The organism is Bradyrhizobium sp. USDA 4461 (assembly GCF_054055655.1).
Genome location: NZ_JBSRXM010000001.1, coordinates 5,959,910 through 6,181,677, shown reverse-complemented (window position 1 = coordinate 6,181,677; position 221,768 = coordinate 5,959,910). Strand labels below are relative to the sequence as shown.

Sequence of the window (221,768 nt, the reverse complement as noted above, 5' to 3'; positions counted from 1 at the left end):
CGGCGGCGATCTCGGGATCGGCCTCGGCAAGAGGCGCCGTGAAGAAGGAATCGGGCGCGGAAGCAGTCTTGGGGGATGAGGTCATCGGCGAAATATCTCCACCGCCGCAAGCCCTTAGGCAGGATGCGGACGGTCACGAGTGGCGGTCGAAGCTGGTTTCAGAGCGTTACCACATCGCCCCAAAATGGCCAAGCGGTTGCGGTCGGTGGCGGTCAATTATGCCAGATATGGTGGGGATGGCGGGGATTGCGAGGGGACCGGACCATCTGGTGTGCTTCCGGGGCCGAACCTCCAGCTTCCGTTGGCCTCAGAACTCCGTTGGCCTCAGAACAACGTGGTCAGATCTCTTCGGCCGTCCACGATGCGCACGATCTCGACAGAACGGATTGGTCCGTCGTCGGCATCAGGCTGAGTGCGGGACAACAGGAGGTAAGGTGCCTCGACAAGCATCCGGACTTCATCTCGAATATCCGGGCGTCTCACACCCATTCGTGGCTGCAATGCCAGTGCATTGGCCTTGGCTTCTATTCGGTCGAAATAGCGTTCAGCTGCAGGTGGCTGCTCCAACCCGATCAGAACGTAGATTTCCAGCAAATCCTCGCGCGCTTGGTTTGACCAGATAATCTCCGCCGGCATCTCCTACGCTTTCTTCGCCGACCTGCGTGACAGTCTCGCCCGGGCTTCCTTGCGCAACGCCTTCGTGTCGAGCACGCCCGCCATCCCACTTGCCACGCCTTCGTCCCACAGCTGCCGCAGCCGTCTGACGTCTCCCTGGCGGAGTTCCCGCTTCAGCTGCCAGTCTCGGACAGCCTCCCGTACGATCTCACTCGTGGTCGCATATTCCCCGGCATCGACGGCGGCCCTGAGCGCAGCAGCCTGCTCGCCGGTCAGCGCCACGCTGAGCTTCTCAACATTGCTTGCCATCCGCACACCTCCGTGGAGTAAGAATTACTACTTTATCCTACCATTGCCAAGCGTCGCCGCCCCCTCTCACAAGGCACGGACCTGCGCGATCAGAGAGGCGCTCATACCGATTTGAATCGTTCAAGACTGGATCGATTCAAAGCTCTCTCGCAACACGTGCAATTGCGCTTCGTACTCCGTTGTCTCGCGGTCACACACGCGAGCTTAGCGCACAGCTTCGAGAGCTTCTAACTGCGCGCAGGCTGTCAACGAACATCAGCGTGATAACGACGCCGAAGAAAATTCTCTTCGGGGGCGTTGAATGACGGACGGATGGATTCGGCCGCAGCGGTTGGCTGCTTCGGCCTTGGTGGTGTTCTCGGTCGCGAGTGCGGACGATGTGTTCGCGCAGACGCAACTGCCGTCTGTGACGATCGACGCGCCGCAGCAGCGGCAAGCGGCGCGCTCACAGCAGCCTTCGCAACGGACCACGCGCGCACGCAGCGCCGCACGCCGCGCGACAAGCGCTCCGGTGAGCGCACAGCCACAGGCCGCGCAGCAGGCCGCCGGCTCAGGCGGCGGGCACGAGCGCGCCAACGGCCCGGTCACCGGCTACCTGGCGCGACAGAGTTCGAGCGGCACCAAGACCAGCACGCCGATCATCGAGACGCCGCAATCGGTGAGCGTGATCAGCGCCGAGCAGATCCGCGACCAGAAGGTCGTCAGCAAGTTCGACGAGGTGCTGCGCTACACGCCGGGCGTGATCGGCGGCACCTACGGCGCCGATTTCCGCAACGACTGGTTCATGATCCGCGGCTTCCCGGCACAGAACGAGTCGCTGTTCCTCGACGGATTGCAGCTGTTCTACACCTCCTATGCGAGCTGGAAGCTGCAGCCCTTCAACCTCGAGCGCGTCGAGGTGCTACGCGGCCCGTCCGGCATCCTGTATGGCGGCTCGGCGCCCGGCGGCCTCGTCAATGCGGTGAGCAAGCTGCCGTCCGCCGAGCCGATTCGCTACATCGAGACCGGCATCAACAATTTCGGCAACGCCTACACCCAGTTCGACATCGGCGGCGCGATGGCGCAGCCGGCGGGCGGCCAGGTGCAGTATCGTCTGGTCGGCCAGGCCCAGGGCGGCGGCACCCAGACCGACTATGTCTACGACAACAACTTCTTCTTCGCTCCGTCGGTGACCTGGCGGCCGGACGCCGACACCAGCCTCACGGTGTTCGGCATGGCCTCGCACGCCAACACCCGCGCGCTGAACTTCCTGCCCTATGAAGGCACCGTCACCAACGCGCCGTTCGGCCGGATTCCGACCAGCCTGTTCGTCGGCGATCCCGGCGTCGACCAGTTCCGCCGCGATCAGGAGATGGTCGGCTATCAGTTCCAGAAGAGCATCACCGACAACGTCGACTTCCGGCAGAACGCGCGCATGGCGCATGTCGATGTCTACTATGCCGGCCTCTACGGGCTCGGCTACGCGACGACGCCGGCGGCCGCCGACATCAGCCGCGGCAATTTCTATACCCGCGGCATCGCCACCCAGCTCAACCTCGACAATCAGGTCGAATACCGCTTCGCCACCGGCGCGCTGCAACACACCGCGCTGGTCGGCGTCGATCTGAAATATTACGGGATCGACGACCGCCAGGGCTTTGGCATGGGCACCAACCTCAAGGTGCTCAATCCGGTCTACGGCAACAATCTGCCCTACAGCGGTGCGCTGTATCAGGACGCCTATCTCACCCAGGGCATGGCCGGGCTCTATCTGCAGGATCAGGTCAAGCTCGACCGCCTGACCGTCGTGCTGTCCGGACGCCAGGACTGGGTCGATCTCACCAACAACAACCGGATCGGCGCCGATCAGAGCCGCCAGGACAGCAAGTTCTCCGGCCGCGTCGGCGCGATCTACAATTTCGACGTGGGCGTTGCGCCCTACGTGTCCTACATGACCGGCTACAATCCGGTTGTCGGCACCAATGCCGCCGGCCAATTGCTGCTGCCGGAGACCTCCGAGCAGACCGAGATCGGCGTCAAGTACGAGCCGGTCGGGCTCAACGCGCGGTTCGGCGTCGCGCTGTTCGACCTGAAGCGCAAGAACGCGCTGACGACAGACCCGAACAACCCCTTATTCCAGACCCAGAACGGCGAGGTCACCTCGCGCGGCGTCGAGCTCGAGGCGGTCGCCAACATCACGCGCGATTTCAAGCTGGTGGCGAGCTACACCAATTACGAACTGTTCGTCAGCAAGGACCTCAATCCCGCGCTGATCGGCACCGTGCCGACCAACACGCCGCGCGAGCTCGCCTCGGTCTGGACCGACTACACCTTCCGCGATGGTCCGCTCACTGGCTTCGGCCTCGGCGGCGGCGTGCGCTATGTCGGTTCGTCCTTTGCCGACACCGCGAATACCGCGCGCGTTCCGGGCGTCGTGCTCGGCGACTTTGCTTTGCACTACGAATGGGACAACCACTGGCGCGCGGCGCTCAATGTGGTGAACATCACGGACAAGATCTACGTCGCGAGCTGCGCGACCATCAGTTCCTGCTACTACGGCGATCGCCGCCGCATCACGGCAAGCCTCGGCTACAAATGGTGAGCATGCCGCGAGGCATTCTGGTCACAAACATTGCGACAGCGAGGGGCGGTATTCGACCGCCTCTTTTTTTGACCGTCGTCAGGGTGGTGTCAGCATGTCGCGCTAGGTTTCGCGCCGCGGTGATATTTGCCGCGCCCAGACTGGCCCGCTCCGAAATGCGAGCCCCGGAGCGGGCCTTTTACGTCGCCAAGGGGTTTCCCGAGGCGGCCGGGACGATTCTTCCTCAGCGTGCCGGCCGCCGCGGCCGTTCGTGATGGCCGTCGGGCCTTTTGCACCACATCGAGACCGCAACCCCGCATCAACAGCCCCTGCCCGTTCCCGGCGCGGCCGCGATGGACATCGAACGATGATTACCCGACATTGCCGCGTTGAGGGCAAGCGATGATGTTCTGGATTGCAGGTCTGGTTGGATTGGCAGGCGCGTATCTGCTCGGTTCGATTCCCGTGGGCTATCTGGCCGGGAAATTGCTGCGGGGCATCGACATCAGGGAGCACGGTTCCAGATCCACGGGAGCAACGAACGTGTTGCGGACCCTGGGCAAGTGGCCAGCGTTGGTCGTCCTCCTGCTGGATGTGCTGAAAGGCGCGGCTGCGATTGCATTTGCCCGCTGGTTCTATCCCTGGCTGTCCACATGGCCATCGGTCACGCCACCGACGGCGCTTGATCTCCCTATCGTGGTGCCCTGGGCGGTCTGCCTGGCCGGCCTCGCCGTGTTGCTGGGACACGGCCGTTCGATCTGGTTGAATTTCAGCGGCGGCAAATCCGCGGCCACCGGACTCGGCGTGCTACTGGCGATCTCGTGGCCCGTAGGCTTGGGTGCCGCGATCGCCTTTGGCGTCGTGGTGGCGCTCTCCCGGATTGTCTCGCTCGCCTCAATGCTGGCGGCGCTCACCGCGGTCGCGCTGGTCTGCGGCCTAGAGCAATCATTGCCCTATCGGCTCCTGGTCATTGCGGGCAGCCTCTACGTCATCATGCGCCATCGCGCCAACATTCAACGGCTGCTGGCCGGGACAGAGCCACGTCTCGGACAGCCGTCGAATGCGACATCGCAAAGCTAGCGCTGAGTCCGCAAACGAATCCTCGTTGGCCACAACCGGCCGAGCAGAGGCCGCAGATTCTAGGAACCTTTGCCAATTTTTCCCGTTCCACCTCCGCCGATTGATACGGCTATTGGAGGAGACAACATGAACTTTAAGACCATTGTCGCGGCATCCTTGCTTGCCGCTTTCGTCGCGCCGGCCTTTGCCGCGGACGAATACTACGTCGTGCAGGACGTCAAGACGAAGAAATGCACGATCGTCGACCAGAAGCCGGTCGACACGACGACCACCGTCGTCAGCCCGTCAGGCACCGTTTACAAGACTCGCTCCGAGGCCGAGGCCGGCATGAAGACCGTCAAGGTCTGCAGCTCCAACTAATCGGCGCTCAGCCAAGGAGTTCTCTGATGAAGAAATTTGCCATCGGCTGCATCCTGGCCGCAACGCTCGCGACCGCCGCGCATGCGGCGACCACCATGTCTTCCGCCCCGACGGAGAGCTGGACCATCACCAACTACTACAAGCAGAACGTCTACGACCCGAAGGAATCCAAGATCGGGACGATTGACGACGTGCTTGTCGACAAGACCGGCAAGGTGACCGGCCTCGTCGTTGGCGTCGGCGGCTTTCTCGGTGCCGGCGAGAAGGATGTGATCGTGCCATACACGGCGATCAAATCTCAGAAGAAAGACGACAAGTGGTGGCTCACTCTCGATGAAACCAAGGACAGCCTGAAGGCTGCGCCGGGCTTCAAGTATGATCGGGCCAGCACGACCTGGAAGCCGGACAACAAGTAAGCACTGACGTCCCGTCTGCTCCTGTGTGCAGACGGGACGCGCTCCTGCGCGGACCGGAGGAGACTGCGCACAGGCTGTGGCTTGTTGAATTCCGATCTCGCCTGCGTTTCGATGTCTGAGCGATCTGCGCCGCTCCGCTCGCGCGCTACTGCTTCCGGAATACGGGATCACCCGCAGACGCATGCGCATACGCGGGCGATGACACTGAGCAGGCTGCTTGACAGGCGAACCGGCAACACGGAACGAGAGCCCCTACAGCCCCGTATAGCCGGCCTTCACATGATCGGTGCTGCCGTCGAGCTGCCGGAGATAGGTCAGTCCGCACACGGTCAGCCGATGCGGATCGCGCTCGCCGGCGTCGAACAGCGTTTGCACGTACTCCGTCACCTTCGCCCGCGCCTCGTCGCTGGCAGCGGACGTGCGGTTGAGCAGCAGATCATACGTCTGCATGATCCGATCGATAGCGGCTTCCATTGAAGTCTCCGGGTTGACGCTCAGGCGACCACCAACGTCTCGGCCTCGAATTTCGCGATCGCCTTGTTGGCGAGGCGGAGCCGGTTCAGTTCACCGCGCTGGAACAGCTTGACGATGATGCCGAGCAAACGCTCGTTGGTGGCGAAAGTGTCGGGAATGGCGCCGGATTTGCGCAGATAGTTGGAGGCGATCGCGTAGGCGTCACCGACGACCTCGACGTTCAGCACCTCGATCCCGCGCTCGACAAGCATATCCGGCCTCTCCATCAGAGCGTTTGCAAGCGAAGGCACCACTTCGCATGAAGAAAACGCGTCCAAAGCATCCAACGTGACGAGATCCGACCGGATCACGTCACGTCGGGAAACGAGATAAAGCGCAGGGAATGTCTTGGTTCCTCACCGAGCCCCATTTATTTTCGCAACTGCAGCATGAACCAGGCGCAGCATGAAAAACGCATCGGCCGGGCATGACCGATGCGCTGACTGCAGCAAGGCTGGACTGGAGCAAGGCTGGACTGAAGCAAGGCTGCCGGTCTTCTCACACGGCCGGCTTGGCCATCAGGCGAACAACAGGAAGGCTCAGAGGCGATACAGGATCTGGTCGGTCCAGAACCGCTCGAGGCGATGCAGCGACTTGTTGAGACTCGCGAACTCCTCGTTCGAGATGCCGCCGACCTGCTCCACCGTCTTGACGTGCTTCTGATAGAGCGCGTCGACGATCTTGCGCACTTCCTGGCCCTGCGGGGTCAGGCGGATGCGGACCGAGCGGCGGTCAACGCGCGAGCGCTGATGATCGAGGAAGCCGAGCTCGACGAGCTTCTTCAGATTGTAGGAGACGTTGGAGCCGAGATAGTAGCCGCGGGTGCGCAGCTCGCCGGCGGTCAGCTCCTTGTCTCCGATATTGTACAGCAGCAGCGCCTGCACCGAGTTGATATCGGCGCGGCCGCGACGATCGAATTCGTCCTTGATGACGTCGAGGAGCCGGCGATGCAGCCGCTCCACCAAAGTCAGGGCTTCGAGATAGAGCGGCTGCACCGGAGCTTGGCCGGCAGCGCGATCGGCGGCATCCGCCGCCGTTGTCGCAACGGCTTTCATCATGACACTTCCCCTGTTTGTCGATTTTATCGACTTTATTCGACGAAACTTGTGTCCCGCCTGATAGGTCCAACGTAAGGGGCCCGTTTGAATATCCGCTTAAATAAGAGAATAAAGAGATCATGAATTTAAGACAGTGAATCGTGGATTAAGCCCATGGATCAAGGGCTTTTCGCAACTTTTCATTGACGGTGGCAGCCCCCTGTTCACGCTTCGTCTGCCTGCCCTGTCACATTCGGAAACAGCATCGTTCGAATTCGAAACGGCGGCGTAAGGTGTGTGAGGGAACCCTTTACGGTGACCGATCGGTTACCGGAAAATTCTTTGAAAATTTTATCGGGATGCATCGGAGCGGACGCGTGCGATGCGCAGGCGGTCATCATTCGTTGCCGCGGCCAGATCGGTTCCGCCGTCAGCCCGCGCAAAGCCGGCCGGCACACGCGCCGAGATCCGGTGAAATGGGTCCCGACGGCAGGTCCCGCAGAGACGCCTTGGGAATGGGGCGCCTCGAAAGGGTGCGATCTGTCGGCAGACACCTAGCAGAACCAGCTGACCTGTCTTCTCGTTGGGCGCACGGCTGCCAAAAATCGCCAGCCGCCGCCGGGTATTCGCAGCGCTGTCGCAGCCAGGCAACACTGCATCGGTCCAGCGCGGCACGCGGGCCTTATCGATGACAGGATCTATGGCGGGCGTTCGCGCGCCGACATCCAGGCCAGCGCCAGATAGGCCGCGAGCATCAGGGCCTCGAGCCCGACCACGGTGAGGCTGCCGCCATAGATGCCGGGAAACATCAGCTCGATGACCGCCATCGACACGACGGTGGTCAGCCAGACCACGGCGCCCCACGGGGTCGCGAGCCAGAGCCCGACCGCGGCGACGAGCTCGATGACGGCGAAATAGATCGTGGCGGTCTGCCAGGCCATCGACTGGTTCTCGAAGGCCTCCTCCTCGCCGCCGACGAAGCCGGTCACCTGGGCCCAGTGGTAGAGGCCCTTGGCGACCGAGACGACCGCCATGATGCGCAGGAAGATGACGAGACGCCGCGTCCAGGCATTGTCGTCCGGCTCGATCCGGTCGGACGAGATCGCGCTGACCGAGATGGCATTGTCGCGCGCCTGATCGCGTGCAGAGGTGTCAGACATCCGAATCGCCGAACAACGGCCGCAAAATGGGGTTCATGGCGCAGTCTTGGCCCGCCGGGGAGGCAAAATCAATTGCCGTTGCGGCAATTCAAGGGCGCCCGGGATGCAATGGCGGCGCCATGACGGCGCCCCTGCGAGGTGCTAGAACGCGACTTATATCAGGTCCAGACCAGTATCAGGTCCAGACAAGGCTGCCGTCGAGGAGAAGACAACATGGCGATCAAATTCGGGCGCCCGATCGAATTGCGCGACACGCCGCGGCGCCAGACCGATGCCCTCGCCTCGCCCTCGCTCGACCTCACGATCCGGATGCGCCGCAACCGCAAGACCGAATGGGCCCGCCGCCTGGTGCGCGAGAACGTGCTGACCACCGACGACCTGATCTGGCCGATGTTCGTGGTCGACGGCCACAACGCCCGCACCCCGGTGGCCTCGATGCCCGGCGTCGAGCGGCTCACCGTCGACCAGATCGTGCGCGACGCCGAGCGCGCCGCCAGGCTCGACATCCCCTGCATCGCGCTGTTCCCGTTCACCGAGCCGTCGCTGCGCGACGAGCAAGGCTCGGAGGCGCTCAACCCCGACAACCTGGTCTGCCAGGCGGTGCGCGCGATCAAGCAGGAATTTCCTGATATCGGCGTGCTCTGCGACGTCGCGCTCGATCCCTTCACCAGCCACGGCCATGACGGGCTGATCGAAGGCGGCAAGATCCTCAACGACGAGACGGTTGCGGTGCTGGTCAAGCAGGCGCTGACCCAGGCCGAGGCCGGCTGCGACGTGATCGCGCCGTCCGACATGATGGACGGGCGGATCGGCGCGATCCGCGCCGCACTCGACGACAACGGTTTCGGCGACGTCCAGATCATGTCCTACGCGGCGAAATACGCCTCCGCCTTCTACGGCCCGTTCCGCGACGCGATCGGCTCGGCCAAGACGCTGACCGGCGACAAGCGCACCTATCAGATGGACAGTGCCAATTCCGACGAGGCATTGCGCGAGGTCGAGCTCGACATCGCCGAAGGCGCCGACATGGTGATGGTGAAGCCCGGCATGCCCTATCTCGACATCGTCCGCCGCGTGAAGGACAATTTCGCGATGCCGACCTTCGTCTATCAGGTGTCCGGCGAATACGCGATGATCGCAGGCGCCGCCGCCAATGGCTGGATCGACGGCGAGCGCGCGATGATGGAGAGCCTGGTCGGCTTCAAGCGCGCCGGCGCCGACGGCATCCTGACCTATTTCGCGCCGCAGGCCGCCGCGAAGATCCGGGCGGAACGCTGACAATTCCTTCGCCGTCATTTGCGAGCGAAGCGAAGCAATCGATGCCGCCGCGAGCTGAGAAATGGATCGCTTCGCTTCGCTCGCAATGACGGCGTGGGGTAAGAACCGCTCAATTCAGCCGCCGAATCGCCGGATTATTTCAGCTAGTTAATGTTCGCGTGGACTTGGCAGGCGGGCCTCCTGATCCCATGTCCTGCGCGGGAGTTTCATCGGAGGTTGGTCATGTCTTACGGCAATGACGGCAGCACTCGGCGCAGCGAGGCTTGGCGTAGCGAGGCCTGGCGCAACGACGGCGGCGTGCCTCCGCATGCGTTCGATCCGTCGATAGAGCCGGATCTGTTCCGCGGCGTGCTGACGCGGCGCGTGTTCGCGTTCCTGATCGACCTCTTCGTGCTGTCGGTGCCGGTGATCCTGGCCGTGATCTTCATTGCGGTGTTCGGCCTTGTCACGCTCGGCCTCGGCTGGGCGCTGTTCTGGCTGGTGTCGCCGGCCTCGATCGTCTGGGCCATCGTCTATTACGGCGCCTCGATCGGCGGCCAGCATTCGGCCACGATCGGCATGCGCATGATGGATCTGGAACTGCGCACCTGGTACGGCGCCCGCGGCTATTTCGTGCTCGGCGCCACCCATGCGGTGCTGTTCTGGGTGACGATCTCGTTCCTGTCGCCGCTGGTGCTGCTGGTCGGCCTGCTCAACGGCCGCCGCCGGCTGCTGCACGACATCATCCTCGGAACCGTTGTTATCAACAGCTCGGTCCGGACCCAGGTCAGTCCGGCCGCGCGGGCCTCCTATTAGGGCCACCTAAACCAATTGACCGTTAGCCTCCGGGGGGCGATGCTAACGCGGCTGCCTTTACTGTTTGTGGAGCCCGACGATCTGACGTGACCCAGCACTCGCGTGATACCCCGCAGTTTTATCTGACGGCGCCCTCGCCCTGCCCGTATCTCCCGGGCCGCCACGAGCGGAAGGTTTTCACGCACCTGGTCGGCGACAAAGCGGGCGATCTCAACGACTTGCTGACCCATGGCGGCTTCCGCCGCAGCCAGTCGATCGCCTATCGCCCGGCCTGCGACCAGTGCCGGGCCTGCGTCTCGGTCCGCGTCGTCGCCAACGAATTCCGCCCCTCCCGCAACTTCCGCAAGGTTCTGGCCCGCAACGCCGACATCATCGGCGAGCAGCGCACCGCGGTGCCGACCTCGGAGCAATATTCGGTGTTCCGGGCCTATCTCGACCGCCGCCACCGCAACGGCGGCATGGCCGACATGACGGTGCTGGACTACGCGATGATGGTCGAGGACAGCCATGTCGAGACCCGGATCATCGAATACCGCAAGCGCAACGCCGACAGCGCCATCACCGGCCGCGGCGACGAGCTGATGGCGGTGGCGCTGACCGACGTGCTCAGCGACGGGCTGTCGATGGTCTATTCGTTCTTCGAGCCGGGGCTTGAGGCGCGTTCGCTCGGCACCTTCATGATCCTCGACCATATCGCCCGCGCCCGCCGGCAGGGCCTTCCTTACGTCTATCTCGGCTACTGGATCGAGGGCTCCAAGAAGATGGACTACAAGGGCCGCTTCCTGCCGCAGCAGCGGCTCGCGCCGTCGGGCTGGCTGCGCGTCGACGCGACCGGCGAGGTGCCTGCGGAGCCGCAGGACTGAACGCGCGAATAGCGACTGGCCAATAGCGAATAGCCGTTGGCCCTCAATTCGCTGACCCTATTCGCTATTCGCCTGCTCACCCGAAGATCGTATCGAACAACAGCTTCACGTTCAGGATCACGATCAGCCCGGCGATGATCCACGCCACGGCCGCGACCGGCGCTGAGATCGCAAGCTTGCCCATCTTGCGCTTGTCGGACACGAAGCGCACCAGCGGGATCACCGCGAACGGCAGCTGCATCGACAGCACGACTTGGCTGAACACCAGGAGCTGCGCGGTGCCGCTCTCGCCATAGAGCGCGGCGACCACGATGACCGGGACGATCGCGATGCCGCGGGTCACCAGCCGTTGCAGCCAGTCCGGCAGCCGCAAATCGAGAAAGCCCTGCATCACGATCTGGCCGGCCAAGGTCGCCGTCACCGTCGAGTTGAGACCGGAGGCGAGCAGCGCCACCGCAAACAGCGTCGAGGCGATGCCGAGCCCGAGCAGCGGCGACAGCAATTCGAACGCCTGATCGATCTCGGCGACATCGGAATGGCCGCTCTTGTGGAAGGTCGCGGCCGCCAGCACCAGGATCGCGGCATTGACGAACAGCGCCAGCATCAGCGCGATGGTGGAATCGGCGGTCGCCCACTTGATCGCATCGCGCCGCCCCTCGTCGGTGCGCGGATAGGCGCGGGTCTGCACGATCGAGGAGTGCAGATAGAGGTTATGCGGCATCACGGTCGCGCCGATGATGCCGATCGCGATGTAGAGCATCTCCGGATTGGTGACGATCTCGCGCGACGGCATGAAGCCGCCGAGCACGCCGGCGATCGGCGGCGCCGCGGCGGCGATCTGCACCACGAAGCAGACCGCGATGACGATCAACAGCGCGATCACGAAGGCCTCGAGGAAGCGGAAGCCGCGGTTCATCAGCAGCAGCAGCAGGAACGCATCGAGCGCGGCGAGCAGCGCGCCGCCGATCAGGGGAATGCCAAACAACAGCTTCAGCGCGATCGCGGTGCCGATCACCTCGGCCAGATCGCAGGCGATGATCGCGGCCTCGCAGGCGAGCCAGAGCAAGAGATTCACCGGCCGCGAATAGGTCGCGCGACAGGCCTGCGCGAGGTCGCGGTCGGTGGCGATGCCGAGCCGCGCCGACAGCGCCTGCAGCAGGATCGCCATCAAATTGGAGAGCAGGATGACCGACAGCAGCGTGTAACCGAACTTCGATCCGCCGGCGAGGTCGGTCGCCCAATTGCCGGGGTCCATGTAGCCGACCGAGACCAGATAGCCGGGTCCTGCGAAGGCCAGCAGCCGGCGCCACCACACGCCCGTGCTCGGCACCCGAACGGTCGCGTTCACCTCGGGAAGGCTGCGCGCATGGCCGGCGTCATTGCGCCAGCCGCCCGGCCCGGCGCTGGGAGCGGAAACGGAAGGCATTTCAGGGGTCCTGGCATCCATCGCGTCAGGATGGCCGATCTCTCCCGTTATTGCAACTCATTTGCAACTGCATCTAGGCTCACGAAGCCGCCACTGCCCCGTCGGCGGCAATTCTGCGGTCCGCAGCCCTTCAGTTTTCCACAGTTGCGAAGTGGGGTGCGTTGCCGAATAACCTACCAGTTGATAGTATAATAATTGAGGATGTTGCGAGGCTGGCCCTCCGCCAAGCATGCCTCGGAGTCGCGTTCAATCCATGAAACCTTGAGAGGATACTATGGCTAAGAAAGCGAAGAAGGCGAAGAAAGCGAAGGACGACCAATGTGCACAGTGAGACGGACTCCTTGCACACCCGCACCCTCGGCTTAGTCCAGGTTGCGATCATGAACGTGATTATTAACCGACCCGATCGTGCGTACGGGACCGCAATATCCGCTGAAGTTTCTCGTATCGTTGGTCGCGAGCTCGCAGATGCGCAAATTTACATCGCTCTGGGACGGCTCGAAGAGCACGGGTTGATTAATTCTCGCGTTGATGAAGTTTCGACGCCCTCCAAGAAATCGAGAGGGCGCCCGCGGAAGTATTATGCCTCAACTGCTAAGGGGCGGAGGGCGCTGAAAGACGCGGGCGCATACACCCTTTCGACTAGCCCCTTCATGAAATCTGTTGCCGCCACTTTTGGAGGTGATCATGAAGGCACGCAGAATGGCCCGATGCCGCCCCCCGTGGTGGTGTAAAGCCGCTCTGTACGCGGCTCTGTGGCCGCGTGCAGAGTTCTACGACTACCGTATTGGACTACAGCGTAAATACTTGAGGCTTGTTCGCGATAAGGGCTTGAACGAAGCAAAAAGATATGCGCGGCGACAGGCTTTGGGTTGGTGTTGGGCGTTCGGTTGGCGTGTTGCTAGGAGTACGGTCGTCTTGTTTCACATTGCAAGATGACGCGAGCAGAATGCGGATAAAGGCGGAGCATAGTGCTCCGCCTTTTGCGTGGTCTCCGTGATCGCGCTTCACCTCACGCTCGACGCCAACGAGCGCACTTGCCCTTCCTTGCTGATGTCCCGCCTGCCTCGGCGCCTTCGCGGATTCTCGGACCGCGGCTTTTGGCGTTGTCAGGAAACGGGTGGGATCGGACGTCGTCCAACCACACACTATGGCGAGATCGAATTTGCCCAGGGATTCTGCCATGTCCGCCGATACGCCGCCTCGCCTGCCAAGCACCTTCAATCGCCTGGCCTGGTCCAACCTCGCCGCGCAATCGGCCGAGCAGATCGCGCTTGCCGCCGCGCCGATCGTCGCCGTGCTGGTGCTCGGCGTCGGCGAAGGCCAGACCGGCCTGTTGCAGACCGCGCTGACGCTGCCCTTCATCCTGTTTGCGATTCCGGCCGGCCTGTTGGCCGACCGTGTGTCGCGGCGCTGGGTGATGGCGGGCTCCGAGGCGCTGCGTGCGGCGGCGCTGGCCGCGATCCTGCTGTTGCTCTGGCTCGGCCTGATGACCTTGCCGCTGCTTGCCGTGCTCGGCTTCATCGCCGTCTGCGGCACGGTCGCCTACAGCGTCGCGGCGCCGGCGCTGGTCCCGTCGCTGGTGACGTCACAGCAATTGCCCGCCGCCAATGCCCGCATCGAGCTCGCACGCACCGTCGCCTTCGCCAGCGGCCCCGCGCTCGGCGGCGTGCTGGTCGGCTGGGTCGGCGCCGCGCCCGCCTTCGGCTTCGCCGCGGCACTGTCGGCGATCGCGGTCGTGCTGCTCGCCGGCCTCTACGAGCCGGCGCGCCAGCCCGCCCCGCGGCGTCATCCGATGCAGGACATCAAGGAAGGCGCTGTTTTCGTGATGCACCACGCCCTGCTGCGGCCGGTGTTCATCACCCAGTTCATCTTCAACACCGCGTCGTTCCTGCTGCTCGCCGTGTTCGTGCCCTATGCGGTGCGCCATCTCGGGCTCAGCGCCACCGGCGTCGGCACCACGCTTGCGATGTACGGCGTCGGCATGGTGGTCGGCGCGCTGTTCGCAACCCGGGTGATGAAGCGGCTGGCGTTCGGCACCGTGATCGGGCTCGGCCCGGTCACCGGCCTGGTCGCCTCGCTGGTGATGGCGCTGACCACCTGGATCGCGACGCCGCTGCTCGCGGGCCTCGGCTTCTTCCTGCTCGGCGTCGGCCCGATCCTCTGGGTGATCTCGACCACCACGCTGCGGCAATCGGTGACGCCGCCCTCGCTGCTCGGCCGCGTCTCGGCGATCAACATCATGAGCTACGGCGCCCGCCCGCTCGGCTCCGCGCTCGGCGCCGTCGTCGGTGGCCTCTACGGTGCCGAAGCCTGCCTCTACCTCGCGGCCGCGATCTTCGCCGCCCAGGCGCTGGTGATCCTGATGTCGCCCGCAGTGTCGCTGACGCGGCAGCCCGACATGGTCGGAGAGCCGGCACGGTGTTGAACAGCCCCTGCCCCCGCGTCATTGCGAGGAGCGAAGCGACGAAGCAATCCATTGCTCCACAAGCGGTGAAATGGATTGCTTCGCTTCGCTCGCAATGACGGGAAACGAGTCCGGCTAGCTCGCCAGGTACCGCTCATACTTGCCGCCGACCACCTCGTCGGCTGCAACGGCCGGATCCAGCGTGTAGAGATCCTGCGCGTGGCTGATGCCGCGCAGCACGAAGCGGCCGGTGGAGACCAGGTAGTTGCGGCCGGCGGCGTCGAGCCCGGTGCGGAAATCGCTCGAGGTCAGCAATTCCCGGTCGACCGACGCGCACATCGAGGCGATCCGGCTGACCTCGTTGACGGCGGGCCCGACCACGGTGAAATCCAGCCGGTCCTCGCTGCCGATATTGCCGTAAAACACCTGGCCGACGTGGAGCCCGACATAGGCTGTCGTGGTCGGACGTCCCTCGTTCTCGCGGCGATCGTTCAGCACGCGGATGTTGTGGCGGAATCTGTGCTCGGCCCGCAGCGCTGCGCGCTTGGCGCTCGCCAGGTTCTCGCTGGTGAACATCGCCAGCACGCCGTCGCCGATCAGCTTCAAGACCTCGCCGCCGGCGTCATGGATCGCGTCGATCGAGGCCTGCGCGTAGTCGTTGAGGAACGGGATGATCTCGTCGGGCCCGATGCGCTCGCTGATCGCGGTCGAGCCGCGCACGTCGGAATACCACAGCACGGCCTTGATCTTCTCGGTGATGCCGCGCTGCATGCGCCCGCGCAGCACCTGCTCCGCCGTCTCGCGTCCGAGATAGACCCGGCCGAGCGTGCGGGCGATCTCGACCTGAGCAGCCGACTTGATCGCGAGTCCGAGCACCGGCACCAGATCGCGCAGCGCCGCCATGTGATCGTCGCTGAACCCGTCCGAATGGCGCGTGGTGTAGTAGGAATAGAAGCAGTCCATCTCGCCGATCGTGCCGGCCTCGCCGAACCGGTGGACGAACGCCGCGAAATGCTTGTGGCCCTTCTCGGCCAGCTCGCCGATCATCGAGAAATCATGGTTCTCGGCGAGATCGATCACCATCTCGTCATGGCCGTTTTCGAGCATGTGATGGAACGCCGACCGCCGCCAGGTCTGACTGGCCTCGCCGCTGCTGGTCGAGCCGTATTCGAAGATGTCGGCCTCGTTGCTCTCGCCGTCGTTCCAGCGGAAGCCGCGCCCCTCGAAGATCGGATGCAGGGTGTCGATGAAGACGATCGCCCGCGACAGCGGCATGCCGGCCGCCCGGCAGCGCTCGCAGAAGCCGCGCAACAGGTCGTTTTCCGGCAGGCCGGTGAGGCCCTGGCGGACCAGCCAATTCATCAGGCGCAAGCGGGGCGTCAGTTCCATCAGTGGATTATGCCGGGCAATCGGTGCGGGAGGAAGGGCTCGTCGTCGCGTGACAGATGCGAACGCCCATGCGGCATTGCAGGGCCGCCTCGCCTCGCCATTTCACAGGGAACAGCGCGCCGATTCGGCTTTCCTTTGCCCCGCCCTTCGCGCACAAGGGCGCATGGACAACGACCGCGACGAGCCCAATCCGATCCGACGCCTCGTGCATTGGGCGATCACCCCGCCGCAATCCTATGGCGTGTATCTGGCCGGCATCATCCTGGTGTACGCCCTGTCGTTCTACGCCGGCACGATGAAGCCGAAGCACGTCCCCGCCGCGCCGGTGAGCGCGCCGTCCGCTCCGCACAGCTGATCGGGCGGTAACAAGGCCGCTCAGTCATAAAACTCCGGCGACAGCTTCAGCCCGTCGCGCTGCACCTTGTCGTGGTTGATCCAGAGCTGCGCTTTCTCTTTCGTCAGCGTGTCCGCGATCTTCTGCATCGAGGCCAGCGTCTGCTCCTTGCTGGCATTCAGGCTCGGCACCCGTCGATTGTCCCAATTATCCCTGAAGTGAACGGCATCGCCGGTCAGCACGACCGCGCCGGTGTGCGGCAGCTTGACCAGCAGCGACTGGTGGCCGGGCGTGTGGCCCGGCGTCGACAGGATCGTCACGCTGCCGTCGCCGAACACGTCGCGGTCGCCCTCGAGCCTGGTGACGGGATGCTCGGGCTTGAGGCGCGGCGCATTGTTGGCGCCGGGCCATTCGTACTCGGCCTTCTGCACATACAGCATCGCGGCCGGAAACATTTCGACATTGCCGATGTGATCGGGATGGGTGTGCGAGACCGCCATCGCCTTGATGTCCGACGGCTTGACCCCGAGCTGGTCGAGCTGCGCGGCGAGCGTCTTCGGCCGCCGCCAGGTGACGGCCTTGGGGTCGGCGGGCGCAAGGCCGTTCGGCATCGCCGCGACCGCGTCGGGAATGCCGGTGTCCCACAGGAACCAGCCCTGCGCGTGCTTGATCAAGTAGCAATTGTCGACGAAGTCCATCGACTTGCCTTCGTTCACGCCGGGCGACCAGCGCGAAATGTCGCCGGCAACGCCTTCACCGCAGTTGAGGATGTAGAGCCGCTCGACGCCGGATTTCTCCGGCTGGGCGCCTGCGTGCGGCACAGCGCCCACCGCCCAGAGCAGCATCGCAAGACCGATTGCCTTCTTCACGTCGCCCTCCGCTGATCGCGCCGGTTGTCTGCATGCGCGGCCGCAATGTGCCGCCTCGTCGGCGGCCGTGGAAGACGCGGAGATGGGCCGGTCGATCAATTGAATGCGAGTGGATGGTGACGGCTAGACCATTTCCGCCGGTGCCAGCCGGCAGGTCTCGCTGCTGATCTCGACCTGCAACGTCGCGTGGTGAATGCTGAACCGCTCCGACAGCTCGGCGCAGACGCGATGCAGGAAGACGTCATCATGGCCGCCGGGCCGCACCAGGTGCGCGGTCAACGCGGTCTCGCTGGTGCTCATCGCCCAGATGTGCAGGTCGTGCACCTCGGTGACGCCCTCGAGCGCGGCGAGATAGTCCCGCACCCGCTTGAGATCGATCCCCCTCGGCACCGCGTCGAGCGCGAGATTGACGCTGTCGCGGGCAAGCTCCCAGCCGCTCAGCAGCACGACGGCGGCGATCACCAGGCTGATCGCCGGATCGAGCCACTGCCAGCCGGTCGCCATGATCAAGAGCGCGGCGACCACGACGCCGAGCGAGACGCCGGCATCTGCCGCCATGTGCAGATAGGCGCCGCGGACGTTGAGGTCGCTGTCGCGGCCGCGCATGAACAGCAGCGCGGTGCCGCCATTGATCAGGATGCCGAGCGCCGCGACCCAGACCACGGTCCAGCTCGCGACCTCCGCCGGCTCGCGGAAGCGGTTGATCGCCTCGACCGCGATGCCGCCGACCGCGATCAAGAGCAGCCCGGCATTGAACAGCGCCGCCAGGATCGAGGCGCGGCGATAGCCATAGGTGTGGGTGTCGGTCGGACGCCGGCCGGCGAGCCACGCCCCGGCCCAGGCCAACAGCAGCGCGATGACGTCGGAGAGATTGTGGACGGCATCCGAGACCAGCGCCAGCGAGTTGGCGGAGTAGCCGAAGATCAGCTCCGCAATGACGAAGGCGGTGTTGAGCGACGCGCCGATCGCGAACGCCGTGCCGAAGCTGTCGGGCGCGTGGCTGTGCCCGGCGTGAGAGTGCCCTGCATGGGAATGGTCGTGAGAATGACCGCTGTGGTCGTGACTGTGATTGTGCGCCATGGCAACCGTCGCCCGAGATCGTCGGCGACGGTTATAGCGCGGTGAAATGTGGATACTATCACACCGCGGCAGGGCCGTAGCCCGGATGGAGCGCAGCGCAATCCGGGATCATTGCCACGTGTGACAGCGGCCCCGGATTTCACTTCGCTCCATCCGGGCTACCAAACGTTTACTCCACGCCGCGATTGAACTTGTTCGACTTCGGCAGGCCATGGGCAAGCCGGCCGGCATCGGCGCGGTTGCCGCGCCAGTCGGCCAGTTCCTTCATGGTCATGCTATGCTCGCGGCCGGCGGAGTCCTTCCAGGTCAGGCCGGTCTTGGAGTCGAACACCGCGACGTCGGACAGCGAGGCGCTGGTGTATTTCTGCAAGCGCACGCCGCGGCCGCGCGCCATCTCCGGCACCTGGTCGAGACCGAACAGCACCATTTTGTGGTTGGTGCCGATCACCGCGACGGTGTCGCCGTTGACGGTCGTGATCGCGCGGGCCTCGTTCGGCATCTCGACATTGAGCACCTGCTTGCCCTTGCGGGTGTTGCCGACGCAGTCCTCTTCCTTGACGACGAAGCCCTGGCCCTCGCTGCTCGCGATCAGGAACTTGCGCTCGCCCTTGTTGACGAACAGCGAGATGATCGCGGCGTCCTGCTCGAGGTCGATGAACATGCGGATCGGCTCGCCATGGCCGCGGCCGCCCGGCAGCTTGGCCACGTCGAGCGAGTAGAACTTGCCGTTGGTGGCGAACAGCAGCAGCTTCGAGGTGGTCTCGGCGAAGAACGAGTGCTCGAGCTTGTCGTCGGTCTTGAAGGCGAGCCCCGAGAGGTCCTCGACATGGCCCTTCAGCGTCCGCACCCAGCCCTTCTCCGAGATCACGACGGTGCACGGCTCGCGCTCGACGAGAGCTTCCTCGATCGCCGCAAGATCGTGCTCGGGCGCATCGGCGAAGGTAGTGCGGCGCTTGCCGAGCGGCGTCTTCGGTCCGAAGATGTCGCGGACCTTGCGCACCTGATCGCCGACCTTGGCCCACTGCTCGGGCTCGGAGGCGAGCAGGCCCTCGATCCCCTTCAGCTCCTTCCGCAACTCCTTGTCCTCGGTGCGGATCTCCATCTCCTCCAGGCGGCGCAAATTGCGCAGGCGCATGTTGAGGATGGCTTCGGCCTGGATCTCCGACAGCTTGAAGGTCTTGATCAGGACCGGCTTCGGCTCGTCCTCGGTGCGGATGATCTTGATCACCTTGTCGAGGTTCAGATAGGCGACGAGATGGCCGCCCAGGATTTCGAGCCGGTGCTCGATCTGGCCCTTGCGGAAGTTGGAGCGGCGCACCAGCACGTCGCGCAGATGGTCGAGCCATTCGCGCAGGCACTCGGCCAAGCCGACCACCTTCGGGATGCGGCCCTTGATCAGCACGTTGAGGTTCAGCGAGATCTTGCTTTCCAGCTCGGTCAGCCGGAACAGCGACTCCATCATCAGCGCCGGATCGACGGTGCGCGATTTCGGCTCGAGCACGATCCGGACGTCTTCGGCCGACTCGTCGCGGATGTCGGCGACCAGCGGCAGCTTCTTCTCATTGATGAGCTCGGCGACCTTCTCGACGATCCGCGACTTCTGCACCAGCCACGGGATCTCGGTGACGATGACCACCCAGCTGCCGCGGGCGCCCTCTTCCACGCTCCAGCGCGAACGGGTGCGGAACGAGCCGCGCCCCGTGGTGTAGGCCTCGATGATCGATTCCTTGGAATCGACCACGATGCCGCCGGTCGGGAAGTCCGGACCTTTGACCCATTTCAAAAGCGCCTTCGACTTGGCGTCGGGCTTCTCGATCAGGTGCAGCGCGGCGTCGCAGAGCTCGGCCGCGTTGTGCGGCGGGATCGAGGTCGCCATGCCGACCGCAATGCCCTGCGCGCCGTTGGCGAGCAGGTTCGGGAAGCCGCCCGGCAGCACCACCGGCTCCTTCGACTGGCCGTCGTAGTTGAGGCGGAATTCAACGCCGTCCTCGTCGATGCCGTCGAGCAAGAGCCGCGCAACCTCGGTCATGCGGGCTTCGGTGTAGCGGTAGGCCGCCGGATTATCGCCGTCGATGTTGCCGAAATTGCCCTGGCCGTCGACCAGCGGATAGCGCGAGGAGAAATCCTGCGCCAGCCGCACCATGGCGTCGTAGATCGCCTGGTCGCCGTGCGGATGGAACGAGCCCATCACGTCGCCGACGATCTTGGCCGACTTCTTGAATGCGGCGCGCGGGTCGAGCCCGAGCAGGTCCATGCCGTAAAGGATGCGCCGGTGCACCGGCTTCAGCCCGTCGCGGGCGTCCGGCAGCGCGCGATGCATGATGGTCGAGAGCGCATAGGCGAGATAGCGCTCCTCGAGCGCATCACGCAGCGGCACCTCGTGAATTTCGGCCGGCTTTTCCGGCGGTATCTGTCGTTTTCCCATGGGGAGGCGTTAAACCTTGGCGGTGAATCGGGCAAGCCGCGAATCGGCGGGAATTTAGGACCCGAATCGGCCTTACGGAACCGGCGTCCGGCTCCGCCGCCTGGTGACAGCGTTGATAAATCCGTCACGGGCATCGGAATGGCCCTGGCCGCGTGGCTCCAGCACATGGCGGAGCAGGAACAGGCCGGTGATCTGGAAGCCGTCGCGCAGGTCCTGGTCCGACCAGCTGTTGGCGCCGCCCTCGCCTTCGCGCAGGAACGCCGGCAACGGCAACAGCCGGTCGCGCCACGGCTCGCCGGCGCTGCGCGACACCGCGCCACCGGATTTCGGCGATACATAGATCAGGTCGGTGGTCTCGCCGGTGGCCGCGCAATTGTCGAGGTCGAGCCCGAAGCCGAGCTCGGTCAGCATCGCGAGCTCGAACCGGATCACGTGCACGGCGGCGACGCCAGTGTCGTCGAAGTCGTCGAGCGTCCCCTGCAGCATCTCGTAGATGTCTTCATGCGGATCGCGCTCCGGCAGCAGCCGGGCCAGCGCCGCCAGGTGCGTGACGCCATAGACCGCGTGCGATGACGCCAGCAGCGTCGCCGCCCGCAGTCGCGTGCCCTCCAGCGCGTACATGCCGAGATGCTCGTCGAGCCGCGCCCGCCATACCGCGGTGACGCTGTTGCCGGGTTGCAGCAGCGGCCGCATCCGCGAGCCGGCGCCGCCGCGCACCAGGCCGAGATGGCGGCCGTGCTCGCGCGTCAACAGCTCGACGATGGCGGAGGATTCGCCATGCCGCCGCACGCCCAGCACGATGCCTTCGTCGGTCCATTCCATGGTCGGAAGTCTATCAGGATTCCGAGGGTGGACGCAGCGATCTCGACACGTCATTCCGGGGCGATGCGAAGCATCGAACCCTCAGGTGCGCAACTGCGCACCGAGAATCTCGAGATTCCGGGTTCGGTCCTGCGGACCGCCCCGGAATGACAGCGGAACCCCTACGCGTTGAACCAGCCCTGCGCGTCGCCGGTGAAGGAGTAATACAGCCCGGCCGCGGTGAGGATGCAGGACACGATCTCGATCGCGCTGTCAATCTCCAGGCCCTTGTCGCCGATCACCTGCACCAGCGAGATCGCCGACAGCACCAGCATCGCGGCCAGCGCCCAGCGCGGCCAGTTCTTGCGATGTCGCGCGGCGAGCCGGACGAAATACATCAGGAGCAGGATCATGCAGCCGGCGGTCAGCGTCTCGCCCATGATCATCTGATCGGTTCTGACATCGGTCGGCGTGCGGTCCTGGAACGCCACCGACAACGCGTCGAGCGTCAGCGACAGATAGAGCAGCACTTCGAACCACAGCACGTTCCTGGGCACGTTCATCGCTTGGGGCACGTCCATTAGCAAACGCCGGCTCTATTCCTTGGGGAAGTCCAGTCCCATTTCCTTGTAGCGATCGGGATCGTCGCCCCAGTTCTCGCGCACCTTGACGAACAGGAACAGATGCACCGGCACGCCCATGATCTCGGCGATCTCGGCGCGGGCCTGCGCGCCGATCGACTTGATGGTGGCGCCCCCCTTGCCGAGCACGATCTTGCGCTGGCTTTCGCGCTCGACGAAGATCGTCTGCTCGATGCGGATCGACTTGTCCTTGCGGTCGGTCCAGCTGTCGGTCTCGACCGTCGACTGATACGGCAGTTCCTGATGCAGATGGCTGTAGATCTTCTCGCGGGTGATCTCGGCCGCGAGATGGCGCATCGGCGCATCCGACATCTGGTCCTCGGGATAAAGGAACGGCCCGGCGGGCACCATCCTGGCCAGCGTCCGGCGCAGATCGTCGACGCCGTCGCCCGACAGCGCCGAGATCATGAAGGTGTGCTCGAAGCGCATCCGCTCGTTGGCGGCCTGCGCCAGCGCCAAGAGCTTCTCGCGCTGCACGAGATCGACCTTGTTCAGCACCAGGATCTTCGGATGCGCGACGCTCTCGAGCTTGGCCAGGATCGCATTGGCCTCCTCGTCGATGCCCGACTTGGCGTCGAGCAGCACGCAGACGAGGTCGGCGTCGTGGGCGCCGCTCCAGGCGGTCGACACCATGGCGCGGTCGAGCCGGCGGCGCGGCGCGAAGATGCCGGGCGTGTCGACCAGGATGATCTGTGCGTTGTCCTCGATCACGATGCCGCGGATCAGCGCCCGGGTGGTCTGCACCTTGCGCGAGACGATGGTGACCTTGGAGCCCACCAGCGCGTTGACCAGCGTCGACTTGCCGACATTGGGCGCGCCGATCAGCGCGACGAAGCCGCAGCGCGTCGTATCGCCCTGTGCCTCCGCCTGTTCTTTGGCTTCGTCAGTCATTGGTGCCGACGCCTTCGCGCTCGATCATCGCGGATGCTGCTGCCTTCTCGGCCGCGCGCTTGTTGCCGCCGAGGCCCTCGGCGGAAGCCAGGCCCGGCAGGTCGACCGCAACGCGGAATTGCGGATCGTGGTGCGGGCCGGTGCGTTCGACCTCGCGATAGACCGGCGTCGGCAATCCCTTGCCCTGCGCCCATTCCTGCAACACGGTCTTGGGATCGCGCAGCGGCCGGCGCAGCTTGTGCATCCGTTCGGTCCAGTTGCGCTCGACGAACTGGCGCGCCGCCTCGTAGCCGCCGTCGAGGAAGATCGCCCCGATCACCGCCTCGCAGATATCGCCGAGCACGGATTTGCGCAGCCGCGCGCCCTCGACCGCCTTCACCATGCCGAGCTTGATGTCCTCGAGCAGCCCGAGCGACTTGGCGACGTCGGCGCAGCTCTCCTTGCGCACGAGGTCGGCGAGCCGCTTCGACAATTCGCCCTCGTCGGCCTTCGGGAACGCCCGGAACAGCATGTCGGAGACGATCAGCCCGAGCACGTGGTCGCCGAGGAATTCCAGCCGCTGGTAGCTGTCGGCGCGGTTGCGGGTGGCGGGCTTCAGCGCCGAGACGTGGGTGAACGCGGTGGTCAGCAGCACGGGATCCGCGAACGTGTAGCCGATGCGCGCCTCGGTGCCCGCGATCGCGGCCTTGGCCTCGGCGGCCTTGACCGCCTTGCTGCGCCGCTTCTTCGGCGCGGCTGTGCTGTCGGCGGCAGGCGTCTGGCTCGGCTCGCCGGGCGGCGCTTGATCGTTGATGGCTGCGGTATCGTCGTTCATCGCACGATGGAGAATAGGCGATTCCACCGCACCGCGAACGGCCAGCGCCAGATCATCCAGGCCTGCTCACCCTCGGCGATCGAGAAGAAGATCATCTGGGCCCGCCCGATGATGTTCTCGAACGGCACGTAGCCGACCTGCGACAGGAAGCGGCTGTCGGTGGAGTTGTCGCGGTTGTCGCCCATCATGAAGAAATGCCCGGGCGGAACGGTGTAGACGATGGTGTTGTCCATGTAGCTGTTGTCTTGGCAGTCCAGCGCCTCATAGCTGACGCCGTTCGGCAGCGTCTCCTTCCAGCGTTTGACGTGGGTCGCGGCATCGCCGGAGCCGCAGGGGTCCTCGCCGACGTAATCGCTCAGCCGCTCCCGCTTGACCGGCTCGTCGTTGATGTAGAGCAGCCCGTTCTTGACCTCGATGCGGTCGCCCGGCAGGCCGATGACGCGCTTGATGTAGTCGGTGGAGTCATCGCGCGGCAGGCGGAACACCACGATGTCGCCGCGGTTCGGCTCCGAGCCGAAGATGCGGCCGGAGAAGATGTTCGGCGAGAACGGGATCGAATAGTGGCTGTAGCCGTAGGAATATTTCGAGACGAACAGATAGTCGCCGACCAAGAGCGTCGCCTTCATCGACCCCGAGGGGATGTTGAACGGCTGGAACAGGAAGGTGCGGATCACGAGCGCGATCAGAAGGGCATGGATGACGACGCGGATGGTTTCGCCCAAGCCGCTTTCAGATTTGGTCCCGGTGGTCACGCTCATTGCTTTCCCAATTCCCGTGGGCCTTGATGTCCACGCGGTGGCAGAACGTTCTCTTCGCGCGAAGCGCTCGGCCCTCGCGTGAGGAAAATGGCCTTGATTCTGATCTTGAGGGCAAATTCCGGCCTGAGCCCGGAATCCGCGTCTCGCTCGATATACCCTGCGGCGTTTTAGACGGTTGTTCGCAGGGGCGCAATCAATCGCCGCGTCAAAACTTCGCAATTCATTGAAATGTCAATGATTTCAGGGTTTGCTGAAGTTTTCCGGCAAAATTCCGGCGCCGCCGGTTCATCTGGCCGCGGCAACCGCCGAAATTATGACGAAGGCCTGCGCCAGCGGCCAATCGTCCGTGATCGACAGGTCGATCTGGGCCTGCATACCTTCGGGCGTCAGTTCCTGGAGCCGGGCCAGCGCCCCGCCGGTCAGCCGCATCGACGGCCGCCCACCCGGCAGGTTCACCACGCCCATGTCCTTCCACCACACCCCGCGCCGGATACCGGTGCCGAGCGCCTTGGAGCAAGCCTCCTTGGCGGCGAAGCGCTTGGCGTAGGTCGCGACCACCATCTTCTCGTTGTTGACGCGGCGCATCGCCTTGGCGCGCTCGGCGTCGGTGAAGATGCGATCGAGGAAGCGTTCGCCGTGGCGCTCGATCACCTTCGCGACCCGGGTGATGTCGATCAGATCGGAGCCGATGCCGATGATCATGCGCCGACCGCACCCGCCTTGGCGCGGCCGCGGTCCATCGCCGCCCGCATCTCGCGCACTGTCTCGGCGATGCCGACGAACAACGCCTCGCCCATCATGAAATAGCCGATGTTCAGCTCACGGATCTCGGGCAGCGCGGAGATCGTCTGCGCGGTCTCGTAGTCGAGCCCGTGCCCGGCATGGACCTCGAGCCCGGCCGCCTGCGCGAGCCGTGCGCCGGCCACGATCCGGGTCCACTCGGCCTCCGCCTTGTCCTTGTGGCCGTCGACCACGGCGTCGCACCAGCCGCCGGTGTGGATCTCGATGACCGGCGCCTTCAGCTTCGCGGCCATCTCGATCTGCCTGGGATCGGCGGCAATGAACAGCGAGACCCGGATGCCGGCGTCATTGAGCCGTGCGATGAACGGCGCCAGCGCGTTGTGCTGGCCAACCACGTCGAGGCCGCCTTCGGTGGTGAGTTCCTGGCGCCGTTCCGGCACCAGGCAAACCGCGTGCGGCTTGGTGGCGAGCGAAATCCGCATCATGTCGTCGGTCGCCGCCATCTCGAAATTCAGCGGCTTGGAGATCTCGGCCTTGAGCCGCGCCATGTCCTCGTCGCGGATGTGGCGGCGATCCTCGCGCAGATGCGCGGTGATTCCGTCGGCGCCGGCTGTGATCGCGGCAAGCGCCAGCCGCACCGGATCGGGCCGCGCCCCGCCGCGCGCGTTGCGCAGGGTCGCGACGTGATCGACATTGATACCAAGACGGAGCGGAGGAGCGTTCGACATTTTCTGACCTGCAAATCTAGTCGTGTCATGCGCGCGCGGGAGCCGCGCACCCATCTTCAGCCATTGACGCGCTCGACCCGTGCGACGACGGCCTTGGCGCGCAGCTGCGCGATGATAGCGCTGAGATGCTTGAGGTCATAGACCTCAAGATCGATGGTCAGCTCGGTGAAATCAGGCGATTGCCGCGACATGTGGATGTTGTCGATATTGCCGTCATGCTCGGCGATTACGGTCGCGATCTGGGCGAGGCTGCCTGGCTCGTTGACGTTATGGACCAGGATGCGCGCCGGGAAGCGCTGCGGCATGGTCTCGTCGATGTCCCAGCGCACGTCGAGCCAGCGCTCCGGCTCCTCCTCGAAATCCTTCAACGCCGGCGACTGGATCGGATAGATCGTGATCCCCTCGCCCGGCGTGACGATGCCGACGATCCGGTCGCCCGGCACCGCGCCGCCGTTCGGCGCGAACTTCACCGGCAGGTCGGAATTGATGCCGCGCACCGGGATCACCGAGGTGGCGCGCGCCGGATGCGGCGGATTCTGCGTCTTCAGCTTGGCGGCGAGCCCCTTCTTGGCGCCGTAGCGCACCAGCCGCTCTTCCTTGTAGTCGGGATACATCGCGCGCGCGACGTCGGACGCCTTGATCTCGCCGCGGCCGACCGAGGCCATCACCTCCTCGATCGAGCTGCGCGCGAGCCGCGGCAACGCGCCCTTCAGCTTGTCGTCGGCATATTCGATCTTGGCGCGGGCAAACAGGCGGTCGACGATGCGGCGGCCGAGACCGGCATACTGGTCGCGCACCGCATCGCGGGTGGCACGGCGGATCGCGGCGCGCGCCTTGCCGGTGCGGGCGAGCGCCTCCCAGGCCGACGGCGGCGCCGACTGCGCCTTCGAGGTCAAGACCTCGACCTCGTCGCCGTTCTGCAGCTCGGAGGACAGCGGCGCGAACTTGCCGTTGATCTTGCAGCCGACCGCGCTGTTGCCGACACCAGTGTGCACCGCATAGGCGAAATCGATCACGTTGGCGTTGCGCGGCAGCGCGATCAGCTTGCCCTTCGGGGTGAAGCAGAACACCTGGTCGTGGAACAGCTCGAGCTTGGTGTGCTCCAGGAACTCCTCCGGATTGGAGCTCTCGGAGAGGATGCCGATGGTGTGGCGCAGCCAGGCGAAGGCGTTGGACTCATGTTTCAGCCGCTCATGCGGCGAGCCTGCCCCCTCCTTGTAGAAGGCATGCGCGGCGATGCCGAACTCGGCGATCTGGTTCATCTCCTCGGTGCGGATCTGCAATTCGACGCGCTGCTTGCCCGGCCCGATCACCGTGGTGTGGATCGACCGGTAGTCGTTCTGCTTCGGGGTCGAGATGTAGTCCTTGAAGCGGCCCGGCACCACCGGCCAGGTGGTGTGGACGATGCCGAGCGCGCGGTAGCAGGCGCCGACGTCGTCGAGGATGATGCGGAAGCCGTAGATGTCGGACAGCTGCTCGAACCCGACCGACTTGCGCTCCATCTTGGTCCAGATCGAAAACGGCTGCTTGCGGCGGCCGAACACCCGCGCGGTGATGCCGTTGTTCTGCAGGTTCTTGGAGAGCTGGGTTTCGATCTCGCCGATCAGATTGCGGTTGCGCTCGGCCAGTGAATCGAGCCGCTGCTTGACCACCGCATAGGCCTCGGGGTCGAGCACGAAGAACGACAGGTCCTCGAGCTCCTCGCGCATCTCCTGCATACCCATGCGGCCGGCCAGCGGCGCATAGATATCCAGCGTCTCCTCGGCGATGCGGCGGCGCGAGGCCGGCGGCATGAATTCCATGGTCCGCATGTTGTGCAGGCGATCGGCGAGCTTGATCAGCAGCACGCGGACGTCGTCGGCGATCGCCAGCAGCAGCTTGCGCAGATTCTCGGCCTGCTTGGCCTCGCGCGACACCAGTTCCAGCCGCTTCAGCTTGGTGAGGCCTTCGACCAGTGCGCCGATCTCGTGGCCGAACACATGGTCGATCTCGGCCCGCGTCGCTTCGGTGTCCTCGATCGTGTCATGCAGCAGCGCCGCCACGATCGTGGCGTCATCGAGCTTGAGGTTGGTGAGGATCGCGGCGACTTCGAGCGGATGCGAGAAATAGGGATCGCCGGAGGCACGCGTCTGGGTGCCGTGCGCCTTCATGGCGTAGACATAGGCGCGGTTGAGCAGGTCTTCGTTGGTGTCGGGGTTGTAGGAACGGACGCGCTCGACGAGGTCATATTGTCGCATCATGCGCGTTCGCGGCTTGGCCGGCCGCTCCGCCGCGGACGACGCCGGCGCCACCGCGACCGTTTCGGTTGCAGCCTGCATCTGGATGGAACTGCGGCGTCGATACGCCATGAACTCGCTGCCTCTCGCGCGGGACCGGATGTCCCCTGTTCCTCAATCTAGTGCGCTTTTGAATGAAGCTGCACCCCGCGCGGGCCCCGGAACCATTCAAATTCCCGCGCCCGCATAGGACGCACCGTAACAGCGAAATTGTCAACAAAAGCAAAGGCCCGGAGCAATGTCCGGGCCTTTTTCAAATCCGTTCGAAACGAAGAGCTGAACGACGCGCCTACTCGTCTTCCTCGGGCTGCTCTTCCGGGGGCGCGAGCCCCTCGAGGCCCTTCAGCAGCTCTTCCTCGGTCATCCGCTCGACCGCGACCTCGGTGTCGTCGGCATCGACGCTGGCCCCGGCGGAGCCGATCAGCGGCACCGTGTCCGGCTCGGGCTCGTCGACCTCGACGAACTTCTGCAGGGAGTGCACCAGTTCCTCCTTGAGGTCTTCCGGCGAGATCGTCGAATCGGCAATCTCCCGCAACGAAACGACCGGGTTCTTGTCATTATCGCGATCAACCGTGAGTTGCGACCCCGACGAGATCATCCGGGCGCGATGCGCAGCCAACAGGACGAGGTCGAAACGATTGTCGACCTTATCAATGCAATCTTCGACGGTGACGCGAGCCATCTCGAGGCGCTCCGTGGTAAAAGGGATCGAACATGTAGGTTATGAGGGTTAGTTATAGGGCTGGTCCCGGTTTCGCAAGGTAAAATTTGTGATTTGCCTTCCCAACTGGCTCTGATAACCCGGTCTGCCGGGGCCAGAAGGGCCGGAGCGTCTGACGACATGGCTTGGTTGCTGTCCCGGACAAGTAAATCTCTCGATTGCAATGTCAAAGGTCTAGGCTTTTTGCCCTCGCCTCACCATAATTGCGGTGGTGACTGTCGTGGGGAAAGATTCACAGAACTTTAGGCAGCAGCGCCGGAAATTGCGCGCGGTTGATCACCGCCGCGCTAAGAACACTAACAACCACGCGAGAACACTTTGATGTCGTCACCTGTTTCCAACAAGATCGCGCTCTTCATCGACGGAGCCAATCTTTACGCCACCGCAAAGACGCTGGGCTTCGACATCGACTACAAGCGCCTTCTCAAGGAATTCCAGAGTCGCGGCACGCTGCTTCGCGCGTTCTACTACACGGCGATCATCGAGGATCAGGAGTACTCCTCGATTCGTCCGCTGATCGACTGGCTCGACTACAACGGCTACACCGTCGTCACCAAGGCGACCAAGGAATTCATCGACGCCAGCGGCCGCCGCAAGGTAAAGGGCAACATGGACATCGAGCTCGCGGTCGATGCCATGGAACTCGCCGAGCATATCGACCAGATGATCCTGTTTTCCGGCGATGGCGACTTCCGCTCGCTGGTCGAGGCCGTGCAGCGCCGCGGCGTTCGCGTCACCGTCATCTCGACGATTGCCAGCCAGCCGCCGATGATCGCCGACGAGCTGCGCCGCCAGGCCGACGTCTTCACCGATCTCGTCGAGCTGCAATCCAAGCTCGGCCGCGATCCGTCCGAACGTCCGGCCCCCCGCGAGCCCCGCGAACCGCGTCACCACTCCCCGCAATTCCTGCAGCGTGCGACCACCATGGCCCCACGGGGAGCCGATGACGATTTCGACGAGTAATCTCGTCACTGCTGCGACGCGACCCGACAGCAACTGTCAGCTCTGCCCAAGGCTGGCCGACTTCCGCGCAGAAGCCCGCACGCGCAACCCGGACTGGTTCAACTCGCCGGTGGACTCGTTCGGCGATCCGAATGCGCGGCTGCTGATCGTTGGCCTGGCGCCCGGCATGCAGGGCGCCAACCGCACCGGCCGTCCGTTCACCGGCGACTACGCCGGTGACCTGCTCTACGCGACCTTGCTCGAATACGGCTTCGCCAGCGGAGTCTATCAGGCGCGCCCGGACGACGGCATGAAGCTGGTCGACGCGCGGATCAGCAACGCGGTGCGCTGCGTGCCGCCGCAGAACAAGCCGCTGCCGGCCGAGATCAACACCTGCCGGCAATTCCTCCGCGCCACCATCGCGACGATGCCGAAGCTGCGCGCGATCGTGCTGCTTGGCCGAATCGCGCACGAATCAACATTGCGGGCGTTGGACATTCGCCTGGCCGCAGCGCCCTTTGTGCACGGCGCAGTGCATAGCAGAGGCAAATTCAAGCTCTACGACAGCTACCACTGCTCGCGCTACAACACGAACACCGGCGTGCTGACGACCGCTATGTTCCGGAAGGTGTTCGCGACCGTGCGCGAGGAACTCGGCTAGCGCGCTTTCCGGTATCCGCTTTGCGAAACGCAATCCGCAAATGTCGGGGACACCCTGCGCTATTTCGGAATAATAGAAGAATATCCCTGAGTTGCCCGACGTGTCAAGCTGCCTGGTCGAGCGCCGGCCGCGGCCGGCTCCTTTGCATGGGGTTGTTCCTCGGTATTTTGGCAACGCCCCGTGCGACGGCCCCCAGACTTCGTATCGCGCTAGTCCTTTCGCGGGTTGGCCTGCAGCCATTCCAGCACGTCGCCGGCGTTCCGGTCGGGCGGAAACACCGGATAGAACACGTGGCTGATGCGCGCGTCGTCGATCACAAGGGCGAGCCGCCTGATCAGGGTCAGGCCCGCGACCGCCATCGTCGGCAATCTCAGCGCGTGCGTCAGCTCCAGCGCTTCGTCCGACAGCACCGGAAACGGCAGATGCAGGCGCGAGGCCATCTCGGTCTGGTAGGCATTGCTTTGCGTCGACAGCCCGAACACCTGCGCGGCGCCGGCCGCCTTGAGCTCGGCGAACAGGTCGCGGAACGCGCAGGTCTGCGGCGTGCAGCCGCGCGCACCCGGGATCATGTCCCAATCATCGACCAGCCCGATCTTGCCGGGCTCGCCGGTTCGCGGATAGGCGAACACCACGGTGCGGCCCGTAAGCGTCGATAACGTCACCGACATGTCGTTGGTGGCCCGCAGGGTCACCGGCGGGATCGTCATGCCGACAAGATGCGCCGCGCCGCCATCGTCGGTCGGCGGGGGGATCTTGCTCCAGTCGACGTCGGTCAGGCTCGATTGCGTCATGTCCGGCTCCAAGAAGTGGCGAATGGCGAGTGGCGAATACGAATTGAAAAAGGATGTCCTTCCTGCCCTATTCGCCACTCGCCATTCGCTACTCGCTCTACCCGCGCGCCCGCATCAGGCGGCCCTTCTCGCGGCTCCAGTCGCGCTTTTTCTCGCTCTCGCGCTTGTCGTGCAGCTTCTTGCCCTTGGCGACCGCGAGCAGCAGTTTGGCACGGCCGCGCTCGTTGAAGTACAGCTTGAGCGGAATGAGCGTCATGCCCTCGCGGTCGACCGCGCCGAGCAGCTTGTTGATCTGCTTGCGGTGCAGCAGCAGTTTTCGCGGCCGCTTCGGCTCGTGGTTGAAGCGGTTGGCCTGCAGATATTCCGGGATATTGGCGTTGATCAGCCAGATCTCGCCGTCCTTGGAATCCGCATAGGATTCCGCGATCGTGCTCTTGCCGCTGCGGATTGACTTCACCTCGGTGCCGGTCAGCGAAATGCCGGCCTCGATGGTGTCCTCGATGGCGTAGTTGAAGCGGGCCTTTCGGTTCTCGGCGACAACCTTGATCGGGCGTTCGTTCTTCTCGGCCACTTTAGCTCTTCTTGAGGAGGTCGCGGATTTCCGTCAGCAGCACGACCTCGTCGGACGGCTTCGGCGGCTCGGCGGGCGCAGCCGCCTCCTTGCGCTTGAATTGGCTCATCAGGCGGATCACGATGAACAGCACGAAGGCGACGATCACGAAATTCACGATCAGCGTGATGAAATTGCCGTAAGCCAGCACCGCGCCCTGCTTCTTGGCATCGGCCAAATTGGTGGCGGTCACGTTCTTGGCGAGCGGGATGAAGTAGTTCGAGAAGTCGAGACCGCCGATCATGCCGACGATCGGCATGATGATGTCGCCGACCAGCGAGTTGACGATGGCGCCGAAGGCCGCGCCGATGATGACCGCAACGGCGAGGTCGACGACGTTACCCTTCATGGCGAAATCGCGGAATTCCTTCAGCATCCCGATCCCCTTCTGTTCGACGTTGCGCACGGTAGTGTTCACGGCGGTATGGTCCCGGTTCAGTTGATCAGGCCGGCATGCACCATGGCGCTGCGGACCGCCTGGCGGGTGGATTCGCTGACCGGCACCATCGGCAGGCGCAGCTTCTCGTCGAGCTTGCCGAGCAGCGACATCGCATATTTCACCGGCGCCGGGTTGCTCTCGATGAAGAGGTTGGTGTGCAGCGGCATCAGCTTGTCGTGGATCTTGAGCGCCGTGGTGACATCGCCCTTCTGCCAGGCGGTCTGGAATTCCGCGCACAGCCGCGGCGCGACGTTCGAGGTCACCGAGATGCAGCCATGGCCGCCATGGGCCATGTAGCCGATGATGGTGGCGTCCTCGCCGGACAGCTGGTTGAAGTCCTCGCCCATCGCGGCGCGCTGCTGCGAGACCCGCACCATGCTCGCGGTCGCGTCCTTGACGCCGGCGATGTTCTTCAGCTCGAACAGCCGCTTCATGGTGTCGACCGACATGTCGATCACCGAGCGCGGCGGAATGTTGTAGATGATGATCGGAATGCCGATCGCATCGTTGATCGCCTTGAAGTGCTGATACAGGCCTTCCTGGGTCGGCTTGTTGTAGTACGGCGTCACCACCAGCACGGCGTTGGCGCCGGCCTTCTCGGCATGCTCGGCGAGCTCGATCGCCTCCTTGGTCGAATTGGAGCCGGCGCCGGCGATCACGGGCACCCGGCCCTTGGCCTCCGCGATGCACCACTCGACCACCCGCTTGTGCTCGTCATGGCTCAGCGTCGGGCTCTCGCCGGTGGTGCCGACCGGCACCAGACCGTGGGTGCCTTCCGCGATCTGCCAGTTCACGAGACCGCGGAACGCCGCCTCATCGACCGCGCCGTTTTTGAAGGGCGTCACCAAGGCAGTGAATGATCCCCGGAATTTTGTCTTGGCTGCCATGGACTTCCTCCAAACGCTTCAGGCTAAAGGCTAGGTCGACGGACCCTTGTTGTTGTCGTGCTTCACGTCCGTGCAACCGGCACCCGGTTGTTGCGAAACGCCATGTAAGGCAATTCATATCGGGTCTGGCCGACAGGCGAAAGGGCCGCACCGTACCTATTCCCAGCCGGTTCCAGCCGCGATTTTGCCGTTGTGCTGGCGCAAACAGCCGCACCGGCAGGCTTCTTAGTATTTTGTCTACGTTTTCAATCAAATAAGAACCCATGGCCCGAACGATCCGATGATTCGGGGCCGCAGAGGACTTCTGTGATCCGATCCGCCCGCGCAGGCACATTGCGATCGACGGCGCTGGCGACGAGCCTGGCGCTCGTCGTCGGCCTTGCCGCCGTCACGGCCAGTGCATGGGCCGCCGAAGACGCGCCCGCAGCCAAGCCGGCTGCCCAGGACACGACTGCCAAATCCAGCGCTGCGAAGCCGGCCGCGCCGAAGAGTGCGGCTCCCAAGAGCACCACTCCCAAGAGCTCGACCGGGAAGCCGGTGCATTCCAAGCCGGCCGCGAGCAAGAGCGGCGAAACCAAACACAGCGCAGCCAAGACCGACGCTGCCAAGACGACCGCGTCCAAGTCCGGCACGGCCAAGACGGACGGCGCCAAGACAGACGGCGCCAAGGCCGCTCCCAAGGCCGAGGCCCACAAGACCACGACTCCTAAGTCCACCGAATCCAAGACCACCGCTTCCGCGACATCAAAGCACACTGCGCCGGCCGCAACAGGAACGATCTCGACCAGGTCGGTGCCCGCGCCCGCGCTGGTTCCGGCGACCCGCCAGCATGCCGCGCCGATCGCGCGCAAGCCGGTGCTGCCTGCGGCGATCGCCGCGACATCGTCGACGTCGCAGTCGGACAAGGAAGCGCTCGCCGGCGTCGTCGAGCTGCTGCGCAAGCGCAAGCCGTCGGATGCCACCGAGGCCGAGGCCTCGATCTCCGATCCGGTCGCGCGCAAGCTTGCCGAATGGCTGATCCTGCGCAGCGAGGACAATGGCGCCTCGGTCGAACGCTACCGCGCCTTCCTCGACGCCAATCCGAGCTGGCCGTCGCAGACGTTCCTGCGCCGCCGCATCGAAGCCTCGCTGTGGGACGACCGTCGCGACGACTCCGTTGTCTGGGGCTGGTTCCAGAATGAATCGCCGGTCTCGGCCAAGGGCAGGCTCGCGCTCGCCAAGGTGATGCTCGGGCGCGGCGACCGCGGCAATGCCGAGCGCCTGGTGCGCGAGGCCTGGCGCAACGATCCGATGAGCGAGGACACCGAATCCGCCGCGCTCGAGATGTTCGGCTCGTTCCTGACCGCCGGCGATCACAAGGCGCGCATGGACACCATGCTCTACGGCACCGACAACGAGGCCGCCGGCATCCGCGCGGCCAAGCGCCTCGGCTCCGGCTATCTGGCGCTGGCCAAAGCGCGGATCGCGGCCAACCGCAAGGGCTCGAACCTGCGCGCGCTGCTCGAAGAGGTGCCGCGCGAATTGTCCGGCGACACCGGCTATCTGTTCGCCAAGATCCAGCTGCTCCGCCGCGAGGAGAAATTCGCCGAAGCCGCGCAGCTGATGCTGAGCGCGCCGAGGGACGCTGCGCGCCTCTACAACGTCGACGAATGGTGGGTCGAGCGCCGGCTGCTGGCGCGCAAGATGATCGACGTCAACGAGTTTCGCACCGCCTATCTGATCGCGCGCGACGCGGCGCTGCCGGCGCGCGACATCTACAAGACCGAGCAGGAATTCACCGCGGGCTGGATCGCGCTGCGCTTCCTCAACGATCCCGCCCTCGCCGCCCAGCATTTCGCGCGGATCGGCGTCGGCAGTGCCAACCCGACGGCGCTGGCGCGCGCCGGCTATTGGCAGGGCCGTGCCGCGGAGGCTGCCGGCCGCAGCCAGGAGGCGCGCGCCGCCTATGGGCGCGCGGCCGAACAATCCACCAGCTATTACGGCCAGCTCGCGCGCGCAAAACTCGGCCTGCCGCAGATCGAGCTCAACAGCGCGCCGCGCGGCCGCGGCGCCGACCGGCTCGAGATCGTGCGCGCGGTCGCCCTGCTCTACGAAATCGACGCCCGCGAGCTCGCGATCCCGATCTTCGGCGACATGGGCGACAACGGCGATCCGGAAGCGCTGGCCGGCCTCGGCGAGCTCACCGCGCGCCACGGCGATGCCCGCGGCATGCTGCTGATGGGCAAGGCCGCACTCAACCGCGGCCTGCCGTTCGACCACTACGCCTATCCGGTCAACGGCATCCCCTCGTTCCGCCAGGTCGGGCCCGAGGTCGAGCAGAGCGTGGTCTACGCGATTGCGCGGCAGGAGAGCGCGTTCAATCCGGCGGTGGTGTCGCCGGCGCAGGCCTACGGCTTGATGCAGGTGACGCCGGACGCCGGACGCTACGTCGCCAAGCGCGCCGGCATCGGCTTCGACCTCAACCGGATGAAGACCGACCCGGTCTACAACGCGATGCTCGGCGCCGCCGAGCTCGGCGGCCTGCTCGAAGACTATCGCGGCTCCTACATCCTGACCTTCGCCGCCTACAATGCCGGCCGCGGCAGCGTGCGGAAGTGGATCGAGCGTTATGGCGACCCGCGCGACCCCAAGGTCGACGCGGTCGACTGGGTCGAGCTGATTCCGTTCTCGGAGACGCGGAACTACGTCCAGCGGATCATGGAGAACCTGCAGGTCTATCGCGCCCGGTTCGGCGGCGGCACCCGATTGCAGATCGAGGCCGACCTGCATCGCGGCACCGGGGTTGAATGAGCCGTTGCGGCCGGTTTTCAACAGCCGTGCGGCGACGCGCCTCCGGCCCCGCCCCATCTTCAGCCTAAACCATTGTTACGGCTTATATTTCCGTCCGTGATCCGAGCCGGCGCCGGCTAGCCGATGCGCGATGTAAGGGCTCGGTGCCCGCCCGCGGGCCGCCGGAGACCGCGCTGCCACCAAATCACCTTGTCGCAATCTGAATCTGCCGCTTGCGGCTCAGCGCCCACTCGGGCATATCGGCGCCACCGGAGAGGTGGCCGAGTGGCTGAAGGCAACGCTTTGCTAAAGCGTCATACGGTCTCAAGCTGTATCGAGGGTTCGAATCCCTCCCTCTCCGCCAGCCCGTTGAAATCGCCACAGAATTTCGGCACTTTTGATTGAGCCCGCTCGCCTGATACAAGCGGGCTTTCTTTTCCTATTCCGCCGGATCGGGCTTCCGCAGCGAGTCGCGGCTTCCTTGGTGCATCCAACGGACCGCAGCAGCTAAGACACAATGTTGAAATTGGACGCGCTAACGGTGCTCGAGGTCGCGCCGTTCAGCCACACCGACGTGTCGCTGTCGACCTGAACGACGAAGTAGGCGCCGTTCTGGTAGGAGTGCGACAGCACGTCCGCAAACGAACTGAAGCCTGTGCCGTTCAGTTGCACCGTGTCGGTGGCGGCATTGAAATCCTGAATCACCTGGACGCTCGGCACATCGTTGGAGACAAAAGTGTTGTTGCCGCCACCGCCGAAATAATAGTTCACGCCGGTGCCGCCATCGAAATAGTCGTTGCCTGCACCGCCCAACAGCACATCGGTGCCGTCGCCGCCAAACATCACGTCGTTGCCGGCTCCCCCGTAGAGGTAGTCGTTACCTCCGTATCCGTAGGCGGTATCGTCGCCGGCATCGCCAATCAGCACGTCATTGGCGCCAGAGCCAACAGCGACATCGTTGCCGTCGCCTCCATAGGCCGTGCCTCCGCCGGACGGCATGTACAGGTAATCATCGCCCGCGTTGCCTTCGAGCAGGTCGACACCTTGATCGCCGATAAGGGTGTCCGCGCCCTGGCCGCCGTAAATGCTGTCGTTGCCCTGTCCTCCGTAGGCCATCAGCCGGTCGGTGACTGATCCGGAGCTACTGATGATAATACTGTCGTTTCCATCGCCGCCCTGGAGCACAGTCAGGGTGTTACCCAAGCCGATGGTGCCGCCATAGATCGTGTCATCGCCGGCGCCGCCGTCGATCGCAGACCCCGGTCCAGTGATGACGTCGTTACCGAGGCCACCATAGGCGTTCCCCAGACGGAAAGACCCGTCCCAGCCCGTGGTGATCGTATCATTGCCTTCGCCGCCATAAAGGAAACTGCCTTGGCCCTGGATGGAATCGTCGCCTCCATCTCCTGACAAGGTCGAATCGAAGGCTGACAGAGTGTCATTGCCTTCGCCGCCGTAGATTATGGCTGAATCCTCGTGAGAGATGCTCGAACTGAGGCTATCGTTGCCATTGCCGCCATAGATGACGCTACCGGTCGTCGTCGCAACGAGCGTATCGTTGCCGTCTAGTCCATAAAATACGTCCTCACCTGCAGTTGCGGCGTGGTCGTCGTCGCTCAGCGTTCCAACGTACGTTGTCATGGCGTCCTCCGCATATCCCGGTCACAGAGTATAGTAAGGGAGTATAGCAAGCTCGCAGCACTACCAAAGGTAGACGATGGTGCGAGCGTGGTGTCGGGAACCGCAGTCCGGGAACCGGTGTCTATGCACCTCCGGCCGCAATTCGAACTCATTGCAGCTTGCTGGAGGGTTGCCGTCTCACCCTCATGGTGCCGATCGACCTGCTTTCCGGAGCTTATGGCCAGCCCCGGACGGTTGACCTCACAGAACTTTATTTACCTTTTCGGCACCACAAATCGGACGAGATAAAGCTTCGGAAGCGAAGCATCGCGATATTGGCTTCCGGTGAGACGCAACAGGCAGCAAGCTCCATGGCCGACTACAACTTGGAAGGACCCGTCTGGTCATCGAAGACCATCACGTGGAGTTTTGCCACGGCCAATTTCTCGGGGCAGCCCGAGACATACTCGGCGTTTTTTCAGCCCGGTGAATATGAGCAGGAAATCATCGATGCCTTGAGGCGATGGTCTGCCGTGGCCGATGTGACGTTCGTCGAGGTGGCGGATTCTGCCAGCGCCGACATCCGTTTTGGACTCGGCACTTTTGACGGCCCTTACGGGATCCTGGCAGAGACCTCGTACTACTACTCCAACGGCGACTTTCTGCCCGATGTCACGATCAGCTTTGACCAGGCCGAGACTTACTCGTCTACGTCCAGCGGCTTGGAGCTTTCGGGAGGAATAAGTTTCGAGGCCGTCGCGACCCACGAAATCGGCCATGCGCTGGGCCTGGCTCATTACGACGGCGGCCCGGCCATCATGAACACCTACGCTACCGCCGGCGTGACCAATCTGACGCAGTCGGACATCGACGGCATTCAGGCACTTTATGGACCGGCCTCCGGCCAACCGGATGTCCCAGCCGGCACCGTCGTCACCAACGGCTCGGCGGCGAATGATGTTCTGCTGGGAAGCAATGCGGCCGATGCCATCTACGCCTTCGGCGGCAACGACTACATCTATGCCTACGGAGGCGACGACTTTCTGTTCGGCGGCGACGGCACTGATGTCCTGCTTGGCGGCAGCGGAAATGACGCGCTTTATGGCGGCACGGGCTTCAACTACCTGTATGGCGGCGACGGCAACGATGCGCTGTTCGGCTCGGGGGGAACGTCGGCGTCCGATGTCAACGTGATGTTCGGCGAAGCCGGGAGCGACCTGCTCTATGGCGGAGCCGGCACGAACTATTTTTACGGCGGCGCTGGCGTCGACACCATGTTCGGCGGTTCCGGGCTGAACATCTTCATCTCGTCAGGCGAGAGCGACGGCAACGTCATCTATGGCGGTTCGGGCCAGAACTACGTCTACGGCTCCAACGGAGGCGACACAGTCACGGGCGGCAGCGGCGTCGACGTGTTTCTGATGGGCTCCGGTAACGACCTGATCAGCGGCGATGGCGGGGTTGACTACGCGTGGGGCGGCGGCGGGAGGGATACATTCCTGATCAGCGATGCCTCATCTGGAGTCATGGTGATCGAGGACTTCAACACGGGCGGTGTGAATGACCTCCTGAGCTTCGCAGCTACGTCGCTCCATTCGTTTGCCGATGTTCAGGCAGCCGAGTTCTATTCGCCCGGCATCAACACCACGATCATCACGGACGCGGCCGGCAACGCCGCCTGGCTGATCGGCATCGCGCCCGGACAGCTCAGCGCAAGCATGTTCAGCTTCGCTTGAGACGGTCGTTCCGCGCGCCCCCTTTCAGGGTGGTGGTCGCCAACAGCGCCACCGGGCTGTTCGCCTGAAAAGGCGCCGCACCACTTCCGGACCGTTGGGGGGCACACGGTTGGACACGGTTTGATAGAGGCGATCGCCGACAGCAAGCCTCGCCTGGACACCGGCATTCACCTCCGCGTGAATGAAACATCATTTCCACCGCCGCGAAGCGAGCGCGCAACAAACCGCGCTCAGCATCCCCGCATTGTTTTCATTCACCTGAATATTTTCCGGAGTAGAACCATGCAGCAAGACAGTGGCGTTCAATTCCAGGATCTCGACCGGGTTTTGCACAATGCCCAGCTTCGTCGCTCCGCCGACCTCGGTCCCTGGCTACGGCAGTGCTTTTCGCCCAAGGTAACCAGGCTCGTCTTCGCAACGTCGCTGGCTTGCATGGTCGTCGTGCTGGCGATCATCGCCGCCCCGCGGCCCGTCTCGAGCGCTGCACTTGGCAGCCAATGGCAATGCAGCAAGGCGGCGTTCGTCCTAACGACCTGTCGCCAAGCCGGCCCTGCGCACTCATAGCGAGCAGCCGCATTGCCTGCAGGAACGGTCAAGGAAGCAAAGGTGATCTGACCCAACCGCGCGAAAGGGATCGCACGACCGCGACCTTGCTTGGCCGGTGAAACCATTTGGCGGGCGATACCGTAGCTGGAGCGCCGGCCGCTTTCTTCCATTTTGGTGCTACCGGCCGGCTGGGGCCGTTCGGTCTTTCCCAGTCACGGACGGCCCCACTTTGCGCCCATCCATGCTGGGTGTCAGCTTTCCCTCGGCCGGATTATCTGGCATCAAATCGTCATGAACGATCCTCCGCCTGGTCGGGATCGGGCTGTACGCGACGACATAAGAGACGACATAAGAAGAATTGGGATGAACGGCCCAAGCCGCGGTCTCAGGATAGCGATCTGCTTCGCGCTGGCTCTCGTTCTGCCGGCTGCGCAGCCGCCGCCAAGGGTACATGCCCGCGATGCGTGGGGTGTGGTTGACAGGGAATGTCGCGATGTCGTGCCGCCGCAGGCCAAGATTCGGGCATGCCTCAACCTGCTCAGGGATCGACGGCTCTCGACCGCCTATCTTGCGCCGATCAACGGGGAAATATCGAGCACGTTCGAGAGCTTGCGGGATTACGCCAACGCCATCAAATACAAGAAGATCGAAATTGAGCGCGCGAACACTGCGGTGACGCAACCTTCTCCGTCGCGCGAAGCTCTTCCTGCGAGTTTTGGCGCGATGTCTCTCCGTTACATGGAGCTCGGGACATTGCAGTCGCTCAATCGCCTCGCCAACTTCAACAGCCAGTCCGATGAAGCGCGCCGAGGCGCCGCCGAGGAGCAAGGCAACTACAATCTGGCGCTGTCATACAACCCGATGAACTACAGGGCCTATCGCTACCGGGCCGACATTCACAGCCTGTTCTGCGACAGCGCGTCCGCCGCTCAGGACATGGAGGCCGCAGTCAGGTTTGCCGAACAGACCGGAGACCAGGATGCCGCGCGCGACTACAAGCGCGCCGCGCTCAGCGCCTGCATTCCGGCCTGGCGCCGCGACTAGCCGGCGAGACCAAGGCTGCGCCCGCCGGTGGCCTCTTCCGCGCCAGACCGCCCCGACCGTAGTCCTGCGGACCCGCAACTGGCAGGCAATTTGCGATGTCTCCGTGAACGGTTCGGCGCCAGCTGTTCCCTGTGCCGAACTCAGACATTCGGAGCCCGCAAATGAACATGCATCATCGTTTTGAGACAGCCCGCGGACGCGCCGGACGCGAGTCGACGATCAGCAAGATGCTGTCCGACCTGGCCCGCGCCTGCCAGCAGATCGAAGCCGACATCGCGACCGAAGAAGCGCGCACGGGAATTTACGACCGATCGGACGCAAGGTATCCAATCCTGGCAAGGTCGCTCAACGAGCGGTGCGCCAATCTCAAGGGCACCATCGCCACACTCGAGCAGCGTATCACCGAGGGATCTCGGCGCTAACGGCGTCAGCCGCTGCCGCGGGTCGACGGATCGAGATTCCGGTTCTCGCCCGGCGGGATCGGCCCAAAGCCTGGATATCTGTACCAGCCCGAAGGGACAGGCTGTTCGCTTGGAGCAATGATGAGGTGCTGTCGCACCCGCCGGTGATGTGCCGTTGCCGCGTCGGCAGCCGCGTTCACGAGGGCCAACGTCAAGGCCAAGGACATACGCAAGGACATCCGCAAGGACACACGCAAGGCGACACGCATCGCGATCACTCCGTTTCAATGAACAAGTGATCGCCGACCGTAACGCTCCATTCCGCCCCGGCCCCTCACCCCTGATCAAAACGGCGAGATCGCCGATCTCCGTGACCTATCGCGCATCGCGCGCGGTCCTCCGCGGCCGCGGGAAGGCCTGCGCGCAGGCGACGCCGAGCAGCGCGAGGCCGCCGCCGATGACGTGGAAGGGCCTGACCGGCTCGCCCAGCATCACGATCGCGGCGACGCCGGTCAGCACCGGCAGCAGGTTCATGAAGATCGCGCAGCGGTTCGGGCCGAGTTGCGCGACACCACGGATCCAGAGGAACGGCAGCACCACCGAGGCCAGCGCGCCGGCATAGAGGATCAGCGGCAGCGTTGCGCCATTGATCTGCCGCAGCGGTGCCGGGGTCGCGAGGAATGCGGGAAACATCACGGCCAGCGCGCACAGCGCCTGCATGAAGGTCGATTGCCATCCGGTGATCGGCAGATTCCAGCGCTTCAACAGCACGCCATACAACGCATAGACCATCGCGGCGAGCAGCATCAGCGCGTCGCCCGCGTGCACGCCGCTCTGCAACAGCGACGGCAAGTCGCCGCCGCTGACGAGATAGACCAGCCCCGCAAACGACAGAGGCGCGCCCCAGAGCATGCCAAGCGTCGGCTGCTCGCCGAGCAGCGCGGCACTGAGCGCGACCGTCAACAGCGGTGTCAGCGCAGTGAACACGGCCATGTTGGTCGCGGTGGTGGTCTCGGCGGCCAGATACGACAGGCTCTGGAACAGGCACATCGCGAGGAAGCCGAGGATCGCGAGCGGACCGAGATGCGGCCAGATCGCGCGCCGATTGCGCCAGGCGGCGCGCGCCACGAACGGCGACATCAAGAGCACCGCGACCAGCAGGCGATAGAAGGTGATCGCCTGCGGACCGATCGTGTGCGCCGAGAGGCGCGAGACGATGACGTTGCCGGCCCACAGCACGATGGCAACGAAGGGATACAGGAGTGCAACATTCTTCTTGAACATGATCCGGCAGCGCGTTGGTGAAGGACCCACCAGCAACTAGCTGTCGCGCCAAAGTCCGTCTCACGCTAGAATGACCTCGCCTAGCGAGATTGGGACATACGATTGGGACTTGCGATTGGGACTTGCGAGACGAACGTGTTGGACGAGCTGATCACACGGCACCTCGACTATCACGCCACGGCACGGCCGATGGCGGCGATGGAGATCGACTATCCGAGCGGCGCGTCGACCGGCCAGCATGCGCATCCGCGCGGGCAATTGCTCTACGCGATCGAAGGCGTGATGATCGTGCGCTGCGCCGAGGGCACCTGGGTGGTGCCGCCCAACCGCGCGGTATGGCTGGTCGCCAATCTCGCACACGAGGTCCGGATGTGCGGCGCGGTCAAGATCCGCACGGTGTTCGTTGATAGCACCGCGGCACCCGATCTGCCGCAGACCAGCTGCGTCTTCACGGTCTCGCCGCTGCTGCGCGAATTGTTCGTCGCGGCGATGCGGGTGCCGCTGGACTACACCCCCGGCACCAGCGACGAGCGGCTGATGCGGGTGCTGCTCGACCAGCTCAGCGAAATCGATGTGCTGCCGCTGCATTTGCCGATGCCGCGCGACATCAGGCTGGCGCGGATCTGCAAGGCGCTGGTGAACCGCCCGGACGATGCCTCGACCGCCGGGCAATGGGCGCGAAGGCTGAAGCTGACGTCGAAGACGATCCATCGCCTGTTCGCGAAGGAAACCGGCATGACCTTCGGCGAATGGCGTCAGCAGGCCCGCCTGCTGTTCGCGCTCGAACGCCTCGCGCAGGGCGCGCGCGTGGTCGACGTCGCGCTCGATGCCGGCTATGCCAGCCAGAGCGCCTTCACCGCGATGTTCCGCAGGCATTTTGGCGTGCCGCCCAACGCGTTTTATCGATAGCGCGTGGCGGCGGGATAGCTAGCGCTCCGCAGGCGCGGACTGCGCCGCCGGTCCCAAAATCCATTCCCTGAACGCTGCGATCTTCGGAAGCCCCTGCCGGTTGTCGGGGCAGACGAGATAGTAGGCGAACTCCTCCAGATGCGCGGTATCGAGCAACTGGATCAGTTCGCCGCTCTCGATCTCGCTTGCGACCATCGCCGCCGGCAGCAGGCCCGCGCCCTGCCCGGTCAGCACGGCCTTCAGCAGCAGGCTGCTGTCGTCGAACGAGGGACCGCGCGGCGCGCAGACCTCTTCGATGCCGTTGGCCTGAAACCACAGGCTCCAGCCCTTGCGATCGGCGTCGTGGACCTGCGGCCAGCCCGCGAGATCAGCGGGAGAGGCCGGCCGCCCGAGCCGCGCAACCAGCGAGGGCGCCGCCACCACCACCATCGCGACCGTGACGACGCGGTCGCTGCGTAGCCCCGGATAGCGGCCAAGGCCGTGGCGCACCGCGACGTCGATGCCGCTGCGCGAGAAATCGACCAGCGTGTTGCTGGTGACGATCTGAAGATCGATCTCGGGATGCGTGTGCTGGAACGACGCCATCCGCGGCACCAGCCAGGCCGACGCGAAGAACGGCGTGACGCTCACCGTCAGTGTGCCGACGTCGACAGATGCAGCGACGCGGCGCGAAGCTTCCGCGATCTGGCGAAACGCATTGCGGATCGACGGCAGATAGTCGCGCCCGGCGTCGGTGAGGTAGATGCCGCGCGGCACCCGCTCGAACAGTTTTGTGCCGAGATGCGCTTCCAGCGTCTTGAGCATCTGGCTGACCGCGCCCGGCGTCACGCACAGCTCCTCGGCCGCGAGCTTCACCGAAAGATGGCGGGCGGCGGACTCGAACGCCTTGAGCGCGTTCAGGGGTGGAAGCCGGCTTTCCATGATTTAGATTTTCTAATCTCAATCCCGCAGCAAATCTGGTTTGCCAATTCAGCTATTCAGCGTTGGATTAGCCTATCTCAACGCTGAAAGCCGCGTCAACGCAGAGAAATCAGAGCCAATAAAGTTAGATTATCTAATCATCAAATGGAGCTCTGACGGCGGCTTTCGGTTTCCTGATGGAGACAAGACATGACTGATATCCCCAACAAGCTCGCTTTGCGCGAGATCGGCGCGCGCGGCCAAACCGGCCAACTCGTCGATCGCATCAACGCATCGCAAGCAGGCAGCCTGCCCGGCCTGCTCGACTTTCAATGGCTCGACGCCGGACGTGGCCACATCCGCGGCCGCTTCGAGATCGCCGCGAAGCACTTCTCGCCGCACGGGCTGTTGCACGGTGCAAGCCTCGTCGCGTTGGCGGATACCGCGTGCGGGTTCGGCTGCCTCGCCTCCTTGCCGGACGGCGCGATCGGCTTCGCCACCTCAGAGCTGAAGACCAACTTCATCGGTGCCGCGCGCGACGGCAGCGTGAGCTGCGAAGCCCACCTCGTTCACGCCGGCCGCACCACCCAGGTGTGGGACGCGGAGATCAAGAGCGAGGCGACCGGCAGGACCATCGCGCTGTTCCGCTGCACGCAGATGCTGCGCTATCCGCCGGCCAAGCCAGCAGATCGCGCAGCTTAGGGAGAACGAACATGAGGAACGCGGTCATGCACGCCGGTTATCAGAGAGCAAAACCGTTCTACGGCTGGGCGGTCGTCGCGGCCGCCTTCGTCGTGACCATGATCGGCTTCGGCAGCGCCTACACGTTCTCGTCCTTTGTCGAGTCGTTGCAGCGGGAGTTCGGCGCCTCGCGCGGCTCGGTCTCGCTGGTGTTCTCCTTCGCGGGCTTCCTGTATTTCGGCCTCGGAATCGTCTCCGGCCCGCTTGCCGATCGCTGGGGCGCGCGCCGGCTCGCTTGCCTTGGAATGGCACTGGTCGGTCTCGGCATGGTGCTGGCGGGACAGGCGCAGACCATCCTTCAGGTCTATGCCGCCTACAGCATCGGGATCGGCGCCGGCGTCGGCTGCGCCTATGTCCCGACACTGGGCGCCGTGCAACGCTGGTTCGTCCGGCGGCGCGGTTTTGCGTCGGGCCTCGCCGTCAGCGGGATCGGCGTCGGCACGCTGGTGATGCCGCCGCTCGCGACCTGGCTGATCACGAGCCTCGGCTGGCGCGACGCCTATGTCGTGCTCGGCGTCGTCGCAGTCGTTGCCGGGATCGGCGCGTCGCTCTTGATCGCGGACGATCCCCGGCGCTACGGCACCGGCCCGGACGGCGATCCGCTTGAGGCAGGCTCGAGCGCGCCGCTCCAGCAGGGCGTCTCGATCCGCGGTGCGATCAAGACCGCCCGCTTCGCCGGGCTCTATGCGGCCTGCCTGATCAGCGCGTTCGGGGTGTTCGTGCCGTTCGTGCATCTGGTGCCGTTTGCGGTCGATCATCAGGTGGCACCGGCGCTTGCCGTGCTGCTGCTCGGGATGATCGGCGTCGGCAGCACCGCCGGCCGCTTCTTCCTCGGCGGCATCGCCGACCGGGTCGGCCGCGATGCGTTCCTGGTCGCGATGTATCTCGGCATGGCGGTGTCGCTGGCGATCTGGGCGATCGCCGGCAGCTTCTGGTCGCTGACGGTGTTCGCGCTGCTGTTCGGCGTGTTCTATGGCGGCTGGGTCGCGATCCTGCCCGCCGTGGTGACCGATCATTTCGGCGGCCGCATTGTCGGCGGCATCATCGGCATCCTCTACACCAGCGTCGCCTTTGGCACGCTGCTGGGTCCGAGCGCCGCCGGCTTCGCCTACGACATCGGCCACAGCTACTTCATCCCGGTGGCGATCAGCGCCGCCGCCAACCTCGTCGCCGCCGTCATCGCGATGGCGACGATGCGGACGGCCTCACCGATCGTATCGGTCGCGCGGTGACGCCTCATGACGGTCGGGGATGTCAGTGCTAGGTTTGGAAAGCACCACTTCCATCGGCTCGATACCTGCATGACCATCCCGTTCGCCATGACCAATGCCTGGACATACCGGCGAGCCGACCGGGCCGGCATCGTCGAGCTGGCATCTTGGCGCGGTGCCGGCTCGCTCGGCCTCCGGCCGCACTTCCATGACGAAAGCCAGATTGTGCTGGTGCTGTCGGGGTCGCGCGCCTTTCGCATCGATGACGCGACCGTCACGGTGCCTGCCGGCCATGCCGCGCTGATCCCGGCGGGACTGCTGCATGCACCGATGCCGACGGCGGACGCGGAGACGGTCTGCCTGAACGCCTATCTACCGGCGAGCCGCGCCTGCTCGACGCTGCGGGTCGTTCGGATCGGAAAGCGCTGGCGGAGCGTCGACGAGATATCGCCCGAGGACATCCTCGAGATCGCCGACGCTAGCCTGTCGCACAAGCCGTCCCCGGCCGGGCCCACCGACCGGGCGAAGCTCGGCGGCACCCTGACCGAGAGTGCGGAGTCGATCCGCGCTATTGCCGCGAGCCTGGGACGAAGCCGCGAAGGGTTCAGCCGCTTGGTGAGGCGCGAGCTCGGCGTCGCACCGCATGCCTTCCGACAGCTCGCCCGGCTCAATGTTGCCCGGCAGTTGCTGCGCGCCGGTGAGCCGATCGCCGCAGCAGCGGCCGATGCGGGTTTCGCCGACCAGAGCCACCTCACCCGCCTGTTCCGCCGCACCTTTGGCACCACGCCGGGCGTCTACTGGCGCGATTGACGACGTCACAGACGTTCCAGACGGAGCGCGGCTCCGCCCGCTAGCCTGCTCACCCTCGAATGGGTGAAGCATGGACGTTCAGACCGGTCTCTTGCTGCTCGCCGCCGGCGTCGCGGGCGGCATCATCAACGCACTGGCGGGCGGCGCGACGCTGATCACGTTTCCGGCGATGCTCGCGGCAGGCCTGCCGGCCGTGATCGCCAACGCGTCGAATGCGGTGGCGATCTCGCCGGGGCATCTGATCGCGGCGCTCGCCGATCGCGGCAAGCTGCCACGGCCGAGCCGGCGCACGATCAGCTTCGTCGCCGTCTCCACCCTGGGCGGCGCGATCGGCGCCGGCGTGTTGCTGCTGCTTCCCGAGCGGCTGTTCGTGCTGCCGGTGCCGGGGCTGATCGCATTCGCCACGCTGCTGTTCGCGTTCGCGCCGCCGATCCAGCGATGGAGCATCGGGCACCAGACGGAGGCAGCTCTGCCCTCGACCGGTGCGAGCAGTACCGTCCTTGGATTGGCGTGCGTCTATGGAGGGTTCTTCGGCGCCGGGCTCGGCGTCATACTGACCGCGGTGCTCTCGATCACCGAGCCCAACGACATCAGGGCGATCAAGGCGTTGAAGAACCTGCTCGCGACCTGCGTGTCGCTCGCCGCCACAGTGATCTTCATCGGCGAGGGAGCGGTGCGATGGCCGGAGACGCTGGCGATGCTGCTCGGCGCCATGATCGGCGGTTACGCCGGAGGCTACCTGATCCGGATCCTTCCCGCGCCCATCGTCCGGCACTTCGTCATCGTCGCCGGAGCTGTCATGACCTTGATCTACGCGGCGCGATACTGGTTCTAGATGGAGCGAGGGAGCCGAGGCTCCCAGCTCGATAGCAGAGCGTTTTCGAGCGAAGTGGACGACCGGTTCGCGTGAAGAAAACGCGTCAAAACGACAGATTAGTGCGTCGTCATCCAGGCGCGGGCTTCGCGCTGGGCAGCCGCGATCTCGACGTCGGACATCTGCTCGGCGACTTCGCGACGGTGCGCGATCGCATCGGTACGTCCCTTGAGCGCCGCCAGGTTGAACCATTTGTGCGCCGCGACGAGATTGACCACGCCGGAGCGGCCGCTCGCCCAATACATGCCACGCTCGAACAGCACGTCCTGGATTGCCGTCGCAGCAACCGGGACCGCGCTTTCCTGATCGATGACCCCCTGAAACATTGTCGTCATTCCCCTTTTTGTTGTTGGCCGCCCTCCCCCGAGCGCGGCCCCCGTCCACTGTTGAACTACCCTGATATCCCCGGGCTGATCTCTTGATCATGCCCGCGCTGGTCCCGGAGGATCATGCGCTTGCCGTTTGCCGGCTTGTTGGGATGATCATGGCCCATCAAATTTGAAGAGCGGTTTAAGTATCGCGATGAACGGGATGTAAATCGGCGCCGCCCGGGCCGTTTGCAGGAATCGCAAAAGTGCCTGTGCCGCAGGCACATCTGTGCATTCGTGAACGCCGGTTTACCCTGCTGTTTCGGACAACGATAACCATCGCGGACAATGGCCCGCGGGCGCTGCCGCCCGGGCGGTCGGCAGTCAGTCCTGAGATTGACGAAGGGATGGCAGAACCGGCGAACGGTCCGCGGAATGACGCACCACCGGGTGCACAGGCACATGCAACGCGAGGCCGTGAAGCCTGACGTCAGTCCAGAGCTGGAATGGGGAAAATGGTTGCCGGGGCGCGGACTGCGCAGGCCGCCGGAACGAGGGGGTCGGCGAACACGTCAGGACCAGATTTCAGTCGGCATTCTCGCCGGTGAAATTGCGGAACCGAGCGGGCTCCGCACCGAACGAAGAAATCTCTGTTTCTTCTGCCGGACCGGTTTGGGAAGGTTGCCCTCTCCGAAATTCGATCCAGCCGTTTGACCTGATGTCTCGCCGACACCCTCTTTCGTCAGCCAGAGCCTTGGGTGGGATGTGCCTCTCAGCAGTCCGTCCGCCGGCTCTTGCGACGTGCCGGCGTCAAAGCCGCCGGCAATCCTCTCAAGGCGAGAGGCTTACTTCTTCTTGGCGACCTTGCGGGTCTTCTTCGCAGTCTTCTTCACTGCGCTCTTCGCCTTCTTAACCTTCTTCGCCTTCTTTGCCTTCTTAGCCATGTTGCCCTCCAGTATGTGAGATGGCTCTACTTCGCTGCGTGCACTCGGGAATCGATATGCACTACTTCCCGAATACACCAACAGACCGAAAAAAACAGTGTCCCGCTTAAGGAAGTGTTGACGCAGCGATGGCAGTGCGCACAGCGCGCGCCGCCGTTCAAATCGACGATGCATTCGCGCGACGATGCGAGAAGTGCAACAGCGGCCGACATCGGCATTTGTCAACGTCGCAGGAAATGCCTTGTATTGCAGGCTTTCGTTGAATTCGCATCGAAGCGATCGACGCGCGATCGACGTTGCGCTGAGTCGCGAGCGGCGACGAAAAGCGGCGCGGCGCGGACGCCGAGTCGTAATTTTTGGCAACGAAAAAATTTTCGTGGGAAAGACGGCTTTTGCCTCGTTTGAGGTCGTCCGAGCCGGTTTCGCGAACGAATCGCAGCTGCGCCGATTCGGCGCCGAGGGCGGCGGTGCGACCGTCGCAAGAGGCTGTGAGGCAGGATCACGCCGCGTTCACGCGCGCGCGACGAGGCGAGAGGCGATCGCGCGAGAGCATGATCCGGTCGGATCATGCGCCAAGGACAACATCATTGTCCTGTCGGTTCAGATGCCGAGCTTCGACTTCAAGAGGTCGTTGACCGCCTGCGGGTTCGCCTTGCCGCCCGACGACTTCATCACCTGACCGACGAACCAGCCGACCAGTTGCGGCTTCGCCTTGGCCTGCTCGACCTTGTCGGGATTGGCCGCGATGATGTCGTCGACCACCTTCTCGATCGCGCCGAGATCGGTGACCTGCTTCATGCCGCGCGTCTCGACGAGCGTGCGCGGATCGCCGCCCTCCTGCCAGACGATCTCGAACAAGTCCTTGGCGATCTTGCCGGAAATCGTTCCCTCGCCGATCAGGGCGACGATCGCGGAGAGTTGCTCGGCCGACACCGGCGACGCTGCGATGTCGACGCCTTCCTTGTTGAGACGGCCGAACAGCTCGTTGATCACCCAGTTGGCGGCGAGCTTGCCGTCGCGCGCCTTGTCGGCAAGGCCTGCAAGAACCGTCTCGTAGAACTCCGCGCTCTCGCGCTCGGCGACCAGCACGCTCGCATCATAGGGCGACAGGCCGAAGCCCGTAATAAAACGGGACTTCTTCTGGTCCGGCAGCTCCGGCAACTGCGCCTTGAGATCGTCGACGAAGGCCTGGCTGAACTCGAGCGGCAACAGATCGGGGTCCGGGAAGTAGCGATAGTCGTGCGCCTCTTCCTTGGAGCGCATCGAGCGCGTCTCGCCCTTGTTCGGATCGAACAGCCGGGTTTCCTGGTCGATCGAGCCGCCGTCCTCGATGATCTCGATCTGGCGCCGCGCCTCGTACTCGATCGCCTGGCCGATGAAGTTGATCGAGTTCATGTTCTTGATTTCGCAGCGGGTGCCGAACGCGGTCTCGCCGTAACGGCGCACCGAGACGTTGACGTCGGCGCGCAGGCTGCCCTTCTCCATGTCGCCATCGCAGGTGCCGAGGTAGCGCAGTATCGAGCGCAGCTTGGTGACGTAGGCCTTGGCCTGCTCGGCGTCGCGGATGTCGGGCTTGGAGACGATCTCCATCAGCGCGACGCCGGAACGGTTGAGGTCGACATAGGACATCGTCGGCGACTGGTCGTGCAGCAGCTTGCCGGCGTCCTGCTCCAGATGCAGCCGCTCGATCCCGATCGTGGTGCTGCGGCCGCCGTCGAGCTCGAGCGACACCTCGCCCTCGCCCACGATCGGCGACTTGTATTGGCTGATCTGGTAGCCCTGCGGCAGGTCGGGATAGAAATAGTTCTTGCGGTCGAACACCGAGCGCAGATTGATCTTCGCATTCAGCCCGAGACCGGTGCGCACCGCCTGGCGGACGCACTCCTCGTTGATCACGGGCAGCATGCCCGGCATCGCGGCATCGACCAACGAGACATGAGAGTTGGGCTCGCCGCCGAATGCGGTCGATGCGCCCGAGAACAGCTTTGCGTTCGAGGTGACCTGGGCATGGATCTCCATGCCGATCACGACCTCCCAATCGCCGGTGGCGCTCTTGATCAGTTTATGCGGGGCGGCAGCTGCGGTCATGGATCTCGGTTTCCGGACAAAGTGATATCTGGGATGGATTGGGCTTCGCGCAACCGACCGCGCCAGTCAAGCCGCCTTGCTGTCCCCTTGCTGCCCCTTCGCGGCCCGCAGCGGCGCGTCAGGCGCGGATCAGAGCCCGCGCCGGAACTGCTGATAGGCCTTGCTCGAGCGCAGCGCGTCCGCGCCGCCCATGATCAGCTGGTCGACCTGCTCCGGCGGCAGCGACAACCGCGTCGGGATGGCGTTCAGGATGCCGGCCCGCTCCGGTCCGAGCCGGTCGAAGCCGAGCCGCTCGACATAGATCGCGACGTCGCCGCATTTCCAGCCGGCGCCGACCCCGAGCCTCGAGCGATCCGCCGCCGACAGGCCGCAGCGCCAGCGCTTCAGCTTGCCCGACCAGTCGTCGGCGAGCGCGGTGAAGGCCGCATAGCTCGAGCGCACGCTGGCATCGATTGCGGTGTCGGCGGCCGCCGACACCAGCTCGACACCGCTCGGCCCTTCCAGCGTCTGCACGAAATCGCCTGAGATGCCGCGGCCGGCATCGACCACCAGGAACAGGATGCGCTTCAGCCTGGCCGCCTGGCGTTCGCTCAGCGGTTCATAGGGATGCTGCGCGGCGAGCAGACCGATGCTCAGTCCCGACAGGCCGTAATTGTCGACCAGGCCGCCGTCGAGCAGCTTGACGTAGCGCATCGAGCCGTCGCGGTAGCGCGCCTGGGCCTCGGCGTAGGAACGCAGCAACGGCTGCGCGTTCGGATCGTTGCGTACCCGGTCGTACCAGGGCGGCAGCGGCGCGGCGCAGCCGCCGGGATAGGTTTGTAGCACGATCGGCGCGAACGCCAGCGGCACCGCGGCCGATGCCGCCACCGCTTCGGCGACGCGATAGGCGCGGATGTCGCTGCACAGCGCGTCGAACGACGTCTTGCCGAACACGAACGGCGTGCGGTTGTAGATGTCGGAGGCATTGATCCACACCCGCGGCCGACGGTCGTCGGGCAATGCCTCGAACCGTGCGCCGTCGAACAGGTTCTGATCGAGCCAGTCGGTGAACTGGCTGTCGTTGACGCCGCCCCCCAGCGCGCGCCCGATATTGCCGAGCGAGATCCTGGTCTTCAGCCCTTCCTCGGCATTGCGCAGCAGGAAACGTTCGCGGAAATCGGCGAGCGCCGCGCGCCGCTTCAATCCGAAGTAGGCGGCGGTGATCGATCCGCCGGAGACGCCGGACACGAAGTCAACGCGGTCGAGCAGTGTCTTGGTGCCCGCCACACTCGAATGCGTATGATCGAGCTCCTCCAGCACGCCAAAGGAGAACGCCGCCGCACGGGTGCCGCCGCCGGAGAACGACAGCGCAAGCAGCAAATCATCTTCGTAGGTCGGGAAATCGCGGGCGCTGTTGTTGTCGGCAAGCGCGGCACCGAGCGGCACGTTGCCCGGGAGATTGTAGACGGACGCGCAGCCGGCAAGGCCCGCCGCCACCCCGGCCACCAGCAACGCCGACAGCCATCCCCCTATCCCCAACCCACGCACGACTACTCTCTATTGCCGCTGGTCCCCGCCCGGTTCCATTAGCCTATCACGGCCAATCTGGGCGGCGGCATGGCGGCCGAAACACGGTTAATGATCGCGGTGCCAAGACACCGGCATCTGGCTGCGGCATCCGGCACCGATCGTTCAGGCCAGCAGCGCGGAGACGATCCGCTCCCACTCGGCCTCGACCGTGTCCGTTGCGACGGGTTGGCCGGCCTGGCGATACCAGTAGCCGGCATTGGAAAGATCGCCCTCGACGCGATGCAGATGTGCGTGCACCCAGGCCGAATTGGCGTCGCTCTCGTTCATCACGATGCGGTGCGCCTGGTCCCAATCGCCCTTCCTCGCCCACCACAATGCGGCGAGCGGCGGCGACAGCGCCGGATCCGGCGCGGCGTCATTCAGGCTGGCACGGAAACCCGTCATCGCTCACCACCATTTCGGCGCCGTGAAACGTCCAGCCGCCTGCTCGATCACTTCACCGAGCGAGAACAGCGTCTCCTCGTCGAACGGACGGCCGATCAGTTGCAGGCCGAGCGGCAGGCCCTGCGTGTCCTTGCCCGCGGGCACGGCAATGCCCGGCAGGCCCGCCATGTTCACGGTCACGGTGAAGATGTCGTTGAGATACATCTCGACCGGATCGGCGCCGCCCTTCTCGCCGATACCGAACGCCGCCGACGGCGTCGCCGGCGTCAGGATCGCGTTCACGCCCTTGGCGAAGCAGTCCTCGAAATCCTTCTTGATCAGCGTCCGCACCTTCTGCGCCCGCAGATAATAGGCATCGTAGTAGCCGGCCGAAAGCACATAGGTGCCGATCAGCACGCGCCGCCGCACCTCGTCGCCGAAGCCGTCGGCGCGGGTGTTCTCGTACATCTCGATGATGTTCTTGGCCGGCTCGCGCAGCCCGTAGCGCACGCCGTCATAGCGCGCGAGGTTCGACGAGGCTTCCGCCGGCGCCACGATGTAATAGGCCGGCAGCGCGTATTTGGTGTGCGGCAGCGACACCTCGACGAGCTCGGCGCCTGCGGCCTTCAGCCACTGCGCGCCCGCTTCCCAAAGCTTTTCGATCTCGGCCGGCATGCCGTCGAGGCGATACTCCTTGGGGATGCCGATCTTCATGTCCTTCACGGATTTGCCGATCGCGGCCTCGTAATCCGGCACCGCGATGTCGACCGACGTGGTGTCCTTGGGATCGTGTCCCGCCATCGAGCGCATCAGGATCGCAGCGTCGCGCGTGGTGCGCGCGATCGGGCCGGCCTGGTCGAGCGAGGATGCAAACGCCACGATGCCCCAGCGCGAGCAGCGGCCATAGGTCGGCTTGATGCCGACGGTCGCGGTGAACGCGGCGGGCTGGCGGATCGAGCCGCCGGTGTCGGTCGCGGTCGCACCCATGCAGAGCAGCGCCGCGACTGCCGAGGCCGAGCCGCCGGACGAGCCGCCCGGCACCAGCGTGGTGTTGGAGCCTTCGCGCCGCCACGGGTTGGTGACCGGACCGAAGCACGAGGTCTCGTTCGACGAGCCCATCGCGAACTCGTCATTGTTGAGCTTGCCGAGCAGCACCGCGCCGTCGCGCCAGAGCTGCGAGGTCACCGTCGACTCGTAGGGCGGAATGAAATTGCCGAGGATCTTCGAGCACGCCGTGGTCCTGATGTCGCGGGTCGCGAACAGGTCCTTGATGCCGAGCGGGATGCCGGCCAGCGGTCCGCCCTCGCCCTTGGCGATCTTCGCGTCAGCCACCTTCGCCATCTCGCGTGCGCGGTCGGGTGTCTCGAGCACATAGGCATTGAGCACGCGCGCGGCTTCGATGGCGGCGAGATGTGCGTCGGTCAGTTCGCTCGCGGTGAAAGACTTGCTCGCCAGGCCCTCGCGGGCCTCGGCGATCGTCAGCGATGTCAAATCGGTCATTTATTGATCGGGCTGCAGAAGAACGGAGACAGGGTCTTGTCGTTGGCGGGGTCGTCCTGGCGCGCTTTATTCTCTTTGGCGCGCTCGGCGTCGAGCGCCTCGAGATGGTCGAGCACGGCGTCCATCGCCGCATTGGGATCGGCGACCTTCCCTTTGCGCTCCATTGCATCGAGGAAGTCCATATAGGCCTTGTAGGCCTTCTCATCGTCGCAGAGCAGACACATCGGGATCGTCCCAGAACAGAGAGCTACTCGACCACCTTCGGCACCAGGAAGAAGTCGTTCACGGTGTCGGGCGCGTTGCGGACGATGATATCGGCGATCTCGCCGTCATTGACCACATCGGCGCGCTTCTTCATCTCCATCGGCGTCACCGAGGTCATCGGCTCGACGCCCTCGATATTCACTTCCGAGAGCTGCTCGACAAAGGCCAGCATCGCGTTCAGCTCGCCCTGAAGGTGGGGAACTTCGGCGTCGCTGACCGCGATCCGCGCCAGATGCGCGATGCGGCGGACGGTCGTGGCGTCGACGGACATTATATAGGGCCCCAAGTCTGAAAGGTCAGGCTGAAGATCAGCCTGCCGTATAGCAGAGGCCGGTTTTGCGCCGCAACAGCGCCGGCCAAGGCCCAGCCCGAAGACCCTCGCCGGACGGGCCGCGGGCCTGGGCCGCCGACGATTCGGCGGCAAAACCGGGCGATGAAACCACTTTGCCGGCCCGGCGCAGTCGTCCGGAAACATTCGCGGCGCCTACTGCCCGCAAAGAGAAGACTACGGGAGTCCGTCATGTCCATGCCCGAAACCACCCCCCAGCCGGGAGGCTGGGACCCTGCGCTGTGGTCGATCGGTACCGTGATCGGCGTCGCGATCCTTTACGTGGCCTGCCTGGTCTGAGCGAGGCCGTCGCCATGTCGTCCCAGGCAAAAATCCTGCAGGAAAAGGCCGAGATGTTCGAGCGCCGCGCTGAAAGCGCCACCGACCCGATCTCCCGGCAACATTACCGGGAAATGGCCGCGCATTACCGCAGGCTCGCGACCGAGCATCTGGAGATCAACCAGAGCGAGCCCGCGCGTCAGGCTTGAGATCGCGTCAAGCCTGAGAGAGCGCCCCCATCCGCGCCAGCGCGGCGCCTGCCAGTGCCCGGGTCAGTTCGGCCGCGGGCATCTCCTTGCCCATGCGCACCGCCTGCCCGGCCCACAGATTGGTGAAATCGACCTTGCCCTGCTGTTCGGCCGCGGCCTTCAGCGGACCGAGCGCGGTCGCGGCATGCGGAAACGCCGGCGCGTCCGGCGAGATCGGGCCGACCTCGCGCATCACACGGTTGGCGACGCCGCGCGCCGGACGCCCGGTCATCACATTGGTGATGACGGTCGATTCATCGTTCGCCTGCGCCAGCGCGATACGGCCCTGCGCGGTCACCCTGGACTCCCGGCAGCGCAGATAGGCGGTGCCGATCTGCACGGCTGAGGCGCCGAGCGCCAATGCCGCCGCGATGCCGCGTCCGTCGGCGATGCCGCCGGCCGCGACGACCGGCACCTTCACCGCATCCACCACCTGCGGCAACAGGGAGAACGTGCCGGGCTGCTCGGAGATATTGTCGGTCAGGAACATGGCGCGATGGCCGCCGGCGTCGGCGCCCTGCGCGATGACGACATCGGCGCCGTTCTCTTCCAGCCAGATCGCCTCCCTCACCGTGGTCGCCGACGACATCACGATGGCGCCCGCTGCCTTCACCCGCTGCAACAGCTTTGGCTCCGGCAGGCCGAAATGGAAGCTGACAACCTCGGGCTTCAGCTCCTCGACCACGGCGCAGAACGCCGCATCGAACGGCGCGCGGTTCGCGGCGTTGATGTGCGCATCGGGATCGAGGCCGTGCTCGCGATAGTAAGGCGCCAGCCGCTGCCGCCATTGCGCCTCGCGCGCCGGATCGGCGTCGATCGCCTTGTGGCAGAAGAAGTTGAGATTGACCGGCGCCGACACGCGCTGGCGGATGATGTTGACCTGCTCGCGCGCCTTCTCGGCCGACAGCATCGCGCACGGCAGCGAGCCGAGCCCGCCGCCCTGCGCCACCGCAATCACCAGTTCCGCATCCATCACGCCGGCCATCGGCGCCAGCACGATCGGGAATTCGGTGTTGAAACGATCGATCAATCGACGGTCCGGCCACATGGTGTGTCTCGCGCTTGTTCAGGACAAAGATGAAAGAGAATTGCGCCGGCCCTGCAGCGACTGCTCGGCTTCGGCGACGATACGGCCGACGATCTCGGCCGCGGGAACGATATCATGGATCAAGCCGACGGACTCGCCGGCGAACACCGCAGCGATGTCGAAATTGCCCGCCTCCCTCGCGGCGGCATACTCCACCGCGATCTCGTCCGCGCGCTGCATCAGCTCGATCTCGTTTCCGCTCCAGCGCCGCAGATGATCGTTGGCAAGCGAACGCGCGGTGAACGGCGCCGGCCAGATCAATTTGCGCGACCAATCCATCACCACACCGCGCACCGTCTCGCCGCTCTTCGCCGCACGGATCAGTTGCTTCGCCTCCTCGGGCGCAGCCGCCTCGACACTGGCATAGAACCGCGTTCCCATCAGCACGCCGGAGGCGCCGAGCATCATCATCGCCGCCAAGCCCCGTCCATCCGCGATGCCGCCGGCCGCCACCACCGGCGCACGCCCCGCCGCGAAATCGATGATCGCCGGCACGATATCGAGCGTGGTGCGCGATGCGCCATGACCCCCCGCCTCGGTGCCCTGCGCGATCAGGATGTCGGCGCCGCAGGCGAGCGCGGCTTGCGCCATCTGCTCGCTCTGCACCTGGCAGATCAGGAGCGCACCCGCGGCCTTGATCCTGGGCGCGAACGGCGCGGGATCGCCGAATGACAGCATCACCGCGCGCGGCTTTGCATCCAGCGCGATGTCGATCAGTTCGGGCTGCCTGGCGAGACTCCAGGTGATGAAGCCGATGCCGAACGGCTTTGCGAAATTCTTCAGCTTTGCGGTTTCAGCCCTGAGCCAGGCCGCATCTCCGTAGCCGCCGCCCAGAATGCCGAAGCCGCCTGCCTCGCTCACCGCCGTGACCAGCCGGCTCCCCGCGATCATGGCCATCGGCGCTGCCAGGATCGGATGCTGGATGCCCATACGCGCCGTCAATTCGGTGCTGATCGGCATGCGCTCGCTCCCTGTCTTGAACTTGCTGTTCTGGACTCGCAGCCTAACCCGGCCTAACATTCTGTGAAAATGAATACTATAGAACGCTCCCATCTCTAAAATGAAACGGTGGTCTCAGATGGAATTGACCGACCTGCTCACCTTTTCCACCGTCGCCCGGCTCGGCGGCATCACCCGCGCCGCCGACGAGCTCAACACCGTGCAGTCCAACGTCACCCAGCGCATCAAGGCGTTGGAGGCCGAGATCGGCACCGCTTTGTTCGAGCGCCACAGCCGCGGCATGTCGCTGACCGGCGCCGGCCGCCGGCTGTTGCCGTATGCGCAGCGGATGGCGGCGCTGACGCGCGAAGCCGTGCTCGCCGCACGCGACGACGGCGAGCCGAGAGGTCCGCTGTCGATCGGCTCGATGGAGACGACTGCTGCGGTCCGGCTGCCGACGCTGCTCGCCGAGTTTCACCGCCGCTATCCCGCCGTGCGGCTGACCTTGCGCACCGCGCCGACCGCCGATCTCGTTGCTGCGGTGCTCGACGGTTCGCTCGACGGCGCCTTTGTCGCCGGCCCGATCGAGCACGCCGAACTGGTGGCGACATCGGCCTTCACCGAGGAACTGGTGCTGGTCACCGCACAGCGCTGGACATCGCTATCCGCGTTGCGCGCCGGCACGCCGGAGTCGGGCCCGACAGCGCTGGTGTTCCGCACCGGCTGCACCTACCGCCAGCGCCTCGAACAGGTGTTCACCGAATTCGGCTGGCCGTCGGCCGCGCGCTTCGAGCTCGGCACGCTCGACGGCATGGTCGGCTGCGTCGCCGCCGACATGGGCGTGACGCTGCTGCCGCGCGCCGTGGTCGAGCGCGACCACGTCCAGCGCGACATCAAGATCCACAAGCTCAGTCCGCAGCACGCTCGCGTCGAGACGCTGTTCATCCAGCGCCGCACCGCACATCAGTCCAGCGCGTTGCAGGGACTGGCCGCATGCCTTGGCGGCGCCGACCGGGTGATCGCCGCCTGATCGGCGTTTTCGCATGGACGCCCGCCCGCCGCCGGGCTTTGCCTCGGCGCGCGGGTGCGTGCTAAGCGCAAGGCCATGCCCGCCCCCATCCTTCCCTTGATCGAAGCTGCGCCGCATTGGCCCGAGCGCGGCGCGCTGGTCGGCCTCGACCTCGGCACCAAGACCATCGGCGTTGCCGTGTCGGACCCGGACCGGCGGCTCGCGACCGGTGTCGAGACCATCCAGCGCAAGCAGTTCAAGGTCGACGCGGCGCGGCTGCTCGCGATCGCAGCCGAGCGCAATGCGGTCGGCTTCGTGCTCGGCCTGCCGATCAACATGGACGGCAGCGAAGGCCCGCGCGCGCAATCGACCCGCGCCTTCGCCCGCAATCTCGCAAACCTGACCACGCTTGCGATCGGACTGTGGGACGAGCGGCTGTCGACCGCAGCCGTCGAGCGCGAGCTGATCGGGATGGACGTCAGCCGCAGCAGGCGCGCCGAGGTGATCGACGAGCACGCCGCGATCTTCATCCTGCAGGGCGCGCTCGACCGGCTGGCGAAGCTGCGGGGGGAGCGCTGACCATGGCCGTGGTGATCGCGGCGCTGCTGCCGGTGTTCCTCTTGATCGTGCTCGGCGTCGTCCTCAAGCGCAGCCTGATGCGGCTGGAGACCCAATGGCACGGGCTGGAGCAGCTGACCTATTACGTGCTGTTCCCGGTGCTGCTGGTGCAGACGCTGGTGAAAGCCGACCTGTCCACGGTCCCGGTCGCAGGCGCCGGCGGCGCGCTGCTGCTCGCGGCGCTCCTAATGTGCCTGCTCTGTCTCGCGCTGCGTGCGCCCCTCGCCCGCGCCAGGGTCGATGGTCCCGCCTTCAGCTCGATCTTCCAGGGCGCGACGCGCTGGCAGACCTATGTCGCGTTGTCGGTGTCGGGCAATCTGTACGGCAAGGTCGGCCTTGCGCTCGCATCGGTCGCGATGGTTGCGATCATCCCGCTGGTCAACGTCTTCAGCGTCGCCGTGCTGGCGAAATATGCCTCATCCGGAAAGCGGTCGGCGGGCGCGATCGTGATGACTGTGGTGAAGAACCCGCTGATCTGGGCCTGCGTGATCGGCCTTGCCATCAATGTCGCGCACATCCCGCTGCCGAAAATCTGGCACGATGTCGCCGATGCGCTGGGCGGCTCGTCGCTGGCGATCGGCCTGCTGGTCACCGGCGCCGGCCTGCATCTGGAAGGCATCTTCCGCCCCAGCCTCGCCGCCAGCGTCGCGCTGGCGTTGAAGCTCGTCCTGATGCCGGTGCTGACGGTCGCGCTCGCGGTGTGGTTCGGCGTCACCGGCGCCAATCTCGCCATCGTCGCCGCCTGCGCCGCGGTGCCGACCTCGCCATCAGCCTATGTGCTGGCGCGCCAGATGGGCGGCGACGCGCCGCTGCTCGCCCAGATCATCACGCTGCAGACGATCTTGGCGGCGATCACGATGCCGATCGTGATCGCGGCGGTCGGGCTGTAGCAGTCGGCAGCCTGCGCTGATCGTCGCTATTTCCCGCTCGAACCGGTGAACGCCGTATCGAGCACCTCACCGATCGGCTGCCAGCTGCGGCCGTCAAACTGCAGCAACCGCAATTGCTCGACCGGCCGGAAGCCACTGCTGTTGATCTTGATGCCCGGGAGCAAGGCCGACGCCTGGTAGTCCCTCAGCGCCGCGGCATGCTTCATGACGTCCTCGCGCGACAGATCGTTGCCGCATTACCTCGGCACCATGCGCCGGTGCGCTGCTACGTTCCGGATCGTCAAGATGCAGACGATCCGGGGCGATCACGTTGGGTCGAAGGGCTGTTCCAGCGGGGATCTTCGCGGATGTCCCGCTCAGCTGATGATCTTGAAGTCGCCTGCCACCACACTGGTGGCGGTTGCCCCGTTCAGCCACACTGCGGTGTCGGAATTGAGCTGGACCACGAAGTAGGCGCCATTCTGATAGGAATGCGCGAGCACATCGGCAAAGGACTGGAAGCCCGAACCATTGAGCTGCACCGTGTCCTTGCCCTCGGTCCAGTCCTGCACCACATCGATGCCGCCCTGGCTGACATTGAAGGTATCGGTGCCGATGCCCGTGCCCGGACCGCCGCCGTTGCCGCCATAATAGTAATTCACGCCGGTGCCGCCGTCGAAATAGTCGTTGCCGGCGCCGCCGATCAGAACGTCGGTGCCCGCGCCGCCGTACATCACGTCGTTGCCGGTCCCGCCGTACTGATAGTCGTTGCCCGGCCCGCCGTACAGGGTGTCGTTGCCGTCATCGCCGATCTCGGTGACGTTGCCGGTTGCGCCTGCGATCTCGACGTCATTGCCGGCGCCGCCATAGGCCACGTTGCGTCCCACGAGGCCGGTGGAGAGATAGAGCCAGTCATCGCCGCCGCCGCCTTCGAGCAGATCGCGGCCATCGCCGCCGACCAGCGTATCGTTCAGGGATCCGCCATACAGGCTGTCGTCGCCGGACCCGCCATACAGGCGCGCCGCGCCGACCGCCACCATCAGATCATTGCCGTCGCCGCCGAACGCGACGTTCGGGATCGAATAGATGACATCGTCACCGGCGCCGCCGTAGATGGTGCCAGCGTCGCCGCTGTAAACGCTTCCCGGCACCACCAATCCGCCTGGAAGCGTGACAAAATCGCCATCATGCGTGTAGCCGGACGATCCGAAGATCGTGTCGTTGCCATCGCCGCCGTATATCATATTTTGCTGGTAATCGATGTAGTTGGGCGAGTAAGGATATCGAATATTCGGAAACTCGACGGTGTCCGAACTTGCGAATATGACGTCGTTCCCCGCACCGCCGTAGAGATACTTGGTATCGAGCGCATTTGACGGGACGCCATAATTGTACAACCAACCTTGCGGTTGACTGCTGTCCCCATAAACAACATCGTTTCCGTCGCCGCCATAGATGGAATCGCCGCCGTTGCCGCCCGCCAGCGTGTCGTCGCCGCCATAGCCGTTGATGACATCGTTGTCGCTTCCGCCGACGAGACTGTCGTTGCCGGAGCCACCATCATAGATCGCCATCGCATTCTCCCTGAAAATGACTTTGAAACCTTCAAGCCGCGATATTCGCTGAGGATACTACAGCACTCCCCCGGAGGTTGTATGACAATCCTTGTCATATGACGGTGCCCGAAGCGCCGTGGACGGGCGATCCGGGACTCCCGACCAGCCGTCGCGGCGCCGGCCTCGCCGCCAAGCGATGTCATGGCGCGCCAAGTGGGCGACGCTCCCTGCTCGCTTGGATCGATGGTTGCCGGCGAAGCTAGGTGTAAGGGCCCCGCACAAGAAAACAAACCATGTTCATGGCGGAATGAACGATCACTGTCAGCCAAGTCGAATTGCTGCGCCAGCGAAAATAGCCAAGAGCAAGACCTGAGACGAAAATCCAGAAACGCCAAAACCAATCGTACTGAGTATGCATCATCGCCCACACGACTGACGTCAGCACGATGGCGCCAGTCGGACCGAGGAACGACTGCGACCAGCCGCGAAACATGAATCCGCGGACAACGAGTTCCTCCATGATCGGTACGGCAATGCAGACTGCCACAAGGAGTGTCAACAGCCCGCCGGGTCCTTTGACGATCAGGAATGAATCGGGTGTGCCGTCCTCCGAACCGATGAGGAATCCGCTCCAGCTCTCGGCAACCATTATGATGGCCATGAACACCAGAGCGCGAACCAACTCATTTCTGCTCGGCCAGTTGAGCGCAAGATATTCGGCGAACCCGCGGCCGGCCATTCGGATCGCGATCCAAAGCACGCCGATCGCCAACGGGCTCGCGATGATGATGGCTGGACCTTGCCATCGCCCCTGGGCTGCGAAGTCCTGGAATTGAGCCGGTGACATCGTAGCTACGCCATCTTGCAGCGCGACGATGAACGCCACGGCGAAACCTCCCGCCAGCACATAAATGGCGTAGGCGATCAGGACGACGAATGCGGTCCCCGCGAAGTCCCAGGTTCGCGGCGGTGCCGAAGCAGGTGTCTGCGCGCCGGCATTTTCAAAGTTCGACATGCTGGATTCTTCTGCAACAATTTGGCAGCGAAGGTAGGCCCGAACTCAACCTAGCATATCGGACGATCAGCCCGCCAGCCACCAGGTCTGGATCGTCGCGGCAAAATTGTTCAGGCCGTGCAGCAGGATGGTCAGCCAGGTCGAGCCGGTGCGGAAGCGCAGATAGCCGAACAGGAGCCCGATCGTCAGCACCTGACAGAGGAAGAACCAGTCGTATTGCAGGTGCATCACCGTCCACACGATCGACGACAGCAGGATCGCGCCGTAGGGACCGAGCCGGGATTCCGACCAGCCGCGATAGAGCCAGCCGCGCGCGAACAGCTCCTCCCAGAGCGGCGCGGCGACGGCGAAGGCGATCACCAAGAGCCAGAGCGCGCTGTGCTCCTGCGCCGATTTCAGCACGTCGCCCATGAAGCCCGGCGCCACTTCGCGGCCGGCGGCGCGGGACACCATGTCCCAGGCGCCGACCAGCACGATCAGCGCGACGATGCCGATGATGACGTTCTTCCACGACGTCGAGCGCAGCCCGAGATAATCGGCAAACGAGAGTCCGGTCCGGCGGATCGCGAACCACAGCACCAGCAGCACCATCGGCAGCCCGGCGAGGACCGAGAGCGAGATCGTCAGGCCGTCGGCGACCACATGAGTGATGCCTCCTGTCGACATCTCGCCACCTTGCGCGATGATCCGCCAGATGATGACCGCGAGCTGGCCGAGGAACATCGCGGCGAAGATCAAGAGACCCCACAGCGCGGTGCCCCAGAACTTCCAGACCCGCGGCGGGCGCGGCGGCGGTTCGATCGCGGCCGGCGACGTATCGGGATTGAGTGCGTCCATCAGCAAACCTTCATGGTAGCGCCCGCGCCAGCAGCGCGCGTTGATCGGCTTCGGAAAGATCCACCGCGCCGTACATGCCGGCGTGGCGTTCGGCAAGCCGTGTCGCGGCGAACAGCTCGGCGCTTTTCGGCGAGACCTGGTTGAGCGCCGCGGTGGCCGCCAGCAGCGCCAGCTGTTCGACCGCAAGCCGCGCGACGCCCTCGCTGTCGGGACGGCGGAACGACTGCCCGATCGATGCGACGGCCTCGGCGGCGCCCGGCAGGCCCTTAGCCTGATCGGCGAGCGCACGCAGCACGGCGAGCGCGGCATCGGCCTCGCGGCCGAGCGCGCGCAGCACGTCGAGGCACATCACGTTGCCGGAGCCCTCCCAGATCGCGTTGACCGGCGCCTCCCGGTAATGGCGCGCCAGAATGCCCTCCTCGACATAGCCGTTGCCGCCGAGGCACTCCATCGCCTCATAGAGGAAGCCGGGTGCGCTCTTGCAGGTCCAGTATTTGATCGCCGGCGTCAGCAGACGCATATAGGCGGCCTCGCCCGCGTCGCTGGGCGCGCGATCGAAGGCGCGGCACAGCCGCATCACCAGCGCGATGGATGCCTCGACATGCAGCGCCATGTCCGACAGCACCGCCTGCATCAGCGGCTGATCGGCGAGATGCTTCTGGAACACGCTGCGATGCCGCGCATGATTGAGCGCATGCGCGAGCCCGGAGCGCATCAGGCCGGCGGATGCGATCGCGCAATCCTGCCGCGTCAGCTGCACCATCTGGATGATGGTGCGGATGCCCTTGCCCTGCTCGCCGATCAGTTCGGCATGAGCGCCGTGGAATTCGACCTCCGAGGAGGCATTGGAGCGGTTGCCGAGCTTGTCCTTCAGGCGCTGGAAGTGGATCGCGTTGACGGTGCCGTCAGGCGCAAAGCGCGGCATGAAGAAACAGCTCAAGCCGTCCTTGGTCTGCGCCAGCACCAGGAATGCGTCGCACATCGGCGCCGACATGAACCATTTGTGCCCGGTGATGCGATAGCCATCGCCGTCGCGCTCGGCGCGCGTCATGTTGGCGCGCACATCGGTGCCGCCCTGCTTCTCGGTCATGCCCATGCCGAGCGTCATGCCGCGCTTGGTCCACCACGGCGCAAAGCCCGGGTCGTAGGCGCGCGTTCCGATCACCGGCATCGTCTTCGCCAGGATGTCCGGCTGCGAGGCCAGCGCCGCGACCGAGGCGCGGGTCATCGTGATCGGACAGAGATGACCGGTCTCGACCTGCGCGGCGATGTAGAACCTCGCCGCGCGCACCACCTCGGCGGCGCCGCCGGCCGGCTTGCCGTCCATGGTCCAGGTCGAATTGTGCACGCCGGCATGCGCCGAGTGCGCCATCAGCTCGTGATAGGCCGGATGAAACTCGACCTCGTCGCGGCGATTGCCCCTGGCATCGAAGCTGCGCAGTTTCGGCGTGTTCTCGTTGGCGATGCGGCCGCGCTCCGCCATGGCGGCGGATCCCCAATGCCTGCCGAAATCGATCAGCTCGGCCGTGGCTGCGGCGGCGCCATTGGCCGCGACGGCCGCGACCAGCGGCGCATCCGTCGTGAACAGGTCGACGTTCCAGAACGGCGGCGACTGGTTGAGCACGTCGTGGGTGGCAAACGGAGCCTGCTTCATGGTCTCCTCGGCATTCGTCGCGCATTGGAATCGGGGGATCATAGCCCGCGCGCAGGCGCCGGGCAGCGAAAAATGCGGCTTTCGCTGCGCCCCCTATTCATGAATTGGGCTGATTTGCCCCGCGCGGCTGATGCCCCGCGCCAATGGCGGCGCAATGCCGGCGTCGCCAGGGGCGCGGAAGGCTGCGAGCGCCCCTTTGACCTCGACTGACCGCCCGTCCTTGCAGTTGGAACCTGCACTCCGGTTGGAGACCGCTTCTCTCGTGATCCACCGCTCTTGCTGCAATCCTAATCGCCGCATTTTTGGCAGCAACCAAACGCGGTCAGCATTGTTGCAGTCGCTAGCCTGCGCCGGGAAAAACAGTCAGCCAACCAAAAGAAGCGCGCATCCAGGGCCCTCCCAACCGAAAGAGAACTGATGATTGATAGATCCGAAACCGGCGGCACTGTGCGGAAACATCATGCAATACTGAGAATATCCGCGGTCGGCGTCGCGGGATTGCTGTCTATCCTGATGCTGACAGCGGTAGCGCCCCCGATCGTTGCAGATCAATCGGATCGCGCCGTGGTCAACGCACCCGTTACGCTTCTGACGGCGCCAATCAGCGGCGAAATCGAGCTGTTGACGGCGCTTCCGGGCCACGACGTCCGCGATGGCGACACGCTAGCGCAAATCAGCAATCCCAGGGTTGATCGCGGGACACTCATCTCGTTGCAGGAAAAGGCGTCCGACGCACGGCAGAAGCTCGATGCGACGCGCTCAAAATACGACTCGGACGTCAACTATGTTTCGTCTCTCGACGGCGAGCTCGCTGACCAGACAAACCAGCTCAAGGGCCAGTTCCAGTCGCAGATCGAGGAGCTTCGCGCCCGCGTCGCTCAATCCAACGCTGCGAGCAGTGAAAAGAAAGCCCTGGTCGACCGACAGAGCAATATGGTGACACGCAATGCCGCGAGCATGGATATGCTCAGGCCGACGACCCAGCAATATGCTGCGGCGATGCATGGCGCGGACGCAGAAATGGCCAAGCTGAATCAAAAGACGGCACAGCTCAACGCCCTAAGCAAGGGCATCTATATCGGCGACGAATTGGTTGCGCTCAATAATCTCGCTCAGAAACGCAGGGACATCGACTTGGACGCCATGCGGATGAAAATCGAGGAAAAGCAGCAAACCGCAGTGCTTGCCGACCTGGAGCACCTGATCGACGCCGAACAAAAACGGCTGGCGACGTTGGCCGATGCCAAAGTCCTTGCGCGCGGCCAGGGCAAGGTCTTGACCGTCGGCGCCGCGATGGGGCGACACGTGAGCGCCGGTGATACGATCAGCTCCGTCATCAACTGTGACAAGCGCTTTGTTGTCGCCATCTTCTCCTACCGGCAGGGCCAGAGCATGACGCCCGGCACGCGCGTCCGCATCGACGGCAGCTCGTTGCGATCCGGCCTCGTCACTGCGGTCGTGCCGAAGACCAGCGACAAGGCCGACGAACGCTTTGCGGTTCCGTTCCCGCAAACCGAGCGCCGCGAACTCTACGCTATCATCACCCCGGATCCGGCGAACGACGGCGGACCGGCACAGCAGGCAGCCACGGCGGAGGAGTCCGCCTGTCCGGTCGGCCAATGGGTGACGGTGACCCGCGAGAACGGCGTCGTCCCCTCGATGTCGGTCACGTGGCGACGGCTCGGCCATTTCGTCGCGGCGTGGATGCGGAACGACGCAAGCACCGTCAACGCCGCGCAGAACACGTCATCGGACGCGGATGCGCGGCGCGCTGGCATGGCTCATCTGCACGATGCATTCCGGGCCTCGCAACCGCAGCAGCCAACGGCCGATGAGAATGGGTCGCCCGGAACTCGTACCCTCGTATCGCGATGAAGTCTGCCATCGTGATGACGCTATGCGCGGCCGTCCTGGGCGCGCCCGCAGCGGGCCACACAACCCCAACCGCAAACGCATTCTGCGCCGGGTTGAAAAGGGCGGTCGCCCCGCGCGCAAGCGCGGCCGACGCGGTTTTCATCCGGAGTTACGACCCCGGCACGGATGAACCGGCGCTTCCGGCGGGTCTCGCCACGACGGCGTTCGTCTACGACAACGCGCTCGCCGCCATTGCGCTGATTGCCTGCGGCAATGTGTCGGATGCAAGGCCGATCGGCAACGCGCTGAGCCGCGCCGTTGGCAAGGACCGCAGCTTCGATGATGGCCGCGTGCGCAACGCCTATCGTGCGGGCGCGGTGAACAAGCTCGCTCCCGATCTGCCGGGCTGGTGGGATGGACATGCCAATATCTGGGCGGAGGACGCGGCGCAGGACGGCAGCTCGACCGGAAACGTCGCCTGGGCCGCATTGGCATTGCTGACCCTGCATCAGGCAACCGGGGACCCTCAATATCTCGCCGACGCAAGGCGCTTGATCGACTGGGTGATCGACACAACCGCTTCTCAAGACGGCTTTTACGGCGGCTTTCACGGCTATGATCCGAAGCAGGTCAAGCTCACCTGGATGTCGACGGAGCACAACGCCGACGTTCACGCCGCCGCGCGCTGGCTGTTTCGCCTGACCGGCGACCGGAAATACGACGGCGCGGCCGGACAGGCCAAGCGTTTGCTCGATCGCGCCTTTCGTGGCGATCACTTCCTGCTTGGGACCAAGCCTGACGGCAGCCTTGCCAACGAAGGCTTGCTCGCGCTCGACGCTCAGCTTTGGCCCTGGATGGCAATCCCTGAATCGCCCGCGGCGTGGAAGAGCACGCTCGGTTTCGCGAAAGCTCACCTCGGGGTCGATGGCGGCTTCGATTTCAACGGCGATCGCGACGGCCTCTGGGTCGAGGGCACGGCGCAGGCCGCCTTGGCCTACCGGATCGTCGGCGACACCCACGAAAGCGATCGCCTGCTGGGCAACCTGAAGGCCGACCAGACGTCATCCGGCCTGCTCAACGCCGCACGACCGGCGCGACTGACGACGGGATTGTCGATCGATCCAACCGGCGGCGATCCCGACTTTTTCTATTATCGCCGCCCGCATCTCGGCGCGACGGCGTGGGCCGCGCTGGCTGAAACAGGCTGGAATCCGTTCACCGGGAAGAGGATACGCTGATGTTTCCGACTGCCGCCGACAATTCAACGATCCTGACCATCGACATCGGAATTTGCTCGGGCTTCTGGTCATGGCGCGACTGCTGGAGCCGCTGCGCGCCGGCCATCGTATCCTGTTCGGAGCGACGACGATGGCCCTTCTGGTCGTTTACACGCTGTGGCGATGGAACGATACGCTGCCGCCGTTTGAGTGGTCGGCGCAGAGTCTCTGGCCGCGGCTCTTCATTGCGTTCGAATCGCTTGCGATCCTGTACACGCTGATCTCGATCGTCATCCTGTTCCGCAGTACCGACCGCATCGCGCAGGCCGACGCCTCACAACAGCTTTTGGCTTCGGACGATCGCAATCCGGCTGTCGACATCTTCATCTGCACCTATGACGAACCGCTCGAAATCCTCGAGCGATCGATCCTGAGCGCGCTGGCGCTCGACTATGCCAATGCGACGGTCTGGGTCCTCGACGATACGAGACGCGACTGGCTGCGGGACTATTGCGATCGGGTCGGCGCGCGTCACCTGACGCGGCCGGATAACAAGGGCGCCAAGGCCGGCAACCTCAATAACGGATTGATCGCAACCGCTCGCGCCACCAATGCGCCGGTCATTCTGGTGCTCGATGCGGATTTCGCGCCACGGCGAGACTTCCTGAAGCGCACGATCGGCCTGCTGCTGTCCGATCCGGGGATTGCGATCGTGCAGACCCCGCAATTCTACTACAACGCCGATCCGATCCAGCATAATCTGCTGGCCGAAAAGAGCTGGGTCGACGATCAACGCTTCTTTTTCGACATCTTTCAACCGGCCAAGGATGCGTGGGGCTGCGCATTCTGCGTCGGCACCTCCTTTGTCGTTCGCCGCGACCGTCTGGATGAGATCGGCGGCTTTCCCGAGCAGGCCGTCTCGGAGGATATCAATCTCACCTACACCATGCTGGCGCACGGCTATCGCACGGCCTGGCTCAACGAGCCGCTCAGTTTCGGACTTTCAGCCGAAGGCATTCCGGAATACGTCACCCAGCGAGCTCGCTGGTGCCTCGGGACCATCCAGGTCGCCCTGCTGCGCAACGGACCGCTATTTGGCCGCGGCTTCCGCTTCACCGAGCGCTGGCACTACCTGCACGGCGTGCTGAACTGGCTCTCCAAACCGTTCGTGGTGCTGCTGTTGATCGCGCCGACAATCTATTGGTTCGGCGGGCTGCCCGCGTTCGAGGCCGACTATCAGTCCTTCCTGCGCTACGGCATGCCGGCGCTGCTCGGGCAAATCGTCTACATGAGCTGGATATCGCGCGCGCGGACGCTGCCTTTGTTCATGGAGGCGACCCACGCAGTCACCTGCTTTGCGGTGACCGCAACCCTGTTCACCGCTATCGTCAAGCCATTCGGACGCCCCTTCAAGATCACCGACAAGGGAGGCGATCGATCGGCGCCGCGCGTTCACTGGAAGCTTGCCGCCATCTTTGGGTTGATCGCGGCCAGCTCCGCAGCCAGCATCACATGGGAGTTCATCTCCCCGTATGCCGCCGACGAAATCTCCTCTCTCGATTTCTTCAACCTGTTGTGGGCGGCGATCGCGATGTTGATCGCCTTCATCGCGTTTCTGGTCTGCTTCGAAGTGCCGCGTTCCGGTCACATGTTCGAAACGAACGAGCTTGTCTGGCTCGCCGGCGAAGGAAAAATCCTTTCGTGCCGCCTGCTCGCAATATCGCCGTCCTCGGTGCGGCTCGCGGGCGCGGCTGGCGAGCCGCTCGAGCTTGCCGGCTGCCGCTATAAAATTCACCTGGAAGGGTCGGGATGGACCGACATGTCCATGGCCTCGCGATCCGGCCGCACGGTGCTGGCGCGTCTTGAGCCGAGCGCCGAACAATATGAGCGTCTGGTGGTACGGCTGTTCAGCGCATCCCAGGACAACATTGCCGGCGTCGCCAGTCTTCGCGGGGCTCTGGCGGGGCTGCTGCGCCGCGGGTTTATTGGCGCTTAGCTGAGCTCGAACCGGTCGGATCGTTGGCGCATTGATCAGTCCCTGCCCTAGATGCTGCCGTGGCTCGGCGCATCGCGACCGAGCCGCCGGTCCAGCCAATCGTTGGCCCGGGTCCTGTTGGCCTCTTTCCGGGACGCCTGGAGCGGAAAGATGTCGCCGGCGTGCAGCGGCCGGTTATCGGGATAGGACGCCAGTTGCAGGCTCGATTCATGCGCGGCGCCGTCCACCGGGGAGATGTAGGCAAACCGGATCTCGATCTTGTGCTTGATGTCGTAGCCCTGCCATTTCGGATGGTTGCGCGCCAGAAGCTCGGTCAGTTCGCACGGCAGGAGATCGGACGTCGAGCTCCGATTGCCCTCGGTCTTCTCCATATAGCATTGCTCCTTGACGCTGCTGACGCGCGCGTCGATCGGACGGAAGTTCACCCGCTTGTCGAGCTCGATGTAGGCATAGAGGCCCGCGACGCCGATAGCGATCAGTCCGTAGAGGCCCAGGCGCATGGTTGAACTCCGATCCTTTTCGAACCGCCGCGACGGTCAGATCGTGCGGGTCTTGTCCGCCTTGGTCTTGGAGGCCAGCACCGGAAACATGTCGCCGGCGCGCAGCGGCTTGCCGTTGGGGAAGGAGGACATTTGCAGGCTCGACTGGTGCGAGACGCCATCGACCGGCGAGACGTAGACCACGCGCACCTCGATCTTGTGCCTCAGGTCATAGCCTTGCCACTTCGGATGCTCCTTGCGCAGCAGCTCGGCGACCTCGCAGCGGGTCAGGTCGGAGGTCCACGTCGTCTTGGTGATGACGCCGCGCTCGACCTTTTCCAGATAGCATTGCTCGTTGACGGCGCTGATGCGCGCATCGACACGCTGATAATTCGCGCCCTTGTCGTACTGATCGTAAATCGCGATGCCGGCGGCGCCGACGGCAATAAGTGCAAAGACTGCTAGACGCATGCTTCGTGCTCCCGCAATGCCCGCACCTCATACGGACACAATTAAGGAGTGTTGAAAGCGCATTCAGCCACTTTTGCGATGGCAAGCTTTGGCTTGCCGAAACGCTTCAGATTTGAGGAAATTCCGCGCTATCGCGCCCGCCCGATCGGGAAATCATAGGCGCCGCCGCCGGCCCCCGGCAGCGAGAAGTGCCACCATTCCTTCGAGTAGTTCACGAACCCCTGCCCGGCCATCGCCGCGACCAGCCTGGCCCGCCAGCGCCTCTGTGCCGGCGTGATCGAGCCGGCGGCGGTATGGGCCTTGACGTCGGAGCAGTCATAGCCGGTGCCCATGTCGACGCTGCCCTCCGGGGCGCGCGCGGCGGCGGGCGCCGTGCAGTCGGCATAGTCCGTGGCGGAATCGAACTTGCGCGAATTGTCGGCAGCCAGATCGACCAGCGTGAGATCGACTGCCGCGCCGGTCGAATGTCCCGAATGGGTGGCGATATAGCCGAGGCGGAACAGATCCGCCTTCGAGAACGCCGGGTTGTAGCGCCGCTCGGCGGCGGTCTCGGTGCCGTTCCTCGACCACGCCACCATGTCCGCGACCGCGCGGGCCGGCCGGTAGCAATCGAACATCTTCAGCGACAGTTTTTGCCGCGCCAGTTCCTGCTGCACGACCTTCAGGCGCAGCCCCACCTCCCGCTTCACCACACATTCCGCCGCACCGTAGCCCGCGATCGGCCGTCCCATGAAGTTGTTGGACGTCGCGTAGCGGATGTCCTGGAGGATGGTCGGATCGATGTTGCGCAGGAACACGAAGCCGCCGGGCAAGTTCTGAGCGAAGACAGGCGAGGTCGATCCCGAGATCAACGCGAAGGCCAGCAATGCGATCACGGCAATTCTCACCAGTCCCTGCTCCCCGGCGCTCGGTCCCGACCGTCCAATGGGCCATACGGCTCGGCGCCATCCGCGGCCGGCCATCATGTCTTGTTCCGGAAAAACCAGCAAAAGCAAGGTGCCAATGCCCGGCGCCAAGCCCGGGCAAGACGGCCGAGACGACTGTCGCATCTTACTCGGGGAAAACTCCACCTAGCCCTCTTCGCGCTTGCCCCACCGGCCATCCGCGCCTATAGCTCTGGCTTTAATGACCCCATCATTGAAATCGACTTTTGTCCTCGGTCACCGGCATCTGCTGGGCATCGAGGGCCTTTCCGCTGACGACATCACGGGCCTGCTCGACCTCTCCGAGGAGTATGTCGAGCTCAACCGCCAGGTCGACAAGAAACGCGCCAGCCTGCGCGGCCGCACCCAGGTCAATCTGTTCTTCGAGGCCTCGACCCGGACCCAGTCCTCGTTCGAGATCGCCGGAAAGCGCCTGGGCGCCGACGTCATGAACATGTCGGTGTCATCGATGTCGACCCGCAAGGGCGAGACCCTGATGGACACCGCGGTGACGCTGAACGCGATGCACCCGGACATCCTGGTGGTGCGCCACCACGCCTCCGGCGCGGTCGAACTCTTGGCGCGCAAGGTTGACGGTTCCGTGATCAATGCCGGCGACGGCGCCCACGAGCACCCGACTCAGGCGCTGCTGGATGCGCTGACGATCCGCCGCAACAAGGGCCGGCTCGAGGGGCTCGTGATCGCGATCTGCGGCGACGTGCTGCATTCGCGCGTGGCGCGCTCCAACATCTTCCTGCTCAACACCATGGGTGCCCGCGTCCGCGTGGTGGCGCCCTCCACCTTGCTGCCGCCGGGCATCGAGCGGATGGGCGTCGAGGTCGCGCGCGACATGCGCGAGGGGCTGAACGGCGCCGACATCGTGATGATGCTGCGGCTGCAGCGCGAGCGCATGAACGGCTCCTTCGTGCCGTCGTCAGGCGAATATTTCCACTATTTCGGCCTCGACCAGAAGAAGCTCGGCTACGCCAAGCCCGACGCGCTGGTGATGCATCCGGGCCCGATGAACCGCGGTGTCGAGATCGACACCTTCGTCGCCGACGGCGCGCAGTCGCTGATCCGTGAACAAGTCGAAATGGGTGTGGCAGTGCGCATGGCGGTGCTCGAAGCGCTCGCCCGCAACCTGCCGAACGCGTGACGCCATGCTGATTGACCGCCGCCCCATCCTGCTCGCCAATGCCCGCGTCATCGATCCCTCCCGCGATTTCGACGGTCCGGGCGATGTCCTGATCGCCGACGGCGTGATCCGCGACACCAAGCGCGGCATCGGCGCGGCCGGCGTCCCCGAAGGCACCGACATCGTCAACTGCGCCGGCAAGATCGTGGCCCCCGGCCTGATCGACATGCGCGCCTTCGTCGGCGAACCCGGCGCCAGCCATCGCGAGACCTTTGCCTCCGCGAGCCAGGCCGCGGCCGCCGGCGGCATCACCACCATCGTCTGCCAGCCCGACACCTCGCCTGTGATCGACAATTCCGCCACCGTCGACTTCGTGCTGCGCCGCGCCCGCGACACGGCGATCGTCAACATCCATCCGATGGCGGCGCTGACCAAGGGCATGCAAGGCCAGGAGATGACCGAGATCGGCCTCTTGAAGGCCGCCGGCGCGGTCGCCTTCACCGATGGCGACCGCAGCGTCACCAACGCCCAGGTGATGCGGCGCGCGCTGACCTATGCCCGCGATTTCGACGCGCTGATCGTGCATCACACCGAGGACCCGCATCTGGTCGGCGAAGGCGTGATGAACGAGGGCGAATTCGCCACGCGGCTCGGCCTCGCCGGGATCCCGACCGCCGCCGAGTCGATCATGCTCGAGCGCGACATGCGGCTCGCGGGCCTGACCGGCGGCCGCTATCACGCGGCCTCGCTGACCTCGACCGAGTCGCTGGAGATCCTCAAGCGCGCCCGCGACGCCGGCTACAACGTCTCGGCCTCGGTCTCGATCAACCACGTGACGCTGAACGAGAACGACATCGGCCCCTACCGCACCTTCCTGAAGCTCGCGCCGCCGCTGCGCACCGAGGACGACCGCCGCGCGCTGGTCGCCGCGCTCGCCTCCGGGCTGATCGATGTCGTGATGAGCGATCACAATCCGCAGGACGTCGAGGTCAAGCGGCTGCCGTTCGCGGAAGCGGCGAGCGGCGCGGTCGGGCTGCAGACCATGCTGCCGGCGGCGCTCAGGCTGATCCACAATGGCGAGATGGAGTTCAAGACGCTGATCCGGGCGATGTCGACCCGGCCGGCGGAGTTGCTCGGCCTGCCCGGCGGCACGCTGCGCGCCGGCGCCCCGGCCGACGTGATCGTGATCGACGCCGACACACCCTGGGTGCTCGACCGCGACGATCTCAAATCGCTGTGCAAGAATACGCCGTTCGACGACGCCCGGTTCTCCGGCCGCGTGACGCGGACCATTGTCGGCGGCCGCACCGTGTACGAGCACGTTTGAGTTTGGGTCGAATAAGTTTGGGCTCGAACTCAGCGCGCCGCGAGTTGCGACATCGCTTCCATCGTCGTTCCGACGACGATGGCCGCGACGTAAACGACAAAGAAAAGCTGCTCCAGCCGCCTGCGAACAGAAGCCATGACAAGCTCCCTCATTTCCAAGGCCATGGTGCGGATTTATGGTTAATATTTCATTGACGGGATGGTCCGACATCGGCCCGACCGACCGTCCGGGGGACCATTGCGATGTCTGCTGACGCGTTCCTGCTGGTCGCCTTCCTGATCGGCTATCTGCTCGGCTCGATCCCGTTCGGCATGATCCTCACCAGGCTCGCCGGCACGCAGGATCTGCGCACGATCGGCTCGGGCAATATCGGCGCCACCAACGTGCTGCGCACCGGCCACAAGGGCCTCGCCGCGGCGACGCTGCTCGGCGACATGCTGAAGGGCACGGTCGCCGTGATCATCGCAGGCACCATCGACGGCCCGAACGCCGCGATGCTGGCGGCGCTCGGCGCCTTCCTCGGCCACCTCTTCCCGGTCTGGCTCGGATTTCGCGGCGGCAAGGGCGTCGCGACCTATATCGGCGTGCTGCTCGGGCTGTTCTGGCCGGCAGCACTGATCTTCGCCGTGATCTGGCTCGGCACCGCCTACACGACGCGCTATTCGTCGTTGTCAGCACTGATCGCCGCGTTCGTGACGCCGCTGTTCCTGTGGTTCTTCGGCCACAACGCGCTCGCCTCGCTGTTCGCCATGCTGACGCTGTTGCTGTTCTACATGCACCGCGAGAACATCAAGCGGCTGCAGGCCGGCACCGAAGGCAAGATCGGCGGGACGAAATAACCCTTTACGTCCTTCCGGGACGCGCCGCTTGGCGCGGGCCCGGAATCCATTGGGCCGCATCAGTAGTGGAGGAATGGATTCCGGGCTCTCGCTCCGCGAGCGCCGGAATGACGAGAGACTACTTCCTCAGCGCGTCCTCGACGAAACTCGCCGCTGCGAGCGCCTTCGCATCATCGCCAAAGCCCGCGATCACGGTGACGCCGACCGGCAAGCCGCCTTCGGCGGTCAGCGTCGGCACGTTGACGCAGGGCACGCCCATCAGGGTCCAGAGCCGGTTGTAGCGGGGATCCCCGGTCGAGCTCAAGCCGTGCGGCGCGGCGCCCGGCGCCGACAGCGTCAGCAGCACGTCGACCTCGGCAAAGAGCGCGGCCAGCGCCTGCCGCGCGCGCAGCGCGACGTCCATCGCCGCGTCGTATTCGGCCGGCGTGCCGCCCTTGCTCTCGTCGAGCCGGCCGCGCAGCAGCGGCGGCATCGCATCGTAGTTCTGGCCGTATTCCCAGGCGAAGGATTGATGCGCCTCGAATTCCTGTACCACGGGATGGATCCGCCAGGCCTCGGCGATGATCTCGGGCAGCGCGAGCTCGCGCACGACGGCGCCGGCCTGCTCCGCGGCACGCGCGGCTGTCTGCACCGCCTCCGCACCTGACGCATCAGGCGCCCCGGCGAAGGCCTGCGTCACCACGCCGATGCGCGGCGCAACGAGCTTCGACGGCACGGCCAGCTCGAGCCGCCTGGTCATCGCGGCCAGCCCCAACGCGACATCGCGCACGCCGGCGCCGAACAGCCCGACGGTGTCGAGCGTCCAGGAGAAGCATTTCACCCCGACGGCCGGCAGCAGCCGGTAGCTCGGCTTGATCGCGGCGACGCCGCAGAACGAGGCCGGCCGGATCACCGAGCCGCCGGTCTGGGTGCCGAGCGCCAGCGGGACCATGCCGGCGGCGACCGCGGCCGCCGAGCCCGATGACGATCCGCCCGGCGTATGCGCGTGATTGTGCGGGTTGAGCGTTGCGGTCGGGTCGTTCGCCGCGAAGGCGGTCGTCGTGGTCTTGCCGACGATGGTCGCGCCGGCCTGCTTCAGCGCCATCACGACGGGCGCATCGGCGCGCGGCCGATGGCCGCGATAGATCGCAGCCCCCATCTCGGTCGGGAAGTCGGCGGTATCGATGATGTCCTTGATCCCGACCGCGATCCCGCGCAACGGCCCGGACGTTTGCGCACGGGCTTCCTGGTCGTAGCGGACGAAGGCGCCGATCGCATTGTCCTGCGCCCGGATCGCCGCCAGCGATTGGCCGATGGCCGCATCGGGCGACAGCGCGCCCTGCTCGATACGCGCTTGAAGGTCGGCAAGTGAGATCATGGGGACTTCCTGATGTTGGCGGCTGCTTTTAGCGCGTCGCGCGCGGTAGCGCCAATGTCGCAGTTGATCACAATCTCAGGTTGGGCGAAGCTGCGGCCCGCATGCATGACCGCTCGCCCAGCCCGATAAAACTCACCGACACCGAACGGCTCAACCGTTTGCGGCTGATCCGCTCCGACAATGTCGGCCCGCGCACCTTTGCATCGCTGCTCCGCCATTTCGGCGATGCCGCGCAGGCACTGGAGCGGCTGCCGGACCTGGCGCGCCGCGGCGGCGCATCGGGACCGCAGCGGATCTGCAGCGAGGCCGACGCCACCGCCGAGCTCGCGGCCTGCCGCAGGTTCGGCATCGATCTCGTCGCGCCGGAAGAGGCGCATTATCCGCCGCGGCTTGCCACCATCGACGACGCGCCGCCGCTGCTGGCCGTGCGCGGCGCGCGCGACACGCTGATGCGGCCGATGATTGCGATCGTCGGCTCCCGCAATGCCTCCGGCGCCGGGTTGAAATTTGCTGGCACCCTGGCACGCGATCTCGGCGATGCCGGCTTTGTCGTGATCTCGGGCCTCGCCCGCGGCATCGACCAGGCCGCGCATCGCGCCACCGTTGCCAGCGGCACGGTCGCCGTGCTCGCCGGTGGCCACGACAGGATCTACCCGCCGGAGCACGAGGATCTGCTGGCCGCCCTGCTCGAACAGGGCGCTGCGATCTCGGAGATGCCGCTCGGCCATGTGCCGCGGGCGCGCGACTTCCCCCGCCGCAACCGGCTGATCTCGGGCGCATCGCTCGGCGTCGTGGTGGTGGAGGCCGCGCACCGCTCGGGCTCGCTGATCACGGCGCGGATGGCCGCCGAACAGGGCCGCGAGGTGTTCGCGGTGCCGGGCTCGCCGATCGATCCGCGCTCAGCCGGCGCCAACGATTTGATCAAGCAAGGCGCCACCTTGGTCACGGAGGCGGCCGACGTCATCAACGCGGTGACGCCGATCATGGAGCGGCCGGTGATGCTGTCGGCGCACGAAGACGACGAGCCGCTGGATTTTGCGACCGACGGCGGCGATCGCGCCCGCATCATCAATCTGCTCGGGCCGAGCCCGATCAGCCTAGACGATCTGATTCGGATGGCCGACGTCTCGCCCGCCGTCGTCCGCGCGGTGCTGTTGGAGCTCGAGCTCGCCGGCAAGCTCGAGCGCCACGGCGGCGGGCTGGTGTCGATGATCTAATCTGTCGCTCCGCCACCGCGAATGCTTCCCCGTCAGCCTGAGGAGCGCGTAGCGCGTCTCGAAGGATCGACGGCCACCAGCCGGGCCGTGCATCCTTCGAGACGCCTGCTACGCAGGCTCCTCAGGATGACGGTTCAACAATGCGCTGGTGACGGATAACTATCACTCCGCATTCCGCGTATCAAAATCCTGTCGTGCGCCTTCGATCTCCGGCAGATGGGTGAACGCCCACTGGCCGAGCGCCTTGACCGGCTCCGCCAGCCCGCGGCCGAGGTCGGTCAGCTCATAGTCGACCCGCGGCGGAATGGTCGGAAACACCGTGCGCGTCACCAGCCCGTCGCGCTCCAGGCCGCGCAGCGTGAGCGTCAGCATCCGCTGCGAGATGCCGTTGATCATGCGCTTCAATTCGTTGAAGCGCTTCGCTCCGTCGATCAGCATCATGATCACGAACACGCTCCATTTGTCGCCGACCCGCGACAACACGGAGGCGACCGCGCGGCAATCGCTGTGGTCGGGACTGGGCCGCGGCGCCGGGCCGGTTACATCAATGTTCTCGGGTCTCATCGGTGTGCTCGGGTTTCAAAAATGTGCGTTCTTGCGGAGATTTAGGGCGGTCACTCATATAGCGCCAGTTACAAACCTATACCAAAGGTGACCTCTGCCATGAAACTTCTGCACATCGATTCCTCGGTCCTCGGCCCCCACTCCGTCAGCCGCCAGGTCTCGGCCGCCGCCGTCGAGCGGCTGCGCCAAGCCAATCCCGGCCTCGTCGTGAGCTACCGCGACCTCACCCAGACCCCGCTCGCCCACCTCTCCGGCCTGCACCTCGCAGCCGGCCAGGGCGCGGCTCCGGACCCGTCGGTGCGCGACGACGTCGCCGCCGGCCAGGCGGTGCTGGACGAGTTCCTCGCCGCCGACATCGTGGTGATCGGCGCTCCCATGTACAATTTCACCATTCCCTCCCAGCTCAAGGCCTGGATCGATCGCATCCTGGTCGCGGGCAAGACCTTCAAATACGGCGCTGGTGGCGTCGAGGGACTGGCCGGCAACAAGCGCGTCGTCATCGCCATCTCGCGCGGCGGCTATTACGGCGCCGATACGCCGATGGCCGCGCTCGAACATCTCGAGTCCTATCTGCGCGGCGTGTTCGGCTTCATCGGCGTCAGGAACGTTGAGTTCATCCCGGCCGACGGCATCCAGGTCGGTCCCGAGCATCGCGAAAAGGCGGTTGCAGGCGCGCTGCAGGCCGCCGGCAGCCTGAACGCGGCCTAGTTCCGGAAACCGCTGTCGTCCTCCGCGAAGGCGGAGGACTCAGTATTCCAGAGACGGCGGTCGTTGAGCGGAGAGGCCGCAGCGTACTGGATACCCCGCATGCGCGGGGCATGACAGTTGTGGGCGGGACAAGTCGGGTTGCCTCAGTACCAGACGCCTTGAATGCCGCAGATGACGGCGACGAGCGAAATCAGCAAACCGATGCCGGAAAACAGCGCGACGGTCACAAGCTGCGTCGAGTCTGAACTGTCTGAACTCTGGGACGCGGACGAAACAGGGATCGACGTCGAAATGCGGGCTGCTGCTTTCGGCATGAAGGAACTCCAAAATGATTCCGTGGTGAAAAATTTCCCCGCCCATTCAGGAGTCCGGGCAGTACGACAAAGGTTCAATACCCACGATGATAGTCGCAGACGAAAACGGCCGGTGTGATCGGCTTCACACCGGCCGCTTCTTACAATGAGAAACAAATTATCCGCGATAGATCGGCGCGCCGGCGGGCGATGCCGTTGCGCCGCCATCGATGAACAGTTCCTGCCCCTGCACATGGGCTGCATCGTCGGACGCCAGGAACAGCACCGTCTTTGAGATATGATCGGGCTCGCCGATGCGGCCGAGCGGCGTGGTCTTGCCGATCCGCGCCTCGAAGACCTTCTCGGCCTCCGGCGTTGCGATCGCAGCCCCCCAGATCGGCGTCCGCACCGCGCCCGGCGCCACCACGTTGACGCGGATGTTGCGCGGCGACAGTTCTGACGCCATCACGCGCGCCATCGCGCGCACGCCGGCCTTGCTCGCCGCATAGGCCGAGTAGCCGGGATTGCCAAGCACCGAAATCACCGAGCCGTTGAGGATGATCGAGGCGCCGTCGTTGAGATAGGGCGCGACTGCCTGCACGGTGAAGAACACGCCGGTGAGATTGGTGCGGATCACATTTTCGAATGCTGCGAGCGTGGTGCCGCCGACCGGCGTCTGGCCGGGAATGCCGGCATTGGCGAACAGCACGTCGTATTTGCCGAACTTCTCGGCGCCCTGCTTCACCGCGGCCTCCAGCGCCGCGACGTCGGTGGCATCGGCCACGACGGCAAGCGCGTTCGGTCCGAGCTCCCTGGCTGCCGCGGCAAGCGTCTCCTTGTTGCGCCCGGTGATGACGACCTTGGCGCCCTCCGCCACGAACAGCTTTGCGGTCGCAAGCCCGATGCCGCTGTTGCCGCCGGTGATCAACGCCGTCTTGTTCGCCAGTCTCATGTCCGCCTCCAGTTGGTTGCATTATTAAACTTCATTGCCTAACTAAGGCATGCGGTTTAATATTGCAACCACACAAGGCCGTGATGAACTCGTCAAAGCGTTTTCGAGCGAAGTGGATCCCGGTTCGCGTGAAGAAAATGCGTCAAAACAAGATTCCCGGAGGCACGTGGTGAAGAGAACCAGCCTTGCCGGCGACAGCTGCCCGGTGGCGCGCGCGCTCGACGTGTTCGGCGACTGGTGGTCGCTCCTGATCATCCGCGACGCCAGCCTCGGCCGCCGCCGCTTCGGCGAATTCCAGGCGAGCCTCGGGCTTGCCAAGAACATCCTCACGACCCGGCTGCGCACGCTGGTCGAGCGCGGCATCCTCAAGACGGTCCCCGCCTCCGACGGCAGCGCCTATCAGGAATATGTGCTGACGCCGAAGGGCCACGGCATCTTCCCGATCCTGGTCGCGCTGCGGCAATGGACCGAGGAGTTCGACGAGCATCCGGACGAGATCGCGACCGTCCTGGTCGATCGCAACAAGGGCAAGCCGGTGAAGAAGCTCGCGCTGCTCTCGCAGGACGGACGCGTGCTTGGTGCAGCGGACACGACGCTGAAGCCGCGGCCTGTGCGGAAGACGGCGCGGCGCGAATTGGCGTAACCCTCGCCGTCATTCCCTGGTGCGCAATTCCGCACCTGGGAATGACAGCGGGATCGCGGGGATGATTGCAGTGACGGATGTTGCTAATTCGACACGACGGGCAACTCAGCAAATCCTGTCAATCCTGCCGAGTAAAAATAATTCGGTTTATCGTAATGACAACTCGGTGTATGGTTCGTCCGTCTCACCCGACACGAGGGGCGCTTCGCGGTCGTCACGAACGTGGGTCGAGATGCGGTGGACGCCGATTGCGCAACTGACGAGTGCGCATGAGGCGGACGGCGAAATCGTGCAGGCCTGACGCCCTAGCGGTAGGTGTCTCTTCCGATTGCGCAGTGCGCGTTGTGAAGACGGTGACAACAAAGCCAAGTCTCGCCGGGGAGAGCACGTATAAGCCGTAACCCATCGCGCAGGGAAAGCCGGATTGCTCCGGTTACACCTGTGGTCCTACCCCCGAGCTTTCTACTCCATTGCTCGGGGCCCATGGGTGCGATCGGCACCCGGCTTTCCCTGCGCCCTCTGTTCAAGAGAGGGCGGAACGAAAGAGCAAAGCTCGGGCAATTGCTGCCGCGAGAACGCGACGCCATGGCCTACCTGCCGTGCAACACATCTGGTGTCGTCCCTGCGAAAGCAGGGACCCATAACCACAGTTGGCTATCGTCGAAGGACGGTGGAATGACGAGCAAGCCCGTTACATCCGCCGCGGAGTATGGGTCCCTGCTTTCGCAGGGACGACGATTATGGATGCAGGCCGGGCTTTACGTGCAGTGTCGTCCTGGCTTCGCCAGGACGACGAAGGGAGAGAGCTCCGAGCACAAGCAGGCCCAACGCCTCCCCCTTACGACAGCTTCCGTCGGCTGCGCAGGCGCAGCTGCTCGTCGGCCTCCAGGCTTGCCATCGCGAGCAGATGGTCGAGAACCTCAAATTTGTGGCGCTGGGCGAGTTTGGCGAGTTCGGTCGCGGCGGCTGCGATCAGGATCAGGGCGTCATCCGGGCCGCCCGCCCCGCCTGTCTCCTCGTCCACCGGTCGCCGCCGGCCGGATGCCCGGCGCTTCCGGCCGCCCCCTGTCCTGCTCAAAAGGCCTAATCCGATTCCCACCCTATATATAAAGAGATACGCCCTTTCCGGCCGCAACTCTAGGACGCATTTTTCAACCTTTGGGATCAAAACTCCACAGTTGGAACCCTTCCTTCAATATCTGGCGATTTGACACCGACCGCCCCAGCACCCATGTTCGCCCCGACACGGCGGGTCGCGAGTCTAGCGGAACCCGCCTTCAAGTTTTCCCGTAAGCTATTGGAATGACATGAATATCGTCATTGTGGAGTCGCCGGCCAAGGCCAAGACGATCAACAAATATCTGGGGTCCTCCTACGAGGTCCTGGCGTCGTTCGGCCATGTTCGCGACCTCCCGGCCAAGAACGGTTCCGTCGATCCGGACGCCAATTTCCAGATGATCTGGGAGGTCGATGCCAAGGCGGCGAGCCGGCTCAACGACATCGCCAAGGCACTCAAGGGCGCCGACCGCCTGATCCTCGCAACCGACCCTGATCGCGAGGGCGAAGCGATCTCCTGGCACGTGCTGGAGGTGATGAAAGAGAAGCGCGCGCTGAAGGACCAGAAGGTCGAGCGCGTGGTGTTCAACGCCATCACCAAGCAGGCCGTCTCCGAGGCCATGAAGGCACCGCGCCAGATCGACGGCGCGCTGGTCGACGCCTATATGGCGCGCCGCGCGCTGGACTATCTGGTCGGCTTCACCCTCTCCCCGGTGCTGTGGCGCAAGCTGCCCGGCGCCCGCTCCGCCGGCCGCGTGCAGTCGGTCGCGCTGCGGCTGGTCTGCGACCGCGAGCTCGAGATCGAGAAGTTCGTGCCGAAGGAATACTGGTCGCTGGTCGCGACGCTGCTGACGCCGCGCGGCGAAGCCTTCGAGGCGCGGCTGGTCGGCGCCGACGGCAAGAAGATCGCACGTCTCGACATCGGCTCCGGCGCGGAAGCCGAGGATTTCAAGAAGGCGATCGAGGCCGCGCTGTTCAAGGTCGCGACCGTCGAGGCCAAGCCGGCGCGGCGCAATCCGCAAGCGCCCTTCACCACCTCGACCCTGCAGCAGGAAGCCAGCCGCAAGCTCGGCTTCGCGCCGGCGCACACCATGCGCATCGCGCAGCGGCTCTATGAAGGCATCGACATCGGCGGCGAGACCACCGGCCTGATCACCTATATGCGAACCGACGGCGTGCAGATCGCCCCCGAGGCGATCACCCAGGCGCGCAAGGTGATCGGCGAGGACTACGGCAATGCCTACGTGCCGGACGCGCCGCGCCAGTACCAGGCCAAGGCCAAGAACGCGCAGGAAGCCCACGAAGCGATCCGCCCGACCGATCTGTCGCGCCGCCCGGTCACGATCGGCCGCCGGCTCGATGCCGATCAGGCGCGGCTTTATGAACTGATCTGGAAGCGCACCATTGCGAGCCAGATGGAGTCGGCCGAGCTCGAGCGCACCACCGTCGACATCGAGGCCAGGGCCGGCTCCCGCGTGCTGGAGCTGCGCGCCTCCGGCCAGGTCATCAAGTTCGACGGCTTCCTCGCGCTCTACCAGGAAAGCCGCGACGACGAGGAGGACGAGGATTCGCGCCGCCTGCCCGCGATGAGCCAGGGCGAGGCCGTGAAGCGCCAGAGCCTTGCCGTCACCCAGCATTTCACCGAACCGCCGCCGCGCTTCTCGGAAGCATCGCTGGTGAAGCGGATGGAAGAGCTCGGCATCGGCCGTCCCTCGACCTACGCCTCGATCCTGCAGGTGCTGAAGGACCGCGGCTACGTCAAGCTGGAGAAGAAGCGGCTGCACGGCGAGGACAAGGGCCGTGTCGTGGTCGCCTTCCTGGAGAACTTCTTCTCGCGCTATGTCGAATACGATTTCACCGCCGATCTGGAAGAGCAGCTCGACCGCATCTCCAACAACGAGATCGCCTGGCAGCAGGTGTTGCAGGAGTTCTGGCGCGGCTTCATCGGCGCGGTCAACGACATCAAGGACCTCCGGGTCGCCGAGGTGCTCGATGCGCTCGACGAGATGCTCGGCCCGCACATCTATCCGCCGCGCGCGGATGGCGGCGACGTCAGGCAGTGCCCAACCTGCGGCACCGGCCGGCTCAATCTGAAGGCCGGCAAGTTCGGCGCCTTCGTCGGTTGCTCGAACTATCCGGAATGCCGTTACACCCGCCCGCTCGCGGCCGACAGCGCCGAGAGCGCCGACCGCGTGCTCGGCACCGATCCCGACACCGGCTTCGACGTCACGGTGAAGGCCGGCCGCTTCGGCCCCTACATCCAGCTCGGCGAGCAGAAGGATTACGCCGAGGGCGAGAAGCCGAAGCGCGCGGGCATTCCGAAGGGCACTTCGCCGGCCGATGTCGATCTCGAATTGGCATTGAAGTTGCTCTCGCTGCCGCGCGAGATCGGCAAGCATCCGGAAACCGGGCAGCCGATCACCGCCGGCCTCGGCCGGTTCGGGCCGTTCGTCAAGCATGAGAAGACCTATGCCAGCCTGGAGGCCGGCGACGAGGTATTCGACATCGGCTTGAACCGCGCGGTCACGCTGATCGCGGAGAAGATCGCCAAGGGCCCGAGCGGCCGCCGCTTCGGCGCCGATCCGGGCAAGCCGCTCGGCGATCACCCGACGCTCGGCGCGGTCGCGCTGAAGAACGGCCGCTACGGCGCCTATGTCGCGGCGGGCGGCGTCAACGCCACGATCCCGAGCGACCGCACGCCCGACGAGGTCACGCTCGCGGAAGCGATCGCGCTGATCGACGAGCGCGCGGCCAAGGGCGGCGGCAAGAAGGCCAAGAAGGTGGCAAAACCTGCCAAGGCGGCCAAGGCCAAATCGGACAAGACCGAGCCGGAGAAGGCTGACGGCGACGCCGAGGCCAAGCCCGCCAAGAAGGCTGCATCGAAAAAGGCCGCGGCGAAACCGAAAGCGGATGCGACCAGCAAAGCGCGCGCGCCGGTCGCTTCCGGTGCCAAGACGTCACCTGCAAAGTCATCGGCACCAGCGAAAGCGCCCGCGAAGAAAAGCGCCGGCAAGGCACGAGGATAAGTGAAACGAAAACCCGACCATGGCTTTCCGGGCCGGGACGCCATCGTCGCCTTCATCCGCGCCAATCCAGGCAAGGTCGGCACCCGCGAGATCGCGCGCGAGTTCGGCCTGAAGAACGCCGACCGTATCGAGCTGAAGCGGATCCTCCGCGAGCTCGCCGACGACGGCACGGTTGCCAAGCGCGGCCGCAAGATCCACGAGCCGGCGGCGCTGCCGCCGACCGTGCTCGCCGACATCACCGGCCGAGACAGCGACGGCGAGTTGATCGCCACCCCCGCCGAGTGGGATAGCGAAGAGAACGGCACCGCTCCGAAAATCCGCATCGAGACGCCGCGGCGGCCGAAGCCCGGCACCACGGCCGGCGTCGGCGACCGCGCGCTGCTGCGGGTCGAAGTGACCGACGAGCAAGACGGCACGCCCTATCGCGGCCGCGTCATCAAGGTGATCGATCACGGCCGCACCCGCATCCTCGGCATCTTCCGCCGCAATCCGGATGGCGGCGGACGCCTGATCCCGGTCGACAAGAAGCAGGCCGGCCGCGAGCTCAACATCGCCAAGTCGGACACCGGCGGCGCCGAAGACGGCGATCTGATCAGCGTCGACCTGATCCGCACCCGAAGCTTCGGGCTCGCATCCGCCCGCGTCAAGGAGCGGCTCGGCTCGATCGCGAGCGAAAAGGCGATCAGTCTGATCGCGATCAACACCCACGACATCCCGCAGGTGTTCTCGTCTTCGGCGCTGCGCGAGGCCGAAGAGGCAAAACCCGCGACCTTGCAGGGCCGCGAGGACTGGCGCGACGTGCCGCTGGTCACCATCGATCCGCCCGATGCCAAGGATCACGACGACGCCGTGCATGCGGAGGTCGACCCCGATCCGAACAACAAGGGCGGCTTCATCGTCCATGTCGCGATCGCCGACGTCGCCTACTATGTGCGCCCCGGCTCGGCGCTCGATCGCGACGCGCTCCAGCGCGGCAACTCGGTGTATTTCCCCGATCGCGTGGTGCCGATGCTGCCCGAGCGGATCTCCAACAATCTCTGCTCGCTGGTGCCGGGCGAGCCGCGCGGCGCGCTCGCGGTGCGGATGGTGATCGGCGCCGATGGCCGCAAGCGCTCGCACAGCTTCCACCGCGTGCTGATGCGCTCGGCCGCGAAGCTCGCTTACGCGCAAGCGCAGGCCGCGATCGACGGCAGGCCGGACGACACGACGGGGCCCCTGCTCGATCCGATCCTCAAGCCGCTGTGGACGGCCTACGAGCTGGTCAAGCTCGCACGCAACGAGCGCGACCCGCTCGATCTCGATCTGCCCGAGCGCAAGATCCTGCTGAAGGGCGACGGCACCGTCGACCGGGTGATCGTGCCGCAGCGGCTCGATGCGCACCGGCTGATCGAGGAGTTCATGATCCTCGCCAACGTCGCCGCGGCCGAGATGCTGGAGAAGAAGGCGCTGCCGCTGATCTATCGCGTGCATGACGAGCCGAGCCAGGAGAAGGTGCACAACCTCCAGGAATTCCTGAAGACGCTCGACCTGCCCTTCACCAAACAAGGCGCGCTGCGTCCCGCGCAGTTCAACCGCGTGCTGGCGCAGGTTGCCGGCGAGGATTATGAACCGCTGGTCAACGAGGTGGTGCTGCGCTCGCAGGCACAGGCCGAATACTCCGCCGAGAATTACGGTCATTTCGGCTTGAACCTGCGCCGCTATGCGCACTTCACCTCGCCAATCCGCCGCTACGCCGATCTGATCGTGCATCGCGCGCTGATCCGGGCGCTCGGGCTCGGCGAAGGCGCCTTGCCGACCGACGAGAGCGTGGAGACGCTGGCCGAGATCGCCGCGCAGATCTCCGTCACCGAACGCCGCGCAATGAAGGCGGAGCGCGAGACCACCGACCGGCTGATCGCGCATTTCCTTGCCGACAAGGTCGGCGCCTCGTTCCAGGGCCGCGTCTCCGGCGTGACCCGCGCCGGCCTGTTCGTGAAGCTCGACGACACCGGCGCCGACGGCCTGATCCCGATCCGCACCATCGGCAGCGAATATTTCAACTACGACGAGACCCGCCACGCACTGATCGGCACGCGCAGCGGCACCATGTATCGGCTCGGCGACGTCGTCGACGTGCGGCTGGTCGAGGCGGCTCCAGTGGCCGGCGCGCTGCGCTTTGAGCTATTATCCGACGGTCGGGCCGTTCCGCGTGACAGAAAACGTGACGGCAAGAGAGCCGAGCGTCGGGCTGCGGGATTCGGCAAGGGACCAAATAAGGGATCGGGCAAGAAGGCGCACAAGGAGCGGAAGGCGCGCAACAAGAAGGACCGCAAGCCGGCGAAGCCAAAGCCCGGCAAATCGAAGCGAGGCAAGTCATGGACCTGAAGTCATGGACCTGAAGTCATGGACGTGACACCGCCGACAGTGGTCTGGACTCGCGATGCGGCCGAGCCCGAGAAGCGCGACGTCTGGAGCGCGATGAAGCGCGGGTTCCGCGGCCGTTGTCCGCGCTGCGGAAAAGGCAAACTGTTCCGCAAGTTTCTGAAATGCGACGGCCATTGCCCGGTCTGCGATCTCGATTTCACACCGCATCGTGCCGACGATCTGCCCGCCTATCTCGTGATCGTCATCGTCGGCCATATCGTGGTACCGACCGCGCTATGGATCGAGACCGACTATTCGCCGCCGGTGTGGCTGCAACTTGCGATCTATCTGCCGTTCACGCTGTTCGCATCGCTGGCATTGTTGCAGCCGGTGAAGGGAGCCGTGATCGGCTTGCAATGGGCCCTGCGCATGCATGGCTTTGACGAAAATGCCCCTAGCGACATCCCGCCGGTCTAGCTAAACCGGGCGATAAGAAGAAATGAAAGGGATGAAATGACTGAAGCTGCCGCACCCGCCGCCGTCGTCCATCAGGGCGAAAAAGAAGCCGATCATCACGCGTATTTCCGGCCGAAGGATGCGGCGACGCTGATCCTGATCGATCGCTCCGGCGCCAAGCCGAAGGTGCTGGTCGGCAAGCGCCACGACAAGGTGGTGTTCATGCCGGGCAAATTCGTCTTCCCCGGCGGCCGCGTCGACAAGGCCGACAACCGCGTACCGGTTGCGGCCCCGATCACGCCTGAGCTCGAAGCCAATCTGCTCAAGGGCAGCCCGAAGATCACGCCCGGCCGCGCACGTGCGCTCGCCAATGCCGCGATCCGCGAAGCCTGCGAGGAAACCGGACTCTGCCTCGGCCGCAAGGTGGAGAAGACGGCGAAGCTCGACGGTCCCTGGGCGCCGTTCGCCGATGCCGGGCTTCTGCCCGATCCGTCCGGCCTGTTCCTGATCGCGCGCGCGATCACTCCGCCCGGCCGCGTCCGACGCTTCGACACCCGTTTCTTCACTGCGGATGCCTCGACCATCGCGCATCGTGTCGAAGGCGTGGTGCATGCCGATGCCGAGCTGGTCGAGCTGGTCTGGGTCGAGATCGGCTCCGAGCCGCTCGCGGATGCGCATGCCATGACCAAGAACGTGCTCGCCGAGCTCGACCGTCGTCTCGCCACCGGCCCGCTCCGCCACGACGCGCCGGTGCCGTTCTTCCACTTCTACGGCGGCAAGATGCAGAAGGACGTGCTGGGGGCGTGAGGAGCGCACGTCATTCCGGGGCGCGCCTCTTGGCGCGAGCCCGGAATCCATTCCTCCACCGACCATGCGGCCCGATGGATTCCGGGCTCTCGCTTCGCGAGCCCCGGAATGACGATGTCGAGGGATCGGCCAAAAACAAAATAATCTTCCCGATGGCGCGCCGCGAAGCGCCACCCTATCTGTTCCGCTAACCACAACAATGACGGAACGGGGCAATGGCGAAGCGTCAACTCAAGCTCGGCGCATTCATGCGGCCGATCAGCATCCACACCGGCGCCTGGCGCTATCCCGGGGCGTGGCCCGACGCCAATTTCAACTTCGATCACATCAAGACGCTGATCCGCAAGCTCGAGGCCGGCAAGTTCGACGCCTTCTTCATGGCCGACCATCTGGCCGTGCTCAACATGCCGATCAATGCGCTGAAGCGCAGCCACACCGTGACCTCGTTCGAGCCGTTCACGCTGCTGTCGGCACTGTCCGCCGTCACCGAGCGGATCGGGCTGATCGCGACCGGCTCGACCACCTTCGACGAGCCCTATCACGTCGCCCGCCGCTTCGCCTCGCTCGACCACATCTCGGGCGGCCGCGCCGGCTGGAACATCGTCACGACCTCCAATCCGGATGCGGCGCTGAATTTCGGCCTCGACGATCACATGGAACATGCCGAGCGCTACAAGCGCGCCCGCGAGTTCTACGACGTCGTCACCGGCCTGTGGGACTCGTTCGCCGACGATGCCTTCGTGCGCGATGTCGAGTCGGGGCTGTTCGTCGATCCCGACAAGATGCATGTGCTCAATCACAAGGGCAAATATCTCTCGGTCCGGGGCCCGCTGAACATCGCCCGTCCCGTGCAGGGCTGGCCTGTCATCGTGCAGGCGGGAGCCTCCGATGACGGACGGCAGCTTGCGGCCGAGACCGCGGAAGCCGTGTTCACCGGCGGCGGCAGCCTTGCGGACGGACAGAAGCTCTATGCCGACATCAAGGGCCGCATGGAAAAGATCGGCCGCGATCCCGAGCATCTGAAGATCCTGCCCGGCGCCTTCGTGGTGGTCGGCGACAGCGTCGAGGAAGCCAAGGAGAAGCGCGCGCTGCTCGACAGCCGCGTGCATTACGACAGCGCGATCGCCTCGCTGTCGGTGATCCTCGGCACCGATGCGTCCACCTTCGATCCCGACGGGCAATTGCCACCGATCCCGGAGACCAATGCCAGCAAGAGCGGCCGGCAGCGCCTCGTCGACGTCGCCGCGCGCGACAAGCTGACCGTGCGCCAGCTCGCGCAGCGCGTCGGCGGCTATGGCGGGCTCGCCTTTGTCGGCACGCCGCAGACCATCGCCGACCAGATGGAGGAATGGCTGGTGGGCCGCGGCAGCGACGGCTTCAACATCATGTTCCCCTATCTGCCGCAGGGCCTGTTCGAGTTCGTCGACCGGGTGGTGCCGGAACTGCAGAAGCGCGGGATCTTCCGGACCGAGTACGAAGGGCGCACCCTGCGCGAGAATCTGGGCCTGCCGCGGCCCAAAAATCAGTTCTTCGAGGGGTAATCGGGCCGGAATCGGCGGGATTTCAGCCCGGAAATCCTTGACTTCTCACGGTTTGTGGCTAGTTTCCGGGCCAAACGCGGGCCGATTTGGCCGGCTCCCGATACCCCTTCATTTTCGAGGATTTGCACATGGCCAAAGCGGTCACCATCAAGGTCAAGCTCGTGTCGACCGCCGACACCGGCTTCTATTACGTCGCCAAGAAGAATTCGCGCACAATGACCGACAAGCTGGTCAAGAAGAAGTACGACCCGGTCGCGCGCAAGCACGTCGAGTTCAAGGAAGCCAAGATCAAGTAAGATCGCCTGCTTCTGACGTTTCAAACGGGGCCCTCGCGGCCCCGTTTTTGCTTTGTGGCCTGACGTCATCCCTCATGTCTTTCGGGCAAGTCCCGGGCGCAGGGCTCACATGATCGCAGGCTTGGACGAGGGAAACGTCGGCGGCTACTCGGTCGCCTACGGCCGCGAGGACACCTACTTTCCGGTCTATGTCACGGCCGCGCTGGCCGCGATCTTCCTGACCACGACCTGGATCACCGGCGCGATCTATTGGCTGGCGCCGGCGGCGGCAGCCGCCGGCTTCACCTATTACAACATCCCGCTGCTGGAGGCCGGCCGTCCGACGATCGGGGCCAATCAGTACGGCATCTTCATCCAGGCCTTCGGGCTGATCCGCTGGCGCGCCATCACGCGCATCGACCTGGTCGAGATCGCCGAGCGCGCGATGACCGTTCACGAATTGCAGATCGCGCTCAACGGGCCGCTCGGCAGCGCGCTGGTGGCCGATTGGCGCAAGCGGCCGGCCTATCGGCTGCTGATGCGCTTGCCGTGGCGCATGGACCATCGTGGCGTGGTCCGCGTCAATCTCGAGCCATTCGACCGGACGCCCGACGAGATCCACCGGACGTTCCTGAGGATGTGGCGCTACTATCGCAGCTAACGCCCGCCGAACGCCTCATCAGGCAGATGCGCATCCGCGACGCGCGCATCCGGATTGTGCGTGATGGTCATGAACCAAATGAGGCTGAAGAACAGCGACCACGCCGTGTTCCAATAGAACCAGTTCATCGGATCACCTCGAACAGCTTTGATCCGCGCCAGCGGGCGAAGATCGCCAGCCGGCGCGGAACGCCGCCAAGTCTACTGCACGACCTCGCCGTGCAGTGCCAGATCCAACCCTTCGCGCTCGATGTCCTTCGTGACGCGAAGCCCGACGAAGAGATTGATCACGAACAGGATGATCAGGCTCACGACCGCATCATACACGAAAACCGTCGCGACGCCGATGCACTGATTGAGGAACTGCCCGGTATTTCCCTCCAGGACGCCTGCCGTGCCGCCATACTGCTCGACCGCGAACACCCCGGTCAGCAGCGCCCCGACGATGCCGCCGAGAGCGTGGACGCCGAAGCAGTCCAGCGCGTCATCGTAGCTGAACATGCGCTTCAAGCCGGTGCATCCCCAGTAGCAGCAGACGCCGGCGGCGATCCCGATCGCGAAGGCGCCGACCGGTCCGACGAAACCGGAGGCCGGCGTGATCGCGACGAGGCCCGCAACAGCACCCGAGCAGATGCCGACAACGGTCGGCTTGCCCTTCAATCCCCACTCCACCAGCATCCAGGTGAAGCCCGCGACCGCCGTGGCGATCTGGGTCACCAGCATGGCCATGCCCGCCTGCATTCCGGCCGTGACCGCGGAGCCGGCGTTGAAGCCGAACCAGCCGACCCACAGCAGCGACGCGCCGATGAAGGTCAGCACCATGTTGTGCGCCGGCCCGGTCTCGACGCGCTTGCCGAGCATGATGGCGCACATCAGGCCGGCCACGCCGGCATTGATGTGCACGACGGTGCCGCCGGCGAAATCGAGAACCTTGACATACGCAGCGTCGTTACCCGCCGAGAAGATGCCGTCGGGCCCCCAGACCCAATGTGCGATCGGCGCGTAGACGAAGATCGCCCACAGCCCGATGAACCAGAGCATCGCGGAGAACTTCATCCGCTCTGCAAACGCGCCGGCGATCAGCGCCGGCGTGATGATGGCGAACGTCATCTGGAAGCAGATATAGACGGACTCGGGAATCGTCGCGGCGAGCGGATTGGGATTGCCGATGCCACCCTTGCCGATGTCGCTCAGGATGTCCTTGAGGAACATGCGGTCCAGGCCGCCGATAAACGGCGTGCCGGCACGAAACGCCAGGCTGTAGGTCAGGACCGCAAACAGGATCGTGACCAGGCAGGTGACGGCGAAACTGGTCATCACGGTGTCGCCGACATTCTTCTTGCGCACCATGCCGCCATAGAACAGGCCGAGCCCCGGCACCGTCATCATCAGGACGAGCGCGACCGACGTGAGCATCCAGGCGGTATCGCCGGAATTCGGCGTGCACTTCTCGAGAATCTTGCCGCCGCAGGCCGGCGGTGCCGCCGCATCCTCAGCCAGCGCAAGGTCGCTGAACAGCAGGCAAAGGAATGCCACGCCCAGCAGAGCAACCACGATTCTCACGAGGTTCCGGCGCGTGTATGTCCCAGACTCCATCATCGTCCTCCCATCACAAGAAATGCTGGTGTTCGGAATGGGTGCAGCGCATTCGGGAGCGCGACGCCGAAAGACGGCGCACGTTCGGTTATCGGGATATCTCGAAGGGCCGCGCGAGGCACAAGGGCTTCCTGCTTGGCGGCGCGGCGAAGGCCGTGGTGCGCGGATCGCTGGAGAATGACGGCGACTAGCCTCATCGCGGCCAGCCCTTCCCATGGGTCCCCAGGCCGGAACCTCAGCGACGGCTTCCGGCACGATTTCTAGCCAACTTCAATCAAGATTCGTGCCACCGGTGCGTGCAGAGTAACGCATTGAAGACGCAGCGACTTCAATCCGTGCACGGAACGGCTTCGCGCCCCATTGCACGTTCTCGTAGCAAGTCATCGATGGAAAAATAGGCAGCAATCAGCGGCTGCCCACGCACGGGGCAGCCGCTGATTTGTCGCGGGATCGGAAACTAGAGCGTTTAGAGTCGAGAGCTCCGTTCCGATTCTATCGGAACGGGAAAGGCGCTAGGCGGTCTTGAGCAGCGGCGGCTGCGCCGGCCGGATCAGCGCGAAGGCAACCTGGATGATGCCGCCGGCAAGACCAAGCGCGACGCCGATGCGCCAGGCCATGGTGTAGGAGCCGAGCGAGTCGTAGATCAGCCCACCTCCGTAAGCGCCGAGGAAGCTGCCGATCTGGTGGCTCATGAAGGCAAGGCCCTGGATCATCGCCTGCCAGCGCAAGCCGAACATTTCGGCCACCGCGCCCGCGACCAGCGGACCGACGCCCATCCAGAGGAACCCCATGATGGCGCCGAACAGCAAGGTCGAGCCCGGCGTTGCCGGCAGCATGAAATACCAGGCAAGCGCCAGCGAGCGCAGGATGTAAATCCCGCCGAGCAGCGCGAGCTTATTCCAGCGCTGGCCGGCCCAGCCGAAGAACAGCGAGCCCAGCACGTTGAAGCCGCCGATCATGCCGAGCGTCTGCGCACTCAGCATCGGATCGAGCCCGCAGATCGCCAGATACGACGGCAGATGCGTGGTCAGGAAGACGAGTTGCATGCCGCAGACCATGTAGGCGCAGGTCATCACCACGAAGGATGCATTGCTGAACGCGGTCTTGGCCGCGGTCGCCGCAGTGGCGTTGCCGATATCGTCACTCGCTGGCTTCGGCAGCGGAATCTTGTCGACGCGGCCGGCGAACAACGCCGCCGGAATCATGAAGACCGAGAGGATCACGAAGCCGGCGAGCCCGACGCGCCAGCCGAAACCTTCATTGAGCATCTGGCCGATCGGCGCCGACAGCAGCGCACCGAGCGAGCCTGCCGCGGAGACGATGCCGAGCACGGTCGAGCGCACCGTCTCCGGCACCGCGCGGGCAGCGACCGACATCGCGATCGCATTCGCGGTGCAGGCGAGCGAGATGCCGATCAGCACGCCGGCACCGATCATGATGCTGACGAGCCCATGCGCGGTCGTCATCAGCACGAGGCCGGCGATATAGGCCAGCGCGCCGACCACCATGATCGGGCGGAAGCCGTAGCGCACCGTCATCGCGCCTGCCAGCGGTTGCAGAAAGCCCCAGGCGAGGTTCTGCACTGCGAGTGCCAGCGTGAAATGGGACACCGAGATACCGATGTCGTGCGTCAGCGGCTGCATGAAGATGCCGAGGCTCTGCCGCAGCCCCATGCTCAGCGTGAGCATGATGGAGGCACCGATCAGAATGGGAAGCGTGGGACGCAAGACCTGCAGCAAGGGCATTGTTTTTGTTCTCCCATAACGGCGCGGCACGTGTGCCACGGCCTGCGATTCACGCATGTTTTAGTTACACAGACCTGTGTACTTAGGCTATACAGGGGGCGAACTGTCAAGCCAAGAGGATCACGGCCGACGCATGGCTTCCCCGCCTCCCAAACAGACCATGAAAGAGCGGATCCTCGAGACCGCCGACAAGCTGTTCTACCTGCAGGGCATTCGCGCCATCGGCGTCGACACCATCGCGGCCGAGATCGGCATCAGCAAGCGCACGCTCTACAATCATTTCCCGTCGAAAGACGCCCTGATCGAAGCCTATCTGCAACGCCGCTTCGTGCAGCCCCGCCCCTCCGACAAGCCGCCGGCCGAGCAGATCCTCGCGACTTTCGATTCGCTGGAGCGGCGCTTTGCGGCGAAGGATTTTCGCGGCTGCCCGTTCGTCAATGCGGTCGCCGAGCTCGGCCCTGACGACGAGGATCGCACCTTCCGAAATATCGCGGTCGCCTTCAAGGAAAGCCGCCGGGTCTGGTTTCGCGATCTGCTGCTGCAACTCGGCGTCGCCGACGCCGAGGGACTTGCGACCCAGCTCACGCTTTTGGTCGACGGCTCGATCGCGCAGGACCTGGTGCGCGACGACCCGGCGATGGCACGCGCAGCCAGGGAAGCCGCCCGCGTGCTGCTGGCGAATGCCGGCGTCAAGGTCGAAAACTCCGCGCCCACGGACAAGAAGCGCCCTGGATAAATCCCGGTTGCATACACAAGTCCGGTTTGGTTGTTAGCGTTGACGGCATGCGACGGCATCCCAATCGGAAATTCCGTCCGGCGAGATAGAGAGTGACCGCACGACAGCCGGCGGCACAACAGGGGAGCGACCATGGAAGATCTTGACGTGACGGCCACCGGCTACGATTTCGCGCCGGCGCGCGCCGCCATGCAGCGGTATATCGACAACGATCTCTTGTCCGGCATCTCCTGGACGGTTCTGGTCGGGCGCGACATCGCCGACACGGGCTGCGTCGGATGGGCGGACAAGGAAGCGCAAACGCCGCTGCGCACCGACCACATCTTCCGGGTGTTCTCCAACACCAAGCTGATCACCTCCTGCGCGGCGCTGCTGTTGTTCGAGGACGGCCGCTTCCGGCTCGACGATCCGATCGAGACCTACATCCCGCAACTCGGAAACCGCAAGGTGCTGCGCCCGGGCGCGACATCGATCGACGACACCGAGCCGGCACAGCGGTCGATCACGATCCGCCAATTGCTGAGCCACAGCGCCGGCTTGAGCTACGGCTTCTTCGATCCCGGCACCGTCATCTTCAAGGCGCTGAACGAGCGCGGCGTGCACAATCCCAATGCGACCCTGGCTCAGATGGTGGACGTGCTGGCCGATCTGCCGCTGATCTATCAGCCGGGCACATCATGGGAATATTCGCTCGCGATCGACGTGATCGCACGCCTGGTGGAAGTCGTCAGCGGCCAGCGCTTCGACCAGTTCATCAAGGAGCGCATCCTCGATCCGCTCGGCATGGTCGATACCGGATTCGTTGTTCCGGAACAGGATCACGGCCGGCTCGTTGCCTATTACGCCGGCGCGGATCTGATGGAGCCGATGAAGCCAGGCCTCACCCGCACCGACAATGCACCGTTCCCCGGCGCCTATCTGCGGCCGATCGCGAGGCTCAACGGCGGCGGTGGGCTGGTCTCGACACTGCCCGACATGGTCGCGCTGATCCGCAGCCTGCTGCCGGGCGGACCGACGCTGCTGAAGCCGGACACCATCACGGCGATGATGTCCAACCAGCTGCCCGCAGGACAGTGGATCCGCTTCGCGATGATGGGCGAGCAGCCCGGCAAGGCGCATGGCCTTGCCGGCGGCCTGATCCTCAACCCCTCCCCGATCGATCATCCCGATGCGGCCGGTGAATTCTACTGGGGCGGCGTCGCGGGCACGCAGTGGTGGATTTCGCCGAAGACGGGCATCGCCGGCGTCATGATGGCGCAGCGCCAGATGGCGTTCGTCCATCCGTTCTCGTTCGAGTTCAAGCGGATGGCTTATGACGCGGTGAAGCGCGGGCCGTAGGTTTATCTACCCTGTCGTCATCCGGAAAGCGGGTGGGTGGATTCACACTCGAAGTGCAACACTTGAGAGAAGGCCTCGAGAGGGGTTTGGAAGTCAAGGCATTTGCGCGGGGTGTTGTTGTAGGCGTTGATCGACTGGCGGAGGCGGCGCGTCGGGAAGGTCGCGAGATCGGTTTTGCGTGGAATGAAGCGGCGCATCCGACCGATCGCATTCTCGATGCCGCCCTTCTGCCAGGGCGCGTGCGGATCGCAGAAGAAGGTCTCGATCGCGAGGCGGTGCAGCTCCAGGTGACAGGCGAACTCGGTCCCATTGTCGAAGGTAACGGTCTGGCACAGGCCTTCCGGCAAGGCAGCAAACAAGCGGACGAGATGACGGGCGATACCGCGCGCGAGCTTGCTGGCGATGCGGATGCCGAGCAGCAGGCGCGAGGTGCGCTCGTGCACGGTCAGGATCGCCTGACCGTATTTGGAGAACATCATCAGGTCGGCTTCCCAATGACCGGGGGCATTGCGATCGGCGGCCTCGATAGGCCGTTTGTCCAAGGAAACACGGCCTTCTATGAAGCTTGCGGGACTGCCGCCCTTCTTGCCGCGGTAGCCGCGTTTGCTCTTGCCGCGTGGCAGATAACGCCGCCAGCTGAAGTCCGAGGTGCGCCGGATCTGGGCGTATATGAAGCGGTAGATGGTCTCGTGGGAGATCACCTTGCGGCCGTGTTCGCGGGCCAGCCGGCCCGCGACCTGCTCGGGCGACCAGCCCTGACCAAGGCGCTCCAAGACCGCGCGGCGCAGGCCGGGCTCCCGTTCGAGGCGTACGCCCGTCCAGCGCCGCGCTCGCATCTGTTGCTGGGCATAGCTGGGTTTGTAGCCGACCTGGGCGCCAGAATTGCGGTTCAGCTCCCGAGAGATCGTTGATGGCGAGCGATCCAGAGCTGCCGCGATTTGCCGCACCGAGCTGCCATTGGCTGAAAGCCGGGCAATCTCGCATCGCTCGTCCAGGGATAGCTGCTCGTAACTCCGCCCCATCGCAACACCTCCTCAAGGAAGTGTTGCACTTCGTTTGTGAACTCAGGGTGCCCAGTATTCCAGAAGCAGTGGCGCTTGCAACGAGAGGCCGCCGCGTACTGTACCCCGCTTTCGCGGGGTATGACGATCGATAATGCGGAGAACGTGACGTGCGCTACGCCGCGGCTGACACCACGCGGTTGCGGCCGTCGTGCTTGGCGCGATAGAGCGCGGTGTCGGCGCGCTTGAGCACGTCGGTGACCTGCTCGCCCTTGCGCTCCAGCGTCGTCAGCCCGATCGAGATCGTGACCGTGATCCGCTTGCCGCCCTTGTCGACGGCAAACGGCTCGCCGGCGATCGAGCGGCGCAAGCGCTCGGCGACCATGCCGGCGACATGCAGATCGGTCTCGGGCATCACGATCACGAACTCCTCGCCGCCATAGCGGCAGGCGAGATCGATGCCCCGGATCGACTTGCGGATGCGAACCGCGAATTCGCGCAGCACGTCGTCGCCGGCATCGTGGCCATAGGTATCGTTGATCGCCTTGAAATAATCGATGTCGAGGATCATCAGCGCCAGCGGCTTGCCGCGGATCGAGGCCTGTTCCGCCAGCGTCGCGAGATGGCTCTCCATGTAGCGCCGGTTATGCAGCCCGGTCAGCGCGTCCGTGATCGCCATCTCGATCGAGTTCTGCACATTGTCGCGCAGATGATCGGTGTAGCGGCGGCGGCGGATCTGGGTGCGCGCCCGCGCCAGCAATTCGTTCTTGTCGACCGGGCGCAGCAGATAGTCGTTGACGCCGATCTCGAGCCCGCGCATCAGCCGCGTGTTGTTGTCGGCATCCGAGATCGCAAGGATCGGCACCTGCCGCGTCCGCTCCAGCGAGCGGGCCTGGCTGCACAGCCGCAGGCCGTCGAAATTGTCGAGGCTGAGCGACACGATCAGCAGATCGTAATTGCCCTCGGCAGCGTGGAACAGCGCTTCCGACGGATTGGTCTCGACGTCGACGGTGTGCTCGGCGGAAAGGATCGGCGCCAGCTTCTCGTAGGACGACGGGCGGTCGTCGACCAAGAGGATGCGGCCGCCGGTGCCCTTGTCGGCGATCGCGCTGCGCTCTGGCGCCTGCATGCCGATCTCGAGCGAGGTGATGGCGCGCATGCGCAGCTCGTCGGTCATCATCTTCAGCCGCGTCAGCGAGCGCACGCGTGCGATCAGCACCACGTCGGACACCGGCTTGGTCAGGAAATCATCGGCGCCGGACTCCAGCCCGCGCACGCGATCGGCCGGACTATCGAGCGCGGTGACGATCACCACCGGAATGAAATGCGTCGCCGGATTGGACTTCAGCCGGCGGCAAACCTCGAAGCCGTCCATGTCGGGCATCATGACATCGAGCAGGATGATGTCGCATTCGGCGCGCGCGCAGATTTCCAGCGCCTCGGTCCCGTTGGACGCGGTCAGCACATCGAAATATTCGGCCGACAGGCGGGCTTCCAACAGCTTGACGTTCGCCGGAACGTCATCGACGACGAGGATACGCGCGGACATTGCACCACAACTCCCCTATCCGATAAAGCGTCGGACAGTCTCAATAAATTTGCCGACCGAGATCGGCTTGGACAAATAGGCTTCGCAGCCGCCCTCGCGGATGCGTTCTTCGTCGCCCTTCATGGCGAAGGCGGTGACCGCGACCACCGGGATCGTGCGCAGGTCGGGATCGTCCTTGATCCAGCGCGTGACCTCGAGGCCGGAAACCTGGGGCAGCTGAATATCCATCAGGATGAGGTCGGGGCGCAGCTTGCGGACGAGATCGAGCGCTTCGAAACCATTGCTGGTGCCCGAAGTCTGATAGCCATGCGCTTCCAACAGATCGCGAAAGAGCTTCATATTGAGCTCATTGTCCTCCACGATCAGGACGGTTTTGGCCATCCCGTCCCTCCCAAACCCAGGAGACGGGCCCTGCTGCGGCACCTCACGCACCGCGCTCGGGACGCGTCGAAAATGTGAATTCAAACTAGCGCCAGAATCGCTCTAACCCGTTAACCCGACATCCAACTTCCGCAGCGTGGTTTCCGTTGCTTGAACACCCGCGGAAGACTCGGGCATGATGGGCCACTCAATAGAGACCATAAGTTAACGGAAAGGCAAACCGACGCGTTGAAAAAGCCTGTTCACAACCCGCGGGAAGTCGCTGAAATCGTTGCGATTCAGGCGCTCGGCTTCGTTGCCGGCGATCCCGAGCGGCTGGGCCTGTTCCTGGCCGAAACCGGAATCGGTCCGGAGACCTTGCGGAACGCGGCATCCAATCCTCAATTTCTTGCGAGCGTGCTCGATTTCGTGATGCGTGACGATGCCACCGTGAAGGCATTCGCCGCCGCCTCCGAATTGCACCCGACCAATATCGCGGCCGCCCATCAGGCGCTTAGTGACCCGAGATGGGAGCGCGACGTGCCGTGACGACGGCAGCGACAGCGCCCAACGGCCCCCTCAGTTTCTGCCGAGACTGCCTCGGCGATCTCGACATCAAGGTGAAGCGATGCAGCCATTGCGGCTCGCCGCGGCTGGTGCGTCACCGCACCCTGCCCGCGCTGGCGCTGGCGCATATCGACTGCGACGCGTTCTATGCGACCGTCGAGAAGCGCGACAATCCCGAGATCGCCGACCGCCCCGTCATCATCGGCGGCGGCAAGCGCGGCGTGGTATCGGCGGCCTGCTATATCGCGCGCACCTATGGCGTCCGCTCGGCGATGCCGATGTTCAAGGCGCTGGAACTCTGCCCTGACGCGACCGTGATCCCGCCCGACATGGCGAAATATGTCCGGGTCGGGCGCGAGGTGCGCCAGGCGATGCAGGCGCTGACGCCGCTGGTCGAGCCGCTGTCGATCGACGAGGCGTTCCTCGATCTCTCCGGCACGCAGCGGGTCCACGGCATGATCCCGGCCAAGGTGCTCGCCAAATTCGCCCGCGAGGTCGAGCGCGACATCGGCATCACGGTGTCGGTCGGGCTGTCCTGCAACAAGTTCCTCGCCAAGATCGCCTCCGACCTCGACAAGCCCAGGGGCTTTGCGGCGCTCGACCAGGAGGAGGCGCGCGAGATGCTGGCAGCCAAGCCGGTCGGCTTCATCTACGGAGTCGGCCCCGCGACGCAGGAAAAGCTGGTACAGCGCGGCTTCCGCATCATCGCCGATTTGCAGCGCGCCGACGAGAACGAGCTGATGAAGCAATTCGCCGGCGAAGGCCGCCGGCTGTGGCGGCTGGCGCGCGGCATCGACGACCGCAGCGTGGTGCCCGACCGCGGCGCCAAGACGATCTCGAGCGAGACCACCTTCGAGACCGACATCCGCGACTTCGCGACGCTGGAAAAACTGCTCTGGAAGCTGTCGGAGAAAACCTCGGCGCGGCTGAAGAGCAGCGACCTCTCAGGATGCACCATCACGCTGAAGCTGAAGACCGCGGATTTCCGCCAGCGCACCCGCTCGCAATCGATCCAGACCCCGACCCAATTGGCCGCAAAGATCTTTGCGGTGACGCGCGAGATGCTGGCCAAGGAGATCGACGGCACCGCGTTCCGCCTGATGGGCGCCGGTGTCAGCGCACTACGCCCGGGCGCGCAGGCCAACGATTCCGACATGCTCGACCGCCGCTCGGCGCACGCCGAACGCGCGATGGACAATCTGCGCAAGAAATTCGGCAATGCCGCCGTGATCCGCGGCATTGCCTATGAGGGGCCGACGAAAAGCGCGGAAGATTAACTCTCACCGGACGTCATCCTGAGGTGCGAGCGGAGCGAGCCTCGAAGGATGCGCGGAAAGATTGGGGCCGTCGCCCTTCGAGACGTGCGCAAGTGCGCGCTCCTCAGGGGTGACGGTCCTTCTTCACGACAGCGCTCAATCCGCGACCGCCACCGCCTCGATCTCGATCAGCCATTCCGGCGCCGCGAGCGCGGTGACGCCAACCAGCGTCGAGGCCGGCGGCTCCATGCCCTCGAAGAACGCCGAGCGTGCCTTGCCGATGATTGCACGCAGCTCCGGCTTGTAGCCGACGACGAAGGTCGTGATCTTGACGATGTTGGAATAGTTCGCGCCGGCAGCCTTCAGCGCCAGGCCGAGGTTCTGCATCACCTGCGTCGTCTGCGCGGCGAGATCGCCGGCGCCGACCACCCGGCCCTCCTCGTCGGTGGACACCTGCCCCGAAATGTAGATCGTGCGCGCGCCCGACGCGACCACGACGTGCGAGTAAGCCGGATTGTGATGCAGGCCGCTGGGACGAAGATGATCTGATTTGCTCATGATGTGCCTCCCTGACACCTGTGTTTCGGGAAGCGTACTCGTCGCGGGTGGTTCAGGCCAGAGGCGGTTTCACAAGCTGCGCAGGCTTGCTCCGCTGTCGTCCCTGCGAAAGCAGGGACCCATAACCACCGAAGGTGATCATTGCGCGACACTGGGGCCACAGCCCCTTCAACAACTCGGCCCTGTGGTTATGGGTCCCGGGTCGCGCGGAGCCTGTCATCGGGCGGCGCTGCGCGCCGACCCGTTGGCTTGCACGGGACGACGGCTGTGTATGTCGAGAAGATCAGCCCTCACTTGCAGGGCTTGGAATCCCTGACGTCGAACTTGTCGAGCGCGCCCGAGATCACGAAATCGTTGTAGTCCAGCACCAGCGCGCGGGACACGCCGTTTTCGTAGAGCTCGAACGACATCGCGTAGACCGGCGTCTGCTCGCCGTCCTTGGCGCGCGCGTCGCTGTCGTAATAGCTCACCGTCACCGGCCAGCGCGTCATGGTCTTCATCGCATCGCTCGCCGTCGACGGATCGGGCGACGACGGCGCGCGGTCGCCTGCGATCGGACGGCCGATCACGGTCAGCGTGTTGTAGACCTTCTCGCCATTGTCGGAGCCGTCATAGACGGTCTGCTCGAGCACCGATTTGCCGTCGCGGGCGGCGGCGATGATGTGCTGGATCTGCTCGGTCGGGAACACGATCTTGCCGTCGATGTTGAAGGTCTTCTTCACCGGCTGGGTCAGCTTCACCGTGATATGATCGCCGACCCGCTCGGCGATGCCGTCGACCGGCGTCGAGTCACCGTCGTTCATCCGCGTGTCGATCTTGAAGCGGTAGCTCTTGCCAGACGCGTCCTCCCACGACGAGGAACGCAGATCCGACAGCGTCACCTTGCCCTCGCCGCTGTCGAGCTCGGAGACCTGGCGGAATTCGGAGGTGTAGCCTTCGCAGGAGTTGCCGGAGAAATTGTACAGGATGCGCCCGCGCGCATCGCTGACCGAATTGGAGCCGCGCGATTTCACCAGGCTCAGATCGTACAGCGCCTGATGCGCGAGAAACGGCCCGCTTGCCGCAACCGCGGCAGACCCTTGAACCAGACCGGATCCTGCGGCAACGGCGATCGTGAGCACCAGGGCACGCAACGGAGTCCGAAACGGCAGGGTCATGGTCTTTCCTCGGGGAGGCAGGGATTCGCCACAATAGTGACGGTGGTATTGCGCCGCAACTGGGGCAAGTTTGACAAAAAATTCATCTCGGCGCCGAAAGTGCCGTCAATTTCAGCAACTTTCCCTGCGATTCCGCACGCCATGGCCGCACGGGCTTCACTTTCCCGTCGCTTGCAACCGGCGGCACGATGCGCGAAACAATCGAAACAAACCCGGCCCTGACCGCGTTTCAGGCTTCGTGCAATCCAATTGGGGGACAAAAAATGGCGGGTACCGTCGAACAAAAACTGGCGTCACAGGGCATCACACTTCCCGAGCCGACCTCCCCGGTCGCGAACTATGTCCCCTTCGTCCGCAGCGGAAACCTGCTGTTCGTCTCGGGCCAGGTCTGCTTCAACGCCGACGGCAAGCTGATCGCCAAGGGCAAGCTTGGGGCCGGCGTCACGCTCGAGCAAGGCGTCGCTGCCGCGCAGGGCTGCGCGATCAATTTGCTGGCGCAGATCAAGGCCGCGCTCGGCGACCTCGACAAGGTCGTGCGCGTGGTGCGGCTCGGCGGCTTCATCAACTCGGCGCCGGATTTCTTCGACGGACCGAAGGTCCTGAACGGCGCGTCCGACCTGATGGTTGCGGCATTCGGCGACAAGGGCCGTCACGCCCGCACCACGGTCGGCGTCGCCTCGCTGCCGGCGGATGCCGCGGTCGAGGTCGAAGGCGTGTTCGAAGTCGCCTGATCGATGCGCGCGCCGGATTGGCTGACCAAGCGGCCGGTCGCCCATCGCGGCCTGCATGATGCCGCACGCGGCATCATCGAGAACATGCCGGCCGCGGCCAACGCCGCGGTATCAGGCAATTTCGCCATCGAATGCGACATCCAGCTCAGTGCCGACGGCGAGGCGATGGTGCATCACGACGATGCTCTTGGCCGCCTCACCGAGGGTTCGGGTCTGCTGGCGTCCAAGACCGCGGCCGAGCTGAAGGCGGTCAAATTCAAGGACACTGCCGAGCAGATGATGACGCTCGGCGATCTCTGCACGCTGGTCGCCGGCCGCGTTCCGCTGGTGGTCGAGGTGAAGAGCCATTTCGACGGCGACCGCAAGCTGGTCACCCGGATGGCCGAGGTGCTGGCGTCCTATTCCGGTCCTGTGGTCGGCATGTCCTTCGATCCCGACCAGGTGCTGGCGCTGCGCGAGATCATGCCGGACCTGCCGCGCGGCATCACCGCCCAGCGCAGCTATGACGACGGTTACTGGGACAAGCTGACGCCGGCGCAGCGCGACGGCATGCTGTATCTGCGCCACGGCTTCAGGACCGAGCCGCATTTCGTCGCCTTCTGGGTCAACCAGCTCCCGGCGCCCGCGCCCTGGATCGCCCGCAATGTGTTCGGCTGCCCGCTGCTGGCCTGGACCGTGCGGACGGCGGAACAGCGCGAACGCGCGGCGCGCTTCGCCGACCAGATGATTTTCGAAGGGTTTGTGCCGGGAACCTGACATGTCCCAGACTGACCCTTTGCAGTCTTGAACTCGTCGCTGCAACGCACGATGTTGGCAAGGGTTGGTTGGTCAAGCGTTGGTCGTCATCGGCGATGGCGGAATGCGGAGCATGATCCGGAAGTGGAGCCAGCTGTTCCGGAAAGATCATGCTCAAACGAGGCACCGGTCTTCATTCTCGATGGCGTCGTCTGAAATCACCCTGGAGGCTGTAGCTGACATCGGCGCCATTCCGGCCGCCGAATGGGACGCCTGCGCCAATCCGAAGGCGGACACGGACAGCATCCACAACCTCGACACGCTGGCCTCGCCCGCCGTCACAGGCGATTGCCAGACCACCGCAGGTTCAAGCTATAACCCATTCGTTTCCCATGCCTTTTTTGCCGCCGCCGAGGCCTCCAATTCGGCCTGCCCGCGGACTGGCTGGGGACCGCGGCACCTTATCGCAAAGCTCGATGGCCGGATCGTCGGCGTGGTGCCCTGCTATCTGAAATCGCACTCGCAGGGCGAATACGTGTTCGACCGCGGCTGGGCCGAGGCCTATCACCGCGCCGGCGGCAGCTACTATCCGAAGCTGCAGGTTTCCGTCCCCTTCACGCCGGCGACCGGGCCGCGGCTCCTGATCCGCGACGGCGCCGACCGCGAGGTGATCGGCTCGGCGCTGGCGCGGGGCTTAAGGGCGCTTTGCAACGCCACCGAGGCCTCCTCCGTGCACGTCACCTTTGCCCGTGAGGATGAGGCCAGGTTCCTTGGCGCGCATGGCTTCCTGCAGCGGACTGACCAGCAGTTCCACTGGCATAATCGAGGCTACAAGACGTTCGACGACTTTCTCGGTTCGCTGAACTCGCGCCACCGCAAGGGCATCAAGCGCGAACGCCGCGAGGCGCTTGCCGCCGGGATCACGATCCACTGGCTGACCGGCTCTGATATCACCGAGGACGCCTGGGACGCGTTCTTCGAGTTCTACATGGAGACCGGCTCGCGCAAATGGGGCCGGCCGTATTTGACCCGGCAGTTCTTCTCGCTGATCGGCGAGAGCATGGCGCGTGACGTGCTGCTGGTGATGGCCAAGCGCAACGGCCGCTGGATCGCAGGCGCGATCAATTTCATCGGCTCCGACACGCTGTTCGGCCGCAACTGGGGTGCGATCGAGCACCACCCGTTCCTGCACTTCGAGGTCTGCTACTATCAGGCGATCGATTTCGCGGTTCAGCGCGGGCTCAAGGTGGTCGAGGCCGGCGCCCAGGGCGAGCACAAGCTGGCGCGCGGCTACCTGCCACAGACCACGTACTCGGCGCATTTCATCGCCGACCCCGGGCTGCGCCGCGCGATTGCCGACTACCTCAAGCGCGAGCGCGATTATGTCGCCGAAGTCGGCCGCGAGCTCACCGAGGCCGGTCCGTTCCGGAAGACCGTCGACGACGACGCTTGACGTTTGGCTCGTGACCCGGACATTAGCCTTCTAATAAAAAATCGAGGAGCCGCCATGCCCGCCGCCTATGACAACAACAACCCCTTCGCAAAGATCCTGCGCGGCGAGTTTCCCTGCTATAAGGTCTACGAGAACGAGCACGTGCTCGCCTTCCTGGACATCATGCCGCGCTCGCCCGGACACACGCTTGTCATCCCGAAGGCGCCTGCCCGCAACATCCTCGATGTCACGCCCGACGACTACGCCCACGTCGCGCGCGCCGCGCACAAGATCGCCGCCGCCAGCATGAAGGCGTTCGAGGCCGACGGCATCACCGTGCAGCAGTTCAACGAGGCCGCCGGCGGCCAGGTCGTGTTCCATCTGCACATGCATGTGATGCCGCGCAAGGACGGCATAGCGCTGCTGCCGCCCGCGAGCGTCAGGGAGGACGGCAAGGTGCTGGAGGCGAATGCCGCGAAGCTGATTGCAGCGTTGAAATAGGTAGCCTCTCACCTCGTCATTCCGGGGCGCGCCTCTTGGCGCGAGCCCGGAATCCATTTCACCATGAAACGCGCGGCCTGATGGATTCCGGGTTCGATGCTTCGCATCGCCCCGGAATGACGAGGGAGAGATCCTACTCCGTCTCGAAATCGCCCGGCTGCGGTGGCGCCAGCGGGGTGAACTCGCAGCGGTCGGGCTTGACGTCGATCAGCGGCGTCTCGTCGAGGCAGTCGAGGCCACGCACCAGGATGACATTGCCCTCGACGCCGATCAGCTTGACGATCGAGGTCCCGATCGGGTTCGGCCGCACCGGCGAGCGCAGCGAGAAGGTGCCGCGGGTGTTGCCGTTGTTCTTCGGGCTTTGCAGCACGATGTCGCGGCGCGACTGGTGCAGCCAGTACAGCACTTCGAGATTTGAATAGAAATCGACGCCCTTGATCGCGGCGACCCAGGGCTCGAAGATCTCGAGCCGGCAAACCGGGCCGTCATGCCGCCCCTGCCGCGGCGTCGCCAGCCGCGAGGTCCAGGGCGTGCGGATGCGGCCGATGAAGACGAGCCCGGCGTCGCGCGCCGCCGGCATGTCGACGGCGAGCTCGCCCTGGCGCAATTCCATTTCACGTACCATGTGTCAGTCCAACGATATGTTCAGCGCCTTGACCACATCAGCCCACCGCGCGCGATCGGCGTTCACGAATTTGTCGATCTCGGCCTGGCTCTTCGCGCGCAGCGGCGGAAAACCGATCCTGACCAGCGAAGCGCGGAACGCCTCGTCGTTCAAGGCCCGGTCGAGGCTCGCCTTGATCTTGCCGGCGATCTCGTCAGGCACTTTCGACGGCGCAGCGATACCATACCAGACGCTGACCGCATAATCCGGATAGCCGCCCTCGGCGATCGTCGGCAGATCGGGCAGATCGGGGATGCGCTCGGTCGAGCTGACGCCGAGCGCGCGCAGCATGCCTGACTTGACCGGCGGCAGCGCGGTGCCGAGCGTGTCGAACATCAGCTGGATGTTGCCCGACAGCAAATCCTGCAGCGCGGGCCCCGCGCCCTTGTAGGGCACATGGGTCATCTCGACGCCGGCCATCTGCTTGAACATCTCGCCGGCGAGATGAACCGTGCCGCCGGTGCCGGCCGATCCGAAATTGAGTTTGCCGGGATTCTTCTTCGCGTAGGCGACGAACTCCGCGATCGTCTTCGCGGGCACCGACGGATTCACCTCCATGATCATCGGCGCGTCGGTGATGACGGACAGCAGACGAAAATCCCTTACCGGATCGTAGGGCAGCTTCTTGTACAGCAGCGGATTGAGCACGAAGATCGAGGCCGCGGTCACGAACAGCGTGTAGCCGTCGGGATCGGAGCGCGCCACCGCCTCGGCGCCGATCGCACCTTGCGCGCCAGCCTTGTTCTCGACCACGACCACCTGCTTGAGATCGCGCCCGAGATATTCGCCGACGATGCGGCCGAGCACGTCGGTCGGTCCGCCCGCGGCATAGGGCACCACGAGCTTGATCGGACGCGTCGGGTAATCGGCGGCACGCGCGGGTAGCGCCGTCGCCAGCAACGCTGTCAGAGCAACCATGAATAGCGATGATGCGCGCCGCTGCATGCCGTTTCCCCCCGTTGTTATCTTGTTGGAGACGAGAGTAACGGATATTGCGGTCGCCGCAATCAGCCGAGCCAGTATTTGCCTGACAGCATCACGATTTCGCCAGCGATCACGCCGGCGAAGATCGACTTCCGTGCCAGCATGAACACGATGAAGCCCGCCGCGACGGCACCGTAGCGCAGCCAGTCCGGCACACTGGCGAGCGCACCCGGCGGCTGCACCACGATCTGCGCGATGATGCCGGCGAGGATCGCGGTGGCGACCGCCCTCACCCAGACCAAGAGCTCGGAATTCTCATCGATGCCGCCGCCGAACCACAGGCCGAGCATGCGCCAGATCTGGTTGGGAATGACGCCTGCCACGAACAGGATCGCGAGCGCGTGCCAATCGCCGATGAAGGTGCTCATGCGCGCGCCCGCACGATGCCCGCGCGCGCCCGGTGCACGGCATAGGCAATGGTTCCCGCGACCACGCCGCTGACCAGGATGTCGACGCCGCTGTTGAGCAGCGCGGCCAAGGGAAACAGCAACAGCCCGAGCACCAGCGCGACGACGTCGGCGAGCTCGCGGCAGTTGCGTGCGGTGGAGAACAGGAAGGCGAGCGGCGTCAGCATCAGCATGCCGGCGGCGAGCAGCGGCGTCAGATTGGCTGCAAGCATGTAGCCGATCGTGTTGGCGACCAGGCAGACCGAAACCAGCCCGAGGCCGAGCCCGTGGATGAAGGCGATCCGCCGGTTGCGCGGCACCTGCGGCAGGAAGCGGTAGCATTCGACCCACAGCGTCACGGCAGTCAGATGCGCCACGAGAATGAGATGCCGCCGCTTGGTGCCCTCGGTGCGCATCAACGGCAACACCGAGACCACCATCGGAAACAGCCTGATCGCGCTGACGGTGACCGCAACAGCCGATTGCAGCACGGTAGCGCCGGACCCGAGCGTCGTGATCACGATGATCTGCGCAGGCCCCGCCCAGACGAACGCGGTGCTCGCCAGGGTCCAGCCCAGCGAGAAGCCGGAATCATGCGCCAGCGCGCCGATGCCGAGATAGGTCGCAAACAGCACCAGCGTCAGCACGGTCGCGCCGACCGATCGCGCGCCCCACAGGAAGGCGCGGAACGAGGTCTGCCATTGCGGAGAATCGAGCGGAGGAAGCGCCACGGGGAACCGGATGGTTTTGCAATCGCGGCGGCTTAGGGCTGATGAAGCTGAGGGTCAAGCAAGTGACGACACAGGTCCGGTATGCGACGTTGGCAGCCCCAACCGTCATTGCGAGGAGCGTAGCGACGAAGCAATCCATCTATCTATTCCGCGGAGGCATGGATTGCTTCGCTTCGCTCGCAATGACGCGGAGAGATCACGCCCGGTTCTTCAGCACGAAGCATGCGCCGCCCGCCATGCGGATGCGGTTGCACAGGCCGTCGGCTTCGGGGCGCGTGTCGGCGCCGATGCGCACCTGATAGAACGTCGCGCTGCCGCGGGTGCGCAGCCGCGAACCGAGCAGGCTCGGGTCCTGGTCGCCGATCACGCTCGACAGCCGCTTCATGGCGCGGGCATACATCGCGAGCGCCTTGTCGCGGCTGAAGCCGGCAGCGAGCTGCACGCCCCACACCTTGGCCGCCGACAGCGTGATGTGCTGTTCGAGACCCGCCACGAACGGGTTGGGCGCGCGCTTCAAGAGCGCCATCAGCTCGCGGCAGCTTTTGGTCGGCGGACGCTCCGGCATCTTGCCGTTGTTGCGGGCGGCAGCGGCCCAGTCGTCGACGCTCGAGCCGGTGATCGCGGAGACGTAGTTGCGCGTCTCCTGCGGCATGTATCCGGTGCCGGCAAGCCAGTCCTGAATCCGGCGCGGGCCGGCGTTGTAGGCCGCCGCCGCGAGGCCGAGATTGCCGAACTGGTTGCGCAGCTCGCTCAGGAATTCGGCAGACTTCGGCAACGCCTGAACGGGATTGAAGGGATCAAGAAGCCCGCGCTCGTTCGCCGTTCCCGGCATGAACTGCGCGATGCCCTGCGCGCGCTGGCCGCTCCGGGTCATCGGACCGACCGCGTCCGCCTGGAAGCGGCTCTCCTGCCAGATCACGCGCGCGAAGAATTCGAGCGGCAGATCGTTGGCCCGCGCCGCCGATTCGATCATCAGGCACATCGCCTCGCGGGTATCACTCTCGCGCGCGTCGTCCGCGGGCTTGTCGGTTGCCGCCGCAGGCTTCTCGGCGGGCGCCGCAGGCGCGTCTGCCGGAGGTGCCGCAGGCTTCTCGGCCGAGGGTGCGGCCTGCTCGCCCGGCGGTGGCGCAGGCTGCTCAGGCGCCGCCACGGGCTTCTCGGCAGGCTTGTCCGCAGGGGGCGCCGCCGGCTGCTCGGCGCCGGGTGGCGTTGCCGGGGCTGCGGCAGGCGCGTCGTCTGCGCCGGCGCCGGCCGGCGACACCAGCAACAGAAGCATGACCCATGCGGCGCAAAGACCTGTTCGCATCGCAAATCTGTTCCCGCGCAGCGCGGCTTGACACACGAAGCTCGTGGTCTAGCTATGGACTGAAATGATGGCGCGCAAATGGGAGCGCAAAATGGCCGCAGCCTCGGACGATCAGACCGGCTTTGCCCCCGACGACGACGCCCCGATCGGCTACATGAAGCGGACCCGCGATTATTACGCGGCGATCGGCTACACCACCCCCTACCGCTGGGCCCATTACACCTCCGCCCCGTTCCAGCCGCTCAAGAAGCCGCTGAACCAGTCCCGCGTCGCCCTCATCACGACGGCGGCGCCGTTCGATCCGGCCAAGGGCGACCAGGGTCCCGGCGCCAAATACAATGGCGGGGCCAAGTTCTATTCGGTCTATGACGGCGACACTTCGAAACAGCACGACTTAAGGATTTCGCATATCGCCTATGACCGCACCCACACCACGGCGACCGATAGCGGCACCTGGTTCCCGCTGGCGCAACTCAAGCGCCTCGCCGCGGCCGGCATGATCGGCGATGTCGCGCCGCGCTTCTTCGGCGCCCCGACCAACCGCAGCCATCGCGTCACGATCGAGACCGACGCGCCCGAAATCCTCAGGCGCTGCCGTGACGACAAGGTCGACGCCGCCGTGCTGGTGCCGAATTGCCCGGTCTGCCACCAGACCGTCAGCCTGGTGGCGCGGCATCTCGAAGCCAACGGCATCCCGACCGTCGTGATGGGCTGTGCCAAGGATATCGTCGAGCACGCCGCGGTGCCGCGTTTCCTGTTCTCCGACTTCCCGCTCGGCAATTCCGCCGGCAAGCCGCATGACGAGGCCTCGCAGGCCCTCACGCTGGAGCTGGCCCTGCGCGTGCTGGATTTGGCGCCCGGTCCGCAGACCACGGTGCAGTCGCCGCTGCGCTGGAGCGAGGATGCCTCCTGGAAGCGCGACTACAGCAACGCCGACGCGCTCAGCGCCGATGAACTGGCGCGCCTGCGCCGCGAGTTCGACGCGCAGAAGGAAATCGCCAAGGGCCTGCGCGTCGCCTAACGCGTGAGGCTCGGCGTTAAGCACAAGCGCTTACCCAACTCACGGTGTGTCATCGCCCGGCCTCGACCGGGCGATCCAGTATTCCAGGGACAGCCGCTTTCGATCGAGAAGCCGCAGCGTGGTCCCCCGGTCGAGCCGGGGGACGACAGCGGATGCAAACGCTTATGCTCACTGCACGGCCCCCAGCATCCCCGTCCGGTCGTGGCAGCCGAGATATTCGAAGAACTGCTCGTCGGCGGCAGCGACCGTGACCTCGTGATACAATCTGAGCTTTGCACTCGGTCCCAAGGTCGACAGATACTTCATCGCCGCGCCAAAAATCCTGACATGGGTCGGGTGCGATTCCGCCCAGCGCTCCAGTGCCGCGAGGCTCTTCCACCAGCTCTGGCCATAGGATTTTTCCGTCAGTAGTCCGTCCGCATCGACGACGCGCATATAGCGGTTGGCGTAGCAGCCGATCGGCCCGCCCTCGTCGCGCAGGAAATCCATGCCCTCGCGCAACACCGGCTCGACATCGTCGAGATACATCTTGCGTTCGGATGCTTCGGTGTCGCTCCAGTCCTGGCCGGAGCGGATCAGGCAGAGATTGTCATGCGCCACGACGCGAATCCGCGCGCCGTCGCGGATCAGGCGCGGCTCGCCGCCGGGCGACATCGCGTCGGTCTGCGACAGCGGGATGCGGTCGCGCATGCCGCCCCAATAGGCGTGCTCCTGCACCTCGCCGCTCATGCCGTCGGCAAGCACCGCGACGCCCTCGGGACGGCCGAGCGACGAGAACAGCGTCTCGTAGCGCGCAACATGCGGCCGCAGCACCTCGACGAAACGGCCGACGCCATCGCCGGCGCTGCCGCCGGTCCAGGCCTCGCGCGCGCCCGCGAACCAGGCGTCGAAACGCCCGGCATCGTCCCAATAGGCCACCGAGACGACATTGGTGAAGCCGGCCTGGTCGAGATATTGCGCGCGGTCCCAATGGGCCGGGCTGTTGTCGCCGGCAAAACGGTTTGCGATCTGCGCCAGCGCCTCGGCCACCGCGGCGGTCGGCTCGCCGCGAAACTGCACGCCGAAATAGGCCATGATGACGCCTGCGACCGCGGGCTTGTGGCGCGCGACGAAGGACGGATATGGCGGCGCGTAGTCGTCGGGCACGCGACGATGACGGGAGCGCGCCGTTTGCAAATGGGATGGAATTGCAGATTCCATGGCAGTCGCCTCCGGTTGGATGTCGGTCAGTTCGCGGCCGCGTCGACCTCCTCAAGACTGTCGAGCGGCAGCGCGAAATGCTCGACGCGCTTGGAGGGCTTCTTGTTCAAGAGCAGGCGCGTGACGTCGGGCCGCGAATAGTGTCCGGCCGGATCGGCGGCATTCTTGGCGATCCCGATCGCGCCGAGATCGATATCGGCGACCAGCAGGCCTTCCTGATCGGGCGGCAGCTTCTCGGCGATCGAGCTGCCGTCCGGCCCGTAGATCGCGGCGTGGCCGCCGCCGACATGCAGCAGCGCATGCTTGTCGTCGCGGTCGCACATCTCGTCGACCATCGCCTGCGAGACCGTGGCGCATGGCGCCAGCACGAAGCACGACCCTTCGACCGCATAGACCCGCGAGGCCGCGTTGTTGACCTCCCAGCCGAGCGCCGGCGCGAACGGATCGTACAGCGAGAAGCTCGGCCAGGCCGCGACATGGACCTGCTCGTTCTGGGCATACATGGCGTATTTCGACAACGGCTGTAGATGCTCCCAGCAGCACAGCGCGCCGAGCCGGCCGATGCCGGGGCGGTCATGCACCGCAAGGTCGCTGCCGTCGCCCTCGCCATAGACGGTGCGCTCGGCGTGGGTCGGCCGCAGCTTGCGCCGTTTTGCAATCGTCTCGCCGTCGGGTCCGATCAGCCATTGTGCAAGATAGAGGCTGCCGCCGTCGCGCTCGGACAGGCCGAGCACCGCGGTCATGCCGGCCTTCTTCACTGCGAGCCGCAGCTTCTCGGCCTGCGGACTGTCATAGCTCAGCGAATTATCGAAATAGCGCTGCACGAAGCCGCGCCCGATCGCCCAGGCCGGCGAATCCAGCCAGATGTACCAGGGATAGCCGGGGATGAACGCCTCGGGGAACGCGATCAGTTTCGCCCCCTTGGCGGCCGCCTCCTCGATCAACGCAATGCTCTTGGCGATGGAGGCGTCGAGATCGAGCCAGGCAGGTGCCGCCTGCACCACCGCAACGCGATATTTCGGATGTTCGATGCCCATGATGTCCTCCTCATGACCGGCCGCTCCGGCCGGTTCGGTCTTGATCGGCAAGCCGCTTCTGACATCATGCTGCCTCGGGATCGGGGACGCCGTTCGACCAGGACGGAAGGAAAATTCGACTGCGGAGGAGATTCCCCCGGCCGTCACCGGTACGAAGCTTGCTTTGCTTGCGTGGCCGGCGTTTGCACTCGTGAAGGGAGGAAATCATGCCGGCCCTGTTCACCACGGACAACGCGCCCACCCATCGGCGCCTCGCGCTCTGGCGGGACATCGTCTGCGACGTGTTCGTGCAGCTCGACTGCAAGTCCGATCTCGGCACCGCTTTCCACGGCGCCATCACCAGCGCGCAACTCGGCGCGGTGAAATGCTCGGTCGTGTCGTCGGGTCGGCAGCGGGTGCTGCGCACGCCGTCACGGATCGCGCGCACCAGCGAGGACTTCGTCCTGATCGCGCTCGGCCAGCGCGGCGCCGGCGCCGTGCTGCAGGACGGCCGCGAGACCGTGATCCAGCCTGGCGAGTTCGCGTTCTACGACACCACGCGGCCCTACGAGCTGCGCTTCAACGACGACTTCACGCAGACCATCTTCCAGGTGCCGCGGGCGATGCTGCACCGGCGCTTTGCCGGCACCCAGGGCCTCACGGCAACCACGTTCACGTCGGATCGCCCCGTACAGCGGCTCGCTTGGCAGTTCATCTCGGGGCTATCCGAGATCGCCGACCGACTCGATCCTGATAATGCGATCCGCCTCGCCGATCAGGCCGCCGACCTGCTCGCGATGGCGATGAGCGAGCGGCTCGGCGGCGCGGCGCTGCCGGCCTCGACCCATCGCTCCGCGCTGCTCTACCGGCTGAAGGCGCATGTGCTGGCGCACCTGCCGAACCCCGAGCTCGGACTCGCCGGGACCGCTGCCGCGCTTGGCATCTCGCCGCGCTATGTCAACAGCCTCTTGGCCGACGAGGACACCTCGTTCCAGCGCTTCGTGCTGGCGCAGCGGCTGGAGCGCTGCAAGCGCGACCTCGCCTCGCCGGCGCACGCGCATCGCCATATCGGCGAGATCGCATTCGCCTGGGGCTTTAACGATCTCTCGCATTTCGGCCGCGTGTTCCGCGAGCATTACGGCCTGTCGCCGCGCGACTGGCGACACAGCCGGCTGCCGAACTAAAGCGTTGTCGAGCGAGGCGGATACCGGCTCGCGTTAAGAAAACGCGTCAAAGGAAGAATCCGGTTCCAGAGGCCCTTCGGGTGTGCTTTGCGGCGCAAAATAGCCGGGAATCCAGACCTTCACGGATGCAAACAATTTACACTAACTGCAACGGTTTTCCGCGGCACCCTTCTTTTCGCGGGGGTCGACCGGTACAGTCCTGCCGTTAATTTAAGGAGGATTTCCCATGCAGGACCGGCGCCAGAGCGTTCGCGACAAGGTGTTTTACGGTGCGGTTGCGGAGATCAATGAGCGCGGCTCGACGATGGATTGCGTCGTCCGCAATATCAGCGAAGGCGGCGCCTGCGTTGAATTCGGTGATGCCGCGCGCCTGCCCGACGAGATGAATCTGAGCATCGCCCGCAAGGGGCGCTCGTTCCTGGCCCGCCTGATCTGGCGCCAGGCCAACAAGGTCGGCCTCGCCTTCCGGATCATGACCTCGGACACGCCGGTCAGCGATCTCGACGAGCGGGTCCGCCGTAGCGAGATCAAGAAGCGGCAGCTGCAGCGGCGCATCAAGGAACTGCTCGGCCAAGGCTGACGATCGAGGCTAACGATCAAGGCTGAGCCGCGGCTCGGCTCCAGCCCTCGTTTTCTGACGCAGCCGGCATCCGGCATTCGGGGTTGCAAAGGCACGGCCAATCCAGCATCCGGTAAGCCCGCCACGCCGGAACCGAGAGCCACTCCACGACATGTCGTCCGCGATCCCTGAGCATCCCGATGGGCTGCCGCAACCGCAGCGCAATTGGGCCATTCTCACGATCGCGCTCGGCCTCGTGATGGCCGTCGTCGACGGCTCGATCGCCAACGTCGCGCTGCCGACCATTGCCCGGGATCTCGATGCCAGCCCCGCGTTTGCGATCTGGATCGTCAACGGCTATCAGCTCGCGATCACGATCTCGCTGCTGCCGCTGGCCTCGCTCGGCGAGATCATCGGCTATCGCCGCGTCTATCTTGCCGGGCTGCTGCTGTTCACGCTGGCCTCGCTGTTCTGCGCGCTGGCGCATACGCTGCCGCTGCTCACCGTCGGCCGCATCCTGCAAGGGTTCGGCGCCGCCGGAATCCTCAGCGTCAACACCGCGCTGGTCCGCTTCATCTATCCGGGCTCCCTGCTCGGCCGCGGCATCGGCGTCAACGCGCTGGTGGTTGCGGTCTCGGCCGCGGTCGGCCCGACCATCGCTTCGTTCATCCTGGCGGTCGGGACTTGGCCTTATCTGTTCGCCATCAACGTCCCGCTCGGCCTCGTGACGCTGGCCTTGGGTTGGCGCTTCCTGCCGCTTACCAGGGCCGCCGTGCACGCCTTCGACTGGCAAAGCGCAGGGATGAGCGCGATCGCGTTCGGGTTCGGCATCAGCGCGATCGACAGCGCCGGCCATGGTGAGGCGCTGTATCTCTGCGCATTGGAGTTCGCGGTCGCTGTGGTCGCCTCGCATCTGCTGTACCGGCGGCAGCAGCACCTGCCCTCGCCGCTATTGCCGGTCGACCTGTTGCGGATCCCGATCTTCGCGCTCTCGATCGGCACCTCGATCGCCTCGTTCTGCGGCCAGATGCTGGCCTTCGTCGCGATGCCGTTCTATCTGGAAAATCATTTCGGATATTCTGCGGTGCAGATCGGGCTGTTGATCACGCCGTGGCCGATCGCGGTGGCGTTCGCCGCCCCGCTCGCCGGCTGGCTGGTCGAGCGCTATCCGGCCGGCCTGCTCGGCGGCATCGGCCTGCTGATTTTCGCGACCGGTCTGGGTTCGTTGGCACTGATGCCGGCCAACGCTGCGCCGATCGACGTGATCTGGCGCATGGCGCTTGCCGGCGCCGGCTTCGGCCTGTTCCAGACCCCGAACAACCGCACCATGATCGCCGCCGCGCCGCGCGAGCGCTCCGGCGGCGCCAGCGGCATGCTCGGCACCGCGCGCCTGCTCGGCCAGACCATCGGCGCCGCCCTTGTGGCGACGCTATTGGCGCGCTATCCGGCCGATGGCACGCGAATCTCGCTGATGGTCGGCGTCGGCTTTGCCGTCGCAGGCGCCGTGCTCAGCACGCTGCGGCTGTCCTCGGCCGGCAGCCGTGGTGCCGACCGGGTGCGGGTTCAGGAGGGGCAGCGGCTCAAGGGTGAGTGATGCCGCGCGGCGACGCTCCGCATCACCGCAAACAAAAAGGCCGGCTGTGCAGCCGGCCTTTTCGTTTGATTGCTTGTCAGCTGATCGCTTGGCTCGCGCCTCAGACCTTGACCATCGGCCCCTTGGAGACCGGGCCCTTGGTGCCGCCTCCGCCGCCATTGTTCGGGCCACCCTTCGGCGGCTTGCGCTTGCGCGGCGGCAGGTTCTCGGGCTTCGGCGTGACCGGGCCCTCGACATATTCGAAGCCGATCTTGTCCTTGGCGGCCGCCTCGTCCTTCGTCAGGATGACGCGGACGTGGCCGCCGCCCTTGAGCTGGCCGAACAGCACCTCATCCGCGAGCGGCTTCTTGATGTGCTCCTGGATGATGCGCGCCATCGGGCGCGCGCCCATCTGCTCGTCATAGCCGTGCTCGATCAGCCAGGCCTTGGCGGGCTCGGACAGCTCGATCGTGACGTCGCGGTCGGCGAGCTGCGCCTCGAGCTGCAGCACGAACTTCTCGACCACCATGCCGATGACGTCGGCATTGAGGTGCGCGAACGAGACGATGGCGTCCAGACGGTTGCGGAACTCCGGCGCGAACTGCCGGTTGATCGCCTCGTGGTCGTCGCCTTCCCGCTTCGAGCGGGTGAAGCCGAAGGCCTGCCGTGCGAGGTCGGCCGCGCCCGCATTCGTGGTCATGATCAGGATCACGTTGCGGAAGTTGACCTGCTTTCCGTTGTGGTCGGTGAGCCGGCCGTGATCCATGATCTGCAGCAGCACGTTGTACAGGTCCGGATGCGCCTTCTCGATCTCGTCGAGCAGCACCACGCAATGCGGGTGCTGGTCCACGCCATCGGTGAGCAGGCCGCCCTGGTCGAAGCCGACATAGCCGGGAGGCGCGCCGATCAGGCGCGACACGGTGTGCCGCTCCATGTATTCGGACATGTCGAAGCGCAACAGCTCGACGCCAAGCGTCGCCGCCAGTTGCTTCGCCACCTCGGTCTTGCCGACGCCGGTGGGACCCGAGAACAGGTAGCAGCCGATCGGCTTCTCCGGCTCGCGCAGGCCGGCACGCGCCAGCTTGATCGACGCCGACAGCGACTCGATCGCCTTGTCCTGGCCGAACACCGTGCGCTTCAGGGTCTGCTCGAGATGCTTGAGTACCTCGGCGTCGTCCTTCGACACGCTCTTCGGCGGGATCCGCGCCATGGTCGCGATCGTGGTCTCGATCTCCTTGATGCCGATCGTCTTCTTGCGCTTGCTCTCGGCGACCAGCATCTGCGCCGCGCCGGACTCGTCGATCACGTCGATCGCCTTGTCGGGCAGCTTGCGGTCGTGGATGTAGCGCGACGACAGCTGCACCGCCGCCTCGATCGCCTCATTGGTGTATTTCAGCCGATGGTAATCCTCGAAATAGGGCTTGAGGCCTTTGAGGATCGCGATCGCGTCTTCCACCGTCGGCTCGTTGACGTCGATCTTCTGGAAGCGCCGCACCAGCGCGCGGTCCTTCTCGAAGTGCTGACGGTATTCCTTGTAGGTGGTCGAGCCCATGCAGCGGATCGTGCCCGAGGCCAGCGCGGGCTTGAGCAGATTGGATGCATCCATCGCGCCGCCCGAGGTGGCGCCGGCGCCGATCACGGTGTGGATCTCGTCGATGAACAGGATCGCGTTCGGATGCGCCTCCAGCTCCTTCAGGACCTGCTTCAGCCGTTCCTCGAAATCGCCGCGGTAGCGGGTGCCGGCGAGCAGCGTGCCCATGTCGAGCGAGAACACGGTCGCGGCTGCCAGCACTTCCGGCACATCGCTGTCGACGATGCGCTTGGCGAGGCCTTCGGCGATCGCGGTCTTGCCGACGCCGGCTTCGCCGACGAACAGCGGGTTGTTCTTCTGGCGGCGGCACAGCACCTGGATCGCACGGTTGATCTCGGCATTGCGGCCGATCACCGGATCGATCTTGCCGTCACGCGCCTTCTTGTTGAGGTTGACGCAATAGGTCTCGAGCGCCTCGCCCTTCTTCTTGGCGTCCTCGTTGCCCTTGGTCTCGGTTTCCTCGTCGACGCCGCGCACCGGCCGCGCCTCGGAGACGCCCGGCCGCTTGGCGATGCCGTGGCTGATGTAGTTCACCGCGTCGTAGCGCGTCATGTCCTGCTCCTGCAGGAAATACGCGGCATGGCTCTCGCGCTCGGCGAAGATCGCGATCAGGACGTTGGCGCCGGTCACTTCCTCGCGACCGGACGACTGGACGTGAATCACCGCGCGCTGGATCACGCGCTGGAACCCGGCGGTCGGCTTCGCGTCGTCGGCGCCGTCCGTCACCAGGTTTTCGAATTCGGTTTCGAGATAATTGACGAGGCTGGTCCTGAGCTTGTCGAGATCGACGCTGCAGGCCCGCATCACCGCCGCCGCATCCGAGTCGTCGATCAGTGACAGCAGCAGATGTTCGAGCGTCGCATACTGATGGTGACGCTCGTTCGCGATCGCCAAGGCACGGTGCAGCGATTGTTCAAGGCTTTGAGAAAAAGTTGGCATTCGCGTCCTCTATGGCCCCCGGCCATCATGATCGCCATTACCGGGTCAGGCAATAACAACCTTCGTGATCGCCATTGATATAGTTACGACGGATCGTGGCGAAAGACCGGTCCCGCGGTGATGGTTTTCTTCTAAATTCCGGGCGTCCGGACGTCGCACCACCGCGTTCCGTGTTCATACGGGAACGCCGTTCGCCACCATCAAAACGCGATGCAAGACCCGTTCCGCGCCGCGGCGCAGTCAATCGTTCCCGCGAACTACTTCTTTTCCATCACACATTGCAGTGGATGCTGATGCTTGCGCGCGAAATCCATGACTTGCGTCACCTTGGTCTCGGCGATCTCATAGGTAAAAACGCCGCACTCACCGATCCCGTGATGGTGAACGTGCAGCATGATCTTGGTCGCCGCCTCGGCGTCCTTGTTGAAGAACCGCTCCAGCACGTGCACGACGAATTCCATCGGCGTGTAGTCGTCGTTCAGGATCAGGACACGGTAAAGATTCGGCCGCTTGGTCTTCGGCTTGACCTTGGTGATGACCGAGGTCGACGGGCCGCTCCCCGCCCCGGTGCGGTTGTCGTCATTGCTCATTGTCGGCGCCGGCATGGCTGGCACCGCCGGCATGGACGAAACCGGCTCGGAGATCAGGGCTGTCAACGTGGATCGCAACATGGCTCAGGCGTTCGAATTCCCCAAGGGGGGCCGGCGGGAAACCGGTTGGCGATTGGAAGGTGGTCGCGACGGCCGCAAGACTGATCGCGGAACCCCAGCAATGCTTTCCAGATTGCCGCTCCCGGTTCGATCCGGCGGCCGGATCGACCCTCCGAATATGGGCCTCAGGAGGCCCTGCCGCAAGCGCAGACCGGCCGCGGCCCACCGGTTCGATTCCCGGCGCAGCAACTTCTGGAAGGTTAATCATTTCTGCCCGATTTGACAAAGGAGTCGGGCATCCAATTTAGCGGGCATTCAGGATAGCGCGCGCTTTTGCCCTGCTTTTCATCGTGTGCCGGGCCTCCTGCCGGGTTTCCCCGGCCCGATTCACCAACTGTTTAGCCGCGCGCGTAGAGATGATGGCGCCATCAGTAATTTCGATGAGAGTATCATGCTGGGCTCAGCCATTTTCGACCGCGGCCGCGCGGCTGCCCGCCGTTTTGCCCGGGCAAAGGACGGCAATGTCGCCGTCATCTTCACCCTCGCCATTCTGCCGATTTTCGCCTTCATTGGCGCCGCGATCGACTATACCCGCGCCAACAACGCCCGCACCGCGATGCAGTCGGCGCTCGATTCGGCTGCGCTGATGCTGTCCAAGGACCTGACCATGGGCAACATCACGGCCGCGCAAATCCCGAGCAAGGCGCAGAGCTATTTCAGCGCCCTCTATACCAACAAGGACGGCCAGGGCATCTCCGTCTCGGCGACCTACACGACCCCGACCTCGAGCGCGGCGGCGACCATCCTGCTCGGCGGAACCGGCTACATCAAATCCGATTTCATGCAGCTTGCCGGGTTTCCGACGCTGAACTTCAGCAGCTCGTCGACCACCACCTGGGGCAACGTCAAGATGCGCGTTGCCCTCGCCCTCGATAACACGGGGTCGATGAGCCAGAACGGCAAGATTACCGCGCTGCGGAACGCGGTGGCCGGATCCGGCGGCCTGATCGACCAGCTCAGCGCGCTGAGCAAGACCAACGGCGACGTCTATATCTCCGTCATTCCGTTCGCCAAGGTCGTCAACCTCAGCGCCAGCAACTATAGCCAGAGCTATATCGACTGGACCGACTGGCTGAACCCACCGACCGCGCAACCTGCCATCCCGAGCTCGATGGCGGCGAGCCTGCCGATGAACTGGCATGCGGTCGGGCCCGGCGCGCAGTGTCCGTGGTCCAACAGCAGCGGCGGCTTCTACTGCACGACCGGTCCCACCAACGGCGCCGGACGATCGCCGAACAACTACAGCACCAACACGATTCCATCGAGCGGCACCTACAGCGGCTATATCTGCCCGAGTGTCGATTACAATACGCACACCATGTACAATGGCTGCTGGGTCAGCACCCAGGTCGGCACGACCGCGCAGACGTTCTGCTCCGGGTCGTCGTCCTGCGCCTGTCCGCTCGACGCCAACTACAACAATGTCTCCGGCTGCAGTTGCAGCGGTACCGGCACGGGCAAATCATGCACCGGCCTCATCTATACCCACAACTGGACGCAGCCCGGCCCCAACGATACCGCCGACAATCCGGGCCAGCCCCGGGTCAGCGCCGTCGTCGGATGGACCAACAACAAATGGACCTCGACCAACCAGACCCCCACCGTCCAGAACGACTGGCGGGCGGCGTCGACCAATCCGATCACCACCTGGACGGGCTGTATCACGGACCGCACCCAGCCCAATGATGCGACCGGCGTGCTGCCGACATCGTCCGACGTCACGACGCTGTTCCCGGCCAACCAGTATTACGAGAACAACTCGGCCTATTGCGCCGACAACGCCTCGCCGCAGCTCGAGCCGATCATTCCCCTGACCTACAACTGGAGCGCGCTGAAGACCGCCGTCAACGCCATGCAGCCGACCGGCGGCACCGACCAATCGGTCGGCCTGGCGTGGGCCTGGCAGTCCCTTCTGGTGGGCGGTCCGCTGAACACGCCGGCGGAAGACTCCAACACGACCTACAACCGGGTCATCATCCTGCTGTCCGACGGTCTGAACACCGAGGACCGCTGGCCCAACTATGGCGACGGCAGCTCGCAGGCCTCAGGCAATCCGATCGATGCCCGGCAGGCGCTGCAGTGTCAGAATCTGCAGAACGCGAGGGATGCCAACGGTGCACCGATGTTCACCATCTACACGATCCAGGTGAACACGAGCACGCCCGCCGACCCGACCTCGACCGTGCTGAAGAATTGCGCCAGCAGCCCCGACAAATTCTTCATGCTGACCAGCTCGAGCCAAATCGTGACGACGTTCAACACGATCGGCACCGCGCTCAGCAAGCTGCGGCTGGCGAAGTAGCGTCCGCGCCTGGCATATAAACCCGGCACAACAAAAAAGCCCGGCCGCAATGGCCGGGCTTTTCGTTTGTCTTGGTCGGCGGCGCTTACTGAGCCGGCGCGAACTTGGAGACCAGGCCCTCATAGGGCTTGAAGGTCTGCTTGGCGCAGTCGCTGTAGAGACCCGCGATCTTCTGCGATTCCGAGACGAAGGTCTCGTAGGACGAGCGCAGGTACTCGGTCTGTGCCTCGAGCGCCTTGTCCAGCGACTTCACGCCCGACAGCTTCTCGACGAACGACTTGGTGTCCTCGAAGGACTTCTTGGCGTAGTCGCCATAGGCGGTGGCGATCGCCTGGACGCCGCTCTGCAGGTTGTTCGCAGACGCCGTGACCGACTCGAAATGCTCTTTGCCGTAGTTCTGAATGTCTTCGATCTTGACCATGGATGGAATTCCTTTTCCCAGACTTGAAGGCGCAAATTCCCATTGCCGGGAAGCTTCCCGGCCCCCTGACAACGATTGAAATATCGCATCGCACAATAAAGTCAATAAATATTGTGCGTCGCACAACGGTATTTGCCCGAATCCTGGGCATTTGCAATAAACCCCGGGGGACTACGCAACGGTTGCTTAATCTTTTGGAAACTCGGGCCGCCTAACCTGATTCCCGGACTTTGTTCGCCTTCCGACAAGCAGCCTTGAAAGCTGTTTGTGAACAACACCTTAGCTAGAAGAGCGACCTGAGCCGCCACCAGGGCCGATGGTTCTGTCCGACGTGGTCTGTGCGCAGGCAAGGATCGATGGCCGCCGGGCACAATTTCGCCCCACGAGCCAGTGATCTAGATAGAAATTGGGACGGGGAAGTAGATGCTTCGAACAACCTTGGCTTCCTCGCGGGCGCTGCGAGTTGGCGTTCTTGGGCTCGTGACCGTCACGACGGCGATCCTGATCACCAGTGACAGCGCCGAGGCGCGCCGCCACCGGCGCCACACTGTGCGGCACCATCAGAGCGAGGCCGCGCGCGAGAGCTACAGCCCGCAATTCGCATCGATCGTGGTCGACGGCAACACCGGCTCGGTGCTGACGTCAAACAGTCCCGACGGCCTGCGGCACCCCGCCTCGCTCACCAAGATCATGACGCTCTATCTGCTGTTCGAGCGCCTCGAGTCCGGGAAGATGAAGCTCGATACCGAGATGCCGGTGTCCGAGCACGCCTCCGAACAGGACCCGACCAAGCTCGGCTTGCGGCCCGGCCAGACCATCCGCGTCGAGGACGCGATCAAGGGCCTCGTCACCCGCTCCGCCAATGACGCCGCCGTCGTGATCGCCGAGGCGGTCGGCGGCAGCGAAGACGATTTCGCCCGGATGATGACCCGCAAGGCCCGTGCGCTCGGCATGAGCCGGACCACCTATCGCAATGCCTCCGGCCTGCCCAATGACGAGCAGATCACGACCGCGCGCGATCAAGCGACGCTCGGCCGCGCCATCCAGGATCGCTTCCCGCGCTACTATCGCTATTTCTCGACGACGGCGTTCAATTTCCGCGGCCACACCATCACCGGGCACAATCGGCTGCTCGGCAGCGTCGAGGGCGTCGACGGCATCAAGACCGGCTACACCCGCGCCTCCGGCTTCAACCTCGTGACCTCGATCCACCGCGGCAATCGCTTCCTGGTCGGCGTGGTGCTCGGCGGCCGCAGCGGCGGCTCGCGCGACGCCATCATGCGCAACCTGCTCGCCGAGAACATCGGCAAGGGCGCGACCACCCGCACGGCCGCCGCGATCACCGAGCGCAACCCGGCCGACGCCAATGTCGAGGTTGCCGATGCGGACGATGCGCGCGCCGCGGCGGAGACCACGCCGGTCGCAGCCTCCGAACCCGCCCCGACTCCCATGCCGGCGCCGCGTCCGGCCAGCAAGCCGTCGCTGATGGCCGCCGCAGCCGCCGCCCTGCCGCCGCTCCCGGCCAAGCCGGAGCCGCAGGCCAAGCCCGAACCGGCGCCGCTGACCTCCGGCGTGATCCAGACCCAGCAGCTCGCCGCAATCCCCGGCTCGGCTGAGCCGATGAAGCCGGTCAAGGTGAAGACCGTGCAGGTCAAAGCCGGCCAGGTCAGGCTCGCTGCCGCAGGCCCAGCGCAGTCGGCGCCGCCGATCACCAGCACGATCCCGTCGCGCGGCGAGATTCCCGAGACCTCCAATGCGATGATGGCCCGCGCCGCCGAGACCTCGCGGCCCGAGATGCCGCCACAGCCGGCCAATTTCGGCACCGGCAACGGAATCCTCGGCGTGCTGCCGGCCGCTTCCGTCCAGGCACCCGCCGCGCAGCCGGCGCCGCAGGCGGTGGCGTCGATCGAGCCCGCCACCCGCAGCCTGCAAGCGGCTCCGCAGAGCAGCGCCGTCAAGCCGGCCGCCGCGCATACCGGCTGGATCATCCAGGTCGGCGCGCTGGAGTCCGAAGGCGAAGCCAACAAGCGCATCGATCTCGCGCGCAGCTCGGCCCGCGGCCTGCTCAGCAGGGCCGATCCGTTCACCGAAGTCGTCGCCAAGGACAATCGCAAGCTCTACCGGGCGCGCTTTGCCGGTCTGGAGCGCGATCAGGCCGAAGCGGCCTGCAAGACGCTGAAGCGCGCCGAGATCTCCTGCATCACCGTGCGCAACTGATCGACAGCATCACTTGATCCCAAGGGATCCCGGGAGATCAGAAGAGATCCCAAGGCATACCAAGGGCCGGCGCCGCAAGCGCCGGCCCTTTTGCTTTTGCCGGCTGCGTTGCATGGCCGGCACAAATGCCCGCCCGATGCGCGCGGCGCCGTTATGAAAACTTCTCGTCAAGATTTTACGGTTAAGTTTTCCCGAAACAACGATCGGCTACGCCGGACAGCGGCGGGCCAGACGGGGCATCGATCAGAGACGGAAGGCAGCTCTCGGCTGTGGCGTTGGTAGCGTCGGAGTTAGAGATGCGTGCGAAGCAGAGTATCCCTGGCCTCGTTCACACGGGCCGCGAGGTACGTCGAGCCCCCCTGGTCGGGATGGAGTTTCTTCATCAGGGTGCGGTGAGCCCGGCCGATGTCGTCACGCGACGCGCCCGGCTGCAGGCCAAGGATCTGATAGGCCTCCTCATCGGTCATTTTGCCACTCGGCGCCGCGCGGCCGTGCCCCCCTGCCCGGTTTCCCTGTGCGTCCTGACGCCAGGCGGGAAAACGGCGGTCCAGATAGCTTTCAAGTAACGCGACGCTTTCGGCATCGAAGCTCGGGACCATCGCCAGCAGCTGCGCGAGGTCGAATTCGTCGAGCATGCGGCCGGCCTGCGGTCCGGCCACGATCTGGCCCGTGAGCACGCCGCTGCCGTGATCGAGGCTCATATCGAGGTATTGCGAGCGCACCCGCGAGCTTTGTCCGGGGCTGCGCGTCCCGCCGAACATGCCGCCGAAATTGGGAAAGCCTGATGTCCCGAACGGCGACCAGCCGAGCAGTCCGGCGCCGAAAATGCCGAGCGGGATCGCCACCGCGAGCTCGCCCCGCACGCCGGTGAAGGCCGCGACGGCCAACGCGAGCCCCCCGCCGCCGATCTTGATCGCACGCGCAAGCACGGCGGGATTGGCCGCACGAAACATCTGCAGCGCGGAATAAAGGACGACAACGGCGACGACGCCGGCGATCAGGGTTGGCATGCGCGGAATATAAGCGGCCCGGCGGCAAAAAGCATGCGAAGCTTCGTCTCACCGGCGCGTGAACCGCTGCCGCGTCACCGCGGTCTCCGATGACGCAGGGCTATTTCATCTGGCCGATCAGCTTCGCCGCGCCGTTCGCGGTCTTGGCCAGTTGCAGCAGCGCCTCACGGCCGCCGGCGGCATAGGCTGCGGCGGCGCGCAGCAATTCGCGGAGCTGCGCGGCCGCACCGGGATCGAACCTGCACCATGCGCCGCCGGTCAGCCGCGCGATCTCGCGAAAGGTCTGCTCGGCGGTCGCGTCCGCGCCTTCCTGGAACATGAAGACCGGCACCTTGAGCAAACCAAGCTCGCCGGCCTTGGCGCAGAGCTCGTCGGCGTTCTCCTCCATCGCGTCGCCCACGAACACCAGGGCGCGCACGCCCGAGGCGACCGCCTCGCGACGCGTCTCCGTCAGCACCTTGCCGATCTGGGTATTGCCGCCCTGGCAATCGATCTTGCTCATCAGCCGCGCGAGCTGCGCGCTGTCGGAGATCCAGCCGGTGGCACGGCACTCATGAAAGCCGCGGTAGTAGACGAGGCGGATGTCGAGGCTGCCGAGCGCGCCGGCCTCGCGGAACATGTCGGCCTGCAGCGTGCACGCCATGTCCCAGGTCGGCTGCCGGCTCATCGTGGCGTCGAGCGCGAACACCAATCGGCCGCGTGCGCCGGCGCGATGCGGCGACATCGCCCGCGCCTTCGCCACGAAGGCGGCGATGTCGTTGGCGCTCGATGTCGCCACGCCCGGCGCATCGGCCGGGCGCACATCGTTTCCGGATGTCGGTTTGATCGTCTTGCCGGCCATCAGCGCTTGCCTCGTACAGCAAACACTATGTGGGCCGCCGTATCGGATTGGTCAACGTGGCCGGGCGGCCCGCGCCACGGGCCGCCAGTCAGTTGGTGACCGACGGATCCTTCTTGGTCTCGGTCTTGGTCAGCGAGAGCGACTTCTTGACCTTGTCGGTGAAGGACTGCGGCTTCTCGACCGGCACGTAGAGCGAGACCGGACCAGGCTCCAGGATCTTCGGCGGCGCATTCCTCGTGTCGACCGGCGCAACCGCGCTGTCGGTGTCGGCCAGGAATTTATCGAGCATGGCCTGGATCGAGTCCTTGGCCTTCTCGGGCCCGGTGTCACGCATGTCGTTGTGCTGGAAGTTGGTGTTCACGACGGTGATGCCGGCCTTCTCGCACTGCTCCTCGTCCGGCACCACGCCGGGATCGGGCTTGAACTGCGAGTCATGCGAACGGAAGGACAGGATCTTGAACTTGCCGTCGGTCATGAACGGCACGCGCAGATTGTCCAGCGTCACGACCTTCTTGATCTCGTCCGGATACTGCTTGGCGAAATACATCGCGATGTCGCCGCCATTGGAGTGGCCGACCATCGTCAGCTTGCTGTAGTCCGCGTTCGGCTGACGCTTCTTCATCTCCTCGATCGCGAATTTGATGTTGGTGATGCCGCGCTGATACTGCGGCAGCCGGCCGACGTAGATCTCGCCGACCTTGGTCACCATCGGTCCGTCCGACGGCAGGTCGTTCTGGATGCTGATCGCCAGATAGCCGCGCGCCGCGAACACGTTCGCGAGGAAGGAATATTCGGTGAATTTGACGGTATTGCCATGATTGAGGATCGCAACCGGCAGCGTGATCATGCCTGCGTCGGCCTGCATCTCCTTGTCGAAGCGCACGGCAACGTCGACCGCGACCGGCCGCTCATCGCGCGTCGGATCCTTGAACATGAGAGTTTCGTGACGGATCGCCCACTTGCTCGCGGTGAAATACGCCGCCGTGATCACCACGGAGAGAGAAAGCAGAACGAGAATTCCACGCTTCATGACGTCCTCGAGGTGCCCGCCTTTTCAGGGCTATTCTTGGCCGGAGACTCTTCGGCCTCCTTGTCAGGATATATGTCACAGCACCGTGACAGGAAGTCCAAATGTTGGGACTTCGCAGCACGTTCATTGTGCGGTGCACACAACCTTTGTGCAATCGCTTCTATGAAGATAGCACTGTGGCACGATAATACCTCTGGGCCAACCAGCGCATTCGCGCGACGGCGGCACGGAGGAAACCGGATTTGGGCAGCATTGTTCCGGCAAATTGGCAATGAAATGACCGGAAACCCCGCAAGAATACCGTGCTTCCGCAGCGCGCGGAAGTGACGATCGTCATCTGCTGGACGCCCGGTCCACCGGACTGCGCGCCCATTGGATTGGGAGCCGCCGAGCCACCACAGGTATCCGTAGACATATGGTCCGCGGCCTTGAGCTTCGCTTCCGCGAGGTCAGCGCCGCCGATGGCGTGAAATAGACTGACGACGTTCCATTGCCTCTCCGGCCCGCAGCTCAACGGCTGGGCTAGCTGCCGATGATGTCGTCGAGTTCCAGCGGCTTGTCGACCTGGCTGAACCATTCGGCCCGGTTGGCGGCCCGGCGGCGGCCGCGCTCGTCGAGCGGCAGCTTGAGCTGGCGCAGCAGGCTCATCACCTCCTCGCGCGCGGTGACGTGGCCGAGGCTCGGGCGGGTGCCGAGCGTCGCCTCGTCAATGTCGTCGAGCGCGGTCAGCCCGCGCGGGAAGAACTCGCGATAGACCACCCGCTCGGCAAAGCCGTCGACCGAACGGAACCCGAGCCGCAGCGACAGCTGCTTGAGACCGTCGGCGACCAACTGCTTGTTGCGCGAGCCGAGCATCGACAGCCGGTTGCGCACCACGATCCAGTCGGTCGAGGCGCCGTCGATCTGGCGGCGCTTGCGCCTGGTGTCGCGCACCATCTCGGCGTAGTGGCTCTCGCCGGTCACCGCGTAGGTGGCGGGGTCGACGGTGCCCAGCACGTCGAAATCGAGGAAGCTGTCGTTGATCGGCGTCACCAGCGTGTCGGCCATCGAATGCGCGAGCCGCATCAGGTAGCTGTCGGACCCCGGGGTATCGATCACGATGAAATCATAGGCACGTTCCACCGCGCTCACCGCTGCCATGAACTGCTCGAATTCGGTGTTCTCGTTGTCCTCGATTTGCATCGTCTCGCCGTATTTGATGCAGTGATGCGCCGGCAGCTCGAGGTCGATCCCGCTGCGCCGCGCCCAGGCCTGGCGATTGCTGATGTAGCGGGTGAAGCTTTGCTGGCGGCAGTCGAGATCGATGCTGGCGACGCGCTGTCCGGCCTTCAAGAGCGCGACGGCGATATGCAGGGCGGTGGTCGACTTGCCCGAACCACCCTTCTCGTTTCCCAGCACAACGACATGTGCGGAGCCGGACTGACCCTGACTAGCCTGCACCAACATGATTCAATCCCCGGCGATGATCTTCAAATCGAGCACGCCTGCGGTCAAGTGAAATGCATCACTGCGAGAGGAAATCAATTGCAGGCGTCCTTAATGATGAATCGAACGCGCACGCCTGCTGCGTCGATCGGCGGCACGCCGCCTGCGATCCATGCGGATGCGAGATCGGGTAATGCTTGCGCGGCGGTTTGCCGATAGCGGATCGGACTTGGTAAGGTCCGCCGCCTGCCGAACGCCGAACATCCCACCCCGGTTGCCCCACGAGTCGAGACCAGATGCCGAGAAATCCCACCGTCGTCCGTACCGTCCCTGCCCTTCGTCGCGCCGTCGACGCCCTGCGCGCCAAGAAGGCGACTGTCGCGCTGGTCCCAACCATGGGTGCGCTCCATGACGGCCATGTGTCGCTGGTGCGGCTCGCCAAGCGCCGCGCCAAGCGGGTCGTGGTCTCGATCTTCGTCAACCCGACGCAGTTCGCGCCGACGGAAGATTTCGGATCGTATCCGCGCACCTGGAAGCAAGACCTCGCCAAGCTCGCAGCCGAAGGCGTCGACCTGATCTGGCACCCCGAGGTGAAGGCGATGTATCCGGATGGCTTCGCCACACGGATCGTGCCGGAGGGACCGGCCACCGCGGGACTGGAGGATCGCTTCCGGCCGCATTTCTTCGGCGGCGTCGCCACCGTGGTCGGCAAGCTGTTCACGCAGGTCCGGCCCGATGTCGCGATCTTCGGCGAGAAGGATTTTCAGCAGCTCCGGGTGGTCACCCAGATGGCCGCCGATCTCGACCTCGGCGTCAAGGTGGTCGGATCCAAGACGGTGCGTGAACGCGACGGCCTCGCGATGTCGTCGCGCAACGTCTACCTCTCGGCCGAGGAACGGCGCGCCGCCCCCGCGCTCAACCGGGTGATGAAGCAAGCGGCAGGCCGCCTGCGCGCCGGCGAGAACACCGCAACCGTCATGGCCGACGGCGCCGCCGAGATCGCCAAGGCCGGCTTCGTGCTGGATTATCTCGAGGTCCGCCACGCCGCCTCGCTGGCGCCGATCGGCTCGCTGAAGGACGGCCCGATGCGGATGCTGGTGGCGGCCAGGCTCGGCAGCACCCGTCTGATCGACAACATCGCGGTCTGAAATCCGGATCGGCAAAAGTGTGAGGCGGTTCACGCGCAAACAGGCTGCGAGCCTGTAATGAGGGCCCGGCCTCATCTGCGCGGCCGTCTCCTGCTTGCGCCACGCGCGCGACGCGGGGATGATCGCGCGTTTCACGGGCGGTCGGAATGAGCGGGACTTTCAGGCAAGGCATTGGTCTCGGCATCGCGCTATTGGCCGCAGGCCTTTCGCAGGCGCAGACCCGGCCGCCGGTCGGCGGCGTCAATTCGGTACCCGGCGCGATGATCTTCTATGTCGCGCATGGCGCGCCCGATGCCTGCGGGCCGGGCTGTTCGGACTGGATCGCCGCCGAAGGCTCGGTGCAGTGGGACACCTACAAGCGCCTGCTGGCGATCCTCGACCGCCAGAACGGCCGCAAGCTGCCGGTGGTGATCAACGTCAAAGGGAATTCCAACCTCAATGTCGCGGCCAGCCTCGGCCGCATCCTGCGCGATCGCGGCATCGATGCGGTGGTCGCGGCGACCGAGGTCGAGGCCTGCGCCGGAAAGTCCGAGGAGGAGTGCTTCGCGCTGAAGCGGCCCGGCGGCCCGCTGGATGCGAAGGAGAAGCTGTCCGGCATCGCCTGCGATTTCGCCTGCGTGCTGATGCTGTCGGGCGGCGTGCATCGCAGCCTGCCGGCGGGCAGCCACGTGGTGCTGAGCGGCATGGAGATCCACAACCGGCTGGCACCCAACGTCTCGGCCGAGCATCGCGAGAGCCTGACCTCGATCTTCACCGACCAGTTCCGGCGCTATCTCGGCGAGATGGGGATCGACCACGAGCTGCTCGACGTCGCCGTCAGCAACGCCGGCGGCGGCCGCTATGTCGAGATTCCGGCCTCAGAATGGGGCCGGCTGCATCTCGTGACCCAGTAATCGCGCAGAGCAATCCGATTGCTCAGAGCAATCCCGATTGCTTACAGCAATCCGAGGTCGCGCAGCTCGCGGCGCATCGGTTCGGGCATCGACGCCACGCTGGCGGCGCTCGATCTGGTGAGATCGGTCGGCGCGGAATCCGCGGGTCAGATAGCGCCAGCCCTGGAACGGCCGCGTCGGCCGCGGCGACACCGCGATCACCTTGGGCTGCATCACGATGCGGCAGCGCCCGATGCCGTCCTTGTCGCGGAACGGCTCGATCGCGATGATCTTCTCGCGCGCGGCGATCTCGCCGCGGATCACCCAGTACAACGAACCGCCGGCGAGGAGCTCCTCCTCGCGCTTCGGCGTCATCCGCGTGATGTGGATATGGCGGAGCGGCAGGCCCTTTTTCTTCGCGGTCGCCATCCGCTCGGCGACCCAGCCCTTGAGTTCCTTGACGGAGTCGCAACCGACGGCGAGCTTGATGAGATGAAGCGGCATGCGCCGGATGTAGCGGCCGGCGCGGGCTTTGAAAAGGGAGCGCTGTCCACGGCAGTGGATAGCGGGATTTACGCGCACGAAACGAGGCCGTGATGACGGCTCAAGCCGCCGTCAGCACGCTCGGGCCGGCTCGGCCTCCGCTCAGTCCTGGCTCGCGGCCGCCGGCGCACTCGCCGCGGCCGGCGGCGGTGCCGCCGCGGGCGCAGCAGCCGGCGCAATCTGCACCGGCCGCTTCGCCGCGGTCGGCCGCTTCGGGGCGGCAGCAGGCGTGGCCGCGGCGCGGGCGGCCGGCGGCGGCGCGGCCGCTGCGGGCTTCGCCGGTTCCGGCGTCATGATACTGACCGGCGGCGTCGACGCCGCGCTCGGAAACTCCGCATTGGTCGGCCTGCCCGTGGGCATCGACGGCGGCAGTGCGGCGACCAGACCGGCGGCCGACGCCTGGGCAGCGGCCGGCGCATTCCAGGATCCCGCATAGCGCGTGACCAGGTTCTCGTAGGTCCGCTCGTTCATGTTGGCGATGATCTGATGATTGTCGCCGAGCGAACGGAACGCGGGGCATGCGGTCGGCGTGCAGTGGTCGCGCGCCATCAGCGCGTAGGCGACCAGGCCGTAGCGATCGTGCTCGATGGCGCGGCGCAGCGCCTGCAGCTCGGTGGTCGAATTGCGCTCCGCGGTCGCGAGGTCGCCGAGCGCGGTCAGCCGCGAGACCTGCGCCGCGGCATAGCTGACCGCCGCGGCCGCGGTATCCGATGAGCCGAACAGCACCTTCTCGCAGGCATTGAGGACGGCATCGCCGGCGAGATCGTCGATGCAGGCCAGCGCCGGCACCGTCTGGCCGGTCAATTGCGCGGTCCGTGTCTCGGCCGGCGCCGCCTGCCCGCCCGGCCCGAAGCCTCGGATCGTCGCGGCGACCGCAACCGCGATCGACAGCAGCGTAATGACGGTCAGCGCGCCATTGGCGACGGATTTTTCCGCGCGCAGCAGCGTGACCAGAACGACGATCCCAAAGAACCCCGCCGCGGCCAGGGTCAGCCACATCGGGAAGGTCGGTGAGCGCCAGATCTGATCCAGCGAGGAAGCCCAGTTCATGCGCGATGTCCCTCAACGCAGCGTAAGCACAATCGGCGGCGGCGAACGCCGCCACCCCGACGTCCAACCTTCAGCACAATGGGTCTGCGAACAGGGCCTTTTGACGGCGGCGGCGCGAAACCCGCTCCAGCCTCCGGCTTGCGCACAACTGATCAGGACAGCGCGAGCTGACTCTCCTTGGCCACCCGTTCGAAAGCTTCAGTCGAGCTCTTGATGCGGTACTGGCAGTCGTCACCATCGGTCGGCAGCAGACGGATCACCTCATAGGTGCCGCTCGCCGCCGGGCGAGCCACGTTGCTGGCCGTGAAATAGACGATCTCGCCAATCGAGTACTTATGCTTCAACGCCCTCTCCATTTTCTTAGAGATTGCAGGCCGAGCTGACAGTCCCGATAGCTCCGGCCGGCATTTTGAGAACCCTGCGGCAAGCTAGCACATCGCACCGCCCCAAATCCAGCAAGATTGAGGCATGGCAAAGCTACGATTTTTGCAGGTTTTTCAGGGCGATAGGCAGCAATTTACGTGCCAGCCGGAAATTGGAAGCCAACCCCGGCTGGAACCCGGTTCCACCGCGTCAGGCGGTGTGCGGCAGCTTGCCGTTGGGGCTCGCACTGTCGACCGCACCCGGGAGCTGCTGGGCCAGCACCTGGGACAGCTGGTCGACCGGAATGTTGAACTTGGCGGCGAGCTGCTTGACCGTGTCGCTGCCCAGCACCTCCTGGAGCTGCTGCGCCGTGATCGGCAGGTTCTGGCCGGTGCCGATCCAGGATTTGACCTGCTCGCCGAACCCGGCCTGCTCGAGCTTGGCGACGATCGCCGACAGGCCACCCTGCCCGCCATTGCCCATCACCTGGCCGAGCACGACCGGGATGACGGCCGCGCCGAGCTGGCCAAGCATGCCTTTCAGCTCCGGCGAGTTCTCCAGGGAATCCAGAATGCCCATGGTCTAAGTCCTTTCACGACTTGCAAATCCGCTGTTCCGGATTCGACGCCTTCGGCCGTGCGGCGTCAAGCCGCGATCTTTGTGAGCCCTGTCACAATTCGGAAGCGTACGGCCAGTCAGACGTCCTCGAATCGCGGGATGCGAAGCGTCTCGGCGAGGCCGTCGCGGGTCCATTCCTGGAACGCCGGAAGCTGCATCATCGCGTCGACATAGTGCTGCGCCTCCGCTCTCACCGGGATCGCGTAGGTGCGGAAACGATGCACCACGGGGGCATACATCGCGTCCGCGGCCGAGAATGCGCCGAACAGGAACGGGCCCTGCTTGCCGTAACGCGCATGGCACTCGGCCCAGATGTCCTGGATTCGCGCCGCATTGGCCTTCGCATCGTCCGACAACGCGACCGCGCGGATCGGCCGGTGCAGGTTCATGCCGCATTCGCTGCGCAGCGGCACGAAGCCGGAATGCATCTCCGCCGAGATCGCGCGGGCATGGGCGCGCGCGGCGCGGTCCGAGGGCCACAGCTCCGCCTCGGGAAATGTCTCGGCGAGATACTCGATGATCGCCAGCGAATCCCACACCGTGACCTCGCCGTCGATCAGCGTCGGCACCTTGCCGGCCTTGCTAAAGGCGAGGATGCGGTCCTTGTCGGCCTGGTCGGTATAGAGCGGAACGAAGATTTCCTCGAACGGAATGTCGTTGGCGCGCAGCGCCAGCCACGGCCGCATCGACCATGACGAATAGTTCTTGTTGCCGATGACGAGCTTGAGCATGTCCTGGGGAATCCTGTTGCCACGCCAGTTTGCCATAGTGCATTGCACGCGTTCAACCTGTACATGACGCGGGATGCGGCGCGGAGCGGCAGCCCGCGCGTTGACGAAGGAAGGCACCATGACCGGCTATTGGGTCGACATCCTGGCCGTCGGCTTCTTTGCGCTGGAGTGGCTGGTCTACGCCATCACGCTGGAGCACACCGCCTATGGGCGCGACAGCCTGTCGGCACGAATGCATGTCTATCGCGAGATCTGGGTGCGGAATCTGCTCCACCGCGAGGCGCGGATGGTCGACATGCAGATCATGGCCTCCTTGCAGAACGGCACCGCGTTCTTCGCCTCCACCAGCCTGATCGCGATCGGCGGCGCGCTGGCGCTGCTGCGCGCCACCAATGACGCGCTCGCCGTGCTCGGTGCGCTGCCGGTCAATCTCTCGCCCTCGCCCGCGCTGTGGGAGATCAAGTGCATCGGCCTGATCCTGATCTTCATCTACACCTTCTTCAAATTCGCCTGGGCCTATCGCCTGTTCAACTATGTCGCGATCCTGTTCGGCGCGATGCCGCCGGCCGGCCAGCGCGATACGCCGGAGGCGGAGGCCCATGTGATCCGCACCACGCGGCTGTTCGAGACCGCGGGCCGGCACTTCAACCGCGGCCAGCGCGCGTTCTTCTTCGCGCTCGGCTATCTCGGCTGGTTCCTCAGCCCCTGGGTGCTGTTCATCACCACAGCGGCCGTCGTGATCGTGATCTGGCGCCGGCAGTTCGCCTCCAACGCCTGGCAGGCGATGGGAAGCTGAAACCTGCTGCCGCTCACGACGCGAAATCGCGCGGCGTGAAGTCGAGGTCGAGCACCTTCCATTCGCCGTAGCGCTCCTTCGGCAGCATCGCATAGGGCTGGCAGGCCTGCAGTGCCTCGGTCGCGCTTTTCAGCAGCAGCGGCCCCTTCTCCGACGCGGTGGCCTCGATCAGCAAGGGCGATGCGGCGAGCTTGCCGTCAGGCGTCATGAACACCCGGAGCTTGATCCTGACGTCGTCGCTCGCGGTCACGTTCGCCGGGAGCTTCAGGCAGGTCTTCAGATGGCGGCGGAATTCCGCCGCCACGCTGGAGCCGACATCGGCCTGCTCGGTGGCCGCCGCGTCGAAATTGTCCTTGCCGGGACCGGGACCCGACGGCGCATCGGCGGCCGGCTTCACGGAGATGTCGGGCGGCAGGCCGAGCATCACGTTGTATTTCACCGACAGGTCAGGCTCGGGCTGCGTATAGGCAGGCGGTGACGCCGCCGCCTGTTGCTGCGGCATCGGCTGGGGCATCGGTGGCGTCTGCGTCGCCGGCGGCGGCTCGGCCGCGGCATGTTGCGGCGACGGGCTGGCCTTGGGCGCCGGTGGCGTCGCCTGCTTCGGCGCCGGCTGCTGCTTCTGCGGCGCTTGTGCCTGAGCTGCCGCTTCGGGCTTGGCGGAGTCGACCGGCTTGTCGAGCGACGGCAACCGCAATTCAGGCGTCGGCGACGGGCTCGGCACCGGCTCGAGCTCGGTCTTGGTCTCGGTCCTGGCGACCTCCTGCGGCGTCACGATCTCGACCGGCACCGTGTCAGCGGCGACGGGATCGAACTGATGGACTTCGGAATACAGGAAAATCAGCGCGAGCAGCATCAGGTGCACGAACACCGATGCCAACATGTCCGCGTTTGGCCGAAACTTCATCCCGCTCGATCACATCAGTGATGTCTCCCCGCCGGCAACATTACCGGCCGGAACCCGCCTGCCTCAATCCCCCTCCGGTTCAAATCGGGAAAGCGGCCAGCGCGCAATAGCATGATCCGGGCTGCTGCCCAGCGATTTTCCGCACAATGATGCCCTGGCAAGCAGCGCATCGGCCGATCAACGTGCGCCGGCGCCGGCCATCGCCGAAATCTCGGCCATATCCGCATCCGACAGCTCGAAATCGAAGATGTCGATGTTCTCCTGGAGCCGCTCGAGCTTCGAGGTGCGCGGGATCGCGGACACATTCTGTTGCACCAGCCAGCGCAGGCAGATTTGGGCCGCCGTCTTGCGATAGCGGTCGCCGATCCGCGCCAGCGCGCGGTCGCCCTTGACCCGCCCTTTCGCGATCGGACTGTAGGCGACGAACGCCATGCCATGGCGCACGCAGGCCTCGATCACATCGGCCTGGGCGACATAGGGATGGTACTGGACCTGATCGCAGGCGAGCGGCTCGGGGCACGCCGCCACCGCCTCCTCGATCAGCGGCACATTGAAGTTCGAAACGCCGATATGCCGCGCCAGTCCCGCTTGCTTGACCCGCGCCAATGCGCCGAGCGTCTCGGCCAGCGGCACTTGCGGATTGGGCCAATGCAGCAACAGCAGATCGACCTCGGTCAGGCGCAGCCGCGCCAGGCTCTCTTTGGCGGAGCGCTCGAGATCCTTCGCCATGAAATGCGTGGTCCAGATCTTGGTGGTGACGAACACGTCGTCGCGCTTGATGCCGGAGGCGCGCAGCCCCTCGCCGACCTCGCGCTCATTGTCGTAAATCTGAGCAGTGTCGATGTGCCGGTAGCCGAGCCGCAGCGCCTGCTCGACGATGCGCGCGCAGGTCCGCCCGCGCAACTCCCATGTGCCGAGCCCGATCGCGGGGATTTTGGCGCCGTTGCCTTCGACGACATTCATGTGCCCATTATGCGCGCCTGGCGGAGGCCTGCCAACTCACGTATCGGTTCCGCCGGTGACGGTGACCACGGTTCACCGCTCCGGCTGGTAACCGTCGGTCAATGTCTTCAGGAAGGCGATGATGTCCGCTTCGTCCTGCGACGTCATTGCCGGCGTCTCGCCGGGATGGCGCTCGAACGGCGGATCGCTGACGTCGACATTGCCGTGATATTTCTCCGGCAGGTCGTCGTATTTCTGCACCGTTCCGCTGGCGGTGCGCGGAAACACCTTCTCCGGATTGGTATCGCGGAAATTATAGAAGTCGAGCACCTGCTCGAGGCTGGTGAAGACGCCGTTGTGGAAGAATGCGCGGCGCGTTGCGGTGTTGCGCAGGGTCGGCGTCAGAAACATTCCGCAATATTGCGTCTGCTCGGCGATGTCGGTGCGATACGGGCCGCAGACCCCGAGATCGAAATGATCGGGATCGCGGTTGCCGGCGAGCGCGGCGTTGCGCGGCGCGCCGAGCGCTTCGTACTGATGGTCGGTGAACAGCGGCGGCAGCCCGTCGCGGGTCGTCTGCGAGGTGTGGCAGCCGCCGCAATTGGCTTTCTCCGGATCGTTGAAGAGTTGCAGGCCACGCAGCTCGCTCTCGCTGAGCCGCGCCCTGCCCTCCAGCCAGTAGTCGAACTTGCTGGTGTAGGGATGGAAGCTCGGCTCCTCGACCTGATAGCGCGCAACCGCGAACATCGCCTCGGCGACCAACAGCCGCGTATTGTCGAAAACGCCGGCGCCGAACAGTTCGGCAAAGCGCGAGGCGTAGCTCGCCTGGCGCAGCTTCTGCGCCACCACCTCGATGCTGCCGCCGTCCATCTCGTTGGGATCGAGCAGCGGGAAGAGCGCCTGATCCTGCAGCGTATCGGCGCGGCCGTCCCAGAACAGCCCACCCTGCGGCACGATGTTGACCGCAGACGCGGCCGTGCCGGTCGCAACCTTCCTGGCGCGCACGGCCTGCTGGCCGGCTGCGGCCAGTTGCGCGAAGTCGACGACGTTGTCGTCCTCGTCCTTCTCCGGACCGATGCTGAAATTCGGTTGGCGCTCGAGATAGGTCAGGCCGGGAACGGCCCGCGTGCCTTGCCGGGATTGCGTCGGCCCGCCGAGCATGACCGGCCCATCATTGGGCGGACCATAGGCGTGGTCCGGGCTGTGACAGGATGCGCATGACAATGCGCCCGACGACGACAGCGAGGCGTCGAAGAAGATCATCTGACCAAGCTGCGCCATGCCGGACAGCGGAGCGACCGGCGGACGCCTGAGCTGCACCGGGTTCGGATTTGTCCCCGGCAGCCGCTCGGTCTCGACAGCCGCAACGGCGCCGGCCATGCAGAGCAGGCCGGCGCCGAGAAGCCACAACATGCGGCCGTTCATATGACGTCCAGTAATCCCAAGGGCGCTAGTCCCGGAGCGTTAGTGATGGTGGTGCTCGTCGGGCGGGCTGACGATGACGGTGCCGGCGGTCGGATCGAGGAACAGCGTATCCTGCCGGTACTCGTGATCCTGGCCATGGCCGCGATCGAAGTCGAACAGGTCCGCGATCGATTCGACGCTGTCGTCGAACGAGCCGCCGCCGAGACGCTGGCCATGCAGCCAGTTGTCCTCGATGAAGCGCACCACGGAGGCCTGCGAGATCAGCGTGTGGCTGACGTAGTTCCGCTTGGCGAACGGCGAGATGACGATGAACGGGGTACGCGTACCCGGTCCGCAGCGGCCGTTGACCGGCTTGCCTTCGAGGCCCTTCGGCTGGGTCTGCTTGCCGATGCCGCGGCCGCACTGGCCGGGACCGTTGACCTGGTCGGCGGTCGGATCATACGAGGCGCTGATCGGCGCGAGGTACTGATGGTCGTACCAGCCGTCCGAGTCGTCATAGGTGATGATGACCGCGGTCTCGCCCCACTCCTTCTGCTTCTGCAGGAAATTGATCAGCTCGACATTGCCCGCCTGCTCGTCGAGCGGATCGGAGTTGCCGGGATGACCGTCCTGATAGGCCGGCATCTTGATGTAGGAGACGGCCGGGAAATTGCCGGCCTTCAGCGAGGCATAGAAGTCCTCGAGATCGTAGGCATGGTTGGCCGGGTCGACCGTCTTGCTGCCGGGCACGTAGGTGTGGCCGATGGCGTTCACCGAGCTCGGCCGCGCATGGGTCGGATTGGCGGTCGACTTGTAGTACTGGAACCAGGCGTGGTGCGGGATGTAGTCCACGACGGTGCCGTTGACGTTGCTCGAGAAGGTGCTGCGGGCGCAGCTGGTGGTGCCGTTGGCGTTCTTCAGCGTCAGGTCGAAGCCGCCCATGAAGCTGCCCCAGCTGATCTGCTCGGCGTTGAGCAGGTCGCCGATGTTCTTGCTGGTCATCAGGACCTGGCTGGTCGTGCTCGAGCAGGAGTCGTAAGCCGGGTCGGTGTCGCCGATCAGCGTCAGGCCGCCCTGGCCGTCGGCGATCGACGATGAGGTGCCGACGATGTTCTGCGCGCCGTTGGTCTGGCCGGACACCACCTCGAGCGCGCCGGGCGTCGACGGACCGAACGTGTCGGTCCAGTTGTTGTCGCTCATCGCGAAGTTCTGCGCGTAATTCCAGAACGCAGTGACGGTGTTGCCGTCGAAATAGCCCATCACCTGGCCGTTGGTGCCGAACGCGCCGACCCCGCCGGCGGTGCCGCGACCGGTGAATTTCGGAAACAGGTCTTCCTTGCCGTTGTCGACCGCCTGCTGCTCGGGCGTATAGGCGTGGTTCTGCGACTTGGTGTTGGCCTGCGTGCGGTCGAGGCGGAACGGATTGGTCGCGCCGGTGCCGTTGGCCGGATTCAGGTTCGGATTGTTGGTCAGCAGATTGGCGGTGGCGAGGTTGTTGACCCGCGGCGTGTGCGGCTTCGCGACGAATGGGATCGACCCGGTCGGGTTGGCCGCATTCGGATAGGTCGCGAAATAATGATCGAACGAGCGGTTCTCGTTGAAGATCACGACGAGATGCTTGATCGGCGTTGCGGTGTGGATGTGGTGCGGATGATGATCATCGCCGTGATTGTCGTCCTGCGCCGCAGCGCCATACATAACCGCAGTCGCGGCGATCAGACAGACTCCGACCGTCGAAAGAAACTTGGCTTTCACGTAGTGCCCCATTTTTTAAGGATTTGTGACGTCGACCTGCGACAAGTTAGCCGCCGCCGATGACAGCTCTGTGTAAGTTTTTTGCGAGCAACACTTCGTCACAACGTTTCATCATCGCGCGTTTCGATTCACGCGTCGGTTGCAGCACTTGCGGTATTGGATTGATCTCTATCCCGACGATATGTGCATCGCGCGTCGATCCGCACCAGTGCGAGCGCGAGGCAATGGAGCGCCACGCATGGCGAGGACGGCAAATACGTGCCAGAGCTTTTCGAGCGAAGTGGATGCCGGTTCGCGTGAAAAAAGCAAGATTCTAGAGCCCCGTTCCGATTCTATCGGAAGGAAAGGCCCTAATCCTTCATCCCGGTAATCGAGGCACTCACCGCGCGCGGATCGCGCTGCGGCCAGCGGCCGCTTTCGACCTGCGCCAGGAATTCGCCGACGATGCGGTTGTATTCGTCGGGCTCCTCGATGTTGATGGCGTGACCGCAATTCGGCATCACGGCGAGCGCGGCCGACGGGATACTCTGCTTCATCAGGATGCCCGGCAGCAGGCACGGCCAGTCCTCGTCACCGGTGATGATCAGCGTCGGCACTGTGATGCGCTTCATCTCCTCGACCAGCGTGTAGAGTGAGGGGCGCTCCTTCTGCACGCCCTGCTGGGTGTTGGCCGACCCGACCGCCGAATGCTCGGCCAGCATGCGCTTGAACTCGGCATGGCCGCGCGGATCCTTGTTCTCGTACTGCACCCGCGTCGGCCCATAGGCATAGCGCTCGGCGAAGGCCGGCATGCCTTCTCTGAGGATCATGGCCGCGATCGCGTCGGCCTCGGCGCGGAACGTCTCGCGCCTGTCGAGCTCGGCGCCGTAGCCGCAGCCGCCGATGCACAGCGACAGCGCCCGATCAGGGTGACGCAATCCGAAATGCAACGTCGCGAAACCGCCCATCGAGAGGCCGACGATATGTGCCTGCGGCGCACCGATGTGGTCGAGCACGGCCAGGATGTCGTCGGCGGCGCGCGCCTGCGAATAGGAGGCGACCTGCTCGGGCACGTCAGACGGCGGAAAGCCGCGCGCGTTGTAGGCGATGGTGCGGAAGCGCTTGCCGAAATGCCGCATCTGCGGCTCGTAGCTGCGCAGGTCGCCGGCGAATTCGTGGACCAGGATCACCGGATGACCGGATCCGGTCTCCTCGAAATAGAGGCGTACGCCGTCATCGGTTGTCGCATAGGGCATGGTGGTCTCCTGCCTTCTGGTTCGCGTGTTACGGAATGGTCGCTCCTGCCGCCGGCCTGGTGCGCGCAAGGTACGTACCGTGCTGCTTGCTGCCGACCAGGGTGCCGTTGTCGACGACCACTTTGCCGCGCACCATGGTCAGCACCGGCCAGCCCGTGACCTCAAGGCCATCATAGGGTGTGTAGTCTGCGCCGTCGTGGATCAGCTCGTGGCGGATCGTCACCTTGCGCGTCGGGTCCCACAGCGCGATGTCGGCATCGGAGCCGATCGCAATGGTGCCCTTGCGCGGATACAGGCCGTAGATCTTGGCGTGATTGGTGGCGCTGAAGGCGACGAAGCTGTTGATGTCGATGCGGCCCTTCGCGACGCCTTCCGAGAACAGGATCGGCAGCCGCGTCGCCACGCCGGGGATGCCGTTCGGCACCCAGCGGAAGCTGGTGCGTCCCTTGGGCGCGAGCTTTCCTTTCGGGTCGTCGTAGCGGAACGGACAATGGTCCGACGAGAACACCGAGAACACCTTCTGCTGCAGTCCCTCCCAGCACGCCTGCTGGCTGGCGACGTCCCGCGGCGGCGGCGAGCAGACGTATTTGGCGCCTTCCATGTTGAGCTGGTCGAGATCCTTCTCGGTCAGCATCAAATACTGCGGGCAGGTCTCGCCCATCACCCGCAAGCCCCGCTGCTGCGCGCGGCGGATTTCCTCCATCGCCTCGCGGTTCGAGACATGCACGATCATGATCGGCACGTCGACCAGCTCGGACAACGAGATCGCGCGATGGGTGGCCTCGCGCTCGACCGGGATCGGCCGCGAGGTCGCATGGAAGCGCGGCGCGGTGTTGCCGGCGCGCTCCAGCCGGTCGGTCAGGAAGCGGATCGCGTCGAAATTCTCCGCATGCACCATCAGCATCGCGCCGGTCTCGCGCGCCACCGACATGGTCTCGAGCAGCTCGCGATCCGACAGCGCCAGCCCCTCATAGGTCATGAAGACTTTCAGCGAGGTGTAGCCGTCCTCGACCAGTGCCGGCAGCTCCTGGCCCAGCACGTGCTCGGTCGGATCGGTGACGATGAGGTGGAAGGCGACGTCGACATGGCATTCGCCTTCGGCCAGCGCATGGTAATGTTTCAGAGCCTCGCGCAAGGTCTGGCCCTTCTCCTGCAGGCAGAACGGCAGCACCGTGGTGTTGCCGCCGAACGCCGCCGAACGGGTGCCGGAGGCAAAGCCGTCGGCCATCACGATGCCGTCGCCCGACGGCTGAGCGAAATGCACGTGGCTGTCGATGCCGCCGGGCAGCACCAACCGGCCGGTCGCATCGATGACCGTGGCCGCACTGCCGAGATCATGGCCGAGCGCGGTGATCTTGCCGTCGCGGATTCCGACGTCGCAGGCAAAGCTGTCGGCAGCGGTGACCACGGTGCCGCCGCGGATGATGGTGTCGATGGACATCAGCGGGTCCCCTCTTTCGGTGAGCGATGTTCGATGATGGCGGCAAGCGGCTCGGCCAGCCCGATCGTCGGCTTCGGGTCGGGTCTGCGGAACGTGCCGGCGACCGCCTTGCGCGGCCTGAGCACGGCGAGCGTCTCCGCCTGGCGCACGGCGGCCGCGACCGGATCGACCACCGGCACCGGCACGCGATCACGGACCTTTGCCGCAAGCCCGGCGAGCGGCGCGCCGGACAGGATGACGACGTCGGCATTGTCCTGCGCGACCGCCTGGTTGGCGAGCGCGACCAGCAGCTCTTCCTTCTCGGCCTGCACCTCAGAAATCGACTGGAAGCCGCCATCGAGCGTGCGGATGCCGGCGCAGCGCGCGCTCAGCCCATGCATCGCAACGCATTCCTCGTACCAGGGCGCCAGCGCGCCGGCGAAGGTCACGATCGAGAACCGCCGTCCCAGCATGCAGGCAGTGAGCATCGCGGCTTCGGCAAGGCCGACGACCGGATAGGCAAACAGCTCGCGGGCGCCGAACAGGCCGGGATCGCCGAACGCGGCGATGATCGCGGCATCGATGCCGGCGCCGGCCTCGGCCAGCATCTCCAGCGCGATTGCGCCGCCGATCTGCGCCTCGGCGCGGGTCGCGATATAAGGCACGCCGCGCGTGGCGGTGACCGGCACGAGCTCGGTGCCGGGCGATGCCACCTTGCTGCCCGCGGCATGGAGCAGGTCCGTCACCGCTGCGGTCGTGTTGGGATTGAGCAGCAGGATCTTCATGACGCAGCTTTCTTCATCTTGCGGCCGCGCGGCTTCGCGGATGCGTCCGGCACGGCGGCGTCATCAGGTGTGTCGTCCAGCGTCTCGGCGACGATCTCGCCGGTGCGGCGGACGTGATGGGCCAGCATCTGCCCGGCTTGGGCTCCGTCACGCGCTTTCAGCGCGGCCAGAATGTCCTGATGCTCGCGCACCGATTCATCCCAGCGCCCGAGCACCGAGAGCGCAAAGAAGCGCGCCCGCTCGGCCCGCGCCAGCAGCGCCTCGTGCGTCGCTTTCAGCACCGCATTGCGGGCGAAGCCGACGATCGCCGAATGGATCTGCTGGTTGACCTGGAAATAGTCGCGCAGTTCGCCGCGGCCGTGATGCCATTCGATCTTGTCTTGTAGTGCATCGAGCCGCTCGAAATCGGCCTCCTCCATGCGCAGCGCGGCGAGCTCGGCGGCGCAGCGCTCGATGCCGCTGACCGCCTCGAACAATTCGGCCAGCTCGGCGCGGCGGAACGGCGCCACCACCGCGCTGTGGTTGAGCCTGAGCTCGACCAGGCCTTCGCTCGCCAATTGCTTCAGCGCTTCGCGCAGCGGCGTCCGCGAGATGCCGAGCGCGTCGGACAGGTCCGCCTCGCCCAGCGATTGTCCCGGCGCCAGCTCGCCGCGCACGATCATGCTGCGCAGCCGCACCGCCGCCTGCTCGTGCAGTCCGACCCGCGGCACGCGCAGGCGGCGCCGTTGCTGCGCCGTGATCGCGTGCTTGGGTTCCTTGCCACGTCTGGCCGGCTTGGCCTTGGTCTCGGCTTTGGTTTTGGCTTCAGTCACCGCACGCCTATATCGTCATCATTGTGTTCGGAGATCGCGGTCGCCGCGCGCAGATCGGGATTCGTGAACAGGCTGCCCCAGCCGTGCACGCGCGACGGATCGCAGCCGACAGCGGTGAGGCATCCCCACAGCGTCACCGCGATCGAATCCAGAACCGGCACGCCGAACTCGCGCTCCAGCCGCTCGGCGGCGCCCGCGCCGCGCATGTTGGTGCAGAGCACGACGGCGGCATCGCAGCCCTCGCGCACGACCTCCTCGATCAGCGCGGCCACCTTGGCTTCGCTGACCTCGGCAAAGGAGAAATTGTCCTGCAGCGACAAATGGCGCTCGGCAAAGCAATTGAGCCCCTCCGAATTCCAGTTGGCGATGATCTTGTCCTGCACGTCCTTGCGATACGGCGTCACCAGCCCAATGCGCCTGGCGCCGATCCGCCGCAGCAGATCGCGATAGGCCAGCACCGTGGTGCAGGCCTTGATACCCGTTGCCGCAGTGATCTGCTCGCACAGGCTCTCGTCGCGATCGAAGCCGAGCCAGCTTGCCGAGGTGCCGTTCCAGGCGATGACGTCGACCTTGGCGTGCGCAAGCAGTTCCGCTGCGCGAAGGATCTCGCTGGCGTCGAATTGGCGCAGCGCCGCCTCCGACAGCGCGATCTCCGTCACCTTGAAGCGCGCAAAATGCGCCGAGACGCCGTCGATACCTGCCAGCATCGCATAAGTGATCGGCTCGAGCGCGGTATTCGACGACGGCGTCAGCATGCCGAGCCGGACGGGACGTGTCATGGTTGCTTCCGTTGCTCGCTCCGTTCTAGACCGGGAGCTTGCGGCTGTAATCGATCAGGGTCGAGCAGATCAACAGCGCAATGCCCGCGGCGGCGAAATACATCAAGGCCAGGAAGTAGGAGCCGGTGGCCTGCACGATGAAGCCGACGATCAGGGGCGTGGTGATGCCGGCGATGTTGCCGCCGAGATTCATGCAGCCGCCGAGGAAGCCGGACTTGCCGCGGCCCGCCAGTGCCGACGGGATCGCCCAGTACATGCCGCACCAGCGCAGGAAGAACAGCGTCGTCGACAGCAGCACCACCACCGCGACCGCATTGGTGACGTAGGCGACCAGGAAGATCGACACCGTCGCCATGATCGCGGCGATGCCGAACAGGGTGCGGAACACGGTGTTGGGTGCCCCGCCCCGCTCCCGCCAGGTATCGCCGATCCAGCCGCCGACCAGCTCGCCGACGAAGCCTGAGAAGAAGATGATGAAGGAGGCGCCGCCGAGCGCCTTGATGTCGAAGCCGTGCACCTTGAACAGATAGGTCGGCATCCAGGTCAAGAGCCCATAGAAGGTGGTGTTGAAGAACATCCAGCCGAGACACATGCACCACACCGAGCGGAAGCGGAAATAGGCCATCCAGCTGGCGCCGGAGGACGGCGGCGTCGCCGCGTCCTCGATCGCATGCGCCTCCTCGAGGTAGCGCGCCTCGGCTTCGTTGACCGCGGGATGCTCGCGCGGCACGTTGCGGATGTAGTACCAGGCCCACAGCCCGCACAGCATGGTGCCGACGCCGGCGACGACGAAGGCGACCCGCCAGGAGCTGAACGCCGCCATCAGCCAGGCGATCACGATCGAGCCGAGCGCCGCACCGAGCGGCGCGCCGCCGTCCAGCAGCGTCGCGCCGCGGCCGCGCTCGGTCTGCGTCATCCAGATCGCGTTGAGCTTGCCGCCGGCCGGATAGATCGGCGCTTCCGAGGCGCCGAGCCCGAGCCGGGTCAGCAGCAGCAGCATCCAGCTGGTCGACAGGGCCGCCAGCGCTTGGAAGAAGCCCCAGAACAATGTCGCGAGCGCGATCACGATGCGCGGCTTGAAGCGATCGGCGAGCATGCCGCCCGGCACCTGCATCAGTGCGTAGGTCCAGAAGAACGAGCTCAGGATCAGGCCCTGCATCGCCGGATCGATATCGAACTCCTTGGCCATGACGGGCATTGCGACCGACAGCGACGCGCGATCGATATAGTTGATCGAGATCAGGAACAGCATCAGCAGGAAGATCTTCCAGCGCACGCCGGATGGCTTCGCCGCATCTGCCATTGCGATGGTGGACACCTGATCGCTCATTGCTCGCTCCTCATGGCAGATTGTTTCGCCGCTGGCGTCACCTCCGTAACCGAAGGTCACCGGCCCTCCTGCCCGGCGAGAAGTCTGCTTCAAGGCGGCTGGCGCCACAAGCACATTTTGTATTCTGCATACAATATATAATATCATATTGATATTATGAGATATTATTGATAAAGCGCTTCGTTATTGATCAGCCCGTGGCGAGGAATTGGGCGTGAGATAACCAGCCCGTAGCCCGCATGAGCGAAGCGATATGCGGGATCTGATTGCCCCGGATATCGCTTCGCTCATCCGGGCTACATGCCCCGACGGCTGCGTCCCAGGCTGTCGCCTGGGACGCATGTGCATGAACTAGCGGCGGATGAACGTCGCCACCACCGCGCTCGACGTGGCGCAGACCGCGACCACCAGGAACACCAGCGAGGTCTGGTTGTGCTTGTCCATGAAGTGGCCGATCATCGGCTCGCCGAGGCCGGCGAACAGATAGGCGAAGAAGTTCATCACGCCGGTCGCAGTCCCTGCCCGCTTGTGCCCGACCAGGTCCGGGCACAGCGCCCAGAACGAGGATTGCGGGCCGTAGGTGAAGAAGCCGCACAGGAACAGCACCGTCATGCCGAGAACGATTTCCGAGGTCGGGATCGCGTACATGCACAGCGAGGTGATCGCGGCGAGTGCCATGTAGAGCACGATGGCGAGGTAGCGGCGCGAGCCGAACACCTTGTCCGAGACCCAGCCATTGCTGAAGGCGCCGACCGCCATGCCGACCGGCAGCGCGATGCTGATCCAGCGCGGATCGATCACCGAGCTGGCGCCGGCCTTGGCCCAGTTGCTGCCGAGGAAGTGCACCGGCACCCACACCAGCAATCCGTAGCGCGCCGCGTTCTGGAAACCGATCGCGACGCCGGCGACCAGCAGGCGCCAGTTCGACAGCACCGCCTTGTAGCGCGCCAGCGAGCCCTCATTGGCGTCGACTGCGGCCTCGGTTGCAGCGACCTCGTCGCCCTCGTCATGCGGCGAGGCAAAGCCCATATCCTCGGGCTTCTCGCGCGCGATCAGATAGAACGCAATGCCGCCGAGCAGCAGCAGCACGACCGGGATGCGGAAGATCCAGCGCCAGTCGAGCTGGAAATAGCCGACCACGACCAGCGAGGTGACGAACGACAGCACCGAGGCCAGACCGGCCGCGAAGGTATAGAGTCCGTAGACCGTGCCGCGCTCGTGGCGGCCCCACCAGTTCGACAAGAGCCGGCTGCCCGGTGCCCATCCCATCGACTGGAAATAGCCGTTGATGCCCCAGAACGCGGTGAGGCTGACGATCCCGGTCGACAGCGAGGTCGCCCAGTTCATGATGAAGGAGAGGATCGCGCCTGCGCTCATCACCCGGCGGCCGCCGAACTTGTCGCCGAGATTGCCGTTGATGGCTTGGCCGACCGCGTAGCACCACAACAGCGCCGCGCTGGCCCAGCCCAGCGCCTCCTTGGTGACGCCGAACTCGGCCTGGATGCCGGGAATCGCGAACCCGAAGGTCTGCCGCCCGGTGTAGAAGAACAGATAGCAGAACATCGCCGCGAACAGCATGCGCCACTGCGCGCGCCGGAACGAGCTCGCAAGCTCCGGATTCTGCACCCCGACCGAGCCGACGCTCGACGGACTGAACGTGATCGACATTGAACCCTCCCCTGATTGATCGGTGATCGCAATCGGCCGCCGCGTTGTTGTTGTTGTCCGCGCGCGGCCCTCTACGCGCTGCTCTAGACCGGCCAGGGCAGCGAATAGGTCTTGACGTTGGTGAAGCTCTTGATCGCCTCCTGTACGCCTTCCTTGTAGCCAAGGCCGGAGTCCTTGATCCCGCCGAACGGCGACAGCTCGATCCGGTAGCCCGGCACTTCCCAGACATTGACGGTGCCGACATCGAGCTCGTTGACGAACCGCGTGATGTAGTCGAGCCGGTTGGTGCAGACGCCGGACGACAGGCCGAACGCGGTTGAATTCGAAATCCGGATCACGCTGTCGATATCGTTCGGCACGCGGATGATCGGAATGACAGGGCCGAAGGTCTCCTGCATCACCAGCTCGCTGGTGTAGGGAATCCGGTCGACCACGGTCGGCGGATACAGCGCGCCGTTGCGGTCGTTGCCGTGCAGCAGCTCGGCGCCGTCGGCGACCGCCGCATTGACGCGGCGCTCGAACTCCTTCGCCGCGCCCTCATGGATCACGGTGCCGACATCGACCGTCGGGTCCATCGGATCGCCGCACTTCAGCGTACGCGCCTTCTTCAGCACGAGCGCGGCGAAATCGTCCGCAACCGCCTCGACGCAGAGGATGCGCTTCACCGCCGTGCAGCGCTGGCCGGAATTCTTGGTCGCGCCGGTGACCGCAAGCTCCGCGGCCTTCTCGAGGTCTGCGTCCTCCATCACGATCAGGGGATCGTTGCCGCCGAGCTCGAGCACCAGGCGCTTGTAGCCGGCCTTGCTGGCGATGTGCTTGCCGACCCTGACCGAGCCGGTGAAGGTCACGAGGTCGGCGTCGGGATCTGATATCATCGCATCGCCCATCGACTGCGGATTGCCTGTCACCACCGACAGCATCTCGGGCGGCAGCCCCGCCTCATACAGCACGTCGGCGAGCGCGAGCGCGGTCAGCGGCGTCAGCTCGGTCGGCTTCAGCACCACGCGGTTGTTGGTCGCGATTGCGGGGGCGATCTTGTGGCTCACCATGTTGAGCGGATGGTTGAACGGCGTGATCGCCGAGATCGCGCCGAGCAGCGGCGTCCGGGTGGTGAAGATCTTGCGCGCCTTGCCCTGCGGGCTGATGTCGCAGGAAAACGTCTCGCCGTCGTCCTGGATCGCGAGCTGGCCCGCGAAGGAGTAGACGTCATAGGCGCGGCCGGCCTCGTACAGCGAGTCCTTCCAGCACAGCCCGGATTCGGCGGTGATCAGCCGCGCGAACTCTTCCTTGCGGCCGGCCAGGAGCTCGGCCGTGCGCAGCAGGATGCGCTGGCGCTCATAGCGCGTCAGCTTCGGCTTGAACGCGGCCGCCTTGGCAAACGCACTGCGGACATGCTCCGGCCGCGCTGCCGGCACGGTGCCCACCACCTTGTTGGTGTAGGGATTGAAGACCTCGACATGCTCGTCGGTGTCGACGAGCGTGCCTGCGATGCGCATCTGCTCGTGGCGGACGGCTGCGCTCTGGATGTTCATGATGGTGTCCTCTGGTCCTGGCGTCACTGGATGCGGTTGAGCGCGACGTCGAAGGCGTCGAAATTGCGCAAGGCGTGCCCTTCCGGCAGCGCGATCCTGCGGTTGGCGATCAGCGGCACCCGCTGCTCGGTCAGCCCGCCATGCGAACGCAGCGGCTCGGTCAGCCCCGAGAGATCGTGGCGGGATTCGCTGGTGCCGAGCACCTTGTGCTTGGTCGAGATCACGACGATGTCGCCGATCCGGTCCGGCGGCAGCTCGAACCGGGCACAGGCCTCCTTGCGCGTCAGCGCGATCTCGATGCCCTTGGTATCGCGCAGCCGCATCAGCAGCGTGCCGACGTCGGCACCGTCGGGCGTGTAGATCGTCGCGAACGAGCCGAGCGACCCGTGATGGGCGACATAGGGATCGGTGATCGGCAGGATCACCCGCGCGGCACCCGCACCGGTCCAGTCGTCCATCACGTCCTGGAGGTAGATCACGTCGGGCCTCCCGTCGGGCAAGAACTTGTCGTTCATGCCGTGGTCGGCGGTCGCCACGATGTTGCAGCCGAGCGCATCGAGCTCGGCAAGATAGCCGTCGATCATCGCGTAGAAGTCGTTGGCGATCCTGGTGCCGAGCCCGACCTTGTGCTGGATGTAGTCGGTGGTCGACAGATACATCAGATCGGGACGGTATCGCTCGACCAGCTTGACGCCGGCCGCGAACACGAAGCGTGACAGGTCGGCCGAATAGACCTCCGGCAACGGCAGGCCGACGAAGTCGAGCACATTGTCGATGCCGTTATTGGCCTTGGTGGCCTGATCGGCTTTCTCCGACGAGAAGGCAATCGCACGGCCGCTCGCATAGTCGAGCCCGTCGGCCAGCAAGGTGCGCAGCTTGTCCTTGGCGGTGACGGCGGCGACCTTGTAGCCGGCGTCATGAACCCCGGCCAGGATGGTCGGCGCGCGCAGGAATTTGGGATCGTTCATCATGACTTCGACATTGTTCGCCGTGTCGTAGAAGTAGTTGCCGGCGATGCCGTGCACCGCGGGCGGCCGTCCGGTGATGATCGAGAGGTTGTTCGGATTGGTGAAGCTCGGGATCACGCTGGCGGCATGGACATGCGCGCCCTCCCTCATGAAGCGCGCGAAGGTCGGCGCGACGCCGGCCTCGATTGCGCGCTCGATGTAGCCGGGCTCCGAACCGTCGAGGCAGATCACGACGGTTGGCCGCGTCGGCGCATCGTAGCGGCGCCCATTGACGGTGATGATTTTGCGATTTTCCTGGCGATCGTCTTGCATGAGTTATCTCCTTGTCACTGCGCCGCCGTCACGCGCTCACCGCGCTCGGCATCCGCTGGGTCTGCGCTGCCTCGATCAGCCGCTCTTTCGACCCCAAGAAGTTGCGGCCGCGTTCGCCCTCGAGCGAGTCGGCGATCAGCGCGTGCCATTCGGCGCGCTCGATCCGGTAGGCGGCCGGATTGCAGGAGATGCCGAGCCGCGCCATGAAATCCTCGAGGTCGTCGGCCGCCCGCATAAGGTCCGCGCCGAAAATCTGCTTCAGGCTGTCCTCGCAGAGCCCGCCCGCCCCCCTGACGCTGCGCAGCACCATCGGCAGCGAGAACGAGCAGGCAATGCCGTGCTGCACGCCGTGCCGCAGCGTGATCGGATAGGACAGCGAATGCGCGATCGCGGTCTTGGTGTTGGAGAACGCCAGCCCGGCGAACAGCGCCGCCTGCGCCATGCGGCTGCGCAGCTCGAGATTGCCGAGATCGTTGGCGAGCTTCGGCAGCACGTCGAGAACACCGCGCGCCGCCGCCACCGCGTGGTTGGCCGACACCGGGTTGTTGTTGACGTTCCAGATGCTCTCCAGCGCATGCGACAGCGCATCGAGCCCGGTGCTGATGGTGAGCAGCTGCGGCTTGCCGAGCATCAGGCGCGGATCGATCACCGCATGGGTCGGATAGAGCGACGGACGCGCCAGCGAATATTTCTTGCCGTTGGCCTCGTCCCACACCGTGCCCCAGCAGGTTACCTCGCTGCCGGTGCCCGCGGTGGTCGGCACCGCGATGATCGGGATCGCGGCAAGCCGCTCGGCGCCCTGCTGGGTCTCCAGATAGGCTTTCACCGTGGCGAAGTCGCCGCCCGCCGCCGCGAACACTTTTGCGGAGTCGATCACCGAGCCGCCGCCCAGTGCGATGATCACGTCCGGCTGTTTGGCGAGCCCGGCAAAGCGCGCGCTCTGCTCGGTGAGCAGCCGGTAGTCCGGATTGGGCGCGACGTCGCGGATGGTCAGGACCGACGGCCCTGCCGCGGCGCGCAGCCGGCGCTCGAGTTCGTCGAACACCGGTTCGCCATAGGTCACCAGCGCATAGGCGCGCTTGCCGATCAGCGCCGGCAGCTTGTCGAAGCTGTCGGCTCCGAATTCAACTCTTACCGGGTTGGAATAAGTCCAGGCCATCCACGCGTCCTCCGTTTGGCGCGAAGGTACGTCGCCCGTTGCTATTGACAAATTCATTCTACGGATGCGTTCTATTGATTATGTCAATAGTATTCAGCCAGCTCCGCGCCTTCCATGCGGTCGCCGCCCATGGCGGCTTCACTGCGGCGTCGCGTGTGCTCAACGTCGGCCAGCCGACGCTGACCATCCAGGTCAAGGAGCTGGAGGAGAGCTACGGCGTCGAGCTTTTGATCCGCAAGCCCAGGCACACCGAGCTCACCGAGGCAGGCAGCGCGCTGTTCGAGATCACCCGCGGCATCATGACGTTCTGCGACGAGGCGCACGAATTGCTGGCCGCGCATGGCAAGGCCACCAGAGGCCATCTGCGGGTTGCAACCGTCGGTCCATTCCATGCCACCGAGATCATCGCCGCCTTCAAGCGCGACCATCCGGAGGTGCAGATCTCGACCCTGCTCGGCAATTCCGAGCGCACCTTTCGCCACATCGTCGACTTCGAGGCCGACGTCGCGATCCTGGCGGAGGTGCCGGAAGATCCGCGCGTCACCATGATCCCCTATCGCACCCACCGCGTGATCGTGTTCGTCAACCGCGATCACCCCTGGTTCAAGCGCAAGTCGGTCCGGCTGCGCGAGCTGGCCGACCAGCCGATCGTGCTGCGCGAGCGCGGCTCGACCACCCGGCGCGCCTTCGAGGCGACGATGCAGGCCGAGGGCATCCGGATCGAGCCGGTGTTCGAGATCGAAAGCCGGGAGGGCGTCTGGAAGGCGGTCGAGCGCGGGCTCGGCATCAGCGTCGTCGCGGACTTCGAATTCGTGCCGCACCCGAACCTGCGCGCGCTCGAGATCAGCGACCGCACGATCAAGACCCAGTACAGCATCGCCCACCACAGCGGCCGCGGCCACTCACCCATCATCAAGGCATTCATCGACACGGTCCGCCGGATGAAGGGTGGCGATGCTACCGCGAAGGGCTCCTCCCGGCCTTGAGTGCGAGCAACGCCACGAGTCCAGCCAAACTCAAAGCCGACGTGACCGCAAGCGTATAGCCGCCGAGCGGTGCAATCAGGAAGCCGAATGCCAGCGGCGCGATCGCTTGAGACAGCCGCGACGGCGCGCCGAGCAGCCCCAGGCGGTAGCCGTAATCCTTTGGACCGAAGATCGCCAGCGGCAGCGTACCCCGCGCGATCGTCAGGATGCCGTTCCCTGCGCCGTGCAGCAGCGCGAAGACACCGGCAAAGCCACCGCCGAACAAGCCGATCACGCAGGCGCCCAACGGGTGCGTGATGCAGGCCAGGCGTGCTGACCACAGCGGATGGAAGCGCTTCAGCAGGCTCGCTTCGACAATGCGCGCTGCCACCTGCGCCGGGCCGATCAACGCGCCTGCCGCGATCGCCTGCGCTTGCGTCGCGCCGAGCGACTCGAGAATGCGCGGCAAGTGCACCGCCATCGCCGACGTGACGCTCCAGGCGGCCGCGAAAGCGAAGGCCAGCAGCACCATCGCACGATCGATCGGAATATGTGGCTTCGGCGTGTCCGCCGCGAGCCGATGCTCTCGCCTCAATCTGGGGATCAGAAAGCCATTCAGCGGCAGGCAGATCAGAATGTGCGCCGCCGCCCAGCCGAAGCAGGTCCAGCGCCATCCGATGGTTGACAGTCCCCACGCGCTGAGCGGCCAGCCGATCGTGCTGGCAAAGCCCGCGATCAAGGTGATGCCGGTGATGGAGCGGCGGGCGGCATCGCCGTAGATGCGCCCGAGCGCCGCGAAGGCCGCGTCATACAGGCCAAGGCCCATGCCGACGCCGAGCAACAGCCAGCTCACCGCCATCAGGACGCCGCCCTGCGCAAGCCCGAGCAGGATCAGGCCGGACGCCAGAATGAGATTGGACGCGCACAGCACTTCGCGTCCGCCCATGCGGTCGATCTGGCGGCCGACGCGCGGACCGAGCAATCCCGAGATCACCAGCGCCATCGAGAACGCGGCGAACAGCCAGTTCGTCGAGATGCCGAGGTCGCGCGCGATCGGGTCCGCGAGGATGGCCGGCAGATAGTAGCTCGAGGCCCAGGCAAGGGTCTGCGTGGTGCCGAGCGCGACGATCAGGATATTATCGGCACGGCGGCTCATCCAGCGCGCGTGCCCGTCGTCTTCGGCGAAACCACCTCTCCGTCCTCCTTGACGAACCGGCCGATGTCGGCGACCGGGAGGAGATCAAGAACCGCCTCGGACGGCCGGCATAACTTCACGCCCTTTGGCGAGACCACGATCGGCCGGTTGATCAGGATCGGATGTGCCATCATGAAATCGATCAGTTCGTCGTCGCTCCATTTCGGATTGCCAAGATCGAGCGCGGCATAGGGCGTGCCTTTCTCGCGCAGCAACGCGCGCGGCGTCATGCCCATGGCTGCGATCAGCGCGACCAGCGTGTCGCGCGCGGGAGGCGTCTTGAGATATTCGACGATCTCGGGCTCCTCCCCGCTTTGCCGGATCATGGCCAGGGTGTTGCGCGACGTCCCGCAATCGGGATTGTGATAGATCGTGATCGTCATTGGATCGCTTCCTTTGTGGTCTCAGTGCCGCGCAGCAGCCAGGTCATGAATGCCGCCGCGACCACGGCGCCCAGAACCTCGGCCACGATGAAGCCCGGCAGGTCCTGCGCCCTGATGCCGGAAAACGTATCGGTGAACGATCGCGCGATGGCGACCGCCGGATTGGCAAAGGACGTGGACGCGGTGAACCAGTAAGCGGCCGTGATGTAAAGCCCGACCAGCCATGGAATTGCGGCCTCGCGAAACCGGAGGCCACCGAGAATCGCTGCGATCAATCCGAACGCGGCAACGAATTCCGCAAACCACTGCGGAAAGCCTGTCCTCGCCTTGACCGAGAACTCCAGCAGCGGCAGGCCGAACATGCCGTGCGCAACCATTGTACCCAGGATTCCTCCGAGCATTTGCGCCGCGACGTACTGCGCGGCGTGCGGCAGTCGGAGTTCCCCCTTCAGTATGAACACCAGTGTCACCGCCGGATTGAAGTGCGCGCCGGAGATCGGCCCAAAGATCGTGATCAGCACCACCAGAATGGCGCCGGTCGGAAGCGTGTTGCCGAGCAGCGCCAACGCCACGTCCTTGGTCAAGGTCTCGGCCATGATGCCGGAGCCGACGACGGTCGCGACCAGGAGCAAGGTACCAACCCCCTCGGCCGCGAGGCGTCGTGACAGGTCGAAGTCGCGCATCAGGCACGCGCCTTCTTCTTGGCTGTGGAGGGCCTGCACTGCGCATCGGCGAGCGCCGGCGCGCAGATTTCCGGGTGGCCCGCGCAGCAATCCTTCATCAGGAAGGCGATGAGATCCCGCAAGCCGGTGAAGTCCGCCGAGTAGATGATCGAACGCGCCTCGCGACGCGGCACGATCATGCCGGCGTGCTCGAGATCCTTCAGATGAAACGACACGTTGGACGGCGATACCGCGACCGCCTCGGCGATCGCACCGGCCGCCATCCCGCCGGGACCGGCCTGCACCAGCAACCGCACGATCCGCAGCCGCGTTTCCTGCGACAGCGCGGCAAAGGCGGTTCGGGCTTGACGCTCCTCCATATTTCGACAATCCTACAATTCAATAATCATTGAAATGAGGATAGCAGCCATGGACACGCTTGCCAACACCCGATCGATCGTCGGCGCCCTGCTCCCGGTGGACGAGCTGTCGGCTGCGGCGCTGCTATCCAGCCTCGAGGCGCACAAGGAGAAGCCGCTGATCTTCAGCTACGATGGAAGGGACGTCCGCCCCAGCTACCACGTGACCGAGGTCAAGACCGGCTCATTCAGAGGGCTCGATTGCGGTGCGAATCCCGAGAGCTGGAGCGAGACCTTCATTCAGCTCTGGGACATCGAGGAGGAAAACCGCGGCCACATGGCTGCCGGGAAATTCCTCGCGATCATCCGCAAGGTCGACCAGGCCGTCGGCTTCGATCCGCAAGCCAAGCTGACCTTCGAAGTCAGCGACGGCGTGCGGCCGATGCAGATCTATCGCGCGGAACGCATGGATGCCGGCGACACCGCGGTCCGCGTCTATCTCTCCGCGCGTCCGTCGAGCTGCAAGCCGCGCGACCGCTGGCTGCAGGAGCAGCAATCCTGCTGCGTGCCGACAGCCAAGCAGCCGTGCTGCGGCTGATTGATGTTCGAGCGGGTTCGCGCCAAAAATCCCGATCACTGAGTTGCCCGACGGGTCAAGCCTCCGCAGCAAAAATATTTCGGTTTATCCGCAGACCGACACAGTGTATGAATCCGCCCGTCTCACCCGATCGAGGGGCGCTGCGCATCGTCAGGAGTGTTGCGGTGAGATGCGGTGGACGCTGCTTGTGCACTGACGACGTGCGCGATGCGGCGGACGGCGAAGTCGTGCAGACCTGACGCCCTAGCGGCAGGTGTCTCCTAGCGGAACGCGCAAGCGTTCTCGCGAAGGACGGTGACAAACAAGCCCAGTCTCACCGGGGCGAGCACGTATAAGCCGTAAAACCATCGCGCAGGGAAAGCCGGGTTGTTTCCGGTTACACCCGTGGTCCTACCTCCCGCGTTTTTCATTACGCGGGACCCATGGGTGCGATCGGCACCCGGCTTTCCCTGCGCCCTCTGCTTTCAGGGCGGCGAAAACGACATGCAAAAGCTCGGACAGATGATGTCGCGAGAATGCGAAGCCGCGTCCTACCCACACCTGTCATCGCCCGGCTCGCCGCCTCCGCTAAAGCTTCGGCGCGCCACGGACTGCTTGCCTCGTCGAAGCCTTGGCGTAGACGGGACCGGCCGATCCAGTACGCCGCGGCTTCTCGACTCAAGCACAGCCGCCTCTGGAATACTGGATCACCCGCTTTCGCGGGTGATGACACCGCGTTGTGAGGCATCTTGAATCCAGAACTGTCCTCATCGTCGTCCTGGCGAAAGCCAGGATCCATTACCCCAAATCTCAGTTGTTGCGCGAAGCTGCGGCCGCGGTCCCGCTCATCATCAAACGCGGTGGTTATGGCTTTCGCCAGGACACCGGTGAATGTGACGATTGCCGCAATGACGGCAAACTGCGCCCTACCCCTTCAAGCCGCCGTCGGCGCGCTCGACAGCGCGGCGAACACGGTCTCCGGCGAATGCGCGATCACCGCGAGCAGCGCGCGGGCGGGACCGCGTGGGGCGCGCTTGCCCTGTTCCCAGTTGCGGATGGTTTCCACGGGCACGCCGAGCTTGGCGGCGAATTCGAGCTGGGTGAGCTGGGCGCGGCGGCGCAAATCGCGCACGGCCGGCTGGGCGGCCGCAGGCTGCATTGCCGCTTCGGCCGGCTGCGCGGGGACGAGCGGGATTTCCTGCCCGTCGCGCAATTCGACGATCCGTCCGTCCGCCTTGAGCCGCAACCGCTGCATGATGGCCCCCTTGAAGATAGGCGCATCATCCGCCAACCCCGTTAAGGCGCGATTAACGATAAGACGGCCGGCCGGGGGGGAGCTATTTCAGCCCGAACCACAGCGTGGCGATGCCGAGAAACGAGAAGAAGCCGACCACGTCGGTGACGGTCGTGACGAAGGTGCCGGAGGCGACCGCCGGGTCGGCGCGCACCCGCTCCAGCACCATCGGAATCAGGATGCCGCCGAGCGCACCGGCGACCAGATTGCAGATGATCGCAAGCCCGATCACGATGCCGAGGCCTGGGATCTTGAACCAGGCCACCGCGGCGATGCCGGTGATGACCGCAAAGGCGATGCCGTTGACGAGCCCGACCATGGTCTCGCGCAGCACCACGCGCATCGCGTTGAACGCGCCGAGCTCGCGGGTGGCGAGCGCGCGGACCGCGACCGTCATGGTCTGGGTCGCGGCATTGCCGCCCTGGCTCGCTACGATCGGCGCCAGCACCGCGAGCGCCACCATCTTCTCGAGCTGGCCCTCGAACAGGCCGAGCACCGACGAGGCCAGGAACGCGGTGGCGAGATTGACCAAGAGCCAGTTGAAGCGACCGCGGGCAATGGTCCAGACCGTGTCCGACAATTCTTCGGGATGGGTGACGCCGCCGAGCGCCTTCAGGTCCTCGTCGGCCTCCTCCTCGATCACGTCGACGACGTCGTCGATGGTGATCACGCCGACCAGGCGCTCGGTGGTGTCGACCACAGGAGCCGCCACCAGATTGTACTTGCCGAACATCCGCGCGACCTCTTCCTGGTCCTCCAGCGCGGAGACCCGGCGACGGTCCTCGTCGATCAGGTCCTTGACCGGAACCGGGCGGCGCGTGCGCAGCAGCACGTCGAGCGGCACGGCGCCGAGCAAATGCCTGTCGGCATCGACCACATAGATCTCGTAGAATCGATCCGGCAGGTCGGGCGTGTCGCGCATGTAGTCGATCGCCTGCCCGACGGTCTTGTCCGGCGACACCGCGATGAACTCGGTCTGCATCCGCCGGCCGGCGGAATTCTCCGGATACAGCAGGCTGCGCTCGATGTCCTCGCGCTCGGCCGCCGGCAGCTTCTCCAGGATCTCTTCCTGGTCCTCCTCGTCGAGGCTCTCCAGCAACTCGACGGCGTCGTCGGATTCGAGCTCGCGGACGCCCTCGGCGACGGTCTCCGGCTCGAGTTCCTCGAGGATCTCCTCACGGACGCTCTCGTCGACCTCGTTGAGCGCCGAGAAGTCGAAATCGGTGCCGGTGATCTCGACCAGGGTGACGCGGTCGTCGGGCTCCAGCGCCGCGATCAGGTCGCCGAGATCGGCCTCGTGCAGTTCCGCGACCACCTCGCACAGCAGCGGCCGGTCGGCAGCGTGGATCGCCCGGGTGATCTCGTCGACGAATTCGGGGCGGAGCTGGCCCTCCTCGTCCCGCATCGGCATCCGGGCGAGCGGGTCGTCCTTTGGGCGGTCCTTGGCGGGCTCGGCAACGTCGAAATTCTCGGCCATGCCGTGTTTCGCCGGTTTGACAGGAGGGGAAAATCTGGTCTGATTGATGCGGACCGGATTACCTAATCGGCGGGGCACAGTGCAATGAGAAAGATGTCGAGCGCACCACGACCGATCCTCAACATTGTGGCGACGTTGGTCGCGATCGCGCCGCTCGCGCTGTTCGGCGCGGCGCAAGCCAACGAATGCCCGCGCAAGGACGCACTCGGCACCTCACGTGTGCTCGAGGTCGATCCTGCGACTTATCCGCGCGTCGGGCTGAAGAGCTTTCCGCAGACCCTGCCGCTCAGGGATGGCGAGGTGGTGCTGACGTTCGACGACGGACCGTCGCCTTTCGTCACCGACAAGGTGCTGGCGGCGCTGGGCACCGAATGCGTGCAGGCCACCTTCTTCATGGTCGGCCGCAACGCCTCCGAGCACCCCGACATGGTCCGCAAGATCGCGCGCCTTGGCCACACCGTCGGCTATCACACCTGGGACCATGCGCATCTCAACAAGCTGCCGACCGACCAGGCCGAGGCGAGCATCAACCGGGGCATCGAAGCGGTCCAGGCCGCCTTGCGCGGCACTGCCAGCACGGTTCCGAGCACGCCGTTCTTCCGGTTCCCCTATTTCGAGTCGACTCCGACGTTGCTCGACCATTTGGAAAAGCGCGGTATCGCGGTGTTCGGGGCGGATTTCTGGGCCAGCGACTGGGTCAAGATGACGCCCGAGGAAGAATTGAAGCTGCTCACCGGCCGGCTCGAAGCCCACCGGAAGGGAATTATCCTGCTGCATGACCCGCAAATGCGAACGGCCGAGATGCTGCCGGCCTTCCTGAGGTATCTCCAGGAGCATAATTTTCACGTCGTCCACATCGTCCCGCCGGCGATGAAGACCGTGTCCGACCGGACACATTGAACCCGGGGCCAAAGCTGGATTACAGACTGTTAAGGCGGCGTTCATGGCGCCCTTCTTAAGGATTCGTCAGTGCGTTTGGAATGCGGCCTGGATTTAATGATTGCAAACGTCCTGGTGATGATCCGGAAGCGGTCGCGGACCGTGATCGGCGCGGCGCTGCTGGGCTGCGGCTTGATGCCGCCGCATGCCGCCCTCGCCGCCGACTGCCCCAATCCCAACGCACTCGGCACCTCGCGGACCCTCGTCGTCGATCCCAAGGAGCATCCGCGGATCGGCACCATGCAGTATCCGGAGACCCTGCCGCTCGCCGACCACGAGGTGGTGCTGACCTTCGACGACGGCCCGCTGCCGAAATACAGCAACCAGGTGCTGGCCATCCTCGCCAGCCAATGCGTCAAGGCGACCTTCTTCACCATCGGCTCCCAGGCCCGGTTCAATCCGGAGGGCGTGCGCAAGCTGATCGCGGCCGGCCACACCGTCGGCACGCACAGCCAGAACCACCCGCTGACGATGAACAAGATGCCGCTCGAGCGGGTGAAGCAGGAGGTCGACGACGGCATCGCCTCGACGCTCGCAGCCCTCAACGGCGACAAGAGCAAGCTCGCGCCGTTCTTCCGGATTCCCGGCCTGATGCGCGCCGAGATCCCCGAGGCCTATCTGGCGTCGCAGGGCATCCAGGTCTGGAGCGCCGACTTCCCGGCCGACGACTGGCGCCACATCTCGCCGCAACGGGTTTACGATCTCGCGATCCAGCGCATCGAGGCCAAGCACAAGGGCATCCTGCTGCTGCACGACATCCAGCCGCGCACCGTCGCGGCGCTGCCGCGCATCCTCAATACGTTGAAGGAGCGCGGCTATCGCATCGTGCACGTCGTGCCGGCGACGGCGGAGCGCCCGGCGACGCCGACCGAGCCGCAGCAGTGGTTCATGCACCCTCCGACCGAGACGGTGGCGACCACGCGCTGGCCGAAGATTCCGAACTTCATCTTCACCGCGACGCGGACGCTGCCTGCGCCCGTGTTTGCCGGCATGGACTGGCGCGATGCCGACATCCTCGATCACGCCCAGCACGCGCGCCTCGGTGTGCCCGTCCGTACGGCCTGGCCGCAACCGCAGCTCTCGCAGCTCGCCGCCGTCTCGACCTTGCCGATCCCGGCGGCCAATGTGTTTCGCGTTCCCGAGGCGCTGGATCTGACGCTGCTCGCGGCCCGCTCGGCCGGCAGTCGCCGCCTCACGCAGCGCGCGGCAACTGTCCCCGGCGTCGGCGCGCCGCGCGCGCAGGCGATCTCCGCGCGCCAGACGACGCATCCGAGGCAGGCCGCACATCAGCTCCCCGCTCCGGTCCGCGGTAGAGCCCACGGCGCGCCGTTGCGCGTCGCACCACCGGCTGCGAGCAATGCCTCGGTCCATGTCGCCAGGCGCACCCCGCGCGCCGAAGCCTCGGCGGCCAACAAGCGCGTGCCCGATTGAGCTGACTTGGCTGGCCACGATCTCGGCGATGCAGAGCAGGATCACCAGCGCCTCGCCGCGCTCAGTTCATCCAGGTCACGGTATAAGTGAGCGGCAGGCCGAGCAGGCTCATCGACCTGATCCGATAATCGGTGACGCCGGCCGCCCGCAAAACGGATTCCAGCTCGCTGCGCGACAGCAGATTCATGTAGTCGCCCGCCGCCCAGCCCTTGCCGATGAATTCCAGGAAGCGATCGAACTGCTGCTTGGACAGCATGAGGTGCAGCAGCGGCAGGCGGGTGTGGACCTCGATCGGGAACAGCCGGTTCGGCGTCGTCAGATAACCGCGCTTCGACACGCGCCGCATCTCGCGAACGAATTGGATCTGCCGCTCGCGGCTGCCGACATGTTCGATCACGGCGTTCGAGTAGCCGATATCGAAGCTGCCGTCGGAAAACTGCAAATCGCAGCCGTCGCCATTGACGATCTTGATCTGCGGATGGTTCTTGCTGAAGTGCTCCATCTTCTCGGGCGTCAGGGCCGTGATCTGTCCCGGATAGGGATAGTGCTTGGCCAGATAATTGTCGGTCGACCAGTAATCGGTATCGGTGACGCCGATATCGATGATGGTGTCCGTGCTGCGCGGCTGCAGCAGATCGATGAATTCCTGATATTTCCTGGCGCGGTTGCGACCGGACACTTTCGACGCCAGCGACTCGATCAGATCCGTTGCCGGATTGGTCACAAGCTCCATGAGCGATCTCCCTTCGAATGTGCGAGCGACGATGTTGCGTGACCAGCATGGCTGCTCGCGCGCGTCAGTTTCCTGGTGGTGACGCCATCCATTGGCGGACGGCAACGCAACGGTGCTCTCGCGCACGTCAGGGAGTAGCACCGGTCTTGCAGCTACAGCCTTGGTCTTCGCGTACAGAATTTGACTTCGTACCAGCCCGGCAACAAATAGACGAAATTCAACGACACGTTGCGATTACATCGCACTAACCTTAATGCGGCGGCGTGCTGCCCGGAGCCTGCCGGCCCCAGGATAGCGCGTTTCGCGCCCTCGCTTTCGCTAGGCTTGTGGCCGGTTCTGGTCGTACAGCACCCGCACGCGGATCGTGCCGTGAATGGCCTTCAGCTCGGCCAGCAAGTCCTCGCCCTCGCCGCCGACCACGTCGGTCTCGAGCACGACGTAGCCGACTTCCACATCGGTCTGCAGGTATTGCGCCAGGATGTTGATGCCGTGCCGCGACACCGCGTCGTTGACCTGCCGCATCACGCCGGGAACGTTGCGGTGGACATGGATGAAGCGCGTGCCGGTCGGCCGTGCCGGCAACTGCACCTGCGGAAAGTTCACCGCGCCGAAGGTCGAGCCGACGTCGGAATGGTCGATCAGCTTGCGCGCGACCTCGCTGCCGATCCGATCCTGCGCCTCTTCGGTCGAGCCGCCGACATGCGGCGTCAGGATCACGTTGGGCAGGCCTTGCAGCGGCGAGACGAAACGATCCTGGTTCGACGTCGGCTCGACCGGAAACACGTCGGCCGCAGCACCCGCCAGCCTGCCCTCGCGCAGCGCGCTCGCCAGCGCATCGAGATCGACCACGGTGCCGCGCGAATTGTTGATCAGATAGGCCTCCGGCTTCATCAGCCTGATCTGGGCCGCGCCGATCATGTTGGCCGTGGTCGGCGTCTCCGGCACATGCAGCGAAACGACATCGCTCGCTGCGAGCAGTTCATCGAGCGTCTCGACCGGCTCGGTGTTGCCGTGACGCAATTTGTCGGTCTGATCGAAATAGATCACGCGCATGCCCATGGCTTCCGCGAGATTCGACAGCTGCGAACCGATGTTGCCGTAGCCGACGATGCCAAGCGTCTTGCCGCGCACCTCGCGGCTGCCCTCGGCGGACTTGTCCCACCCGCCGGCATGCGCGGAGATCGAGCGCGGAAAGATCCGGCGAAACAGCATCACGATCTCGGCGATGGTCAGCTCGGCCACGCTGCGTGTATTGGAGTAAGGAGCGTTGAAGACCGGAATGCCAAGACGCCGCGCGGCGTCGAGATCGACCTGGTTGGTGCCGACCGAGAAGCAGCCGACCACCAAGAGCCGGTCCGCCGCCTCCAGGACCTCCGCGGTCAATTGCGTCCGCGAGCGGATTCCCAGCATATGAATGCCCGACAGCGCCCGCTTGAGCTCGGCAGGTCCCAGCGCCTTGGGCAGGCGTTGCAGCTCGGTATAGCCGTTGGCTTCGAACATCCGGACTGCGGAATCGTTGACGCCTTCAAGCAGCAGGACGCGGATCTTGGTCTTGGGAAGAGACAGCATCGTCGGACTTGGCCTTGTTCAGGGGGAGTCGGTTGGCGCAAGGGCTATCACGCGCGATGCTGATCAGCGAGCAAATCGCGGCCTTTCCCGGCCCGACTCGGTTCAAAAGACGGCGCGAGCGTCGCGAACAACGGATGAATCAGAAGTGGCAGCCTTGCGTGAGACAATGCCGGCTTCCACCAGTCGGCGCGAGGATTGACATCCCCGAAATCTCATTTGATATCAATGTCTTATGAGATTGGTGCGCTCGGAGGGACTCGAACCCCCACGGTGTTACCCACTGCCACCTCAAGGCAGCGCGTCTACCAATTCCGCCACGAGCGCTGGGATGCCGGATGGAACCCTAGGGCGCCGCCGCATCGACGGGGCCATGTAACAAATCATGCATGCAGGGACAAGGCGATTAATGCGCGAATTAACCGCGGATACCGGGAGATTTCGGCAGCATCTGCTTGACCTCGACCGCGATCCGGTTGCGATCGACCAGGACGACGCCGCTGGCCACCGGGAGGTTGTTGGCGAGGATCTTGACCTCGTCGGCCTCGGTGGCATCCAGTTCGATGATGGCACCGCGGGACAGCCGCATGACTTGGTGAATCGGCATGGTGGTGGTCCCGAGGACCACCATGAGATCGACGCTGACTTTATCGAGCGTGGGCACTTCTGAACCGCCGAACGGGAACTAAATTGTGGGTTCACCTGACCACGTTAGGGTTAGCTAATGGTTAACGACCGCCAAAGCCTCGATCTGACGACCTTTGCCCGCGCTTCGCGCGGCGCAGCGGTCGAATGGCGGATTGCGGACCGTCCGGTGCCCTACCCCGATTCGCTCGCCGCGATGGACGCACGGGTGGCGGCGATCGCCGACGGATCGGCGCCTGAGCTGGTGTGGCTGCTCGAGCACCCGCCGCTCTATACCTCCGGCACTAGCGGCAAGGCCGACGATCTGCTCGATCCGCGCTTTCCGATCTTCCAGAGCGGCCGCGGCGGCCAGGTCACCTATCACGGCCCGGGGCAGCGCGTCGGCTATGTGATGCTCGATCTCAAACAGCGCCGGCCGGATGTCCGCGCCTATGTCGCCTCGCTGGAGGAATGGATCATCCGCACGCTGGCCGCCTTCAACGTCCGCGGCGAGCGCCGCGAGGACCGCGTCGGGGTCTGGGTGAAACGCCCGGACAAGGGCCCCGGCTTCGAAGACAAGATCGCCGCGATCGGCGTCCGGCTGCGCCGCTGGGTCTCGTTCCACGGCATCGCGATCAATGTCGAGCCCGAGCTGTCGCACTTCCAGGCGATCGTGCCCTGCGGCGTGGTCGATCCGCGCTACGGCGTCACCTCGCTGGTCGATCTCGGGCTGCCGGTCACGATGGCCGATCTCGACATCGCGCTCCGGCAGGCATTTGCCGAGGTGTTCGGCGACACCGCAGCGCGGCTGCCGGAAGCGACGTCCTAGGACCTCACGCCGCCTTCTGCGGCGCCAGCTCGAGCTTGCCGGCGATGTAGCGGCGCTCCTGGGTCAGGCCGCCGAAGCCGTAGGCATCGCCCTTCACCTCATCGACATGGGCATAGCTCTCGGTGTGCAGCGGCCCGAGCAGCTCGCCCATCCACTTGAACAGCGCGGCGAGATAGGCCGCCTTCTCGTCCTTGGTGTTGGTGCCTTCGCTGACGTGAATGTCGAGCCAGTAGCTCGCGAGCCCCTGCTCGGCGAGCGACTTGCCGCCGGCGAACCAGTCGGCAGCATCGGCGGCCTTGACGATGATGGCGGTGACCTGGGGATCCTTGTGCAGGATCTTTGCGGTCAGCTCCGACACGGCGGCGGCGATATCGGACTTCAGCGACGGCGACGGGCGCGAGGTCGCATAGGTGACGGTGATGAGCGGCATGATCGGATCTCCTCGAATTCGGTTAGCGCGGGTCATTCGCGCCTCCTTTAGCTAGACCTTCCCGCATCATCTTGGTATCTTATCTATCCTGATAGCAATGATAACGATTTATGATCATTACCACCTCGCTCGACATCGACACCGTGCAGGCGTTCCTCCTGGTCGCCGAGCTGCAAGGCTTCACCCGCGCCGCTGAGGCGCTCGGCACCACGCAGGCCGCGATCAGCATGAAATTGCAGCGGCTGGAAACCGTGCTCGGCAAGCGGCTGGTTGAGCGCTCGCCGCGCGCGGTGCGACTGACCGCCGATGGCGCGGCATTCCTGCACCACGCCCGCGCGCTGATCGAGGTGCACGACCGCGCACTGTCCGGCGAGAGGCCGGCGCGGCAACAGCTCACGCTCGGGATCAGCGACCATGCCGCAGGTCCCGAGTTGGTGCCGCTGCTGGAGCGGCTGCACGCGATGGCCTCGCAGCTTGCGCTCGCGGTGACGATCGGCTTCTCGCGCGCGATGCTTGATGCCTACGATGCCGGCGAGCTTGACGCCGTGATCGTGCGCCAGGAAGGCAGCCGGCGTGGCGGCGAGAAACTGACGGAAGACGAATTCGGCTGGTTCGCCGCCAGGCGTTTCGTCTGGCCGCGTGGCGATGCCTTGCCGCTCGCGACCCTCGCACCGCCTTGCGGGGTGCGCGCCCTGGCCGTGCGCGCGCTCGACAAGGCTGATATCGCGTGGACCGAAAGCTTCATCGGCGGCGGCGTCACCGCGGTGGTGGCTGCCGCGCTCGCCGGCCTTGCCGTCGCGCCCCTCGTCCGCCGCATCGCGCCGCCGGGCCTGATCGACATCGGACCCGCGCACAAGCTGCCGCGGCTCGGCGCGTCGAAGGTGATGCTGCATTCGAAAGTCGGCGATCCCGCCAAGCTTGCGGCATTGCGGACGCTGGCGGCGACGTTCCGCAGCGTGGCGTCTGCGGCGTAGCGTGAGCATCCGCATGGGTCACATCTATTCCTCGCGGGCTGCCAGTTCGCCCATGACGAACCAGTAGGTCAGGCCGGCGACACATCCGGCCGCGACGAACAGACAAACAAGCCCCGACGTCCAGACGGCCGGCGAGCGGACCAGCACGGTGATGCTCAACGCGCCGATCGCAGCGCCGGCGCAAGCGAAGAAGCCGGCGGCCCGGATCTGGAACTCCTCAGTGAACCAGACGACCATCGCCGCGGGAATTGCGGTGAGCAGACAGGTGATGACGAAGACCACGGCCGACGGAAGCAGCAACACGACGATGCCGTAGAGCAGCCGGGCAAAATCGCCGTGGGACGCCAGCATCAGAAAGGTCTGGCCAACGGCGGAGATCACCGCAGTCGCGGCGCCACAGCCCGCCAACCAACCCCCGATAGCGCGCGAACAGGTGCTGGACATCGTGCCCTCCTCTACAGGATTGCCTCGAATGCGCTGCGCAAGGTTTCGTGCCGGAACACAAAGCCGTTGCTCAGCGCCTTGTTCGGCAGCACGCGCTGGCCGCCGAGCAAGAGTTCGTTGGCGAAATCGCCGCCCACGGTGCGGAGCAGCCCGGCAGGCACGCGGAAGATCGCGGGCCGGTGCAGGCGGCGCCCCAGCTCTTCGGTGAATTTGGTGTTGGTCACCGGGATCGGCGCGGTCGCGTTGATCGGCCCAGAGAGCTCGGGCTTCGCGATCACATGCGCGATCAGGCGCACCAGATCGTCGCGCTCGATCCACGACATCCACTGCTTGCCGGAGCCGAGCGGTCCGCCGAGACCGAATTCGAACGGCGTCAGCATCCGCGTGATGAAGCCGCCGTCGGTGCCGATCACGAGACCGGTCCGCAGATACGCCACGCGCACGCCGTGCTCGGCGGCCGGCTTCGCGGCATTCTCCCAGGCCTCGCACAGGTCATGACTGAAGCAGGCGTGGGATTTCGCCGACTCCGTCAGCACCTGGTCCTGCCAAAGCCCGTACCAGCCGATCGCCGATCCGCTCACCAGCACCGACGGCTTGCGCTCGAGCCGCGCGATCAGCTTGACGACGTCGGCCGTCATGTCGATCCGCGAGGCGATGATCCTGCAGCGCTTGGCCTCGCTCCACAGGCCGTTGCCGATCGGCTCGCCCGCGAGATTGACGATGGCGTCGATCGCTGTGTTGGCCGGCAACTGGTCGAGGCGCGTGATCAGCGTCACCGGCGGCGGTAGCATCTCGGCCTTTGCGGGATTGCGGATCAGCGCGATCACCTGATGGCCCGATGCGGTAAGGCTTGCGACCAGGCGGCTGCCGATGAAGCCGGTCGCACCGGTGACCAGCACGGTCTGCCGCGCCGGCAATGTCTCGACCAGCGTCGCGGCCGGCACGCTGGACATCCGCCCCAAGCGCCTTGCCGCGGCAAAGTCACGCGCGCCGAACAGCGCGGCACCGAACGCCGCGGCTGTCGCAAAAGCACTCAAGGCACCCGCATAGGCCGGCACGATGGCCGTCGGCAGCATCGCCCAGCCGATCAGCACCGGCAAAAGCAGCACGAGGATGGCGCCGTAGTTGATCGCCAGCAGCGTATGATTGACCCGCTCGCTCGGCGGCAGCTTTCGGCTCAGATCCTCCTCGACGAAATCCATCAGCGTGATGACGATCTCGACGACCAGCACGGCCATGACGGCGATCGCGAGAATGCCGTGCACCTCGAGCCACCCGAGCACGAGGAATAGCAGCGCATAGAGCATGTTGCGCACGCTGTGCAATTGCAGCTCATGGCGCTGCGACGGACGCCACGCCAATCGTTCGGTGAATTCGTGATGATAGAAGGTGTCGAACGCGCCCATCGCGATCTGGATGGCGACCAGGGTCCAAAGCAGCGGTGTCATGACGAAGCCTCCCTGAACACGGCCGACTGACGGAGCAGCCGGCCGAAACGCGGGTGGATGATCTCCAGCGTGAAGCGGAAGTCGCCGCAGCCGAGATCGGAATGGGTCACGGTGAGATCGCCGGGCGTGAGCCATGCGGGCAGCGGCAGGCGAACCGGACCGAGCTGCAACGAATAGCCGACGCTGCGGAAAACCAGGGCCTCGTGCTCGACCATGATCTGCAGCGCCATGCTGACGCCGAAGCCGACATATTCCTCGAGCCCGGTCGGCCCGGCAAAGCGCTTGGCGGAATGGATCACCTGCGGGAAGCCGTCGCGGCGCGCGCAGATCCGGGTCCAGACCTGGCCGCCGCTTGCGGCATCCTCGGTCACCGTGACGATCATCGGCACGCCGGTCTCGCTGCCGGTCGGAAGCGGCCCGCCGATCAGCCGCGCGGCCTGGGCCAGCCACCAGCCGGCGCGGCTAGTTGAGGCCTCCTCGACCTCGCCGACATAGACGACGGTGTTGCCGTCCTCGAACCGCTTCGAGAAACGGCGCCAGATCGCGACCGGCAGGCGGCCCCAATCCTCGTCCGACAGCAAGGCGCGGAAGCGATGATCGTCGAGCAGTTTGGTATCGGAAGCCGGCGCGGTCTTTAAGGTCGATCTCCTTGCTGACGCCATCGCACACTCCCGTTACGCCGCCGTCCCTATTTGGCTCTGCCGGTGGGCAGGAAACTCACGATCTTCTCGCCGAGCTTGATCAGTGCGACCAGGCGCGGCCGCGGCACGTTCAGCATCTGCGTGTACCAGCGGTCGACCAGCTCGGTGAAAGTCAGCATCTCCTTCAGCCGCTTGCTGGCGAGCGGCGAGATCGCCGGGTCGTCCGCCGCGTCGGAGACGCAGGCGCGCAGCGCCGCCAGCGCGGGATCGATCTCGCGCTCCTTGCGCCCGGCCGCGATCTTGGCCGCGACCTCCCAGATGTCGGTCTCGGCCTCGAAATGGTCGCGGCGGTCGCCGAGGATCGGCACCCGGCGGATCAGTCCCCAGGACAACAATTCCTTGATCGAGTTGGAGACGTTGGAGCGCGCCATGCCAAGCGTGTCGGCAATGTCCTCAGCCGTCATCGGCGCCTCGGCCAGATAAAGCAGTCCGTGGATCTGGCTGACCGAGCGGTTGACGCCCCATTCGTCGCCCATGTCGCCCCAATGCAGGATGAAGCGCTCGACGACGGCGGGGAGTTTTTTCTTGGCGGTTATTTCTGTCACGACAGAAATATCAGACCGTTCGGAGTGAAAGTCAAGGGCTGCGGCCGGCCCTCCGCAACGCGGGCTGGACGCGATTCGAGCCGTTGGCGCGTACGGAGCGCTGGTTCATACTTCGGAGGCGGCTTCTGCCCGTGACGGCCACGATGGCCGTCCGCTTTTCGAGGAAATGCATATGACGGCTCCACTTTCCGACAAGGTGTTCGCGGGATCCGTCCCGCAGCTCTACGACCGGCTCATGGTGCCGATGATCTTTGCGCCCTATGCCCGCGACCTCGCGCAGCGCATCAAGGGCCACCGGCCGCGCGACCTGCTGGAGGTCGCGGCGGGCACCGGCGCCGTCACCACCGTGCTGGCGACGGAATTGCCCGATACCCAAATCACCGCGACCGATCTCAACGAGCCGATGCTGGCGCAGGCGAAGACGCATCTCGCTGATAAGACGAACATCAGGTGGCAGCAGGCCGACGCATTGTCGCTGCCGTTTGGCGATGCGAGCTTCGACATCGTCGCCTGCCAGTTCGGCGCGATGTTCTTTCCCGACCGCGTCAAGGGTTACGCCGAGGCACGGCGCGTGATCAGGCCCGGCGGCCGCTACTTCTTCAGCGTCTGGGACAAGATTGCGGAGAACGATTTCGCCGACGTGATGCAGCAGACGATGTTTCAGGTATTTCCAGGCAACTCGCCGCAATTCATGGCACGGACGCCGCACGGCTATCACGATCCCGCGCGCATTCGCGCCGACCTGACCGCTGCCGGCTTCCGCGACATCGTCATCGAGCTGGTCAGCCAACGGAGTCCCGCCGCCTCGCCGCTGGACGTGGCCGTCGCCTACTGCCAGGGCACGCCGATGCGCGGCGAGATCGAGGCGCAGGGTCAACCGAGTCTCGAGGCTGCCACAGAGCGCGTGGCAGAGGCGCTGACGCGCCGCTTCGGCAACGGCCCACTCAACGGAAAGATTCAGGCGCTGGTGATCTCGGCGGCGTAGGCCGCGCGTCACACCGTCGGCAGGAACGCGAACCGCTCGCCCGCCCCGCGCAGGTTCAAAAGGTCTGATGTGCCGTCATCGGCCTGCACGCGGTCGACGCGCGCCGAGATCGGTCCGCGGCCGCACGCCTTGATCATGTCGGCAACGATATCTTCGGGGCCGGAAAACACCGCCTCGACGCTGCCGTCGCGACGATTGCGGACCCAGCCTTCGAGGCCGCGTGCACCGGCGTGTTCGTGAACCCAGGCACGATAGCCGACGCCCTGGACGCGGCCGGTGATCGTGACGTGGCGGATCACGCCGCTCATGTCTTCAAGCCGAGGAATTCGCCGCTGCGCGCCTTGGTCTCCGCCTCGCGCATCACGCGGCCGGTCAGTTCGGACGACGCGATGCCCTTCAGGTTCTTCGGCGAGGTGCCGTCGCGCAGCGCCTTCAGCGTCTCGTAGACCGCCTGCGTCGCGGCCGCGAACGGCGCGTGGCCCTGCAACGCGATCCTGACGCGCTGGCTCGCCAGATAATCCGGCGCGGTCATTTCCTCCGGCGCGCCGCCGAGCACGATCGGCAGCGTCGTCGCGGCCGACAGCGCCTCCAGCTCGTCGCGCGATTTGATGCCGGTGAAGAACAGCCCATCGACGCCGACCGCCTCATAGGCCTTCGCGCGTGCGATCGCATCGTCGAGATCAGTGATCGAGACGGCGCCGGTGCGGCCGAGGATCACGAGCGACGGATCGCTGCGACCGTCGAGCGCGGCCCTCATCTTGCCGACGCCCTCCTCCAGCGAGATCAGCTGCGTCTTGGCCTGGCCGAACGCCTGCGGCAGCAGCGTGTCCTCGATGGTGAGGCCGGCAGCGCCGGCGGATTCCACCTCCTGGACGGTGCGGCGGACATTGAGCGCATTGCCGTAGCCATGGTCGGCATCGACCAGCACCGGCAGGGTCGACGCCCGCGACATACGGCGGATCTGCTCGGCGAATTCGGTCAGCGTGATCAGCGCGATGTCGGGATCGCCGAGAACCGCGAGCGAGGCCACCGAGCCGCCGAACATGCCGAGCTCGAAGCCGAGATCCTCCGCGATCCGGATCGAGATTGCGTCATAGACCGAGCCCGGGCGGATGCAGCTTGATCCGTTGAGGATCGATCGCAGTGCTTCGCGGCGTTTGCGGAAGGCCATGGTGTTGTCTCCATCCGCGTCATTGCGAGGAGCGAAGCGACGAAGCAATCCACGGCTTGAGGAGATATGGATTGCTTCGCTTCGCTCGCAATGACGGTGCTATGCGAACTCCAGGATCAGCGCATCGACCGCGAGCGTGGCGCCGGCGGCGGCGTGGATCTTCTTGACCGTGCCGTCGCGCTCGGCGCGCAGCACGTTCTGCATCTTCATGGCTTCCACGACCGCCAAGGTCTCGCCGGCCTTGACCTCCTGCCCTTCGGTCACCGCGATCGACACCACGAGCCCGGGCATCGGGCACAGCAACTTCTTGCCGGTGTCGGCGGCCGAAACCACCGGCATCAGCTGCGCCGAGGTCGCCTCGGTCTCGGTGAAGACATAGACCGGCACCTCAAAACCCTGATGCGCGAGGCGGAAGCCGTTGTTGATCGCCCGCACCTGCACGGCGACGAAATTGCCGTCGATGGTGCCCTGCCAGACCGGCTCGCCCGGCACCCAGCTCGACACCAGGTTATGCGGATTGCCGGGCAGCCCGTCGGTGCCGATGAAGCGCACTGCGATGGCGTCGGCTTCGCGCGCGACGTCGAGCGCGATCTCCGCGCGATCGAGCCACACCGCGCGGCGGCGTTCGCGCAGCACCACGCGACCGCCCATCTGGCCGGAGATCTGCCGCTTGCGTTCGCCCAGCACATGATCGATGGCAGCGCCGACCGCCGCAAGGCGCCGCGCGATCTCGCCCTCGGGCGCGCGCGCGGAAAATCCCTTCGGGAATTCCTCCGCGATGAATCCGGTCGAGAGCCGGCCCTCGCGCCAGCGCGGATGATTCATCAGCGCCGATAGGAACGGGATGTTGTGCCTGATGCCGTCGACATAGAAGGCGTCGAGCGCGGTCGCCTGCGCCTCGATCGCCGCCGCGCGCGACGGCGCGTGGGTGACGAGCTTGGCAATCATCGGATCGTAATGGATCGAGATCTCGCCGCCTTCCTGCACGCCGGTGTCGTTGCGGATGGTGATGCCGTCATGGCTGGCTTCGGCCGGCGGACGATACTTCACCAGGCGCCCGATCGACGGCAGGAAGTTGCGGAACGGATCCTCGGCATAGACGCGGGATTCCACCGCCCAGCCGGTCAAGGTGACGTCCTTCTGCGCGATTGCGAGCTTCTCGCCGGCCCCGACGCGGATCATTTGCTCGACGAGGTCGATGCCGGTGATCAATTCGGTGACGGGATGCTCGACCTGCAGGCGGGTGTTCATCTCCAGGAAGTAGAAGCTCTTGTCCTGGCCGGCGACGAATTCCACGGTGCCGGCCGAATCGTAGTTCACCGCCTTGGCCAGCGCGACCGCCTGCTCGCCCATCTTGCGGCGGGTGGTCTCGTCGAGCAGCGGTGACGGCGCCTCCTCGATGACCTTCTGGTTGCGGCGCTGGATCGAGCACTCGCGCTCGCCGAGATAGATCACATTGCCATGCTTGTCGCCGAGCACCTGGATCTCGATGTGCCGGGGATCGACGATGAATTTCTCGACGAAGACGCGGTCGTCGCCGAACGACGACTTCGCTTCGGCCTTGGCGAGGTTGAAGCCTTCGGCGACCTCCGCCTTGGAATGCGCGATACGCATGCCCTTGCCGCCGCCGCCGGCGGAAGCCTTTATCATGACGGGGTAACCGATCTCGTCGGCGATCTGGACCGCGTGCTTGTCGTCCTCGATGACGCCGAGATGGCCGGGCACGGTCGAGACCTTGGCCTTCGCAGCCGCCTTCTTGGATTCGATCTTGTCGCCCATCGCGGCGATGGCGCCGGGGTTCGGGCCGATGAAGACGATGCCGGCGGCCTCCAGCGCCCGCGGGAACGCCTCGCGCTCGGACAGGAAGCCGTAGCCGGGATGCACGGCCTCAGCGCCGGTCTTGCGGCAGGCCTCGACGATCTTGTCGATCAGAAGATAGCTCTCGGCCGCGGCGGGCGGCCCGATCAGCACGGCCTCGTCGGCCATCTCGACATGCAGCGCGTCGCGGTCGGCCTCGGAGTAGACGGCGACCGTCTCAATCCCCATACGGCGCGCAGTCTTGATGACCCGGCAGGCGATCTCGCCGCGGTTGGCGATCAGGATTCGTTTGAACATGCTCTTCTTGGGCTTCTTGGACTGGGCTTCTTCGGATTTGGGCTTTTGGCAGGATTCCTCCCCGCGCAATCCGGCACGGGCCACTCCGTTGGTACAGCAAATTGCCCCGGAGGCAACGGTAAATAGATAGTGCGCCGGGCTTTGTGGTCAGAACCTAGGAAATAATCCTTCTTTACCGGTGCCCCTCAGCGCTAGTCGTACTGCACGAGGGCTTTTGTCGCTTGAGCTCCGTCCAAGACTTTACTCAAGCCGCCCTGGTCCTTTGAGGCGAGAATAACCAAGCGATGCTCTGCGCGGCTCATCCGCCAGAGCCGACAAATCATCAGGCTGAATCTGCTTGCCTTTATGTTTCAAACAAAAGCAACTTTGGAGAAGAGCGATGTCGGGCACCTCGGATTGAATCAAGGCCTGGAGCGTGCTGAGCTCTTCCACCATGCCCGCATCTCTCCAATCGCGATGTCCGGCCGTTCTACGTCGCGGAATGCCGATCGGGATGTGACGGCGCGCACGCCCCCTCTGTACGAACAGTCCTTGGTTGGATCGTACCGGCCTGTGCTAGAAGTCCGGCTGTCCGCCAAAGACCTGAAGTGAGCAAGATGCGGTTTCGAAATCCGGTCGTCACGACGCTTCTCCTGACATGCCTTTCTGCAATCCCCGGCCTGCCGGCGATGGCCGCCGCCCCGGCGGTGCCAGCGGTCGTCAAGGACGCCGGCACCATCCAGCTCGGCAACACCACCTACCGGCTCGACGGCATCGACACGCCGGCGGTCGATCAGCTCTGCATCGATGAGCACGCCGACGTCTGGACCTGCGGGATCGAAGCGCGCGACCAGCTGACCAGGCTGATCGGCGGCAAGCCGATTCACTGCGACGACATCGGCGTCGATCCGACCTTCAAGAAGCGCCGGCTCGGCGTCTGCAAGCTCGAGGGCGACCCGACCAGCCTCAGCCAGGTGCTGGTGCAGAAGGGCTACGCGCTCAATCTCGAGGGGTCGGCCACTGGCCGATTCAAGCCGGATGAGGCCACCGCCAGGGACAATCGTGCCGGGCTGTGGAAGGGCTGCTTCGTGGCGCCGCGGGATTTCCGAGCCGCCAAGAAGGATGGCACCCTGCTCGGCAACGCCTGCCCGGCCGACCGCGCCACGCAGATCCGCGATGCGCTCTTCCCCGACGACCTGCCGATGCCGGCAAGCTGCAACATCAAGGGCAAGTATGCCGTGCGCGCCCGCGTCACCGGCAATGTCGGCATCTATCATTTGCAGGCGTGCCGCAGTTACCCCGGCCTCGGCAATCCGGATCGCTGGTTCTGCTCCGAAGAGGATGCGCAGGCCGCCGGGTTCCGCCGGGCCTATAATTGCCGCCCGCCCAAAAGCAAGTGAAGTGCAAGTGAACGACAAATGATGCGACAAATCACACTGGCAAAGCCGCCTCGTCCTGTGTGACACTGCGCCTAGAGGTTGCCGGCGCGTATGACCCCTCCCGATCGCTCTGATGTGCTTCCCGAAGCTGCGGCAGCCGAACGGCTGCGGCAGCACCTTGAGGAGATCGCACGCGAACGCGATCGCGCCCATCGCGAGTTGCAGGAGCGCGAGGCCGAGCTGGCGCGGATCCAGCGCATCGCCCGGGTCGGCGGGCTCGAGATCGATTTCCGCGACGGCGTGCGCAACCGCCGCTCTCCCGAATATCTGCTGGTGCACGGGCTGCCGCCCGAGGAGGTCAACGAGACCTACGAGAACTGGGTCGCGCGCATCCACCCCGACGACCGCGAGCGCACCATCAAGCATCTGTTCGATGTGCTCAAGGAAGGCGGCGAGGACTACACGGCCGAATACCGCATCATCCGCCCGAACGACGGCGAGAGCCGCTGGATCCGCGTCGTCGCCAAGATCGAGCGCGACCGCAGCGGCCGCGCGCTGCGGCTGGTCGGCGCCGATCTCGACGTCACCGACCAGATGCTGGCGCAGGAGACCCTGCGCGAGAGCGAGGAGCGCTTCCGCCTGATCGCCGACAGCGCGCCGGTGCCGATCTGGGTGACCAAGCTCGACCGCACCCGCTCGTTCGCCAACCAGGCCTATCTCGATTTCCTCGGCCTGCCGTTCGAGGAAGCGGTGGTGTTCGACTGGCGCAAGGCGCTGCATCCGGATGATCTGCCCAACATCCTGCAGGAGCAGATCACCGGCGAACTCTCGCTCAAACCGTTCGTGCTCGAAGCGCGCTATCGCAACGCCACCGGCGACTGGCGCTGGCTGCGTTCGGAATCGCAGCCGCGCTGGGATCCGAACGGCAAGCATATCGGCTTCATCGGCGTCGCCCACGACATCACGGCCGCCAAGGAAGCCGAGATCGAACTGCGCAAGCTGAACGAGTCGCTGGAGCGCCGCATCCTGGAGCGCACCGCGCAGCTCGAATCCCGCGAAGCGCAGACCCGCGCCATCCTGGAAACCAGCCATCAATATCAGATGCTGCTCAACCACGATGGCGACCTGCTCTACACCAACCAGACCGCGCTGGCCGGCATCCGCGCCGAGGCCGGGCACGTCGTCGGCAAACCGTTCTGGGACACGCCCTGGTTCACTGCGACCGACGGCATGCCGCGCGTGATCCAGAATGCGTTCGCGGCCGCGATGCGCGGCGAAGAGGTCAAGATCGAGCTGCAATTGCAGTTGCCGATCGGCGAGCGCTATTTCGATTTCGCGATGCGGCCGCTGCAGGACCAGCACGGCACGATCGTCGGCGCGGTGCCGGAGGCCGTCGACATCACCGAGCGGCGACGCGGCGAGGAAGCGTTGCGGCAATCGCAGAAGATGGAAGCGGTCGGCCAGCTTACCGGCGGCGTGGCGCACGATTTCAACAATCTGCTCACCATCATCCGCTCGGCGACCGACTTCCTGCGCCGCCGCGAGCTGCCGGACGAACGGCGCCGCCGCTACATCGACGCGATCTCCGAGACCGTGGAGCGGGCCTCCAAGCTCACCGCGCAGCTGCTGGCGTTCGCGCGCAGGCAACCGCTCAATCCCGAAGTGTTCAATGTCGGAACGCAGGTCGACAGCGTGGTGCAGCTGATCCGCCCGCTGGTCGGTGCCCGGATTCATATCGAGGTCAGGATCGAGGATCCCGACTGTTTCGCGATCGCCGACATCGGCCAGTTCGAGACCGCGATGATCAACCTTGCGGTCAACGCCCGCGACGCCATGAACGGCGAAGGCCAGCTGACGATCGGCGTGAGAAAGGTCAGGCACATCCCCGCTTTGCGGGCCCAGGCCTCGCGCAGCGGCGATTTCGTCACGGTCTCGATCCAGGATACCGGCACCGGCATCTCGCCGGAGCATCTCGACGCGATCTTCGAGCCGTTCTTCACCACCAAGGAGGTCGGCAAGGGAACGGGCCTCGGGTTGAGCCAGGCGTTCGGCTTCGTCAAGCAATCCGATGGCGACATCGAGGTCACCTCGACGCCCGGGCACGGCGCCACCTTCACCATCTATCTGCCGCAGGCGATGCCCCCCGCGGATATCAAGGTCGCAGCCAACGCGGGCACCGAGCAAACCTCGATCGGCCGCGGCTATCGCGTCCTCGTGGTGGAGGACAATGACGATGTCGGCCAGTTCTCCACCGAACTGCTCGAGGATCTCGGCTATTCGGTTAAGCGCGCGGCCAACGCCAATGCAGCGCTCTCGATCCTTTCCGAGAACGAGTTCGCCGCCGACCTCGTGTTCTCCGACGTGATCATGCCCGGCATGAACGGCGTCGAGCTCGCCGGCGTGATCCGCGATCGCTTTCCCGGCCTGCCGGTGGTGCTGACCAGCGGCTACAGCAACGTGCTCGCCGAGAACGCGCATAGCGGCTTCGAGCTGATCCAGAAGCCCTACTCGGTCGAAGCGCTGTCGCGCACGCTCCGCAAGGCGATCGCCGAGCAGCGGGCGACCGCTCCGAAATCCTGACAGCGTGCAGCCTCCGCTGCGCCCTACTCGATCACCACATGCGCGACGCCGAGCTGAAAGATGCCGAGCGCGCGCGCTGCCGTGGTCGAAACATCGATGATCCGCCCGCGGATGAACGGGCCGCGGTCGTTGACCCGGCACTGGATCGACTTGCCGCGATAGGACACCGTGATCATGCTGCCGAACGGCCGCCGGCGATGCGCGCAGGTCATCTCGCCGCGCTTGCCGATGCCATGATAGTAGGACGCAAGGCCACTCTCTGCGTTCGCCATAGACGAGGCAAACAGCAGCATGGCCGCGGACGTGACTGCGGTTTTCATTAATCGCCTGCCGGTGAGCCCCGCAAGGGAACGCGGTTCCGCGATTTCGGTTCCGCATCCGTCGCGTTTCAGGTCGATTTTTTGGAACTTTTCCTGTGGAAACTGCGAGCCTGAGGGCGCAAGGGTAACGCCCTCAGGCGGCGTCCTCGACGCTGTCGGCCGCGAGCAGCGTGCGGACATCCTGCGCCGGCACCGGCCTGCTGAACAGATAGCCCTGCATCTGCGTGCAGCCGAGCATCTGCACGGTGTCGCGCTGCTGATCGGTCTCGACGCCCTCGGCCGTCGTGATCATGTTGCGGTCGGCGGCGATCGAGACCACCGCGCGGATGATCGAGGCCGAGCCAGAGTTGCGGGTGACTTCCTTGACGAAGCTGCGGTCGATCTTGATCTTGTCGAACGGGAAACGCTGCAGATATTGCAGCGACGAGTACCCGGTGCCGAAATCGTCCAACGCGATATGGACGCCGAGCGCACGGAGCTGGCCGAGCGTGACCAGCGCGGCATCGTCATCGGCGATCAGCACCGCCTCGGTGATCTCGAGTTCGAGCCGGCGCGGGTCGAGCCCGCTCTCGGCGAGCGCATTGGCAACCTTCAGCGCCAGCGTCTCCGACCTGAACTGGATCGGCGAGACGTTGACCGCAAGCCGTACATGCGCCGGCCAGGCCGCCGCCTCGATGCAGGCGGTGCGCAGCACCCACTGCCCGATCTCCTCGATCAATCCGGTCTCCTCGGCGACCGGTATGAAATCCGCCGGCGAGATCATGCCGCGCACCGGATGGCGCCAGCGCAGCAGCGCCTCGCAGCCGGTCACTTCGTCGCTGCGCAGGTCGACCAGCGGCTGGTAATGCAATTCGAAGTCGCCCTCGGCCAGCGCGGTCCGCAGATCGGCCTCCAGCGCACGGCGCAGATTGGCCTGCTTCTCCATCGCCGGATCGAAGAAGCGATAGGTCCTGCGGCCGGCGGCCTTGGCCGCGTACATCGCAAGGTCGGCGCATTTCAGCAGGCCGAACAGGTCGGAGCCGTGGCGTGGGGCGATCGCGATGCCGATACTGGCATCGCTCGACAGCCGATGGCCGAGGCAGTCGAACGGCGTGCGCAACGACTGATAGACGCGCGCCACGAGGTCGCTGACGTCGTCGTCCGAGGTGATGTCGTGCTGGACGATCGCGAACTCGTCGCCGCCGAGCCGCGCGATGAAGTCGTTCGATCCGACCGATTGCCGCAGCTTCTCGGCCACGCGGCGCAGGAATTCGTCGCCGATCGGATGGCCGAGCGTGTCGTTGATCCGCTTGAACTCGTCGATATCGATATAGTGGATCGCGAATTCGCGCACCACGGCCTCGCGCAACAGCTCTTCCGCGTGGCGCTGGAACAGCGCCCGGTTCGGCAGATTGGTCAGCGCATCGTAATGCGCGAGATACTCGATCCGCGCCTGCGCACGCCGCCCGTCGGTGACGTCCTCGAGCGTGGTGGCCCAGCCGCCGTCCGGTGCGCGCTTGTAGATCAGGCGGATGCTGCGGCCATCGGGCGTCATGATCAGGGAGTCCCGGACCTGGTCACCCCTGGGATCGGTGAAGCGGGCGCAGTAGGCGTCGACATCGCCCACGAACGAGCCGAGCGCCTGGCGATGCAGGACCAGGTCGCGCAGATGGCATCCGGGTTTGACGATGTCGGGCGACAGGCCGAACATGTCGATATACTGCTGGTTGCAGATCACGAGCCGCGCCGAAGCGTCGAACAGCAACAGCCCCTGCGTCATGGTGTTGATTGCGGTGTCGAGGTGCTGGCTCTTCTCGGACAGCCGGCGCTGCGCCGCATCGTGCTGCCGTTGCAGCTGACGCACGATCAGGAACACCATCATGATCACGATCAGCACCGCCAGCACCGCGGCACAGAACTGCAGCTTGGTCTGGGCGCGCCAGTCCTCCAGCGCGCTGGAGGTTTTCGTGGTGGCGAGGATCAGGATCGGAAAGTGCGACAGCGAGCGGACCGCGCCGACATTCTCCTCGCCGGCGGCGCCGATGAACCGCCCGGACGTGTTGCCGCCGAGGCCGATGATCTTGCGGAACAGCGACTGGTCGGTGATGTTGCTGCCGACCACGCTCGCATCCTGCGGATAGCGCGCGATGATGGTGCCATCGCGATGGATCATCGAGATCACGGTGTCGCCGTTCAGCGCCAGCGAGGCCACGAAATCCTCGAAATGGCTGGGCTCGACGCCGCGGCTCGCAAAGCCGATGATCTCGCCGTTGCGCCCGGTGATCTTGCGGGCAAAGACCGTGGTCCAGTTGCCCGTCACCTTGCTCATCGCGGGCTCGACGATCACGGGCGATGTCGGCCGTCCCGACGTGAATTCCTTGAAGTAGCGCCGGTCAGCGATGCTGATGTCGGGCACCGGCCACATCTCGGACGAGTTGATCAGCCATCCCTTGGCGTTGAACAGATTGAGCCCGCCGACATGCGGCAGCGCTGCCAGCCGCGTGCGCAGCATCTCGTGCGCGCTAAGCAGCGACATGCTTTTCTCGAACTGATCGGCGGTCTCGACCTGCTCCGATCGCAGATAATTCAGGATGTCGTCGTGGACATGCTGGAGGTCGCTGAGCTGCTGGTCGAAATGCCGCGACAGCAACAGCGCGGTGTTGTTGAGCTCGCGTTCCGACACCTCCAGCGCGCGTTCGCGGAACTGCAGCGCGAGGTAGCCGGTGCCAAGCGTGATCGCGAGCACCAATAGCGCGGCACTCAGGACGAGCCACTGAACGGCCCTCATCCGCGTGGCACGCGACACACCTTTGATCGACAGCCGCCGGTGATCCGGCGTCACGCTGCTCGTTTGGACAACCGACATTTTCCTGCCCCTGTGGGTGCCCTTCTAAGGGAGCACAACCCAAGGGGTCGTTAGGAAAATCAGTTATCGGACGGTTAAGGCGAATGCGCACACGAGCGCGATCGGCAGGACGATCGTCAGGAGACGACTGCCACAGCCTATGCCGCCGCCTCCTTCAGGCTGCACTCGATCAGCGCGCCGTCGATGGTGAATTTCGAGAATGGCGAGAACGGCGTCACCGCCTTGAGTGCTGCGAAGAATTGCGAGTCGCCCGGAGACTTCAGGAGAAAGCGGATGTGGTTGGCCGACAACGCATCGCGCGACAGCCAGACGACGCCGGAGAACAGCGCCACGAGCATTTGCGCGTAGTCGGCGGTCCCGGCGAGGCCGAGATCGTAGATGGGGGACACATTGACGAAGCGCGCGCTGAGCGCCGGCGCCGTATACCGGCTCATCAACAGGCGGCGGACCTGGCAGACCGCATGGACCCGCTCTCCGTCGGTCAGGTAATACAGACCCTGGCTGTCCCCCTCCCTGGCGGTCAGCGCCTCGAAGGCGGCAATGCCGCCGAAAGTGGCAAAATCCTCTCCGACGCCTTCAGCGTCCTTCTTCCATTGTGCCTTGATATGACGCCAGGACCGCTCAGGATCCTTGAGTGGCAAAAGCCGCATGGTTAAGGGGCTGTTAGCACGGAGGGGAGTCGACGCCGGGATAATATGTCGCAGGCATTAAGCGTTTGCTTACAGCGGTAGCCGGTTGCGCCGACGCGACGGCTGCCGGGTAGCCCGGATGAAGTCAACGGGTCGCGCCAATGCGCGCCCGATGACAGGCTCCGCGCAATCCGGGGAGCCGTGTCCGCGGTTAGCGCGCGCCCGGATTTCGCTGCGCTTCATCCGGGCTACAAGATAAGCATCCATTTGGCATAGTCGGATTTGACCACTGTGGGCTCGGCCCCGAACAGCGCCGAGTAGAAGCCGACCGATTGCGGGATGTCCTTGACGGCGACGTGGACATGCAAGCGCTTCATGGGCGGTCCTTTTCGAGCAGCGGCGACGCTGGATGGATATTCCGTCCCAAGCATGCTCAGATATCAACAGTATTACAACAAGGGTTCAAGCGCGCGATGGATGCGCTGACGCTGTTCGGATTGTTCGCCGTCACCATGATGCTGGTCTGCTACGCGGCCGAAGATCGCAGCCCCTGGTTCATCCTGGCCTTTGCGGTGTCGTGCGCGCTGGGCTCGGCCTACGGTTTCCTGCAGGGCGCCTGGCCGTTCGGCCTGGTTGAGGCGATCTGGGCCGTGGTCGCCGCGCGCCGGTGGTTGCTGCGCCGAACCGCCGAGGGCGTGTAACGTTATAGTATCCACGGCCAATCTGTCGCGGTGGCGAACTTGAATGCACGCGGTCACGGCGCTAAGTAGGCGCCATGGCCGCTTCGCGCACCATGATTCAATCTTCTCGCACAGCGGGACCGCGCCGTTGGCGCAGCCTGCTTGCGGGGCTGATCTCGGTTGCGCTCGTGCTGTCGTTCTTCCACGGCTGGACCTCCGACGACGATGACGATGCAGGTCCTGTCTTCTCGATCGCACAGTCGATCAAGGACACCGGCGGCAAAGCCCCCGCACATCCGGCCTCACTGCACGGCGATCACTGCCTGACGCACGTCGCCTCGGTCGCTCCGCAGGAAACCGCATTCCCGATCGCCTATGCGCCGCACCGCTACGCGGACAGCAGCATCGAGTTGCCGGCATCGGCCGAGCGCCTCTCTCCCTTCAAACCACCCCGCGCCTGATCCGGTCGGCATGACCGGCCGTGCGCGGCTGCCCTTGGGCAGCACGCATGCTTCCGCACAGATCGATGTCGCGACAGCGCACGGCCATTGGCCGGCGCTGCGGAGAGGCGCACATGAAACGGATTGTTCTATTTTTCGCCGGCGTGACCGCCGGCATTGCACTGGTATTGCTCGCGGCCGGAGGGATCGGCTGGCCGGTCAAGTTCCCGGCCACGACGCTTGAGGCCGCGTCCGAGAGCCCGCAGAAGGCCGAAGCCAAGCATGAGGCTCCCGGACATATCGAGCTGGGCGAAGACCAGATTCGCGAAGCCGGCATCACGCTTGCGCAAACCAGCGGCGGCATGCTGAAGCGGCATTTCCTCGCGCCGGGATCGCTGATCCCCGACGCCGACCATATCGGCCGCGTCTCGGTCCGCGTGCTCGCCACCGTCACGGAACTGCGCAAGCGTCTCGGCGACGTCGTCGAGAAAGGCGAGATCGTCGCCGCCATCGAAAGCCGCGAGGTCGCCGATGCCAAGAGCGAATATCTCGCCACACGGCTCACCAACGATCTGCAGCAGACGCTCTACATCAGGCAGAAGACCCTGGTCGAGAGCCGCATCGTCTCGGAAAACGAGTTCCTGCGCACGCGGTTGAGCGCGAACGACGCCCAGATCAAGCTCGACGGCGCGCGGCAGAAGCTGTTTGCGCTCGGCCTGTCGGAAAGCGAGATCGCCGATCTGCCGAACCAGCCGCCGGAGAGCCTGCGCACCCAGTTCCTGCGCGCGCCGATCAGCGGCCGGGTGTCCGAGCGGCGCGTCGATCTCGGAGGGTTGATCGGGCGCGAAGGCCAGGAGAGCGAGCTCTACGTCATCGTCAATCTCGACGACATCTGGGTCGACCTGGCGGTTTCGCCGGAGGATATCAACGCAGTCCGCGAAGGCGTGTCGGTCAAGATCCGCGCCATCGGCACCGAGGACGAAGCGAGCGCCGGCGTGATCTTCGTCAGCCCCCTGCTCGACCGCGAGACCCGCAACGCCCGCGTGATCGCGACCATGCCCAACAAGGATCACCGCTGGAAGCCCGGTACCTTCGTCACCGCGGAGGTCCCGCTGTCAGGCGCGCCGTCGACCGTCATCATCCCGAAGAACGCACTTCAAACCATCAAGGGGACACCGACCGTGTTCGTGCGCGATGCCGACGGCTTCGAGGCGCGGTCGGTGCGCACCGGACGCGAGGACGACGACGACATCGAGATCGTCACCGGCCTCGCCGCCGGCGAGGCCATCGCGGTGCAGAACACCTTTACGCTGAAGGCCGAGGTCGAGAAGGACGAGGCGGAGCACGGCCATGATTGAGCGCATCATCGCTCTCGCGATCCAGCGGCGTTGGGTTGTCGTCACGCTGGCGGCGATCCTGATGTTCATCGGCGGCCTGGCATTGACCAAGCTGCCGATCGAGGCGGTGCCCGACATCACCAACAAGCAGGTCCAGATCAACACCGTGGCGCCGGCGCTGTCGCCGGCCGAGATCGAGAAGCAGATCACCTTCCCGATCGAAACGGCGCTCGCCGGCGCACCGGGACTGGAGAGCACGCGCTCGCTGTCCCGCAACGGCTTCTCGCAAATCACGGCGGTGTTCAGCGAATCGACCGACATCTATTTCGCCCGCCAGCAGGTCGGCGAACGCCTCACCGAAGTGCGCGCGCGCCTGCCGCAAGGCATCGAGCCGCGGATCGGCCCGACCTCGACAGGTCTCGGCGAGATCTACATGTGGACCGTCCATTACTCCGGCGACAAGGTCGAGACCGACGGCGCGCCGGGCCTGCAAAGCGACGGCCGCTTCCTGACGGCGGACGGCCAGGTGCTGCACAGCGAGGTCGAGAAGGACGCCTATCTGCGCACGGTGCAGGACTGGATCATCAAGCCGCAGATCAAGATGGTGCCGGGTGTCGCCGGCGTCGATTCGATCGGCGGCTATCTCAAGCAGTACCAAGTCCATCCCGATGCCGCGAAGCTGATCGCGCTCGGCCTCACCTTTGCCGACGTCGCCAAGGCGATCGAGAGCAACAATGTCAGCCGCGGCGCGCGCTATATCGAGCGCAACGGCGAAGGCTTCGTGGTGCGCTCCGGCGGCCGGCTCGAGAATATCGAGGAGCTCGGCGCCGTCGTCGTCACCACGCGCGGCGGCGTCCCGGTCCGGATCCGCGACCTCGCCACGCTGTCGATCGGCGGCGAGACCCGCACCGGCAGCGCCAGCGAGAACGGCCGCGAGGTCGTGGTCGGCACCGCACTGATGCTGATCGGCGCCAACAGCCGCACCGTGTCGGCCGCGGTCGACGCCAGGCTGCGTGCGATCACGCCATCCTTGCCGGCAGGCATCAAGGTCGAGACTGTGCTGGACCGCACCCAATTGGTCGATGCGACCATCGGCACCGTGGCGCGCAACCTCTCTGAAGGCGCGCTGCTGGTGATCGCGGTGCTCTTTGTCCTTCTCGGTAACTTCCGGGCGGCGCTGATCACCGCGCTGGTGATCCCGATCGCGATGCTGATGACTGCCATCGGCATGTGGCAGGGGCGGATCAGCGCCAATCTGATGAGCCTCGGCGCGCTGGATTTCGGCCTGATCGTCGATGGCGCCGTGATCATCACCGAGAACAGCCTGCGTCACCTCGCCGAGAAGCAGCATACGCTCGGCCGCATCCTGACGCGCGACGAACGGCTGGCGACGGTGCGCACCTCCGCCGTCGAGATGGTGCAGCCGAGCCTCTACGGCCAGGCCATCATCCTCCTGGTCTATGTGCCGCTGCTCACCTTCACCGGCGTCGAGGGCAAGATGTTCGAGCCGATGGCGCTGACCGTGATCCTCGCGCTCGCCGCCGCCTTCGTGCTGTCGCTGACGCTGGTACCGGCGCTGATCGCGATCGGCATCACCGGCCGCGTGCAGGAGAAGGAAAACTGGCTGGTCGCCGCGCTGAAGCGCTGCTACAGCCCGCTGCTGCGGCATGCGGTGACGACGCCCGTTCCCGTGATCGCGGTGGCGGTCGTGCTGTTCGCCGCCGCGCTGTTGGCCTTCTTCCGTCTCGGCCAGGAGTTCATCCCCTCGCTCGATGAGAAGAACATCGCGATGCACGCGCTGAGGATTCCGAGCACCGCGCTGTCGCAGTCGCAGGCGATGCAGCTCTCGGTCGAGAAGGCCGTCAGCCACTTCCCGCAGGTGTCGTTCGTGTTCTCGAAGACCGGCACCGCGGAAGTGGCGAGCGACCCGATGCCGCCGAACGCCTCCGACACCTTCATCATCCTGAAGCCGCGCGCGCAGTGGCCGGATCCATCGCTGACCAAGGAGCAATTGATCGAGGACATCTCGAAAGCAGTCGGCCGGCTGCCCGGCAACGTCTACGAATTCACCCAGCCGATCCAGATGCGTTTCAACGAACTGCTCGCCGGCGTTCGCGGCGACATCGCCGTCAAGGTGTTCGGCGACGAGTTCGAGCCGATGCAGAAGGCTGCCAACCAGATCGCGGCCGCATTGCGCGGCGTGCGCGGCGCGACCGACGTCAAGGTCGAACAGGCGAGCGGCCTCCCCGTGCTCGAGATCAAGGTCGACAAGGCGGCGATCGCCCGGCGAGGCCTCAGCGTCTCCGAAGTCCATGATGTGATCGGTGCCGCGGTCGGCGGCCAGGATGCCGGCGTCGTCTACGAGGGCGATCGCAGCTTCGACATCGTGGTGCGACTGCCGAAGAGCGTGCGCTCCGATCTCGAGGCGCTGAGCAATCTGCCGGTCGCCTTGCCGAAGGCAACGCCGAGCTCGCCGGTGCAGAGCCTGCCGCTGAACCGCGTGGCGCAGTTCTCCTTCACCGAAGGACCGAACCAGATCAGCCGCGAGAACGGCAAGCGCCGCATCGTGGTGACGGCCAATGTCCGCGGCCGCGATCTCGGCTCGATGGTCGAGGAAGCACAGACGAAAGTCGCGCAAGCGGTCAAGCTGCCGCCGGGCTACTGGATGACCTGGGGCGGCCAATCCGAGAATCTCGCCGCGGCGCGCCGGCGCCTTGTCGTCGTGGTGCCGGCCTGCTTTGCCATGATCTTCCTGTTGCTGCTGGCGGCGATGGGGTCCGTGCGCGACGCGCTCCTGGTGTTCAGCGCGGTGCCGCTGGCGCTCACCGGCGGCATCGCGGCGCTCTGGCTGCGCGGCATGCCGTTCTCGATCTCGGCGGCAGTCGGCTTCATCGCACTGTCGGGCGTTGCCGTACTGAACGGGCTCGTGATGCTGAGCTTCGTGCGGCAATTGCGCGAGCAAGGCGTGCCGCTTCGTGACGCCATCGAGCAAGGCGCCCTCACCCGCTTCCGGCCGGTGGTGATGACGGCGCTGGTGGCCTCGCTCGGCTTCGTGCCGATGGCCTTCGCCACCGGCACCGGCGCCGAGGTGCAGAAGCCGCTCGCCACCGTGGTGATCGGGGGCCTGATCAGCGCGACCCTGCTGACGCTCGCCGTGCTGCCCGCGCTCTATGCACGGTACGGCCATGTCGGCAGCGCTGCGCAGAATGAGAGGACCGCGATTCAGCCGGCGGAATGAGGATATGTTGACCGGCAGTGCCAAGGAAAATCCGGCAGTTGCAGCGCCGAACCGGTGCTGTAACAATTCTGTCATATGGCAAAACTAAACGAAGGCTGCGGCGGGCTGCCGCGGGGCTTCATCAGGGGGAATAACAAGATGCGTCGTGCCATTACATTGCTGTCCGCGAGCATGATCGCGCTCTCAATGGGAGCCGCCTCGGCGCAAAATGCAAAGCCCCGCAACCTGATCCTGTTCGTCCCCGACGGCCTGCGCGGCGGCATCGTGACGCCGGAGACGGCGCCGGCGATGGCCGAGATCCGCGACAAGGGCGTCTACTTCAAGAACTCACATTCGCTGTTCCCGACCTTCACGATGGCGAACAGCTCGGCACTGTCGACCGGCCATTATCTCGGCGACACCGGCACCTTCTCCAACACGATCTTTACCGGCTACACCTCGGTGCCGGCCGGCGACACCGTGGTGCCGTTCATCGAGAACGACGCGGTGCTCGCCGATATCGACGATCACTTCAACGGCGACTATCTCAACGAGGAGACGCTGCTGAAGATGGCCCGCGGCCAGGGTTTCAGCACCGCCGCCATCGGCAAGGTCGGCCCGACCCTGCTGTTCGATCACACCGATCGCGGTAAGAACACGATCGTGATCGACGATTCCACCGGCGGCAAGACCGGCGTGCCGCTCTCCGACGAGATGAAGGACGCGTTGACCAAGGCCGGGCTGCCGCTCGCCACGCCGAGCCGCGGCGATAACGCCAAGGCCGGTGACGCCAAGACACCCGGCACCACGGTCGCCAACGTCGCCCAGCAGGCCTACATGGCCGATGTCGCGACCAAGGTGGTGCTGCCGATGTTCAAGGCGCGCAACAAGCCGTTCGTGCTGGTGTTCTGGTCGCGCGATCCGGACGGCAGCCAGCACAACACCGGCGACAGCCTCAACACCATCACCCCCGCCATCAACGGCCCGACCTCGATGGCCGGCATCAAGAATGCCGACAACAACCTCGCCCAGCTGCGCAAGGCGCTCGACGAACTCGGGCTGTCCGCCACCACCAACATCATGGTCTCCTCCGACCACGGCTTCTCGACGATCTCGAAGGAGAGCAAGACCAGCCCCTCGGCCAAGATCGCCTATGACGACACGCCGAAGGATTTCCTGCCGATGGGCTTTTTGGCGATCGATCTCGCCAAGGCGCTGGACCTGCCGCTGTTCGACCCCAACGACAAGAATGCCAAGGTCGCCGACAACGCCCATCCGAAGGCCGGCAACGGCGTGCTCGGCCAGGATCCCACCAAGCCCGACGTCGTGATCGCGACCAATGGCGGCTCGGACCTGATCTACCTGCCGAACCGCGACAAGAAGCTCGCCGACCGCGTCATCAAGGCGCTGCTCGAGCAGGACTATGTCAGCGGCCTCTTCGTGGACGACAAGCTCGGCAATTTCCCCGGCACGCTGCCGATGTCGAACCTCAATCTGAAGGGCAAGGCGGTGACGCCGAACCCGTCGATCGTGGTCAACTTCCGCTCCTGGTCGAGCGGCTGCCCGATCCCGACCAACTGCTCGGTGCAGATCGCCGACACCGTGCTGCGCCAGGGCCAGGGCATGCATGGCAGCTTCAGCCGCGGCGATACCTACAACTTCACCGCCGCGATCGGCCCCGACTTCAAGGCGGGCTATGTCGATCCGCTGCCGGTCAGCAACGCCGACGTCGGCATGACCGCGGCGCAATTGCTCGGCCTGCGCGCGCCGAACAACGGCGGACTGATCGGCCGGGTGATGTCGGAAGCGCTGCCGAACGGCATCGTGCCGAAGATGGCCGAGGGCACGCTGGTATCGAAGAAGGCGTCGGCCAACGGGCTGCGCACGGTGCTGAAATTCCAGCGCGTGCTCTCGACCCGGTATTTCGACGTCGCCGGGTTCCCGGGGCGGACGCTCGGGCTCGAGGAGAGCGACGGCAAACAGAAAACGGCGGGGAAGTGATCCCCGCCGCCTCCGCTTGAAGCCGTTTCGTTCGGGATGATTACATCATCCCGATGTCGAACACGTTGGGCAGCTGGGTCGCGAGCGGCAGTGCCGCGGCGCCGACCAGCGTCGCCACCATTGCAGCCAGTGCACGGCCGGTGCGGCGCTGGCCGCGCATCCGGCCCGCGATCCACTCCAGGACTTTGGTGTCGATCTTGGCGCCCTGCGTCGGCGCCCAGCGATCGATCTCGGTGTCCGCCGACAGCGCCACCGTGCGCGGCGGCACCGGCAGGCCGGACTCGGAGGCGGCATGGTGGGCGATCGCCTTGGCGAGCAGGTCGTCGAACCGGCCGCCATCGCTGCGCTCGGCAGCCGCCTCGTTGATCGCGAACAGCGCCTCGATCTCGGCCCGGCTGACCGGCTGATGCTCGACCGCGGCCGCCGTCAGGATACGCGCGCACCAGGCAGCGTCATCGGCATCGAGGGAGCGGGAGAAATGGATGCGGCCCTTGGTGGTCGGGCCTTCGCCGGTGATGACGCCGTCGCGCACGATGGTCAGCGCATGGGCGGCGGTCTTGCGGCAGGATGGATGCAACGCACCGCTGAGAGCCTCAGCGGTCTTGGTACTTGGGGTAGACATTGTGGGAGCTTTCAATTGCTATCTCAGGCCAGCTTTTCCATGCGGGCGTAAACGAGTGGTTAACGATTCGGAACTTGGGTTCCGAGATTTTTAGATGGTTGCTATTTGGTCGCTTTGGAAGCTGTCACGGTTCAGTCCTATAGCACCCAAGGGGTCGTCGAGGCCGGCGTGATGACGGCGATAAGCGGCTTTATCTAGGCATTTCCAAGCTTTTGTGCCGCAGTTGATATTTCGCCGCAGCGGCCTGGATCAAAACAAGTTGCTTGGAATTCCACCCCAAAGGAGAAATGTTTCACCTTTTTTCAGAACCCGTTCACTTAAGCCTTTTCGCGTCCTATACTGGAACAGACCACCTCAAATACAAATTTATCCGCAACTTCAAAGGGATGAGGTAACATCATGGCACTTCAGATTGGCGCTGTCGCCCCCGACTTCGAAGCCGAGACGACCGAAGGAAAGATCAAGTTCCATGACTGGATCGGCAGCAGCTGGGCGCTTTTGTTCTCCCATCCGAAGGACTTCACCCCGGTCTGCACCACCGAGCTCGGCGCGCTGGCCCGCCTGAAGCCCGAATTTGACAAGCGCGGCGTCAAGCTGATGGGCCTGTCGGTCGACCCGGTGGATCGCCACGCCAAATGGTCCGAGGACATCAAGGAGACCCAGGGCGCCGCGCCGAACTACCCGATGATCGGCGACACCGATTTCAACGTGTCGAAGCTCTACGACATGCTGCCGGCCTCGACCTCGGGCGATCCCCTCACCCGCACCGCCGCCGACAACCAGACCGTCCGTAACGTCTTCATCATTGGCCCCGACAAGAAGATCAAGCTCGTGATGGTCTATCCGATGACCACGGGTCGGAACTTCCACGAGATCCTGCGCTCGATCGACTCGCTGCAGCTCACCGCCAAGCATCGCGTCGCCACCCCGGCCGACTGGAAGCAGGGTGAGGATGTGATCATCGCGGGCTCCGTCAACAACGACGAGGCCAAGACGATCTATCCGCAGGGCTGGAAAGAGCCGAAGCCTTATATCCGCATCGTGCCGCAGCCGAAGTAACGGCCGGAACGACGAGGTCGAGTGGCAAGGACACAGCCCGTTATCGTCTGGTTCCGCGACGATCTGCGGCTGTCGGACCACCCGGCCCTGCACGAGGCAGCCAGCCGCGGCGCTCCCGTGGTTGGCCTCTACGTTCGTGACGAAGCTAGCCGCGCTCTGAGAGTTCCGGCCGCGCGTCTCCTCGGGGGTGCGACGCGCTGGTGGCTGGCGCAGTCGCTGCGCGCGCTCAGCAAGAGCCTTGAGGCAATCGGTGGGCAGCTGGTGCTGCGCACCGGACCGGCCGCCTCCGTGATCACCACGCTGGCGCGCAAAACCAATGCCAGCGCCGTGTTCTGGAACCACATCGCGCAGGCGCCGCATCAAGCGGTTGCCGCCGACGTTGAATCGGCGCTCGCAAGTGATGGCATAGACTCGCAAATTTTGCCGGGCGACTTGTTGATCGAACCCAACGCGATCCGCAACAAGGACAACCGCGGCCTGCGCGTGTTCACGCCATTCTGGCGGCGCGTGCAGGGGCTCGGCGATCCGCCCAAATCGCTGCCAGCACCGAAGCAGCTAACATCGATCGGCGGCGTCGCGAGCGAAGACCTCGACGATTGGCAGCTTGAGCCGACCCGGCCCGATTGGGCCGGCGGCCTGCGCGAGACCTGGACACCGGGCGAAGCTGCGGCCCAAGCCCGGCTGAAGGCCTTTCTCGACGACGGCATCCGCGGCTACACCGATGACCGCGACCGACCCGACCGCGACGGCACCTCGCGCCTGTCGCCGCATCTGCGCTTCGGCGAGATCAGCCCGCGACAGATTTGGCACGCCGCGCGCTTCGCCGCCGCCGAGCACCCACGTCTGGCCGGCGACATCGACAAGTTCCTCAGCGAGCTCGGCTGGCGCGAGTTCTGCCGCCATCTCCTGTTCGACGTTCCTGACCTCGCCGAGCAGAATTTGCAGGCGCATTTCGACGCCTTTCCGTGGAAACGAGACGCCAGTGCATTGAAGGCATGGCAGCGCGGCCTGACCGGCTACCCGATCGTCGACGCCGGCATGCGCGAGCTCTGGCACGCCGGCGTGATGCACAATCGGGTGCGGATGGTGGTGGCCTCGTTCCTGGTCAAGCATCTGCTGATCGACTGGCGCGCTGGCGAGCAATGGTTCTGGGACACGCTGGTCGATGCTGATGCCGGCTCCAACCCGGCGAACTGGCAATGGGTCGCCGGCTCCGGCGCCGATGCCGCGCCCTATTTCCGCGTCTTCAATCCGGTCCTGCAGGGCGAGAAGTTCGATCCCGACGGCGCCTATGTCAGGCGCTGGGTGCCGGAACTGGCGCAGCTCCCCGACAACCTGGTCCATCAGCCCTGGACCGCGACGCCGATCGAACTCGCCAGCGCCGGCGTCGAGCTCGGCAAGACCTACCCGCAGCCGATCGTCGATCACAAGCAAGGCCGCGAGCGGGCGCTTGCGGCTTATGCGAAGATTAGGCGCGGCGATTGACCAGCAGCACCGCCGCGGCGCAGGCGGCCATGCCGGCAATCGCGACTGCGTCGAGCTTCTCGCCGAACAGCACATAGGCCATCAGCGCCGTCACCGCCGGCACCAGGTAGAACAGGCTCGCGACGGAGGTCGCGGCATGGTGCCGGATCAGCCAGTACAACAGCCCGATCGAGCCGATCGACAGCGCGAACACCAGCCAGGCCAGCGCCAGCACGAACTCGCTGGTCCAATGCACGACATTGCTCTCGAACAGCCACGCGCCGATGCCGAAGAAGATCGTCACCGCGACGTACTGCACCAGATTGCCGGCGCGCCAGTCGATCGCATTGCAGTAGCGGCGCTGATAGAGCGTGCCGAGCGTGATCGAGATCAGCGAGACGCCTGAGGCAAGCCAGCCCCAGCCCGCCTCGCCCGTCATCGGACGGTTGTGCAGGATCAGCACGACGCCGGCGAGGCCGAGCACCAGCCCGCCCCATTGCAGCGGCGTGACACGCTCGCCGAGCCAGCGGTTGGCGATGGTCGAGGTCAGGATCGGTTGCAGGCCCGGGATCAGCGCCGAGAGCCCGGCCGGAATCGAATGCGCGATCGCAATCGCGGTGCCGCCGAGATAAAAGCCGTGCACCAGGATGCCGGCCACCGCGCTATGGAAGATGCCGGCCCGGTCCGGCCATTTCGGCTGCGCCACCCCGGCGATGACAGCCATCACCACCACCACGAGCGCCATCCGGATCGCCAGGTAGGTCAGCGGATCGGCATTGTTGATGACGTATTTGGTGCCGATGAATCCCGTGCTCCACAGCACGACAAAGATCGCCGGCGCCAGACGAGCGGCAGTTTCCTCGAAGCTCTTGTTCATTGCCTGCTGTCATTGCCCGAACATGAGGCAGCCGGCAATCGCGAAGTTCGGCGGAGGTTGTGGACGCGCGCGCCAAGCACATTGTCGCCCCGCGAACGCGGGCAATCACAGACGGCTGCGGCCACATCTCATAGCGCCGCGTGCGTCATAGCGCAGGGTGAGGCACGCCCGAGCAATTTCTGGATAATAGACTATGCCGCTGATTGCCCGACATGTCAGGTGGCCATGTCGCAAGCCGGCAAGCCGACGGCTCCTTTGCATGGGGTTGTTTTCGATATTTTGGCAGCGACACCATCTGCCGGGCAGCGGCGGCCTCCCCATCACCTGAGGTGATACTTCCTGCCGTTGGTGTTCGGGTCGCTATTGTCGCTTGTCGAGAACATCAGGGCGGGACCGAAATAGTTCCAGGTATCCCGATAGAACGCGAAGCGGCCAGCTCCCTTGTCGATGATCTCCTGCTGGACGCTGTTTGCCGGGCCGAGCAGCTTGTCGTCCTCATACAGCCGGGCGGCCTCGAGCGCGCCGTCGACATATTTGACGGGGATGAGATACGCATGTCCCTTGTAGAGGCGGAAGGCACCGCGGATCAGACTCGGATCGAGCGGGCTCGCAGGAACCAGATAAAGCGCAGCGCTCGACACCAGCGCAAAAAAAGCTGATCCGATCAGGACACGCGCGCTGGATGAAATCCTGAACGGCACCTTGCCGGGCTCTTGCTCGCCGGGCCGCCCGTCATTGGCGGCGTCTGCTCTCGTCGCGTAGAGCTGATAGGAATCGGTCAAGCCTTGCTCGAGTCCGTCACGAAAACCCATCTGGTAGGACACGCGTCCGCATAGCGCGAACAGCAGGATCAAAGCGAGAAGCAATGTGATCAGCATGAGGTGACGCCAATTGGTGTGACGGCCGGGATTGTCGACTTACCTAGCGGTTCGGGACGTCAAAATCCATTCCCTGCGCGGGGCTTCCGGTTCCCGAGGCTGCGCTGCCATGCCGGACGAACCTGAGCTGCATGGTACAGCAACGTCTCTCCCGTCCTGACCTGCCCGATTTAGGAACGCCACCCGGCGCCCAGGCGTTTTTGACACGCAGGCTGGCGACACGCGAGCCGCCCGCATCGAGGATACCCGATGCCCTATGCGCTGTTCGATCGTGACCGGCAAATCGACGAGGCTTTTCCGACGGAGAAGCAGGCTTGGGAGCATGCGTTGACGTCCGGCCTGATCTTCGACGTTCCGGTCGCGGACGAGGCGCCGGGCATGGTGATTCCGGCCGGCTATCACATGAAGCAGATTCCCGGCGACGGTGAAGTGTGCACCCCCGCGCCCGAGTGGAACCTGCCGAAGGAAATTTCGTGATCGGCCGACGGCCGGGATGCCGCTTGCGATCGCGCAACACGTAACGGCAACCAGACCAACAATCCAGGATGAGCGTATGGCCGAAACCGGCAAGTATTTTCGCGTTCGCTGCGTCGACAACACCCTACAGCGGGACACGCTCGCGCTCGGCCGCGTCTATGACGTGACCAGGGATATCGAACGTGACGGTTACTACGAGCTCGGCGGATTGGGTCGCTTCAGCCGCTCCAGGTTCGAGGTCGTCGAGCCTGATGACGACGAGGAATAGACAGCAAATACCGGGCGTTGGGACGGCACCTCGCAAATCCGTGATCGATGCCACCGCTGATTGCCTTCATTTGGGCACCTCCCGGGAACAGCCTGCTGGCAGCGACAGCCAAAGGCTGCGACCGCAGGGGGTGCCTGCAAGTGCCGCATCAATCCCGCACTGCGATGCAAGACGTCGATCTGCGCAATTTCGCCCGGGTCATCTCGGCGTGCACCCTCGGGCTTTGGGCATTTGCGGCCGGCCTCCTGATCGGGACTTTCGTGCTCTGGTGATTGCCTGACTTCAGGATTGCCCGTCATTGGCGGACACGCCGCCCCTTAGCTGCCGCTCAGGTGGTGCGCGGCGACGAACAAAGCGAGCGCGCTCAGCACCAACGCTGACGCGGCACCGGCAACGGTCCGTGCCAGTTCTGCCTTCGAAAGATTGGATCTGGTTGCCATCACAGCCTCCCGTGCGCGCGAGCTGAGCCAAGACCGCTCGGCGGTCAGGCTCGCTCATGAAGATCATCGCATCATGAGGATGAACGCATCGTGAGCAAAACGAACTGCGCGCGCCGTCGGTTCCAAAAATGACCGCTGGTGGATCGCTTTCGGAAAGCCGGCGTTGACCGCACGCGGCCAGGGGTGGAGCGAGCCGCGCTGGAATGTTCGGAATCGGAGAGGCAATGGCGATCCGCAGGCGGCGGCTTCAACCGACGATCTGGGCGGTCATCATCCTGCTTGCGACCGTCACGGTAGCCGGCGCCGAAGGCGGCAAAGCGGGCAAGCCGTCCGAGTTCATCCTGCTCGTCCAGATCGCGCTGCTGATCGCAGTCGGCCGCGGCCTCGGCGAGTTGATGCAGCGGATCGGCCAACCCTCCGTGATCGGCGAACTGCTCGGCGGCCTGTTGCTCGGCCCCTCGCTGTTCGGCTGGCTATGGCCGTCAGCCCATGACGTCGTCTTTCCGCCGTCCGGCGAGCAGAAGGCGCTGATCGACGGCATCGCGCAGATCGGCATCCTGCTGCTGCTCCTGCTGACCGGCATGGAGACCGACCTCAAGCTGGTGCGCAAGGTCGGCCGCGCGGCGATGACGATCTCGATCGCGGGCATCGCGGTGCCGTTCGCCTGCGGCTTTGCGCTCGGCGAAGTCTTGCCGCAGAGCCTGCTGCCGCACCCCGAGGCGCGGTTGATCGCCGCGCTGTTCCTCGGCACCGCGCTGTCGATCTCCTCGGTGAAGATCGTCGCCGTCGTGGTGCGCGAGATGAACTTCATGCGCCGCAATGTCGGCCAGATCATTGTCGCCAGCGCGATCATCGACGACACCATCGGCTGGATCATCATCGCCGTCATCTTCAGCCTCGCCTCGCGCGGCACGCTCGATGTGCTGTCGGTCGCGCAGGCGCTGTTCGGCACCCTCGCCTTCCTCGCCGTCAGCTTCACGATCGGCCGCCGGCTGGTGTTCCGGCTGATCCGCTGGGCCAACGACAATCTGGTCTCGTCGGCGGCGGTCATTACCGCAATCCTGCTCCTGATGAGCGGGATGGCTGGCATCACGCATCTGATCGGCGTGCATACCGTGCTCGGCGCCTTCATCGCCGGTGTGCTGGTCGGGGAATCCCCGATCCTGACCCGGCAGATCGACGAGCGGCTGCGCGGGCTGATCTCCAGCCTGTTCATGCCGGTGTTCTTCGGGCTCGCCGGGCTGAGCGCCGACCTCACCGTGCTGAAGGATCCGTCGGTGCTGGCGCTCACCGCCGCGCTGATCCTGATCGCGAGCATCGGCAAGTTCGGCGGTGCCTTTGCCGGCGGCGCGCTGGGCGGGCTGACCCGGCAGGAATCCTATGCGCTGGCGAGCGGCATGAACGCGCGCGGCTCGACCGAGGTGATCATCGCAACCATCGGCCTGTCGATGGGCGTGCTGAGCCAGACCCTGTTCTCGATGATCGTGACCATGGCGATCCTGACCACCATGGCGATGCCGCCGATGCTGCGCAACGCGCTGATGCGGCTGCCGCTCGGCAAGGAGGAGAAGGAACGGCTGGAGCGCGAGGAATATGAGCAGCGCGGCTTCGTCGCCAATCTCGAGCGGCTGCTGCTCGCGGTCGACCAAAGCACCAACGCGAAATTCGCCGCGCATCTTGCCGGGCTGCTCGCCGGCGGCCGCGGGCTGCCGATCACGGTGCTGCATGTCGGGGCGCATGCCAAGCTGCCGGAGCAGAACCATACCGACGCGGAGAGCCCGGAGGCCACGGTGATCAACGCGGCCAAGATCAGCGCCGAGGCCAGCGCCGAGGCCGACGCCGACGGCGGCGGCAATGTCGACGTCATCAGCCGCGCGCCCGAAGAGACGGTGGCGGAGGCGATCGCCGAGGAAGCCAAAAAGGGCTTTGACCTGCTCGTGGTCGGCATGGACGCGGTCGCGGGCCCCGATGGCGGCTTCGACCGGCGGATCAATGAGCTGACCTCCGGGTTCGACGGCCCGCTGGCGATCGCCGCCGCCAAGGGCGTACACGCAGACGAGCCGGCGGCGAATGCGCGCAAAATCCTGGTGCCGGTCTCGGGCAGCAACGTCTCGCGGCGCGGCGCCGAGGTCGCGATCGCGCTGGCGCGTCTCGCCAGCGAACCGTTGCAGGTGGTCTATGTCTCGACCACCCGCGACAGGGGCGCCCGCCGCTCCAGCCCCAGCATGTCGCTGGCGCCGGAGGAAGCGATCCTGAAGGACATCGCGGCGACCGCGGCGCGCTACGACATCAATGTCGCGACCCGGCTGCGCGCCAACACCGCGCCCGAGGTCGCCATCTTGCAGGAGATCACAGCAAGCGGGGCCGACCTGGTCGTGATCGGCGTCGACCGCATCCAGGGCGACAGATTGAATTTCGGCAGCGTCGCGGCCGCCGTGCTCGGCAAGGCGAAGGCCTCGGTGCTGCTGGTGTCGGGCGGCGACGTCAGGCCCAAGACTTAAGGCAAAGAGCTGAGGGAGATCCCGAGGGCGCCCGCGCCTACCACTCTTCCGGACAGGGATCGACGATCTTCCAGAGATCGACCCCGTTCTTGATCTTCTTCATCTCGGTGGTCAGCCCGCCATTGCGGCGGATCCAGTCCTTCACCGTATCGGGATAATAGGACATCAGGTCGGATGTGCCCTCGAGGCTGGTGACCTTGATGCCGAAGGTGAAGGCCTTGTCGTAATAGGCCTGGTGGAAGCCGATGCTGGCCTTCGGCGTCACGCAGATCTTGTTCAACGGCACGATGCCGAACACCAGCGTGCAGGCCGAGTTGCAGATGCCGTCGATCACGACGCGCTCGCGGCGGTCGCGGATCTGCTTGTACTTGGCCTTGTATTCCTCGACATAGCCGCCATGATCGCGCGTGATGTGCAGCACGGCCCGTGCCGGCGTGACCGCCAGGACCGAGAGCAGCAGGGCGACAAGGGGCGTGATGCGCATGAAATGTTCTAAACCGAGGGAAAGACGGCCCGGGCGGACCTGACCGCAAGACTCTGGCCGGACTGTGTTGGCAATCCGTTAAGCATCCGCAAAAAGGCAAAATTTGGCGCGCTGTGGCTGATTTCCCGCAGCTTTCGGCCCCGATTCCGGGTTAAATGATGGCTTGGGACCGGCCGAGAAGCCGATTCCAGCGTGAATGCCCGGAGGCCGCCAATGACCAAGACCAAACTTTTCGCCGCGCTCGTCCTGACTGTTTCCCTGGCCGTCCCGGCCCTGACCCCCGCAGTTGCCGCCGACCTCACGGTCTATCCGCACCACCGGCATCACCACTACCGGCACGCTTATTACGGCCTGCCCTACCACATCAGCTACCTGCACAATTACGGCCCCGGCCCGTCCCCGGGCAGCTTCGCCTATTACGACGGCCCGTCGACCAACAAGTGCTACCAGGGCTCGGCCGCCTATATCGGCCAGGACCGCCGCCGGCATCCCTGCTTCTGAGGTCCCGCGGCAGGCCGATGGGGCAACGGGACGCTAAGGCGTCCCGGCTGGCCCTGTCAGCGCAAGTCTGATAATCGACCCGCAACGCGCTCGTAGCTCAGCTGGATAGAGCATCGGATTTCGATTCCGAGGGTCGGGAGTTCGAATCTCTCCGAGCGCGCCATTGGTCAGACGGCAGGCCACGAAACCATTTTCAGCAGCCGACGAAACCGGGCGGAAACATTTGGCCGCTAGCCTCCCCCAAATAATCAAAGAAATTGCGGGGAAGTGTCATGATGGAAGTGACCATTGTCGCGCTGCTGCTGCTCAGCGCCGCCGTGTTTTGTGCCCACGCCTACGACGCCCTGCATACGCATTGAGGGGACCGGCGTAGCTCGTTCCGCGTGCTGTCCGCGAGGTTTCGGGCCCGCGCGAACCGCGGCCTGCTATCCCCGCGCGGCCCTCTCCCCAAACCACCGCCGGCACGCCCGGCTGAAGCTCGTCGCATCCGTGTAGCCCAGCGCCGCCGCCATCTCGTCGCGTGACTGGGTGCCTGCCGCGAGCATCGCCTTCGCGCGCTCGCGCAGCACGGCGTCGAGCAGCGGGCGGAAGGCGACGTCGGCCTCCGCGAGCCGCCGCACCAGGGTGCGGCGCGAGGTGCCGATCAGGCGCGCGGCCTCTTCCTCGCCGAGGCGATGCGGCAGGCGCGATGCGATCAGGTTCTCGACGGCCCGCGTCAGCGCCTCGGCATCCGAGCGCGGCCTCTCGATCGCCTCGAGCGCTTCGATCGCCTTGGCCTGCAATTCCGGATCGGCAAACGGCGACGCCCGACCGCAAAGCTCCTTCGGCACATCGAAGCGGAAGGCGGCCGCGTTGAACTTCACCGCGCAGGCAAAATGCGGCGCCAGCCGCTCGGCGCCGGCGGGCGGAGCCCAGGGAAATTCAAGCGTCGCCTGCCCGATCGCGTCCTCGAGCAGCTGCACATACACCGCGTGCACGTTGAGGCTCACTGCCAGCGCCACGGCGCGCCAGAGCGGGTCGTCCATCGCAACGGCAGGCGTAATCTCGATCTGGATTGCGCGCGCGGTCCGGCGCAGTCGGTTGCGGATGAAAGGCGCGCGGGTCGACCCGAAGCGTGCGCCGATGCTCAACGCGCCTTCGATGGTCGGCGCCGTCCGGGTCGCGACGTCGAGTGCCCCTTGCAGCGACGTCGACCACACCGCCGCGGCCGACAGCGGCCACAGCTCGCCATGCAGCCGCGTGATATTGGCGGCGAGCATCACCAGCGACGACACCGGCATGTGCGCGCCGGGCTGGTCGAGCGCATCCTGCTGGATTGCCGTGCCGGCCAGCAGCTCGTCGCGCTCGCTCCGCGTCTTGCCGAAGGTGCGCACCAGCGCCCGTGCGTAGGCCGCGGACACCGGCGTGCGAAGGGCATCGGCCTCCGATCCCTGCATTGTGTCGGCACCCTCCCTCGCGAACGTCCGGCCGAACAGGCTTGGCGCAAAATGCCACAAATTTGGCCTGTTGGGAACTGGCGGCGCAGGCCTGCCTCGCGGCATGCTCCGCACAACAACGGCGAATGCCGACTCGAAGCGATGCTGGAGGGAATGCGATGATCTTCAAAGGCACCAATGCGGCCGGCGAACCGGTCGAATACCGGGACGGCAAGCGCTATCTGTGGATGCTGTCATTCATCCCGCCGCTGATCCCGCTGCTGTCCTACTGGTGGTATCTGCAGACGCACGATCCGCTGGTGACGCTGATCCCCTTCGTCTTCATCTTCATCCTGATCCCGCTGCTCGACGTCGTGTTCGGCGAGGATACCCACAATCCCCCGGCGGAAGTCGTCGCCGCGATGGAGGCCGATCCCTATTACCTGCGGCTTGCGCGCATCACCGTGGTGTTTCCCTGGATCAACTACGTCGCCCTGATCGCCTTCTTCGGCACCCAGGAATTGCCGTGGTGGTCCTACGTCGCGCTGCTGCTCGGCGTCGGCACCATCAATGGCGGCGCGCTCCTCATCGGGCACGAGCTCGGCCACAAGGCCGACCGGCTCAACATCCTGTTCGGCATGCTCGCCAACTGCGCGGTCGGTTACGCGCATTTCCGCGTCGAGCACAATCGCGGTCATCACACCTGGGTCGCGACCCCCGAAGATCCAGCCAGCGCGCGGTTCGGTGAATCGATCTATGCCTTCGCAACCCGCGAGCTGCCGGGCGCCTTCAGGCGCGGCTGGCGCAACGAGGCCGAACGGCTGACGCGGCGCGGCGAGCCGGTATGGTCGGTCGACAACGAGATCCTGCAGGGCTTTGCGCTGACGCTCGTCGTCGCCGCCGTCCTGATCGCGCTGTTCGGCTGGAAGGTCGCGCCGTTCATCGTCGCGCACCACTTCCTCGGCTGGTACGCGCTGACCCAGGCCAATTATGTCGAGCACTACGGGCTGTTGCGCGAGAAGCTGCCGAACGGCCGCTATCAGGCAGTCGAGCCGCGCCACTCCTGGAACACCAACCACATCGTCTCGAACCTGATGACGTTCCATCTGCAACGCCATTCGGATCATCACGCCAACCCGATGCGGCCCTACCAATCGCTGCGCGATTTCGACGACATCCCGCGGCTGCCGAACGGCTACACCGGCATGTTCGGGCTCGCCGCGATCCCGTGGCTCTGGTTCCGCGTGATGGACCCGAAGACCCTGGCCTGGGCCGGCGGCGACAAGGGCAAATTGAATCTGGGTTAGCGGCCGGCGACGTCGCGATCGCACGATCGCCCGGCTTCTCCGTTCCTACGGCTGCGCTTGTCGGCGCTTCATGGCGCCGATGCCGAGGAACGAGCCGTTGACGGACGGATACTGGCTGGTGAACTCGACCATATCGAAGCTCGGCGCCTCGAACTGCTTCAACGCCGTCCAGAGCAGTGTCGTATCCGGGCAGGCCTGGGAATGGATGTCGTGATGCACGATGATGCCGGCATGCGTGCGCACCAGCAGGTGATCCTGCAACGCGCCGCGCAGGCTGTGATCGCCGTCGATGAAGACGAGGTCGGGCTTCAGCTGCTCGACATGCGCCGCGACCAGCGGCGAGGTTGAAAAGTCCTGTATGTAGATCGGCTCGACAGCGGCCTGCTGTTGCAGCAGATCGAAATAGGTCGAGATGAACGGCGTCGGCGCGATCGGATCGAGCGCGATCACGGTCTTGAGGTCGGCACCGCTGGTCCTGAGCCATTCCGTAACCAGGATGAACATGCCGCCCCAGCGGCAGCCGATCTCCATGTAGGAGGAAACGCCGGAGGCGTTGCGCGCAAGCCAGGCCAGATAGGGCGCGAGCTGGCTCGGATACTGCCAGAGGTGGAGGCCCCTGCCGAAATACGGCGCAAGCTCGGGCGGCTGCTCGCGCAGCAGCTCGTCATTGAGCCCCAGCGCAGGGATGAACTCCCGTTCGAGGAATTCCACATCCAGCCGCTGTGCCGGGGTCAACGCCGCGATGGTGCCGATCGCCTCGCGAACGAACGGCGCAAGATCGGTGAAACGCTGGTACCGGTCGGCTGGAGCAAACTGGGCGGTGAGCATCGGCGTAATCACACGGGCGGCTGGAGGGACACGCGGAGACCCCGGTCGTCGCGCCTCCGACGATTGAACGGATGGGATAGCCGTCTCGGGCGCGAAATCTCGCAGACGAACTCAAATAATCTGGCGCGAACCGTTGCTGCGCTGACTTCAGCCGCTCGGAATCTTCCGCCGCACCGCCTCCGTGCCGGCATCGGTGACGCGGTATCGACGGCCCAACTCCGGGACGATCCAGCCCTTCTCGATCATTCCGGCAATGGTGCTCGGGCCGACGCCCGCGGGAAACGAACGGCGGTTGCGGATCGCGTCGATCGCGACCCGCTCGAGATGGGTCGCGACATGCGACGGGCGGGCGCGAAACGCCTTGGCCATGATAAGGACGGACAGCACCTCGGCGCGTCGACGCACCGCCGATGCGCTACGGGTCAGTTCGTTGCTGATCTCCAGTGCATTCTTGCCGGCCCTGGCGAGCTCTCTGAGCTTGTCATCCTCGTCAGGGCTCCAGCGCCGCACAATCCCCATCTGCCCCTCACCGCCTGGATACCCACCCCGAACCGATGCATACGCAGGCGGCGCTGATTTGCCATGTGACTTTCGGCACCTCTTGAGGAGACGTCGGAGACTGTCACCATCAAGAGAGCCGATCGTCGACGTTGCTTCACTTAGTGCTTGCTGGGTTCGAGCGCGATGAGCACGCCGGTCGGCTCGGGCTCGTGCGGCCGCAGCGATGTCAGCTCCGGGTCGCTCCATTCGGCAAGGCTCACCACCTCGCCGGTCTGTCCTGACATGTCGGAGCTCTGCGCGGGTTCGAGCACCTTGAGGCCGCTGGTATCGACGAAGAACGTGTGCTCGCCGAACACGCTGTTGAGTTGCGCCACGGCGGGATGATCATCCGGAAGCACCTGCGCGTTCAGTTGCGTCATGGTCTGTTTGACTTGGGTGGAATTAAGCTTCATCCGCTGCTCCTTCTTTTGGTTCCGGCCCTGAATGTTTCCCTGGCTGGCTCCTCCCGGCCCGCACCCCGCGTCTGGGGGCTTCAAGGTCTCGAACCGATCAGGCCACGAAACGTTCCGCCCGCGCGACGCATTGACCGCAGGCGCGCGGGTTCCCGGTGCATCGACGTGAGAGGTGCGGCGCGGCGTCACACCTGCCCGCCACTCATGTGGCGGAAGACTTCTTCTTCCCGGCGAGCCCATCCAGATGCACGCGGCGCGCGGCGGATTTGCGTGCGCGCTCCTTGGTGCGGCAGGCCCGGCAGCGCACGGCCTTGGTGAACACGTCACCCTTGGCGGTCTCGTACCACCATTTCTGCTGCAACGGCGTCCAGACCTCGGCCACGCCGCAGTCCTTGCAGACGAAGGGCTCGGGCCGATAGGTGCCCCGCAAGACGAAATCGGGTGTCGAATAGCTGTTCGAGGGCGCAAGCGCGCTCGTCAGCACGGCAACCTCGTCGCGCGCCAGCGCGATCTTGTAGTCGCGCTGGCGACGCTGCTCGGCAGCCTTCTGCGCCTGCAGGCGCAGCCATTCGTCGGCCTTGCGCCGTTTCGCGTCGATTTCCCCGCGCTTCTGCCTGTTGCTTTTCACGTCCGCGCACATCGTCGAACCGAATGCTCCGGCGGCCAGACGCGGCAGCATCAAAGATGCGCTTCAGTTCGGCCGCAGGTTTGCCATGGTAGCCGCGGCATTGCGGAGCGGCCAGACCAATCCGGGCGAAACCTATGCCCGCTCCCGCTCCGCCGGCCGCATGTGGATCAGCGCGTCGAGCACGAGGACAAGAACCGGCCGCTGCTCGTCGTTGACCAGCTCGGTCTTGAAGATCACGACGGCATCGCGCCGCTCCGGCCTGATGGTGATCTTCTGGATCTCCGATTGGCCAGTCAGCGTGGCTCCCGGGCGTACCGGGCTCGGCAGGCGTATCTCGAAGCTCCGTCCGACGATGCCCGCCACCTTGCTCCAGATCGCCTCCACGGCCAGCCGCTGATAGATCGCAATGGTGTTGAAGCCGCTTGCGATCAGGCCGCCGAACGGACCCGCCGCAGCCGCGACGGGATCGGTGTGGATCGGCACCGGATCATATTTCCCGGCGAACTCGAGGATTTCGGCCTCGCCGATGGTGTAGCGGCCAAGCTTGAAGGTCATTCCCTCGGTGAGATCTTCCGCATACAGCATCGTGCGCCTCCGTGTGTCGCGCGACGATAGACCAATGCTGCAGGCTTTCCATTACCTGCGAGGTCATCAACTTCGCGCACGGAATATCCAAGCGGAGCCACGAGACGCGAGCAGCACCGACCGCTCGCGCATCGCTCCGAGCATCCTGCGCTAATGCGGCCGCGCCGCCCTCGCCTTCACCCTCGCCGTGGCGGCCTTCACCGTGTTCTCCATCAGGCAGGCGATGGTCATCGGGCCGACGCCGCGCGGCACCGGCGTGATCGCACCGGCGACCTGCACCGCTTCCTCGAAGGAGACGTCGCCGCGCACCGCGTAGCCGCCGTCCGGCTTCTCGACGCGCGTGGTGCCGACGTCGATCACGATGGCCTGCGGCTTGATCCAGTCGCCGCGCACCAGGCCCGCCTTGCCTACCGCGCTGACCAGGATATCGGCCTGACGGCAGATCCGGCTGATGCCGCGGGTGTGGATGTGGGTCTGTGTCACGGTCGCCTGCTCCTGCAGCAGCAGCGCGGCCATCGGCTTGCCGACGATATTGGAGCTGCCGATCACCACGGCATGAGCGCCGGTGAGATCCGGTCGAATCGACTTGATCAGCCGGAGGCAGCCGAGCGGCGTGCACGGCACCAGCGCATCGTCGCCGTGAAACAGCCGGCCGGCGTTCAGCGCGTGCAGGCCGTCGACATCCTTCGCGGGATCGACCGCCGCCATCACGCGCAGCGCGTCGATATGCGCCGGCAGCGGCAGCTGGATCAGGATGCCGTCGATATCGTCGCGCGCATTGAGCCCCTCGATCCTGGCCAGCAGATCGGCCTCGCTGCAATCGTCCGGCAGGCGTTCGACCGCGCCGTGCAGGCCGAGCCGCTCGGCCATCCTGACCTTGCTCTGCACATAGATCTGGCTCGCCGGGTCGCAGCCGACCAGCACGACCGCAAGCCCCGGCGCGCGCGGCAGCCGGTCAAGTTCACTGGCAATTTTGTCGATGACAATCCGGGCATGGGCATGCCCATCGAGAAGTTTCGCCGTCATGGCACCTCCGTTTCGAAGCGGTGCCCAGGCGCGCGGCGTTCAGTCTCTGCGCTCCCCGATGGTGGTCCATCCAAGCGCCAGTCGCGCAGATGGCGTGGTCATAGCCGCCCCGCCCGGCAAAGGCAAATCATGCTCCCCTGGCTGATATCCCTTGGCGCTTCCTGGCTGCCGCAAAGCGACGATTTGCCCGTATTTGCCCGGTGGATCGGTGCAGCACGGATCGCGTCTGGGGGTAGGATTCGGGCAAGACTTGCGATAAGCCTCGGCGCTTGCCGGGCTTTTCCGATCCCCGGCGCCATCCTTCCGGTCATCACGCCCATTTCGGACATTTTCACCATGAGACATATCATCCTCGCGCTGGCGCTCCTCTGCCCGGCTGCCGCGCTTGCTCAAGGCACCACTCCAGCCCCAGCGCCCGCCGACAAGCCGGCGGCGGCGACGCAGCCGATGGTCGGCGACAAGCCGCTGGTCCAGGTCGGCAAGAAGCAGGCCGCCAGGAAGGGCGAGAAGCCGCCCGCTGCCGGCAAGCCGCAATCGGTGGCGCAGAAGCTCCAGGCCTGTCAGGACATCGACGACGCCACCAAGGAGCGGCTGATCTGCTACGACGAGATCTTCAAGCCGCAGCCGAAGCCGACGGCCACCCCTGCCAAGGGCGTCAACGAATGCCGCTTCGTGAAGGAAGAGGACGAGCGGCTGACCTGCTACAACGGCTTCGCCGACAAGATTCCGCGCCTGCCGCGCTAGGCGCGCCGATCGACACATGAAAATGCCGCCGCAAGTGTTTGCGGCGGCGTGTCGATTGCCGAAGCGGCCCTGCTACCAGGTGCCGAAGCCGCCGAAGAAGCCCATGCGCGGCTGCTGCTGCGCGACACGGTAGGGCTGATACATGCCGGGCTGGGCCAGCCGCATCGGCTGCTGCGGATGGGCATGGTAACGCGCGACCTTGCGCTTCTTGGGTGCCTGCGGCTGGGCCTGAACCGGCTTCGCCTCGGCCACGACCTTGTTCGCGTCAGCCTTTTCCGGCGGGATGAACTCGGCAAATGTGTTGCGGACGCGGGCCTGCGCGTCGCCGGCAACCGACGGGGCCGCTGCGGCAACCGCATTGACCTGCGCCGGCACGATGGTCGGCAGGCTGGTGTCATACACCACCCGCTCCGGCAATTTCTGAGCCGACCTGATGCGCACCATGGTCTTGTCGACGCCCGGCGACGAGACGGTCTGGCTTGGGCCGGGAATCGTGGCCTCCTGCGGCACCACGGCGTTGACGACGAAGAGCAGCGCCAGCAGCACGCCACCAACATACAGGAAATAACGCGCCACAGGCATCTTGGTAGCTCCCCCCGCGCACCGGGCGCGGTTCATCTCGGCGCGACGACATCAGTCATCGCGCGGGCGAAATCGTCGTCTGCGCATGATCACCCGGATAGTCGCCATCCCGCGCTTCCGGGTCGTTCTCTAACGGTCGGCTTATTAGTTAGTTCCTGCCTCGCCGTTGCGGTTCACCCGGGAAGTCAATTCCCAGTCACTTTTTCGAGATGCAGGGTTTAGGCGCGACTGGCGGTCACGACCGTACATTTCGCCTTGTTCGCGTTAACATTGACGAACCCGATTAACATCCGGGGATAGGTCTTGCGGCTCCTCATGCCGATGGTATCCGGGATCAGCCGCTTCCGCTCGGTCATGGGGCTGCCGTCCCGACGGATGAAGGCGCAGGCGATCTCGATATCCTTGACCGCGAAATCATTGGCGTTGCGCAGCGTCAAGGTGACCAGCGCCTTCGAACCCAGCCCACCGCGCTGAAAAGATTGCGAGGCGATCCGCAGCTTGTCGAGCGGCGACCGCTCGACGCCCGGCGCGGACGGCCTCGTCTCCTCGGCCGGCTGCGCTGTGGCCACGCCGACCGTGGCCGGCTCATCTGCGGCTGTGGCCGGCGCATCCTTGCGCGCGTCCCTGGGCGAATCCTTGGGCGCATCCTTGGCAGTCTGGGCGGGCGCGTCCGCCGCGCTGCGGACGATGGCGGGTGACACCGGCGAGGCATCGTGGTCGCCGGCGTCGCTGGGCTCGGGCAGCATGAACCAGGCACCAATCCCGGCGAGCGCGATCAACGGCAGCAGCAGGCTGGCGTAGAAGCCGCCCTGACGTCCGGCGGCCACCCTTCGAAACGACGCCAGGCCGATCCGCATCGTCGTGCCCTCACCCTCGACGCCCGATTGCGCCGCCACCCATAAAGCAGGTCTGTAGAGACGGCCGCAGGTCGAGCGGCCACGCGAGAACAATCGCCGACCATCGGAATGGTTTCATCCCGGGACGACAATCTTGCGATTGCTCGGGCGGAGGGATGGCATCCCAGGCGGCCGATCGCTAAATTCGCGCCGCCCGAGAGCGAGTGCCGCGTTCCCAAACCGCGCGAGAACAACAAGGAGTTTCGCAATGCCCGTCGTCACCTGGGACCACGTCCATCTGCGCAGTCCCGATCCCGAGGCCACCGCGACCTGGCTGCGCGACATTCTCGGCGGCGAGATCATCCGTGGGCCCGGCCGCATCGACGTCCAGCTCGGCGGCGCCAAGGTCTTCATCGCCGAGGTGACGCAGGGCGACGGCGTCAACGCGCCGCCGGTGACGCCCTATCAGGGGCTCGATCATTTCGGACTGACGGTGAAGGACATCGACGCGGTCGCGGCCGAGATCAAGGCCAAGGGCGTCGAGTTCACCAAGGAGCCGACCACGATCCGCCCCGGCGTGCGGATCTGCTTCATCCGCGGACCGCAGGGCATCTCGATCGAACTGCTCGAGCGCGACAAGAAGTATGCGTGAGATCTCTCCGCGTCATCCCCGCGCAAAGGCATCACCTTTGCGCAGGGATGACGCGGATCTGGCCGCGTCTAGCGTTACGTCATGCTGCCCGGCATGAAGCAGCGGATCGTCACGCCCATGTAGCTCTTGATCGGCCACACCATGGCGCGGCCGGCGCGGTTGGGCTCGGTGACCACGGCTTCGTCGGGGACGTCGATCCAGGCCCCTTCGAGGCGCACGCGATAGTGTCCGTCTTTGGATTCCCAATCGACATCGCTGACCGCACTGCCGTCGGCATCGGAGCAGCACGGTCCCTTGCCGCTGCGCAGACTGTCGAACCATTCCTTGAGCGGCGAATTGGCGTAGCGGCCGTCGGGATCGCGCGCCTGCGCCAGCTGCGCCGCGGCGACCGATGCAAACGCAACCAGACCAAGCGGCAAAGCCACTCGTATCCGACGTTTGCGACGGCGGGTCGAAGTTCCGGGATCGTCATACCGGCCCGCCGAGCGGCCGCCAGCTTCCATCCTGTCAGTCATTTATGTTGCTCCAGCACCACCGGCCAGTGCAACCAGAGCTATGCATTTCGCGGGCCAGTTCGATTCGCGCGCACGGTCCGCTGTCATCGCGCCGTCACACCGCCTGGCAGGAACCGAGGGTTCATGGTCACTCCGGATACCCCCGGAATCAACCTGCCGCATTGCACGAGGTTGCTCGCTTTGGCATAAAAAACCAACCCGGATTGCTGCGGGCACGGCAGCCGGCCATGGGACATTATGAAGAACGGGCTGTACTCAATCCACGTTACCCTGCTGGACGGACGCGTCGGCAAGGGCAGCGGAGTGATTCTTTTCCGCGACGGCCAGATTCTGGGCGGCGACGCCTATCTGTATTACACCGGCAGCTACACGGTGAAGGGCGACGTGTTCAAGGGCGAGATCCTCGTGCAACGCCACACCACGCCGCGCGACACCGACAACCCGCTGTTCGGCGGACCGGCACCGGTCGGCATCGGCGTGTCCGGCACCTTCACCGACACCCGCGGCAACATGAGTGGAACCGCGCTGGTCGGCAAGGCGAGCCTGATCTTCGGCGCAACGCTGCACTGGCTCGCGGATATCAATTAGCACCCAAAGCTATCAGCCCGTCATCCTGAGGAGCCCGCAAGGCGTCGCGCCCTACTCCGCGGCCTGCTCCAGCGGCGCGACGCGCGGCAGGATCATCTGGATCCGGGTGCCGTTGCCCGGGGCGGAATCGAGAGAGAGCCGGCCGCCGAGGCGCGTGGTGACGATGCTGTAGACGATGTGCAGGCCAAGCCCGGTGCCGCCCTGGTCGCGCCGCGTCGTGAAGAACGGATCGAAGGCGCGGCGGCGGACGTCCAGGCTCATGCCGCAGCCATTGTCGGCGAAGATCACCTCGACATAGTCGTTGCCGGAGGCGTGCACCTGGATCTCGACCTCGCCGGCCTTGCCGTCCGGGAACGCATGCGCGACCGCGTTGAGGAACAGATTGGTCAGCACCTGGCCATACGGTCCGGGATAGGAGTTCATGATCAGGTTCGGCTCGCAATCGACGTTGAGCGTCAGATTGTGCTTGCGCAAGCCGGGCCGCAAACTCATCACCACCTGCTCGGTGAGGTCGCCGAGATCGAAGGTGCGCTGATCCGAATAGTTGCGGTCGGCGGCGACCTGCTTGAACGACTGGATGAGCTCCGCGGCGCGGTTCAGATTGGCGACCAGCTGCGAGGAGGCATCCCGCGCGGTGTTGAGGAAGTCGTTGAGGCTCGAGCGCCTGAGGTCGCCGCGCTCGACCTGGGCGGCGAAATTCGCGGTCTTGCGCTCCAGCGCGGACGCCACCGTCAGGCTGATGCCGACGGGGTTGTTGACCTCATGCGCGACGCCGGCCACCAGGCGGCCGAGCGCGGCGAGCTTCTCGGCCTCGATCAGCGAATTCTGGGTTTCCCGGAGATTGCGCAGCGCCGCCTCCGCCGAATCCCTCGCCTTGCGCATCTCCTGCTCGGAGCGCTTGCGTTCGCCGATATCGAGCGCGACCGTGACGATGTTCTCGATGTCGCCCTGCGAGTCCAGGATCGGCAGCTTGTTGACCAGCCATTGCCGCATGTTGCCGGCGGCGTCCTTGTACTCTTCTTCGTAGAAGCCGAGCTCCCGCCGCGCCGACAGCACCCGCTTGTCGTTCTCGTCGGTCTTGGCCGCGCCGTAGCGCGCCATCAGCTCGGCGGTGGTCTGCCCGATCGCGTCCTGCGGCTCGATGCCGAAGATGCCCGCCATGTAGCGGTTCATCAGCACGTAGCGCAGCTCGTGGTCCTTGACGTTGATGACGGCGGGCACCGTGTCGATCACCATCTGGAGCAAGCGTCGGCCTTCGGCGATCGCATCTTCGGCACGCTTCTGGTCGGTGATGTCGCGCACCGTACCCTCGTAGCGCACCACCTCACCCTCGTCGTTGCGCACCACGGTCGCGGAATCCGACAGCCACAGCACCGTGCCGTCGCTCGAGCGCACCTGATACTCGTAGTCGCGCACCGTGCCGTCGCGCTGCATCAACTGCATGTATTGCTCGCGCGCCGCCGGATCGACATAGACGGTGGTGGCGATATCGTCGATGCCCTTGATCAGGTCCTGCGGCGTGGCATAGCCCATCATCCGCGCCAGCGCCGGATTGGCGTTGAGCAGCGTGCCGCCCGGCGTCGTGACGTAGATGCCCTCGACCGACGCCTCGAACAGCTTGTGGTAGCTCTCCTCGGCGAGCCGCTGTTCGGCGAGCGCGCGCAGCGCCGCCTCGCGCGCGCTGTCGGCGTCGACCAGGGTCTGGCGGAACACCTCGGCGGCGCGCGCGATGTCGCCGATCTCGTTGTCGAGGTCGGCGCCGGGGATGAAGGCGCTCTTCTCGCCGCCCGCGACCTTGCGGATCGAGCCTGCGATCCGTGCGAGCGGCCGGACCGTGCGGCGAACCACCAGCACCGCGGCGAACAGCCCGATCAGCACGCCCGCCGTGCCGAGCACGATGCTCTGCCATTTGGCTTCAGCCAGCGTCCGCGCAAAATCGCGCGACAGCACATGGCCGCGACGGGAGCTGAGCTCGCGCAACAGCTCGGTGACCTTCTGAATCAACACGCCTTCGGCGCCGAGCACCTCGCGGTCGATGTCGGCGATCTGGCCCTCGCGGACCGCGATCGCGCTGATCGCCTCGGCATAATTGTCGACGGCGCTGCGCAGGGCGGGATCGGCGATGGTCATCGCCCGCATGCTCTGGGCGGCGTGCTCGGCAGCGGACGTGTTGTGCGCCAACAAAGCAGTCGCAATGCCGCTCTGGACCTGCGACAGCGCGTTGGCCAGCGCCGCATCATTGCTCGCGGCGACCGCGCGGTCGAACGCATCGCGCAGCGGCGGCAGCCCGGCGACGATCTCGGCGCGACGGCTGAGCAGCGCCGAGATCCGCTCGATCCCGTTGCGATAGGTCGCCAGCCGCTGCGTGACGCCGTCGATCATGTCCTGCTGCTCGGGCGCGAGCTCAATCCGGGTCTTCTTCAGGATCTCGCTCAGCGACTGGGCCGCCTGCGCGACCTGGGCCGACTGGTTGCCGGGCTCGGTGACGAAGTCCCGCGCCGCCAGCCGCAGCTCGTTGGTGCGGCGGTCGATATCCTCGGCGATGTCGCCGACGCTTTGCAGCCGCTGCAGCTCGGCAAAGGTCGTATCGATGTGGCGGATCGCGATCACGCTGGCAGTGGATGTGATGATAATCACAGCCAGCACCAGCAGGAAGCTGCCGAACGTCAGTTGGCCGATCGAGAGGGAGAACGCACGCGGCGCTTGCGAATTCGGCGGCAATTCAGCGGTCATGTCATCAAGGCCGGGGGTCCAATGCACCTCAATATACGGGAAATTACGGGGTTTGGGTAAACATGCTGACGGGCCCGGCCGGCCGGTGTGACCGGTGTCACCCCGCGGCCGCCGGTGACCGATTCCGGTACAGGGCGGCAAGCATCGTCCGGCGGCTGCTTGGTGCTGTCTCGGAAGTCGAAACTTCAGGCCGTGGCAGTCGTCCGCACCGGAATCGCCATCGCGGCGATGACGTCAGACTGTGGCGATCCTTCGCACCGGAATCGTCATCGCGGCGACGCCGATCACGACGCAGGCGAGCCCGATCCACGCCATGGGGCTGAGTCGTTCGCCGAGAAACGTCACGCTGAGCGCGACCCCGATCGGCACCCGCAAGTAAGCCTGCGCGGTGGTTCCGACCGAGCCCAGGGTCTGGATCAGGCGGAAGTAGATCGCGAAGGCGATCGCGGTCGAGAACACCGCCAGCGCCAGCAAGGCGAGCAGCGAGCTGATCGATGGCGCCAGCGTCCAGGGCTGTTCGACCGCGAGGCTGAGCGGGATCAGGATCGCGGCACCCGCGAGCAGCGAGCCCGCAGCCGGCGCCATTGGGTCGAGCCCCTTGAAGCCGCGGCTGAAGATCGCGGCACAGGCGTAGCAGATCGTGGCGGCAACGATCGCCACCTCGGCCACCATGCCTTGTCCGAGATCGCGGAAGGCGTCGACCCCGACGATCAGGCAGATGCCGGCCATGCCCGCGATCACCCCGAACAGCTTGCGCGGGCTGGCGGCCTCATGGCGGGTGATCGCAGCCGTGAACAGGAAGGTGAAGATCGGCGAGGCCGAATTGAGGATGGTGGCGAGCCCGGCATCGACGTAGCGCTCGCCCCAGGCGATCAGCGTCCACGGGATCACGCTGTTGAGGCAGGCCTGGAAGATGAAGCGGCGCCAGGTCATGCCATCCCCCGGCATCGAGACGCCGCGCATCCGCATGATGACGAGCAGCAGCAGCCCCGCGATCGCGGTGCGCGCCGCGATCAGCGTAATCGGCGGAATGGTCGCCACGCCGAGCTTGATCAAGGTATAGGAGCCGCCCCACAGGCTCGCGAGCGCGAGCAGCAAGGCCAGCTCGAAGGCCATGTTGGGCTGGCGTGGGGTCGTGGTCATTGGGCTGAGGATTCCGTCTCGGTGAAACGGAAACTACATCGCCGGAGTTGATGATATTTCGATATAGGCCGAAGTGTGAAGAGAGTGATCCGTCCCCTGAGGTGCGAGCGGAGCGAGCCTCGAAGGGTCGACGGCCACCAGCCGGGCCGTCGATCCTTCGAGGCGCGCAAGAGCGCGCACCTCCAGCGACAAAGGCGAAGCCTTTGCGCGGGGATGACGGGTCTGTCCGAGGACGGACCTACCCCATCGCGCCGACGTCGAACACCTCGCCGTCATAGCCCGCTTCCCTGGGGATGCGGAGCTGGCGGCCGGTGGCGGTCTTGGTCATCACCGGCATCACGGCGACGATCGACTTGCCCGCGCTGTCGGCGAGCGCGGCGCCAACGTTCGGCTGCTTGCCGAGCTTGATCAAATTGCGTGTGGTCGGGAACGGCAGCTTGAAGCGGCCGGTCTCGCCGCCTTCCAGCGCCTCGCGAGGCGACACCCAGATTGAGTCGGTGGATTCCTTGCCGTCATGGGCGCCGAGCTGCTCGGGCGGCGCGGCCGCGAGGAAGAACCAGGTGTCGAAACGCTTCGGCATGCCCTCCGGCGTGATCCAGTGCGCATAGGGTACGAGCTCGTCGAGCGCGAGCACCATGCCGTTGTCTGTGAGCACCTTGAGGAAGCTGATCTTGCCTTCGTTCAGCGCGGTCCGATGCGCGGTCGCGATCTCGCTGGCACGCCCCGCGTCGACCAGATCCGTCGAGCCTTTCGGCCGCGCCAGCAGGATGCCGCTCTCCTCGAAGGTTTCGCGGATCGCAGCGATCCGGAACCCGAGCGCGTCGCCGTCGAGCCCTGCGCCGCCCGAATAGAGCGTGGGATCGGCGGCGATCTCCTTGTCGTTCTTGTCGACGCTGCCGCCCGGAAACACCAGCGCGCCCGAGTTGAACTCGATCTGGTGATGGCGAACCATCATGAAGACCTCGATCTCGCGGCGGCTGCCGTCACGCAGCAGCAGCACGGTCGAGGCAAGGCGCGGGGCAACGATCTCGGTCATTATTATCCTGCTGCACTGGATTGCGGTTGCAGATTGGCGCGGCGGTCGACCCGCGCCACGCGAGACAGCAGATAATCGACCTCTGCCCTCGCCTGCGGCGTGATCACGGCACCCGGCTTGCGCTGGGCGCTGGAGGAGATGATGCCGCGCTTCTGCAGCACGTATTTGCGCACGGTGAGACCGACGCCGGGCTGCTGCTCGTAGCGGATCAGCGGCAGATGCGCGTCGAACAGATCATGCGCCGCATCGCGTTTTCCCGCCTTCGACAGATTGACGACGTCGATCAGCAGCTCGGGGAAGGCGTAGCCCGTCATCGCCCCGTCAGCGCCGCGCTCCATCTCGAAATCAAGGAACAGGCCGCCATTGCCGACCAGGATCGACAGCGGCCGCAGCGAGCCGTCCTTCTGGAAATTGCGCAAGGTCGAGATCTTCTCGAGACCCGGCCAGTCCTCGTGCTTGAGCATCACGCAGGACGGCGAATCCATCACGATCTTGCGGATCACGGCGGGCGTGAACACCACGGTGAGCGTCAGCGGATAGTCCTGCAGCACCCAGGGAATGTCGTCGCCGATCGCTTCCTGCGCCTGCTTGAAGTATCCGATGATCTGGTCGTCGGTGCGCAGATGCGGCGGCGGCGCGATCATGACGCCGGCGGCGCCGGCATCCATCGACTTCCTGGCCAGCGAGCGCATCGTGGCAAAGCCCGGCGCCGAGACGCCGACGATCACCTGCAGCTTCTTGGCGCGCTTGACGAAGCGCAGCGCGACCTGCTCCGCCTCGGCGGCATCGAGTTTTGGCGCCTCGCCCAGGATGCCCAGCACCGTGACACCGTCGCAGCCGACCTCGGTATAGAAATCGGTCAGCCGGTCGATCGATGCCTCGTCGATGCGGCCGTCATCGAAGAACGGGGTCGGCGCGATGGCGAAGGTGCCGGCGGCCTGGGCGGTGAGTTTGGTCATGGCTATCCTCTTGTCCGTCATTCCGGGGCGATGCGTCAGCATCGAGCCCGGAATCTCGAGGTTCTCGGTGCGCAATTGCGCACCTGAGGGTTCGCGCTATGCGCGCCCCGGAACGACGTTTAGCATCTAAAACCGCCGCGCGCCCATCTTGATCTGCTCCTCGGAGAAGAAGATCTCCTTGGCGTGGGCGACGATGTCCTCGGCCTTCCAGCCGGTAAATGGCGGCTTCCAGCCCTCCATTTCCATCATCCGCATCTCGCGGACGCCGCGCGGGCCGGAGACGCCGAGAACCTTGCCGGTCTGGTCGCCGGAGAGATCGCTGACCATGTAGAGCACGGCCGGCGCGATGCCGTCCGGCCCGAGCGCCGCACCGGGGTTCTCCTTGTAGCGCGGCAGATCGGCAGTCATGCGGGTCAGCGCGCCCGGCGCCAGGGTCCAGATCCGGATGTTGTACTTGCGGCCCTCGATCGCCAATACGTTGGAGAGGCCCCAGATGCCGCCCTTGGCGGCGCCGTAATTGGTCTGGCCGAAATTGCCGATCAGCCCTGAGGTCGACGACGTGTTGACGATGACGCCGCCGCCATTGTCGCGCATCCATTTGAACACCGGCTGGGTGCAGCAGAAGGTGCCCTTGAGATGCACCTTCAGCACCTTGTCCCAGTTGGCTTCCTTGGCCTTGTGGAAGGTCTCGTCGAGCAGGATGCCGGCATTGTTGACCAGGATGTCGGCGCGGCCGAAATGCTTGATGGCATCGTCGAACACCGACTGGCCGCCGGCCATGGTCGAGATGTCGGCGCCGTTGGCGACCGCGCGGCCGCCCTCGGCCTTGATCGCATCGACCACCTTGTCGGCCATCGACTGGTCGGAGCCTGAGCCGTCGCGCGGTCCGCCGAGATCGTTGACCACGACAGCCGCGCCCTCGCGCGCAAACAGCTTTGCGTAGGCCTCACCCAGTCCGCCGCCCGCGCCCGTGATCAGCGCCACCTTGCCGTCGAGTAATCCCATGGTCGTTTTCTCCGTGTTGTTCTTTTTTCTTCACCTCGCCCCGCCTGCGGGGAGAGGTCGGATCGCCCTTGCGATCCGGGTGAGGGGGTACCGGTCTCACCACAGTCACAGCTCGCGGTGAGAGCCCCTCACCCCACCCTCTCCCCGCAAGCGCGGGGCGAGGGAGTCGACGGCCGGCGCGTGTTGCTACGCCAGCACCGTCTTGCCGCTCTTGATCACAGTGACGCCGCGCGATTTCACCTTGGCCTCGAACGACACCACATTGCCGTCCTTCCACAGCTCCATGGTCACGGTCTCGCCGGGAAACACCGGCGAGGAGAACCGCGCCGCGTGCTGCTTAAAGGCTGAGGGATCGTAGTCGGCATAGGTCTGCAACACACCGCGGCAGGTGATGCCGTAGGTGCACATGCCGTGCAGGATCGGCCGCGGGAAGCCGGCCTTCTTGGCGAACTCCGGATCGGAGTGCAGCGGGTTGCGGTCGCCGCACAAGCGGTAGAGCAGCGCCTGGTCCGGCCGCGTCGTGATGTCGACCACCTGGTCCGGCGCGCGCTCCGGCACCTTGTGCGGCTCGGGCTGGCCGTCCGACGGGCCGCCGAAGCCGCCATCGCCGCGGGCGAAGCGCGACGCGACGAGGGTCGCGAGCTTGTCGCCCTTCTCGTCCCTGAGCACGGTCTGGTGGCGGATCACCGCGCCCTTGTCCTTGCCCTTGTCGAACACGTCGAGCACGGTCGAGTCCGCCGTGATGTGGGCCGCGGTCGCGAACGGCTTGTGGAAGGTGATGTCGCGCTCGCCGTCGACCACCATCACCCGATTGAGGTTCATCTCGCCGGGACCGGCGCCCCAGGCCGCGACCGACGCAAATGTCGGCACTACCTTCAGCGGGCGCGGCGTTAGTGTGCCCTCATTGACGAAGGCGAGTTCCCTCTCGTCCATCGGATCGGCGCCGAGGCCGATGCCATAGGCATAGAGCATCACGTCGCGGTCGGTGTAGCTGTATTTCTGGCCGAGATTTTTCAAGGCCATCAGCTGTTCGTACACGATCGGCATTGTTGTTTCTCCCCGAACCTTCTCTACGACGCGGTGCCCATTGCTGCGCCCTCTCCCCTTGTGGGAGAGGGCTACACCGACGCTTTCACAAACTCGCTTCGGTGAGGGGTTCGCGCCGCAGATAGGCTCTTTTCGCGGAGAGACACCCCTCACCCGCCTTCGCTTCCAGCGAAGGCACCCTCTCCCACAAGGGGAGAGGGTAATAATCAGGCCGGCGTGAAGAACGGCAGCGGGGCGCCGTCGGTCGGCTTCCACACCACCTTGACCTTCTGGCCGATCTTCACCGTCTCCAGATCGCAATCGACGATATTGGTCTGCAGCGACGGACCTTCCTTCAGCGTCACATAGGCGATCGCATAGGGGCCGGTCGGCGACTTCCGCATCAGGCTGTAGGTGTAGACCGTGGCCTCGCCGCTCGACTCCTCCCACACCGTCTTGTCGGAGAAGCAGAACGGGCAGATCGCGCGCGGGAAGTAATGCGCCTCGCCGCAGGTGTTGCAGCGCTTGATCATGAACTTGCCGGCCTTCGCCGCTTCCCAGAACGGCGCGCTCTCCGGGTTGGTCACCGGGGCATTGTACTTCTTGGCTTCAGACATCACGCACGCTCCAGAATGCAGGTTGAGGCGGCGTGGCGAACGCCGAGCAGACCGCCGGTGCCGTGGGCGATCGCGAGGTCGCAGTTCTTCACCTGCACCTTCGGATGCGCCTCGCCGCGCAACTGGCGCACAGCTTCGAGGATCTTGGTCATGCCGCCGCGATTGACCGGATGGTTGCTGCACAGGCCGCCGCCGTCGGTGTTGAACGGCAGCTTGCCGACGCCCGAGATCAGATTGCCGTCGGCGACGAACTTGCCGCCCTCGCCCTTCTTGCAGAAGCCGAGATCCTCGAGTTGCATCAGCACCGTGATGGTGAAGCTGTCGTAGATCGAGGCGTACTTGATGTCCTTCGGCGTCACGCCCGCCTCTTCGAAGGCGCGCGGACCGGACCACACGCCGGCGGAGTATGTCAGGTCGAGATCCTTGCCGCCGCGCGGGCCCTTCGCCGCCTCGCCGTGGCCGATCAGGCGCACCAGCGGCTTCTTCAGGCTCCTGGCGATTTCGGGCGTGGTGACGATCATCGCACCGCCGCCGTCGGTGACGACGCAGCAGTCCATCCGGTGCAGCGGATCCGAGATCATCGGCGAGTTCAAGACGTCCTCGACGGTGACGACCTCCTTCAGCATCGCATGCGGATTGTATTGCGCATGATGCGAGGCCGCGACCTTGATCCAGGCGAGCTGCTCGGAGGTGGTGCCGTAGTCGTGCATATGGCGCATGGCACACATGCCGTAGGCATTGTGCGTGGTAGCCCCGTAGGCGGATTCGAAATCGGCCTCGGCGCCGGACGCGCGCGGCGGCATCGGACCGGTGCGCGGCTTGCCCGCCAGCGTGACCAGCGCGACCGAGCATTTGCCGGCGGCGATCGCCTCGGCGGCATGGCCGAGATGGATCAGATAGGAGCAGCCACCGGTCTCGGTGGAGTCGATGTGACGCAGCTTCCTGGTGTTGAGGCCGAGATAGTCGACCATCGGCCACAGCCCGCCCGGCGCGTCGCCGGCGCAGAAATAGCCGTCGATGTCGTCCTTGGTGAGCCCGGCATCCTCGATCGCGCCCTTGGCGACCTCGGCGTGAAGCTGTGCTGTTGATTTATCCGGCGCATGCCGGGTGGGATGTTCGTAGATCCCGGCAATGTAGGCCTTGCCCTTGATGGTCAAATCGCTCTCCGCTGGCGTTCCTCGCTCCAGCGTTTTTCTGAACCGGCGACGCGACCTTGGCAAGCGCGGAAATATTCCGTCAGGCGAGACTGAGTCCGCAACCTCGGAAATCGGAGGGTGGGGTTAGCCGAAGGTGTAACCCGCTATCGCATCAGCGCGTGGCGACGAATGGTGGGTTACGCTTCGCTACGCAGCTTCGCCGTACCTACTCCGCCGCCAGCTGCCGTGGCGCGGGCGGCGGATTGGCGAGGTCGGCGGCGAGTTGCGCGTAGCGAACCTTTGCTTCCTTGACCGCCTTCTCCTTCACCGGGCCGTAGCCGCGGATGCGATCCGGCAACGACAGCAGTTCGACCGCGATGTCGTGATTGAGCGGCGACAGCAGGTTCAGCACCGTCGCGACATCCTTCTCATAGCCCGCGATCAGATCGCGCTCGAGCTTGCGGTCGGCGCTGTAGCCGAAGATGTCGAGCGGCGTGCCGCGCAGGAAGCGGAATCGCGCCAGCACCCTGAAGGCCGACATCATCCACGAACCGAAAGCCCGCTTCTTCGGGCGACCCTGCGCGTCGAGCCCACCGCCGAGGATCGGCGGCGCCAGATTGAAATTGAACTTGAACTCGCCCTCGAACTGGTCGCGCAGCTGCTTCTCGAAGCGGCCGTCGGTGAACAGCCGCGCCACCTCATACTCGTCCTTGTAGGCCAGCAGTTTTGCGTAGTTGATCGCGACCGCGCGCGGCAGCGCCTCGCCATAGCCGCCCTTGGTGGCGGCGTCGCGGACCTGGTCGACCAGCTTGCGATAGCGCTTGGCCAAACGTCCGTTCTGATAGTCGGTCAGAAGCGCCATGCGATGGGTGACGATCTCGTCGAGCGACATCGCCTCCAGCGACTTGACCGGTGCTGCGTCATCATCCTGCCCCTTCATCATCGCGGCGAGCCGCGCCGGATCGGCGGCAGCGAGGCGCCCGAGCTGGAACGCCTGCGTGTTCATCTTGATCGAGACGCCGTTGACCTCGATCGCCTGCTGGATCGAGTCCGCC

Annotated in this window: 221 protein-coding genes, 3 tRNA genes, 2 pseudogenes and 1 riboswitch (2 of these 227 running past the window's edge); of the genes and pseudogenes, 88 read left to right on the top strand and 138 right to left on the bottom strand. The window is 65.1% G+C overall.

From position 1 onward, the window contains the following. The 3 genes from glyA to ACVINW_RS28995 all read right to left on the bottom strand — a co-directional run. Positions 1-85 carry the 5' portion of a serine hydroxymethyltransferase gene (glyA, locus tag ACVINW_RS29005; protein WP_456754435.1) on the bottom strand. It extends 1,217 nt beyond the left edge of the window, so 85 of the gene's 1,302 nt are visible here — the first part of the coding sequence; its start codon is at positions 83-85; the stop codon falls past the left edge of the window. Between the two features lie 239 nt (positions 86-324). Continuing rightward, positions 325-636, bottom strand: a complete 312-nt coding sequence (locus tag ACVINW_RS29000) for a type II toxin-antitoxin system RelE/ParE family toxin (RefSeq protein ID WP_456754434.1) — start codon at positions 634-636, stop codon at positions 325-327. A gap of 3 nt (positions 637-639) precedes the next feature. Further along, positions 640-924 (bottom strand): ribbon-helix-helix domain-containing protein, encoded by a 285-nt coding sequence (locus tag ACVINW_RS28995; protein WP_456754433.1) that lies wholly within the window; start codon positions 922-924, stop codon positions 640-642. Between the two features lie 301 nt (positions 925-1,225). Between ACVINW_RS28995 and ACVINW_RS28990 the strand changes: the two genes are divergently transcribed. The 4 genes from ACVINW_RS28990 (at position 1,226) to ACVINW_RS28975 (ending at position 5,340) form a co-directional block, all read left to right on the top strand. Next, positions 1,226-3,505 (top strand): TonB-dependent siderophore receptor, encoded by a 2,280-nt coding sequence (locus ACVINW_RS28990; RefSeq protein WP_456754432.1) that lies wholly within the window; start codon positions 1,226-1,228, stop codon positions 3,503-3,505. A gap of 381 nt (positions 3,506-3,886) precedes the next feature. Further along, entirely contained in the window at positions 3,887-4,564 is a 678-nt protein-coding gene (gene plsY, locus ACVINW_RS28985; RefSeq protein ID WP_456754431.1) for a glycerol-3-phosphate 1-O-acyltransferase PlsY, read from the top strand. A gap of 126 nt (positions 4,565-4,690) precedes the next feature. Continuing rightward, positions 4,691-4,924 (top strand): hypothetical protein, encoded by a 234-nt coding sequence (locus ACVINW_RS28980; protein WP_456754430.1) that lies wholly within the window; start codon positions 4,691-4,693, stop codon positions 4,922-4,924. A 26-nt stretch (positions 4,925-4,950) separates the two neighbouring features. After that, a complete protein-coding gene (locus ACVINW_RS28975; protein ID WP_456754429.1) occupies positions 4,951-5,340 on the top strand; it encodes a PRC-barrel domain-containing protein in 390 nt (129 codons plus the stop codon). A gap of 252 nt (positions 5,341-5,592) precedes the next feature. Here the strand turns inward: ACVINW_RS28975 and ACVINW_RS28970 are convergent, their stop codons facing one another. From ACVINW_RS28970 to ACVINW_RS28955, 4 genes are all read right to left on the bottom strand, one after another. After that, entirely contained in the window at positions 5,593-5,814 is a 222-nt protein-coding gene (locus tag ACVINW_RS28970; protein ID WP_456754428.1) for a hypothetical protein, read from the bottom strand. A gap of 20 nt (positions 5,815-5,834) precedes the next feature. Further along, complete coding sequence (locus tag ACVINW_RS28965; protein WP_050627401.1) at positions 5,835-6,065, bottom strand: hypothetical protein; 231 nt, start codon at positions 6,063-6,065, stop codon at positions 5,835-5,837. A gap of 327 nt (positions 6,066-6,392) precedes the next feature. Continuing rightward, complete coding sequence (gene ldtR, locus ACVINW_RS28960) at positions 6,393-6,911, bottom strand: transcriptional regulator LdtR (protein ID WP_024583358.1); 519 nt, start codon at positions 6,909-6,911, stop codon at positions 6,393-6,395. Between the two features lie 677 nt (positions 6,912-7,588). Then, positions 7,589-8,050 (bottom strand): DUF6163 family protein, encoded by a 462-nt coding sequence (locus ACVINW_RS28955; protein WP_016845013.1) that lies wholly within the window; start codon positions 8,048-8,050, stop codon positions 7,589-7,591. 213 nt (positions 8,051-8,263) lie between these two features. On the opposite strand from ACVINW_RS28955, the gene hemB reads away from it, so the two are divergent. The 3 genes from hemB to ACVINW_RS28940 all read left to right on the top strand — a co-directional run bounded on the left by hemB (position 8,264) and on the right by ACVINW_RS28940 (position 10,986). Then, positions 8,264-9,328, top strand: a complete 1,065-nt coding sequence (hemB, locus tag ACVINW_RS28950) for a porphobilinogen synthase (RefSeq protein ID WP_456754427.1) — start codon at positions 8,264-8,266, stop codon at positions 9,326-9,328. Positions 9,329-9,550: 222 nt separating this feature from the next. Beyond that, the gene (locus ACVINW_RS28945; protein WP_456754426.1) at positions 9,551-10,123 is read left to right on the top strand and encodes an RDD family protein; all 573 of its coding nucleotides are present in this window, start codon (positions 9,551-9,553) and stop codon (positions 10,121-10,123) included. 86 nt (positions 10,124-10,209) lie between these two features. Next, positions 10,210-10,986: an arginyltransferase gene (locus ACVINW_RS28940; RefSeq protein ID WP_456754425.1), complete on the top strand. Its 777-nt coding sequence runs from the start codon at positions 10,210-10,212 to the stop codon at positions 10,984-10,986. A gap of 76 nt (positions 10,987-11,062) precedes the next feature. Here the strand turns inward: ACVINW_RS28940 and ACVINW_RS28935 are convergent, their stop codons facing one another. Then, positions 11,063-12,433, bottom strand: coding sequence for an Nramp family divalent metal transporter (locus tag ACVINW_RS28935; RefSeq protein ID WP_456754424.1), 1,371 nt, complete (start codon positions 12,431-12,433; stop codon positions 11,063-11,065). A gap of 359 nt (positions 12,434-12,792) precedes the next feature. Here ACVINW_RS28935 and ACVINW_RS28930 point away from each other — a divergent pair, with 359 nt between their 5' ends. Together ACVINW_RS28930 and ACVINW_RS28925 are read left to right on the top strand one after the other, a co-directional pair. Further along, complete coding sequence (locus tag ACVINW_RS28930; RefSeq protein WP_456754423.1) at positions 12,793-13,146, top strand: PadR family transcriptional regulator; 354 nt, start codon at positions 12,793-12,795, stop codon at positions 13,144-13,146. A 449-nt stretch (positions 13,147-13,595) separates the two neighbouring features. Continuing rightward, positions 13,596-14,840, top strand: coding sequence for an MFS transporter (locus ACVINW_RS28925; RefSeq protein ID WP_456754422.1), 1,245 nt, complete (start codon positions 13,596-13,598; stop codon positions 14,838-14,840). Positions 14,841-14,954: 114 nt separating this feature from the next. On the opposite strand, the gene ACVINW_RS28920 is transcribed toward ACVINW_RS28925, so the two are convergent. Next, positions 14,955-16,208, bottom strand: a complete 1,254-nt coding sequence (locus ACVINW_RS28920) for an adenylate/guanylate cyclase domain-containing protein (protein WP_456754421.1) — start codon at positions 16,206-16,208, stop codon at positions 14,955-14,957. Between the two features lie 163 nt (positions 16,209-16,371). Here ACVINW_RS28920 and ACVINW_RS28915 point away from each other — a divergent pair, with 163 nt between their 5' ends. After that, positions 16,372-16,563: a hypothetical protein gene (locus tag ACVINW_RS28915; protein ID WP_456754420.1), complete on the top strand. Its 192-nt coding sequence runs from the start codon at positions 16,372-16,374 to the stop codon at positions 16,561-16,563. Between the two features lie 20 nt (positions 16,564-16,583). Here ACVINW_RS28915 and ACVINW_RS28910 read toward each other — a convergent pair whose 3' ends face one another. The 12 genes from ACVINW_RS28910 to rpoZ form a co-directional block, all read right to left on the bottom strand. Then, positions 16,584-17,387: an N-acyl homoserine lactonase family protein gene (locus ACVINW_RS28910; protein WP_456756529.1), complete on the bottom strand. Its 804-nt coding sequence runs from the start codon at positions 17,385-17,387 to the stop codon at positions 16,584-16,586. 147 nt (positions 17,388-17,534) lie between these two features. Then, positions 17,535-18,491 carry a cation diffusion facilitator family transporter gene (locus tag ACVINW_RS28905; protein ID WP_456754419.1) on the bottom strand — a complete coding sequence of 319 codons (957 nt, stop codon included), beginning with the start codon at positions 18,489-18,491 and terminating at the stop codon, positions 17,535-17,537. A gap of 169 nt (positions 18,492-18,660) precedes the next feature. Continuing rightward, complete coding sequence (parC, locus tag ACVINW_RS28900) at positions 18,661-20,916, bottom strand: DNA topoisomerase IV subunit A (RefSeq protein WP_456754418.1); 2,256 nt, start codon at positions 20,914-20,916, stop codon at positions 18,661-18,663. A gap of 72 nt (positions 20,917-20,988) precedes the next feature. Further along, positions 20,989-21,738 (bottom strand): DNA repair protein RecO, encoded by a 750-nt coding sequence (gene recO / locus ACVINW_RS28895; RefSeq protein ID WP_456754417.1) that lies wholly within the window; start codon positions 21,736-21,738, stop codon positions 20,989-20,991. Positions 21,739-21,899: 161 nt separating this feature from the next. Next, the gene (locus ACVINW_RS28890) at positions 21,900-22,280 is read right to left on the bottom strand and encodes a hypothetical protein (RefSeq protein WP_456756528.1); all 381 of its coding nucleotides are present in this window, start codon (positions 22,278-22,280) and stop codon (positions 21,900-21,902) included. A gap of 33 nt (positions 22,281-22,313) precedes the next feature. Further along, positions 22,314-23,249: a GTPase Era gene (era, locus tag ACVINW_RS28885; RefSeq protein WP_456754416.1), complete on the bottom strand. Its 936-nt coding sequence runs from the start codon at positions 23,247-23,249 to the stop codon at positions 22,314-22,316. Beyond that, on the bottom strand, positions 23,242-24,063 hold the full coding sequence (gene rnc, locus ACVINW_RS28880) for a ribonuclease III (protein ID WP_456754415.1): 822 nt from the start codon (positions 24,061-24,063) through the stop codon (positions 23,242-23,244). Before rnc ends, era begins: the two co-directional genes overlap by 8 nt. Beyond that, entirely contained in the window at positions 24,060-24,821 is a 762-nt protein-coding gene (gene lepB / locus ACVINW_RS28875) for a signal peptidase I (protein WP_456754414.1), read from the bottom strand. The genes rnc and lepB overlap by 4 nt, the downstream gene beginning before the upstream one ends. Before the next feature lie 285 nt (positions 24,822-25,106). Then, the gene (gene acpS / locus ACVINW_RS28870) at positions 25,107-25,523 is read right to left on the bottom strand and encodes a holo-ACP synthase (RefSeq protein WP_456754413.1); all 417 of its coding nucleotides are present in this window, start codon (positions 25,521-25,523) and stop codon (positions 25,107-25,109) included. Then, positions 25,520-26,290, bottom strand: coding sequence for a pyridoxine 5'-phosphate synthase (locus ACVINW_RS28865; protein WP_456754412.1), 771 nt, complete (start codon positions 26,288-26,290; stop codon positions 25,520-25,522). The genes acpS and ACVINW_RS28865 overlap by 4 nt, the downstream gene beginning before the upstream one ends. A gap of 56 nt (positions 26,291-26,346) precedes the next feature. Next, on the bottom strand, positions 26,347-28,638 hold the full coding sequence (locus ACVINW_RS28860; RefSeq protein WP_456754411.1) for a RelA/SpoT family protein: 2,292 nt from the start codon (positions 28,636-28,638) through the stop codon (positions 26,347-26,349). A 217-nt stretch (positions 28,639-28,855) separates the two neighbouring features. Further along, a complete protein-coding gene (rpoZ, locus tag ACVINW_RS28855) occupies positions 28,856-29,248 on the bottom strand; it encodes a DNA-directed RNA polymerase subunit omega (RefSeq protein ID WP_016844003.1) in 393 nt (130 codons plus the stop codon). A gap of 360 nt (positions 29,249-29,608) precedes the next feature. Between rpoZ and ACVINW_RS28850 the strand changes: the two genes are divergently transcribed. Both ACVINW_RS28850 and ACVINW_RS28845 read left to right on the top strand, forming a co-directional pair. Next, on the top strand, positions 29,609-30,250 hold the full coding sequence (locus ACVINW_RS28850) for a LabA-like NYN domain-containing protein (RefSeq protein ID WP_050422617.1): 642 nt from the start codon (positions 29,609-29,611) through the stop codon (positions 30,248-30,250). Further along, complete coding sequence (locus ACVINW_RS28845; RefSeq protein ID WP_456754410.1) at positions 30,231-30,890, top strand: uracil-DNA glycosylase; 660 nt, start codon at positions 30,231-30,233, stop codon at positions 30,888-30,890. The genes ACVINW_RS28850 and ACVINW_RS28845 overlap by 20 nt, the downstream gene beginning before the upstream one ends. Positions 30,891-31,099: 209 nt before the next feature. On the opposite strand, the gene ACVINW_RS28840 is transcribed toward ACVINW_RS28845, so the two are convergent. From ACVINW_RS28840 to dapA, 4 genes are all read right to left on the bottom strand, one after another. Next, positions 31,100-31,681, bottom strand: coding sequence for a peroxiredoxin (locus tag ACVINW_RS28840; RefSeq protein WP_456754409.1), 582 nt, complete (start codon positions 31,679-31,681; stop codon positions 31,100-31,102). 97 nt (positions 31,682-31,778) lie between these two features. Then, positions 31,779-32,252 carry an SsrA-binding protein SmpB gene (gene smpB / locus ACVINW_RS28835; protein ID WP_212013348.1) on the bottom strand — a complete coding sequence of 158 codons (474 nt, stop codon included), beginning with the start codon at positions 32,250-32,252 and terminating at the stop codon, positions 31,779-31,781. A gap of 1 nt (position 32,253) precedes the next feature. Continuing rightward, entirely contained in the window at positions 32,254-32,667 is a 414-nt protein-coding gene (gene mscL, locus ACVINW_RS28830; RefSeq protein ID WP_456756527.1) for a large conductance mechanosensitive channel protein MscL, read from the bottom strand. Positions 32,668-32,726: 59 nt separating this feature from the next. Continuing rightward, on the bottom strand, positions 32,727-33,617 hold the full coding sequence (gene dapA, locus ACVINW_RS28825; protein ID WP_456754408.1) for a 4-hydroxy-tetrahydrodipicolinate synthase: 891 nt from the start codon (positions 33,615-33,617) through the stop codon (positions 32,727-32,729). Between the two features lie 309 nt (positions 33,618-33,926). On the opposite strand from dapA, the gene ACVINW_RS28820 reads away from it, so the two are divergent. Beyond that, positions 33,927-36,407, top strand: coding sequence for a transglycosylase SLT domain-containing protein (locus ACVINW_RS28820; RefSeq protein WP_456756526.1), 2,481 nt, complete (start codon positions 33,927-33,929; stop codon positions 36,405-36,407). 250 nt (positions 36,408-36,657) lie between these two features. After that, positions 36,658-36,750 (top strand) — tRNA-Ser (locus tag ACVINW_RS28815). A gap of 143 nt (positions 36,751-36,893) precedes the next feature. Here ACVINW_RS28815 and ACVINW_RS28810 read toward each other — a convergent pair. Beyond that, positions 36,894-38,027: a calcium-binding protein gene (locus ACVINW_RS28810; RefSeq protein WP_456754407.1), complete on the bottom strand. Its 1,134-nt coding sequence runs from the start codon at positions 38,025-38,027 to the stop codon at positions 36,894-36,896. 185 nt (positions 38,028-38,212) lie between these two features. Here ACVINW_RS28810 and ACVINW_RS28805 point away from each other — a divergent pair, with 185 nt between their 5' ends. The 4 genes from ACVINW_RS28805 (at position 38,213) to ACVINW_RS28790 (ending at position 41,754) form a co-directional block, all read left to right on the top strand. Next, positions 38,213-39,742, top strand: a complete 1,530-nt coding sequence (locus ACVINW_RS28805) for a matrixin family metalloprotease (protein ID WP_456754406.1) — start codon at positions 38,213-38,215, stop codon at positions 39,740-39,742. Positions 39,743-40,024: 282 nt separating this feature from the next. Then, positions 40,025-40,306, top strand: a complete 282-nt coding sequence (locus ACVINW_RS28800; RefSeq protein WP_456754405.1) for a hypothetical protein — start codon at positions 40,025-40,027, stop codon at positions 40,304-40,306. 273 nt (positions 40,307-40,579) lie between these two features. Further along, positions 40,580-41,332 (top strand): hypothetical protein, encoded by a 753-nt coding sequence (locus tag ACVINW_RS28795; protein ID WP_456754404.1) that lies wholly within the window; start codon positions 40,580-40,582, stop codon positions 41,330-41,332. A 161-nt stretch (positions 41,333-41,493) separates the two neighbouring features. Continuing rightward, on the top strand, positions 41,494-41,754 hold the full coding sequence (locus ACVINW_RS28790; protein ID WP_456754403.1) for a hypothetical protein: 261 nt from the start codon (positions 41,494-41,496) through the stop codon (positions 41,752-41,754). A 354-nt stretch (positions 41,755-42,108) separates the two neighbouring features. On the opposite strand, the gene ACVINW_RS28785 is transcribed toward ACVINW_RS28790, so the two are convergent. After that, a complete protein-coding gene (locus tag ACVINW_RS28785) occupies positions 42,109-43,017 on the bottom strand; it encodes a DMT family transporter (protein WP_456754402.1) in 909 nt (302 codons plus the stop codon). 135 nt (positions 43,018-43,152) lie between these two features. Here ACVINW_RS28785 and ACVINW_RS28780 point away from each other — a divergent pair, with 135 nt between their 5' ends. After that, positions 43,153-43,926 carry a helix-turn-helix domain-containing protein gene (locus ACVINW_RS28780; RefSeq protein ID WP_456754401.1) on the top strand — a complete coding sequence of 258 codons (774 nt, stop codon included), beginning with the start codon at positions 43,153-43,155 and terminating at the stop codon, positions 43,924-43,926. A gap of 18 nt (positions 43,927-43,944) precedes the next feature. Here ACVINW_RS28780 and gcvA read toward each other — a convergent pair whose 3' ends face one another. After that, the gene (gcvA, locus tag ACVINW_RS28775) at positions 43,945-44,847 is read right to left on the bottom strand and encodes a transcriptional regulator GcvA (protein ID WP_456754400.1); all 903 of its coding nucleotides are present in this window, start codon (positions 44,845-44,847) and stop codon (positions 43,945-43,947) included. Between the two features lie 189 nt (positions 44,848-45,036). Here gcvA and ACVINW_RS28770 point away from each other — a divergent pair, with 189 nt between their 5' ends. The 4 genes from ACVINW_RS28770 to ACVINW_RS28755 all read left to right on the top strand — a co-directional run bounded on the left by ACVINW_RS28770 (position 45,037) and on the right by ACVINW_RS28755 (position 48,423). Next, complete coding sequence (locus tag ACVINW_RS28770) at positions 45,037-45,528, top strand: PaaI family thioesterase (protein WP_456754399.1); 492 nt, start codon at positions 45,037-45,039, stop codon at positions 45,526-45,528. An 11-nt stretch (positions 45,529-45,539) separates the two neighbouring features. Beyond that, positions 45,540-46,799 (top strand): MFS transporter, encoded by a 1,260-nt coding sequence (locus ACVINW_RS28765; protein ID WP_456754398.1) that lies wholly within the window; start codon positions 45,540-45,542, stop codon positions 46,797-46,799. Positions 46,800-46,805: 6 nt separating this feature from the next. Continuing rightward, complete coding sequence (locus ACVINW_RS28760; protein ID WP_456754397.1) at positions 46,806-47,588, top strand: helix-turn-helix domain-containing protein; 783 nt, start codon at positions 46,806-46,808, stop codon at positions 47,586-47,588. Between the two features lie 70 nt (positions 47,589-47,658). Further along, on the top strand, positions 47,659-48,423 hold the full coding sequence (locus tag ACVINW_RS28755) for a sulfite exporter TauE/SafE family protein (RefSeq protein WP_456754396.1): 765 nt from the start codon (positions 47,659-47,661) through the stop codon (positions 48,421-48,423). A 98-nt stretch (positions 48,424-48,521) separates the two neighbouring features. Here ACVINW_RS28755 and ACVINW_RS28750 read toward each other — a convergent pair whose 3' ends face one another. Next, positions 48,522-48,788 (bottom strand): hypothetical protein, encoded by a 267-nt coding sequence (locus ACVINW_RS28750; RefSeq protein ID WP_021078341.1) that lies wholly within the window; start codon positions 48,786-48,788, stop codon positions 48,522-48,524. Between the two features lie 1,119 nt (positions 48,789-49,907). On the opposite strand from ACVINW_RS28750, the gene ACVINW_RS28745 reads away from it, so the two are divergent. Then, positions 49,908-50,393: a hypothetical protein gene (locus ACVINW_RS28745; protein ID WP_456754395.1), complete on the top strand. Its 486-nt coding sequence runs from the start codon at positions 49,908-49,910 to the stop codon at positions 50,391-50,393. On the opposite strand, the gene gatB is transcribed toward ACVINW_RS28745, so the two are convergent. From gatB to gatC, 6 genes are all read right to left on the bottom strand, one after another. After that, positions 50,315-51,802: an Asp-tRNA(Asn)/Glu-tRNA(Gln) amidotransferase subunit GatB gene (gene gatB / locus ACVINW_RS28740; protein ID WP_456754394.1), complete on the bottom strand. Its 1,488-nt coding sequence runs from the start codon at positions 51,800-51,802 to the stop codon at positions 50,315-50,317. The genes ACVINW_RS28745 and gatB overlap by 79 nt on opposite strands. 129 nt (positions 51,803-51,931) lie before the next feature. Continuing rightward, positions 51,932-53,293: a patatin-like phospholipase family protein gene (locus tag ACVINW_RS28735; RefSeq protein ID WP_456756525.1), complete on the bottom strand. Its 1,362-nt coding sequence runs from the start codon at positions 53,291-53,293 to the stop codon at positions 51,932-51,934. A gap of 180 nt (positions 53,294-53,473) precedes the next feature. Further along, on the bottom strand, positions 53,474-53,755 hold the full coding sequence (locus ACVINW_RS28730) for a hypothetical protein (RefSeq protein ID WP_456754393.1): 282 nt from the start codon (positions 53,753-53,755) through the stop codon (positions 53,474-53,476). A gap of 3 nt (positions 53,756-53,758) precedes the next feature. Further along, positions 53,759-55,234: an Asp-tRNA(Asn)/Glu-tRNA(Gln) amidotransferase subunit GatA gene (gatA, locus tag ACVINW_RS28725; protein WP_456754392.1), complete on the bottom strand. Its 1,476-nt coding sequence runs from the start codon at positions 55,232-55,234 to the stop codon at positions 53,759-53,761. Continuing rightward, on the bottom strand, positions 55,231-55,458 hold the full coding sequence (locus ACVINW_RS28720) for a hypothetical protein (protein WP_456754391.1): 228 nt from the start codon (positions 55,456-55,458) through the stop codon (positions 55,231-55,233). The genes gatA and ACVINW_RS28720 overlap by 4 nt, the downstream gene beginning before the upstream one ends. 23 nt (positions 55,459-55,481) lie before the next feature. Then, entirely contained in the window at positions 55,482-55,769 is a 288-nt protein-coding gene (gatC, locus tag ACVINW_RS28715) for an Asp-tRNA(Asn)/Glu-tRNA(Gln) amidotransferase subunit GatC (protein WP_456754390.1), read from the bottom strand. Between the two features lie 371 nt (positions 55,770-56,140). Here gatC and ACVINW_RS28710 point away from each other — a divergent pair, with 371 nt between their 5' ends. After that, entirely contained in the window at positions 56,141-56,314 is a 174-nt protein-coding gene (locus tag ACVINW_RS28710) for a hypothetical protein (RefSeq protein WP_456754389.1), read from the top strand. Between the two features lie 7 nt (positions 56,315-56,321). Here the strand turns inward: ACVINW_RS28710 and ACVINW_RS28705 are convergent, their stop codons facing one another. Both ACVINW_RS28705 and ACVINW_RS28700 read right to left on the bottom strand, forming a co-directional pair. Then, on the bottom strand, positions 56,322-57,401 hold the full coding sequence (locus ACVINW_RS28705; protein WP_456754388.1) for an NAD(P)H-dependent flavin oxidoreductase: 1,080 nt from the start codon (positions 57,399-57,401) through the stop codon (positions 56,322-56,324). A gap of 18 nt (positions 57,402-57,419) precedes the next feature. Beyond that, positions 57,420-58,460: an NAD(P)H-dependent flavin oxidoreductase gene (locus tag ACVINW_RS28700; RefSeq protein ID WP_456754387.1), complete on the bottom strand. Its 1,041-nt coding sequence runs from the start codon at positions 58,458-58,460 to the stop codon at positions 57,420-57,422. Between the two features lie 58 nt (positions 58,461-58,518). On the opposite strand from ACVINW_RS28700, the gene ACVINW_RS28695 reads away from it, so the two are divergent. The 3 genes from ACVINW_RS28695 (at position 58,519) to ACVINW_RS28685 (ending at position 60,896) form a co-directional block, all read left to right on the top strand. Continuing rightward, positions 58,519-59,409, top strand: coding sequence for a LysR substrate-binding domain-containing protein (locus ACVINW_RS28695; RefSeq protein ID WP_456754386.1), 891 nt, complete (start codon positions 58,519-58,521; stop codon positions 59,407-59,409). Between the two features lie 75 nt (positions 59,410-59,484). Beyond that, complete coding sequence (gene ruvX, locus ACVINW_RS28690; protein ID WP_456754385.1) at positions 59,485-59,967, top strand: Holliday junction resolvase RuvX; 483 nt, start codon at positions 59,485-59,487, stop codon at positions 59,965-59,967. Positions 59,968-59,969: 2 nt separating this feature from the next. Further along, complete coding sequence (locus ACVINW_RS28685; RefSeq protein ID WP_456754384.1) at positions 59,970-60,896, top strand: AEC family transporter; 927 nt, start codon at positions 59,970-59,972, stop codon at positions 60,894-60,896. Positions 60,897-60,922: 26 nt separating this feature from the next. Here the strand turns inward: ACVINW_RS28685 and ACVINW_RS28680 are convergent, their stop codons facing one another. The 5 genes from ACVINW_RS28680 to ACVINW_RS28660 all read right to left on the bottom strand — a co-directional run bounded on the left by ACVINW_RS28680 (position 60,923) and on the right by ACVINW_RS28660 (position 65,937). After that, positions 60,923-61,102, bottom strand: coding sequence for a hypothetical protein (locus ACVINW_RS28680; protein ID WP_456754383.1), 180 nt, complete (start codon positions 61,100-61,102; stop codon positions 60,923-60,925). A 150-nt stretch (positions 61,103-61,252) separates the two neighbouring features. Further along, the gene (locus ACVINW_RS28675; RefSeq protein WP_456754382.1) at positions 61,253-62,449 is read right to left on the bottom strand and encodes a calcium-binding protein; all 1,197 of its coding nucleotides are present in this window, start codon (positions 62,447-62,449) and stop codon (positions 61,253-61,255) included. 241 nt (positions 62,450-62,690) lie between these two features. Next, complete coding sequence (locus tag ACVINW_RS28670; RefSeq protein ID WP_456754381.1) at positions 62,691-63,446, bottom strand: CPBP family intramembrane glutamic endopeptidase; 756 nt, start codon at positions 63,444-63,446, stop codon at positions 62,691-62,693. A gap of 66 nt (positions 63,447-63,512) precedes the next feature. Beyond that, positions 63,513-64,283, bottom strand: a complete 771-nt coding sequence (locus ACVINW_RS28665; RefSeq protein ID WP_456754380.1) for a CPBP family intramembrane glutamic endopeptidase — start codon at positions 64,281-64,283, stop codon at positions 63,513-63,515. Positions 64,284-64,293: 10 nt separating this feature from the next. Next, positions 64,294-65,937 (bottom strand): acyl-CoA dehydrogenase family protein, encoded by a 1,644-nt coding sequence (locus ACVINW_RS28660; protein ID WP_456754379.1) that lies wholly within the window; start codon positions 65,935-65,937, stop codon positions 64,294-64,296. Positions 65,938-66,354: 417 nt separating this feature from the next. Between ACVINW_RS28660 and ACVINW_RS28655 the strand changes: the two genes are divergently transcribed. The 3 genes and pseudogenes from ACVINW_RS28655 to ACVINW_RS28645 all read left to right on the top strand — a co-directional run bounded on the left by ACVINW_RS28655 (position 66,355) and on the right by ACVINW_RS28645 (position 71,004). After that, complete coding sequence (locus tag ACVINW_RS28655) at positions 66,355-67,812, top strand: HlyD family secretion protein (protein ID WP_456754378.1); 1,458 nt, start codon at positions 66,355-66,357, stop codon at positions 67,810-67,812. A 14-nt stretch (positions 67,813-67,826) separates the two neighbouring features. Continuing rightward, entirely contained in the window at positions 67,827-69,029 is a 1,203-nt protein-coding gene (locus ACVINW_RS28650; RefSeq protein ID WP_456756524.1) for a hypothetical protein, read from the top strand. Beyond that, a pseudogene (locus tag ACVINW_RS28645) lies at positions 69,029-71,004 on the top strand (glycosyltransferase family 2 protein). The gene ACVINW_RS28650 and the pseudogene ACVINW_RS28645 overlap by 1 nt, the downstream one beginning before the upstream one ends. Positions 71,005-71,051: 47 nt before the next feature. Here ACVINW_RS28645 and ACVINW_RS28640 read toward each other — a convergent pair. From ACVINW_RS28640 to ACVINW_RS28630, 3 genes are all read right to left on the bottom strand, one after another. After that, positions 71,052-71,504: a hypothetical protein gene (locus ACVINW_RS28640; RefSeq protein ID WP_456754377.1), complete on the bottom strand. Its 453-nt coding sequence runs from the start codon at positions 71,502-71,504 to the stop codon at positions 71,052-71,054. Positions 71,505-71,540: 36 nt separating this feature from the next. Beyond that, positions 71,541-71,954, bottom strand: a complete 414-nt coding sequence (locus tag ACVINW_RS28635; protein ID WP_456754376.1) for a hypothetical protein — start codon at positions 71,952-71,954, stop codon at positions 71,541-71,543. Positions 71,955-72,082: 128 nt separating this feature from the next. Beyond that, positions 72,083-72,916, bottom strand: a complete 834-nt coding sequence (locus ACVINW_RS28630; protein ID WP_456756523.1) for a M15 family metallopeptidase — start codon at positions 72,914-72,916, stop codon at positions 72,083-72,085. A 163-nt stretch (positions 72,917-73,079) separates the two neighbouring features. Here ACVINW_RS28630 and ACVINW_RS28625 point away from each other — a divergent pair, with 163 nt between their 5' ends. The 3 genes from ACVINW_RS28625 (at position 73,080) to plsY (ACVINW_RS28615) (ending at position 76,178) form a co-directional block, all read left to right on the top strand. Beyond that, complete coding sequence (locus tag ACVINW_RS28625; RefSeq protein ID WP_456754375.1) at positions 73,080-74,033, top strand: aspartate carbamoyltransferase catalytic subunit; 954 nt, start codon at positions 73,080-73,082, stop codon at positions 74,031-74,033. A 4-nt stretch (positions 74,034-74,037) separates the two neighbouring features. Further along, positions 74,038-75,339, top strand: coding sequence for a dihydroorotase (locus tag ACVINW_RS28620; protein ID WP_456754374.1), 1,302 nt, complete (start codon positions 74,038-74,040; stop codon positions 75,337-75,339). 242 nt (positions 75,340-75,581) lie between these two features. Next, positions 75,582-76,178: a glycerol-3-phosphate 1-O-acyltransferase PlsY gene (plsY, locus tag ACVINW_RS28615; protein ID WP_456754373.1), complete on the top strand. Its 597-nt coding sequence runs from the start codon at positions 75,582-75,584 to the stop codon at positions 76,176-76,178. Positions 76,179-76,296: 118 nt separating this feature from the next. Here the strand turns inward: plsY (ACVINW_RS28615) and ACVINW_RS28610 are convergent, their stop codons facing one another. Further along, positions 76,297-77,535, bottom strand: coding sequence for an amidase (locus ACVINW_RS28610; RefSeq protein WP_456754372.1), 1,239 nt, complete (start codon positions 77,533-77,535; stop codon positions 76,297-76,299). Between the two features lie 101 nt (positions 77,536-77,636). Between ACVINW_RS28610 and dprA the strand changes: the two genes are divergently transcribed. Next, a complete protein-coding gene (gene dprA / locus ACVINW_RS28605) occupies positions 77,637-78,752 on the top strand; it encodes a DNA-processing protein DprA (RefSeq protein ID WP_456754371.1) in 1,116 nt (371 codons plus the stop codon). A gap of 162 nt (positions 78,753-78,914) precedes the next feature. On the opposite strand, the gene ACVINW_RS28600 is transcribed toward dprA, so the two are convergent. Beyond that, positions 78,915-79,316, bottom strand: coding sequence for a winged helix-turn-helix transcriptional regulator (locus tag ACVINW_RS28600; RefSeq protein WP_456754370.1), 402 nt, complete (start codon positions 79,314-79,316; stop codon positions 78,915-78,917). Between the two features lie 99 nt (positions 79,317-79,415). Here ACVINW_RS28600 and ACVINW_RS28595 point away from each other — a divergent pair, with 99 nt between their 5' ends. Next, entirely contained in the window at positions 79,416-80,024 is a 609-nt protein-coding gene (locus tag ACVINW_RS28595) for an FMN-dependent NADH-azoreductase (protein WP_456754369.1), read from the top strand. 143 nt (positions 80,025-80,167) lie between these two features. Here the strand turns inward: ACVINW_RS28595 and ACVINW_RS28590 are convergent, their stop codons facing one another. After that, entirely contained in the window at positions 80,168-80,338 is a 171-nt protein-coding gene (locus ACVINW_RS28590) for a hypothetical protein (RefSeq protein WP_456754368.1), read from the bottom strand. A gap of 157 nt (positions 80,339-80,495) precedes the next feature. Further along, positions 80,496-81,269 carry an SDR family NAD(P)-dependent oxidoreductase gene (locus tag ACVINW_RS28585; protein WP_456754367.1) on the bottom strand — a complete coding sequence of 258 codons (774 nt, stop codon included), beginning with the start codon at positions 81,267-81,269 and terminating at the stop codon, positions 80,496-80,498. Positions 81,270-81,435: 166 nt separating this feature from the next. Here ACVINW_RS28585 and ACVINW_RS28580 point away from each other — a divergent pair, with 166 nt between their 5' ends. Then, entirely contained in the window at positions 81,436-81,912 is a 477-nt protein-coding gene (locus ACVINW_RS28580; protein WP_456754366.1) for a winged helix-turn-helix transcriptional regulator, read from the top strand. Between the two features lie 838 nt (positions 81,913-82,750). On the opposite strand, the gene ACVINW_RS28575 is transcribed toward ACVINW_RS28580, so the two are convergent. Beyond that, positions 82,751-82,936: a hypothetical protein gene (locus ACVINW_RS28575; protein ID WP_456754365.1), complete on the bottom strand. Its 186-nt coding sequence runs from the start codon at positions 82,934-82,936 to the stop codon at positions 82,751-82,753. Positions 82,937-83,219: 283 nt separating this feature from the next. Between ACVINW_RS28575 and topA the strand changes: the two genes are divergently transcribed. From topA to ACVINW_RS28540, 7 genes are all read left to right on the top strand, one after another. Further along, positions 83,220-85,994, top strand: a complete 2,775-nt coding sequence (gene topA / locus ACVINW_RS28570; protein ID WP_456754364.1) for a type I DNA topoisomerase — start codon at positions 83,220-83,222, stop codon at positions 85,992-85,994. Continuing rightward, complete coding sequence (gene rnr / locus ACVINW_RS28565; RefSeq protein ID WP_456754363.1) at positions 85,995-88,358, top strand: ribonuclease R; 2,364 nt, start codon at positions 85,995-85,997, stop codon at positions 88,356-88,358. An 18-nt stretch (positions 88,359-88,376) separates the two neighbouring features. Then, on the top strand, positions 88,377-88,814 hold the full coding sequence (locus tag ACVINW_RS28560) for a DUF983 domain-containing protein (protein ID WP_456754362.1): 438 nt from the start codon (positions 88,377-88,379) through the stop codon (positions 88,812-88,814). 36 nt (positions 88,815-88,850) lie between these two features. Next, positions 88,851-89,600 carry an NUDIX hydrolase gene (locus ACVINW_RS28555; protein WP_050627458.1) on the top strand — a complete coding sequence of 250 codons (750 nt, stop codon included), beginning with the start codon at positions 88,851-88,853 and terminating at the stop codon, positions 89,598-89,600. Positions 89,601-89,815: 215 nt separating this feature from the next. Then, on the top strand, positions 89,816-91,141 hold the full coding sequence (locus ACVINW_RS28550; protein ID WP_456754361.1) for an LLM class flavin-dependent oxidoreductase: 1,326 nt from the start codon (positions 89,816-89,818) through the stop codon (positions 91,139-91,141). Positions 91,142-91,269: 128 nt separating this feature from the next. Then, positions 91,270-91,437 carry a 50S ribosomal protein L33 gene (gene rpmG / locus ACVINW_RS28545; protein ID WP_018271988.1) on the top strand — a complete coding sequence of 56 codons (168 nt, stop codon included), beginning with the start codon at positions 91,270-91,272 and terminating at the stop codon, positions 91,435-91,437. Between the two features lie 109 nt (positions 91,438-91,546). After that, entirely contained in the window at positions 91,547-92,077 is a 531-nt protein-coding gene (locus tag ACVINW_RS28540) for a hypothetical protein (RefSeq protein WP_456754360.1), read from the top strand. On the opposite strand, the gene ACVINW_RS28535 is transcribed toward ACVINW_RS28540, so the two are convergent. Together ACVINW_RS28535 and ACVINW_RS28530 are read right to left on the bottom strand one after the other, a co-directional pair. Beyond that, positions 92,074-92,205, bottom strand: a complete 132-nt coding sequence (locus ACVINW_RS28535) for a hypothetical protein (protein ID WP_456754359.1) — start codon at positions 92,203-92,205, stop codon at positions 92,074-92,076. The two genes, ACVINW_RS28540 and ACVINW_RS28535, sit on opposite strands and share 4 nt — an antisense overlap. 72 nt (positions 92,206-92,277) lie before the next feature. Next, a complete protein-coding gene (locus tag ACVINW_RS28530; RefSeq protein WP_456754358.1) occupies positions 92,278-93,675 on the bottom strand; it encodes an ammonium transporter in 1,398 nt (465 codons plus the stop codon). 38 nt (positions 93,676-93,713) lie between these two features. On the opposite strand from ACVINW_RS28530, the gene ACVINW_RS28525 reads away from it, so the two are divergent. Then, positions 93,714-93,863, top strand: a complete 150-nt coding sequence (locus tag ACVINW_RS28525) for a hypothetical protein (protein WP_456754357.1) — start codon at positions 93,714-93,716, stop codon at positions 93,861-93,863. Positions 93,864-94,184: 321 nt separating this feature from the next. Here ACVINW_RS28525 and ACVINW_RS28520 read toward each other — a convergent pair whose 3' ends face one another. Beyond that, entirely contained in the window at positions 94,185-95,417 is a 1,233-nt protein-coding gene (locus ACVINW_RS28520) for an MFS transporter (RefSeq protein ID WP_456754356.1), read from the bottom strand. 133 nt (positions 95,418-95,550) lie between these two features. On the opposite strand from ACVINW_RS28520, the gene ACVINW_RS28515 reads away from it, so the two are divergent. Together ACVINW_RS28515 and ACVINW_RS28510 are read left to right on the top strand one after the other, a co-directional pair. Beyond that, positions 95,551-96,153 (top strand): TetR/AcrR family transcriptional regulator, encoded by a 603-nt coding sequence (locus tag ACVINW_RS28515; protein WP_456754355.1) that lies wholly within the window; start codon positions 95,551-95,553, stop codon positions 96,151-96,153. 132 nt (positions 96,154-96,285) lie between these two features. Further along, positions 96,286-97,491 (top strand): serine hydrolase domain-containing protein, encoded by a 1,206-nt coding sequence (locus ACVINW_RS28510; protein ID WP_456754354.1) that lies wholly within the window; start codon positions 96,286-96,288, stop codon positions 97,489-97,491. Positions 97,492-97,508: 17 nt separating this feature from the next. Here ACVINW_RS28510 and ACVINW_RS28505 read toward each other — a convergent pair whose 3' ends face one another. The 3 genes from ACVINW_RS28505 to ACVINW_RS28495 form a co-directional block, all read right to left on the bottom strand. Next, on the bottom strand, positions 97,509-98,513 hold the full coding sequence (locus ACVINW_RS28505) for an IS30 family transposase (RefSeq protein WP_456754353.1): 1,005 nt from the start codon (positions 98,511-98,513) through the stop codon (positions 97,509-97,511). A gap of 154 nt (positions 98,514-98,667) precedes the next feature. Continuing rightward, complete coding sequence (locus ACVINW_RS28500; RefSeq protein WP_456754352.1) at positions 98,668-100,041, bottom strand: PleD family two-component system response regulator; 1,374 nt, start codon at positions 100,039-100,041, stop codon at positions 98,668-98,670. Positions 100,042-100,056: 15 nt separating this feature from the next. After that, positions 100,057-100,422 (bottom strand): response regulator, encoded by a 366-nt coding sequence (locus tag ACVINW_RS28495; protein ID WP_016845968.1) that lies wholly within the window; start codon positions 100,420-100,422, stop codon positions 100,057-100,059. A gap of 228 nt (positions 100,423-100,650) precedes the next feature. On the opposite strand from ACVINW_RS28495, the gene ACVINW_RS28490 reads away from it, so the two are divergent. Both ACVINW_RS28490 and ACVINW_RS28485 read left to right on the top strand, forming a co-directional pair. Continuing rightward, entirely contained in the window at positions 100,651-100,950 is a 300-nt protein-coding gene (locus ACVINW_RS28490; RefSeq protein WP_456756522.1) for a DUF3572 domain-containing protein, read from the top strand. Then, the gene (locus ACVINW_RS28485; RefSeq protein ID WP_456754351.1) at positions 100,929-102,245 is read left to right on the top strand and encodes a DNA polymerase IV; all 1,317 of its coding nucleotides are present in this window, start codon (positions 100,929-100,931) and stop codon (positions 102,243-102,245) included. The genes ACVINW_RS28490 and ACVINW_RS28485 overlap by 22 nt, the downstream gene beginning before the upstream one ends. Before the next feature lie 135 nt (positions 102,246-102,380). Here the strand turns inward: ACVINW_RS28485 and ACVINW_RS28480 are convergent, their stop codons facing one another. After that, on the bottom strand, positions 102,381-102,782 hold the full coding sequence (locus tag ACVINW_RS28480) for a RidA family protein (RefSeq protein ID WP_456754350.1): 402 nt from the start codon (positions 102,780-102,782) through the stop codon (positions 102,381-102,383). Between the two features lie 290 nt (positions 102,783-103,072). After that, a complete protein-coding gene (locus tag ACVINW_RS28475) occupies positions 103,073-103,939 on the bottom strand; it encodes a cell envelope integrity EipB family protein (protein ID WP_456754349.1) in 867 nt (288 codons plus the stop codon). Between the two features lie 263 nt (positions 103,940-104,202). Here ACVINW_RS28475 and ACVINW_RS28470 point away from each other — a divergent pair, with 263 nt between their 5' ends. From ACVINW_RS28470 to ACVINW_RS28455, 4 genes are all read left to right on the top strand, one after another. Beyond that, on the top strand, positions 104,203-104,670 hold the full coding sequence (locus ACVINW_RS28470) for a RidA family protein (RefSeq protein WP_456754348.1): 468 nt from the start codon (positions 104,203-104,205) through the stop codon (positions 104,668-104,670). A 3-nt stretch (positions 104,671-104,673) separates the two neighbouring features. Beyond that, entirely contained in the window at positions 104,674-105,426 is a 753-nt protein-coding gene (locus ACVINW_RS28465) for a glycerophosphodiester phosphodiesterase (protein ID WP_456754347.1), read from the top strand. Between the two features lie 181 nt (positions 105,427-105,607). Further along, on the top strand, positions 105,608-106,858 hold the full coding sequence (locus ACVINW_RS28460) for a GNAT family N-acetyltransferase (protein WP_456754346.1): 1,251 nt from the start codon (positions 105,608-105,610) through the stop codon (positions 106,856-106,858). A 54-nt stretch (positions 106,859-106,912) separates the two neighbouring features. Then, on the top strand, positions 106,913-107,338 hold the full coding sequence (locus ACVINW_RS28455; protein ID WP_456754345.1) for an HIT family protein: 426 nt from the start codon (positions 106,913-106,915) through the stop codon (positions 107,336-107,338). Positions 107,339-107,471: 133 nt separating this feature from the next. On the opposite strand, the gene tsaA is transcribed toward ACVINW_RS28455, so the two are convergent. From tsaA to ACVINW_RS28430, 5 genes are all read right to left on the bottom strand, one after another. Next, positions 107,472-107,963 carry a tRNA (N6-threonylcarbamoyladenosine(37)-N6)-methyltransferase TrmO gene (gene tsaA, locus ACVINW_RS28450; protein ID WP_456754344.1) on the bottom strand — a complete coding sequence of 164 codons (492 nt, stop codon included), beginning with the start codon at positions 107,961-107,963 and terminating at the stop codon, positions 107,472-107,474. 3 nt (positions 107,964-107,966) lie between these two features. Then, the gene (locus tag ACVINW_RS28445; RefSeq protein ID WP_456754343.1) at positions 107,967-108,920 is read right to left on the bottom strand and encodes a Bug family tripartite tricarboxylate transporter substrate binding protein; all 954 of its coding nucleotides are present in this window, start codon (positions 108,918-108,920) and stop codon (positions 107,967-107,969) included. An 89-nt stretch (positions 108,921-109,009) separates the two neighbouring features. After that, on the bottom strand, positions 109,010-109,354 hold the full coding sequence (locus tag ACVINW_RS28440; RefSeq protein ID WP_456754342.1) for an AzlD domain-containing protein: 345 nt from the start codon (positions 109,352-109,354) through the stop codon (positions 109,010-109,012). After that, positions 109,351-110,103 carry an AzlC family ABC transporter permease gene (locus ACVINW_RS28435; RefSeq protein ID WP_456754341.1) on the bottom strand — a complete coding sequence of 251 codons (753 nt, stop codon included), beginning with the start codon at positions 110,101-110,103 and terminating at the stop codon, positions 109,351-109,353. The genes ACVINW_RS28440 and ACVINW_RS28435 overlap by 4 nt, the downstream gene beginning before the upstream one ends. Positions 110,104-110,299: 196 nt before the next feature. After that, the gene (locus ACVINW_RS28430) at positions 110,300-111,379 is read right to left on the bottom strand and encodes a transglycosylase SLT domain-containing protein (protein WP_456754340.1); all 1,080 of its coding nucleotides are present in this window, start codon (positions 111,377-111,379) and stop codon (positions 110,300-110,302) included. A 121-nt stretch (positions 111,380-111,500) separates the two neighbouring features. Here ACVINW_RS28430 and ACVINW_RS28425 point away from each other — a divergent pair, with 121 nt between their 5' ends. Next, a complete protein-coding gene (locus ACVINW_RS28425; protein ID WP_456754339.1) occupies positions 111,501-112,430 on the top strand; it encodes a glycine/sarcosine/betaine reductase selenoprotein B family protein in 930 nt (309 codons plus the stop codon). 168 nt (positions 112,431-112,598) lie between these two features. On the opposite strand, the gene ACVINW_RS28420 is transcribed toward ACVINW_RS28425, so the two are convergent. Then, the gene (locus tag ACVINW_RS28420) at positions 112,599-113,630 is read right to left on the bottom strand and encodes a phenylacetaldoxime dehydratase family protein (RefSeq protein ID WP_456754338.1); all 1,032 of its coding nucleotides are present in this window, start codon (positions 113,628-113,630) and stop codon (positions 112,599-112,601) included. A gap of 26 nt (positions 113,631-113,656) precedes the next feature. Beyond that, a complete protein-coding gene (locus ACVINW_RS28415; protein ID WP_456754337.1) occupies positions 113,657-114,667 on the bottom strand; it encodes a carbon-nitrogen hydrolase family protein in 1,011 nt (336 codons plus the stop codon). Between the two features lie 206 nt (positions 114,668-114,873). Between ACVINW_RS28415 and ACVINW_RS28410 the strand changes: the two genes are divergently transcribed. From ACVINW_RS28410 to ACVINW_RS28400, 3 genes are all read left to right on the top strand, one after another. Then, on the top strand, positions 114,874-115,830 hold the full coding sequence (locus ACVINW_RS28410; protein ID WP_456754336.1) for an AraC-like ligand-binding domain-containing protein: 957 nt from the start codon (positions 114,874-114,876) through the stop codon (positions 115,828-115,830). Positions 115,831-116,056: 226 nt separating this feature from the next. Further along, a complete protein-coding gene (locus ACVINW_RS28405) occupies positions 116,057-116,410 on the top strand; it encodes a PilZ domain-containing protein (protein ID WP_456754335.1) in 354 nt (117 codons plus the stop codon). A 151-nt stretch (positions 116,411-116,561) separates the two neighbouring features. Next, positions 116,562-117,983 carry an MFS transporter gene (locus ACVINW_RS28400; protein WP_456754334.1) on the top strand — a complete coding sequence of 474 codons (1,422 nt, stop codon included), beginning with the start codon at positions 116,562-116,564 and terminating at the stop codon, positions 117,981-117,983. A 100-nt stretch (positions 117,984-118,083) separates the two neighbouring features. Here ACVINW_RS28400 and clpA read toward each other — a convergent pair whose 3' ends face one another. Both clpA and clpS read right to left on the bottom strand, forming a co-directional pair. Then, entirely contained in the window at positions 118,084-120,492 is a 2,409-nt protein-coding gene (gene clpA, locus ACVINW_RS28395) for an ATP-dependent Clp protease ATP-binding subunit ClpA (protein ID WP_456754333.1), read from the bottom strand. Between the two features lie 257 nt (positions 120,493-120,749). Continuing rightward, complete coding sequence (clpS, locus tag ACVINW_RS28390; protein WP_456754332.1) at positions 120,750-121,082, bottom strand: ATP-dependent Clp protease adapter ClpS; 333 nt, start codon at positions 121,080-121,082, stop codon at positions 120,750-120,752. Between the two features lie 13 nt (positions 121,083-121,095). On the opposite strand from clpS, the gene ACVINW_RS28385 reads away from it, so the two are divergent. Continuing rightward, on the top strand, positions 121,096-121,425 hold the full coding sequence (locus tag ACVINW_RS28385; RefSeq protein WP_456754331.1) for a hypothetical protein: 330 nt from the start codon (positions 121,096-121,098) through the stop codon (positions 121,423-121,425). A gap of 168 nt (positions 121,426-121,593) precedes the next feature. Beyond that, positions 121,594-123,504, top strand: a complete 1,911-nt coding sequence (locus tag ACVINW_RS28380) for a pilus assembly protein TadG-related protein (RefSeq protein ID WP_456754330.1) — start codon at positions 121,594-121,596, stop codon at positions 123,502-123,504. Between the two features lie 85 nt (positions 123,505-123,589). On the opposite strand, the gene ACVINW_RS28375 is transcribed toward ACVINW_RS28380, so the two are convergent. Continuing rightward, positions 123,590-123,925, bottom strand: a complete 336-nt coding sequence (locus tag ACVINW_RS28375; RefSeq protein ID WP_074129073.1) for a phasin family protein — start codon at positions 123,923-123,925, stop codon at positions 123,590-123,592. A gap of 423 nt (positions 123,926-124,348) precedes the next feature. Between ACVINW_RS28375 and ACVINW_RS28370 the strand changes: the two genes are divergently transcribed. Then, positions 124,349-126,142: a serine hydrolase gene (locus ACVINW_RS28370; RefSeq protein ID WP_456754329.1), complete on the top strand. Its 1,794-nt coding sequence runs from the start codon at positions 124,349-124,351 to the stop codon at positions 126,140-126,142. A gap of 290 nt (positions 126,143-126,432) precedes the next feature. On the opposite strand, the gene ACVINW_RS28365 is transcribed toward ACVINW_RS28370, so the two are convergent. The 4 genes from ACVINW_RS28365 to ACVINW_RS28350 form a co-directional block, all read right to left on the bottom strand. Beyond that, positions 126,433-127,152: a DnaJ domain-containing protein gene (locus ACVINW_RS28365; RefSeq protein ID WP_456754328.1), complete on the bottom strand. Its 720-nt coding sequence runs from the start codon at positions 127,150-127,152 to the stop codon at positions 126,433-126,435. A 100-nt stretch (positions 127,153-127,252) separates the two neighbouring features. Then, positions 127,253-127,993, bottom strand: coding sequence for a VWA domain-containing protein (locus tag ACVINW_RS28360; protein ID WP_456754327.1), 741 nt, complete (start codon positions 127,991-127,993; stop codon positions 127,253-127,255). Between the two features lie 88 nt (positions 127,994-128,081). Further along, entirely contained in the window at positions 128,082-129,023 is a 942-nt protein-coding gene (locus ACVINW_RS28355; protein ID WP_456754326.1) for an alpha/beta fold hydrolase, read from the bottom strand. A gap of 522 nt (positions 129,024-129,545) precedes the next feature. Then, entirely contained in the window at positions 129,546-130,469 is a 924-nt protein-coding gene (locus tag ACVINW_RS28350; RefSeq protein WP_456754325.1) for a division plane positioning ATPase MipZ, read from the bottom strand. Between the two features lie 275 nt (positions 130,470-130,744). On the opposite strand from ACVINW_RS28350, the gene panC reads away from it, so the two are divergent. Further along, entirely contained in the window at positions 130,745-131,596 is an 852-nt protein-coding gene (gene panC / locus ACVINW_RS28345) for a pantoate--beta-alanine ligase (protein ID WP_456754324.1), read from the top strand. Between the two features lie 146 nt (positions 131,597-131,742). After that, positions 131,743-132,489, top strand: coding sequence for a hypothetical protein (locus tag ACVINW_RS28340; protein WP_456754323.1), 747 nt, complete (start codon positions 131,743-131,745; stop codon positions 132,487-132,489). Positions 132,490-132,530: 41 nt separating this feature from the next. Here the strand turns inward: ACVINW_RS28340 and ACVINW_RS28335 are convergent. The 5 genes and pseudogenes from ACVINW_RS28335 to ACVINW_RS28315 form a co-directional block, all read right to left on the bottom strand. Beyond that, a pseudogene (locus tag ACVINW_RS28335) lies at positions 132,531-132,972 on the bottom strand (DUF1489 family protein). Positions 132,973-133,113: 141 nt separating this feature from the next. Next, positions 133,114-134,061 (bottom strand): hypothetical protein, encoded by a 948-nt coding sequence (locus tag ACVINW_RS28330; protein WP_456754322.1) that lies wholly within the window; start codon positions 134,059-134,061, stop codon positions 133,114-133,116. 152 nt (positions 134,062-134,213) lie between these two features. Further along, positions 134,214-134,417, bottom strand: coding sequence for a hypothetical protein (locus tag ACVINW_RS28325; protein ID WP_092114848.1), 204 nt, complete (start codon positions 134,415-134,417; stop codon positions 134,214-134,216). A gap of 217 nt (positions 134,418-134,634) precedes the next feature. Next, positions 134,635-135,003, bottom strand: a complete 369-nt coding sequence (locus ACVINW_RS28320) for a YidB family protein (RefSeq protein ID WP_456754321.1) — start codon at positions 135,001-135,003, stop codon at positions 134,635-134,637. Positions 135,004-135,119: 116 nt separating this feature from the next. Next, positions 135,120-135,773 carry a glutathione S-transferase family protein gene (locus tag ACVINW_RS28315; protein WP_456754320.1) on the bottom strand — a complete coding sequence of 218 codons (654 nt, stop codon included), beginning with the start codon at positions 135,771-135,773 and terminating at the stop codon, positions 135,120-135,122. A 118-nt stretch (positions 135,774-135,891) separates the two neighbouring features. Between ACVINW_RS28315 and ACVINW_RS28310 the strand changes: the two genes are divergently transcribed. Next, positions 135,892-136,569 (top strand): DUF599 domain-containing protein, encoded by a 678-nt coding sequence (locus ACVINW_RS28310; RefSeq protein ID WP_456754319.1) that lies wholly within the window; start codon positions 135,892-135,894, stop codon positions 136,567-136,569. A gap of 13 nt (positions 136,570-136,582) precedes the next feature. On the opposite strand, the gene ACVINW_RS28305 is transcribed toward ACVINW_RS28310, so the two are convergent. The 14 genes from ACVINW_RS28305 to psrA form a co-directional block, all read right to left on the bottom strand. After that, a complete protein-coding gene (locus tag ACVINW_RS28305; RefSeq protein ID WP_456754318.1) occupies positions 136,583-137,473 on the bottom strand; it encodes a hypothetical protein in 891 nt (296 codons plus the stop codon). A 177-nt stretch (positions 137,474-137,650) separates the two neighbouring features. Beyond that, positions 137,651-138,436: an aldo/keto reductase gene (locus ACVINW_RS28300; protein ID WP_456754317.1), complete on the bottom strand. Its 786-nt coding sequence runs from the start codon at positions 138,434-138,436 to the stop codon at positions 137,651-137,653. Positions 138,437-138,508: 72 nt separating this feature from the next. Further along, positions 138,509-139,828, bottom strand: coding sequence for a cytochrome-c peroxidase (locus ACVINW_RS28295; protein ID WP_456754316.1), 1,320 nt, complete (start codon positions 139,826-139,828; stop codon positions 138,509-138,511). Positions 139,829-139,879: 51 nt separating this feature from the next. Next, a complete protein-coding gene (locus ACVINW_RS28290) occupies positions 139,880-141,517 on the bottom strand; it encodes a phospholipase C (protein WP_456756521.1) in 1,638 nt (545 codons plus the stop codon). 407 nt (positions 141,518-141,924) lie between these two features. Further along, a complete protein-coding gene (locus ACVINW_RS28285; RefSeq protein ID WP_456754315.1) occupies positions 141,925-142,809 on the bottom strand; it encodes an alpha/beta fold hydrolase in 885 nt (294 codons plus the stop codon). Between the two features lie 28 nt (positions 142,810-142,837). After that, positions 142,838-144,250 carry a dihydropyrimidinase gene (gene hydA, locus ACVINW_RS28280; RefSeq protein ID WP_456754314.1) on the bottom strand — a complete coding sequence of 471 codons (1,413 nt, stop codon included), beginning with the start codon at positions 144,248-144,250 and terminating at the stop codon, positions 142,838-142,840. Beyond that, positions 144,250-145,014: an aspartate/glutamate racemase family protein gene (locus ACVINW_RS28275; protein WP_456754313.1), complete on the bottom strand. Its 765-nt coding sequence runs from the start codon at positions 145,012-145,014 to the stop codon at positions 144,250-144,252. Before ACVINW_RS28275 ends, hydA begins: the two co-directional genes overlap by 1 nt. Then, positions 145,011-145,826, bottom strand: a complete 816-nt coding sequence (locus tag ACVINW_RS28270; protein WP_456754312.1) for a GntR family transcriptional regulator — start codon at positions 145,824-145,826, stop codon at positions 145,011-145,013. The genes ACVINW_RS28275 and ACVINW_RS28270 overlap by 4 nt, the downstream gene beginning before the upstream one ends. Beyond that, positions 145,823-146,605 carry a maleate cis-trans isomerase family protein gene (locus ACVINW_RS28265; RefSeq protein WP_456754311.1) on the bottom strand — a complete coding sequence of 261 codons (783 nt, stop codon included), beginning with the start codon at positions 146,603-146,605 and terminating at the stop codon, positions 145,823-145,825. Before ACVINW_RS28265 ends, ACVINW_RS28270 begins: the two co-directional genes overlap by 4 nt. A 25-nt stretch (positions 146,606-146,630) precedes the next feature. Continuing rightward, on the bottom strand, positions 146,631-147,935 hold the full coding sequence (locus ACVINW_RS28260) for an MFS transporter (protein ID WP_456754310.1): 1,305 nt from the start codon (positions 147,933-147,935) through the stop codon (positions 146,631-146,633). A 351-nt stretch (positions 147,936-148,286) separates the two neighbouring features. Continuing rightward, positions 148,287-149,603: an MFS transporter gene (locus ACVINW_RS28255; protein WP_456754309.1), complete on the bottom strand. Its 1,317-nt coding sequence runs from the start codon at positions 149,601-149,603 to the stop codon at positions 148,287-148,289. A gap of 83 nt (positions 149,604-149,686) precedes the next feature. Continuing rightward, complete coding sequence (gene phnY / locus ACVINW_RS28250) at positions 149,687-151,135, bottom strand: phosphonoacetaldehyde dehydrogenase (protein WP_456754308.1); 1,449 nt, start codon at positions 151,133-151,135, stop codon at positions 149,687-149,689. Between the two features lie 23 nt (positions 151,136-151,158). Further along, positions 151,159-152,415 carry a phosphonoacetate hydrolase gene (gene phnA / locus ACVINW_RS28245; protein WP_456754307.1) on the bottom strand — a complete coding sequence of 419 codons (1,257 nt, stop codon included), beginning with the start codon at positions 152,413-152,415 and terminating at the stop codon, positions 151,159-151,161. A gap of 28 nt (positions 152,416-152,443) precedes the next feature. Continuing rightward, positions 152,444-153,574 (bottom strand): iron-containing alcohol dehydrogenase PsrA, encoded by a 1,131-nt coding sequence (psrA, locus tag ACVINW_RS28240; protein ID WP_456754306.1) that lies wholly within the window; start codon positions 153,572-153,574, stop codon positions 152,444-152,446. Positions 153,575-153,654: 80 nt separating this feature from the next. Between psrA and ACVINW_RS28235 the strand changes: the two genes are divergently transcribed. Then, positions 153,655-154,560, top strand: coding sequence for a LysR substrate-binding domain-containing protein (locus tag ACVINW_RS28235; RefSeq protein ID WP_456754305.1), 906 nt, complete (start codon positions 153,655-153,657; stop codon positions 154,558-154,560). Here the strand turns inward: ACVINW_RS28235 and ACVINW_RS28230 are convergent. The 4 genes from ACVINW_RS28230 to ACVINW_RS28215 are packed head-to-tail and all read right to left on the bottom strand — an operon-like array spanning position 154,532 to position 157,159. After that, a complete protein-coding gene (locus ACVINW_RS28230; protein WP_456754304.1) occupies positions 154,532-155,695 on the bottom strand; it encodes an MFS transporter in 1,164 nt (387 codons plus the stop codon). The genes ACVINW_RS28235 and ACVINW_RS28230 overlap by 29 nt on opposite strands. Next, positions 155,692-156,117 (bottom strand): arsenate reductase (glutaredoxin), encoded by a 426-nt coding sequence (arsC, locus tag ACVINW_RS28225; protein ID WP_456754303.1) that lies wholly within the window; start codon positions 156,115-156,117, stop codon positions 155,692-155,694. Before arsC ends, ACVINW_RS28230 begins: the two co-directional genes overlap by 4 nt. Next, positions 156,114-156,800, bottom strand: a complete 687-nt coding sequence (locus tag ACVINW_RS28220) for an aquaporin (RefSeq protein WP_456754302.1) — start codon at positions 156,798-156,800, stop codon at positions 156,114-156,116. The genes arsC and ACVINW_RS28220 overlap by 4 nt, the downstream gene beginning before the upstream one ends. Next, the gene (locus tag ACVINW_RS28215; protein ID WP_456754301.1) at positions 156,800-157,159 is read right to left on the bottom strand and encodes an ArsR/SmtB family transcription factor; all 360 of its coding nucleotides are present in this window, start codon (positions 157,157-157,159) and stop codon (positions 156,800-156,802) included. Before ACVINW_RS28215 ends, ACVINW_RS28220 begins: the two co-directional genes overlap by 1 nt. Positions 157,160-157,208: 49 nt before the next feature. On the opposite strand from ACVINW_RS28215, the gene ACVINW_RS28210 reads away from it, so the two are divergent. Further along, positions 157,209-157,736 (top strand): DUF6428 family protein, encoded by a 528-nt coding sequence (locus tag ACVINW_RS28210; RefSeq protein ID WP_456754300.1) that lies wholly within the window; start codon positions 157,209-157,211, stop codon positions 157,734-157,736. Between the two features lie 913 nt (positions 157,737-158,649). Here the strand turns inward: ACVINW_RS28210 and ACVINW_RS28205 are convergent. After that, positions 158,650-158,970, bottom strand: a complete 321-nt coding sequence (locus ACVINW_RS28205) for a helix-turn-helix domain-containing protein (protein ID WP_456754299.1) — start codon at positions 158,968-158,970, stop codon at positions 158,650-158,652. Between the two features lie 82 nt (positions 158,971-159,052). Continuing rightward, complete coding sequence (gene mgtE / locus ACVINW_RS28200) at positions 159,053-160,486, bottom strand: magnesium transporter (RefSeq protein ID WP_456754298.1); 1,434 nt, start codon at positions 160,484-160,486, stop codon at positions 159,053-159,055. An 84-nt stretch (positions 160,487-160,570) separates the two neighbouring features. Between mgtE and ACVINW_RS28195 the strand changes: the two genes are divergently transcribed. Together ACVINW_RS28195 and ACVINW_RS28190 are read left to right on the top strand one after the other, a co-directional pair. Then, positions 160,571-161,386 (top strand): polysaccharide deacetylase family protein, encoded by an 816-nt coding sequence (locus tag ACVINW_RS28195; RefSeq protein ID WP_456754297.1) that lies wholly within the window; start codon positions 160,571-160,573, stop codon positions 161,384-161,386. 96 nt (positions 161,387-161,482) lie between these two features. Next, positions 161,483-162,856 (top strand): polysaccharide deacetylase family protein, encoded by a 1,374-nt coding sequence (locus ACVINW_RS28190; protein ID WP_456754296.1) that lies wholly within the window; start codon positions 161,483-161,485, stop codon positions 162,854-162,856. A gap of 61 nt (positions 162,857-162,917) precedes the next feature. Here ACVINW_RS28190 and ACVINW_RS28185 read toward each other — a convergent pair whose 3' ends face one another. The 4 genes from ACVINW_RS28185 to ACVINW_RS28170 form a co-directional block, all read right to left on the bottom strand. Then, on the bottom strand, positions 162,918-163,589 hold the full coding sequence (locus tag ACVINW_RS28185) for a methyltransferase domain-containing protein (RefSeq protein ID WP_456754295.1): 672 nt from the start codon (positions 163,587-163,589) through the stop codon (positions 162,918-162,920). A gap of 318 nt (positions 163,590-163,907) precedes the next feature. After that, the gene (gene serA / locus ACVINW_RS28180; RefSeq protein WP_456754294.1) at positions 163,908-165,158 is read right to left on the bottom strand and encodes a phosphoglycerate dehydrogenase; all 1,251 of its coding nucleotides are present in this window, start codon (positions 165,156-165,158) and stop codon (positions 163,908-163,910) included. 239 nt (positions 165,159-165,397) lie between these two features. Next, a tRNA-Leu gene (locus ACVINW_RS28175) sits at positions 165,398-165,482 on the bottom strand. A gap of 91 nt (positions 165,483-165,573) precedes the next feature. Next, positions 165,574-165,819, bottom strand: coding sequence for a FliM/FliN family flagellar motor switch protein (locus ACVINW_RS28170; RefSeq protein WP_456754293.1), 246 nt, complete (start codon positions 165,817-165,819; stop codon positions 165,574-165,576). A 60-nt stretch (positions 165,820-165,879) separates the two neighbouring features. Here ACVINW_RS28170 and lipB point away from each other — a divergent pair, with 60 nt between their 5' ends. Further along, complete coding sequence (lipB, locus tag ACVINW_RS28165; RefSeq protein WP_456754292.1) at positions 165,880-166,608, top strand: lipoyl(octanoyl) transferase LipB; 729 nt, start codon at positions 165,880-165,882, stop codon at positions 166,606-166,608. 4 nt (positions 166,609-166,612) lie between these two features. On the opposite strand, the gene ACVINW_RS28160 is transcribed toward lipB, so the two are convergent. Further along, entirely contained in the window at positions 166,613-167,038 is a 426-nt protein-coding gene (locus ACVINW_RS28160) for a tautomerase family protein (RefSeq protein ID WP_456754291.1), read from the bottom strand. Between the two features lie 116 nt (positions 167,039-167,154). Here ACVINW_RS28160 and ACVINW_RS28155 point away from each other — a divergent pair, with 116 nt between their 5' ends. Beyond that, the gene (locus tag ACVINW_RS28155; RefSeq protein WP_456756520.1) at positions 167,155-168,012 is read left to right on the top strand and encodes a LysR family transcriptional regulator; all 858 of its coding nucleotides are present in this window, start codon (positions 167,155-167,157) and stop codon (positions 168,010-168,012) included. Between the two features lie 24 nt (positions 168,013-168,036). Here the strand turns inward: ACVINW_RS28155 and ACVINW_RS28150 are convergent, their stop codons facing one another. From ACVINW_RS28150 to ACVINW_RS28135, 4 genes are read right to left on the bottom strand one after another with little or no spacing between them, the layout of a single operon-like run. Further along, the gene (locus tag ACVINW_RS28150) at positions 168,037-168,456 is read right to left on the bottom strand and encodes a hypothetical protein (RefSeq protein WP_456754290.1); all 420 of its coding nucleotides are present in this window, start codon (positions 168,454-168,456) and stop codon (positions 168,037-168,039) included. Positions 168,457-168,467: 11 nt separating this feature from the next. Next, entirely contained in the window at positions 168,468-169,904 is a 1,437-nt protein-coding gene (locus ACVINW_RS28145) for a TIGR01777 family oxidoreductase (protein WP_456754289.1), read from the bottom strand. Then, the gene (locus tag ACVINW_RS28140; protein ID WP_456754288.1) at positions 169,901-170,566 is read right to left on the bottom strand and encodes a DUF4166 domain-containing protein; all 666 of its coding nucleotides are present in this window, start codon (positions 170,564-170,566) and stop codon (positions 169,901-169,903) included. Before ACVINW_RS28140 ends, ACVINW_RS28145 begins: the two co-directional genes overlap by 4 nt. 26 nt (positions 170,567-170,592) lie before the next feature. Beyond that, entirely contained in the window at positions 170,593-171,150 is a 558-nt protein-coding gene (locus ACVINW_RS28135) for a GbsR/MarR family transcriptional regulator (RefSeq protein ID WP_038385827.1), read from the bottom strand. A gap of 172 nt (positions 171,151-171,322) precedes the next feature. On the opposite strand from ACVINW_RS28135, the gene ACVINW_RS28130 reads away from it, so the two are divergent. After that, complete coding sequence (locus tag ACVINW_RS28130) at positions 171,323-172,135, top strand: methyltransferase domain-containing protein (protein WP_456754287.1); 813 nt, start codon at positions 171,323-171,325, stop codon at positions 172,133-172,135. Positions 172,136-172,143: 8 nt separating this feature from the next. Here the strand turns inward: ACVINW_RS28130 and ACVINW_RS28125 are convergent, their stop codons facing one another. From ACVINW_RS28125 to ACVINW_RS28110, 4 genes are all read right to left on the bottom strand, one after another. Further along, positions 172,144-172,443 (bottom strand): acylphosphatase, encoded by a 300-nt coding sequence (locus ACVINW_RS28125; RefSeq protein WP_456754286.1) that lies wholly within the window; start codon positions 172,441-172,443, stop codon positions 172,144-172,146. Beyond that, positions 172,440-173,306, bottom strand: coding sequence for an isocitrate lyase/PEP mutase family protein (locus tag ACVINW_RS28120; protein WP_456754285.1), 867 nt, complete (start codon positions 173,304-173,306; stop codon positions 172,440-172,442). Before ACVINW_RS28120 ends, ACVINW_RS28125 begins: the two co-directional genes overlap by 4 nt. A 99-nt stretch (positions 173,307-173,405) precedes the next feature. After that, positions 173,406-175,421: an acetyl-CoA carboxylase biotin carboxylase subunit gene (locus ACVINW_RS28115; RefSeq protein ID WP_456754284.1), complete on the bottom strand. Its 2,016-nt coding sequence runs from the start codon at positions 175,419-175,421 to the stop codon at positions 173,406-173,408. Between the two features lie 240 nt (positions 175,422-175,661). Further along, a complete protein-coding gene (locus ACVINW_RS28110) occupies positions 175,662-175,856 on the bottom strand; it encodes a hypothetical protein (RefSeq protein ID WP_456754283.1) in 195 nt (64 codons plus the stop codon). 161 nt (positions 175,857-176,017) lie between these two features. On the opposite strand from ACVINW_RS28110, the gene ACVINW_RS28105 reads away from it, so the two are divergent. Together ACVINW_RS28105 and ACVINW_RS28100 are read left to right on the top strand one after the other, a co-directional pair. Next, complete coding sequence (locus tag ACVINW_RS28105) at positions 176,018-176,800, top strand: thermonuclease family protein (RefSeq protein ID WP_456754282.1); 783 nt, start codon at positions 176,018-176,020, stop codon at positions 176,798-176,800. Between the two features lie 90 nt (positions 176,801-176,890). Next, entirely contained in the window at positions 176,891-179,359 is a 2,469-nt protein-coding gene (locus ACVINW_RS28100; protein ID WP_456754281.1) for a PAS domain-containing protein, read from the top strand. A 23-nt stretch (positions 179,360-179,382) separates the two neighbouring features. Here ACVINW_RS28100 and ACVINW_RS28095 read toward each other — a convergent pair whose 3' ends face one another. The 4 genes from ACVINW_RS28095 to ACVINW_RS28080 form a co-directional block, all read right to left on the bottom strand. Then, a complete protein-coding gene (locus tag ACVINW_RS28095) occupies positions 179,383-179,679 on the bottom strand; it encodes a septal ring lytic transglycosylase RlpA family protein (RefSeq protein ID WP_456754280.1) in 297 nt (98 codons plus the stop codon). 133 nt (positions 179,680-179,812) lie between these two features. After that, positions 179,813-182,524, bottom strand: coding sequence for a bifunctional diguanylate cyclase/phosphodiesterase (locus ACVINW_RS28090; protein WP_456754279.1), 2,712 nt, complete (start codon positions 182,522-182,524; stop codon positions 179,813-179,815). A 137-nt stretch (positions 182,525-182,661) separates the two neighbouring features. Beyond that, a complete protein-coding gene (locus ACVINW_RS28085; protein WP_456754278.1) occupies positions 182,662-183,174 on the bottom strand; it encodes a hypothetical protein in 513 nt (170 codons plus the stop codon). A gap of 227 nt (positions 183,175-183,401) precedes the next feature. Further along, the gene (locus tag ACVINW_RS28080; RefSeq protein ID WP_456754277.1) at positions 183,402-183,530 is read right to left on the bottom strand and encodes a hypothetical protein; all 129 of its coding nucleotides are present in this window, start codon (positions 183,528-183,530) and stop codon (positions 183,402-183,404) included. A 96-nt stretch (positions 183,531-183,626) separates the two neighbouring features. Between ACVINW_RS28080 and ACVINW_RS28075 the strand changes: the two genes are divergently transcribed. The 5 genes from ACVINW_RS28075 to ACVINW_RS28055 all read left to right on the top strand — a co-directional run bounded on the left by ACVINW_RS28075 (position 183,627) and on the right by ACVINW_RS28055 (position 190,828). After that, complete coding sequence (locus tag ACVINW_RS28075; RefSeq protein WP_456754276.1) at positions 183,627-183,854, top strand: hypothetical protein; 228 nt, start codon at positions 183,627-183,629, stop codon at positions 183,852-183,854. 74 nt (positions 183,855-183,928) lie between these two features. Continuing rightward, the gene (locus ACVINW_RS28070) at positions 183,929-184,294 is read left to right on the top strand and encodes a hypothetical protein (protein ID WP_456754275.1); all 366 of its coding nucleotides are present in this window, start codon (positions 183,929-183,931) and stop codon (positions 184,292-184,294) included. Positions 184,295-184,407: 113 nt separating this feature from the next. Further along, entirely contained in the window at positions 184,408-185,631 is a 1,224-nt protein-coding gene (locus tag ACVINW_RS28065) for an efflux RND transporter periplasmic adaptor subunit (protein WP_456754274.1), read from the top strand. After that, positions 185,624-188,848 (top strand): efflux RND transporter permease subunit, encoded by a 3,225-nt coding sequence (locus tag ACVINW_RS28060; RefSeq protein ID WP_456754273.1) that lies wholly within the window; start codon positions 185,624-185,626, stop codon positions 188,846-188,848. The genes ACVINW_RS28065 and ACVINW_RS28060 overlap by 8 nt, the downstream gene beginning before the upstream one ends. Positions 188,849-188,986: 138 nt before the next feature. Further along, positions 188,987-190,828, top strand: coding sequence for an alkaline phosphatase family protein (locus tag ACVINW_RS28055; protein WP_456754272.1), 1,842 nt, complete (start codon positions 188,987-188,989; stop codon positions 190,826-190,828). Between the two features lie 40 nt (positions 190,829-190,868). Here ACVINW_RS28055 and ACVINW_RS28050 read toward each other — a convergent pair whose 3' ends face one another. Then, positions 190,869-191,450, bottom strand: a complete 582-nt coding sequence (locus ACVINW_RS28050) for a hypothetical protein (protein ID WP_456754271.1) — start codon at positions 191,448-191,450, stop codon at positions 190,869-190,871. 399 nt (positions 191,451-191,849) lie between these two features. Between ACVINW_RS28050 and ACVINW_RS28045 the strand changes: the two genes are divergently transcribed. Continuing rightward, a complete protein-coding gene (locus ACVINW_RS28045) occupies positions 191,850-192,509 on the top strand; it encodes a peroxiredoxin (RefSeq protein WP_456754270.1) in 660 nt (219 codons plus the stop codon). A gap of 21 nt (positions 192,510-192,530) precedes the next feature. Next, positions 192,531-193,994: a cryptochrome/photolyase family protein gene (locus tag ACVINW_RS28040; protein WP_456754269.1), complete on the top strand. Its 1,464-nt coding sequence runs from the start codon at positions 192,531-192,533 to the stop codon at positions 193,992-193,994. Here ACVINW_RS28040 and ACVINW_RS28035 read toward each other — a convergent pair. Beyond that, a complete protein-coding gene (locus ACVINW_RS28035) occupies positions 193,978-194,850 on the bottom strand; it encodes a DMT family transporter (protein ID WP_456754268.1) in 873 nt (290 codons plus the stop codon). The two genes, ACVINW_RS28040 and ACVINW_RS28035, sit on opposite strands and share 17 nt — an antisense overlap. Before the next feature lie 320 nt (positions 194,851-195,170). Continuing rightward, positions 195,171-195,728: a hypothetical protein gene (locus ACVINW_RS28030; RefSeq protein ID WP_456754267.1), complete on the bottom strand. Its 558-nt coding sequence runs from the start codon at positions 195,726-195,728 to the stop codon at positions 195,171-195,173. A 249-nt stretch (positions 195,729-195,977) separates the two neighbouring features. Here ACVINW_RS28030 and ACVINW_RS28025 point away from each other — a divergent pair, with 249 nt between their 5' ends. Next, positions 195,978-196,205 (top strand): hypothetical protein, encoded by a 228-nt coding sequence (locus ACVINW_RS28025; RefSeq protein ID WP_456754266.1) that lies wholly within the window; start codon positions 195,978-195,980, stop codon positions 196,203-196,205. A gap of 76 nt (positions 196,206-196,281) precedes the next feature. After that, positions 196,282-196,473 carry a hypothetical protein gene (locus ACVINW_RS28020; protein ID WP_456754265.1) on the top strand — a complete coding sequence of 64 codons (192 nt, stop codon included), beginning with the start codon at positions 196,282-196,284 and terminating at the stop codon, positions 196,471-196,473. A 317-nt stretch (positions 196,474-196,790) separates the two neighbouring features. Here ACVINW_RS28020 and ACVINW_RS28015 read toward each other — a convergent pair whose 3' ends face one another. Beyond that, a complete protein-coding gene (locus ACVINW_RS28015) occupies positions 196,791-196,913 on the bottom strand; it encodes a hypothetical protein (protein ID WP_456754264.1) in 123 nt (40 codons plus the stop codon). Positions 196,914-197,137: 224 nt separating this feature from the next. Here ACVINW_RS28015 and ACVINW_RS28010 point away from each other — a divergent pair, with 224 nt between their 5' ends. Beyond that, on the top strand, positions 197,138-199,414 hold the full coding sequence (locus tag ACVINW_RS28010; RefSeq protein ID WP_456754263.1) for a cation:proton antiporter domain-containing protein: 2,277 nt from the start codon (positions 197,138-197,140) through the stop codon (positions 199,412-199,414). A gap of 37 nt (positions 199,415-199,451) precedes the next feature. Here ACVINW_RS28010 and ACVINW_RS28005 read toward each other — a convergent pair whose 3' ends face one another. Then, a complete protein-coding gene (locus tag ACVINW_RS28005; protein ID WP_021080599.1) occupies positions 199,452-199,898 on the bottom strand; it encodes a hypothetical protein in 447 nt (148 codons plus the stop codon). A gap of 213 nt (positions 199,899-200,111) precedes the next feature. On the opposite strand from ACVINW_RS28005, the gene ACVINW_RS28000 reads away from it, so the two are divergent. Together ACVINW_RS28000 and ACVINW_RS27995 are read left to right on the top strand one after the other, a co-directional pair. Further along, positions 200,112-200,399: a hypothetical protein gene (locus tag ACVINW_RS28000; RefSeq protein ID WP_456754262.1), complete on the top strand. Its 288-nt coding sequence runs from the start codon at positions 200,112-200,114 to the stop codon at positions 200,397-200,399. A gap of 86 nt (positions 200,400-200,485) precedes the next feature. Beyond that, positions 200,486-200,562, top strand: a tRNA-Arg gene (locus tag ACVINW_RS27995). 262 nt (positions 200,563-200,824) lie between these two features. Here the strand turns inward: ACVINW_RS27995 and ACVINW_RS27990 are convergent. Further along, on the bottom strand, positions 200,825-201,835 hold the full coding sequence (locus tag ACVINW_RS27990; protein WP_456754261.1) for a helix-turn-helix domain-containing protein: 1,011 nt from the start codon (positions 201,833-201,835) through the stop codon (positions 200,825-200,827). 158 nt (positions 201,836-201,993) lie between these two features. Here ACVINW_RS27990 and ACVINW_RS27985 point away from each other — a divergent pair, with 158 nt between their 5' ends. Then, the gene (locus ACVINW_RS27985) at positions 201,994-203,121 is read left to right on the top strand and encodes an alkane 1-monooxygenase (RefSeq protein WP_456754260.1); all 1,128 of its coding nucleotides are present in this window, start codon (positions 201,994-201,996) and stop codon (positions 203,119-203,121) included. Between the two features lie 45 nt (positions 203,122-203,166). On the opposite strand, the gene ACVINW_RS27980 is transcribed toward ACVINW_RS27985, so the two are convergent. The 6 genes from ACVINW_RS27980 to ACVINW_RS27955 all read right to left on the bottom strand — a co-directional run bounded on the left by ACVINW_RS27980 (position 203,167) and on the right by ACVINW_RS27955 (position 207,141). Further along, on the bottom strand, positions 203,167-203,949 hold the full coding sequence (locus ACVINW_RS27980; protein WP_456754259.1) for a hypothetical protein: 783 nt from the start codon (positions 203,947-203,949) through the stop codon (positions 203,167-203,169). A 147-nt stretch (positions 203,950-204,096) separates the two neighbouring features. After that, positions 204,097-204,468 (bottom strand): hypothetical protein, encoded by a 372-nt coding sequence (locus ACVINW_RS27975; protein ID WP_456754258.1) that lies wholly within the window; start codon positions 204,466-204,468, stop codon positions 204,097-204,099. Between the two features lie 140 nt (positions 204,469-204,608). Then, entirely contained in the window at positions 204,609-204,902 is a 294-nt protein-coding gene (locus tag ACVINW_RS27970; RefSeq protein ID WP_456754257.1) for a hypothetical protein, read from the bottom strand. Between the two features lie 202 nt (positions 204,903-205,104). Further along, entirely contained in the window at positions 205,105-205,581 is a 477-nt protein-coding gene (locus tag ACVINW_RS27965; protein ID WP_456754256.1) for a zinc-ribbon domain containing protein, read from the bottom strand. 81 nt (positions 205,582-205,662) lie between these two features. Further along, the gene (locus ACVINW_RS27960) at positions 205,663-206,115 is read right to left on the bottom strand and encodes a MaoC/PaaZ C-terminal domain-containing protein (RefSeq protein WP_456754255.1); all 453 of its coding nucleotides are present in this window, start codon (positions 206,113-206,115) and stop codon (positions 205,663-205,665) included. Between the two features lie 150 nt (positions 206,116-206,265). Further along, positions 206,266-207,141: a bifunctional 5,10-methylenetetrahydrofolate dehydrogenase/5,10-methenyltetrahydrofolate cyclohydrolase gene (locus ACVINW_RS27955; RefSeq protein WP_456754254.1), complete on the bottom strand. Its 876-nt coding sequence runs from the start codon at positions 207,139-207,141 to the stop codon at positions 206,266-206,268. A 15-nt stretch (positions 207,142-207,156) separates the two neighbouring features. Continuing rightward, a riboswitch (ZMP/ZTP riboswitch) is annotated at positions 207,157-207,236 on the bottom strand. A gap of 241 nt (positions 207,237-207,477) precedes the next feature. On the opposite strand from ACVINW_RS27955, the gene ACVINW_RS27950 reads away from it, so the two are divergent. Then, complete coding sequence (locus ACVINW_RS27950; RefSeq protein ID WP_456754253.1) at positions 207,478-207,885, top strand: hypothetical protein; 408 nt, start codon at positions 207,478-207,480, stop codon at positions 207,883-207,885. Positions 207,886-207,957: 72 nt separating this feature from the next. Here ACVINW_RS27950 and ACVINW_RS27945 read toward each other — a convergent pair whose 3' ends face one another. Beyond that, positions 207,958-208,467 (bottom strand): hypothetical protein, encoded by a 510-nt coding sequence (locus tag ACVINW_RS27945; protein ID WP_456754252.1) that lies wholly within the window; start codon positions 208,465-208,467, stop codon positions 207,958-207,960. Positions 208,468-208,685: 218 nt separating this feature from the next. Next, a complete protein-coding gene (locus tag ACVINW_RS27940; RefSeq protein ID WP_456754251.1) occupies positions 208,686-209,324 on the bottom strand; it encodes a hypothetical protein in 639 nt (212 codons plus the stop codon). Between the two features lie 247 nt (positions 209,325-209,571). Here ACVINW_RS27940 and ACVINW_RS27935 point away from each other — a divergent pair, with 247 nt between their 5' ends. Continuing rightward, positions 209,572-209,955, top strand: a complete 384-nt coding sequence (locus tag ACVINW_RS27935) for a VOC family protein (RefSeq protein ID WP_456754250.1) — start codon at positions 209,572-209,574, stop codon at positions 209,953-209,955. A gap of 74 nt (positions 209,956-210,029) precedes the next feature. Here the strand turns inward: ACVINW_RS27935 and ACVINW_RS27930 are convergent, their stop codons facing one another. Beyond that, the gene (locus tag ACVINW_RS27930) at positions 210,030-210,470 is read right to left on the bottom strand and encodes a hypothetical protein (RefSeq protein ID WP_456754249.1); all 441 of its coding nucleotides are present in this window, start codon (positions 210,468-210,470) and stop codon (positions 210,030-210,032) included. Positions 210,471-210,707: 237 nt separating this feature from the next. On the opposite strand from ACVINW_RS27930, the gene ACVINW_RS27925 reads away from it, so the two are divergent. Continuing rightward, entirely contained in the window at positions 210,708-211,058 is a 351-nt protein-coding gene (locus tag ACVINW_RS27925; RefSeq protein WP_456754248.1) for a GrlR family regulatory protein, read from the top strand. A gap of 51 nt (positions 211,059-211,109) precedes the next feature. Here ACVINW_RS27925 and ACVINW_RS27920 read toward each other — a convergent pair whose 3' ends face one another. From ACVINW_RS27920 to ACVINW_RS27880, 9 genes are all read right to left on the bottom strand, one after another. Then, on the bottom strand, positions 211,110-213,791 hold the full coding sequence (locus tag ACVINW_RS27920) for a PAS domain S-box protein (RefSeq protein ID WP_456754247.1): 2,682 nt from the start codon (positions 213,789-213,791) through the stop codon (positions 211,110-211,112). A gap of 234 nt (positions 213,792-214,025) precedes the next feature. Beyond that, positions 214,026-214,934, bottom strand: coding sequence for a DMT family transporter (locus tag ACVINW_RS27915; protein ID WP_456754246.1), 909 nt, complete (start codon positions 214,932-214,934; stop codon positions 214,026-214,028). 238 nt (positions 214,935-215,172) lie between these two features. Beyond that, on the bottom strand, positions 215,173-215,970 hold the full coding sequence (locus ACVINW_RS27910) for an NUDIX hydrolase (RefSeq protein WP_456754245.1): 798 nt from the start codon (positions 215,968-215,970) through the stop codon (positions 215,173-215,175). A 2-nt stretch (positions 215,971-215,972) separates the two neighbouring features. Beyond that, positions 215,973-216,929 (bottom strand): dihydrodipicolinate synthase family protein, encoded by a 957-nt coding sequence (locus ACVINW_RS27905; RefSeq protein WP_456754244.1) that lies wholly within the window; start codon positions 216,927-216,929, stop codon positions 215,973-215,975. A gap of 126 nt (positions 216,930-217,055) precedes the next feature. Further along, the gene (locus ACVINW_RS27900; RefSeq protein WP_456754243.1) at positions 217,056-217,934 is read right to left on the bottom strand and encodes an SDR family oxidoreductase; all 879 of its coding nucleotides are present in this window, start codon (positions 217,932-217,934) and stop codon (positions 217,056-217,058) included. A gap of 186 nt (positions 217,935-218,120) precedes the next feature. Then, positions 218,121-218,981 (bottom strand): MaoC/PaaZ C-terminal domain-containing protein, encoded by an 861-nt coding sequence (locus tag ACVINW_RS27895; RefSeq protein WP_456754242.1) that lies wholly within the window; start codon positions 218,979-218,981, stop codon positions 218,121-218,123. Between the two features lie 206 nt (positions 218,982-219,187). Then, positions 219,188-219,577, bottom strand: coding sequence for a Zn-ribbon domain-containing OB-fold protein (locus tag ACVINW_RS27890; RefSeq protein ID WP_456754241.1), 390 nt, complete (start codon positions 219,575-219,577; stop codon positions 219,188-219,190). After that, positions 219,577-220,734, bottom strand: a complete 1,158-nt coding sequence (locus tag ACVINW_RS27885) for a thiolase domain-containing protein (RefSeq protein ID WP_456754240.1) — start codon at positions 220,732-220,734, stop codon at positions 219,577-219,579. The genes ACVINW_RS27890 and ACVINW_RS27885 overlap by 1 nt, the downstream gene beginning before the upstream one ends. Positions 220,735-220,939: 205 nt before the next feature. Then, positions 220,940-221,768 carry the end of an indolepyruvate ferredoxin oxidoreductase family protein gene (locus ACVINW_RS27880; protein WP_456754239.1) on the bottom strand. 2,666 nt of this gene lie beyond the right edge of the window, so the window shows 829 of its 3,495 coding nt (coding positions 2,667-3,495); its start codon lies off the right edge, out of view — the gene reads right to left on this strand; the stop codon is at positions 220,940-220,942.

Coding starts and splice junctions, on each gene's coding strand:
- ACVINW_RS29000 (WP_456754434.1), bottom strand. CDS start 636: ATGCCGGCGGAGATTATCTGGTCAAACCAAGCGCGCGAGGATTTGCTG.
- ACVINW_RS28995 (WP_456754433.1), bottom strand. CDS start 924: ATGGCAAGCAATGTTGAGAAGCTCAGCGTGGCGCTGACCGGCGAGCAG.
- ACVINW_RS28990 (WP_456754432.1), top strand. CDS start 1,226: ATGACGGACGGATGGATTCGGCCGCAGCGGTTGGCTGCTTCGGCCTTG.
- plsY (WP_456754431.1), top strand. CDS start 3,887: ATGATGTTCTGGATTGCAGGTCTGGTTGGATTGGCAGGCGCGTATCTG.
- ACVINW_RS28980 (WP_456754430.1), top strand. CDS start 4,691: ATGAACTTTAAGACCATTGTCGCGGCATCCTTGCTTGCCGCTTTCGTC.
- ACVINW_RS28975 (WP_456754429.1), top strand. CDS start 4,951: ATGAAGAAATTTGCCATCGGCTGCATCCTGGCCGCAACGCTCGCGACC.
- ACVINW_RS28970 (WP_456754428.1), bottom strand. CDS start 5,814: ATGGAAGCCGCTATCGATCGGATCATGCAGACGTATGATCTGCTGCTC.
- ACVINW_RS28965 (WP_050627401.1), bottom strand. CDS start 6,065: ATGCTTGTCGAGCGCGGGATCGAGGTGCTGAACGTCGAGGTCGTCGGT.
- ldtR (WP_024583358.1), bottom strand. CDS start 6,911: ATGATGAAAGCCGTTGCGACAACGGCGGCGGATGCCGCCGATCGCGCT.
- ACVINW_RS28955 (WP_016845013.1), bottom strand. CDS start 8,050: ATGTCTGACACCTCTGCACGCGATCAGGCGCGCGACAATGCCATCTCG.
- hemB (WP_456754427.1), top strand. CDS start 8,264: ATGGCGATCAAATTCGGGCGCCCGATCGAATTGCGCGACACGCCGCGG.
- ACVINW_RS28945 (WP_456754426.1), top strand. CDS start 9,551: ATGTCTTACGGCAATGACGGCAGCACTCGGCGCAGCGAGGCTTGGCGT.
- ACVINW_RS28935 (WP_456754424.1), bottom strand. CDS start 12,433: ATGGATGCCAGGACCCCTGAAATGCCTTCCGTTTCCGCTCCCAGCGCC.
- ACVINW_RS28930 (WP_456754423.1), top strand. CDS start 12,793: ATGAACGTGATTATTAACCGACCCGATCGTGCGTACGGGACCGCAATA.
- ACVINW_RS28925 (WP_456754422.1), top strand. CDS start 13,596: ATGTCCGCCGATACGCCGCCTCGCCTGCCAAGCACCTTCAATCGCCTG.
- ACVINW_RS28920 (WP_456754421.1), bottom strand. CDS start 16,208: ATGGAACTGACGCCCCGCTTGCGCCTGATGAATTGGCTGGTCCGCCAG.
- ACVINW_RS28915 (WP_456754420.1), top strand. CDS start 16,372: ATGGACAACGACCGCGACGAGCCCAATCCGATCCGACGCCTCGTGCAT.
- ACVINW_RS28910 (WP_456756529.1), bottom strand. CDS start 17,387: ATGCTGCTCTGGGCGGTGGGCGCTGTGCCGCACGCAGGCGCCCAGCCG.
- ACVINW_RS28905 (WP_456754419.1), bottom strand. CDS start 18,491: ATGGCGCACAATCACAGTCACGACCACAGCGGTCATTCTCACGACCAT.
- parC (WP_456754418.1), bottom strand. CDS start 20,916: ATGGGAAAACGACAGATACCGCCGGAAAAGCCGGCCGAAATTCACGAG.
- recO (WP_456754417.1), bottom strand. CDS start 21,738: ATGGAATGGACCGACGAAGGCATCGTGCTGGGCGTGCGGCGGCATGGC.
- ACVINW_RS28890 (WP_456756528.1), bottom strand. CDS start 22,280: ATGAACGTGCCCAGGAACGTGCTGTGGTTCGAAGTGCTGCTCTATCTG.
- era (WP_456754416.1), bottom strand. CDS start 23,249: ATGACTGACGAAGCCAAAGAACAGGCGGAGGCACAGGGCGATACGACG.
- rnc (WP_456754415.1), bottom strand. CDS start 24,063: ATGAACGACGATACCGCAGCCATCAACGATCAAGCGCCGCCCGGCGAG.
- lepB (WP_456754414.1), bottom strand. CDS start 24,821: ATGAGCGTGACCACCGGGACCAAATCTGAAAGCGGCTTGGGCGAAACC.
- acpS (WP_456754413.1), bottom strand. CDS start 25,523: ATGATCATCGGCATCGGCTCCGATCTGATCGACATCACCCGGGTCGCG.
- ACVINW_RS28865 (WP_456754412.1), bottom strand. CDS start 26,290: ATGTCGAACGCTCCTCCGCTCCGTCTTGGTATCAATGTCGATCACGTC.
- ACVINW_RS28860 (WP_456754411.1), bottom strand. CDS start 28,638: ATGGCGTATCGACGCCGCAGTTCCATCCAGATGCAGGCTGCAACCGAA.
- rpoZ (WP_016844003.1), bottom strand. CDS start 29,248: ATGGCTCGCGTCACCGTCGAAGATTGCATTGATAAGGTCGACAATCGT.
- ACVINW_RS28850 (WP_050422617.1), top strand. CDS start 29,609: ATGTCGTCACCTGTTTCCAACAAGATCGCGCTCTTCATCGACGGAGCC.
- ACVINW_RS28845 (WP_456754410.1), top strand. CDS start 30,231: ATGACGATTTCGACGAGTAATCTCGTCACTGCTGCGACGCGACCCGAC.
- ACVINW_RS28840 (WP_456754409.1), bottom strand. CDS start 31,681: ATGACGCAATCGAGCCTGACCGACGTCGACTGGAGCAAGATCCCCCCG.
- mscL (WP_456756527.1), bottom strand. CDS start 32,667: ATGCTGAAGGAATTCCGCGATTTCGCCATGAAGGGTAACGTCGTCGAC.
- dapA (WP_456754408.1), bottom strand. CDS start 33,617: ATGGCAGCCAAGACAAAATTCCGGGGATCATTCACTGCCTTGGTGACG.
- ACVINW_RS28810 (WP_456754407.1), bottom strand. CDS start 38,027: ATGACAACGTACGTTGGAACGCTGAGCGACGACGACCACGCCGCAACT.
- ACVINW_RS28805 (WP_456754406.1), top strand. CDS start 38,213: ATGGTGCCGATCGACCTGCTTTCCGGAGCTTATGGCCAGCCCCGGACG.
- ACVINW_RS28800 (WP_456754405.1), top strand. CDS start 40,025: ATGCAGCAAGACAGTGGCGTTCAATTCCAGGATCTCGACCGGGTTTTG.
- ACVINW_RS28795 (WP_456754404.1), top strand. CDS start 40,580: ATGAACGATCCTCCGCCTGGTCGGGATCGGGCTGTACGCGACGACATA.
- ACVINW_RS28790 (WP_456754403.1), top strand. CDS start 41,494: ATGAACATGCATCATCGTTTTGAGACAGCCCGCGGACGCGCCGGACGC.
- ACVINW_RS28785 (WP_456754402.1), bottom strand. CDS start 43,017: ATGTTCAAGAAGAATGTTGCACTCCTGTATCCCTTCGTTGCCATCGTG.
- gcvA (WP_456754400.1), bottom strand. CDS start 44,847: ATGGAAAGCCGGCTTCCACCCCTGAACGCGCTCAAGGCGTTCGAGTCC.
- ACVINW_RS28770 (WP_456754399.1), top strand. CDS start 45,037: ATGACTGATATCCCCAACAAGCTCGCTTTGCGCGAGATCGGCGCGCGC.
- ACVINW_RS28765 (WP_456754398.1), top strand. CDS start 45,540: ATGAGGAACGCGGTCATGCACGCCGGTTATCAGAGAGCAAAACCGTTC.
- ACVINW_RS28760 (WP_456754397.1), top strand. CDS start 46,806: ATGACGGTCGGGGATGTCAGTGCTAGGTTTGGAAAGCACCACTTCCAT.
- ACVINW_RS28755 (WP_456754396.1), top strand. CDS start 47,659: ATGGACGTTCAGACCGGTCTCTTGCTGCTCGCCGCCGGCGTCGCGGGC.
- ACVINW_RS28750 (WP_021078341.1), bottom strand. CDS start 48,788: ATGTTTCAGGGGGTCATCGATCAGGAAAGCGCGGTCCCGGTTGCTGCG.
- gatB (WP_456754394.1), bottom strand. CDS start 51,802: ATGACCGCAGCTGCCGCCCCGCATAAACTGATCAAGAGCGCCACCGGC.
- ACVINW_RS28730 (WP_456754393.1), bottom strand. CDS start 53,755: ATGACGGGTTTCCGTGCCAGCCTGAATGACGCCGCGCCGGATCCGGCG.
- gatA (WP_456754392.1), bottom strand. CDS start 55,234: ATGACCGATTTGACATCGCTGACGATCGCCGAGGCCCGCGAGGGCCTG.
- ACVINW_RS28720 (WP_456754391.1), bottom strand. CDS start 55,458: ATGTGTCTGCTCTGCGACGATGAGAAGGCCTACAAGGCCTATATGGAC.
- gatC (WP_456754390.1), bottom strand. CDS start 55,769: ATGTCCGTCGACGCCACGACCGTCCGCCGCATCGCGCATCTGGCGCGG.
- ACVINW_RS28710 (WP_456754389.1), top strand. CDS start 56,141: ATGTCGTCCCAGGCAAAAATCCTGCAGGAAAAGGCCGAGATGTTCGAG.
- ACVINW_RS28705 (WP_456754388.1), bottom strand. CDS start 57,401: ATGTGGCCGGACCGTCGATTGATCGATCGTTTCAACACCGAATTCCCG.
- ACVINW_RS28700 (WP_456754387.1), bottom strand. CDS start 58,460: ATGTTAGGCCGGGTTAGGCTGCGAGTCCAGAACAGCAAGTTCAAGACA.
- ACVINW_RS28695 (WP_456754386.1), top strand. CDS start 58,519: ATGGAATTGACCGACCTGCTCACCTTTTCCACCGTCGCCCGGCTCGGC.
- ruvX (WP_456754385.1), top strand. CDS start 59,485: ATGCCCGCCCCCATCCTTCCCTTGATCGAAGCTGCGCCGCATTGGCCC.
- ACVINW_RS28685 (WP_456754384.1), top strand. CDS start 59,970: ATGGCCGTGGTGATCGCGGCGCTGCTGCCGGTGTTCCTCTTGATCGTG.
- ACVINW_RS28680 (WP_456754383.1), bottom strand. CDS start 61,102: ATGAAGCATGCCGCGGCGCTGAGGGACTACCAGGCGTCGGCCTTGCTC.
- ACVINW_RS28675 (WP_456754382.1), bottom strand. CDS start 62,449: ATGGCGATCTATGATGGTGGCTCCGGCAACGACAGTCTCGTCGGCGGA.
- ACVINW_RS28670 (WP_456754381.1), bottom strand. CDS start 63,446: ATGTCGAACTTTGAAAATGCCGGCGCGCAGACACCTGCTTCGGCACCG.
- ACVINW_RS28665 (WP_456754380.1), bottom strand. CDS start 64,283: ATGGACGCACTCAATCCCGATACGTCGCCGGCCGCGATCGAACCGCCG.
- ACVINW_RS28660 (WP_456754379.1), bottom strand. CDS start 65,937: ATGAAGCAGGCTCCGTTTGCCACCCACGACGTGCTCAACCAGTCGCCG.
- ACVINW_RS28655 (WP_456754378.1), top strand. CDS start 66,355: ATGATTGATAGATCCGAAACCGGCGGCACTGTGCGGAAACATCATGCA.
- ACVINW_RS28650 (WP_456756524.1), top strand. CDS start 67,827: ATGACGCTATGCGCGGCCGTCCTGGGCGCGCCCGCAGCGGGCCACACA.
- ACVINW_RS28640 (WP_456754377.1), bottom strand. CDS start 71,504: ATGCGCCTGGGCCTCTACGGACTGATCGCTATCGGCGTCGCGGGCCTC.
- ACVINW_RS28635 (WP_456754376.1), bottom strand. CDS start 71,954: ATGCGTCTAGCAGTCTTTGCACTTATTGCCGTCGGCGCCGCCGGCATC.
- ACVINW_RS28630 (WP_456756523.1), bottom strand. CDS start 72,916: ATGGCCGGCCGCGGATGGCGCCGAGCCGTATGGCCCATTGGACGGTCG.
- ACVINW_RS28625 (WP_456754375.1), top strand. CDS start 73,080: ATGACCCCATCATTGAAATCGACTTTTGTCCTCGGTCACCGGCATCTG.
- ACVINW_RS28620 (WP_456754374.1), top strand. CDS start 74,038: ATGCTGATTGACCGCCGCCCCATCCTGCTCGCCAATGCCCGCGTCATC.
- plsY (WP_456754373.1), top strand. CDS start 75,582: ATGTCTGCTGACGCGTTCCTGCTGGTCGCCTTCCTGATCGGCTATCTG.
- ACVINW_RS28610 (WP_456754372.1), bottom strand. CDS start 77,535: ATGATCTCACTTGCCGACCTTCAAGCGCGTATCGAGCAGGGCGCGCTG.
- dprA (WP_456754371.1), top strand. CDS start 77,637: ATGCATGACCGCTCGCCCAGCCCGATAAAACTCACCGACACCGAACGG.
- ACVINW_RS28600 (WP_456754370.1), bottom strand. CDS start 79,316: ATGAGACCCGAGAACATTGATGTAACCGGCCCGGCGCCGCGGCCCAGT.
- ACVINW_RS28595 (WP_456754369.1), top strand. CDS start 79,416: ATGAAACTTCTGCACATCGATTCCTCGGTCCTCGGCCCCCACTCCGTC.
- ACVINW_RS28590 (WP_456754368.1), bottom strand. CDS start 80,338: ATGCCGAAAGCAGCAGCCCGCATTTCGACGTCGATCCCTGTTTCGTCC.
- ACVINW_RS28585 (WP_456754367.1), bottom strand. CDS start 81,269: ATGAGACTGGCGAACAAGACGGCGTTGATCACCGGCGGCAACAGCGGC.
- topA (WP_456754364.1), top strand. CDS start 83,220: ATGAATATCGTCATTGTGGAGTCGCCGGCCAAGGCCAAGACGATCAAC.
- ACVINW_RS28560 (WP_456754362.1), top strand. CDS start 88,377: ATGGACGTGACACCGCCGACAGTGGTCTGGACTCGCGATGCGGCCGAG.
- ACVINW_RS28555 (WP_050627458.1), top strand. CDS start 88,851: ATGACTGAAGCTGCCGCACCCGCCGCCGTCGTCCATCAGGGCGAAAAA.
- ACVINW_RS28550 (WP_456754361.1), top strand. CDS start 89,816: ATGGCGAAGCGTCAACTCAAGCTCGGCGCATTCATGCGGCCGATCAGC.
- rpmG (WP_018271988.1), top strand. CDS start 91,270: ATGGCCAAAGCGGTCACCATCAAGGTCAAGCTCGTGTCGACCGCCGAC.
- ACVINW_RS28540 (WP_456754360.1), top strand. CDS start 91,547: ATGATCGCAGGCTTGGACGAGGGAAACGTCGGCGGCTACTCGGTCGCC.
- ACVINW_RS28535 (WP_456754359.1), bottom strand. CDS start 92,205: ATGAACTGGTTCTATTGGAACACGGCGTGGTCGCTGTTCTTCAGCCTC.
- ACVINW_RS28530 (WP_456754358.1), bottom strand. CDS start 93,675: ATGATGGAGTCTGGGACATACACGCGCCGGAACCTCGTGAGAATCGTG.
- ACVINW_RS28520 (WP_456754356.1), bottom strand. CDS start 95,417: ATGCCCTTGCTGCAGGTCTTGCGTCCCACGCTTCCCATTCTGATCGGT.
- ACVINW_RS28515 (WP_456754355.1), top strand. CDS start 95,551: ATGGCTTCCCCGCCTCCCAAACAGACCATGAAAGAGCGGATCCTCGAG.
- ACVINW_RS28510 (WP_456754354.1), top strand. CDS start 96,286: ATGGAAGATCTTGACGTGACGGCCACCGGCTACGATTTCGCGCCGGCG.
- ACVINW_RS28505 (WP_456754353.1), bottom strand. CDS start 98,513: ATGGGGCGGAGTTACGAGCAGCTATCCCTGGACGAGCGATGCGAGATT.
- ACVINW_RS28500 (WP_456754352.1), bottom strand. CDS start 100,041: ATGTCCGCGCGTATCCTCGTCGTCGATGACGTTCCGGCGAACGTCAAG.
- ACVINW_RS28495 (WP_016845968.1), bottom strand. CDS start 100,422: ATGGCCAAAACCGTCCTGATCGTGGAGGACAATGAGCTCAATATGAAG.
- ACVINW_RS28485 (WP_456754351.1), top strand. CDS start 100,929: ATGGGAGCGCGACGTGCCGTGACGACGGCAGCGACAGCGCCCAACGGC.
- ACVINW_RS28480 (WP_456754350.1), bottom strand. CDS start 102,782: ATGAGCAAATCAGATCATCTTCGTCCCAGCGGCCTGCATCACAATCCG.
- ACVINW_RS28475 (WP_456754349.1), bottom strand. CDS start 103,939: ATGACCCTGCCGTTTCGGACTCCGTTGCGTGCCCTGGTGCTCACGATC.
- ACVINW_RS28470 (WP_456754348.1), top strand. CDS start 104,203: ATGGCGGGTACCGTCGAACAAAAACTGGCGTCACAGGGCATCACACTT.
- ACVINW_RS28465 (WP_456754347.1), top strand. CDS start 104,674: ATGCGCGCGCCGGATTGGCTGACCAAGCGGCCGGTCGCCCATCGCGGC.
- ACVINW_RS28460 (WP_456754346.1), top strand. CDS start 105,608: ATGGCGTCGTCTGAAATCACCCTGGAGGCTGTAGCTGACATCGGCGCC.
- ACVINW_RS28455 (WP_456754345.1), top strand. CDS start 106,913: ATGCCCGCCGCCTATGACAACAACAACCCCTTCGCAAAGATCCTGCGC.
- tsaA (WP_456754344.1), bottom strand. CDS start 107,963: ATGGTACGTGAAATGGAATTGCGCCAGGGCGAGCTCGCCGTCGACATG.
- ACVINW_RS28445 (WP_456754343.1), bottom strand. CDS start 108,920: ATGGTTGCTCTGACAGCGTTGCTGGCGACGGCGCTACCCGCGCGTGCC.
- ACVINW_RS28440 (WP_456754342.1), bottom strand. CDS start 109,354: ATGAGCACCTTCATCGGCGATTGGCACGCGCTCGCGATCCTGTTCGTG.
- ACVINW_RS28430 (WP_456754340.1), bottom strand. CDS start 111,379: ATGCTTCTGTTGCTGGTGTCGCCGGCCGGCGCCGGCGCAGACGACGCG.
- ACVINW_RS28425 (WP_456754339.1), top strand. CDS start 111,501: ATGGCCGCAGCCTCGGACGATCAGACCGGCTTTGCCCCCGACGACGAC.
- ACVINW_RS28420 (WP_456754338.1), bottom strand. CDS start 113,630: ATGGAATCTGCAATTCCATCCCATTTGCAAACGGCGCGCTCCCGTCAT.
- ACVINW_RS28415 (WP_456754337.1), bottom strand. CDS start 114,667: ATGGGCATCGAACATCCGAAATATCGCGTTGCGGTGGTGCAGGCGGCA.
- ACVINW_RS28410 (WP_456754336.1), top strand. CDS start 114,874: ATGCCGGCCCTGTTCACCACGGACAACGCGCCCACCCATCGGCGCCTC.
- ACVINW_RS28405 (WP_456754335.1), top strand. CDS start 116,057: ATGCAGGACCGGCGCCAGAGCGTTCGCGACAAGGTGTTTTACGGTGCG.
- ACVINW_RS28400 (WP_456754334.1), top strand. CDS start 116,562: ATGTCGTCCGCGATCCCTGAGCATCCCGATGGGCTGCCGCAACCGCAG.
- clpA (WP_456754333.1), bottom strand. CDS start 120,492: ATGCCAACTTTTTCTCAAAGCCTTGAACAATCGCTGCACCGTGCCTTG.
- clpS (WP_456754332.1), bottom strand. CDS start 121,082: ATGAGCAATGACGACAACCGCACCGGGGCGGGGAGCGGCCCGTCGACC.
- ACVINW_RS28385 (WP_456754331.1), top strand. CDS start 121,096: ATGGCTGGCACCGCCGGCATGGACGAAACCGGCTCGGAGATCAGGGCT.
- ACVINW_RS28380 (WP_456754330.1), top strand. CDS start 121,594: ATGCTGGGCTCAGCCATTTTCGACCGCGGCCGCGCGGCTGCCCGCCGT.
- ACVINW_RS28375 (WP_074129073.1), bottom strand. CDS start 123,925: ATGGTCAAGATCGAAGACATTCAGAACTACGGCAAAGAGCATTTCGAG.
- ACVINW_RS28370 (WP_456754329.1), top strand. CDS start 124,349: ATGCTTCGAACAACCTTGGCTTCCTCGCGGGCGCTGCGAGTTGGCGTT.
- ACVINW_RS28365 (WP_456754328.1), bottom strand. CDS start 127,152: ATGCCAACCCTGATCGCCGGCGTCGTCGCCGTTGTCGTCCTTTATTCC.
- ACVINW_RS28360 (WP_456754327.1), bottom strand. CDS start 127,993: ATGGCCGGCAAGACGATCAAACCGACATCCGGAAACGATGTGCGCCCG.
- ACVINW_RS28355 (WP_456754326.1), bottom strand. CDS start 129,023: ATGAAGCGTGGAATTCTCGTTCTGCTTTCTCTCTCCGTGGTGATCACG.
- ACVINW_RS28350 (WP_456754325.1), bottom strand. CDS start 130,469: ATGTTGGTGCAGGCTAGTCAGGGTCAGTCCGGCTCCGCACATGTCGTT.
- panC (WP_456754324.1), top strand. CDS start 130,745: ATGCCGAGAAATCCCACCGTCGTCCGTACCGTCCCTGCCCTTCGTCGC.
- ACVINW_RS28340 (WP_456754323.1), top strand. CDS start 131,743: ATGAGCGGGACTTTCAGGCAAGGCATTGGTCTCGGCATCGCGCTATTG.
- ACVINW_RS28330 (WP_456754322.1), bottom strand. CDS start 134,061: ATGAACTGGGCTTCCTCGCTGGATCAGATCTGGCGCTCACCGACCTTC.
- ACVINW_RS28325 (WP_092114848.1), bottom strand. CDS start 134,417: ATGGAGAGGGCGTTGAAGCATAAGTACTCGATTGGCGAGATCGTCTAT.
- ACVINW_RS28320 (WP_456754321.1), bottom strand. CDS start 135,003: ATGGGCATTCTGGATTCCCTGGAGAACTCGCCGGAGCTGAAAGGCATG.
- ACVINW_RS28315 (WP_456754320.1), bottom strand. CDS start 135,773: ATGCTCAAGCTCGTCATCGGCAACAAGAACTATTCGTCATGGTCGATG.
- ACVINW_RS28310 (WP_456754319.1), top strand. CDS start 135,892: ATGACCGGCTATTGGGTCGACATCCTGGCCGTCGGCTTCTTTGCGCTG.
- ACVINW_RS28305 (WP_456754318.1), bottom strand. CDS start 137,473: ATGAAGTTTCGGCCAAACGCGGACATGTTGGCATCGGTGTTCGTGCAC.
- ACVINW_RS28300 (WP_456754317.1), bottom strand. CDS start 138,436: ATGAATGTCGTCGAAGGCAACGGCGCCAAAATCCCCGCGATCGGGCTC.
- ACVINW_RS28295 (WP_456754316.1), bottom strand. CDS start 139,828: ATGTTGTGGCTTCTCGGCGCCGGCCTGCTCTGCATGGCCGGCGCCGTT.
- ACVINW_RS28290 (WP_456756521.1), bottom strand. CDS start 141,517: ATGTATGGCGCTGCGGCGCAGGACGACAATCACGGCGATGATCATCAT.
- ACVINW_RS28285 (WP_456754315.1), bottom strand. CDS start 142,809: ATGCCCTATGCGACAACCGATGACGGCGTACGCCTCTATTTCGAGGAG.
- hydA (WP_456754314.1), bottom strand. CDS start 144,250: ATGTCCATCGACACCATCATCCGCGGCGGCACCGTGGTCACCGCTGCC.
- ACVINW_RS28275 (WP_456754313.1), bottom strand. CDS start 145,014: ATGAAGATCCTGCTGCTCAATCCCAACACGACCGCAGCGGTGACGGAC.
- ACVINW_RS28265 (WP_456754311.1), bottom strand. CDS start 146,605: ATGACACGTCCCGTCCGGCTCGGCATGCTGACGCCGTCGTCGAATACC.
- ACVINW_RS28260 (WP_456754310.1), bottom strand. CDS start 147,935: ATGAGCGATCAGGTGTCCACCATCGCAATGGCAGATGCGGCGAAGCCA.
- ACVINW_RS28255 (WP_456754309.1), bottom strand. CDS start 149,603: ATGTCGATCACGTTCAGTCCGTCGAGCGTCGGCTCGGTCGGGGTGCAG.
- phnY (WP_456754308.1), bottom strand. CDS start 151,135: ATGAACATCCAGAGCGCAGCCGTCCGCCACGAGCAGATGCGCATCGCA.
- phnA (WP_456754307.1), bottom strand. CDS start 152,415: ATGCAAGACGATCGCCAGGAAAATCGCAAAATCATCACCGTCAATGGG.
- psrA (WP_456754306.1), bottom strand. CDS start 153,574: ATGGCCTGGACTTATTCCAACCCGGTAAGAGTTGAATTCGGAGCCGAC.
- ACVINW_RS28235 (WP_456754305.1), top strand. CDS start 153,655: ATGTCAATAGTATTCAGCCAGCTCCGCGCCTTCCATGCGGTCGCCGCC.
- ACVINW_RS28230 (WP_456754304.1), bottom strand. CDS start 155,695: ATGAGCCGCCGTGCCGATAATATCCTGATCGTCGCGCTCGGCACCACG.
- arsC (WP_456754303.1), bottom strand. CDS start 156,117: ATGACGATCACGATCTATCACAATCCCGATTGCGGGACGTCGCGCAAC.
- ACVINW_RS28220 (WP_456754302.1), bottom strand. CDS start 156,800: ATGCGCGACTTCGACCTGTCACGACGCCTCGCGGCCGAGGGGGTTGGT.
- ACVINW_RS28215 (WP_456754301.1), bottom strand. CDS start 157,159: ATGGAGGAGCGTCAAGCCCGAACCGCCTTTGCCGCGCTGTCGCAGGAA.
- ACVINW_RS28210 (WP_456754300.1), top strand. CDS start 157,209: ATGGACACGCTTGCCAACACCCGATCGATCGTCGGCGCCCTGCTCCCG.
- ACVINW_RS28205 (WP_456754299.1), bottom strand. CDS start 158,970: ATGCAGCGGTTGCGGCTCAAGGCGGACGGACGGATCGTCGAATTGCGC.
- mgtE (WP_456754298.1), bottom strand. CDS start 160,486: ATGGCCGAGAATTTCGACGTTGCCGAGCCCGCCAAGGACCGCCCAAAG.
- ACVINW_RS28195 (WP_456754297.1), top strand. CDS start 160,571: ATGAGAAAGATGTCGAGCGCACCACGACCGATCCTCAACATTGTGGCG.
- ACVINW_RS28190 (WP_456754296.1), top strand. CDS start 161,483: ATGATTGCAAACGTCCTGGTGATGATCCGGAAGCGGTCGCGGACCGTG.
- ACVINW_RS28185 (WP_456754295.1), bottom strand. CDS start 163,589: ATGGAGCTTGTGACCAATCCGGCAACGGATCTGATCGAGTCGCTGGCG.
- serA (WP_456754294.1), bottom strand. CDS start 165,158: ATGCTGTCTCTTCCCAAGACCAAGATCCGCGTCCTGCTGCTTGAAGGC.
- lipB (WP_456754292.1), top strand. CDS start 165,880: ATGGTTAACGACCGCCAAAGCCTCGATCTGACGACCTTTGCCCGCGCT.
- ACVINW_RS28160 (WP_456754291.1), bottom strand. CDS start 167,038: ATGCCGCTCATCACCGTCACCTATGCGACCTCGCGCCCGTCGCCGTCG.
- ACVINW_RS28150 (WP_456754290.1), bottom strand. CDS start 168,456: ATGTCCAGCACCTGTTCGCGCGCTATCGGGGGTTGGTTGGCGGGCTGT.
- ACVINW_RS28145 (WP_456754289.1), bottom strand. CDS start 169,904: ATGACACCGCTGCTTTGGACCCTGGTCGCCATCCAGATCGCGATGGGC.
- ACVINW_RS28140 (WP_456754288.1), bottom strand. CDS start 170,566: ATGGCGTCAGCAAGGAGATCGACCTTAAAGACCGCGCCGGCTTCCGAT.
- ACVINW_RS28130 (WP_456754287.1), top strand. CDS start 171,323: ATGACGGCTCCACTTTCCGACAAGGTGTTCGCGGGATCCGTCCCGCAG.
- ACVINW_RS28125 (WP_456754286.1), bottom strand. CDS start 172,443: ATGAGCGGCGTGATCCGCCACGTCACGATCACCGGCCGCGTCCAGGGC.
- ACVINW_RS28120 (WP_456754285.1), bottom strand. CDS start 173,306: ATGGCCTTCCGCAAACGCCGCGAAGCACTGCGATCGATCCTCAACGGA.
- ACVINW_RS28115 (WP_456754284.1), bottom strand. CDS start 175,421: ATGTTCAAACGAATCCTGATCGCCAACCGCGGCGAGATCGCCTGCCGG.
- ACVINW_RS28110 (WP_456754283.1), bottom strand. CDS start 175,856: ATGGTGGAAGAGCTCAGCACGCTCCAGGCCTTGATTCAATCCGAGGTG.
- ACVINW_RS28105 (WP_456754282.1), top strand. CDS start 176,018: ATGCGGTTTCGAAATCCGGTCGTCACGACGCTTCTCCTGACATGCCTT.
- ACVINW_RS28100 (WP_456754281.1), top strand. CDS start 176,891: ATGACCCCTCCCGATCGCTCTGATGTGCTTCCCGAAGCTGCGGCAGCC.
- ACVINW_RS28095 (WP_456754280.1), bottom strand. CDS start 179,679: ATGAAAACCGCAGTCACGTCCGCGGCCATGCTGCTGTTTGCCTCGTCT.
- ACVINW_RS28090 (WP_456754279.1), bottom strand. CDS start 182,524: ATGTCGGTTGTCCAAACGAGCAGCGTGACGCCGGATCACCGGCGGCTG.
- ACVINW_RS28085 (WP_456754278.1), bottom strand. CDS start 183,174: ATGCGGCTTTTGCCACTCAAGGATCCTGAGCGGTCCTGGCGTCATATC.
- ACVINW_RS28080 (WP_456754277.1), bottom strand. CDS start 183,530: ATGAAGCGCTTGCATGTCCACGTCGCCGTCAAGGACATCCCGCAATCG.
- ACVINW_RS28075 (WP_456754276.1), top strand. CDS start 183,627: ATGGATGCGCTGACGCTGTTCGGATTGTTCGCCGTCACCATGATGCTG.
- ACVINW_RS28070 (WP_456754275.1), top strand. CDS start 183,929: ATGGCCGCTTCGCGCACCATGATTCAATCTTCTCGCACAGCGGGACCG.
- ACVINW_RS28065 (WP_456754274.1), top strand. CDS start 184,408: ATGAAACGGATTGTTCTATTTTTCGCCGGCGTGACCGCCGGCATTGCA.
- ACVINW_RS28060 (WP_456754273.1), top strand. CDS start 185,624: ATGATTGAGCGCATCATCGCTCTCGCGATCCAGCGGCGTTGGGTTGTC.
- ACVINW_RS28055 (WP_456754272.1), top strand. CDS start 188,987: ATGCGTCGTGCCATTACATTGCTGTCCGCGAGCATGATCGCGCTCTCA.
- ACVINW_RS28050 (WP_456754271.1), bottom strand. CDS start 191,450: ATGTCTACCCCAAGTACCAAGACCGCTGAGGCTCTCAGCGGTGCGTTG.
- ACVINW_RS28045 (WP_456754270.1), top strand. CDS start 191,850: ATGGCACTTCAGATTGGCGCTGTCGCCCCCGACTTCGAAGCCGAGACG.
- ACVINW_RS28035 (WP_456754268.1), bottom strand. CDS start 194,850: ATGAACAAGAGCTTCGAGGAAACTGCCGCTCGTCTGGCGCCGGCGATC.
- ACVINW_RS28030 (WP_456754267.1), bottom strand. CDS start 195,728: ATGCTGATCACATTGCTTCTCGCTTTGATCCTGCTGTTCGCGCTATGC.
- ACVINW_RS28025 (WP_456754266.1), top strand. CDS start 195,978: ATGCCCTATGCGCTGTTCGATCGTGACCGGCAAATCGACGAGGCTTTT.
- ACVINW_RS28020 (WP_456754265.1), top strand. CDS start 196,282: ATGGCCGAAACCGGCAAGTATTTTCGCGTTCGCTGCGTCGACAACACC.
- ACVINW_RS28015 (WP_456754264.1), bottom strand. CDS start 196,913: ATGGCAACCAGATCCAATCTTTCGAAGGCAGAACTGGCACGGACCGTT.
- ACVINW_RS28010 (WP_456754263.1), top strand. CDS start 197,138: ATGGCGATCCGCAGGCGGCGGCTTCAACCGACGATCTGGGCGGTCATC.
- ACVINW_RS28005 (WP_021080599.1), bottom strand. CDS start 199,898: ATGCGCATCACGCCCCTTGTCGCCCTGCTGCTCTCGGTCCTGGCGGTC.
- ACVINW_RS28000 (WP_456754262.1), top strand. CDS start 200,112: ATGACCAAGACCAAACTTTTCGCCGCGCTCGTCCTGACTGTTTCCCTG.
- ACVINW_RS27990 (WP_456754261.1), bottom strand. CDS start 201,835: ATGCAGGGATCGGAGGCCGATGCCCTTCGCACGCCGGTGTCCGCGGCC.
- ACVINW_RS27985 (WP_456754260.1), top strand. CDS start 201,994: ATGATCTTCAAAGGCACCAATGCGGCCGGCGAACCGGTCGAATACCGG.
- ACVINW_RS27980 (WP_456754259.1), bottom strand. CDS start 203,949: ATGCTCACCGCCCAGTTTGCTCCAGCCGACCGGTACCAGCGTTTCACC.
- ACVINW_RS27975 (WP_456754258.1), bottom strand. CDS start 204,468: ATGGGGATTGTGCGGCGCTGGAGCCCTGACGAGGATGACAAGCTCAGA.
- ACVINW_RS27970 (WP_456754257.1), bottom strand. CDS start 204,902: ATGAAGCTTAATTCCACCCAAGTCAAACAGACCATGACGCAACTGAAC.
- ACVINW_RS27965 (WP_456754256.1), bottom strand. CDS start 205,581: ATGCTGCCGCGTCTGGCCGCCGGAGCATTCGGTTCGACGATGTGCGCG.
- ACVINW_RS27960 (WP_456754255.1), bottom strand. CDS start 206,115: ATGCTGTATGCGGAAGATCTCACCGAGGGAATGACCTTCAAGCTTGGC.
- ACVINW_RS27955 (WP_456754254.1), bottom strand. CDS start 207,141: ATGACGGCGAAACTTCTCGATGGGCATGCCCATGCCCGGATTGTCATC.
- ACVINW_RS27950 (WP_456754253.1), top strand. CDS start 207,478: ATGAGACATATCATCCTCGCGCTGGCGCTCCTCTGCCCGGCTGCCGCG.
- ACVINW_RS27945 (WP_456754252.1), bottom strand. CDS start 208,467: ATGCCTGTGGCGCGTTATTTCCTGTATGTTGGTGGCGTGCTGCTGGCG.
- ACVINW_RS27940 (WP_456754251.1), bottom strand. CDS start 209,324: ATGCGGATCGGCCTGGCGTCGTTTCGAAGGGTGGCCGCCGGACGTCAG.
- ACVINW_RS27935 (WP_456754250.1), top strand. CDS start 209,572: ATGCCCGTCGTCACCTGGGACCACGTCCATCTGCGCAGTCCCGATCCC.
- ACVINW_RS27930 (WP_456754249.1), bottom strand. CDS start 210,470: ATGACTGACAGGATGGAAGCTGGCGGCCGCTCGGCGGGCCGGTATGAC.
- ACVINW_RS27925 (WP_456754248.1), top strand. CDS start 210,708: ATGAAGAACGGGCTGTACTCAATCCACGTTACCCTGCTGGACGGACGC.
- ACVINW_RS27920 (WP_456754247.1), bottom strand. CDS start 213,791: ATGACCGCTGAATTGCCGCCGAATTCGCAAGCGCCGCGTGCGTTCTCC.
- ACVINW_RS27915 (WP_456754246.1), bottom strand. CDS start 214,934: ATGACCACGACCCCACGCCAGCCCAACATGGCCTTCGAGCTGGCCTTG.
- ACVINW_RS27910 (WP_456754245.1), bottom strand. CDS start 215,970: ATGACCGAGATCGTTGCCCCGCGCCTTGCCTCGACCGTGCTGCTGCTG.
- ACVINW_RS27905 (WP_456754244.1), bottom strand. CDS start 216,929: ATGACCAAACTCACCGCCCAGGCCGCCGGCACCTTCGCCATCGCGCCG.
- ACVINW_RS27900 (WP_456754243.1), bottom strand. CDS start 217,934: ATGGGATTACTCGACGGCAAGGTGGCGCTGATCACGGGCGCGGGCGGC.
- ACVINW_RS27895 (WP_456754242.1), bottom strand. CDS start 218,981: ATGCCGATCGTGTACGAACAGCTGATGGCCTTGAAAAATCTCGGCCAG.
- ACVINW_RS27890 (WP_456754241.1), bottom strand. CDS start 219,577: ATGTCTGAAGCCAAGAAGTACAATGCCCCGGTGACCAACCCGGAGAGC.